Source organism: Micromonospora zhanjiangensis, from assembly GCF_042650605.1.
Classification (GTDB): Bacteria; Actinomycetota; Actinomycetes; order Mycobacteriales; family Micromonosporaceae; genus Micromonospora_J; species Micromonospora_J zhanjiangensis.
Window position 1 is genome coordinate 1 of the sequence record NZ_JBHSBN010000003.1, and the last position, 226,868, is coordinate 226,868.

At 72.2% G+C, this 226,868-nt stretch carries 216 protein-coding genes, 1 tRNA gene, 1 other RNA gene and 8 pseudogenes (1 of these 226 running past the window's edge); 103 read left to right on the plus strand and 123 right to left on the minus strand.

Going from position 1 to position 226,868, the window contains the following annotated elements:
• Positions 1–394: 394 nt before the first annotated feature.
• Positions 395–586 (minus strand): hypothetical protein, encoded by a 192-nt coding sequence (locus tag ACFOX0_RS05830; RefSeq protein ID WP_377542541.1) that lies wholly within the window; start codon positions 584–586, stop codon positions 395–397.
• Positions 587–684: 98 nt separating this feature from the next.
• Positions 685–1,329: a TetR/AcrR family transcriptional regulator gene (locus tag ACFOX0_RS05835; protein ID WP_377542542.1), complete on the minus strand. Its 645-nt coding sequence runs from the start codon at positions 1,327–1,329 to the stop codon at positions 685–687.
• A gap of 59 nt (positions 1,330–1,388) precedes the next feature.
• Here ACFOX0_RS05835 and ACFOX0_RS05840 point away from each other — a divergent pair, with 59 nt between their 5' ends.
• Entirely contained in the window at positions 1,389–2,216 is an 828-nt protein-coding gene (locus ACFOX0_RS05840; RefSeq protein WP_377542543.1) for a class I SAM-dependent methyltransferase, read from the plus strand.
• A 97-nt stretch (positions 2,217–2,313) separates the two neighbouring features.
• Here ACFOX0_RS05840 and ACFOX0_RS05845 read toward each other — a convergent pair whose 3' ends face one another.
• Positions 2,314–3,096 (minus strand): endonuclease/exonuclease/phosphatase family protein, encoded by a 783-nt coding sequence (locus tag ACFOX0_RS05845; RefSeq protein WP_377542544.1) that lies wholly within the window; start codon positions 3,094–3,096, stop codon positions 2,314–2,316.
• A 170-nt stretch (positions 3,097–3,266) separates the two neighbouring features.
• Here ACFOX0_RS05845 and ACFOX0_RS05850 point away from each other — a divergent pair, with 170 nt between their 5' ends.
• Positions 3,267–3,440, plus strand: coding sequence for a hypothetical protein (locus tag ACFOX0_RS05850; RefSeq protein WP_377542545.1), 174 nt, complete (start codon positions 3,267–3,269; stop codon positions 3,438–3,440).
• 3 nt (positions 3,441–3,443) lie between these two features.
• Here the strand turns inward: ACFOX0_RS05850 and ACFOX0_RS05855 are convergent, their stop codons facing one another.
• Positions 3,444–4,913 (minus strand): MFS transporter, encoded by a 1,470-nt coding sequence (locus ACFOX0_RS05855; RefSeq protein WP_377542546.1) that lies wholly within the window; start codon positions 4,911–4,913, stop codon positions 3,444–3,446.
• 89 nt (positions 4,914–5,002) lie between these two features.
• On the opposite strand from ACFOX0_RS05855, the gene ACFOX0_RS05860 reads away from it, so the two are divergent.
• Positions 5,003–5,881 (plus strand): helix-turn-helix transcriptional regulator, encoded by an 879-nt coding sequence (locus ACFOX0_RS05860; RefSeq protein ID WP_377542547.1) that lies wholly within the window; start codon positions 5,003–5,005, stop codon positions 5,879–5,881.
• Positions 5,882–5,958: 77 nt separating this feature from the next.
• Positions 5,959–6,318, plus strand: a complete 360-nt coding sequence (locus ACFOX0_RS05865) for a ribbon-helix-helix protein, CopG family (RefSeq protein WP_377542548.1) — start codon at positions 5,959–5,961, stop codon at positions 6,316–6,318.
• 229 nt (positions 6,319–6,547) lie between these two features.
• Here the strand turns inward: ACFOX0_RS05865 and proC are convergent, their stop codons facing one another.
• The 3 genes from proC to ACFOX0_RS05880 form a co-directional block, all read right to left on the minus strand.
• Positions 6,548–7,366 (minus strand): pyrroline-5-carboxylate reductase, encoded by an 819-nt coding sequence (gene proC / locus ACFOX0_RS05870; RefSeq protein ID WP_377542549.1) that lies wholly within the window; start codon positions 7,364–7,366, stop codon positions 6,548–6,550.
• 212 nt (positions 7,367–7,578) lie between these two features.
• On the minus strand, positions 7,579–8,607 hold the full coding sequence (locus tag ACFOX0_RS05875) for a 6-phosphofructokinase (protein ID WP_377542550.1): 1,029 nt from the start codon (positions 8,605–8,607) through the stop codon (positions 7,579–7,581).
• Between the two features lie 214 nt (positions 8,608–8,821).
• Positions 8,822–9,319: a polyadenylate-specific 3'-exoribonuclease AS gene (locus ACFOX0_RS05880; RefSeq protein WP_377543067.1), complete on the minus strand. Its 498-nt coding sequence runs from the start codon at positions 9,317–9,319 to the stop codon at positions 8,822–8,824.
• Between the two features lie 446 nt (positions 9,320–9,765).
• On the opposite strand from ACFOX0_RS05880, the gene ACFOX0_RS05885 reads away from it, so the two are divergent.
• Positions 9,766–10,458, plus strand: coding sequence for a Crp/Fnr family transcriptional regulator (locus ACFOX0_RS05885; RefSeq protein ID WP_377542551.1), 693 nt, complete (start codon positions 9,766–9,768; stop codon positions 10,456–10,458).
• Positions 10,459–10,628: 170 nt separating this feature from the next.
• Here the strand turns inward: ACFOX0_RS05885 and ACFOX0_RS05890 are convergent, their stop codons facing one another.
• Positions 10,629–10,820, minus strand: a complete 192-nt coding sequence (locus tag ACFOX0_RS05890; RefSeq protein ID WP_377542552.1) for a hypothetical protein — start codon at positions 10,818–10,820, stop codon at positions 10,629–10,631.
• 298 nt (positions 10,821–11,118) lie between these two features.
• Between ACFOX0_RS05890 and ACFOX0_RS05895 the strand changes: the two genes are divergently transcribed.
• The gene (locus tag ACFOX0_RS05895; protein ID WP_377543069.1) at positions 11,119–14,772 is read left to right on the plus strand and encodes an AAA family ATPase; all 3,654 of its coding nucleotides are present in this window, start codon (positions 11,119–11,121) and stop codon (positions 14,770–14,772) included.
• 64 nt (positions 14,773–14,836) lie between these two features.
• Here the strand turns inward: ACFOX0_RS05895 and ACFOX0_RS05900 are convergent, their stop codons facing one another.
• Positions 14,837–15,544 (minus strand): lysophospholipid acyltransferase family protein, encoded by a 708-nt coding sequence (locus ACFOX0_RS05900; protein ID WP_377543071.1) that lies wholly within the window; start codon positions 15,542–15,544, stop codon positions 14,837–14,839.
• Positions 15,545–15,756: 212 nt separating this feature from the next.
• Here ACFOX0_RS05900 and ACFOX0_RS05905 point away from each other — a divergent pair, with 212 nt between their 5' ends.
• Positions 15,757–16,641, plus strand: coding sequence for a DUF308 domain-containing protein (locus ACFOX0_RS05905; protein ID WP_377542553.1), 885 nt, complete (start codon positions 15,757–15,759; stop codon positions 16,639–16,641).
• Positions 16,642–16,914: 273 nt separating this feature from the next.
• A complete protein-coding gene (locus ACFOX0_RS05910) occupies positions 16,915–18,330 on the plus strand; it encodes an alpha,alpha-trehalose-phosphate synthase (UDP-forming) (RefSeq protein ID WP_377542554.1) in 1,416 nt (471 codons plus the stop codon).
• A 14-nt stretch (positions 18,331–18,344) separates the two neighbouring features.
• Here ACFOX0_RS05910 and ACFOX0_RS05915 read toward each other — a convergent pair whose 3' ends face one another.
• The 4 genes from ACFOX0_RS05915 to ACFOX0_RS05930 all read right to left on the minus strand — a co-directional run bounded on the left by ACFOX0_RS05915 (position 18,345) and on the right by ACFOX0_RS05930 (position 21,987).
• Positions 18,345–19,157 (minus strand): alpha/beta hydrolase, encoded by an 813-nt coding sequence (locus ACFOX0_RS05915; RefSeq protein WP_377542555.1) that lies wholly within the window; start codon positions 19,155–19,157, stop codon positions 18,345–18,347.
• Positions 19,158–19,203: 46 nt separating this feature from the next.
• Complete coding sequence (locus ACFOX0_RS05920; RefSeq protein ID WP_377542556.1) at positions 19,204–20,613, minus strand: flavin-containing monooxygenase; 1,410 nt, start codon at positions 20,611–20,613, stop codon at positions 19,204–19,206.
• 310 nt (positions 20,614–20,923) lie between these two features.
• Complete coding sequence (locus ACFOX0_RS05925) at positions 20,924–21,139, minus strand: DUF397 domain-containing protein (protein ID WP_377542557.1); 216 nt, start codon at positions 21,137–21,139, stop codon at positions 20,924–20,926.
• Positions 21,136–21,987, minus strand: coding sequence for a helix-turn-helix domain-containing protein (locus ACFOX0_RS05930; protein WP_377542558.1), 852 nt, complete (start codon positions 21,985–21,987; stop codon positions 21,136–21,138). The genes ACFOX0_RS05925 and ACFOX0_RS05930 overlap by 4 nt, the downstream gene beginning before the upstream one ends.
• Before the next feature lie 1,020 nt (positions 21,988–23,007).
• On the opposite strand from ACFOX0_RS05930, the gene ACFOX0_RS05935 reads away from it, so the two are divergent.
• Genes ACFOX0_RS05935 through ACFOX0_RS05960 form a run of 6 tightly spaced genes read left to right on the plus strand, consistent with a single transcriptional unit; the run spans position 23,008 to position 29,605 of the window.
• Positions 23,008–24,111 carry a DegT/DnrJ/EryC1/StrS family aminotransferase gene (locus ACFOX0_RS05935; RefSeq protein WP_377542559.1) on the plus strand — a complete coding sequence of 368 codons (1,104 nt, stop codon included), beginning with the start codon at positions 23,008–23,010 and terminating at the stop codon, positions 24,109–24,111.
• On the plus strand, positions 24,104–25,360 hold the full coding sequence (locus ACFOX0_RS05940) for a hypothetical protein (RefSeq protein WP_377542561.1): 1,257 nt from the start codon (positions 24,104–24,106) through the stop codon (positions 25,358–25,360). The genes ACFOX0_RS05935 and ACFOX0_RS05940 overlap by 8 nt, the downstream gene beginning before the upstream one ends.
• Positions 25,357–26,262: an NAD-dependent epimerase/dehydratase family protein gene (locus tag ACFOX0_RS05945; RefSeq protein WP_377542563.1), complete on the plus strand. Its 906-nt coding sequence runs from the start codon at positions 25,357–25,359 to the stop codon at positions 26,260–26,262. The genes ACFOX0_RS05940 and ACFOX0_RS05945 overlap by 4 nt, the downstream gene beginning before the upstream one ends.
• Positions 26,263–26,280: 18 nt before the next feature.
• Positions 26,281–27,894: a carbamoyltransferase family protein gene (locus tag ACFOX0_RS05950; RefSeq protein WP_377542565.1), complete on the plus strand. Its 1,614-nt coding sequence runs from the start codon at positions 26,281–26,283 to the stop codon at positions 27,892–27,894.
• Positions 27,891–29,066, plus strand: coding sequence for an NAD(P)/FAD-dependent oxidoreductase (locus ACFOX0_RS05955; protein WP_377542566.1), 1,176 nt, complete (start codon positions 27,891–27,893; stop codon positions 29,064–29,066). Before ACFOX0_RS05950 ends, ACFOX0_RS05955 begins: the two co-directional genes overlap by 4 nt.
• Positions 29,067–29,074: 8 nt before the next feature.
• The gene (locus ACFOX0_RS05960; RefSeq protein ID WP_377542568.1) at positions 29,075–29,605 is read left to right on the plus strand and encodes an NUDIX hydrolase; all 531 of its coding nucleotides are present in this window, start codon (positions 29,075–29,077) and stop codon (positions 29,603–29,605) included.
• A 15-nt stretch (positions 29,606–29,620) separates the two neighbouring features.
• Here the strand turns inward: ACFOX0_RS05960 and rfbB are convergent, their stop codons facing one another.
• The 5 genes from rfbB to ACFOX0_RS05985 all read right to left on the minus strand — a co-directional run bounded on the left by rfbB (position 29,621) and on the right by ACFOX0_RS05985 (position 33,882).
• Positions 29,621–30,610 (minus strand): dTDP-glucose 4,6-dehydratase, encoded by a 990-nt coding sequence (gene rfbB, locus ACFOX0_RS05965; RefSeq protein WP_377543073.1) that lies wholly within the window; start codon positions 30,608–30,610, stop codon positions 29,621–29,623.
• Positions 30,611–30,699: 89 nt separating this feature from the next.
• Positions 30,700–31,422: an endonuclease/exonuclease/phosphatase family protein gene (locus ACFOX0_RS05970; protein ID WP_377543075.1), complete on the minus strand. Its 723-nt coding sequence runs from the start codon at positions 31,420–31,422 to the stop codon at positions 30,700–30,702.
• A gap of 31 nt (positions 31,423–31,453) precedes the next feature.
• The gene (locus ACFOX0_RS05975; protein WP_377542570.1) at positions 31,454–32,401 is read right to left on the minus strand and encodes an ROK family glucokinase; all 948 of its coding nucleotides are present in this window, start codon (positions 32,399–32,401) and stop codon (positions 31,454–31,456) included.
• An 88-nt stretch (positions 32,402–32,489) separates the two neighbouring features.
• Positions 32,490–33,386 carry a hypothetical protein gene (locus ACFOX0_RS05980; RefSeq protein ID WP_377542572.1) on the minus strand — a complete coding sequence of 299 codons (897 nt, stop codon included), beginning with the start codon at positions 33,384–33,386 and terminating at the stop codon, positions 32,490–32,492.
• Between the two features lie 40 nt (positions 33,387–33,426).
• Positions 33,427–33,882, minus strand: coding sequence for an SRPBCC family protein (locus tag ACFOX0_RS05985; protein WP_377542574.1), 456 nt, complete (start codon positions 33,880–33,882; stop codon positions 33,427–33,429).
• Between the two features lie 117 nt (positions 33,883–33,999).
• Between ACFOX0_RS05985 and ACFOX0_RS05990 the strand changes: the two genes are divergently transcribed.
• From ACFOX0_RS05990 to ACFOX0_RS06010, 5 genes are all read left to right on the plus strand, one after another.
• The gene (locus ACFOX0_RS05990; protein ID WP_377542576.1) at positions 34,000–35,802 is read left to right on the plus strand and encodes an AMP-dependent synthetase/ligase; all 1,803 of its coding nucleotides are present in this window, start codon (positions 34,000–34,002) and stop codon (positions 35,800–35,802) included.
• Between the two features lie 14 nt (positions 35,803–35,816).
• Positions 35,817–37,499 carry a sensor histidine kinase gene (locus tag ACFOX0_RS05995; RefSeq protein ID WP_377542577.1) on the plus strand — a complete coding sequence of 561 codons (1,683 nt, stop codon included), beginning with the start codon at positions 35,817–35,819 and terminating at the stop codon, positions 37,497–37,499.
• A gap of 7 nt (positions 37,500–37,506) precedes the next feature.
• The gene (locus ACFOX0_RS06000) at positions 37,507–38,175 is read left to right on the plus strand and encodes a response regulator transcription factor (RefSeq protein WP_130460771.1); all 669 of its coding nucleotides are present in this window, start codon (positions 37,507–37,509) and stop codon (positions 38,173–38,175) included.
• Positions 38,176–38,458: 283 nt separating this feature from the next.
• On the plus strand, positions 38,459–39,265 hold the full coding sequence (locus ACFOX0_RS06005; RefSeq protein WP_377542579.1) for an SAM-dependent methyltransferase: 807 nt from the start codon (positions 38,459–38,461) through the stop codon (positions 39,263–39,265).
• Positions 39,266–39,357: 92 nt separating this feature from the next.
• The gene (locus tag ACFOX0_RS06010; protein WP_377543077.1) at positions 39,358–41,058 is read left to right on the plus strand and encodes a putative bifunctional diguanylate cyclase/phosphodiesterase; all 1,701 of its coding nucleotides are present in this window, start codon (positions 39,358–39,360) and stop codon (positions 41,056–41,058) included.
• Between the two features lie 136 nt (positions 41,059–41,194).
• Here ACFOX0_RS06010 and ACFOX0_RS06015 read toward each other — a convergent pair whose 3' ends face one another.
• On the minus strand, positions 41,195–42,319 hold the full coding sequence (locus ACFOX0_RS06015; RefSeq protein WP_377542581.1) for a glycosyltransferase family 4 protein: 1,125 nt from the start codon (positions 42,317–42,319) through the stop codon (positions 41,195–41,197).
• Between the two features lie 30 nt (positions 42,320–42,349).
• Positions 42,350–43,633 carry a M48 family metalloprotease gene (locus ACFOX0_RS06020; RefSeq protein WP_377542583.1) on the minus strand — a complete coding sequence of 428 codons (1,284 nt, stop codon included), beginning with the start codon at positions 43,631–43,633 and terminating at the stop codon, positions 42,350–42,352.
• 377 nt (positions 43,634–44,010) lie between these two features.
• On the opposite strand from ACFOX0_RS06020, the gene ACFOX0_RS06025 reads away from it, so the two are divergent.
• Positions 44,011–44,244 (plus strand): hypothetical protein, encoded by a 234-nt coding sequence (locus ACFOX0_RS06025; RefSeq protein WP_377542585.1) that lies wholly within the window; start codon positions 44,011–44,013, stop codon positions 44,242–44,244.
• Positions 44,245–44,282: 38 nt separating this feature from the next.
• Here the strand turns inward: ACFOX0_RS06025 and ACFOX0_RS06030 are convergent, their stop codons facing one another.
• Positions 44,283–45,638, minus strand: a complete 1,356-nt coding sequence (locus tag ACFOX0_RS06030) for an NYN domain-containing protein (protein WP_377543078.1) — start codon at positions 45,636–45,638, stop codon at positions 44,283–44,285.
• A 180-nt stretch (positions 45,639–45,818) separates the two neighbouring features.
• On the opposite strand from ACFOX0_RS06030, the gene ACFOX0_RS06035 reads away from it, so the two are divergent.
• From ACFOX0_RS06035 to ACFOX0_RS06055, 5 genes and pseudogenes are all read left to right on the plus strand, one after another.
• The gene (locus tag ACFOX0_RS06035) at positions 45,819–47,585 is read left to right on the plus strand and encodes a DEDD exonuclease domain-containing protein (RefSeq protein WP_377542587.1); all 1,767 of its coding nucleotides are present in this window, start codon (positions 45,819–45,821) and stop codon (positions 47,583–47,585) included.
• A 123-nt stretch (positions 47,586–47,708) separates the two neighbouring features.
• Positions 47,709–49,493 carry a RelA/SpoT family protein gene (locus ACFOX0_RS06040; protein ID WP_377543080.1) on the plus strand — a complete coding sequence of 595 codons (1,785 nt, stop codon included), beginning with the start codon at positions 47,709–47,711 and terminating at the stop codon, positions 49,491–49,493.
• A gap of 73 nt (positions 49,494–49,566) precedes the next feature.
• Positions 49,567–50,088, plus strand: a pseudogene (locus tag ACFOX0_RS06045) (NUDIX hydrolase); the annotation flags it as partial.
• Positions 50,089–50,273: 185 nt separating this feature from the next.
• Positions 50,274–51,179: a nucleotidyltransferase family protein gene (locus tag ACFOX0_RS06050; RefSeq protein WP_377543082.1), complete on the plus strand. Its 906-nt coding sequence runs from the start codon at positions 50,274–50,276 to the stop codon at positions 51,177–51,179.
• A gap of 88 nt (positions 51,180–51,267) precedes the next feature.
• Entirely contained in the window at positions 51,268–51,555 is a 288-nt protein-coding gene (locus tag ACFOX0_RS06055) for an Lrp/AsnC family transcriptional regulator (protein ID WP_377542589.1), read from the plus strand.
• Positions 51,556–51,635: 80 nt separating this feature from the next.
• Here ACFOX0_RS06055 and qcrB read toward each other — a convergent pair whose 3' ends face one another.
• The 4 genes from qcrB to ctaE all read right to left on the minus strand — a co-directional run bounded on the left by qcrB (position 51,636) and on the right by ctaE (position 55,855).
• Positions 51,636–53,255 (minus strand): cytochrome bc1 complex cytochrome b subunit, encoded by a 1,620-nt coding sequence (gene qcrB, locus ACFOX0_RS06060; protein WP_377542591.1) that lies wholly within the window; start codon positions 53,253–53,255, stop codon positions 51,636–51,638.
• A complete protein-coding gene (gene qcrA, locus ACFOX0_RS06065) occupies positions 53,252–54,337 on the minus strand; it encodes a cytochrome bc1 complex Rieske iron-sulfur subunit (RefSeq protein ID WP_377542592.1) in 1,086 nt (361 codons plus the stop codon). Before qcrA ends, qcrB begins: the two co-directional genes overlap by 4 nt.
• Entirely contained in the window at positions 54,334–55,179 is an 846-nt protein-coding gene (gene qcrC / locus ACFOX0_RS06070) for a cytochrome bc1 complex diheme cytochrome c subunit (RefSeq protein ID WP_377542593.1), read from the minus strand. The genes qcrA and qcrC overlap by 4 nt, the downstream gene beginning before the upstream one ends.
• 76 nt (positions 55,180–55,255) lie before the next feature.
• Complete coding sequence (gene ctaE, locus ACFOX0_RS06075; protein WP_377542595.1) at positions 55,256–55,855, minus strand: aa3-type cytochrome oxidase subunit III; 600 nt, start codon at positions 55,853–55,855, stop codon at positions 55,256–55,258.
• Positions 55,856–55,984: 129 nt separating this feature from the next.
• Between ctaE and ACFOX0_RS06080 the strand changes: the two genes are divergently transcribed.
• The 4 genes from ACFOX0_RS06080 to ACFOX0_RS06095 all read left to right on the plus strand — a co-directional run bounded on the left by ACFOX0_RS06080 (position 55,985) and on the right by ACFOX0_RS06095 (position 59,388).
• On the plus strand, positions 55,985–56,929 hold the full coding sequence (locus tag ACFOX0_RS06080) for a cytochrome c oxidase assembly protein (protein WP_377543084.1): 945 nt from the start codon (positions 55,985–55,987) through the stop codon (positions 56,927–56,929).
• Positions 56,930–57,035: 106 nt separating this feature from the next.
• Positions 57,036–57,446 carry a hypothetical protein gene (locus ACFOX0_RS06085; RefSeq protein WP_377542596.1) on the plus strand — a complete coding sequence of 137 codons (411 nt, stop codon included), beginning with the start codon at positions 57,036–57,038 and terminating at the stop codon, positions 57,444–57,446.
• A gap of 73 nt (positions 57,447–57,519) precedes the next feature.
• On the plus strand, positions 57,520–58,578 hold the full coding sequence (trpD, locus tag ACFOX0_RS06090; protein ID WP_377542598.1) for an anthranilate phosphoribosyltransferase: 1,059 nt from the start codon (positions 57,520–57,522) through the stop codon (positions 58,576–58,578).
• A gap of 135 nt (positions 58,579–58,713) precedes the next feature.
• Positions 58,714–59,388, plus strand: a complete 675-nt coding sequence (locus ACFOX0_RS06095; RefSeq protein ID WP_377542599.1) for a DUF4142 domain-containing protein — start codon at positions 58,714–58,716, stop codon at positions 59,386–59,388.
• A 108-nt stretch (positions 59,389–59,496) separates the two neighbouring features.
• On the opposite strand, the gene ACFOX0_RS06100 is transcribed toward ACFOX0_RS06095, so the two are convergent.
• The gene (locus tag ACFOX0_RS06100) at positions 59,497–59,922 is read right to left on the minus strand and encodes a cytochrome c oxidase subunit 4 (protein ID WP_377542601.1); all 426 of its coding nucleotides are present in this window, start codon (positions 59,920–59,922) and stop codon (positions 59,497–59,499) included.
• Between the two features lie 11 nt (positions 59,923–59,933).
• Complete coding sequence (gene ctaC, locus ACFOX0_RS06105; protein WP_377542603.1) at positions 59,934–60,872, minus strand: aa3-type cytochrome oxidase subunit II; 939 nt, start codon at positions 60,870–60,872, stop codon at positions 59,934–59,936.
• A gap of 178 nt (positions 60,873–61,050) precedes the next feature.
• Here ctaC and ACFOX0_RS06110 point away from each other — a divergent pair, with 178 nt between their 5' ends.
• Positions 61,051–62,247, plus strand: coding sequence for a cysteine desulfurase family protein (locus tag ACFOX0_RS06110; RefSeq protein WP_377543086.1), 1,197 nt, complete (start codon positions 61,051–61,053; stop codon positions 62,245–62,247).
• Positions 62,248–62,321: 74 nt separating this feature from the next.
• Positions 62,322–62,537: a sulfurtransferase TusA family protein gene (locus ACFOX0_RS06115; RefSeq protein WP_377543088.1), complete on the plus strand. Its 216-nt coding sequence runs from the start codon at positions 62,322–62,324 to the stop codon at positions 62,535–62,537.
• Between the two features lie 21 nt (positions 62,538–62,558).
• On the opposite strand, the gene ACFOX0_RS06120 is transcribed toward ACFOX0_RS06115, so the two are convergent.
• Together ACFOX0_RS06120 and ACFOX0_RS06125 are read right to left on the minus strand one after the other, a co-directional pair.
• Entirely contained in the window at positions 62,559–62,783 is a 225-nt protein-coding gene (locus tag ACFOX0_RS06120; RefSeq protein ID WP_377542606.1) for a type II toxin-antitoxin system HicA family toxin, read from the minus strand.
• Positions 62,780–62,992 (minus strand): type II toxin-antitoxin system HicB family antitoxin, encoded by a 213-nt coding sequence (locus ACFOX0_RS06125; RefSeq protein ID WP_377542608.1) that lies wholly within the window; start codon positions 62,990–62,992, stop codon positions 62,780–62,782. Before ACFOX0_RS06125 ends, ACFOX0_RS06120 begins: the two co-directional genes overlap by 4 nt.
• Before the next feature lie 108 nt (positions 62,993–63,100).
• Here ACFOX0_RS06125 and ACFOX0_RS06130 point away from each other — a divergent pair, with 108 nt between their 5' ends.
• The gene (locus ACFOX0_RS06130; RefSeq protein ID WP_377543090.1) at positions 63,101–63,253 is read left to right on the plus strand and encodes a Scr1 family TA system antitoxin-like transcriptional regulator; all 153 of its coding nucleotides are present in this window, start codon (positions 63,101–63,103) and stop codon (positions 63,251–63,253) included.
• A gap of 14 nt (positions 63,254–63,267) precedes the next feature.
• Positions 63,268–63,456, plus strand: a complete 189-nt coding sequence (locus ACFOX0_RS06135) for a DUF397 domain-containing protein (protein WP_377542610.1) — start codon at positions 63,268–63,270, stop codon at positions 63,454–63,456.
• Between the two features lie 119 nt (positions 63,457–63,575).
• On the opposite strand, the gene ACFOX0_RS06140 is transcribed toward ACFOX0_RS06135, so the two are convergent.
• From ACFOX0_RS06140 to ACFOX0_RS06160, 5 genes and pseudogenes are all read right to left on the minus strand, one after another.
• Positions 63,576–64,082, minus strand: coding sequence for an AAA family ATPase (locus ACFOX0_RS06140; protein WP_377542612.1), 507 nt, complete (start codon positions 64,080–64,082; stop codon positions 63,576–63,578).
• A complete protein-coding gene (locus ACFOX0_RS06145; RefSeq protein WP_377542614.1) occupies positions 64,079–65,056 on the minus strand; it encodes a carbohydrate kinase family protein in 978 nt (325 codons plus the stop codon). Before ACFOX0_RS06145 ends, ACFOX0_RS06140 begins: the two co-directional genes overlap by 4 nt.
• 235 nt (positions 65,057–65,291) lie before the next feature.
• Positions 65,292–65,660 (minus strand): iron-sulfur cluster insertion protein ErpA, encoded by a 369-nt coding sequence (erpA, locus tag ACFOX0_RS06150; RefSeq protein WP_377542615.1) that lies wholly within the window; start codon positions 65,658–65,660, stop codon positions 65,292–65,294.
• Positions 65,661–65,839: 179 nt separating this feature from the next.
• Positions 65,840–66,817 (minus strand): annotated as a pseudogene (locus tag ACFOX0_RS06155) (glycerate kinase family protein); the annotation flags it as partial.
• Between the two features lie 162 nt (positions 66,818–66,979).
• Positions 66,980–67,153, minus strand: a pseudogene (locus tag ACFOX0_RS06160) (glycerate kinase); the annotation flags it as partial.
• A gap of 67 nt (positions 67,154–67,220) precedes the next feature.
• On the opposite strand from ACFOX0_RS06160, the gene nadA reads away from it, so the two are divergent.
• From nadA to ACFOX0_RS06175, 3 genes are all read left to right on the plus strand, one after another.
• Positions 67,221–68,438: a quinolinate synthase NadA gene (gene nadA / locus ACFOX0_RS06165; protein ID WP_377542617.1), complete on the plus strand. Its 1,218-nt coding sequence runs from the start codon at positions 67,221–67,223 to the stop codon at positions 68,436–68,438.
• A gap of 134 nt (positions 68,439–68,572) precedes the next feature.
• Positions 68,573–69,997: a UDP-N-acetylglucosamine 1-carboxyvinyltransferase gene (gene murA / locus ACFOX0_RS06170; protein ID WP_377542619.1), complete on the plus strand. Its 1,425-nt coding sequence runs from the start codon at positions 68,573–68,575 to the stop codon at positions 69,995–69,997.
• Positions 69,998–70,065: 68 nt separating this feature from the next.
• Positions 70,066–70,665, plus strand: a complete 600-nt coding sequence (locus ACFOX0_RS06175; protein WP_377542622.1) for a DUF3043 domain-containing protein — start codon at positions 70,066–70,068, stop codon at positions 70,663–70,665.
• A 90-nt stretch (positions 70,666–70,755) separates the two neighbouring features.
• On the opposite strand, the gene ACFOX0_RS06180 is transcribed toward ACFOX0_RS06175, so the two are convergent.
• Complete coding sequence (locus tag ACFOX0_RS06180) at positions 70,756–71,064, minus strand: AzlD domain-containing protein (protein ID WP_377542624.1); 309 nt, start codon at positions 71,062–71,064, stop codon at positions 70,756–70,758.
• Positions 71,058–71,861 (minus strand): AzlC family ABC transporter permease, encoded by an 804-nt coding sequence (locus tag ACFOX0_RS06185; protein ID WP_377542627.1) that lies wholly within the window; start codon positions 71,859–71,861, stop codon positions 71,058–71,060. The genes ACFOX0_RS06180 and ACFOX0_RS06185 overlap by 7 nt, the downstream gene beginning before the upstream one ends.
• Positions 71,862–71,916: 55 nt before the next feature.
• Between ACFOX0_RS06185 and ACFOX0_RS06190 the strand changes: the two genes are divergently transcribed.
• Positions 71,917–72,519: a helix-turn-helix domain-containing protein gene (locus ACFOX0_RS06190; protein WP_377542629.1), complete on the plus strand. Its 603-nt coding sequence runs from the start codon at positions 71,917–71,919 to the stop codon at positions 72,517–72,519.
• A gap of 14 nt (positions 72,520–72,533) precedes the next feature.
• On the opposite strand, the gene ACFOX0_RS06195 is transcribed toward ACFOX0_RS06190, so the two are convergent.
• From ACFOX0_RS06195 to ACFOX0_RS06205, 3 genes are read right to left on the minus strand one after another with little or no spacing between them, the layout of a single operon-like run.
• Positions 72,534–73,508: an ABC transporter ATP-binding protein gene (locus tag ACFOX0_RS06195; protein WP_377542631.1), complete on the minus strand. Its 975-nt coding sequence runs from the start codon at positions 73,506–73,508 to the stop codon at positions 72,534–72,536.
• A gap of 5 nt (positions 73,509–73,513) precedes the next feature.
• Entirely contained in the window at positions 73,514–74,332 is an 819-nt protein-coding gene (locus ACFOX0_RS06200; RefSeq protein ID WP_377542633.1) for an ABC transporter permease, read from the minus strand.
• Positions 74,325–75,047, minus strand: coding sequence for an ABC transporter permease (locus tag ACFOX0_RS06205; RefSeq protein WP_377542635.1), 723 nt, complete (start codon positions 75,045–75,047; stop codon positions 74,325–74,327). The genes ACFOX0_RS06200 and ACFOX0_RS06205 overlap by 8 nt, the downstream gene beginning before the upstream one ends.
• A 2,810-nt stretch (positions 75,048–77,857) precedes the next feature.
• Here ACFOX0_RS06205 and ACFOX0_RS06210 point away from each other — a divergent pair.
• A complete protein-coding gene (locus tag ACFOX0_RS06210) occupies positions 77,858–80,056 on the plus strand; it encodes a WG repeat-containing protein (protein ID WP_377542637.1) in 2,199 nt (732 codons plus the stop codon).
• 98 nt (positions 80,057–80,154) lie between these two features.
• Positions 80,155–81,153 (plus strand): aldo/keto reductase family protein, encoded by a 999-nt coding sequence (locus ACFOX0_RS06215; protein WP_377542641.1) that lies wholly within the window; start codon positions 80,155–80,157, stop codon positions 81,151–81,153.
• 114 nt (positions 81,154–81,267) lie between these two features.
• Here ACFOX0_RS06215 and ACFOX0_RS06220 read toward each other — a convergent pair whose 3' ends face one another.
• Both ACFOX0_RS06220 and ACFOX0_RS06225 read right to left on the minus strand, forming a co-directional pair.
• Complete coding sequence (locus tag ACFOX0_RS06220) at positions 81,268–82,029, minus strand: site-2 protease family protein (RefSeq protein WP_377543091.1); 762 nt, start codon at positions 82,027–82,029, stop codon at positions 81,268–81,270.
• Positions 82,030–82,076: 47 nt separating this feature from the next.
• On the minus strand, positions 82,077–82,277 hold the full coding sequence (locus tag ACFOX0_RS06225; protein ID WP_377542643.1) for a hypothetical protein: 201 nt from the start codon (positions 82,275–82,277) through the stop codon (positions 82,077–82,079).
• A gap of 142 nt (positions 82,278–82,419) precedes the next feature.
• On the opposite strand from ACFOX0_RS06225, the gene ACFOX0_RS06230 reads away from it, so the two are divergent.
• The 4 genes from ACFOX0_RS06230 to ACFOX0_RS06245 all read left to right on the plus strand — a co-directional run bounded on the left by ACFOX0_RS06230 (position 82,420) and on the right by ACFOX0_RS06245 (position 87,711).
• Positions 82,420–84,471 (plus strand): bifunctional adenosylcobinamide kinase/adenosylcobinamide-phosphate guanylyltransferase, encoded by a 2,052-nt coding sequence (locus ACFOX0_RS06230; RefSeq protein ID WP_377542644.1) that lies wholly within the window; start codon positions 82,420–82,422, stop codon positions 84,469–84,471.
• A complete protein-coding gene (locus tag ACFOX0_RS06235; protein ID WP_377543092.1) occupies positions 84,464–85,237 on the plus strand; it encodes an adenosylcobinamide-GDP ribazoletransferase in 774 nt (257 codons plus the stop codon). The genes ACFOX0_RS06230 and ACFOX0_RS06235 overlap by 8 nt, the downstream gene beginning before the upstream one ends.
• Positions 85,238–85,309: 72 nt before the next feature.
• The gene (locus tag ACFOX0_RS06240) at positions 85,310–86,584 is read left to right on the plus strand and encodes a DUF2314 domain-containing protein (RefSeq protein WP_377542646.1); all 1,275 of its coding nucleotides are present in this window, start codon (positions 85,310–85,312) and stop codon (positions 86,582–86,584) included.
• Positions 86,585–86,682: 98 nt separating this feature from the next.
• Entirely contained in the window at positions 86,683–87,711 is a 1,029-nt protein-coding gene (locus ACFOX0_RS06245; RefSeq protein WP_377542647.1) for an aldo/keto reductase, read from the plus strand.
• Between the two features lie 26 nt (positions 87,712–87,737).
• On the opposite strand, the gene gcvT is transcribed toward ACFOX0_RS06245, so the two are convergent.
• Positions 87,738–88,886: a glycine cleavage system aminomethyltransferase GcvT gene (gene gcvT / locus ACFOX0_RS06250; protein WP_377542649.1), complete on the minus strand. Its 1,149-nt coding sequence runs from the start codon at positions 88,884–88,886 to the stop codon at positions 87,738–87,740.
• A 166-nt stretch (positions 88,887–89,052) separates the two neighbouring features.
• Between gcvT and ACFOX0_RS06255 the strand changes: the two genes are divergently transcribed.
• Positions 89,053–90,630 carry a leucyl aminopeptidase gene (locus ACFOX0_RS06255; protein ID WP_377542651.1) on the plus strand — a complete coding sequence of 526 codons (1,578 nt, stop codon included), beginning with the start codon at positions 89,053–89,055 and terminating at the stop codon, positions 90,628–90,630.
• Positions 90,631–90,674: 44 nt separating this feature from the next.
• Here the strand turns inward: ACFOX0_RS06255 and ACFOX0_RS06260 are convergent, their stop codons facing one another.
• The gene (locus tag ACFOX0_RS06260) at positions 90,675–91,010 is read right to left on the minus strand and encodes a hypothetical protein (protein ID WP_377542653.1); all 336 of its coding nucleotides are present in this window, start codon (positions 91,008–91,010) and stop codon (positions 90,675–90,677) included.
• Between the two features lie 180 nt (positions 91,011–91,190).
• On the opposite strand from ACFOX0_RS06260, the gene lpdA reads away from it, so the two are divergent.
• The 4 genes from lpdA (at position 91,191) to ACFOX0_RS06280 (ending at position 95,308) form a co-directional block, all read left to right on the plus strand.
• Entirely contained in the window at positions 91,191–92,585 is a 1,395-nt protein-coding gene (gene lpdA, locus ACFOX0_RS06265; protein WP_377542655.1) for a dihydrolipoyl dehydrogenase, read from the plus strand.
• Between the two features lie 69 nt (positions 92,586–92,654).
• Complete coding sequence (gene sucB / locus ACFOX0_RS06270) at positions 92,655–94,499, plus strand: 2-oxoglutarate dehydrogenase, E2 component, dihydrolipoamide succinyltransferase (RefSeq protein WP_377542658.1); 1,845 nt, start codon at positions 92,655–92,657, stop codon at positions 94,497–94,499.
• A 124-nt stretch (positions 94,500–94,623) separates the two neighbouring features.
• The gene (locus ACFOX0_RS06275; protein WP_377542659.1) at positions 94,624–94,893 is read left to right on the plus strand and encodes a type II toxin-antitoxin system Phd/YefM family antitoxin; all 270 of its coding nucleotides are present in this window, start codon (positions 94,624–94,626) and stop codon (positions 94,891–94,893) included.
• A complete protein-coding gene (locus ACFOX0_RS06280; protein WP_377542661.1) occupies positions 94,883–95,308 on the plus strand; it encodes a type II toxin-antitoxin system VapC family toxin in 426 nt (141 codons plus the stop codon). The genes ACFOX0_RS06275 and ACFOX0_RS06280 overlap by 11 nt, the downstream gene beginning before the upstream one ends.
• Positions 95,309–95,376: 68 nt before the next feature.
• Here ACFOX0_RS06280 and ACFOX0_RS06285 read toward each other — a convergent pair whose 3' ends face one another.
• Positions 95,377–95,859 (minus strand): hypothetical protein, encoded by a 483-nt coding sequence (locus tag ACFOX0_RS06285; RefSeq protein ID WP_377543121.1) that lies wholly within the window; start codon positions 95,857–95,859, stop codon positions 95,377–95,379.
• A gap of 258 nt (positions 95,860–96,117) precedes the next feature.
• Between ACFOX0_RS06285 and ACFOX0_RS06290 the strand changes: the two genes are divergently transcribed.
• From ACFOX0_RS06290 to ACFOX0_RS06310, 5 genes are all read left to right on the plus strand, one after another.
• Positions 96,118–97,041 carry a hypothetical protein gene (locus ACFOX0_RS06290; RefSeq protein WP_377542662.1) on the plus strand — a complete coding sequence of 308 codons (924 nt, stop codon included), beginning with the start codon at positions 96,118–96,120 and terminating at the stop codon, positions 97,039–97,041.
• A gap of 132 nt (positions 97,042–97,173) precedes the next feature.
• A complete protein-coding gene (locus tag ACFOX0_RS06295; RefSeq protein ID WP_377543094.1) occupies positions 97,174–98,316 on the plus strand; it encodes a sensor histidine kinase in 1,143 nt (380 codons plus the stop codon).
• Positions 98,313–98,939, plus strand: a complete 627-nt coding sequence (locus ACFOX0_RS06300) for a response regulator transcription factor (protein WP_377542664.1) — start codon at positions 98,313–98,315, stop codon at positions 98,937–98,939. Before ACFOX0_RS06295 ends, ACFOX0_RS06300 begins: the two co-directional genes overlap by 4 nt.
• Before the next feature lie 218 nt (positions 98,940–99,157).
• Positions 99,158–100,036, plus strand: coding sequence for a helix-turn-helix domain-containing protein (locus ACFOX0_RS06305; RefSeq protein ID WP_377542666.1), 879 nt, complete (start codon positions 99,158–99,160; stop codon positions 100,034–100,036).
• A complete protein-coding gene (locus tag ACFOX0_RS06310; RefSeq protein ID WP_377542667.1) occupies positions 100,029–100,244 on the plus strand; it encodes a DUF397 domain-containing protein in 216 nt (71 codons plus the stop codon). The genes ACFOX0_RS06305 and ACFOX0_RS06310 overlap by 8 nt, the downstream gene beginning before the upstream one ends.
• Here the strand turns inward: ACFOX0_RS06310 and ACFOX0_RS06315 are convergent.
• The 6 genes and pseudogenes from ACFOX0_RS06315 to ACFOX0_RS06340 form a co-directional block, all read right to left on the minus strand.
• On the minus strand, positions 100,214–100,321 hold the full coding sequence (locus ACFOX0_RS06315; RefSeq protein ID WP_377542669.1) for a hypothetical protein: 108 nt from the start codon (positions 100,319–100,321) through the stop codon (positions 100,214–100,216). The genes ACFOX0_RS06310 and ACFOX0_RS06315 overlap by 31 nt on opposite strands.
• 504 nt (positions 100,322–100,825) lie before the next feature.
• On the minus strand, positions 100,826–101,353 hold the full coding sequence (locus ACFOX0_RS06320) for a DUF6244 family protein (protein WP_377542670.1): 528 nt from the start codon (positions 101,351–101,353) through the stop codon (positions 100,826–100,828).
• A 59-nt stretch (positions 101,354–101,412) separates the two neighbouring features.
• Positions 101,413–101,913, minus strand: coding sequence for a hemerythrin domain-containing protein (locus ACFOX0_RS06325; protein ID WP_377542672.1), 501 nt, complete (start codon positions 101,911–101,913; stop codon positions 101,413–101,415).
• A gap of 93 nt (positions 101,914–102,006) precedes the next feature.
• Positions 102,007–102,234, minus strand: a pseudogene (locus tag ACFOX0_RS06330) (SitI3 family protein); the annotation flags it as partial.
• A gap of 15 nt (positions 102,235–102,249) precedes the next feature.
• The gene (locus ACFOX0_RS06335; protein ID WP_377542673.1) at positions 102,250–102,621 is read right to left on the minus strand and encodes a CdiA C-terminal domain-containing protein; all 372 of its coding nucleotides are present in this window, start codon (positions 102,619–102,621) and stop codon (positions 102,250–102,252) included.
• Between the two features lie 50 nt (positions 102,622–102,671).
• Positions 102,672–103,184 (minus strand): DUF6244 family protein, encoded by a 513-nt coding sequence (locus ACFOX0_RS06340; protein ID WP_377542675.1) that lies wholly within the window; start codon positions 103,182–103,184, stop codon positions 102,672–102,674.
• A 192-nt stretch (positions 103,185–103,376) separates the two neighbouring features.
• On the opposite strand from ACFOX0_RS06340, the gene ACFOX0_RS06345 reads away from it, so the two are divergent.
• Positions 103,377–104,291 carry a TIGR01777 family oxidoreductase gene (locus ACFOX0_RS06345; protein ID WP_377542677.1) on the plus strand — a complete coding sequence of 305 codons (915 nt, stop codon included), beginning with the start codon at positions 103,377–103,379 and terminating at the stop codon, positions 104,289–104,291.
• 126 nt (positions 104,292–104,417) lie between these two features.
• On the plus strand, positions 104,418–105,518 hold the full coding sequence (locus tag ACFOX0_RS06350) for a serine hydrolase domain-containing protein (RefSeq protein ID WP_377542679.1): 1,101 nt from the start codon (positions 104,418–104,420) through the stop codon (positions 105,516–105,518).
• A gap of 64 nt (positions 105,519–105,582) precedes the next feature.
• Here ACFOX0_RS06350 and ACFOX0_RS06355 read toward each other — a convergent pair whose 3' ends face one another.
• Positions 105,583–107,019 (minus strand): extracellular catalytic domain type 1 short-chain-length polyhydroxyalkanoate depolymerase, encoded by a 1,437-nt coding sequence (locus tag ACFOX0_RS06355; protein ID WP_377542681.1) that lies wholly within the window; start codon positions 107,017–107,019, stop codon positions 105,583–105,585.
• Positions 107,020–107,214: 195 nt separating this feature from the next.
• Here ACFOX0_RS06355 and ACFOX0_RS06360 point away from each other — a divergent pair, with 195 nt between their 5' ends.
• The gene (locus ACFOX0_RS06360; protein WP_377542683.1) at positions 107,215–109,134 is read left to right on the plus strand and encodes a DUF2079 domain-containing protein; all 1,920 of its coding nucleotides are present in this window, start codon (positions 107,215–107,217) and stop codon (positions 109,132–109,134) included.
• Between the two features lie 92 nt (positions 109,135–109,226).
• Here the strand turns inward: ACFOX0_RS06360 and ACFOX0_RS06365 are convergent, their stop codons facing one another.
• Positions 109,227–110,171 (minus strand): type IV toxin-antitoxin system AbiEi family antitoxin domain-containing protein, encoded by a 945-nt coding sequence (locus ACFOX0_RS06365; protein ID WP_377542685.1) that lies wholly within the window; start codon positions 110,169–110,171, stop codon positions 109,227–109,229.
• 205 nt (positions 110,172–110,376) lie between these two features.
• On the opposite strand from ACFOX0_RS06365, the gene lipB reads away from it, so the two are divergent.
• Genes lipB through nadE form a run of 3 tightly spaced genes read left to right on the plus strand, consistent with a single transcriptional unit; the run spans position 110,377 to position 112,353 of the window.
• On the plus strand, positions 110,377–111,039 hold the full coding sequence (gene lipB, locus ACFOX0_RS06370; RefSeq protein ID WP_377542688.1) for a lipoyl(octanoyl) transferase LipB: 663 nt from the start codon (positions 110,377–110,379) through the stop codon (positions 111,037–111,039).
• A 47-nt stretch (positions 111,040–111,086) separates the two neighbouring features.
• On the plus strand, positions 111,087–111,479 hold the full coding sequence (locus ACFOX0_RS06375; RefSeq protein ID WP_377542690.1) for a VOC family protein: 393 nt from the start codon (positions 111,087–111,089) through the stop codon (positions 111,477–111,479).
• A gap of 43 nt (positions 111,480–111,522) precedes the next feature.
• A complete protein-coding gene (gene nadE / locus ACFOX0_RS06380; RefSeq protein WP_377542692.1) occupies positions 111,523–112,353 on the plus strand; it encodes an ammonia-dependent NAD(+) synthetase in 831 nt (276 codons plus the stop codon).
• 23 nt (positions 112,354–112,376) lie between these two features.
• Here nadE and aspS read toward each other — a convergent pair whose 3' ends face one another.
• The gene (aspS, locus tag ACFOX0_RS06385) at positions 112,377–113,666 is read right to left on the minus strand and encodes an aspartate--tRNA(Asn) ligase (protein WP_377543095.1); all 1,290 of its coding nucleotides are present in this window, start codon (positions 113,664–113,666) and stop codon (positions 112,377–112,379) included.
• Positions 113,667–114,016: 350 nt separating this feature from the next.
• Between aspS and lipA the strand changes: the two genes are divergently transcribed.
• The gene (gene lipA, locus ACFOX0_RS06390; protein ID WP_377542694.1) at positions 114,017–115,117 is read left to right on the plus strand and encodes a lipoyl synthase; all 1,101 of its coding nucleotides are present in this window, start codon (positions 114,017–114,019) and stop codon (positions 115,115–115,117) included.
• Positions 115,118–115,171: 54 nt separating this feature from the next.
• On the opposite strand, the gene ACFOX0_RS06395 is transcribed toward lipA, so the two are convergent.
• Positions 115,172–118,435 carry a helix-turn-helix transcriptional regulator gene (locus ACFOX0_RS06395; RefSeq protein ID WP_377542695.1) on the minus strand — a complete coding sequence of 1,088 codons (3,264 nt, stop codon included), beginning with the start codon at positions 118,433–118,435 and terminating at the stop codon, positions 115,172–115,174.
• Positions 118,432–118,599 carry a hypothetical protein gene (locus tag ACFOX0_RS06400; RefSeq protein ID WP_377542697.1) on the minus strand — a complete coding sequence of 56 codons (168 nt, stop codon included), beginning with the start codon at positions 118,597–118,599 and terminating at the stop codon, positions 118,432–118,434. The genes ACFOX0_RS06395 and ACFOX0_RS06400 overlap by 4 nt, the downstream gene beginning before the upstream one ends.
• Before the next feature lie 308 nt (positions 118,600–118,907).
• Between ACFOX0_RS06400 and ACFOX0_RS06405 the strand changes: the two genes are divergently transcribed.
• The gene (locus ACFOX0_RS06405) at positions 118,908–119,597 is read left to right on the plus strand and encodes a DUF4191 domain-containing protein (RefSeq protein WP_377542698.1); all 690 of its coding nucleotides are present in this window, start codon (positions 118,908–118,910) and stop codon (positions 119,595–119,597) included.
• A 15-nt stretch (positions 119,598–119,612) separates the two neighbouring features.
• Here the strand turns inward: ACFOX0_RS06405 and ACFOX0_RS06410 are convergent, their stop codons facing one another.
• A complete protein-coding gene (locus tag ACFOX0_RS06410) occupies positions 119,613–119,993 on the minus strand; it encodes an RDD family protein (RefSeq protein WP_377543096.1) in 381 nt (126 codons plus the stop codon).
• Between the two features lie 387 nt (positions 119,994–120,380).
• Between ACFOX0_RS06410 and glnA (ACFOX0_RS06415) the strand changes: the two genes are divergently transcribed.
• Both glnA (ACFOX0_RS06415) and ACFOX0_RS06420 read left to right on the plus strand, forming a co-directional pair.
• A complete protein-coding gene (glnA, locus tag ACFOX0_RS06415) occupies positions 120,381–121,805 on the plus strand; it encodes a type I glutamate--ammonia ligase (protein WP_377542699.1) in 1,425 nt (474 codons plus the stop codon).
• A gap of 172 nt (positions 121,806–121,977) precedes the next feature.
• Complete coding sequence (locus ACFOX0_RS06420) at positions 121,978–122,835, plus strand: hypothetical protein (RefSeq protein ID WP_377542701.1); 858 nt, start codon at positions 121,978–121,980, stop codon at positions 122,833–122,835.
• A 64-nt stretch (positions 122,836–122,899) separates the two neighbouring features.
• On the opposite strand, the gene ACFOX0_RS06425 is transcribed toward ACFOX0_RS06420, so the two are convergent.
• On the minus strand, positions 122,900–123,142 hold the full coding sequence (locus ACFOX0_RS06425; RefSeq protein ID WP_377542703.1) for a hypothetical protein: 243 nt from the start codon (positions 123,140–123,142) through the stop codon (positions 122,900–122,902).
• Positions 123,143–123,617: 475 nt separating this feature from the next.
• Here ACFOX0_RS06425 and ACFOX0_RS06430 point away from each other — a divergent pair, with 475 nt between their 5' ends.
• The 3 genes from ACFOX0_RS06430 (at position 123,618) to ACFOX0_RS06440 (ending at position 125,640) form a co-directional block, all read left to right on the plus strand.
• Entirely contained in the window at positions 123,618–123,821 is a 204-nt protein-coding gene (locus ACFOX0_RS06430; RefSeq protein WP_377542705.1) for a helix-turn-helix transcriptional regulator, read from the plus strand.
• A 226-nt stretch (positions 123,822–124,047) separates the two neighbouring features.
• Positions 124,048–124,299, plus strand: a complete 252-nt coding sequence (locus ACFOX0_RS06435) for a hypothetical protein (RefSeq protein WP_377542707.1) — start codon at positions 124,048–124,050, stop codon at positions 124,297–124,299.
• Positions 124,300–124,410: 111 nt separating this feature from the next.
• Positions 124,411–125,640, plus strand: a complete 1,230-nt coding sequence (locus ACFOX0_RS06440) for a PucR family transcriptional regulator (RefSeq protein ID WP_377542709.1) — start codon at positions 124,411–124,413, stop codon at positions 125,638–125,640.
• A gap of 103 nt (positions 125,641–125,743) precedes the next feature.
• Here ACFOX0_RS06440 and ACFOX0_RS06445 read toward each other — a convergent pair whose 3' ends face one another.
• Positions 125,744–125,977: a potassium transporter TrkA gene (locus ACFOX0_RS06445; protein WP_377542710.1), complete on the minus strand. Its 234-nt coding sequence runs from the start codon at positions 125,975–125,977 to the stop codon at positions 125,744–125,746.
• Positions 125,978–126,029: 52 nt separating this feature from the next.
• Complete coding sequence (locus ACFOX0_RS06450) at positions 126,030–126,254, minus strand: hypothetical protein (RefSeq protein WP_377542712.1); 225 nt, start codon at positions 126,252–126,254, stop codon at positions 126,030–126,032.
• A 471-nt stretch (positions 126,255–126,725) separates the two neighbouring features.
• Between ACFOX0_RS06450 and ACFOX0_RS06455 the strand changes: the two genes are divergently transcribed.
• Positions 126,726–127,544 carry a cell shape-determining protein MreB gene (locus ACFOX0_RS06455; protein WP_377542713.1) on the plus strand — a complete coding sequence of 273 codons (819 nt, stop codon included), beginning with the start codon at positions 126,726–126,728 and terminating at the stop codon, positions 127,542–127,544.
• 31 nt (positions 127,545–127,575) lie between these two features.
• Positions 127,576–127,890 carry a TraR/DksA family transcriptional regulator gene (locus tag ACFOX0_RS06460; RefSeq protein WP_377542715.1) on the plus strand — a complete coding sequence of 105 codons (315 nt, stop codon included), beginning with the start codon at positions 127,576–127,578 and terminating at the stop codon, positions 127,888–127,890.
• A 2-nt stretch (positions 127,891–127,892) separates the two neighbouring features.
• Here ACFOX0_RS06460 and ACFOX0_RS06465 read toward each other — a convergent pair whose 3' ends face one another.
• Together ACFOX0_RS06465 and ACFOX0_RS06470 are read right to left on the minus strand one after the other, a co-directional pair.
• On the minus strand, positions 127,893–131,051 hold the full coding sequence (locus ACFOX0_RS06465; protein ID WP_377542717.1) for a bifunctional [glutamine synthetase] adenylyltransferase/[glutamine synthetase]-adenylyl-L-tyrosine phosphorylase: 3,159 nt from the start codon (positions 131,049–131,051) through the stop codon (positions 127,893–127,895).
• Positions 131,052–131,056: 5 nt separating this feature from the next.
• On the minus strand, positions 131,057–131,890 hold the full coding sequence (locus tag ACFOX0_RS06470; RefSeq protein ID WP_377542718.1) for a type 1 glutamine amidotransferase: 834 nt from the start codon (positions 131,888–131,890) through the stop codon (positions 131,057–131,059).
• 39 nt (positions 131,891–131,929) lie between these two features.
• Between ACFOX0_RS06470 and ACFOX0_RS06475 the strand changes: the two genes are divergently transcribed.
• On the plus strand, positions 131,930–132,805 hold the full coding sequence (locus ACFOX0_RS06475) for a S66 peptidase family protein (RefSeq protein WP_377543097.1): 876 nt from the start codon (positions 131,930–131,932) through the stop codon (positions 132,803–132,805).
• Positions 132,806–132,981: 176 nt separating this feature from the next.
• Positions 132,982–133,443: pseudogene (locus tag ACFOX0_RS06480) on the plus strand (hypothetical protein); the annotation flags it as partial.
• 696 nt (positions 133,444–134,139) lie between these two features.
• Here the strand turns inward: ACFOX0_RS06480 and ACFOX0_RS06485 are convergent.
• Positions 134,140–135,330: a GNAT family N-acetyltransferase gene (locus tag ACFOX0_RS06485; RefSeq protein WP_377543099.1), complete on the minus strand. Its 1,191-nt coding sequence runs from the start codon at positions 135,328–135,330 to the stop codon at positions 134,140–134,142.
• Between the two features lie 247 nt (positions 135,331–135,577).
• Here ACFOX0_RS06485 and ACFOX0_RS06490 point away from each other — a divergent pair, with 247 nt between their 5' ends.
• On the plus strand, positions 135,578–136,861 hold the full coding sequence (locus ACFOX0_RS06490; RefSeq protein WP_377542721.1) for a cellulose binding domain-containing protein: 1,284 nt from the start codon (positions 135,578–135,580) through the stop codon (positions 136,859–136,861).
• Positions 136,862–136,915: 54 nt separating this feature from the next.
• Here the strand turns inward: ACFOX0_RS06490 and ACFOX0_RS06495 are convergent, their stop codons facing one another.
• From ACFOX0_RS06495 to glnA (ACFOX0_RS06550), 12 genes are all read right to left on the minus strand, one after another.
• Positions 136,916–138,118 carry an alpha/beta hydrolase family protein gene (locus ACFOX0_RS06495; protein WP_377542723.1) on the minus strand — a complete coding sequence of 401 codons (1,203 nt, stop codon included), beginning with the start codon at positions 138,116–138,118 and terminating at the stop codon, positions 136,916–136,918.
• Between the two features lie 144 nt (positions 138,119–138,262).
• Positions 138,263–138,619, minus strand: a complete 357-nt coding sequence (locus ACFOX0_RS06500) for a winged helix-turn-helix domain-containing protein (protein ID WP_377542726.1) — start codon at positions 138,617–138,619, stop codon at positions 138,263–138,265.
• Entirely contained in the window at positions 138,616–139,326 is a 711-nt protein-coding gene (locus tag ACFOX0_RS06505; protein ID WP_377542728.1) for a hypothetical protein, read from the minus strand. The genes ACFOX0_RS06500 and ACFOX0_RS06505 overlap by 4 nt, the downstream gene beginning before the upstream one ends.
• 142 nt (positions 139,327–139,468) lie before the next feature.
• Positions 139,469–139,726, minus strand: coding sequence for a Txe/YoeB family addiction module toxin (locus ACFOX0_RS06510; RefSeq protein WP_377542729.1), 258 nt, complete (start codon positions 139,724–139,726; stop codon positions 139,469–139,471).
• Positions 139,723–139,998 (minus strand): type II toxin-antitoxin system Phd/YefM family antitoxin, encoded by a 276-nt coding sequence (locus ACFOX0_RS06515; RefSeq protein WP_377542731.1) that lies wholly within the window; start codon positions 139,996–139,998, stop codon positions 139,723–139,725. The genes ACFOX0_RS06510 and ACFOX0_RS06515 overlap by 4 nt, the downstream gene beginning before the upstream one ends.
• Before the next feature lie 90 nt (positions 139,999–140,088).
• Positions 140,089–140,688 carry a TIGR03086 family metal-binding protein gene (locus ACFOX0_RS06520; RefSeq protein ID WP_377542733.1) on the minus strand — a complete coding sequence of 200 codons (600 nt, stop codon included), beginning with the start codon at positions 140,686–140,688 and terminating at the stop codon, positions 140,089–140,091.
• A 54-nt stretch (positions 140,689–140,742) separates the two neighbouring features.
• Entirely contained in the window at positions 140,743–141,162 is a 420-nt protein-coding gene (locus ACFOX0_RS06525) for a hypothetical protein (RefSeq protein WP_377542735.1), read from the minus strand.
• A gap of 77 nt (positions 141,163–141,239) precedes the next feature.
• On the minus strand, positions 141,240–141,434 hold the full coding sequence (locus ACFOX0_RS06530; protein ID WP_377542738.1) for a DUF397 domain-containing protein: 195 nt from the start codon (positions 141,432–141,434) through the stop codon (positions 141,240–141,242).
• Positions 141,427–142,308 carry a helix-turn-helix domain-containing protein gene (locus ACFOX0_RS06535; protein WP_377543100.1) on the minus strand — a complete coding sequence of 294 codons (882 nt, stop codon included), beginning with the start codon at positions 142,306–142,308 and terminating at the stop codon, positions 141,427–141,429. Before ACFOX0_RS06535 ends, ACFOX0_RS06530 begins: the two co-directional genes overlap by 8 nt.
• A gap of 164 nt (positions 142,309–142,472) precedes the next feature.
• Complete coding sequence (locus ACFOX0_RS06540; RefSeq protein ID WP_377543102.1) at positions 142,473–142,934, minus strand: hypothetical protein; 462 nt, start codon at positions 142,932–142,934, stop codon at positions 142,473–142,475.
• A gap of 76 nt (positions 142,935–143,010) precedes the next feature.
• Complete coding sequence (locus ACFOX0_RS06545) at positions 143,011–146,382, minus strand: NACHT domain-containing protein (protein ID WP_377542740.1); 3,372 nt, start codon at positions 146,380–146,382, stop codon at positions 143,011–143,013.
• A gap of 222 nt (positions 146,383–146,604) precedes the next feature.
• Entirely contained in the window at positions 146,605–147,957 is a 1,353-nt protein-coding gene (gene glnA / locus ACFOX0_RS06550; protein WP_377542742.1) for a type I glutamate--ammonia ligase, read from the minus strand.
• A gap of 289 nt (positions 147,958–148,246) precedes the next feature.
• Here glnA (ACFOX0_RS06550) and ACFOX0_RS06555 point away from each other — a divergent pair, with 289 nt between their 5' ends.
• The gene (locus tag ACFOX0_RS06555; RefSeq protein WP_377542744.1) at positions 148,247–150,028 is read left to right on the plus strand and encodes an NAD+ synthase; all 1,782 of its coding nucleotides are present in this window, start codon (positions 148,247–148,249) and stop codon (positions 150,026–150,028) included.
• Positions 150,029–150,137: 109 nt separating this feature from the next.
• Positions 150,138–151,016, plus strand: a complete 879-nt coding sequence (panB, locus tag ACFOX0_RS06560; protein ID WP_377542745.1) for a 3-methyl-2-oxobutanoate hydroxymethyltransferase — start codon at positions 150,138–150,140, stop codon at positions 151,014–151,016.
• Positions 151,017–151,137: 121 nt separating this feature from the next.
• Here panB and ACFOX0_RS06565 read toward each other — a convergent pair whose 3' ends face one another.
• Positions 151,138–152,289 carry an epoxide hydrolase family protein gene (locus ACFOX0_RS06565; RefSeq protein ID WP_377542747.1) on the minus strand — a complete coding sequence of 384 codons (1,152 nt, stop codon included), beginning with the start codon at positions 152,287–152,289 and terminating at the stop codon, positions 151,138–151,140.
• A gap of 77 nt (positions 152,290–152,366) precedes the next feature.
• A complete protein-coding gene (locus ACFOX0_RS06570; protein WP_377542750.1) occupies positions 152,367–153,026 on the minus strand; it encodes an HAD family hydrolase in 660 nt (219 codons plus the stop codon).
• Positions 153,027–153,082: 56 nt separating this feature from the next.
• Between ACFOX0_RS06570 and ACFOX0_RS06575 the strand changes: the two genes are divergently transcribed.
• Positions 153,083–154,279: an ROK family protein gene (locus tag ACFOX0_RS06575; RefSeq protein ID WP_377542752.1), complete on the plus strand. Its 1,197-nt coding sequence runs from the start codon at positions 153,083–153,085 to the stop codon at positions 154,277–154,279.
• A gap of 161 nt (positions 154,280–154,440) precedes the next feature.
• Complete coding sequence (locus ACFOX0_RS06580; RefSeq protein ID WP_377542754.1) at positions 154,441–155,694, plus strand: HNH endonuclease signature motif containing protein; 1,254 nt, start codon at positions 154,441–154,443, stop codon at positions 155,692–155,694.
• A gap of 108 nt (positions 155,695–155,802) precedes the next feature.
• On the opposite strand, the gene ACFOX0_RS06585 is transcribed toward ACFOX0_RS06580, so the two are convergent.
• The 7 genes and pseudogenes from ACFOX0_RS06585 to ACFOX0_RS06615 all read right to left on the minus strand — a co-directional run bounded on the left by ACFOX0_RS06585 (position 155,803) and on the right by ACFOX0_RS06615 (position 161,000).
• Positions 155,803–156,066 carry a hypothetical protein gene (locus ACFOX0_RS06585; protein WP_377542756.1) on the minus strand — a complete coding sequence of 88 codons (264 nt, stop codon included), beginning with the start codon at positions 156,064–156,066 and terminating at the stop codon, positions 155,803–155,805.
• Positions 156,067–156,125: 59 nt separating this feature from the next.
• Positions 156,126–156,899, minus strand: a complete 774-nt coding sequence (locus ACFOX0_RS06590; RefSeq protein ID WP_377542758.1) for a helical backbone metal receptor — start codon at positions 156,897–156,899, stop codon at positions 156,126–156,128.
• Positions 156,900–156,909: 10 nt separating this feature from the next.
• Positions 156,910–157,608 carry an NADPH-dependent F420 reductase gene (npdG, locus tag ACFOX0_RS06595; RefSeq protein ID WP_377543103.1) on the minus strand — a complete coding sequence of 233 codons (699 nt, stop codon included), beginning with the start codon at positions 157,606–157,608 and terminating at the stop codon, positions 156,910–156,912.
• 108 nt (positions 157,609–157,716) lie between these two features.
• On the minus strand, positions 157,717–159,195 hold the full coding sequence (locus tag ACFOX0_RS06600; RefSeq protein WP_377542760.1) for an RNB domain-containing ribonuclease: 1,479 nt from the start codon (positions 159,193–159,195) through the stop codon (positions 157,717–157,719).
• 343 nt (positions 159,196–159,538) lie between these two features.
• Positions 159,539–159,913 (minus strand): annotated as a pseudogene (locus ACFOX0_RS34340) (hypothetical protein); the annotation flags it as partial.
• A gap of 222 nt (positions 159,914–160,135) precedes the next feature.
• Complete coding sequence (locus tag ACFOX0_RS06610; RefSeq protein WP_377542763.1) at positions 160,136–160,339, minus strand: hypothetical protein; 204 nt, start codon at positions 160,337–160,339, stop codon at positions 160,136–160,138.
• 256 nt (positions 160,340–160,595) lie between these two features.
• The gene (locus ACFOX0_RS06615; RefSeq protein ID WP_377542765.1) at positions 160,596–161,000 is read right to left on the minus strand and encodes a VOC family protein; all 405 of its coding nucleotides are present in this window, start codon (positions 160,998–161,000) and stop codon (positions 160,596–160,598) included.
• Positions 161,001–161,057: 57 nt separating this feature from the next.
• On the opposite strand from ACFOX0_RS06615, the gene ACFOX0_RS06620 reads away from it, so the two are divergent.
• Both ACFOX0_RS06620 and ACFOX0_RS06625 read left to right on the plus strand, forming a co-directional pair.
• On the plus strand, positions 161,058–161,519 hold the full coding sequence (locus tag ACFOX0_RS06620; RefSeq protein WP_377542768.1) for a MarR family winged helix-turn-helix transcriptional regulator: 462 nt from the start codon (positions 161,058–161,060) through the stop codon (positions 161,517–161,519).
• Positions 161,520–161,577: 58 nt separating this feature from the next.
• On the plus strand, positions 161,578–162,663 hold the full coding sequence (locus ACFOX0_RS06625) for a DNA glycosylase AlkZ-like family protein (protein WP_377542770.1): 1,086 nt from the start codon (positions 161,578–161,580) through the stop codon (positions 162,661–162,663).
• Positions 162,664–162,826: 163 nt separating this feature from the next.
• On the opposite strand, the gene ACFOX0_RS06630 is transcribed toward ACFOX0_RS06625, so the two are convergent.
• Genes ACFOX0_RS06630 through ACFOX0_RS06640 form a run of 3 tightly spaced genes read right to left on the minus strand, consistent with a single transcriptional unit; the run spans position 162,827 to position 164,330 of the window.
• Positions 162,827–163,372 carry a hypothetical protein gene (locus tag ACFOX0_RS06630; protein ID WP_377542772.1) on the minus strand — a complete coding sequence of 182 codons (546 nt, stop codon included), beginning with the start codon at positions 163,370–163,372 and terminating at the stop codon, positions 162,827–162,829.
• 10 nt (positions 163,373–163,382) lie between these two features.
• On the minus strand, positions 163,383–163,667 hold the full coding sequence (locus ACFOX0_RS06635) for a DUF6881 domain-containing protein (protein WP_377542773.1): 285 nt from the start codon (positions 163,665–163,667) through the stop codon (positions 163,383–163,385).
• Positions 163,668–164,330 (minus strand): HYD1 signature containing ADP-ribosyltransferase family protein, encoded by a 663-nt coding sequence (locus ACFOX0_RS06640; RefSeq protein WP_377542775.1) that lies wholly within the window; start codon positions 164,328–164,330, stop codon positions 163,668–163,670. It lies immediately after the preceding gene.
• A gap of 265 nt (positions 164,331–164,595) precedes the next feature.
• Here ACFOX0_RS06640 and ACFOX0_RS06645 point away from each other — a divergent pair, with 265 nt between their 5' ends.
• Entirely contained in the window at positions 164,596–165,276 is a 681-nt protein-coding gene (locus ACFOX0_RS06645) for a hypothetical protein (protein WP_377542777.1), read from the plus strand.
• Between the two features lie 74 nt (positions 165,277–165,350).
• On the opposite strand, the gene ACFOX0_RS06650 is transcribed toward ACFOX0_RS06645, so the two are convergent.
• The 4 genes and pseudogenes from ACFOX0_RS06650 to rnpB all read right to left on the minus strand — a co-directional run bounded on the left by ACFOX0_RS06650 (position 165,351) and on the right by rnpB (position 169,012).
• Positions 165,351–166,514 (minus strand): pentapeptide repeat-containing protein, encoded by a 1,164-nt coding sequence (locus ACFOX0_RS06650; protein WP_377542780.1) that lies wholly within the window; start codon positions 166,512–166,514, stop codon positions 165,351–165,353.
• A gap of 409 nt (positions 166,515–166,923) precedes the next feature.
• Positions 166,924–167,070: pseudogene (locus ACFOX0_RS34345) on the minus strand (site-specific integrase); the annotation flags it as partial.
• Positions 167,071–167,292: 222 nt separating this feature from the next.
• Positions 167,293–167,757, minus strand: coding sequence for a hypothetical protein (locus ACFOX0_RS06655; RefSeq protein ID WP_377542782.1), 465 nt, complete (start codon positions 167,755–167,757; stop codon positions 167,293–167,295).
• Positions 167,758–168,594: 837 nt separating this feature from the next.
• Positions 168,595–169,012: RNase P RNA component class A (rnpB, locus tag ACFOX0_RS06660), an RNA gene on the minus strand.
• 190 nt (positions 169,013–169,202) lie between these two features.
• Between rnpB and ACFOX0_RS06665 the strand changes: the two genes are divergently transcribed.
• On the plus strand, positions 169,203–170,171 hold the full coding sequence (locus ACFOX0_RS06665) for a zinc-binding dehydrogenase (RefSeq protein ID WP_377543105.1): 969 nt from the start codon (positions 169,203–169,205) through the stop codon (positions 170,169–170,171).
• Positions 170,172–170,283: 112 nt separating this feature from the next.
• Positions 170,284–171,054: a sulfite exporter TauE/SafE family protein gene (locus ACFOX0_RS06670; RefSeq protein ID WP_377542784.1), complete on the plus strand. Its 771-nt coding sequence runs from the start codon at positions 170,284–170,286 to the stop codon at positions 171,052–171,054.
• 4 nt (positions 171,055–171,058) lie between these two features.
• On the opposite strand, the gene ACFOX0_RS06675 is transcribed toward ACFOX0_RS06670, so the two are convergent.
• Together ACFOX0_RS06675 and ACFOX0_RS06680 are read right to left on the minus strand one after the other, a co-directional pair.
• Positions 171,059–171,343, minus strand: coding sequence for an NUDIX hydrolase (locus tag ACFOX0_RS06675; RefSeq protein WP_377542786.1), 285 nt, complete (start codon positions 171,341–171,343; stop codon positions 171,059–171,061).
• An 84-nt stretch (positions 171,344–171,427) separates the two neighbouring features.
• Positions 171,428–171,943, minus strand: a complete 516-nt coding sequence (locus tag ACFOX0_RS06680; RefSeq protein ID WP_377542787.1) for a MarR family winged helix-turn-helix transcriptional regulator — start codon at positions 171,941–171,943, stop codon at positions 171,428–171,430.
• A gap of 103 nt (positions 171,944–172,046) precedes the next feature.
• On the opposite strand from ACFOX0_RS06680, the gene ACFOX0_RS06685 reads away from it, so the two are divergent.
• Together ACFOX0_RS06685 and ACFOX0_RS06690 are read left to right on the plus strand one after the other, a co-directional pair.
• On the plus strand, positions 172,047–172,991 hold the full coding sequence (locus ACFOX0_RS06685; RefSeq protein ID WP_377542788.1) for an EamA family transporter: 945 nt from the start codon (positions 172,047–172,049) through the stop codon (positions 172,989–172,991).
• 2 nt (positions 172,992–172,993) lie between these two features.
• A complete protein-coding gene (locus ACFOX0_RS06690) occupies positions 172,994–173,878 on the plus strand; it encodes an SDR family oxidoreductase (protein ID WP_377542789.1) in 885 nt (294 codons plus the stop codon).
• Between the two features lie 882 nt (positions 173,879–174,760).
• Here the strand turns inward: ACFOX0_RS06690 and ACFOX0_RS06695 are convergent.
• The 4 genes from ACFOX0_RS06695 to ACFOX0_RS06710 form a co-directional block, all read right to left on the minus strand.
• Complete coding sequence (locus tag ACFOX0_RS06695; RefSeq protein WP_377542790.1) at positions 174,761–175,393, minus strand: GNAT family N-acetyltransferase; 633 nt, start codon at positions 175,391–175,393, stop codon at positions 174,761–174,763.
• Positions 175,394–175,518: 125 nt separating this feature from the next.
• Positions 175,519–175,902, minus strand: coding sequence for a transposase (locus ACFOX0_RS06700; RefSeq protein ID WP_377542791.1), 384 nt, complete (start codon positions 175,900–175,902; stop codon positions 175,519–175,521).
• Positions 175,903–176,042: 140 nt separating this feature from the next.
• Positions 176,043–176,933: a hypothetical protein gene (locus ACFOX0_RS06705; RefSeq protein WP_377542792.1), complete on the minus strand. Its 891-nt coding sequence runs from the start codon at positions 176,931–176,933 to the stop codon at positions 176,043–176,045.
• A gap of 79 nt (positions 176,934–177,012) precedes the next feature.
• Entirely contained in the window at positions 177,013–177,342 is a 330-nt protein-coding gene (locus ACFOX0_RS06710) for a PadR family transcriptional regulator (protein ID WP_377542793.1), read from the minus strand.
• A 259-nt stretch (positions 177,343–177,601) separates the two neighbouring features.
• Here ACFOX0_RS06710 and ACFOX0_RS06715 point away from each other — a divergent pair, with 259 nt between their 5' ends.
• Entirely contained in the window at positions 177,602–177,838 is a 237-nt protein-coding gene (locus tag ACFOX0_RS06715) for a hypothetical protein (RefSeq protein WP_377542794.1), read from the plus strand.
• Positions 177,839–178,001: 163 nt separating this feature from the next.
• Here the strand turns inward: ACFOX0_RS06715 and ACFOX0_RS06720 are convergent, their stop codons facing one another.
• A complete protein-coding gene (locus tag ACFOX0_RS06720) occupies positions 178,002–179,234 on the minus strand; it encodes an MFS transporter (protein ID WP_377542795.1) in 1,233 nt (410 codons plus the stop codon).
• Positions 179,235–179,292: 58 nt separating this feature from the next.
• Between ACFOX0_RS06720 and ACFOX0_RS06725 the strand changes: the two genes are divergently transcribed.
• A complete protein-coding gene (locus ACFOX0_RS06725; protein ID WP_377542796.1) occupies positions 179,293–179,784 on the plus strand; it encodes a MarR family winged helix-turn-helix transcriptional regulator in 492 nt (163 codons plus the stop codon).
• A gap of 400 nt (positions 179,785–180,184) precedes the next feature.
• On the opposite strand, the gene ACFOX0_RS06730 is transcribed toward ACFOX0_RS06725, so the two are convergent.
• Entirely contained in the window at positions 180,185–180,763 is a 579-nt protein-coding gene (locus tag ACFOX0_RS06730; RefSeq protein WP_377542797.1) for a TetR/AcrR family transcriptional regulator, read from the minus strand.
• 88 nt (positions 180,764–180,851) lie between these two features.
• Between ACFOX0_RS06730 and ACFOX0_RS06735 the strand changes: the two genes are divergently transcribed.
• Complete coding sequence (locus ACFOX0_RS06735; protein WP_377542799.1) at positions 180,852–181,301, plus strand: anthrone oxygenase family protein; 450 nt, start codon at positions 180,852–180,854, stop codon at positions 181,299–181,301.
• A 71-nt stretch (positions 181,302–181,372) separates the two neighbouring features.
• Here the strand turns inward: ACFOX0_RS06735 and ACFOX0_RS06740 are convergent, their stop codons facing one another.
• Positions 181,373–181,573, minus strand: a complete 201-nt coding sequence (locus ACFOX0_RS06740) for a DUF397 domain-containing protein (protein ID WP_377542800.1) — start codon at positions 181,571–181,573, stop codon at positions 181,373–181,375.
• Positions 181,564–182,328, minus strand: a complete 765-nt coding sequence (locus ACFOX0_RS06745) for a helix-turn-helix domain-containing protein (protein ID WP_377542801.1) — start codon at positions 182,326–182,328, stop codon at positions 181,564–181,566. Before ACFOX0_RS06745 ends, ACFOX0_RS06740 begins: the two co-directional genes overlap by 10 nt.
• Before the next feature lie 281 nt (positions 182,329–182,609).
• Between ACFOX0_RS06745 and ACFOX0_RS06750 the strand changes: the two genes are divergently transcribed.
• The gene (locus tag ACFOX0_RS06750) at positions 182,610–182,864 is read left to right on the plus strand and encodes a hypothetical protein (protein WP_377542802.1); all 255 of its coding nucleotides are present in this window, start codon (positions 182,610–182,612) and stop codon (positions 182,862–182,864) included.
• Between the two features lie 143 nt (positions 182,865–183,007).
• Here ACFOX0_RS06750 and ACFOX0_RS06755 read toward each other — a convergent pair whose 3' ends face one another.
• From ACFOX0_RS06755 to ACFOX0_RS06790, 8 genes are all read right to left on the minus strand, one after another.
• Positions 183,008–183,871, minus strand: coding sequence for a hypothetical protein (locus ACFOX0_RS06755; protein ID WP_377542804.1), 864 nt, complete (start codon positions 183,869–183,871; stop codon positions 183,008–183,010).
• A gap of 307 nt (positions 183,872–184,178) precedes the next feature.
• Positions 184,179–185,840: a monocarboxylate uptake permease MctP gene (gene mctP / locus ACFOX0_RS06760; RefSeq protein ID WP_377542806.1), complete on the minus strand. Its 1,662-nt coding sequence runs from the start codon at positions 185,838–185,840 to the stop codon at positions 184,179–184,181.
• A gap of 7 nt (positions 185,841–185,847) precedes the next feature.
• Positions 185,848–186,114, minus strand: coding sequence for a DUF3311 domain-containing protein (locus ACFOX0_RS06765; RefSeq protein WP_377542808.1), 267 nt, complete (start codon positions 186,112–186,114; stop codon positions 185,848–185,850).
• Positions 186,115–186,281: 167 nt separating this feature from the next.
• Positions 186,282–187,502 carry a bifunctional RNase H/acid phosphatase gene (locus ACFOX0_RS06770; protein ID WP_377543107.1) on the minus strand — a complete coding sequence of 407 codons (1,221 nt, stop codon included), beginning with the start codon at positions 187,500–187,502 and terminating at the stop codon, positions 186,282–186,284.
• A 2-nt stretch (positions 187,503–187,504) separates the two neighbouring features.
• Entirely contained in the window at positions 187,505–188,245 is a 741-nt protein-coding gene (locus ACFOX0_RS06775; protein WP_377542809.1) for a zinc ribbon domain-containing protein, read from the minus strand.
• On the minus strand, positions 188,242–189,114 hold the full coding sequence (locus tag ACFOX0_RS06780) for a Nif3-like dinuclear metal center hexameric protein (protein ID WP_377542811.1): 873 nt from the start codon (positions 189,112–189,114) through the stop codon (positions 188,242–188,244). Before ACFOX0_RS06780 ends, ACFOX0_RS06775 begins: the two co-directional genes overlap by 4 nt.
• A 64-nt stretch (positions 189,115–189,178) precedes the next feature.
• Positions 189,179–189,748: a flavoprotein gene (locus ACFOX0_RS06785; RefSeq protein WP_377542812.1), complete on the minus strand. Its 570-nt coding sequence runs from the start codon at positions 189,746–189,748 to the stop codon at positions 189,179–189,181.
• A gap of 13 nt (positions 189,749–189,761) precedes the next feature.
• Complete coding sequence (locus ACFOX0_RS06790; RefSeq protein WP_377542815.1) at positions 189,762–190,991, minus strand: helix-turn-helix domain-containing protein; 1,230 nt, start codon at positions 190,989–190,991, stop codon at positions 189,762–189,764.
• A gap of 351 nt (positions 190,992–191,342) precedes the next feature.
• Between ACFOX0_RS06790 and ACFOX0_RS06795 the strand changes: the two genes are divergently transcribed.
• Entirely contained in the window at positions 191,343–192,035 is a 693-nt protein-coding gene (locus ACFOX0_RS06795) for a bifunctional DNA primase/polymerase (RefSeq protein ID WP_377542818.1), read from the plus strand.
• A 146-nt stretch (positions 192,036–192,181) separates the two neighbouring features.
• On the opposite strand, the gene ACFOX0_RS06800 is transcribed toward ACFOX0_RS06795, so the two are convergent.
• Together ACFOX0_RS06800 and ACFOX0_RS06805 are read right to left on the minus strand one after the other, a co-directional pair.
• On the minus strand, positions 192,182–193,552 hold the full coding sequence (locus ACFOX0_RS06800) for a DUF1501 domain-containing protein (protein WP_377542821.1): 1,371 nt from the start codon (positions 193,550–193,552) through the stop codon (positions 192,182–192,184).
• 56 nt (positions 193,553–193,608) lie between these two features.
• On the minus strand, positions 193,609–195,630 hold the full coding sequence (locus ACFOX0_RS06805) for a DUF1800 domain-containing protein (RefSeq protein ID WP_377542824.1): 2,022 nt from the start codon (positions 195,628–195,630) through the stop codon (positions 193,609–193,611).
• 468 nt (positions 195,631–196,098) lie between these two features.
• Here ACFOX0_RS06805 and ACFOX0_RS06810 point away from each other — a divergent pair, with 468 nt between their 5' ends.
• Complete coding sequence (locus ACFOX0_RS06810) at positions 196,099–196,356, plus strand: DUF3040 domain-containing protein (protein ID WP_377542826.1); 258 nt, start codon at positions 196,099–196,101, stop codon at positions 196,354–196,356.
• 70 nt (positions 196,357–196,426) lie between these two features.
• Here the strand turns inward: ACFOX0_RS06810 and ACFOX0_RS06815 are convergent, their stop codons facing one another.
• Both ACFOX0_RS06815 and ACFOX0_RS06820 read right to left on the minus strand, forming a co-directional pair.
• A complete protein-coding gene (locus ACFOX0_RS06815) occupies positions 196,427–197,401 on the minus strand; it encodes an SWIM zinc finger family protein (RefSeq protein ID WP_377542828.1) in 975 nt (324 codons plus the stop codon).
• Complete coding sequence (locus ACFOX0_RS06820; RefSeq protein WP_377542830.1) at positions 197,398–200,616, minus strand: SNF2-related protein; 3,219 nt, start codon at positions 200,614–200,616, stop codon at positions 197,398–197,400. Before ACFOX0_RS06820 ends, ACFOX0_RS06815 begins: the two co-directional genes overlap by 4 nt.
• A gap of 339 nt (positions 200,617–200,955) precedes the next feature.
• Between ACFOX0_RS06820 and ACFOX0_RS06825 the strand changes: the two genes are divergently transcribed.
• From ACFOX0_RS06825 to ACFOX0_RS06845, 5 genes are all read left to right on the plus strand, one after another.
• Positions 200,956–201,417 (plus strand): XRE family transcriptional regulator, encoded by a 462-nt coding sequence (locus ACFOX0_RS06825; protein WP_377542833.1) that lies wholly within the window; start codon positions 200,956–200,958, stop codon positions 201,415–201,417.
• Between the two features lie 47 nt (positions 201,418–201,464).
• A complete protein-coding gene (locus ACFOX0_RS06830; RefSeq protein WP_377542835.1) occupies positions 201,465–202,007 on the plus strand; it encodes a hypothetical protein in 543 nt (180 codons plus the stop codon).
• Between the two features lie 18 nt (positions 202,008–202,025).
• Complete coding sequence (locus tag ACFOX0_RS06835; protein ID WP_377542837.1) at positions 202,026–203,282, plus strand: MAB_1171c family putative transporter; 1,257 nt, start codon at positions 202,026–202,028, stop codon at positions 203,280–203,282.
• Positions 203,283–203,366: 84 nt separating this feature from the next.
• Complete coding sequence (locus ACFOX0_RS06840) at positions 203,367–203,687, plus strand: PadR family transcriptional regulator (protein ID WP_377542839.1); 321 nt, start codon at positions 203,367–203,369, stop codon at positions 203,685–203,687.
• Positions 203,681–204,613 carry a hypothetical protein gene (locus ACFOX0_RS06845; protein WP_377542842.1) on the plus strand — a complete coding sequence of 311 codons (933 nt, stop codon included), beginning with the start codon at positions 203,681–203,683 and terminating at the stop codon, positions 204,611–204,613. The genes ACFOX0_RS06840 and ACFOX0_RS06845 overlap by 7 nt, the downstream gene beginning before the upstream one ends.
• Before the next feature lie 88 nt (positions 204,614–204,701).
• Here ACFOX0_RS06845 and ACFOX0_RS06850 read toward each other — a convergent pair whose 3' ends face one another.
• Positions 204,702–206,348 carry a right-handed parallel beta-helix repeat-containing protein gene (locus ACFOX0_RS06850; RefSeq protein WP_377542844.1) on the minus strand — a complete coding sequence of 549 codons (1,647 nt, stop codon included), beginning with the start codon at positions 206,346–206,348 and terminating at the stop codon, positions 204,702–204,704.
• 223 nt (positions 206,349–206,571) lie between these two features.
• Here ACFOX0_RS06850 and ACFOX0_RS06855 point away from each other — a divergent pair, with 223 nt between their 5' ends.
• A complete protein-coding gene (locus ACFOX0_RS06855; RefSeq protein ID WP_377542846.1) occupies positions 206,572–206,775 on the plus strand; it encodes a hypothetical protein in 204 nt (67 codons plus the stop codon).
• Between the two features lie 66 nt (positions 206,776–206,841).
• On the opposite strand, the gene ACFOX0_RS06860 is transcribed toward ACFOX0_RS06855, so the two are convergent.
• Positions 206,842–208,011, minus strand: a complete 1,170-nt coding sequence (locus ACFOX0_RS06860; protein ID WP_377542847.1) for a polysaccharide pyruvyl transferase family protein — start codon at positions 208,009–208,011, stop codon at positions 206,842–206,844.
• Between the two features lie 361 nt (positions 208,012–208,372).
• On the opposite strand from ACFOX0_RS06860, the gene ACFOX0_RS06865 reads away from it, so the two are divergent.
• Positions 208,373–209,872, plus strand: coding sequence for a DUF4246 domain-containing protein (locus tag ACFOX0_RS06865; protein ID WP_377542849.1), 1,500 nt, complete (start codon positions 208,373–208,375; stop codon positions 209,870–209,872).
• A gap of 84 nt (positions 209,873–209,956) precedes the next feature.
• Positions 209,957–210,931, plus strand: a complete 975-nt coding sequence (locus ACFOX0_RS06870) for a hypothetical protein (protein WP_377542850.1) — start codon at positions 209,957–209,959, stop codon at positions 210,929–210,931.
• A gap of 67 nt (positions 210,932–210,998) precedes the next feature.
• On the opposite strand, the gene ACFOX0_RS06875 is transcribed toward ACFOX0_RS06870, so the two are convergent.
• From ACFOX0_RS06875 to ACFOX0_RS06895, 5 genes are all read right to left on the minus strand, one after another.
• A tRNA-Val gene (locus tag ACFOX0_RS06875) sits at positions 210,999–211,073 on the minus strand.
• 139 nt (positions 211,074–211,212) lie between these two features.
• Entirely contained in the window at positions 211,213–211,677 is a 465-nt protein-coding gene (locus ACFOX0_RS06880) for a peroxiredoxin (protein ID WP_377542851.1), read from the minus strand.
• 92 nt (positions 211,678–211,769) lie between these two features.
• Positions 211,770–212,207 (minus strand): DUF3052 domain-containing protein, encoded by a 438-nt coding sequence (locus ACFOX0_RS06885; protein WP_377542852.1) that lies wholly within the window; start codon positions 212,205–212,207, stop codon positions 211,770–211,772.
• A gap of 111 nt (positions 212,208–212,318) precedes the next feature.
• A complete protein-coding gene (locus ACFOX0_RS06890) occupies positions 212,319–215,147 on the minus strand; it encodes a transketolase C-terminal domain-containing protein (protein ID WP_377542853.1) in 2,829 nt (942 codons plus the stop codon).
• Between the two features lie 26 nt (positions 215,148–215,173).
• Complete coding sequence (locus ACFOX0_RS06895; protein ID WP_377542854.1) at positions 215,174–215,698, minus strand: MarR family winged helix-turn-helix transcriptional regulator; 525 nt, start codon at positions 215,696–215,698, stop codon at positions 215,174–215,176.
• 98 nt (positions 215,699–215,796) lie between these two features.
• On the opposite strand from ACFOX0_RS06895, the gene ACFOX0_RS06900 reads away from it, so the two are divergent.
• From ACFOX0_RS06900 to ACFOX0_RS06915, 4 genes are all read left to right on the plus strand, one after another.
• Positions 215,797–215,931 carry a hypothetical protein gene (locus ACFOX0_RS06900; protein ID WP_377542856.1) on the plus strand — a complete coding sequence of 45 codons (135 nt, stop codon included), beginning with the start codon at positions 215,797–215,799 and terminating at the stop codon, positions 215,929–215,931.
• Between the two features lie 152 nt (positions 215,932–216,083).
• Positions 216,084–216,554 (plus strand): GbsR/MarR family transcriptional regulator, encoded by a 471-nt coding sequence (locus ACFOX0_RS06905; RefSeq protein WP_377543109.1) that lies wholly within the window; start codon positions 216,084–216,086, stop codon positions 216,552–216,554.
• The gene (locus ACFOX0_RS06910; RefSeq protein ID WP_377542857.1) at positions 216,547–217,461 is read left to right on the plus strand and encodes an ABC transporter ATP-binding protein; all 915 of its coding nucleotides are present in this window, start codon (positions 216,547–216,549) and stop codon (positions 217,459–217,461) included. Before ACFOX0_RS06905 ends, ACFOX0_RS06910 begins: the two co-directional genes overlap by 8 nt.
• Complete coding sequence (locus ACFOX0_RS06915; RefSeq protein WP_377542859.1) at positions 217,448–218,245, plus strand: ABC transporter permease subunit; 798 nt, start codon at positions 217,448–217,450, stop codon at positions 218,243–218,245. The genes ACFOX0_RS06910 and ACFOX0_RS06915 overlap by 14 nt, the downstream gene beginning before the upstream one ends.
• Positions 218,246–218,271: 26 nt before the next feature.
• Here the strand turns inward: ACFOX0_RS06915 and ACFOX0_RS06920 are convergent, their stop codons facing one another.
• Both ACFOX0_RS06920 and ACFOX0_RS06925 read right to left on the minus strand, forming a co-directional pair.
• Entirely contained in the window at positions 218,272–219,885 is a 1,614-nt protein-coding gene (locus tag ACFOX0_RS06920) for a DUF4139 domain-containing protein (RefSeq protein ID WP_377542861.1), read from the minus strand.
• A gap of 71 nt (positions 219,886–219,956) precedes the next feature.
• Positions 219,957–220,361, minus strand: a complete 405-nt coding sequence (locus ACFOX0_RS06925) for a YjbQ family protein (protein WP_377542862.1) — start codon at positions 220,359–220,361, stop codon at positions 219,957–219,959.
• Positions 220,362–220,545: 184 nt separating this feature from the next.
• Between ACFOX0_RS06925 and aceE the strand changes: the two genes are divergently transcribed.
• A complete protein-coding gene (aceE, locus tag ACFOX0_RS06930) occupies positions 220,546–223,293 on the plus strand; it encodes a pyruvate dehydrogenase (acetyl-transferring), homodimeric type (protein WP_377542864.1) in 2,748 nt (915 codons plus the stop codon).
• 182 nt (positions 223,294–223,475) lie between these two features.
• Here the strand turns inward: aceE and ACFOX0_RS06935 are convergent.
• Positions 223,476–223,916: pseudogene (locus ACFOX0_RS06935) on the minus strand (SRPBCC family protein); the annotation flags it as partial.
• A 133-nt stretch (positions 223,917–224,049) separates the two neighbouring features.
• Here ACFOX0_RS06935 and ACFOX0_RS06940 point away from each other — a divergent pair.
• On the plus strand, positions 224,050–225,411 hold the full coding sequence (locus tag ACFOX0_RS06940; protein ID WP_377542865.1) for a GH1 family beta-glucosidase: 1,362 nt from the start codon (positions 224,050–224,052) through the stop codon (positions 225,409–225,411).
• Complete coding sequence (locus ACFOX0_RS06945; RefSeq protein ID WP_377542867.1) at positions 225,408–226,685, plus strand: MFS transporter; 1,278 nt, start codon at positions 225,408–225,410, stop codon at positions 226,683–226,685. Before ACFOX0_RS06940 ends, ACFOX0_RS06945 begins: the two co-directional genes overlap by 4 nt.
• A 60-nt stretch (positions 226,686–226,745) precedes the next feature.
• On the opposite strand, the gene ACFOX0_RS06950 is transcribed toward ACFOX0_RS06945, so the two are convergent.
• Positions 226,746–226,868 carry the 3' end of an ArsB/NhaD family transporter gene (locus ACFOX0_RS06950; RefSeq protein WP_377542868.1) on the minus strand. 609 nt of this gene lie beyond the right edge of the window, so only the last 123 of its 732 coding nucleotides appear in the window; its start codon lies beyond the right edge, outside the window; it ends in the stop codon at positions 226,746–226,748.

A 226,868-nucleotide genomic window follows, 5' to 3' on the forward strand; every position in this document is an offset into this window, starting at 1 on the left:
CTACCTGGCGACGGCCGCCGCGTCCATTCACGACACCCGCGATCCCGGTCACACAACCCGACGATCACCCACGGTCACATCGACCGCCCTGGGATCAAACTATCAATGGAGTTTTGAAAACGCCTCCCGGAGTGCCACCAGGGTAAGGTCAGTATCTCCCGGCGAGGTTCACCATCCCTAATCGCGCCAGCGCATCTTTTCCACGAAACATTTGGAGGTTCTTTCGTTTCATATACACGCCAGAGCATGTCCAAGTCGGATTCAAAATCCATGGCAGCAGACTCACACCCCAAATCCTATTTTTAGTGCAGCCGCAGCGGCCGACTTCCTGGATCGATTTCACCGGACTTGATCCGGAAGACGCGCTCACTGTCCCGGTGCAACAGTCCGTCGGCTACCAACCTGCCGACCGTGCCCCGGAGGCGAAGTTCGGGTTGAGCGACAGATACGGCGCGGGCCACTGGTAACCGGACGCCGTCAACCGGTCGACGTGCGCCCCGATCCGCTCGTCACGGGGATGCACGAAGCTGGAGGTGAACTCGCGGTAGTCCTCGATGAGACGATCCCGTACATCGAAGACATCCACCAGCGATCCCCCAGCCGCGCCACAATGTTGCAGGTTGCCGATTCAACCATTCCGATCGCGGATCGCCATCCCCCGGTCGCGCCCTGTCGCCCATCCGACTATCCACTCGATCCCGGGTTCGCCAGCAGTTGGCCGCGCAGGAGGTGGCGTACCCATTCCTCCCACCGCTCGGCCGGCCAGCCCCGGTCGCGCACCAGGACCAGGTAAAGCTCGGGGCTGAGCAGGGCGAACAGTTCATCGGCGGCCCGCTCGGCGGACAGGCCCGGCCGGGCGTCCGGCTTGGTGACCAGTGCGTCCGCGGCGGTCGCGTAGACCGTGTGGCGCGGGTCGACGCCGTCCGGCTTCCACAGTTCGGAGATCTCCGGTTCGATCGTCGCGGCGGTCCGCATCACCTCGGCGAGCGGCGCGACACGTTCCAGCATTTCCCGCGCGCCGGCCACCAGGCGCCGGAGTGACTCGTCGGCCGAGTTCGCCTCGACGGCGGCGCGGAACCAGGCTCGCTGCACCGTCGGCACCTGCTCGTCGTCCCCGGCGAGCAGGCTGTCGCTCAACTCCTTCAGCACGGTCCGCTTGTTGCCGAAGACGAAGTAGACGGTCTGAACGGCGTACCCGGCCCGGTCCGCGATGTCCTGGAGCGTGGTCGCGCCGTATCCGCGCTCCACGAACAGGTCCCGCGCGGCGGCCAGGATCGTCCGCCGGGTCAGTCGGCTCTTCTCGGCTCGCTTGCCCTTGACCTGAGTCATCTCCGTAGCCTATATCTAGAGTTGAACACTAGAGTTCAACTCTAACAAAGGAGCGGAACATGCAGACGATCGCGAACGTCCGGCAGGCCGAGGCGTGGAACGGCCCGGAGGGCGTCCACTGGGCCGACAACGCCGACCGTTACGACGCGATGGCCCGGGGCATCAACGAACCGCTGCTCACCGCCGCCGGGATCGGCGAGCGGGACCGGGTGCTCGACGTCGGGTGCGGCAACGGTCACTTCACCCGGTTGGCCGCCCGGCGTACCGCCGGCCAGGTCCTGGGTGTCGACATCTCGGCGCCGATGATCGCCCGCGCGCGGACCACCGCCACCGGGGAAGGCATCACCAACGCGACCTTCGAGGAGGGCGACGCCCAGGTGTACGCGTTCCCGACCGCCGCCTTCGACGTCGCCGTCAGCCGGGGCGGGGTGATGTTCTTCGACGACCCGGTCGCCGCGTTCACGAACATCGGCCGGGCCCTGCGACCGGGCGGCCGGCTGGCCTTCGCCGGTCCCGGCGACGCCGCGCCGGAGCACGCCCGGGCGTTCGGGGCGCTCGCGCCGCTGATGCGTCGGCCTTCACCGGCGGCCCGCGGGATGGGCTCGCTCACCGATCCGGCCCGGATCGAGGCGGTTCTCACCGCCGCCGGCTTCGCCGACGTGTCGGTGGCCCGGGTCGAGGTGCCCTGCGTCTGGGGCCGGGACGCCGACGACGCCGTGTCGTTCTACTTCTCCCTCGGTCCGGTCACCGTCAACCTGGCCGGCGTGGACGAGGCGACCGTCACGAAGGTCCGCGACGAGGTGCGATCGGCCCTGCGGGAGTTCGAAGGGCCGACGGGGGTCTCGGTGCTGGGCACCATCTGGCTGGTCACCGCGGTCCACCCCTGACGGCGCCGGCCCAGACCGGCGGGCGGCCCGCGCCGCCGCCGGTCCGCGCCGGTGCCGGTCCGCGCCGGTGCCTGAGCCAGCTCGCCGCCGGTCCGCGTCACCCTCCGTCGAGGGTCAGTTCGGTTTCGATGCCGTAGTGGTCGGACAGGTACGCACGCCGACCGTCGGCCAGCGGCACCTCGTCCCGGAACACCAGCCGCGCCCGCGCCGTGATCTCCCGGTCCGGCGTCGACCGGACGTACACCTGGTCGAGCGCGGGCGGCGCGGGCCAGCGCGGCGTCGGCCGGTACGTCGGTTCGGCGTCGCCGGCCAGCACGTCGCGCAGCCCGGTCACGGCGGCGAAGTCCCGCAGCAGCGCCGAGGAGCGCGGCACGTTGAAGTCGCCGGTGACCACCACCGGCAGCGTGGGGTCGAGCGCGGCGACCGCGCCGGCCAGCCGGCTCAGTTCGACCCGGGCGATCCGGCTGTACGGGTTCTCCGGCGACCAGTCGTCGTCCCGGTTGGCCGACAGGTGGGTGTTCACCACGATCAGCCCGCCACCCGGTGTGTCGACGGTGGCGAGCTGGGCACCCTTGCGCATGAGCAGTTCCGGTCGGACCGGCCGCCACGGCGGGAACCGCAGCGACCGGCACCGCCGGACCGGCCACCGGGACAGCAGCACCAGGCCGCCGCGCGGCAGCACGGTCCCGGAGTACGCGTGGTGTGGGAACGCCCTGGCCAGCAGGCGGGCGTTGGGGCCGTAGACGACCTCCTGCAGGCACACGACGTCGTAGGCCGCCCGGTCCAGGATCGCCGCCAGCGCCCGTAGCCGGGGGCGGACGTCCCCCGTGAACAACGCGTTGAGGGTCAGCATCCGCAGCGCGGTCCGGCCGTCGGTCATCCGCCCATTGTGATCAGCTCTCGCGTCCGGCGCACCGGCGCCCGTCCCCGATCGGCGGCGCGGGACCGCACATCGCCAACACGTCACATCGAAAAGCGTGTGGTTACTACGTTTTCGATGTGAGCCGAAAGGCGGTACCGCCGCCGGACGGAGAGGGGGCAGGCTGAGCCATGGACGAGCAGCCAAATCGTGAGCAGTTCTCGGACGAGGAGTACGCGTTCCTCCGCCACGTACGGTTCGGTGAGCTGCCGGACCGGGTCCGGCCGGAGGACCGGGTCGAGTTGACGGAGACGGACCCGCCGGCCGACCAGCCGGAGCCGCAGGTCTGGCACCCGCAGGGCTGACGGTCACCGATCGGTCCGCCGGCCGGCGAGCCGGACCGCGAGCAGGCCGGTGAGCACGGCGAGCACGGCCTCACCGGCGAACACCGCCACGGTTGCCGCCCGCCAGCCGACACCGCCCGGCGTCGCGTCCGCGACCTGGAAGAACAGCGTGCCGAGCACGGCCACGCCGACCGCGACGGCCGCCTGCTGGGTGGTGGTGAGCACGCCGCTGGCGACCCCGGCCCGATCGGTGGGGATCTCGGCCAGCACCACGCCGAAGACCGGGATCATCACCAGCCCCTGTCCGACGCCGATCACCACGAACGCGGGCAGCAGGGTCCACCCGGTCAGTTCCCGGTAGTCCAGCCCGGCCTGCACCGCGACGGCGGCCAGGGCCGCGGCCAGGACGACGGCGCCGACCACGACCACCCGGCCCGCGTACCGGGCGACCAGCCGGGGCACGGCCAGCGACACGGCGAGGAAACCCACCGCGTACGGCGCGAGCGCCAGCCCGGCGCCCAACGGCGTCATGCCGAGCCCCTCCTGCAACGAGATCCCGGTGGTGAGCAGGAACCCGCCGACGCCGACGAAGAACGCGGCGACGACACCGAGTCCGCGCCGGAACGGCACCAGCCGGAACAGCGACGGCGGCAGCAGCGGCGCGCCGCCGGCCCGTTCCCGCCGGCGCTGGTCCCGGACGAAGACGTACGCCGCGACCGGCGCCCCGGCCAGGGCGACCAGGCTCCAGGCCGGCCAGCCGGCCGGCGCGCCGAGGCTCGGCGGCACCAGCAGCAGGCCGAGGCAGAGGGTGAGCAGCGCCGCCCCACGCAGGTCCAGCGGGACGGCCCGCCCCCGGGTCTCCGGCACGAACCGCACCGCGAGCGCGGCTATCAGCAGGCCGAGTGGGGCGACGGTGAGGAAGACGACCCGCCAACCGAGGTGGGCCAGGTCGACCGCGACGGCGACGCCGCCGTACAACTGGCCGGCCACGCAGGCCAGACCGAGCGCGGCGCCAAAGCCGGCGAGTGCCCGCTGCCGCGCGGCGCCGGCGTAGGTGGCCTGGATGGTGCTGAGCACCTGCGGGGCGAACAGACCGGCGGCGGCGCCCTGCACCAGTCGCCCGACGACCAGGGTCTCGGCGTTCGGGGCCAGGCCGCAGGCCACCGTCGTGACCGCGAAGGCCACCAGGCCGAGGATCATGACCCGGCGCCGGCCGTACCGGTCGCCGAGCCGGCCGCCGGCCACCAGGGCCGCGGCGTAGGACACCGAGTACGCCGCGACGACGAGTTGCAGCAGGGCCGCGTCGGCGCGCAGCGACCTGCCGATCACGGGCAGGGCGACGTTGACGACGAAGAAGTTGGCGGTGGCCAGGAAGGTCGCGAGCAGGATGACCGGCAGCGCCGCCCGACCGGCCCGGGGTGCGGGCCGAATTTCGCCGGGTGGTGTCGACGGTGGATCGGTACGGGCCACGGCGGCCCTGCTGGTGATGGTCACCCGGCCAGCATTCGCGGGCCCCGGGGGTGGTACCAGAGCGTGATTATCCTGGTATCAATGCCACCTGGTACCGGTTTACCACCGGAGGGATGCTGGTACCCGTGACGATCGTCGAACCACGACGCGCCGAACTCGCGGCGTTCCTGCGCTCCCGCCGGGCGCGGCTGCGCCCCGAGGATGTGGACCTGCCCACGGGTGGCCGGCGCCGGACGCCCGGGCTGCGTCGGGAGGAGGTCGCCCAGCTCGCCGGGGTCGGGGTGACCTGGTACACCTGGCTGGAGCAGGGTCGGCCGATCAACGCCTCGATCTCGGTGCTCGACGCCATCGCCCGCAGCCTGCGCCTGGCGCCCGACGAACGGCGACACCTCCTCGCGCTCACCGGGACCGCCGACGCGCCGACCGACGCGCCGGCCATCCAGGTCGATCCGGTGCGGCAACGCATCCTCGACGCGCTGGACCCCTATCCCGCGCAGATCGTCAGCCCGCGCTGCGACCTGCTCGCCGCGAACCGCAGCGCGCGGGCGCTGCTGGGTGACTGGCGCGAGCTGCCACCACACCGGCGGAACGTCCTCTGGCTGCTGTTCACCGAGCCGGCATGGCGCCGGACCCTGGTCGACTGGCGGTCGGAGGCCGCGCACTCCCTGGCCATGTTCCGCGCCGCCCGCGCCGAGCACGTCGGCGAACCGGCCTGGTCCGCACTGGTCCGGGAGCTGACCGACGTCTCCGCCGACTTCCGCCGGATGTGGAATGACCATGCCGTGGCCAGCCCGACCACCCGGCTGAAGCTGTTCACCCACCCGGGGGTGGGGCAGTTCCGGCTGGAAACGGCCAGCCTGTGGCTGCGCGACCTGCCCGGCGCCCGGATGACCGTCTACACGGCCGCCGACCCGGCCACCGAGGACGCGCTGCGCCGGATCCACGACCGGCCGCCCTTCACCGACTGGTCCCCCCTCACCCGCAAGCCCTGACAAGGACCGCTCAGTTCGTGTTACGTTGTAATACATGACGCCGGGGCCGAGCTTGACGAGTGGAGGAGGCGGGTTCAATGAGCACTCCCGACTTCGAGCAGATGACCAAGGACGAGATCATCGCGTGGTTCCGGACCACGGAAAACCTCTCGCCGGCGTTGGCCGGGATGGAACCAGCCGTCGAGCCAGCACCCCGCGCGACACCGGAAGCCCCGATGATGCTGGCCAGCATCCGACTCCCGGTCGCCCTGGTGGAGCAGCTCGACGAACTCGCCGAACGGCAGGGGACGCGCCGCTCCGACGTGGTCCGCGAGGCACTGCTCGGATACGTCGCCGCGCGGACCGGCCCGGTGGGGCAGGACGAGGCCGAGCACGCGCTCGACGTTCTGCGCCGCTTGGTGGCCGGCCGGACCGACGGCCACGCCGAGGCCGCCTGAGCGGGAGGGTTCCGCCGGGCGTACCTGTTGATCGCCGCCGGTGCCTGCCTGCTGGTGCTGACGGTCGCGGGCGCCGCCGTGGTGGTGGTCCGCCGCCGGGGACGTTTGGCCTGGTGACGGGGATGGGCATCGGCCGGCGACACCGGCCTCGGCGGCCGGCTGAAACCGCCTGATCTCCGGTACCCCCCGGCACAAACGGGCCGGCCGGGGGATACCGGGCCCCGCACGGTCAGGTGCTCTGCGCGGCGATCTCCCGGGCCCGGTCGCGGGCCGCCTCCAGCGCGGCCAGCAGGGCCGCCCGGACGCCGTGGTTCTCCAGCTCACGGATCGCCGAGATGGTGGTGCCGGCCGGCGAGGTGACCGCCTCGCGCAGCTTGACCGGGTGCTCGCCGGAGTCGCGGAGCATGATCGCCGAGCCGATCGCGGACTGCACGATCAGGTCGTGGGCCACCTGCCGCGGCAGGCCGAGCAGGATGCCCGCGTCGATCATCGCCTCGACCAGCAGGTAGAAGTAGGCCGGCCCGGAACCGGACAGCGCGGTGACCGCGTCCTGCTGGGACTCGGGTACCCGGATGGTGCGACCCAGCGGGGTGAACATCCCCTCGGCCAACGCCAGGTGCTCGCCGGTGGCGTGCGGGCCGGCGGAGATCGCTGTCATCGCCTCGTCGACCAGTGCCGGGGTGTTGGTCATCACCCGCACCACCGGCGTGCCGGCCGGCAGTCGACGACCGAAGAAGCTGGTCGGCAGGCCGGCGCAGAGCGAGATCACCAGCTTGTCGGCCGGCACCTTCGGGGCGATCTCGTCCAGCAGCACGCCGGCGTCCTGCGGCTTGACCGCCACGGCGAGGACGTCCGCCTCGGCCACCGCGGTCAGGTTGTCCACCACCCGTACGCCGTACCGGGCGGACAGCTCCTCGGCCCGCTCGGCCCGACGCGTGGTGACCAGCAGCCGGTCCGCCGACCAACCGGCCCGCAGCAACCCGGAGAGCACCAGCTCCCCGATCTTGCCCGCCCCGATCACCGCAACGGTGCGCATCCCCGCCGCCATCGCCACCCCTTCCACCCACCACGTCCCAGGATGACCCAACTGTCCAGAATCACCCCACAAGCCCCCGCAGGCCCTACCGTTCGTCGGACGACCCGCCGGCCACGGGCCGGGTGGCCCGACCGTGACCGAGGCGGACATCAAGCCTGACGGGCCGCCTCGGGCACGGTCGGGCCACCCCCCAACCCGCAGAGGATGAAACCAGAGACGAACGATCAGGAGCCGAAGAAGACTTCGGCCTCCGTGTACCGCTCCAGCGGCACCGTCTTCAGCTCGCGGGTCGCCTCGATCAGCGGCACCCGGACGATGCTGGTGCCCTGCATGGCGACCATCTTGCCCCAGTCGCCCTGGTGCACCGCGTCGATCGCGTGCAGGCCCAGCCGGGTGGCCAGCACCCGGTCGAACGCGGTGGGCGTGCCGCCGCGCTGGATGTGCCCGAGGACGACGGTGCGGGCCTCCTTGCCGGTCTTGGCCTCCAGCTGCTCGGCCAGCCACTGGCCGATGCCGCCCAGCCGGACGTGACCGAACGAGTCCAGCTCCTGGTTGTGCAGCACCATCTGCCCGTCGAGCGGCTGGGCGCCCTCGGCCACCACCACGATCGGGGCGTACTGGTGCTGGAAGCGCTTCTCGACGTAGCCGGCCACCTGGTCGACGTCGAACTGCCGCTCGGGCAGCAGGATGACGTTGGCGCCACCGGCCAGGCCGGCGTGCAGGGCGATCCAGCCGGCGTGCCGGCCCATCACCTCGACCACCAGCGTGCGGTGGTGGCTCTCGGCGGTGGTGTGCAGCCGGTCGATCGCCTCCATCGCGATGTTGACCGCGGTGTCGAAGCCGAACGTGTAGTCGGTGGCGTTCAGGTCGTTGTCGATCGTCTTCGGCACGCCGACCACCTGGACGCCCAGGTCGTGCAGCTTGGTCGCCACGCCGAGGGTGTCCTCGCCACCGATCGCGATCAGCGCGTCGACGCCCTGTTCGGCCAGGTTGTCCTTGATCCGCTCGACCCCGCCGTCGATCTTGAACGGGTTGGTCCGGGAGGAACCGAGGATGGTGCCGCCGCGCGGCAGAATGCCCCGCACTTCCGCGATGCCGAGCGGCCGGGACAGGCCCTCCAGCGGACCGCGCCAACCGTCCCGGAACCCGACGAACTCGTGGCCGTAGGTCGCGACGCCCTTACGGACCACCGACCGGATCACCGCGTTCAGACCCGGACAGTCACCGCCGCCGGTGAGCACGCCGATACGCATGAGCTGTTCATCCTCCTGGAGCTGTCGACCAGCCCAGTCAAGCCCCAGGGTCGAAGTCCGTTCAGACCGTCGGCGTCGTTGCCGGCCCGGGGCGGGCCGTCATTGCGCACTGTAGTCGGCCCCCGAGGGCCAGACCAGCGTGGCCCCCGCGACGCTCAGAAGATGACCTCGTGGTTCTTCCCCCAGGTCCGGCCGGTCACCGCTGCTCCCGGGGTCACCTCCCGGACATCGCCCGCCACCGGGCCAGGTTGTGCCGGGCGTCGACCAGCGCGTCGTGCCGGTCCGCCGCGGCGTCCGGCAGCGCCGGCCGGCCGCGGTCGTCCCACAGTTGGCGAAGATCCTTCGTGAACCGCGGGATCTCCCGGGGCAGCGCCGGCATGGCGCCCCACAGCTGGGCCAGCGCCACATGGTCGTAGGCCGCGTACCAGGCCCACAGCTCCAGCGTCTCGGCCGGCCGGTCGCGTACCGGCTCCATCAGGAAGTCGTAGAGTTCGTCCCGGATGCGGGCGCGGGAGCGCCAGGCCCGGTCGGCCGGCGACGGGAGCTTGTCCAGCACGTTGCGACGCACCCAGGGCACGGCCCGGGAGTCGTCGAACTCGGTGGACACCGCGTAGAACTCGCGGCCGTACTCGTCGACGACGCCGATCGACACCAGGTCGACCAGCCGGCCGTCCTCGATGAACTCGCAGTCGTAGAAATAGCGGTAGACCATCGCGGTCATCTTCGCCGACCCGCCCGACCGGCCGGCCACCGGGGCCGGCCACCGGGGCCGGTGGCCGGTGGTGGCCCGCCGTCGCCGACGGGCCACCACGACCTCCCCACGGTCACCTCGCGGGCCGCGCCGTCTCCCCCCGTACGGCGCCGCGGCCGGTCCGGACGGGTATCCCCCACCCGCCCGGACCGATCGCGGCATCCCGCGACCCGGCGATCCGCTCCGCCCCCGTACGGCCCCCACCCAGCAGCGGACCTGTACCTCAGCTTGCCGGCACGGAAGCGGCAGAACTGTCACAGAAGTGATTCGAGGGGTGTACAGCAAGCGACATGACAGTCATGATCTGATGTGTACCGCTACGCACTGGTGGCGGAATCGGTGCAGCTCGCGCCGGTGACCGAGGCCGTCGGGGCGGGTTGTGGTTCTTACCGGGGAGGGGTTGGGCGTTGGAGGTTCGCCTGCCGGAGCCGGGTGACGCGCTCACGGGCGTCGACATGTTCGCCGGCCTGGAGCCGGAGGTACGGCAACGGGTGATCGCCGCGGCGGTGCCCCGTACCTACCGCAAGGGTCAGCTGCTGTTCGTCGAGAACGACCCGGGCGAGTCCCTCATCGTGCTCCGCCGTGGCGCGGTGGCGGTGTTCCGCACCGCGCCGACCGGCGAGCGCGCCGTGCTCCACGTGATCCGCCCGCCGGACGTGCTCGGCGAGGTGTCGCTGTTGGACGCCTCGACCCGCTCGGCGTCGGCCGAGGCGATCGAGGACTGTGCCGCGCTGGCCCTGTCCCGGGGTGCCTTCATGGAGCTGGTGCACTCCAACCCGCGCATCCTCGACGCGGTGATGCGGTCGCTCGGCGGGCTGATCCGCCGGCTCACCGAACAGAACGCCGACCACGTCTTCCTCGACCTGCCCGGACGGGTGGCCAAGACCCTGGTCCGGCTGGCCGGCGAGAGCCACGCACCGATGATCACCATCGAGCTCAACCAGAGCCAGCTCGCGGAGATGGCCGGTGGCTCGCGGCAGAGCGTCAACCAGGCGATCGGGTCGTTCGCCAGCCGGGGTTGGTTGCGGACCGAGGGCCGCCGGATCGTGGTGACCGACGTGTCCGCGCTGCGTCGCCGGGCCGGCATGGCCGAACGCTGAGCACTGAACCTTTTTCAACCTCCCCTGGCGGATCGTCGTCGGGCGAGGTCGAAGGCGGTACTTGCGCGCCGCGCGGTTCAGGTTGAAATCGATTCAGTCGTACCCCGAGGGGGTGGCACCCGGCGCCGCGGCGCCCGCGGTGTCACCCCCCGGTCGGTTATCGCTCGGGCTCAGGGCTTGGTGCCGGTCGGGCCCAGCCACTCGGTGTGCGCGTCACCGCCCGAACCGCCACCGGACTCGCTGACGATACCCTCGGCCTGCAACCGCGCCACGGTGGCCGCGTCGACGTCGACCGTCTCGCCAGCCGCGTGGTTGACGCCCTGCCCGTCAGTCCAGTCCCCGTCCAGCCGGACCTGCACCATCGACGTTTCTCCCTACGTGTGATCCAGTGTTTCGACCGGATGGACTGTAGCCCGCAAGCCACCTGACGGAGTGTCTGCTAACCAACAGCCGGGTTCCCGACAGTGCGTTCGGCGGCGATACTCGGACGGGTGATGACCAGCGCCACGTCGGACGGCCCGGCTATCGGGACGACCGGCGCGACCGACCAGTAACAAGGCCGACAGGCACCGGAATGGACCGGTTGTAGGGTCACCCGGTATGGAAGCCGGCCGGTAACAGCGGGATCCACCATCCGCGCGATCCGTCGCAGGAGGACCAATCGCCGCCTCATGTGCACAGTGCGGCCGGACTGCCGCGGCCGACGACCGCTTCTGCGGCGGCTGCGGCAGTGAGCTGTCCACGCCCTGTACTCACTGTTCCCGACCGCTGCCGACGGACGCCGCCTTCTGCACGGCGTGCGGACGACCGCAGCAACGCACCCCCGGGCCGGTCCGTGCCGTGCACGAGGACCGTCGGCGGGTCAGCGTCCTGTTCGTCGACCTGATCGACTTCACGCCGTACGTCGAGCGGGCCGACCCGGAGTTGGTGCGCGGGATGCAGACCGGCTTCTTCGCCGCCGCCCGCCGGGTCGTCGCGCAGTACGGCGGGGTGGTGGAGAAGTACATCGGCGACGCGGTGATGGCGCTGTTCGGGGCGCCGGTGGCCACCGAGACGGACGCGCTGCGCTGCGTACGGGCCGGCCTGGAGCTGCAGCGGGTGCTCACCCGGTTCACCCCCGGCGGCGAGGACGGGCTGCGGTTCCGGGTGGGCGTGGCGACCGGTGAGGCGCTGGTGGACACCTCGGCCGCCCGGGACGGCGGCCAGGCGATCGTGGCCGGTGACGTGGTCAACACCGCCTCCCGGCTGCAGTCGGTGGCACCGCCCGGCGGGGTGCTGGTCTGCGGTCCCACCCACGCGTTGACCCGGGACGCCATCGACTACGCCGCCCGGCCGGCGGTGACCCTGCGCGGCCGGTCCACGCCGACCGAGGTCTGGTTGGCGCTGGCCCCGGCCAGCCGGCAGTTCGACAACCGCGGCCACGACGCCACGCCGTTGATCGACCGGGAACACGAACTCGGCCTACTGGTCAACGCCCTGGACCGGTCGTTCCGCCAGCAGATACCGCAGGTGGTGACCCTGCTCGGCGGCGCCGGCATCGGCAAGAGCCGGCTGGTGCGCGAACTGTACCGGCACACCACCGGCTCCGCCGACCGGGCGTTGACCTGGCACACCGGGCGCTGCCCGCCGTTCGGCGAGAACGTCACCTTCGCTGCGCTGGCCGACATCGTCAAGGCCGAGGCCGGCATCCTGGACACCGACCCGGCCGCCACCGCGACGGCCCGGCTCGGCGCCACCATCGCGGAGCTGGTCGCGCCGGCCGAGGTGGCCCGGATCACCGACGCGCTGCGCCCGGTGGTCGGCCTGCCCGGGCCGAAGCTGCCGGCCGAGGAGTGCGAGTCGGCCTGGCGTCGCTTCCTGGTCGCCATCGCCGCCCGCCGCCCGACGGTGCTGGTCTTCGAGGACCTGCACTGGGCCGACGAGGCGATGCTGCGCTTCATCGAGCTGCTCGGCTCGTACGCCCGGGACGTCCCGCTGCTGGTGCTCTGCACGGCCCGCCCGGAACTGATCAGCCGCAACCCGGGCTGGGCCGGCTCGCTGACCGGGTCGGTGACGGTCACGCTGCCACCGCTGCGCAACGCCGCCGTCGGCGCGCTCTACGCCCACCTGTTCGGCCAGACCGTGATCGACGCGGACGCGCTGACCCCGCTGATCGAGGTGGCCGGCGGCAACCCGCTCTACGCCCTGGAGTACGTCCGGATGCTGATCGACCAGGGCGCGCTGCGGCAGAACGGGCGGACCTGGTCGTTGCGCCCCCGCCGCGAACTGCCGATGCCGGACAGCGTGCACGCGGTCATCGCCAACCGGCTCGACCTGCTGGACAGCGCCGACCGTACGGTGCTGTTGGCCGCCTCGGTGGTCGGCGCGCAGTTCTGGCCGGGCGCGGTCGCCGCGGCCCTGGGACAGCCGGTCGAGGCCACCGAACGCGCGCTGCGCCGGCTCGAACAGCGCGAGTTCGTCCGGGAGCAGCCGACCTCGACGATGGCCGGCCAGCCGGAGATCCGGTTCCGGCACATCCTGGTCCGCGACGTCTGCTACCAGCGTCTGCCCCGCACCGAGCGGGTCGCCCACCACACCCGGACGGCGGACTGGCTGGACGCGCTGTCGCACAGTCGGGACACCGACCTGGCCGAGGTGCTCGCCCACCACCGGTGGGCCGCCCACGAGATCGCCCAGACGCTGGGCATGGACACCCACCGGTACGCGGTGCGGGCCCACGAGGCGCTGCACCGGGCCGCCCGCCGGGCGTACGCGCTGCACGCGCTGGACGTGGCCGCCGGGCACGCCGAGCGGGCGCTCGCGCTGGCCGGCGACGATCCGCTGGACCGGCTGCAGTTGGAACTGCTGAGCGCCGAGATCTCGTTCTTCCTGGACGGCGACGCCTTCCTGTCCGGCGGTGGCACCGGGCGGCTCGCCGACCTGGCCGGCAAGCTGCTGGCGGACGGCGACCGGGCCTGCGCGGCCCGGGCCTGGACCCTGCTGGGCCGGGCCGCCTGGCTGCGCGCCGACCGGGCCGGGGCGCTGTCCTGCCTGGGCCGGGCGGTGGAGCTGTTCGACCCGCTGCCGGACAGCGAACAGAAGGCCGACGCGCACGCCGAACTGGGCCGGTTGCACATGCTCAACTACGAACGGGACGCGGCGATCACCGCGGCGGCCACGGCGGCCGAGATCGCCGAACGGCTGGGGCTGGTCGAGACCCGGGCGGACGCCCGGATCACCGTGGCCACCGCGCGCTACCAGGCCGGCGACCGCACCGGCGTACGGGAGCTGCACGAGTTGGTGGACTACTGCCGCCAGGCCCAGTTGCTGGCCCTGCCCCGGGCGGTGCAGAACCTCGCCTGGGCGGTACGCGAGGAGGGCGACTGGCTCACCGCGGGTGAACTGGTCAAGTCGCTGGAGAACAGCGGCCCCTCGTTGACCACGGGCGGGTCGTTGGCGGCGATGCGGGCGTACTGCGAGGGGGAGTTCACGGCCCTGCTGGCGGCGGCGGACGCGTTCGTCGACACCCCGACGGGCCGCTGGGACATGCAGGTCCGCGGCATGCGTGCCTGCCTGCGGGTGCTGCGCGGTGAGCCGGTACCGGCCGGTCCGGCCGGCCGTGACGAGGCGGCGCAGGCGGGTTCCCCCGTCGCCCGGCCGGCACCGGAACCGGCCGGCGACGGCCGCCGCCGGGCGGGCGGCCGTGGTGAACCCGCCGCGGGCGACGAACCGGGCGGTCCCGACGAGCCGGACGACGTCAGCGACGCGTTGGACACCGCCCGGCGCAGCGGCTTCCACCGGCTGCACTGGACCATGCTCGGCAACGGCGCGCTGTGCCGCGCGTTGCAGGGACGCCCGCGCGAGGCCGCCGCGCTGCTCGACGAACTCGCCGGGTCATGGTCGCCGGTGCCGGCCCTGGCCAGCGGCGAATGGGTCGCCGCGGCCGCGTACGCCGCCGCGTTGACCAGCCGTACGGCGACGGCCCGGGTGCGCGCGATGCTGGATCGGGTCGGGCACCGGACGCCCTGGGCGGAGGCGGCCCTGCACACCGTCACCGCGGCGCTGGCCGGCTACGCCGGCGACCACGACCGGGCCGGCGAACTGCACCTGGCGGCGGCGGACGTCTACGCCCGGATTCCGGACACCACCGACCGGATGCTGGCGCTGGCGCTGGCGGTCGACGCGTTGCGCCGGTCGACCGGCGGTCGGCGACGGGCCGACGACCTGCTCGTCGACGTGGGCGAGTTCGCGCGGCGCAACCGCGCCACGGGCCTGCTGCGGATCGCCGAGGGCGCCCGGGTGAGCCGGGTCGAACCGTCGGTGCTGGCCTCCTGAGGCGGTCGGCGCCCCTGCTGAGGCGGTCGGCGCCGCGCGCAGCCCGGCCGGCGGGCGGCGGCGCTCAGGCGGCCACCGGGGCGGCCGGCTCGGCGGCGGGCTGCGCGTTCTTGAGCTTCTGGGCGTAGACGTCGACGTACTCGCGGCCGGACAGCTCCATCAGCTCGTACATGATCTCGTCGGTGATGGCCCGCTCGACGAACCGGTCGCCGGCCATCCCGGCGTACCGGGAGAAGTCCAGCGGCGCGCCGAACCTGATCCGCACCCGCTTGATCTTCGGGATCAGCGTGCCGGGGGGTTGGATCTCGTCCGCGTTCAACATCACCACCGGGACGACCGGGGCGCCGCTCTCCAGCGCCAGCCGGGCGACGCCGGTCTTGCCCCGGTACAGCCGGCCGTCCGGCGACCGGGTGCCCTCCGGATAGATGCCGGCGATGTTGCCCGAGCGCAGCACCGTCAACTGGGTGTCCAGGGCGGCCCGGGCGGCCTTTCCGCCGGACCGGTCCACCGGGATGGTGCCCGCACCGACGAAGAACATCTTGGTCAGCCAGCCCTTGAGGCCCTTACCGGTGAAGTATTCGGCTTTTGCGACGAAGGTCACTTTACGCTTGACCATCAATGGCATGAAGATCGAGTCGGCGAACGACAGGTGGTTGCTGGCCAGGATGGCCGGGCCGGTGCGCGGAACGTTCTCCCTTCCCTCGACCAACGGCCGGAAGATCAACCTCAGCCAGGGGCCGAGGATGACGTACTTCATCAGCGTGTAGAACACCAGCGCCCTTCCCCCACCGTTCCGCACCTTCACCGGGCACTCCGCCGGCGGCCGGATCGTCGGTCCCTGAGCCTACGAACGAGTACGCCGCGCCACAACGCACTCCCGCAACCAAGGTCCGCCGTGTCACGATTCAAGGCACGGCGCGCGGTGCCGGCGTCGGGGGTGGAACGGGACGGGCGCGTGGGCGCGCCGGTGAGGGGAGGTGGCCGGTGTCAGCGGGTGGTGCCCGCCGCGGGCGGCGGGACAACGGACTCGACGCGACGGACTACGCCGTCGCCGGCGACGTGGACCCCCGGGTCGGCGAGCACCTGCTGGACGTGCTGGCCGCCGGTGGCATCGCCGCGTACCTGCAACCCTCCGCCGACCTCAACCCGGTCACCCGCACCACCACCGTCCCGCCCCGCCCGGTCGACCGGCTGTACGTGGACCGGGCGCACCTGGAGACCGCCCGGGACTACCTGTCCCAGCTCGCCGACGAGGGCGGCCGGGACGAGTCGCGTACGCCGGGCGAACCGGCCGCCGACCCGGACGTCGACGCCGAATGGGCCAAGATCATCGCGGGGTACGACACCGACCTCGGTGCCGGGGCCCGCCCCTGGCCGGCCGCCGAGGACGTACCCCCGGACGACCCCGCCGGTCCGGCGGACCCGGCCGCCGGCGCCACGGGCGGCGCCACCGCCACCCGGACCGCCCCGGAGAGCGCCGGCCCGGCGCCCACCGAGGTACGCCGCCTCCCGTCGGCCACCGACTTCTCCGGCATCTCGGTCGGCAGCCGGCGCGACGACGGGCCGTCCCTGCTGGACGGGCTGGACACGTTCGGCGCCGACCTGCCGGACGACCCGGACGAGGAGGGCTACACCCCGCCGCCCCCACCGCCGCTGCCCCGGGTCTCGAAGTACGCGGTCCTCGGCGTGCTGGCCATCGTCGCCGGCTTCGTGCTGTTCCTCTTCCCGGACCTGCTGCCGATCGACCGCGGCATGTCCACCGTCATCGGCTTCGCCGGCATCCTCGGTGGGTTCGTCACGCTGGTCTGGCGGTTGCGCCCCGGCGACGAGGACGACGACTACGACCCGGACGACGGCGCGGTGGTCTGACCGCCGGCTCCACCCGACCGACGGCTCCACCCGACCGACGGCTCCGCCCGACCCCCGGCTCCGCCTGACCGACGGCTCCGTCCACCTCGGACGGTGACCGCGCGTCACCGGCGTGCCCGACGGGCGTTCCGGACGTCACTCCCGACGATGATCGGTGGGTAACACTCGTGTAACTTGGCGTCAGTAGGAATAGTGCGGTACGTCCATCCCTCGACCATCTGCGGCCTTTCCCCCGCGCGATGGCCCCACACACAACCGCATGAGGTGCCCGCGATGCGCCCGAGCTCCCTGGTAGTGGTTGCGAACCGCCTGCCCGTCGACGACAGCGTGGCGCCGGACGGCGCCTGCGAATGGCGCCGCAGCCCCGGCGGCCTGGTCAGCGCCCTGCACCCGCTGCTGCGGCACAAGCCCGCGGCCTGGGTGGGCTGGGCCGGCGGCATCGGTGACGCGCCCGCCCTCGCCGACATCGACGGCGTCCGGATGCGCGCGGTGGCCCTGTCCGCCGAGGACGTCCGGGACCACTACGAGGGTTTCGCCAACGCCACCCTGTGGCCGCTGTTCCACGACTCCGTCGAACAGCCCTCCTACCACCGGCGCTGGTGGGAGGGGTACCAGCGGGTCAACCGCCGGTTCGCCGAGGCGGCCGCGGAGGTCGCCGAACCCGGCGCGGTGGTCTGGGTGCAGGACTACCACCTGCAGCTCGTCCCGGGCATGCTCCGCGAGCTGCGGCCCGACGTCCGGATCGGCTTCTTCCTGCACGTACCGTTCCCGCCGCCCGAGCTGTTCATGCAGTTGCCGCGGCGGGCCGAGCTGCTCACCGGCATGCTCGGCGCCGACCTGATCGGCTTCCAGCGGGCCCAGGCCGCGCACAACTTCGCCCAGCTCGCCGCCAAGCTGCTCGACCTGCCCGCCACCGACCAGCGGATCGTCGTGGGTGACCGGGTGGTCCGGGTGGGCGCCTTCCCGGTCTCCATCGACATGGCCGAGATGGAGGCGCTGGCCCGCCGACCCGACGTCGTGGAGCGGGCCCGGCGGTGGCGCGGCGACCTCGGCGACCCGCAGCGGGTCATCCTCAGCGTCGACCGGATGGACTACACCAAGGGCATCGAGCAGCGCCTCAAGGCGTACAGCGAGCTGCTCGCCAGCGGCCAGGTCAAGGTGCGCGACACGGTGATGGTCCAGGTCGCGGTGCGCAGCCGGGAACGCGTCGGCCAGTACCAGATCCTCCGCGAACGGGTGGAGCGCGAGGTGGGCCGGATCAACGGCGAGTTCGGCCGGGTCGGCGAGCCCGCCATCCACTACCTCAACCACCCGTTCGACCGGGCCGAACTGGCCGCCCTCTACCGGGTCGCCGACATCATGGCCGTCACCCCGCTGCGGGACGGGATGAACCTGGTCGCCAAGGAGTACGTCGCGGCCCGGGTCGACGGCGACGGCGTGCTCGTGCTCAGCGAGTTCGCCGGCACCGCCGCCGAGTTCACCCGGGCTTTCCTGGTCAACCCGCACGACCTGGAGGGCCTCAAGCAGACCCTGACGCAGGCCCTACGGGCCACGCCGGCCGACGCGACCGACCGGATGCGCGCCATGCGCGACCACCTGCGCACCCACGACATCCGACACTGGGCACACCTGTACCTCACCGCGCTGGACGACACCGGTTCGCTGGCCGCCCGGCTCACCACCGGCTGACCGGCCGGCGCCGGTCAGCCGGGCTGTTCCTTGTCGAGCCAGTCGAGGAGGGCGTCCAGCGGTTCCTGCCAGCGGACGTCCAGCATCAGGTCGTGCCCCATCCCGGGGAACAGCAGCGGCGCCGCGCGGTAGCGCCCGGCCGCCCGGTTCAGCTGCGCGGGCGGGACCACCCGGTCGTCCGGGCTGCCGATCACCAGCACCGGCGGGGCGCCCACGGCCGGTTCCAGGCTGCGGTTGCGCAGCAACTGCCACTGCGCCCGCCGGCCGACCGGATCCAGCCGACCGAGATAGCCGCGGGCGACCGCGTCCGGCACCTGCGGGCTGAACAACTGCCGGCGGTTGAGCCCCAGCCGACCGCCGAACAGCGCCGGCACCGTACCGACGGGGTTGGTGCGCAGCGCCGTCAGCAGCGGGCCCCAGCCGCCGAACACCGGCGCCAGCAGCACCGCGGCCCGCGCCGGGTAGCGGGCCAGCGCCGCCGCCACCACCAGCCCGCCGGCGCCGTGCCCGACCAGCACCGCCTGCCGGGGCAGCTCGGCCGCCACCTGGACCACGTCGTGCACGTACGCCCGCAGCGTCGCCTCCGGCGCCGGCCCGCTCCGGCCGTGCCCACGCAGACTCACCGCGTACGCCGGAAAGCCCCGCGACGCGGCGTGTTCCAGCCAGTGTTCGGCGTACACCCAGGCGCCGTGCCGGTACCCGGGCACGAACAGCACCGGCGGCTTACCCTCGTCGAACTCCGGAGCCGCGGCGAGCACCTCCCGCCGCACCGGCCGGACCGGGTGCGCCCACTCCCGCCCCCGGACGATCACAGTCCGCTCGCTCATGCCGGCACTCCCGCCCTGAGCCCGATGATTCGCTCGCTCCGCTCGCTCATGCCGGCACTCCCGTCGGCTGCAGTTCGTCGAGCGCCCGTTGCAGCGCCCGCATGTAGTCGTAGTGGCCGACCTCGAACCAGTGCCGGGTGCTGTCCTTCACCTTCGCCTCGTGCCAGCGGCGGTCCGCCTCGGCCTCGATCCGGCGGCCGAAGGCCCGGGCCCGGTCCGGGGCAGTCTCCCGCAACCGCAGCCAGCGGGCCACCGCCACGCTCTGCCAGTGCGCCAACGGGAAGATGCCGGAGTCCGGCTGCACCAGCCCGATCACCGCCAACGTCGGGTGCCGGCGGGGGAACGCGTTCAGGTACAGCGTCGGCTTACCGGCGGCGTCCGCCCCGAGCACCCCCGGGTCCAGGAACTCGAACCGGGGCAGGTAGCCGGTGGCGAGCACGACCAGATCGGGCTCGATCACCTGACCGTCGGTCAGCCGGACACCGTGCGGGTCGAACCGGGCGACCTCCGGCACCGGCGTGATCCCGCCGTGACCGACGTGGTAGACGAGCTGGCTGTTGGCGATCGGGTGCGTCTCGTAGACCTTGTGGTCGGGCCGGGGCAGACCGAACCGGGTCACGTCACCGACGGTGAGCAGGAGGAGCCGGTGGAACAGCCACTGCCGCAGCCACAGCGGCAGCCGCCAGGCCAGCACCTGGTCGTTGACCTGGTCGGCCGGGCGGCCCAGGACGTACTTCGGGGCGTACCAGTAGCCCCGCCGGGTGGAGTGCCAGCAACGGGCGGCCTGCTGGGCGGCCTCCACGGCGATGTCGCAACCGGTGTTGCCGGCGCCGACCACCAGCACCCGCTTCCCGCGCAACTGGGCCGGATCCTTGTACGCCGAGGAGTGGATCACCTTTCCCCGGAAGTCGGCCAGCCCTTCGTAGTCGGGCATCTTGGGTGACCAGTTGTGTCCGTTGGCCACCACCACGGCGGCGTACCGGGAGGTGCGTTCACCGCCGTAGCCGCCGGTGCTGCGGGTGGTCACGTCCCACCGCTCGCCGTCGGCCGGCTCGACCCGGACCACCTCGGTGCCGAACCAGACGTGCGGCCGGAGGTCGAAGTGGTCGGCATACCGCTCGAAATAGGACAGCAGCTGGCTGTGGTGCGGATAGTCCGGCCACGAGTCGGGCATCGGGAAGTCGGGGAACTGGGTGAACGGCCGGGACGAGATCAGGTGGGTGCTGGCGTAGACCGGGCTCCGGTCGTGCCGCCAGTTCCACGCCCCGCCGATCCCGGTCTCCCGCTCGTAGCAGTCGACGCCGAAGCCGTGTTCCTTCAGATTCTTGACGGCGGTCAGGCCGCTGGCACCGGCGCCGATGACGCAGACCGTCTCTCCCCGGTCGTAGATCTGGCGGCCCGGCGCGGCGGACCCGCCGCCCGGGTCGTGGCTGTCGTGGTCGCTGGGAGTCGACAACGAAAAGTCTCCTTATTGTCCGGCACGCCGACCGGCGCGTCCGGCAGGAATGCCGAGTTGCCGCCGAATCCTCTCGACTCCGCACACCACTTGTCCAGTCGCCGCCGAGAAACCACGGCCCGACTACCAGCGATCCGATCGGTACAGGTGGCGACGGTCGGGCCTAGTTCGGTCCTTCTCGGTGCACGCAAGTGCAGGACAGCCTCGGAGACGAAGCGCCCTGAACTCTCGGTCCGTGGTCGCGCGCGTGCCGCCTGAGCCGGAACTTGGCAGACAGAAACGCCGTAGCAGCGCCGCCGCCGGGCCGCAGTCAGCTTGGCGGCCGGGTCAACCCTGTGAGCGTGCCTCTGACAGCGCCGTTCAGGAATGCCGCAAACCCGACCGGAGCGAAGATCAGGATGGGGCCGTCTGGGTCTTTGGAGTCTCGTACGCCGATCTTCCTGCCGCCGTGGGCGACTTCCACACACGCGCCGTTGTTCTGAGAACGCGTACTCCTCCGCCAGAGGGCGTCTACGAATTCGGTCATTTCAGCTCCCTTGCCGCCCTGCGGATCAACCCGATCGAGTCCTCGGGGCTGAGCGCCATCGCACGGAGGCGGTCAAAGGCAAGGATAGCGCCGGTGATGTCGTCCTGACGCTCGGGATAGAGGTCACCGGCCATCGTCTCGATGTAGACCACCGGCGGGTCCGCAGGTTCGGTGTAGCTGAGGACGATGAACGATCCAGGCGTTCCTGGATGCGCACCGACCGCGAACGGCAGGACTTGGATATCGATATGAGGCTGCGCCGCGATCTCGACGATCCGGTCGAGTTGATCTCGGAGGGTATCCGGTCCGCCGACCTGCCGGCGGATCACGGCTTCATCCATCACGATCCACAGGTTCGGGGCGTCTGCGCCGGCGAGAATGGCTTGGCGTTGTAGCCGTACCTCCACTCGGCGACTGATCTCCTGCTCAGGAAAGCGAGCCGCTCCGCCCTGAAACATGGCGCGGGCGTACGCCTCGGTCTGCAGGAGCCCCGGCATCGTACTGGCGTCGAAGCTCCAAACCTGGCTGGCCTCGGCCTCGAAGCCGATGTAGGTCGCGTACTGCTCGGGGATGGATCCGACGTACTGGTGCCACCAGCCGCGCTGGGAGGCTTCCCTGGCGACCGCGATGAGGTAGGTGACCGTCTCGGCGTCCGCGCCGTAGGTGCTGAGCAGCACCTTCACGACCGGGAGGCGAACGCCGACGTGGGCGCGTTCGACACGGGACAGGTGCGACATGGAGATGCCCGCCGAGTTGGCGGATTGTTCGATCGTCAGGCCGGCGGCTTCGCGCAGACGGATCAACTCGCGGGCCAGTCGGCGCCGCCGCAGGGTTGGACTCGTTGCCACGGGCACAGCATGACACAGCGCGACGACAAAAACTTCTAGACTTTCTTTCTCTAGACAACTTGTCTGGGATGAGATGCGGGAGTAAGACTGACGGTAAGCAAAACATCACCGTTAACCGACGACCGACAGGTCGGGCCTCGTGCGCGACGTATCGGTTGACTATCACCTCGGCCAAGAAACCCGGACATGGCGCCGGACCATCGGCCCGGGGAGCCGACGGGCCGGGGCGATCAATCTTGGCGGAGTGCCGCCCCGGCCCACCTCACCAGAGGGAAGGGCAGCTACATGAGCAGACCCCCCGATCCAGTTTCGTCTGTCTACCACGAACGCCCAGAAGCGGCCAACGGCGATCAACCGCCGCCGGGCCTCGCACGTCGGCTGTCGACTCGCGCCGTCTGCATAGCGGCGTACCTCGCTCACCGGGACAGCGCCTCCGGGATCTGTGTCTCGTGTGGAGAGCCGTCACCGTGTCGTACCCGCCGTCACGCAACGCGAGTGATCGAGGCACACGGAGACGACCCCGGCCAGTACGACGACGAAGCCCTCCACCAGCTGGCTGTACACAGCTCCCCGGCTTCACGTGACTGGGGCTCCGTGAAGGCCGGGTGACGGGCCGGGTGCACCGTGGCGCCGAACCGCTTCGGCAAAAGCATTGGGCGCCACGGTGCACCCTGCTCACCTTCACATGCTGGGAAATATGACGACGCATCACGGTGGCGACCGCCTTGATCGAGCGCAGACGAGCTGCAACAGCATGCGGTGTACAGCGCCGACGAGCTACACCTTCCTGCCGGGTGCTCGGCCGCCGTGCCGAAGGGATCGCCGCGATGAAGGCTTTCACCACCTCGATCCGGCCGCCCCGCTGGATCCCGAGCGTCACCCGCCCCGAGCTGATCAACACCGACAGGCGTTCGGCCCCGACCTCCTGGCGCGGACGAGTAACTGGCATATCTCTTTTCGTGGCAGGACCCTAGCGTTGAAGCGTCAAGTGTCAATGAATGAATCGGAAAGTGAGTGGACGTGAGCGATGAGATCGCACCGTTCAAGGTTGAGTTCACGACGAGCGAGATAGAGAGCTTCGTCGTTCGCGCCAGGGCAGTACTGGAAACAGGGTGGCTGGTGCCCGGCCCCAACAACGCGGAGTTCGAGCGGCGGTTCGCGAAGTTCCTCGGTGTCCCGCAGACGGTTGCAGTCGCGTCTGGGACGGCGGCGCTGGAGGTGGTGCTGCGGGCGCTGAAGGTGAGTGGCCGAACGGTCCTGGTGCCGGCGAACACGAACTACGCGACGGCTGAGGCGACGATACGGGCGGGCTGCCGCCCGGTCCTCTACGACTCGGGCCTGTATCCGGACCTGCGCGCTATCCAGAGGGTATGGACGCCTGACGTCACGGCCCTCATGGTGGTGCACGTCGGCGGCTACCTGTCGCCCGAGCTTCCCGAGTTGCGCCGCTGGTGCGACCAGCGAGACGTGGCGTTGATCGAGGACGCCTCACACGCACACGGCTCGCTTCTGAACGGCCAGGCTGCCGGCACCTTCGGCGCTGCCGCGGCGTTCTCCCTGTTCGCGACGAAGGTAGTGACCACTGCTGAGGGTGGTGTCATCGCCACGGCCGATCCGGCGGTGGCGACGGCCTGTCGCAGGTACCGGGACCAAGGCAAGGCGGACGACGGCCTGCACCACGTGGTGTTCGGCAGCGCGTGGCGCATGTCGGAGTTGCACGCCGCGTTGGGCGCGGTTCAGCTGGATGGTCTGGGTGCCGGTCTCACCCGAGTCGGTCAGCTCGTCGGTCGGTACGTGCGCGGCATCGACCATCCCCGGGTACGGGTGCCGAACGAAGTTGGTGTGAGTTACAGCGGTCATAAGTTCATCGTCATCACCGATGGCAGGAAGGCGCGGGAGTCACTGCGCGCGCATCTGCTCGCGGCGGGCATCCGCTCCGCGAAGGGTGTGTACGAGGTGCCGTTACACCGTCAGCCGGTGTTGGGCCTCGACGACGGGGATGGGTTCCCGCTGGCTGATGCCTTCGCCACGTCGCATCTCTGCCTGCCGATGTGGAAGGGACTGACGGCGGGCGACGCGGACCGGGTAATCGAGGCCGTCAACAGCTGGACCTACGGTGGGTGAGACGGCAGATATCGCCGACGCGATGCTGATCCCGATGTATCTATCCCAGATCGACTGGGCGCGCGTGTACGAGTTGGACACCCGGCGCTACGCGGCGGACTACCTGCCGATGGGGACTGCCGACCGGCTGTCGTGGGCGCAGTTCGCCGAATCTGTGCCAGCGATGTTTCGGGGGACCCTGCATGGCAGTGACTCGGACGTACTCGTGGTGGCAAAGTCGCTGACCTGGAGCGACCAGGACGTCAACGTCTACGTCGGCTCGGAAAATCGGCCGCAGGTGCGCTCGTTCCTCGATCTGACGGAGCCGGCGTTCGTCGCCGTGTTCGCCTGGCATATCGCTGTGGCGCGTGAGGTGTCCTCGGCGTTGGGCCACGAGGTTTATGTCACGCACGGGTTCAACCCTCAGGACTCTTCACCCGACGCGCATTCGGTGGCTGCGAAGTTCCATACCCACCTGCACATCCCCGACCTGGAGCGGCGGCGACCGGTCGTACCCGCGGGGCTGTCGCACTTCGACCGGCTCGCCGTGATCGAGCCGTACTCGGTGGTGCTGTGGGATGCGCTGAGACACTTTCTGACCGCACGAGGCTCCAGGTCTCGGTGGCGTACGGCGCCCGGATTCGGCTTCATCAGCATCGTCACGCCGTTGGACGACATGCTCGCCGATGACCTGCGCCTGCTGTTCGCACTGCTCGCCGACGTCCACAGCACCTACCTCGAACTGGTAGAGGTCTTCACCGCCGGGCGGGTCGAGCAGAGGACCGGGCATGAGCGGTACGTGCCGCTGCCACCCGGGGAGCGGGACCACCGGCTGTCGACCTTCACCGAATGCGCGGAATGGTTGTCTGCTGATTCCGCTGCCGTGCTGCGCTACCTGGCACGCAACCTTGCCCCGGCCGACGCCCGAGACAGTCCGGGGTCGCGTCGGATCTCCAGCGCGAGGCAGGCGTGGATAGCGAAAGGGCTCTCCGGGGCGGTCAACTTCGTCGTCTCGGCCGCTGATGCCTTCGTGCGGATCGACATCGCCCCACGCGTGATCAGTACCTCCGGTGCAACCAAGGTCATCTCCACCTCGCCCACGATCATCCGCAAGGACCGCGGCGTTGCCACGGCCGCCGATCAGCAACGGATGCGCGGCTTTCACCAAACCGTGCTGGCTGCTGTGACCCGCGTGCAGTCCGCGCCCCTCCAGCAAAGGAGCAAGCCATCAACATCGTCATCTCCGGTGCCGCCGGTTTCGTCGGCGTGAACCTGCTCGAACGCCTCGATCGGCATTCCCCCCTCCGCGATCAGTACGAGCGTGTGGTGCTGGTCGACCCGTTGCAGTACGGCATGCAGAAGATCCCGGCGTCGGTCCTGAGCAACCCCTGGTACCGCTTCGTCAACGGCTCCATCTACGACCCGGCCGTAGCCGAGGATGCGATCGGCGCCGGCGACCTGATCATCCACCTTGCCGCCGAGGTGAACAGCTTCACCGCCCCGCAGTCCTCCACGTCCGACGACCCGCCCGGCTACCTACGGCGGTTGACTGACAGTGGCATCGGCCGGCTGTTGTTCCTGTCCAGCGCCGACGTATACGGCGACAACGACTCGCCGGATCTCCTGGAGACCGATCCAATCCGGCCGCCCACCATATACGCGGCGGCGAAGGCCGCGTTCGAGGCATACCTGTCCGCTTTCCATGACCTACACGGGTTGCCGTTTGTTGCCTTCCGCCCGGTCACGATATTCGGGCCGAATCAGTATCCGGGCTGGCTCGTTCCACGGATCGTCACTCAGGCGATCAACCGAGAACAGATCACGATCACCGGCGACGGGTCGGTACGCCGCGACTGGATTTACGTAAGTGACATCTGCGACCTGTTGATCCAAGCGGCACTCTATGACGGCTCGGATGTGCATGGCGAGATCTTCAACGTGGGAACCGGCCATGAACTGGACGTGCTGTCGCTGACCCGGCATGTTCTCGGTGCCGTCGGACGCGACGAGTCACTGATCACATTCGTTCCCGACCGGCTCGGCGATATCCGTCGGCAGGTCACTCACGCGGCCAAGGCCCGCGCGACCTTCGGTTGGGAACCAGCCGTGCCGCTGCGAGACGGGCTGGCGCGCACCGTGGCGTGGTACCAGGACGCGCACCGATCCCGCTGAGCGAAAGGAAAAACGGCGATGTATGTGCTTGGCATGCATGGCAATCTCGGCAAGGCCGAACACGATCCGGCCGCGGTATTGCTGAGGGACGGACAGATCATCGCGGCGGCCGAGGAGGAACGCTTCGTACGGTACAAACACGCAGTCGGGTTGATGCCGGACGCCGCGATCCGGTTCTGCCTCGACCAGGCCGGTATCAGTATCCGAGACGTGGACCAGGTGGCGTTTCCCCGAAGCACATGGTCGGACTTTCCACCGCGCCTGGACGCCTACCTCTGGTACAACTTCGGCCACACCCCACCCGTCACCTTCGTGGACCATCATCTCGCCCACGCCGCCTCGGCTTACCTTGTGTCTGGTTTCGACAAGAGCCTGATCGTGACCGTCGACCAAGCCGGCGACGGCACATCATGCGCCGCGTTCCGCGCCGACGGCCTACGGCTGAAGCGACTGGAGGCAGTGCCGTTCCCGCACTCCCTCGGCCTGTTCGCCGCACTGGTGACGCAATATCTCGGCTTCCGTAGCAACCACGACGAGTACAAGGTTATGGGCCTCGCCCCGTACGGCTCGCCGACGATCGACGTCACGCATATCCTCGACCGCATAGCCGGATTACCCCAACTCGCCTCCGACGTCCTTCATCCCGAGGTGATGCGACGCCACCCGACGTTCCACACCGACCAGCTGCCGATGTTCAGGGCCGATCGGCTTCCCGGGCTGCCACCTCGGCGAATGCCGGGCGGCCCGCTCAGCGACGCACACCGTGACCTCGCCGCATCGGCACAGCACGCCATTACCTCGGCGCTGTTGGGGTTCATCGCCCGCCACCGCGACGAGGAAGACAGGCGACTGTGCCTTGCCGGTGGCGTCGCCGAGAACTCCGTCGCGGCTGGCGCGGTCGCCTCGGCGCGACTGTTCGACGATGTCTACGTTGCTCCGGCGTGCGGAGACGCCGGGACGGCCCTCGGCGCCGCGCTGGTTGTGGCGGCCGAACACGGGAATCGACCAGCCCGGCTCACCCACACCAAATTCGGGCCGGAGTTCGCAGACTCCCACGTGGCCGAGGCAGTACGGAACAGCGGGGTCCGGTTCACCGAGACCGACGACCCAGCGGCCGACGCCGCGACGCTCATCGCCGAACAACGGATCGTCGCCTGGTTCCAGGGCCGGATGGAGTTCGGTCCCCGCGCGTTGGGTGCCCGTTCACTGCTCGCCGACCCCTCCACCAAGGTCATGCGCGAACGGGTCAACCAGATCAAACGCCGCGAGCAGTTCCGGCCCTTCGGCCCTTCGGTGCTGGCAGAGCACATGCCGGCGCTGTTCACCGATCCGCCCGCCGCGCCGTTCATGTCGTTCACCCTGCCAACCAGGAATCACACCCCGATCGTGGCCGCGACGCATGTCGACGGCACCAGCCGACCACAGGCGGTCGCTCGGGACAACTCCGCGTACAGGCGCCTCATCGAGCATGTGCATGGCCACACAGGTACCCCGGCGGTGCTGAACACCAGTCTGAACTCGGGCTGGGAACCGATCGTCACGACGCCGGAGCAGGCCATCGCGTTCTTCTACGCGAGTTCGGCCGACGCGCTGGTCATCAACCGGTTCCTGCTCACCAAGGAGGCCCGGTGATCACCTATGACACCGTTGTGATCGGCGGAGGCATCGCCGGCCTGCTGACAGCCTTGCGTCTGGCTCGCAATGGACAGGCCGTCGCGGTGGTGGAGGCTGATCGGTTGGGCAGTGGCGCCACATGCGCCAATCACGGCATGCTGCACTCCGGGGCTCTGTACGTGCGCCAGCATGGCCACATCGTCCGTCACTGCCGGGAAGCCGCTCAAGCATTCTCCGTACTGCTTACCGACGCCGAGATCCCGACGGACGAGGCCGTCTACGTCCTGCCTGGCGCCGAAGTCGACAACTATGTCGCGCTCCTTGACCACCACGGCATCGCCTACCAGGCGACCGATTCTTACCATGTTGACGAGTTGAACCGCTCCGCGATCCACACGCACGCGCTACTGAGAATCCGGGAACGAGCGTTCTCTTCCCGGCGGATCGTCGCCACCCTCGCCGGGCAATGCCTCGCGGCCGGTGTCACCATCATCACCGGCGCCGCCGTTAACCAGATCGCGGTTACCTCCGGGAAGGTTACCGGCGTCCGGCTCGGCGCGACAGAACTGCTTCATGCCCGACAGGTCGTCAACGCCGCAGGCATCGGCACCGCTCGTCTGCTGGCCGACCTCGGTTCCCGGCAAGCTTCGCTGTTGAAGTCCCGCCTCGACATGATGATCCACTTTCCGTCAGCGCGGCTCACCCGTGGGTTCATCTTCGCCGAACTCCACCGGCCGGTGATCATGCCGGCGATCGGCGGCGGCGCGCTCTCCTCGTTCTTCGGCGGCGTCCAACCGCAGATCACGGGTCGCCGAACCTACCCGGTCGACCTTCACAGGGCAGCCGCGTTGCTACGCCAAACGATCGATGCACTCACGCCGGAAACCATTGAGCCCGATGCCGCAGTGGCGTACGTCGCGGGGAAAACGGACTACATCGGGTCCGTCCACAGCGAGAACGGTGTCGTCAACCCGGGATTTCATGTCATCGATCACGACACCGTGGATGGCCTGGCTGGCCTGCACACCGTCATCACCGGCAAGATGACGCTGGCATTCCATGCCAGCAAAGCCGTCGCAGACGCCATCCTCGGCGCAGACCTGCCGTTGGTCGTGCATCCGGAAAACGGACGAGAAACACCGCCCGCGCTGCTCGCGGTCGAGCCCTGGGCGTCGCCAGCGCGGCTATAGTCGGGCCTGTGCAAGATCGAGAATCCCCCATCGTTACCACCGAAGTGACCACGGCATACGCCAGCCCGTGGGTGCAAGTGGAGGAACACGCGGTCATCGACGTGGACGGTCGGCCCGGCATGTACAACGTGTTGCGCTACGGCGACGGGGTTTCCGTGCTCGCAGTGAGCGGCGACGACTTCTACCTGATCCGCGAATACAAGTACGCCATCGGCCGGCGCATCATGCAACTGCCCAGCGGAGGGGTCGACAAGGGCGAAGAACCACTCCACGCCGCAATGCGGGAGCTGCTGGAAGAGACTGGTCTCATCGCTGACGCGTGGACGCCACTCGGGCTCGTATACCCGTACCCGACCAACATCCCTTCTGCTGTGCACCTGTTCGTCGCGTTCGATGCCCGGCCCGTGCAACCGCCCGAGCCGGGCATCGAACTGCTCCGTACGCCGCGTTCAGCGGTACGGCGTCTTATCGCCGAGAATCAGGTAACTCACGCCGCGTCCCTGGTCTGCCTGCTCACTCATCTCTCCAGCGGCGGCTGACATGGCTGCGAGTCCTCACCGACCGAGCACCCGGTACTTGGCCTCGGTCGCCTCCTTCTGCGGCTTCCACCACCACTCGTTCTGCCGGTACCAGTCGATCGTTGCCGCCAGTCCCGCCCTGAAGTCGCCGTACTTCGGCTGCCACCCGAGTTCCGTGCGGATCTTCGTGGTGTCATTCGAGTAGCGCAGATCGTGCCCGGGACGATCCGCCACGTGATCATAGGAGTCCGGCGCCTGGCCCATCAACTCCAGGATCAACTCCAAGATCTCCTTGTTGCTGCGTTCGTCGCCGGAGCCGATCAGATACGTCTCACCAATCCTTCCTTTGGAGAGAATCAGGTGCACGGCAGCGTTGTGGTCGTCCACGTGCGTCCACTCCCGTACGTTCTCACCCGCGCCGTACAGCTTCGGCCGTTCGCCGACCAGCAGATTGGTGATCTGTCGAGGGATGAACTTCTCCACGTGCTGGTAGGAGCCGTAGTTGTTGGCGCAGTTCGACAAGGTCGCGGCCACCCCGAACGACCGGGCCCATGCCCGGACCAGCATGTCTGAACTGGCCTTGCTGGCCGAATACGGGCTCGACGGATCGTACGGGGTTCCCTCATCGAACTTGTCCGTCGCGTCCAACGGCAGATCGCCGAACACCTCGTCGGTCGAGATGTGATGAAATCGGCCGCTGTGTCGCCGTACCGCCTCTAGCAGGGTGTACGTGCCGATGATGTTGCTTCGGATGAACGGTTCAGGATCGTGTAGCGAGTTGTCCACGTGCGACTCGGCAGCGAAGTGCACAACCAGATCCGCTTCGGCGACAAGCTGATCGACCACGGAGGCATCGCAAATGTCCCCATGGACGAACTCGGTCCGATCGGCGACCGGCCTCAACGTGGTCTGATCTCCTGCGTAGGTCAACGCGTCGAGGACGCGGACCTCGTACTCGGGATGGTTTCTGATTGTGTAATGAACAAAGTTCGCACCGATGAAACCGGCCCCGCCGGTCACAAGCATCCGCGTCATATTCACGCATCCTACGGAAGTCCGCTCGCCCAGGAGCGAGCCTTGGTGATCGGTCCCCGGCGCGTTGGAACTGCGCCGGCTCAGCAGCCCGGCAGGGCGAGGTCGACCCGGATCGGGAAGTGGTCGCTGGCCCGCCTGGTCAGCTCGGTGTCCGGCACGTCGTAGTCGACCACCGCGATCCGACGGTCGACGAAGAGGCCGTCGATCCGGCGGGTGGCGCCGGCACACGGGAAGGTGCACCGGTCGGCGCGGTCGGTGGCCACCGCGCTGTCCGCCAGGTCGTCCGCGACGGTACGCCAGGCCGCGCTGCCGGCGGTGTCGTTCAGGTCGGCGCCGACGATCACCGGCAGGTCGATCCGGTCCAGTTCCGCCTTGAACGCGGCGGCCTGCCCGGGGCGCTCCGCCGGATCCGTGGACAGGTGCGAGCCGGCCACCACGAACCGGGGAGCGGGACCCGTGCCGGTCGCCGGCGGCACCGAGCACTCGGCGTACACCGCGCCGCGCAGGTGCCGGCCGGGGGTGAGCGGATAGCGCTGGCACCAGGTGCGGTGCACCCGTACCCGCAGGTTGGTCAGGAGCAGGTTGCCCAGCGCCGGCAGGCCGCCGGCGGCGACCAGCAGGCCGAAGTCCTCGGCCAGCGCGGCACACTTGTGCCGCCAGCGGAACCGGCGCGGCGCCTCCTGCACGATCACCACGTCCGGCCGGGCCTGCCGGACCACCGCGGCCAGCGCGGCCCGGTCGTCCCGCCGGCCGTGCACGTTGTACGACAGCACCCGCAAAGGCGTGCCGGCGGGCTGCTCCAGGGTCACGTGACTCCTCCGCTCGGTTTCCCGGTCAGCGCCGACGGGCCAGGTCGGCGGCGCCGACCACCCCCGCGGTGTTGCTCAGCTCGGCGGGCCTGATCGAGGCCACCGGCAGCCGACCGCGCTGAGCGAGCGCCTCGACGTAGGACCGGTTGGTGGGTCCCAGCAGCAGCTCGCCGGCGTCGATCACCCCGCCGCCGACGACCAGCACCTGCGGATCGAGGATCTGCGCCATGTCGGCCAGCGCCATGCCGAGCCACTTGCCGAGTTGGGCGAAGGCCTCGACCGAGACCTGGTCGCCGTCCTGGGCGGCGGCGGTGACCATCCGGCCGGTGACCGCGTCCGGGTCACCGTCGGCCAGTCCCAACAGCCGGACGGCGCGGTTCGGCTCCTGACGGGCGCCGGCCCGGGCGAACCGGACCAGGGCGCTGCCGCTGCCGTACTGCTCCAGGCAGCCCAACCGGCCGCAGCCGCACTGGTGGCCACCCGGCACGGCCAGCATGTGACCCAGTTCGGCGGCGATGCCGTGCGCGCCGCGCAGCAACTCTCCGCCGAGGACGATCCCACCGCCGACGCCGGTGCCGATGGTGAACATGACCATCGAGTCGTCCGCCGCCCGGGCGGCGCCGTACCGGAACTCCGCCCAGGCCGCCACGTTGGCGTCGTTCTCGACGATGACCGGCAGGTCCACGGCCGAGCTGACGTAGTCCCGCAGCGGCTCGTCCCGCCAGGCGATGTTGGGCGCGAAGAGCACGACCGCACGGCTCGCGTCGATCCACCCGGCCGCGCCGATGCCGACCGCCTCGATCCGCCGGTCGGCCGCCAGCTCGGTGACCACCTCGACGATGACGTCGCGGGTCTTACCGACGTCCTCGGCCGGCGTGTCCCGGCGGACCATCGCCAGCACCTCTCCGGCCTCGTCGACGACACCCCCGGCCACCTTCGTGCCACCGACGTCGACTCCGATGGTCAGCGTCACCGCTGCCGCTCCCCTCTGCCGTGCCGCACCGAAACCCACCCGGCCGTCCGTTCGACGGCCGGGCCGGTCGGTCCGGTCGATCCGGTGCTCAGTCCTCGTCCGCCGACGTACCGTCGGCGGTGGCCAACTGCTCACCAGGTGTCCGCGACGTCGGCACCGTTGCCCGTCCGCCGTCCTCCGGGGTGCGCGACCCGCCGTCCCCCGGTCCGGCCGGAGCCGGCCGGGAGGTCGTGGCGGGCCGGTCGGCCCGGTCCGCGGCGGTCGCGTCGTCCGTCCGGGTCGCTGCCGCCCAGACGTCCCGCTCCCCCGTCGGTGGAAGATCATGCCTGGTCCGGGTGGCGGTGCGCCATACCTCGTCGTCGCCGGATCCGGCCCGGCCTGCCGACCCGGCGTCGGCCGGCCCGGCGGGGGCCCGCGTACCGGCGCCGTCCGGACGGGCGTCCGGGCCGGTCCCGGGCGTTCCGGTGTCCTGCGGGCGGCCCGCGGCGGGGGCGCCGGAGCCGGCGGTGGACAGCGCCCGCAGCAGGCTCGCCACCCCCGCGGCGAGGTCACCGGCGCCGGTGGCCAGCCGCTCGGCGAACTCCGGACTCGGGTCGCGCAACGCGGACATCGTGCGGCAGAGCGGACAGACGCAGCATTCGGCGCTGCCGGTGGCGAAACCCCCGGCGGCGTGCGTCGGCCCGGCTCCGCCCGCCCCGGGGGCGCCCTCATCCGGAACGGCCGGATCCGCCGCCGCCGGGCCGGCGCCGGCGGCCGAGGCCGCACCGCCGGTGGTGCCGGTGCCGGCAGCGCCGGCAGCGGCGGTGGCGGCGCCGGTCCGACCGCCGTGGCCCAGGGCGCCGGAGATCAGGTCACCGACCGGGCCGAACGCGCCCCGCAGGCCGTCGGCGCCGCCGTCCGAACCGGCCAGCCGTACGGCGGCCAGGGCGGTGGCCACCAGTCGCTCCGCCTCCTCGCGGGCCGAGCCCGGATCGATCTCCCCCATGCTCGGCTCCCTCACCGTGACACCGTTACCGGCGAACCCGTCACTGAGCCGCACCGGAGCGTTCTACCCGCCCCTTGAGCTGCTTCAACGCCGTGTCCATGATCATTTTCTCGGCCTTGCGGCGGAACATCCCCAACATCCCGACCGACAACTCGACCTCCAGCGTGTAGGTCACCGTGCAGCTGCCGTCGCCGTTGTCGTCGAGGTCGTACGACCCGACCTGCCGCTTCTGCATCCGGGAGGGCGCCACGAGATGCCACTCGATCCGGGAGAGATCCTCGGCGTACCCGTAGGCCAGGGTGTACTCGTCGGCCATCACCCCGGCGTCCAGAACGAACCGGACCTGGCTGGCGTAGCCGTCCTCGTACTCCTCGACGACCTCGACGCTCTTGACCGCCTCGGTCCACTCCGGGTAGTGCCGAAAGTCACAGATCACCGCCGCCACCCGGTCCGGTGGTGCGGCGATGACGATCGACTGGGTGGAGGAGTCCGCCATGTGGGGCAGGCTACCCGTGCGGCGGACCTGCCGGTACGACCGGCCCGCCGGGGCGGGTAGGTTGCGAAAGAGCCAGCCGCCGGACCCGGCCGGCGAGTACGAGCCCGAGGAGTGCAGGTGCGCGAGTTCTCCGTCCCACCGGTCGTCAGCGTCGGCGACGCGGCGAACCTGACCGACCCGGTCTGGGACAACGCCGAGACAGCCCCCGACTTCGTCCAGTTCGTCCGGCCGGTGCCAGGTCGGACGGACGACTGGGAGGACGTCACCTGCCGGCAGTTCCGCGACGAGGTGATCGCCGTCGCCCGCGGGCTGGTCGCCGCCGGGATCGAGCCGGGTGCCCGGGTCGGGTTGATGAGCAAGACCCGGTACGAGTGGACCCTGGTCGACTACGCGATCTGGGCGGCCGGGGCGGTCACCGTACCGATCTACGAGACCTCCAGCGCGGACCAGGTGGCCTGGATCCTCGCCGACTCCGGCGCGACGGCCTGCGTCGTGGAGAGCAACAACAACGCGCTCTGCCTGACCGGCGTCCGCGACCGGCTGCCGGACCTGGAGCGGGTCTGGCAGATCGACGCGGGCGACCTGGACCGGTTGCGGTCCGACGGCGCCGCGGTCGACCCGGCCGACATCGACGCCCGGCGCGCTGGGGTCCGGGCCGACGACCTGGCCACCATCATCTACACCAGCGGCACCACCGGCCGGCCCAAGGGCTGCGAGCTGACCCACCGGAACATGTACTCGGACATCGCGAACGCCGTCCCGGTGCTGCCCAACCTGTTCCACGAGGGCGCGTCGACGCTGCTGTTCCTGCCGTTGGCGCACTCGTTCGCCCGGCTGATCCAGATCGGCGTGGTGGCCGCCCGGGCCACCATGGCGCACAGCTCGGACACCAAGAACCTGGTGCCGGAGCTGCAACGGTTCCGCCCCACCTTCGTCCTGTCGGTGCCCCGGGTGTTCGAGAAGGTCTACAACGGCGCGGCGCAGAAGGCGCAGGCCGAGGGCAAGGGCAAGATCTTCGCGGCGGCCGAGCAGACCGCCGTGGCCTGGAGCGAGGCGTTGGACTCCCCCTCCGGGCCGGGCCTGCGGCTGCGGCTGCGGCACCAGGTGTTCGACCGGCTGGTCTACCGGCGGCTGCGGGCCGCGCTGGGCGGCCGGTGCCGCGCCGCGATCAGCGGCGGCGCGCCGTTGGGTGCCCGGCTCGGGCACTTCTTCCGCGGGGTCGGGATCACCGTCCAGGAGGGCTACGGACTCACCGAGACCTCGCCCGCGGCCGCGGCCAACCTGCCCGACGCGACCCGGATCGGCACGGTCGGCCGGCCGCTGCCCGGGGTCACCATCCGGGTGGAGAACGACGGCGAGATCCTGATCAAGGGCGACCTGGTGTTCCGTGGCTACCGGAACAATCCCGAGGCCACCGCCGAGGCCCTGGACGACGGCTGGTTCCGCACCGGCGACCTGGGTCGGCTGGACTCCGACGGTTTTCTCACCATCACCGGCCGAAAGAAGGAGATCATCGTGACCGCGGGCGGCAAGAACGTCGCCCCGGCGGTGCTGGAGGACCCGATCCGGGCCCATCCCCTGGTCAGCCAGTGCATGGTGGTCGGCGACCGGCGGCCGTTCGTCGCCGCGCTGGTCACCATCGACGAGGAGGCCTGGCCGGGCTGGCTGGCCGGTCACGGGCTGGCCGAGTCGACCAGCGTGGCCGACATGCGCGACGACGAGGCGTTGCGGGCCGAGATCCAGCAGGTGATCGACGAGGCGAACCGGGCGGTGTCCCGGGCCGAGGCGATCAAGGCGTTCCGGATCCTGGACCGGGATTTCAGCGAGGCCACCGGCGAGCTGACCCCGTCTCTCAAGATCAAGCGGAATGTCGTGCAGGAGACGCACGCCGCCGAGATCGCCGACATCTACGAGCACTGACTACGATCCGTCAGGTGTCCGCTTCGACTGGCGCCCGCCCGCGCCCGCATCCGCTCGCGGCGACCGCGCGCGTGGTCATGCTCGCGCTGGTCGCGGTCCTGACCCTGATCACCACCCGGGATCCGCAGCAGCTCTGGTGGATCGGCCTGCTCGCGGTCGCCGGGATACCCGCCGTCGCGGCACGCGAGCACCGCGTCCTCGGCCCGCTCGGCCGGTACGCCGAGGTCGTGGTCATCGGGCTGGCCGCCAGCCAGGTCGCCGCCGCCGCGACCGTCGGCGGCGGCTGGGGCGCGTCGGCGATCCTGCCCTACCTGGCCGTACCGCTGACCGTGGCCGCCCTCGCCCACCGGTCGCAGGAGGGCGCCGGCTTGCTCGCGGTCGCCGCGGTCACCCTGCTGGGCAGCGCCGCGCTGACCGGCTCGGGACCCGACCGGCAACTGGTCCAACCGTGGTACCTCGCGGTCTGCGCGCAGTGGCTGGTGCTGGCCGCCCTGGGCCTGTACGCGGCCGGCACCCTGCAACGGGTGCTGCAGGCCCGCGGCGAGGGCCCGCCCCAGCCGTACGCCGAGGCGACCCGGCTGCTGACCCAGCTACGCAGCGTCGCCCGGCAGCTGCCCGGGGCCACCCTGGACCCGGGCGGCATCTCCGAGCACCTGGTGGAGGAGGTGCGGACGGTGGTCCGGGCCGACCGGGCGGCGGTGCTGTCGGCCAGCGGCGGCGGCCGGTTGGTGGTGCTCGCCCAGGCCGGCGTGGACCGGGTGGACTGGGAGACCACCCTGGACGCCGACTCGGCCATCGCCGACGCGTGGGCCACCCAGCAGCCGCAGACGGCCAACCGGTCGCAGGCCCGCTCGCACCCGGGTGGGGACGTGTCCGCGCTGGTCGTACCGTTGGTCGCCGGGGTCCGTACGGTGGGGTTGCTGGCCCTGGAGGCGGACGTGACCGGCGCCTACCCGGCGGCGGCGGTGGGCCGGGTGACCGGGGTGACCCGGCCGGCGGCGCTGCGGCTGGAGGCCGCCCTGCTCTTCGACGAGGTGCGCTCGCTGGCCACCAACGAGGAACGGCAACGACTGGCCCGGGAGATCCACGACGGGGTGGCCCAGGAACTGGTCATGGTCGGGTACGGCATCGACAACGCGCTGGCCACCGTGCACGACGACGCCAAGGAGACCGAGGAGTCGCTGCGTACCCTGCGCGCCGAGGTGACCCGGGTGATCACCGAGCTGCGGCTCAGCCTGTTCGAACTGCGCAGCGAGGTCGACCGGCACGGCGGGCTGGCCGCCGCGATCGCCGAGTACGCCCGCACCGTCGGCGCCTCGGCCGGACTGCGGGTGCACCTGTCCCTGGACGAGTCGACCGCCCGGCTGCCGGCGGCGACCGAGGCCGAGCTGCTGCGCATCGCCCAGGAGGCGGTCACCAACGCGCGCAAGCACGCCGGGGCGGCTAATCTATGGGTTACCTGTGAGGTGGATCCCCCGTACGCCCAAATTGAAGTGTCGGATGATGGTCAGGGCATCGCTGACCAGCGCCCGGACGGGCGGTACGGTCTTGCGATCATGGCCGAGAGGGCGGAACGTATCCGGGGCCGGCTGGAGATCAGTCCGCGACACCCCAGCGGCACGACGGTGGCGGTGGTACTCGGAACGTCGCCTCGGCGCGATAACGTGCGCGGTAGCACCGCAGGAGAAGGGGAGTAGCCCGAGCATGACGACCAGCCCCACGCCGACCACCCGCACCAAGGTCCTCCTCGTGGACGATCACGACCTGATCAGGAAGGGCCTGCGCCACGCGTTCGAGCGGGACCGGCAGTTCGAGGTCGTCGGCGAGGCGGCCACCGCCGCGGAGGGGGTCCGGCAAGCCGGTGCCCTGCAGCCCGACGTCGTGATCATGGACCTTCGATTGCCGGACGGCAGTGGTCTGGAGGCGACCCGAGCGCTACGCAAGTCCAGCGCGACGATGGGCATCGTGGTGCTGACCATGTACGCGGGCGACGACCAGTTGTTCGGTGCCCTGGAGGCCGGCGCCAGCGCGTTCGTGCCCAAGACCGCGCCCGCCGACGAGGTGGTCGCGGCCGCCCGGCACGCCGCCTCCTCCCCCAGCGCCTTCACGGCCGCCGACCTGGCCGAGGCGATGAAACGGCGGCTGGCCCCGTCCGGTCCGCAGTTGTCCCCCCGGGAGGGTCAGGTGCTCCGCCTGCTCGCCGACGGGATGAGCGTGGCCGGCATCGCCAAGCAGCTGTTCGTCAGCGAGTCGACCGCCAAGACGCACATCTCGAAGCTCTACGAGAAGCTGGGTGCGGCCAACCGCGCCCAGGCGCTGATGACCGCCCTGCGGTTGGGCCTGCTCGAAGCGCCTGACGCTCCCAAGTTCTGACCGACCGCCCCACCCCGGCTGGAACGCTCCACCGGACCGGTCCGCACGGCCCCCGGCTCCGCGCCCCGACGGCGCGGGTCGGGGGCCGTTTCCGTCGTCGGGACGGGCCCGCCGGAACAACGACTACCGAGCGTGGTCGTCCGGGCGGCGCGGGAGGATATCAACTCCGGTAACTACGCCATTGGCTCGGTGCTCTGGATTCCTCGATCCACGCCCGGGCAGAATAGCTGCGACCACCTGGCGGGGCAGAAAAACCGCGTCATTCGCTTAAGGGGCGTACGTTATGCAACGGCCGGATTGGGCGCCGGAGAGCATCGACATGGAGCGACCCAGCGTCGCCCGGATGTACGACTACTACCTGGGCGGGTCGCACAACTTCGCGGTCGACCGGACGGCGGCGCAGGCGATGGTGGCCGCCGTGCCGGACGCCCCACTGATGGCCCAGGCCAACCGGGCGTTCCTGCGCCGCGCCGTGCACTTCCTGATCGACCAGGGGGTCCGGCAGTTCCTCGACATCGGTTCCGGCATCCCCACCGTCGGCAACGTGCACGAGATCGCCCAGCGGGCCGCCCCCGAGTCCCGGGTGGTCTACGTGGACGTGGACCCGGTCGCCGTGGCACACAGCCGGCAGATGCTGGCCGGCAACCGCAACGCCGTCGTCGTCCAGGAGGACCTGCGGAACCCGGAACAGATCCTGGCGCATCCGGACCTGCACCGGCTGCTCGACTTCGACCGGCCGATCGCCGTCCTGGTCGTGGCGGTGCTGCACTTCGTCGCCCCGGCGGACGACCCCGCCGGCGTCCTGCGCCGGATCCGCAAGGCCCTGCCGTCCGGCAGCTACCTGGTGCTGTCCCAGGCCGGTGACGTCGGCGAGTTGCACGCCGAACGCGCACAGGCCGAACGGATCTACCGCCGCACCGACAACCCGCTGTGGATCCGTACCCGCGCCGAACTCACCGAACTCTTCGACGGCTTCGACCTGGTCGAGCCGGGGGTGGTCTGGGTGCCGCAGTGGCGCCCCGACACCCCGGACGTCGTCGAGGAGCCCGAGCGGGCGGGTTTCCTGGGCGGTGCGGGACGGCTGGCGTGACCGACGAGTCTGTCCTGGCCACGGCGCGACCGGGCCTCGCGGCCTTCGCCCGGGCCTGGGCCAAGGCGGTCGCCGGCACCAGCTACCTGCCGATGACCCACGCCCAACTGGAGGCACTGCTGCTACGCCTGACCGTACGGCTCGCGGCGGCGCTGGCGGCCGAGCCGTTCGACGTACGGCGCGGCCAGCAGGTCGGCGCCGATCTGGTCGCCGCGCACGTGACCTCCGCCGAAGGGCTGGGCCGCACCGTCGAGGTGCTGCACCTGCGGTTGCTGCGCGACCTGGGACTGTCCGGTGAGGACGTCCAGGACCGGATGGCCCGGCTGCTGGGGACGGTGACCACCGGTTACACCCGGGCGCTGCGCGACCGCACCCTCGACGAGCAGGAGTCCATCCGCCGGGCCGACATGGTCGCCCGGGAACAGGCCGAGCGGGCGCTGCGGGACAGCGAGGCCCGGTTCCGCCACCAGGCCACCCACGACCCGCTGACCGGCCTGGCCAACCGCACCGTCTTCACCGAGCGACTCACCGCCGCCATCGCCCGCGCCGAGGCGAACGGCGCCCGGATCGGGCTCTGCTTCGTGGACCTCGACCGGTTCAAGGAGGTCAACGACACCCTCGGGCACCCGATGGGCGACCTGCTGCTGATCGCGGTGGCCGACCGGTTGCGTCGCGGCGTGGGCGAACACCTGGTCGCCCGGCTGGGTGGCGACGAGTTCGTCATCCTGCTGGAGGAGACCACCTGCACCACCGACGCGCTCACGGTGGCGGACGCGGCGCTGGCGGCCATCGGCCGGCCGACGGTCCTCGGCGGCCGCGAGGTGACCGTGTCGGCCAGCATCGGGATCGTCGAACGCCCGGCCGCCGGCAGCAACCCGACCGACCTGATGCGGGCCGCGGACATCACCATGCGCTGGGCCAAGGCCGCCGGCAAGCACCGCTGGGAACTGTTCGACGAGGAACGCCACGAGCGGGAACTGCGCCGGTACGCGTTGTCCGCCGCCCTGCCGGCCGCCCTGGAACGGGGCGAGTTCTATCTCGACTACCAACCGCTCGCCTCGCTCGCCGACGGGAACGTACGCGGGGTCGAGGCGTTGGTCCGGTGGCGTCACCCGGAGCTGGGGGTGCTGCGGCCGGACCGGTTCATCGGGCTCGCCGAGGAAACCGGCATGATCGTGAAGCTGGGCGCCTGGGTGCTTGCCGAGGCGTGCCTGCAGGCCCGCGACTGGCTGCGGCTCAGCCCGGCCGCCCCGTTCGTCAGCGTCAACCTCGCCGTCCGTCAGGTGCACGCGGCCGGTCTGGTGGACGAGGTCCGCGAGTTGCTGGAACGGACCGGCCTGCCCCCGGACCGGCTCCAGTTGGAGATCACCGAGAGCGCGTTGATGAACGCCACCGGCGAGCCGGTGCGGGTCCTGCGGGTGCTCTCCGACCTCGGCGTACGGATCGCCATCGACGACTTCGGCACCGGCTACTCGAACCTGGCCTACCTGCGCAACCTGCCGGTGACCGAGCTGAAGGTCGCCGGTTCCTTCGTCGCCGGCCTGCGGGCGCCCCGGCACGATCCGGCGAGCCGCACCGACGAGCGCATCGTCGAGACCCTGGTCTCGCTGGCCCACGCCCTGGACCTGACGGTCACCGCCGAGGGGGTGGAGACCGCCGGTCAGGCCGAGCGGCTGCGGGCGATCGGCTGCGACGCCGCGCAGGGCTGGCACTTCGGCGTACCGGCACCGCCGGACCGGATCGCCGAGCGGCTGGCCGGCACCGCGCGACAGGTCGCCGGCCAGGCCGGCTGAGCGCCGCGTCGCGGCGGTCCCGCGGGCGGCGGGCCGCCGGGCCCGTGGCCGGATTAGGCGGACCCCCGGTGCGGCGGCGGTCCCGCGCGCGGCGGGCCGCCGGGGTCCGAGCCGGTCGTCCGCCGACCGGAGACGCTCAGCCGGCGAGCAGGTCGGTCAACCGGCGGGCCTGGGTCTCCCAGCGCCACTCCCGCTCGACCCAGGCCCGGCCGGCGGCGCCCAGCCGGGCGGCCAGGTCCCGGTCGGCGAGCAGGGTGGCCACCCGGTCGGCGAGCCGGTCGACCGCTCGGCCGTCGACCACGAAGCCGGTCTCCCCCTCGCGTACCGCGTCCGGCGCGCCGCCCGAGTCACCGGCCACCACCGGCAGCCCGGTGGCGGACGCCTCCAGGTAGACGATGCCCAGGCCCTCCACGTCCAGTCCCCGGTTGCGGGTCCGGCACGGCATCGCGTAGACGTCACCGGCCGCGTAGTGCATCGGCAGCTCCGCCGCCGGGACCGACCCGGTGAAGACCACGTCCCGGTCGACCCCGACCCGCCGGGCCAGCTTCTCCAGCGCCGGCCGGTAGGGTCCGCCGCCGACGATCAGCAGGGCCGCGTCCGGCACCCGGCGCCGGATCGCCGGCAGGGCCCTGATCAGCGCGTCCTGGCCCTTGCGCGGCACCAGCCGGGACACGCAGACCACCACCGGCCGGTCCGCGAGGCCGTGCCGGGCCCGCACCGGCGCACCGTCCACCCCCGGGTGGTACGCCTCGACGTCCACCCCCGGCGCGAGCCGGCGCAGGTCGGTGAGGCCGTCCACCGCCCGGGCCAGCCGGGTCCGGGTGTACTCGCCGAGGTAGGTGACCACGTCCGAGTCCCGGGCGATCCGGCGCAGCAGCGTCCGCGCCCCGGGCAGGGCCGCCCAGCCGACCTCGTGGCCGTGGGTGAGCGCCACCGCCCGGCCGATGCCGGCCCGCCGGCGCAGCCCCCGGGCGAGCAGCCCGAGCGGTGCCGCCGCGCCGAACCACACCGTGTCGCAGTCGTACGCCCGGGCCAGCTCGGCCGCCCGCCGGGCCACCCGGGGGGTGGGCAGCAGCACGGAGGTCGGTTCGCGGACCACCTCGAACGGTTGCCCGGCGTCGAACGTGTCGGATCCCCGCCAGGTGGAGGCGTAGACCACCACCGAGCCGGCCGGCTGGCCGACCGCGAGGTGGTGGACGAAGGACTGGATCCCGCCGTGCCGCGGCGGGAAGTCGTTGGTGACCAGCAGGGTCCGGGTCATCGCTCGGTTACCGGTTTCGTTTCGGTGGGATCACTTGCCGGAAATCCGGGCGTACGCCCGGGCGGCGGCGATCCGTTCCACGGTGGACGGGTGCGAGGCCGAGTAGAGGTACTCCCAGCGCGGCGGGTCCGGGTCGGCCAGGTTGACCGAGGACAGCCGGCGCTGCATCGCCTCGAAGGTGTCCGGGTCGCCGGTCAGCGCCAGCGCGTGCCCGTCGGCCCGCGCCTCGACCCGGCGGGACACCAGGGCCTGCACCGGCGCGGCGACCAGGGCGGCCACCGTGGCCAGGGCGAGCAGCAGCGGAAAGGCGCGCGGCTGGGCGATCGAGTCGACCCCGGCCGCGCGCAGCAGCCCGGTCCAGGAGCCGAGCAGGAACAGCGCCACCACCGCGGCCGCCGCGCCCAGCGCGCCGAGCAGCGTGCCGGTGAAGACGTCCCGGTCCTTGGCGTGGCCCAGCTCGTGCGCCACCACGCTGGTCACCTCGGCCGGCTCCGCCCGGCGCAGCAGGGTGTCGTAGACGACGATCCGCCGGGTCGGCCCGAGGCCGGAGACGTACGCGTTGACCGCGGTCGTCCGCCGGGACGCGTCGGCGACCAGGACGTCCCGGACCGGCACCCCGTCCCGGGCGGCCAGGTTCATCAGCTCGGTGCGCAGCGGCCCGGGCCCCATCGGGGTGAACCGGTTGAAGACCGGTTCCACCAGCACCGGCAGCACGAAGGACAGCAGCACCACCAGCGCGGCGGCACCCGCCGCACCGAAGGCCCACCACCAGCGCGGTGCCAGCCGGGTGACGGTGTAGAAACCGAGCAGCGCCACCGCGCCGATCACCGCGGTGACCGCGTACGACTTGACCAGGTCGACGGTCCAGCCACCCCAGCCCTGGGTGGTCAGCCCGTACCGGACCAGCACCGTGCGGCGCCAGGCGGCGAACGGGAGCGCCACCAGATCGGCCAGCAGCACCACGGCGATCCCGCCGAGCACCGCCTGGGCGATCCAGTGGTCGCCGAACGGGCGGGCCACGAGTCCGACCAGCCGACCGCCCAGCGGGGTGAGGCCGAGCAGCAGGGCGAGCAGCAGACCGATCAGCGTCGCGCCGTAGCCGCCGGGGCGCAGCGCGGCGTGGAAGGCCCGCCCCCGGGCCACCTCGGCCGCGGGCAGGTCGCGCAGGGCGGCGAGTTGGTCGGCGCGGGGCGCCGGTGGACGGCCCCACGGCACCAGCAGCACCGCCACGACGAGCAGCGCCAGGACGAGCACCCCGAGCGTCACGGCCGCCCAGGCCCGAGGGTCGGCAACTGATGGCTGCGAAGTAGGCAATGGCACGCTCCCCTTCCCGCCGCCGGCCACGTGCCGCCCCATCGTAGTGGTCACCCCCCGGCCGCCGGTCAGGCCACCGTCCGGCCGGGCCGGGCGTGACCAGGTCGGGCCCGCGTGACCAGGTCGGGCCCGCGTGACCACGTCGGGCCCCGCGTGACGCAGGTTGGCTCAAGAGCATCAGTTGGTTTCCGGTGCGACACACCGATCCGGTGACGGCTCCGCAACTGATGCTCTTGGCCTGATCGGAGAGATGCGGGGATCCGTACCGAGGTGATCTCCGGTGGGTGGTTTTGTCGTACCCGCGGGTTAGCGTCGATGTGACCGACGGTGGTCGGGTCGCGACGGGGCCCGGTGACCGCACGCTGAGGAGGGATCCGATGCTCATCGACTGCGACAGCTGCGCCGTGCGCGGCGCGGCCTGTTCGGGGTGCGTGGTGAGTGCCCTGTTCGACGCGCCGGAGCAGGTCGCCGCGCTCGGCCCGGCCGAGGACCGGGCAATCGAGGTGCTCACCCGGGCCGGTTTCGAGGTGGAGGTGCTCAGCCCCCCGGCCCCGTCCGTCCCCCACCCGCCGCTGCGGGTGCTGCCCAGGCGCCGCCGCCGGGTGGCCTGACCGGCCCGCTCCGACCCCGCCCGCTCCGGCGCGGCAGGTCAGGTACGGCCGAGGCGGCGCAGGAGGGAGTCGGCGCCGAGCGGGTAGGCGCCGTGTCGGCGTACGCCGTCGGCGACCTCGCGGTCGGAGGAGATCACCACGACGGGCCGACCGGGTGGCTCGGCCCGGACCAGCCGGCGGATCAGTTCGTCCGCGGTCTCCCCCTTGCGGGAGAACAACACCCGTACCCCGCGCGGGGCGGGCGGCAGGCCGTGGATCCGCTCGGCGCCGTCGAAGACGACCGTCACCTCGTCCCCGGTACGGGCGGCCAGCCCGCCCAACCCGCTGATCAGCCGCTTGCGCTGCTGCTCCAGCGACATCTCGCCGAAGCCGCGCTTGGTGACGTTGTAGCCGTCCACCACCAGGTGCGCCTTGGGCAGGGCGAGCAGCTCGTCGAGCCGGGCCGGGTCGTCGGTGTCGCGGGCCCGGGTCGGCGCCGCCGCGGCGGGCCGGTCGGCGAGCGTGTCGGCGATGAAGTCCGCCGGCATCCGGTCGGCCGGGTCGAGCGCCAACTCCCGGCGCAACCCGACGGCGGCCCGGCCGATGGTCTCCAGCAGCAGCCAGAGCCGCGCGTCGTCGACCGAGCGGGCCTCCTTGGCCGACTGCCGACTGGCCCCGGCGACCGCCTCCGCCTCGGCCAGCCGGGCCCGTACCCGGCGCAGCTCGGCCTCGTGATCGGCGGCGGCCCGGGCGGCTCGGCCCTTCTCGGTGGCCAGCAGCTCGGCGGCCTTGCGTTCCCTGGCCTGGGTCTCGCGCAGCGATTTGGCCTGCAGTCGGGCCTCCTCGCGCAGCTGACCCAGCTCCTCCCGGACCCGGGCCAACTCGTCGCGGAGCTTGTCCGCCTCGACCCGGGCGATCGCCCGGTCGTGCTCGGCCCGGGTGGCCCGGGACTCGGCGTCCCGGACCAGTTCGGCGACCACGGCGCTGTCCGCCTCGGCCCGTACCGTCGCGCCGGCCGCGTCGACCAGTTCCCGCCAGCCCCGCGGCCGGGCCAGGTAGGCGAGCGCGGCGACCTGGACCGGGTCGGCCGCGGCGGGACCGGTGCCGTCGACGACGGCGGCACCGAGTTCACCGGCGTCGGCCAGGGCCCGGGCGCCGATCCGCTGCCGGAACAACGGGTCCCCGGCGAGCTGGGTCGCGATGGCGGCACCGCCCAGCCGGGCCCGCCGGTTCGGGGCGAACTTGGCCACCCGGCGCAGCGGCGCCGGCAGTTCGTCGGCGGTCAGGCCGGGCAGCGCGGCGGCGGTCAGCGTGACGATGCGCTGCCGGACCGGCTCCGGCAGGACCGGCTCCGGTTCGGCGTCGGGCGACGCCGGCGAGCCGGGCGGCAGGGCCCCCTCCCCCACGCCGGGCACGGCGTCGGCCACCTCGTCGGGGTGTTCGTGGGCGAACGGATCGGGGAGGGGCACGGGGTAAGTCTCCCACCACGACCGGTCACCCCGCCCGACGACACAGATGATCTCGCTTGGTGCGTCGCGAGTCACCCTCGGTACCCGGCGCGCCGGATGTCGTACCGGGGACCTACCGTGCCGTACGTGGCGGAACGCGAATATGTGCAGGGCACCCTGGACGGCCTGCTCGTCGGCGCGGACGCCGAGACACCGCTCGACCTTTCCCTGCGCGACACCACCTTCGTGGTCGTCGACCTGGAGACCACCGGCGGTGCGCCGGACGGCGGCGGCATCACCGAGATCGGCGCGGTCAAGGTACGCGGCGGCGAGGAGCTGGGGGTGCTGGCCACCCTGGTCAACCCCGGTGAGCCGATCCCGCCGTTCATCACGGTGCTGACCGGCATCACCCAGGCGATGGTGCTGCCCGCCCCGCCGATCGAGGTGGTGCTGCCCAGTTTCCTGGAGTTCCTCCGGGACGCCGTGCTGGTCGCCCACAACGCCCCGTACGACGTGGGGTTCCTCAAGGCCGCCTGCGCCCGGCACGGCTACTCCTGGCCCGACCCACGGGTGCTCGACACCGCCGCGCTGGCCCGGCGGGTGCTGACCCGCGACGAGGTGCCCAACCGCAAGCTCGGCACCCTGGCCAGCTATTTCCGGGTCCGCCGCCAGCCGACCCACCGGGCCCTGGACGACGCCCAGGCCACCGTCGAGGTGCTGCACGCGTTGATCGGCCGGTTGGGCGGGCACCGGGTGACCACGCTGGGCGAGGCGATCGACTTCGCCCGGGCGGTGGCCCCCACCCAACGGCGCAAACGGCACCTGGCCGACGGGCTGCCCCGGGTGCCGGGGGTCTACATCTTCCGGGCCGCCGACGACCGGCCGCTCTACGTCGGCACCTCGGGGGACGTCGCGACCCGGGTGCGCAGCTACTTCACGGCCGGCGAGAAGCGGGCCCGGATCTCCGAGATGCTGGCCGCGGCCGAACGGGTCGAGGTGGTGGAGTGCGCCCACCCGCTCGAGGCCGAGGTACGCGAGCTGCGACTGATCGCCGCGCACGCGCCGCCGTACAACCGCCGGTCCAAGTACCCGGAGCGGGTGGTCTGGCTCAAGCTGACCACCGAGGCGTACCCACGGCTGTCCGTCGTCCGGTCGATCGGGCCGGAGGACGACGCCTACCTCGGGCCGTTCGCCTCCCGGCGGACGGCGGAGCTGGCGGCCGCCGGGGTGCACGACGCGATCCCGCTGCGCCAGTGCACCCACCGGCTGTCCACCCGCACCACGACGCCGGCCTGTGCGCTGGCCGAGCTGGGCCGGTGTGCCGCGCCGTGCGAGCACCGGATCTCGGTGGCCGAGTACGCGCACACCGCCACGGCCGCCTTCCGTACCGCCACCGCCGAGGACCCGCAGCGGCTGGTGGACGCGCTGCTGGCCCGGATCGACGCCCTGGCCGCCGAGCGGCGGTACGAGGACGCGGCGGTGGTGCGCGGCCGGCTGGCGGCGGTGCTGCGGGCCACCCTGCGGATGCAGCGGCTGTCCGGGCTCACCCGGATCGCCGAGTTGTCGGCCGCCCGGCGGCGGACCGACGGGGGCTGGGAGCTCGCCGTCGTACGGCACGGGCGGCTCGCCGCGGCGGCCACCGCGCCACCCGGGGTCCATCCTCGACCGGTCCTCGACCTGGCCCGGGCCACCGCCGAGACGGTGCTGCCCGGCCACGGGCCGGTGCCGAACGCCTCGGCCGAGGAGACCGAGCGGATCCTGTCCTGGTTGGAACGGCCGGAAACCCGGCTGGTGGAAATCTCGACCCCGTGGTCCTCCCCGGCCCGGGGGGCGGCGCGGTTCCGTGACCTGCTGGGAAAGGCCGAGGCGGCGTCCTCGGCCCAACTATCGACCGAACGCCTTAGGAGTAAGTAGCCGATCGGACCAGTCACCCTCACTTAGTCTGTTAGGGGAGTGCAGTCATGTCCGTTTCGTGGCCCGCTCCCGCGCCCCGGGCGTTTCGCGGGGTCGGAGCAGGTTGAGGAGGTGTTCTCCGCGTTGGAACTCGACGCCGGCCACGGCGCCGCCCTCGGAGGTGCTCTCCCCGCCGAACTGCCGTTGACCCGGCGGCTACGTTCCCTGCTGTCCTGGCCGCTCACCGACGACGATCCGGTGAGCCTGCTGGTCCGCACCCATCGCGCGATCCATCCGGGCACCGACCCGAATCTGCTGCGGCGGGCCTACACCATCGCGGACAACATGCACCGCGGGCAGTTCCGCAAGAGCGGTGACCCGTACATCACGCACCCGCTCGCGGTCGCGCAGATCTGCGCCGAGCTGGGCATGGACCACACCACCCTGGTCGCGGCGTTGCTGCACGACACCGTCGAGGACACCTGCTACACGTTGCAGGCCCTGGACGACGACTTCGGTCCCGAGGTGGCCCACCTGGTCGACGGGGTGACCAAGTTCGACAAGGCCTTCTACGGCAAGAGCGCGGAGGCCGAGACCATCCGCAAGATGATCGTCGCGGCCGGCAAGGACGTCCGGGTCCTGATCATCAAGCTGGCCGACCGGTTGCACAACATGCGCACCCTCGACGCCCGCTCGGCCTCCTCCCGGGCCCGGATCGCCAAGGCCACCCACGACGTGCTCGTCCCGCTCTGCGACCGGCTCGGCATCCAGGTGCTCAAGCGCGAACTGGACGACGTGGTGCTGATGCACCTGGAGCCGGAGGAACACGCCCGGATCGACCGGCACATCAGCCACGGCCGTCCACACTGGGCGCCCTACCTGGACCGGGTGGTGAACGAGGCCCGGGTCGCGTTGCGCCGGGACAAGGTGGACGCCAAGGTCGACCCGCGACCGCGGCACTACTACTCGATCTGGAAGGACACCATCGCCGGCGACCACGTCGTACCGTTCGACCTGCCCCGCATCGCGGTGGTCGTGGACGGTACGGACACCGACTGTTACGCCGCGCTCGGCTCGATCCACGGACTGTGGCGCCCGGTGCCCGGCCGGTTCAAGGACTTCATCGCCTCCCCCAAGAACAACCTCTACCGGTCCCTGCACACCACCGTCACCGGCCCGGAGGACCGCACCGTCGAGGTGCTGATCCGGACCCGCGGCATGCACCAGGTCGCCGAGTACGGCGTGGTGGCCGACTACCGCTTCCCCAAGGCGGCGGGCGCGACCGGCCCCAGCGGCGAACGGCTCGACTGGCTGCGCCGGGTGCTCGACTGGGAGCAGGAGACGTCCGACCCGGCCCAGTTCCTCGACTCGTTGCGGTGTGATCTGGCCGAGGCGCAGATCCAGGTGTTCACCGAGGGCCGGCAGGTCGTCCTGCCCGCCGGGTCGACACCGGTGGACCTCGCGTACGAGTTGGGCAACGCGCGCGGCGACCACTGCCTGGCCGCCAAGATCAATGGCCGGCTGGTGCCGCTGAGCTCGGCCCTCGAGGAGGGCGACGTCGTCGAGATCATCTCGGAGACCGAGTCGCACACCGACTACGACGCGAACGCCGCCCCGCCCGGGCCGCGCAAGGAGTGGCTGGGCTTCGTCAAGTCCCCGCACGCCCAGCTGCAGATCAACCGGTTCTTCGCCGATCACCAGGAGCCGGGCATCTCGATCGCGGACAAGGTCCGCCTCGGCCGGGCCGCGATCGGGCTGACCCTGCGCAAACACAACCGTGGCCTGGCCAGCGACCTGCCGCTGCGGCGACTGTCCGAGGAGCAGGGCTACCCCGATCTGGAGACGATGCTGGTCGCCGTCTTCGACCGGAAGGTCTCCCCGGACACCGTGGTCGAACAGCTCATCGCGATGGTCGACCATCCCCAGTGAGTCGCCGTACCCGGCGCCGTTGAGTCACCGTACCCGGATGCCGGACCGGCCCTCGGCCCTCTAGCCTGGGCGTGTGATCACCCGCCGCTCCCCCCTCCCCCGGGCCCTGCTGTACGGCGTCTTCTACCGGCTGCCGCACGTCCTGCGCCGCCGGCTGGTCCGGCTCGCGGTGCCCAAGTACATCGTCGGCGCGGTGACCCTCGTCTGGGACGCCGAGGCCACCGAGCCACGCCGGTTGCTCCTGCTGCGTCAGCCGCCCAACCGGGGTTGGACCCTGCCCGCCGGCCTGCTGCAGCGGGGTGAGGCGCCGGTGGTCGGTGCGGCCCGGGAACTCGCCGAGGAATCCGGCGTCCGGCTGCGGCCCGAGCAGCTCACCCCGGCCGTACCGAACGCCGTGGTGCACGCCAAGGGCTGGGTGGACTGCGTCTTCGAGGTCAGCGTCCCGGCCTCGACCACCGACCTGGTAGTCGACGGCGCCGAGGTGTACGAGGCCGCCTGGCACCCGCTCGACAACCTGCCCCGGCTGAGCACCTCCACCGGCCGGCTGCTCGGCCGGTACGGCATCGGGCCGCTCGCCGCCGACGCCGTACCCGCCACGGACGGCCGGGCGACCGGCGGCCCGGCCCCGACGGCCGGCACGAGCCCCACGGCCGGCCCGGAGCCCGGACCGAGCCGCACGGCCGGCACCGGATCCGGATCGGCCCCGACGGCCGGCCCGGAGTCCGGGCCGATGCCGACGGACGAGGACCCGGGGCCGGCTCACGGACCGGCACAGCGGTGATCGCCGGGCGGGCGACCGGCGACGGACCGGCGATCTGCGCCGTCGTGCTCGCCGCGGGCGAGGGCACCCGACTGCGCCCGCTGACCGCGCACCGGCCCAAGGCGCTCTGCCCGGTCGGCAACGTGCCGCTGGTGGAGCGGGTGCTGGCCCGGGTCGCCGGGCTCGGCCTGACCGGCCCCGACCGGGTCGCCGTCAACGCCTGCTACCTGGGTGACCAGGTGGCCACGCAGCTCGGTGACCGGGTCACCGTCTCGGTCGAGCCGGGTTCCCCGCTGGGCACCGCCGGCGGGGTGGCCAACCTCCGGCCCTGGATCGCCGGCCGGGGCGTCCTGGTGGGCAACTCGGACGGGTACCTGGCCGACCCGCGGACCGCACCGGGCCCGGACATCGCCGCGCTGCTGGCCGGTTGGGACGGGGAGACCGTACGCCTGCTCGGCCAGCCGGCCGAGCCCGGCGAACCGGGCACGTTCGACGGGCACCGGTTCGCGGGCTTCTCGCTGCTGCCCTGGCGGTACGTCCGGGACCTGCCGGTCCGGCATTCCGACCTGGTCCGGGCCGTGTGGCGGCCGGCCGAGGCGGCCGGCGAGCTGGAGGTGGTGCGGTATCCCGGCACGTACCTGGACACCGGGACGCCGGGCGACTACCTGACAGCGAACCTGCACGCCGCGGGCGACGGCAACCTGATCCATCCGGACGCCACGGTGACCGGCCGCTGCGAGCGGGCGGTGATCGGGCCGGGCGCGGTGGTGCGCGGCGCCGTCACCCGGGCCGTGGTGTGGCCGGGCGGTGTGGTCGACGAGGGCGAGCACCTCACCGACGCGGTCCGGTTCGACCGTGACCGGACGCTGCCGTGCCATGCCGTGCGGCCTCCGGCAGGAGAGCCGCCGACGCAGCCTCTAGCATGAACGGGCGGAGCCGACGGCTACGCATGACAGCGCCCTCGCCGGCGGCCCGACCGGCCCGGCCGGGCGACCACGGAGAGGAGTTCGTTCGGTGATCACCGCGATCGTCCTGATCGACTGCGCTACCGACTCGATCCCGGAGGTGGCCGAGGCTCTCGCCGCCCTGTCCGGGGTCAGCGAGGTCTACTCGGTCGCCGGCAACCGCGACCTGATCGCGGTGGTCCGGGTCCGCGAGTTCGAGCAGATCGCCGACGTCATCGCCGGGCGGATCTCCAGGGTGCCCGGCGTGGTGAACACCGAGTCGCACATCGCGTTCCGGGCCTACTCCCAGCACGACCTCGAAGAGGCGTTCGCCATCGGCCTCGCCGACGCCGACTGAGCGGCCGACCAGAAGGAGCGTGGCGCCCGCCGGGACCTCCCGGCGGGCGCCACGCCCTTCGTCGTACGGTCGCGGTGCGGCTAGTGGTCGCGCCGCTCGCCGCCGCCGATCTCGGCGTGATCCTCGCGCGGGGACACCGGCGGGTGCCCCGGCGAGACGGGCGCCTCGACCGGCTCCTCGATCGGCTTGAAGAAGCCCTTGATGGCCGGGCCGAGCGCGCCCAACCGGTTCATCTTCTTCGGGACCACCCAGCCGGCGTACTCCAGCTCGGCGTGGCCCTCGCCGGCCAGCGGCTGGTGCACCTCGACGAAGCGCCCGTCGGGCAGCCGGCGGATGATGCCGGTCTCCACGCCGTGCACCAGCACCTCCCGGTCGTGCTGCTGCAGACCGAGGCAGAGCCGGTAGGTGAAGTAGTACGCCAGCGGCGGGAGGATGATCAGCCCGATCCGGCCGGCCCAGGTCATCGCGTTCAGGCTGATGAAGAACTTGTCCGCGATCACGTCGTTGCCGCCGGACAGGGTCAGCACCAGGAAGAACGCCACCGCCATCGCGCCGAGCGCGGTCCGGGCCGGTACGTCCCGGGGCCGCTGGAGCAGGTTGTGGCTCTTCCGGTCCTTGTTCAGCCGTGCCTCGATGAACGGGTACGCCAGCGGCAGCATCGTCAGGAGGCCGGGCAGCACCACGGTCGGCCAGAAGATCGGTGGGATGACGTAGCCGTCACCGATCGGGATGTTGATCTCCCAGGCCGGCATGAGTCGGGTCGACCCGTCCAGCATCATCACGTACCAGTCGGGCTGGCTGGCCGCGGAGACCACCGCCGCCTCGTACGGGCCGAACAGCCAGATCGGGTTGATCTGGAACAACCCGCCGAGCAGGGCGATCACGCCGAACACCAGCATGAAGAAGCCGCCCTGCTTGAGCGCGTAGCGGGGGAACATCCGCTCGCCGACCACGTTCGAGTTGGTCCGGCCGGGGCCGGGCCACTGGGTGTGCTTCTGCTTGAAGACCAGGCCGAGGTGGACGCTGATCAGCGCCACCAGCAGGCCCGGGATCAGCAGCACGTGGGCGATGAAGAACCGGCTGATGATGATCGTGCCGGGGAACTCGCCGTTGAAGATCGCCGTGGTCACCCAGGTGCCGATCACCGGGATGGAGAGCATGATCGCCGAGGCGATCCGCAGGCCGGTGCCGGACAGGCCGTCGTCCGGCAGCGAGTAGCCGGTGAAGCCGGCCAGGAAGCCGATCCAGAACAGCAGGTAGCCGATGATCCAGTTCAGCTCACGCGGCTTGCGGAACGCGCCGGTGAGGAAGATCCGCATCATGTGCACCACGATGGACGCCATGAACAGCAGCGCGGCCCAGTGGTGCATCTGCCGCATGACCAGGCCACCGCGGACGTCGAACGTCAGGTTCAGGCTCGACTCGTACGCCGCGGACATGGTGGTGCCACGCAGCGGCGTGAAGCTGCCGTTGTAGACCACCTCCTTCATCGACGGCTCGAAGAAGAAGGTCAGGAAGACACCGGTCAGCAGCAGCACGATGAACGAGAACAGCGCGATCTCGCCGAGCAGGAACGACCAGTGGTCCGGGAAGACCTTGTTCAGCAGTCGGCGCAGCGGGGTGGCCACCTGGAGCCGGTCGTCCACCTCACCGGCGGCCTTGCCCGGCAGCGCTGCCGGATCGAACTTTCGGCGCTTCATGGCCGCTCCCAGAAGTCGGGCCCGACAGTCTCGGTGAAGTCCGACCGTGCCACGAAGAAGCCGCTCTCGTCCACCTCTAGCGGGAGCTGCGGCAGCCTGCGGCTGGCGGGGCCGAAAATCGGTTGGGCGTTGTCGATGATCGAGAACTGCGACTGGTGGCACGGGCAGAGCAACCGGTTGGTCTGCTGCTCGTACAGGCTGGCCGGGCAGCCGGCGTGGGTGCAGATCTTCGAGTACGCGATGAAGTTGCCGTACATGTAGTTGGCATTGCCGGCCCGCTCGTTGGCGGCCTTGGCCGCCAACGCGTCCGCCTCGCGCAGGTGGATCAGCAGCACCGGGGAGTCCGCGTGCTCGTTGCTGTGTCCGCCCGGGATGCCCGGGAAGACGGTCATCTGACCACCGACGCTCACGTCCGCCGGCCGGATCGGGGTGGCGTCCTCACGGGTGAGCTTGATCTTGCCCTTGTCGTTCGGCGCCCAGCCGGTGCGGAAGTACTGGTTGTCCTTGTGCGGCTGCTTGATCATCCCGCCGACCAGCGGCGCGGCGAGGACCAGGCCGATCGGCGCCAGGCCGGCGGCCGCGGCGAGGCCCAGCACCGGGCGCCGCTTGATGCCCATCTCGTCGGCCATGTACATCATGGTCTGGCCGGTGATCTTGCGGTCTTCGTCGGGCGACGCGCCCTCGTGCCGGTCCTGGATCGACACCTCCCGGGGCAGCAGCTTCTTGCCCCAGGCGAGGATGCCGAAGCCGATGCCGAGCAGCGCGATGCCCAGCGACACCCCGAGGATGGGCGTGTAGAAGCCGTAGCTGCCCTTGTCGTACTCCCAGGGCCACCAGATGTAGGCGACCAGGAAGACCAGCGAGGCCAGCCCGGCGATCAGGAAGAGGAGGGTAATCGCCCGGACGACCCGGCGCTCGGCCTTGGTGCCGGGGACCGGGAACGGCGGCTCGTAGTGGACGATCTCGATGTCGTCCCGGCGCGCGCCCTCGCGGACGATGTCGAACCGGGTCAGCCCCGGGTCGTCGAGGTCGACCGGCTTCTGCCCGGCGGCGGGCGCCTGGGTGTCGCCGTGAGTGCTCATGACTTACCCGCAATCCACAGGCTGGCGAAGACCAGCGCGACGATGCCGACCAGGAAGATCGCCACCCCCTCGGTGACCGGGCCGTACCGGCCGAGGTTGAAGCCGCCCGGGTCCTGGTCCTCCTTGAGCGTCTTCTGGATGTACGCGATCAGCGCGGCCTTCTCGTCCGGCCGCAGCTGGTTGTCGCCGAAGACCGGCATGTTCTGCGGTCCGGTGAGCATCGCGGCGTAGATCTGCCGGTCCGTCGCCGGACGCAGGTTGGGGGCGTACTTGCCCGAGGAGAGCGCCCCGCCGCCACCGCTGAAGGCGTGGCAGGACGAGCAGTTGATCCGGAACAACCGGCCGCCCTCGGCGACCGCGTCGGGGTTGGCCAGGGTGCCCTGCGGCACCTGCGGGCCGCCGCCGAGTTCCTGGATGTACTGGCCGAGCTGGCGGATCTGCTCGTCGGTGAAGACCGGGGGTTTCCGCTCGGCCTGCGCCTCCTGGCGGGCCATCGGCATCCGGCCGGTGCCGACCTGGAACTCCACGGCGGCCGAGCCCACGCCGACCAGGCTGGGACCGCGCCCCTCGACGCCCTGCGCGTTGCGGCCGTGGCAGGAAACGCAGCTCACGTCGAACAGCGCCTTGCCGTCGGCGGCGGCGCCGGTGATCGGTGCGGCCTCCTGCGCCTGGGCCTGCATCCCGGGCGCGAACACGGTGTAGGCACCGCCGGCCAGGGTCAGCGCGGCGAGCAGCCGGACCGTGGCGCCCAGCCGCCGGCGGCCCCTGCTGCGCGGCGCGGACCGCCCGCGGCGCAGCCGCGCCAGCAGGCCGCCCTTGCGGTCGGGGGTGTCAGATGTCATGGCCTTCAGTCCTTAACGGTTTTCTCGACCTTGTCTCAGGGACGGTGCGGCGGCGCGAAATGTGACGTCGCCAAGATCACTGGAGCCAGTAGATCATCCCGTACAGGGCGATCCACACCACGTCGACGAAGTGCCAGTAGTAGGACACGACGATCGCCGAGGTGGCCTGCGCCGGGGTGAACCGCCCCATGGTGGTGCGGATCATGAAGATGACGAAGGCGATCAGACCACCGGTCACGTGCAACCCGTGGAAGCCGGTGGTCAGGTAGAACGTCGAGCCGTACCCGTCGGCGTTGATCTTGACGCCCTCGTGCACCAGGGTCCTGTACTCGTTGAGCTGGCCGAGCACGAAGACCAGACCCATCACGAAGGTCACCGAGAACCAGAACCGGAGCTTGTGCACGTCTCCCCGCTCGGCCGCGAACACGCCGAGCTGGCAGGTCACCGAGGAGAGCACCAGGATCACCGTGAAGAACGTGGCGTACGGGATATTGAGGATCTCGGTGTGCTCCTGCCAGAGCTCCGGCGCCGCCGCCCGGATGGAGAAATACATCGCGAACAGCGCCGCGAAGAACATCAACTCACTGGAGAGCCACACGATCGTCCCGACGCTGACCATGTTGGGGCGCGTCAGGGAGTGGATCCGGCTCTTGTCAATCGCTGGGGCCGCAGTCACGCGGTCATTATTGCCCCCGATCAGCACGGGCGATCGTCGGGGTGGCCAACTTGGGCAACTATCGGGGATGCCGACCCGATCCGCCCGCGCCGGCATAGCCTGGATCCCGTGCTCTGCCTCGCCCCGGCCATCGCCGTCGCCCCGGGCCTGCCGGCCGCCGGGCCGGCCGGCGCGGAGCGCGCCCTGCCACCGTTCTCGGTGACCACCGCCGTGACCGAGAGTTCCCTGGACAACTGGCTGGCGGTCGGCCTGGTGCTGGCCGCCGGCTGCTACCTGTACGGGGTGCACCGGCTGCGGGCCCGCGGCCACCACTGGCCGGCGCTGCGGACGGTGTTCTTCCTCGGCCCCGGCCTCGGCGGGATCGGCCTGGTCACGCTCACCGGGATCGGCAGCTACGACACCACCCTGCTGTCGGTGCACATGGCGCAGCACATGGTGCTCTCGATGGTCGCGCCGATCTTCCTCGCGCTCGGCGCGCCGATCACGCTGGCCCTGCGGACACTCACCGGGGCGCCCCGGCGCCGGGTGCTGGCGATGGTGCACAGCCGAGTGGCCAAGATCATGTCTTTTCCGCTGGTGGCGTTCGCCATCTTCGTGGTCAACCCGTTCGTGCTCTACTTCACCGCCCTCTACCGGGTGACCCTGGAGCACGAGTGGGTGCACGAACTGCTGCACGCGCACTTCATCCTCACCGGCTGCCTGTTCTTCTGGCCGCTGGTCGGGCTCGACCCGCTGCCCGGCCGCTGGCCGTACCCGGGCCGGGCGCTGCTGATGCTGCTGTCGGTGCCGTTCCACACCGTACTCGGGCTGACCGTGATGCAGTCCACCCTGCTGTTCGCCGGCGACTGGTACCCGAACCTGCGGCTGGGCTGGGCCGACCCGTGGACCGACCAGAAGATCGCCGGCGGGATCCTCTGGGCCGGCGGCGAGTTCGTCAGCGTGGCGATGCTGGCCGTGCTGGTGGTGCAGTGGATGCGCCAGTCCGAGCGGGAGGCCCGCCGGGTCGACCGGGAACTCGACCGGCAGGAGGCCCGCGACCGGGCCGCCGGGGCCTCGTCCGCACCGGCACCCTGACCGGGCCGGACTCCCGCCGGACGGCCGCGGAGGCGGCCGGAACCGACCGGTCGCGGCCGGACCGGTACGATCACCGTGCAGCTACGACGTGGGAGCCTTGCGACCGATGAGCGATCGTCTTTACACCGTCCTGCTCTACAGCGACGACCCCGAGGTCCGTGACCGGATGCGGCTCGCCGTGGGCACCCGGCCCGCCAGCGACCTGCGGGTCGAGTTCGTCGAGGCCGCCGAGTACCAGGAATGCGTGCGGCTGGTGGACGACTACGAGATCGACCTGATGCTGCTCGACGGCGAGGCCAGCCCGGGCGGCGGGCTCGGCATCGCCCGGCAGATCAAGGACGATCGGGACGACGCCCCGCCCACCTGCGTGGTGATCGCCCGGGCCGCCGACCGATGGCTCGCCGCGTACGCCCGGGTGGACGCCACCCTGGTGCACCCGCTCGACCCGGTGACCACCGGCAAGACCGTGGCCGGCCTGCTGCGCCAGCGGGCCGACGGCGCGATCACCGCCGCCTGAGCCCGCCCGTACGGGCCGCTCCACCCGCTCCACCGCCCCCGCACCGACCCATCGCCCGCTCGGGAGGCCCGCCATGGGCGAACGGACCTGGCCGCACCTGCTGACGACGCTGTTGCGCGGTGCGGAACTGTCGACCGACGAGACGGCCTGGGCGATGGGTGAGATCTTCACCGGCTCGGCGACCCCGGCGCAGATCGCCGGCTTCGCCCTCGCGCTGCGCGCCAAGGGTGAGACCCCGGACGAGTTGGCCGGCCTGGTCGAGGGGATGTTGGCCGCGTCCACCCCGGTGGAACTGGCCGACGAGCTCCGGGCCGACGCCGTCGACGTGGTCGGCACCGGTGGGGACCGGGCGCACACCGTCAACATCTCCACCATGACCGCGATCGTGCTGGCCGGCACCGGCGTACGGGTGGTCAAGCACGGCGGTCGGGCCGCCTCTTCCAAGTGCGGCGCCGCCGACCTGCTGGAGTTCCTCGGCGTACCGATCGACCTCGGTCCGGCCGGGGTGGCCCGGTGCGTGCACGAGGCGGGCATCGGGTTCTGTTTCGCCGCCCGGTTCCACCCCGGCATGCGACACGCGGCCGCCACCCGGCGGGAACTCGGCGTGCCCACCTTCTTCAACTTCCTCGGTCCGCTCACCAACCCCGGCCGTCCCCGGGCCGGGGCGGTCGGTTGTTTCGATCCCCGGATGGCCGGGGTGATGGCCCGGGTGTTCGCCGCGCGCGGCGACTCGGTGCTGGTGATGCGGGGTGAGGACGGTCTCGACGAGTTCTCCACCGGCGCGCCGACCCGGGTCTGGATCGCCACCGGCGGCACCGTCCGGGAGACCGTGGCGGACGCCGCGGAGCTCGGCGTCCCGCGCTCCGAGCCGGGCGCGCTGCGGGGTGGGGACGCGGCCTTCAACGCCGACGTGGCACGCCGGCTGCTGGCCGGCGAGACCGGACCGGTACGGGACGCCGTCCTGGTGAACACCGCCGCGGCCCTGGCCGCCCGGGACGGGGTCACCGGCGACCTGCGGGACGCCATGCGGGCCGGCCTGGACCGGGCCGCCGCGTCGATCGACTCGGGTGCCGCCGGCCGGGCGTTGGACCGCTGGGTCGAGGTGGCCCGGGCCGCGAAGGCCGCCGAGTAGACCGGAGCTGATCCGGTTACCCGGTTGACGCCGGGTCACACGCCCGGCGACGCGGCAAACCCGAATGGGATCGATCCGCGTGTCCCGGCGCGAACCGGGTACCCCCGCAGTCCAACGACCAGAGGGGGGAACGAAATGTTGGGTGTCAAACGCCTAGCAGTGGTGGCTGGACTGGTGGTGCTGGGCCTGGCACCGGTCGCCGCCAGCGCTGCCACGCCATCGCCGTCGCCGGCCCAGCAGGACACGCAGTACCTGCAGACCCTTCACCAGGTCAATCTGGCCGAAATCGCCGGTGGCAACCTGGCCCAGCAGAAGGCGTCCAACCAGCAGGTCAAGGACCTGGCGACGCAGTTCGTCACGGACCACACCCAGCTGGACCAAGCGGTGCAGAACACCGCCAAGCAGGCGAACGTGACCCTGCCGAACGCGCCCACCAACGACCAGCAGGCGGTCCTGAACCAGCTGCAGGGTCAGACCGGTACCGCGTTCGACACGCAGTGGGTGACCGCCGAGCTGGTGGGCCACCAGAAGGCCATCCAGGCCACCCAGACCGAGATCAACGAGGGCACGGATCCGCCGGTGAAGCAGCTGGCGCAGCAGGCGCTGCCGGTCCTGCAGGCGCACCTGGAGGCGCTCCAGACGCTGGCCCAGAGCCTGGGCATCCCGGTTCCGAGCGGGTCGGCTCCGGCCCCGGGGGTCAGCTCCGGCTCGCCGAGCCCGAGCGGTACGCCGACCGAGTCGCCCGCTCCGGGCAGCACGGAGGAACCCGCTCCGGGTAGCACCGAGTCGCCGGCTCCGGTCACCACCTGAGCCCGGCGGGACACGCCACCGGGGCCCGTCCCCCGGCTCGATCGTTGATCGGCCGGCGGACGGGCCCCGGGGTGTATCGATGGTGCTCGGTGCCGGTGGTGCTCGGTGTCAGTGCTCCGCGGTGCGCCGGGTGCCGGAGTAGTACTCGAACAGCAGGCCGCACGCGCTGAAGATGACCGCGATCGCGCCGACGCCGATCAGCCAGGCCTGCCAGAACACCAGACCCAGGCCGGCGATGGTGGCCGCCAGGGCCAGCCCGAACGGCCAGTAGCTGCCCGGGCTGAAGAAGCCGACCTCGCCCGCGCCCTCGGAGATGTCCGCGTCCGGCCGGTCCTCCGGCCGCAGGTCGATCCGCCGGGAGACGAACCAGAAGAACCCGGCGAGCATCGAGCAGAGCAGGAAGGACAGCAGCAGCGCCACCGAACCGATCCACTCGAGGTGCCCGTTGAAGCCGTACGTCCAGCCCGCGTAGATGCCGGCGACCGCGAGCAGGAAGAACGCGACGATGCTGAAGACCCGCCACTCGGATTTCATGAGCCCCGCCCTCAGTTCCCGGCGCCCGCGGCGCTGGTCTTGTTGAAGTTACGGTCGTTCCGCTTGGTGTCGAAGGGGTGCGTCTTCGTGGCGAACGGGTCCTCGCCGATCGACTGGAGCGCCTCCTGGGTCGACTTGCCCGCCGTCTTGGCCGCCATGAACTGGTCGTACTTGTCCGGCGACACCACCCGCAGCTCGAAGTTCATCATCGAGTGGTAGGTGCCGCACAGCTCGGCGCACCGGCCGACGTACGCGCCCTCGGTCTCCAGCTGGGAGACCTCGAAGACGTTCCGGACGTTGCCCGGGAAGACGTCCCGCTTGAACAGCATCTCCGGCACCCAGAACGAGTGGATGACGTCCTTGCTGGTCTCCTCGAACCGGATCGGCCGGCCGGTGGGCAGCACCAGCACCGGGATGACGTCGCTGGTGCCCAGGGTCGAGGCGACGGTCTTCGCCTCCTTGCCCTTGCCGTCCCGGTAGTTGAACTGCCAGTTCCACTTGAACGCCACGACCTCGACGACGATCGGCTGCTCACCCGGCCGGTCGACCTTGTCGACGCCGGTCTGCACGATGGCCGTGTAGTAGAAGAGCACGGCGACGATGAGGATCGGCGCGATGGTGTAGAGGAACTCCATCGGCATGTTGAACCGGGTCTGCACCGGCAGCGCGTCGCCGCGCTTGCGGTAGCGGATCACACACCAGAAGATCAGGCCCCAGACGAAGACGCCGACCGCCAGGGCGGCGATCGTGGAGGCGATCCACAGGTCGTACATCCGGTGTGCCTCGGGCGTGATGCCGTTCTGCGGCCAGCCGAAGCCGTCGAACGTCTTGCCGACGTCACATCCGGTGAGCAGGGTCAGCAGGACCGCTGCACCGAGACTCACCCCGACGAGGCGCCCCGCACCACGCCGCTGGCTGCGCGGCCGTACCTCCGAACCCCTTGCGACCACCTGGTCCTGCCTCCCTAGCGCGCCGCCCGATGTCTGTTGGTGTTCCGCACCGGCGGCAAAGGCGTCACCGACGGTCGCAGATTACTCGACCTTCACAGGATGAACGGCCTGGGGGTGCCGTGTCCGGCCGTCGGGGATCTTGTCCGCCGGCTGGCCGGATACCGTTCCAGGGGTGAGCATGTCACCCGATTCACCGCCGCCGGGCGCCCCCGGCGCCGCCCCCGCGGGCGCCCCGGCCGCGTATTTCGACGCGGCCAGCGCCGCGCCGCCGCACCCGGTGGCGCGGCAGGCGCTGCTGGCCGCGCTCGACGACGGCTGGGCGGACCCCGCCCGGCTCTACGCGCGGGCCCGCCGGGCCCGCCAGCTGCTCGACGCGGCGCGGGCCGCCACCGCCGAGGTGCTCCGGGTACGCCCGGACGAGCTCTCCTTCACCGGCAGCGGCACCACGGCCGCGCACGCGGCGGTGCTGGGCGGGTTGGCCGGTCGCCGCCGGGCCGGGGCGACGCTGGTGCACTCGGCGATCGAGCACTCCGCGGTGCTGCACGCCGCGCGGCGGCACGTCGACGCCGGTGGCGCGGCCGTGCCGGTGCCGGTGGACCGGCTCGGCCGGCTGGACCTGGCCGCCTGGTCGGCGGCGGTGGCCGCGCCCGGGGTGGCGCTGGCCGCCCTGATCAGCGCCAGCCATGAGGTGGGCACCGTCCAGCCGGTCGAGCGGGCCGCCGCGGCCTGCGCCGCGCACGGCGTCCCGCTGTACGTGGACGCGGCCCAGTCGGTCGGCCGGGTGCCGCTGCCGGCGGGCTGGTCGGTGCTGTCGGCCAGCGCGCACAAGTGGGGCGGACCGCCCGGCGTCGGGGTGCTGGTGGTGCGCAAGGGCACCCGCTGGGAGTCGCCGTACCCGGCGGACGAGCGGGAGGCCGGTCGTACCCCCGGGGTGCCGGACCTGCCGGCGATCGTGGCGGCGGCGGCCGCGTTGCGGGCGGTCAGCGCCGAGGCGGCCGACCAGGCCGCCCGGCTCGCCGGCCTGGTGGAGCGGATCCGGCGGGTGGTGCCGGCCACCGTGCCGGACGTCGAGGTGGTCGGCGACCCGGACGACCGCCTCCCCCACCTGGTCACCTTCTCCTGCTTGTACGTGGACGGCGAGGCCCTGCTGCACGCGCTGGACCGGCGCGGCTTCGCGGTGTCCTCCGGCTCGTCCTGCACCTCCTCGACGCTGCGGCCGTCGCACGTGCTGGAGGCGATGGGGGTGCTCTCGCACGGCAACGTCCGGATCTCGCTGCACCCGGGCAGCACCGAGGCCGAGGTGGACCGCTTCCTGGCGGTGCTGCCGCGGGTGGTGGCCGATCTGCGCGCCGAGGCTGGGGTGACCGACCTGTGACCGAGCCACCCACCCCGCCGCAGGCCGAGCCGCCCACCCCGGCGCAGGCCGAGCCGCCGCCCACCCCGGCCGAGGTGATCGACTGCCTGGGGCAGCGCTGTCCGCTGCCGGTCATCGCGGTGGCCCGGCGGATCACCCAGGTGCCGGTCGGCGCGGTGGTCCGGGTGCTCGCCGACGACCCGGCCGCGGCCGTCGACCTGCCGGCCTGGTGCCGGCTGCGCGGCCACGAGTTCGTCGCGGCCACGACCGTGCACACCGCCCCCGCGTACGACGTCCGCCGCCGGCACTGACCGACGACGGCGCGCACGAGTTCATTTCAGTAGGTTCAGGAACTCGGCGCTGGTGAGCCCCGCCTGCCGCAGGATGGACGACAGAGTTCCCCGCTTCACCGTGCCGTGCTGCGGGACGACAACCACCTTGCCCGACGGGTTGCGGTAGACCACATGGCTTCCCTTGATTCTGGCCTGGACGAAGCCGGCCTTGAGAAGCGCCTGCTCGACCTTCCGGAACGGGAGATCGGCGAGGGCCGGACTCAAGCGGCCTTTCCCACCTGGAAGGACGTCACGAGTGGAGTGGCCTCGATAACCGGCTGGGTGACTTCCTCCAGGTAGACCTCGACCGCTTCCCGGAGATTGGCCAGAGCGGCCTCCACCGTCTCACCCTGGCTGGCGACCTCAAGCTCGAGACACCGGGCCACGAACCAGTCGTCCTCTTGATGAACCGCGGCCGTGAACGTGTGGATCAACGGGCACCTCCCAGGAGCGCTGTCGGAATGCTACGCATAGCCGTACGGATCGAGCCAGCTCATTCGCGTTGCTGACATCGGTGCACTGGATTTCTCCATGTCCGGTCCATCGCGTACACCGAGGTGATCGACGGCGCAATGTACGTGCAGGATCCCGACGCCGTACGCACCTATAGCATGGTGGCAGACAACCTGCGCCAGGTCGCCCTCTCGCCAGCCGAGTCGCTCGTGTTGATCAGGGAGCTTGCCGGCGCGACATAGCTTCGGAGGCCTCCGTGCACACCCCTGACCTGAGCACCGCGAAGTGGTTCAAGAGCAGCCGCAGCACCAACAACGGCGACTGTGTCGAGTGCGCGGTCCTGCCGGGCCACGTCGCCGTCCGGGACAGCAAGGATCCGTCCGGCCCCGCGCTCGTGTTCACCACCGCACAGTGGGCGACCTTCGTGGTGTCTCGCCGCCGGTAGGCCCGGGACGACTTCCCGCAGACGGACGCATTCTCCTTTTCGACCTACAACATCTTCGATGTACTTACCCGAAAGATGATGTGGGCCCGAAAATGGAACGGCTCCCGGCCGCGAAGGACTCAGCGCAGGTACGCCAGGACGCCGGGGAGCGGGTCGGCGTCGATGGAGGTGTCCACCACCAGGCGCGGGCCGATGTACGGCTCGTACTCGGCGCGGACCACCCTGGTCTGCTCCCAGGTCGCAACCTGTCCGGCGGGCGCCTCGGCGTGGCGCCGCTCGACCCGGCGCCGATGCTCGGCCTCGTCGGCGCAGCAGACCTCGATCACCCGCAGCGGAACGCCGGTCCGGTCGGCCAGGTCGTGCCAGAGCCCGCGGGTCGAGGCGACCGGGTTGACCGCGTCCACGATCACCGGCAACCCGAGCCCCAGCTGCACCTCGGCCAGCGCCGCGACGCTGCCGTACGAGATCAGGCCGGCCTGGTCACCGAAGACGCCGCGCTCGGCCAGCACCCGCTCGATCGGGTCGACCGGCAGGACCGGGGCGGCGAGTTCGGCGCCGAGCCGGGTCGCCAGGGTCGACTTGCCGACCCCGGGCAACCCGGCGAGGACGATCAACGGTCCGTTCACGGATGCAGGTGCGGCCGAACTGCCTCGGCCGCGGCGTCGCCGTACGACTCGGCCATCCGCTTGACGAAGACGTCGTTGCGGACTTCGTACTCCTGGCCGCCGAAGTTCTCCAGCACCAGGGTGGCCAGCAGGCAGCCGGTCTGCGCGGCCCGCTCCAGGTCGAGGCCCCAGGACAGGGCGGCGAAGAAGCCGGCCCGGAAGCCGTCGCCGACGCCGGTCGGGTCGGTCGCCTGGATCTCCCGGGCGATCGGCACCCGCAGGGTCTCGATGTCCCGGCCGGCGATCTCCACGCCGTCCTTGCCCAACGTGGTGACCCGGACCTTGACCCGCTCCAACAACTGCTCGTCGGTCAGCTCGGCCTTGCTCTGCAGCAGGGACTTCTCGTACTGGTTGGTCATCAGGTAGTCGGCGCCGTCGATCAGGGCGACGACGTCCGAGCCGGGCATCCGGGCGAGCTGCTGGGACGGGTCGGCCACGAAGGCGTACCCCCGGTCCCGACACTCGGCGGAGTGCCGCAGCATCGCGGCCGGGTCGTTGGAGCTGACCAGCACCAGGTCCAGGCCGCCGACCCGCTCGGCCACCGGGCGCAGCTCGATGTTGCGGGCCTCGCTCATCGCCCCGGCGTAGAACGAGGCGATCTGGCACATGTCCAGGTCGGTGGTGCAGACGAAGCGGGCCGTGTGGGCGACATCGCTGACGTGCACCGAGTCGCAGTCCACCCCGTGCCGTTCCAGCCAGGACCGGTAGTCGGCGAAGTCCGAGCCGACCGCGCCGAGCAGCACCGGGGAGAGGCCGAGCTGCGCCATCCCGAAGGCGATGTTGGCGGCGGTGCCGCCCCGGCGCAGAACCAGCTCGTCGACGAGGAACGACAGCGACACGTTGTGCAGCTGGTCGGCGAGGAGCTGCTCGGCGAACCGGCCGGGAAAGCTCATCAGGTGGTCGGTAGCGATCGAGCCGGTTACGGCGATCTTCATGTCGGCCCTCGGGGGTCGGGTACGGGAAGCGCCCTCAGGCGCCGGGTCAGCCTACCGGGTCGGTAATCGCCCGGCAGCCCTACGTACCAGACTCGCGAGGGGTCCGCAGACGCGAGACGGGGCGACCCGGACACGAGACGGGGCCACCCGCGCGGGCGGACGGCAGCCCGGTCAGCGGGCGGTCCGTCGGCGCGCGGGTGGCCCCGCCGGTCGAGTCAGATGAGTGCCGGTCGACTCAGTGGAACGAGTCGCCGCAGGCGCAGGAGTTCTGCGCGTTGGGGTTGTCGATGGTGAAGCCCTGGGCGTCGATCCGGTCCGCGAAGTCGATCGAGGCGCCGGCCAGGTAGGGGGCGCTCATCCGGTCGACGACCACCTCGACGCCGCCGAAGTCGCTGACGACGTCGCCGTCGAGCGAGCGCTCGTCGAAGAACAGCTGGTACCGCAGTCCGGAGCAGCCGCCGGGCTGCACCGCCACCCGGAGCCGCAGGTCGTCGCGGCCCTCCTGCTCGATCAGGGCCTTGACCTTCTCAGCGGCGACGTCGGTGAGGACGACGCCGGTCGGGGCCTTGGCCTCGGTCGACTCGGTCTGCGCTGGCGTGGTCACGTGGAACTCTCCCTGCGACGGTTTGTGATGTCCGTACTGGCCAACGCTATCCGTCTGGCCGTTGATTCCCAATCGGGTCCGGATTCATTGTAGGTCGGCGCGGCCCCGCCGGCCCGGGGACCGCCGCCCCCGGGTCCGGACGAGCGGGTCGGGACGGCGCCCGGTGGGACGAAAATCTCTCAGCGGCTCCACTGGCCGGCGAGCCGGGCGGCGACGGCGCGCAGGCCCTCGGCCGGGCGGGTCATCGCCCGCTCGACACCGCCGTTCTGCTCACCGCCGAAGTGCTCCACCAGGCTGACCGTCTCGGTCACCCCGGCCGCGGCAGCCTCCCGCCGGCCGGTGCTGACCCGGCCGGCCACCACCACGCAGGGCAGCCCACGGTCCCGGGCCGCGCCGGCCACCCCGGCGACCACCTTGCCGCGCAGGGACTGGTGGTCGAACGACCCCTCACCGGTGATCACCAGGTCCGCCCGGTCCACCGCCTCGGCCAGCCCGATCAACCGGGCGACCAGCCCGATACCGGACTCGCAGCGACCACCCAGGGCCAGGATCGCCGCGCCCAGGCCGCCGGCCGCACCGGCTCCGGGCAGCCCGGCGAGGCCGTCCGGGCAGCCCGGCAGGTCCCGCTCCAGCACCCCGGCGAGTCGTTCCAACGCGGCGTCGAGCAGCAGTACGTCCGCCCGGTCGGCGCCCTTCTGCGGGCCGTAGACGTTTGACGCGCCGTGCAGCCCGGTCAACGGGTTGTCCACGTCGGTGGCGGCCACCAGCTCGACCCCGCGCAGCCGGGGCGCGCCGACCAGGGCGTCGAGGGCGGTCAGCGCGGCCCCGCCGTACGGCAGGGCGGCGCCGGTCGGGTCCACCGGGGTGACGCCCAGCGCGGCGAGCAGGCCGGCACCGCCGTCGTTGACCGCCGAACCGCCGAGACCGATCACCAGCCGACGGGCACCGGTCTCCACCGCCGCGACCATCAACTGGCCCAACCCGTACGAGGTGGTGATCTTCGGATCGCGCTCGGCGGCGGACAGCAGGTGCAACCCGCACGCCTGGGCGCTCTCCAGGAAGGCGGTGAGCACGCCGTCGGCCGGGTCCGGCGCCACCAGGATCTCCCCGGTCACCGGCCGGCCCAGCGGATCGACGGTCGGCACCGGCACCCGCCGCCCGGCCCCGACCCCGGCCCCGGTCGCTGCCCCGGTCGCGGCCCGGCCGGCCGGCGCCGGACCGGCCGGCGCCGGACCGTCGGGGGCCGTCGCCGCCGGACCGTCGGGGGCCGTCGCCGCCGGACCGTCGGGGGCCGTCGCCGCCGGACGGTCGGGGGCCGTCGCCGGCAGGGCCTCGGCCAGGACGTCGACGAAGCCCGGGCCGCCGTCGGCCAGCGGTCGGCTCACGATCTCGTCCCCGGGGGCCCGCTCCCGCCAGCCCTCGGCCAGCGCCGCCGCCACCTCGGGGGCCGACAGCGTGCCGGCGAACTTGTCCGGACAGATCAGGATCCGCATGCCCGGCAGTGTGGCAGCCCACACCGGGACCGGTCGTGCGCGGCCCCGGCTGTGGGATCATGGGTGCGTGACTTCGACCTGGGTTGAGCCGTCCAACACGGCGACAGCGCTGCTCCTCCTCGGCCGTGGCGGCGACCCCGCCACCGAGCGCGGGGTGGAGTGTCCGGGTGACCTGCCGGCGCCGAGCGACCCCGACCTGGTGGCCCGCGCGGCCGCCGCCAAGGCCGCGCTGGGCGACTCGGTGTTCGTCCTCGGCCACCACTACCAGCGGGACGAGGTGATCCAGTTCGCCGACGTGACCGGCGACTCGTTCAAGCTGGCCCGCGAGGCGGCCGCCCGGCCGGAGGCGGAGTACATCGTCTTCTGCGGCGTGCACTTCATGGCCGAGAGCGCGGACATCCTGACCGGCGACTCGCAGCGGGTCATCCTGCCCGACCTGGCGGCCGGTTGCTCGATGGCCGACATGGCCGCGCTGACCCAGGTGGAGAAGGCCTGGGACGACCTGACCGACGCGGGTGTCGCCGGCTCGACCGTCCCGGTGACGTACATGAACTCGTCGGCCGACATCAAGGGCTTCGTCGGCCGCAACGGCGGGGTGGTGTGCACCTCGTCCAACGCGAAGCGGGCGCTGGACTGGGCGTTCGAGCGCGGCCAGCGGGTGCTGTTCCTGCCCGACCAGCATCTCGGCCGCAACACCGCCGTGCTGGAGATGGGGCTGGACCTCGACGACTGCGTGCTCTACGACCCGCACAAGCCGCACGGCGGGCTGACCGCCGCGCAGCTCCGCGAGGCCAAGATGGTCCTCTGGCGGGGGCACTGCTCGGTGCACGGCCGGTTCACCCTGGACAGCGTGAACGAGGTCCGGCAGCGGGTGCCCGGGGTCACCGTGCTGGTGCACCCGGAGTGCCGGCACGAGGTTGTCACCGCCGCCGACCTGGTCGGCTCCACCGAGTACATCATCAAGACCATCGAGGCGGCGCCGGCCGGCACGTCCTGGGCGATCGGCACCGAACTCAACCTGGTCCGCCGGTTGGCGCTGGCACACCCGGACAAGGAGATCATGTTCCTGGACCGGGCGGTCTGCTACTGCTCGACGATGAACCGGATCGACCTGCCGCACCTGGTCTGGGCGCTGGAGGAGCTGGTCGCCGGCCGGGTGGTGAACCAGATCACCGTGGACCCGGACACCGCGCACCACGCCCGGGTGGCCCTGGACCAGATGCTGGCCCTGCCCGGCGCGGACAAGCCGGTGGCCGCAACCACTCAGCGTAATGACTGGGTGTAATCGCGCTCCTACGGATACGCACCGATCCGGTCGATTCGTACCCGCCAATCCGGGTTGGCGGAGCCATTTCCGTGACCGAGGACTATGCTGCCGGAGCGACGACACCGCGCGAGCTGTTTGACGACACTCGCCCCATGGGTAGCGACGGACAATCGAGCGCCCGCCCGACTTTTACCGGCACCACCAACGCGCTGGAGGTTGCGTTGACCGACGACGTCCTGGTCGTACACGGAGGCACCCCGCTACAGGGAAAAATCCGGGTCCGCGGCGCCAAGAATCTCGTGTCCAAGGCGATGGTCGCCGCGCTACTGGGTGACGAACCGAGCCGGCTGTACGACGTACCGCGGATCCGCGACGTCGAGGTGGTCCGCGGCCTGCTCGGCCTGCACGGTGTGAACATCACCGACGGCGACGAGGACGGCGAACTGGTCTTCGACCCGGCGAACGTGGAGAGCGCGGACACCGACGAGATCAACGTGCACGCCGGATCCAGCCGGATCCCGATCCTGTTCTGTGGTCCGTTGCTGCACCGCCTCGGGCACGCGTTCATCCCCGACCTCGGCGGGTGCCACATCGGCCCGCGACCGATCGACTTCCACCTGGAGGCGCTGCGGCAGTTCGGCGCGGTCGTCGACAAGCGGCCGGAGGGCATCCACCTCACCGCGCCGACCGGCCTGCACGGCACCAAGTTCGTGCTGCCGTACCCCAGCGTCGGGGCCACCGAGCAGGTGCTGCTCACCGCCGTGATGGCCGAGGGCGTCACCGAGCTGCGCAACGCCGCGGTCGAACCGGAGATCATCGACCTGATCTGCATCCTGCAGAAGATGGGCGCGATCATCAAGGTGCACACCGACCGGGTGATCGAGATCCAGGGCGTACCGCGGCTGGGCGGCTACTCGCACCGGCCCATCCCGGACCGGATCGAGGCCGCCAGCTGGGCCGCCGCGGCCCTGGCCACCCGCGGCGACGTCGAGGTGCTGGGCGCCCAGCAGGCCGACATGATGACCTTCCTGAACATCTTCCGCTCGGTCGGCGGGTCGTACGAGGTGGTCGACGCCCGGCCGCCACGGGGCGGCTCGGCCGGCGTGGAGGGCAGCATCCGGTTCTGGCACCCGGGCACCGAGCTGCACGCCACGGCCCTGGAGACCGACGTACACCCGGGCTTCATGACCGACTGGCAGCAGCCCCTGGTCGTGGCGCTGACCCAGGCCCGCGGCCTGTCGATCGTCCACGAGACGGTCTACGAACAGCGGCTCGGCTACACCGAGGCGCTGAACAAGATGGGCGCCAACATCCAGGTCTACCGGGACTGCCTGGGCGGCACCCCATGCCGGTTCGGGCGCCGCAACTTCAAGCACTCCGCGGTGATAGCCGGGCCGAGCAAGCTGCACGCCGCCGAGCTGGTGATCCCCGACCTGCGGGCCGGGTTCAGCCACCTGATCGCCGCGCTGGCCGCCGAGGGCACCTCGCGGGTCTACGGCGTCGACCTGATCAACCGCGGCTACGAGGACTTCGAGGCCAAGCTGGCCGACCTCGGCGCCCACGTCGAGCGTCCGTAACGCCGTCCGGCCGGCGCCGTCCGTACCGTGTGTGCGGGTGGCGCCGGCCGCCAGCTACCCTTTCAGGCGTGCCCTCGCTGTTTCGTCGCAAGTCCAGCAACCTCGCCGAGGAGGCCGTCACCGAGGTGACGCCCGCCGAGGAGTCCGCCGCCACCCGTGCCCGCGGTTACACCCCCGCCAAGGGCAGGGAGACGCCGAAGCGTCCGAGCGTGGGGCGCCGGCCGGCCGGCGCGACCAAGCCGCTGACCAAGGAGGAGGCCCGGGCCCAGCGTCAGGCGGCCCGCCGGGAGGCGGCGGCCGAGTTCCGGCGCGAGGGCGGGCCGCGCGACCGAGGGCCGGAGCGGGCCCTGGCCCGGGACGTGGTCGACTCCCGGCGCACCATCGGCACCTGGTTCTTCGGCGGTGCGTTGATCGTGCTGCTCGGCTCGTCCCCGAGCATGCCGCCGCTGGTGCAGCTCGGCTCCAACCTGCTCTGGGCGCTGCTGGCGCTGGGCCTGGTGGTCGACTCGGTGCTGATCTCCCGCCGGATCGGCAAGCTGGTCCGGCAGCGGTTCCCCAAGACCGACCAGCGGATGGGCTCGCTCTACCTCTACGCGATCATGCGCTCGATCACCTTCCGCCGGATGCGCGCCCCGGCCCCCCGGGTCAAGGTCGGCGACAAGATCTGATTCCGGTTCGGCGCATTCCAGCCTGACGGGCGTCGTCGCACCCGGCCCGGCCGCCCCGCCGATCGCAGGCTGGGTGGTGCCGGGTCCGGCTCAGTGGACGCCGAGCAGGCGCAGCACCGCCGCCGTCCCGGCGGCGGCCACCACCACCAGTACGAACGGCGCGCGCCGCCAGGCCAGCACCGCGCCGACCAGCACGCCCGCCGGGCGGGCGACCCCGGCGAGGCGGCCCGCATCGGTCAGGGCGGCCGTCACCGCCAGCGCCGCCAGCAGGGTCGCCGCCGCGACCGGCAGCAGCCGCCCGAGCCAGTCCGGCAGGTCGTACCGGCGGGCCAGGACCACCCCGGCGAGCCGGAGCCCGTACGTCCCGGCCGCCAGCGCGACGATCGCGATGATCAGCATGTCCGCTCCTTTTCGACCCGCCCGATCACGCCGGTCCCGGCGCCGCGTCCACCGGCCGCCGACCGTTCGCCCTGGTCACCCGGTCGGGGATGGGTCACGTCCGACCCGGGGCGCTCGGCGCGCTCCGGTTGGCGGCGGGGCAGCGCCAGCACGGCGAGACCGGCGAGAGCGGACAGCACCGGCAGGCCGGCCGGCAGCACAGGGGTGGCCAGCAGGGCGATGACCGCGCCGACCAGCACCACCCGCCGAGTCTCCCGGTCCCGCAGGGTCGGCATCAGCAGGGCGAGCAGTCCGGCCGGAAACGCGGCGTCCAGCCCCAGCGCCGCCGGGTCCCCGGTCGCGCCGCCGAGCAGCACGCCCAACACCGTGCCGACGTTCCAGGTCACGAAGAACGTCGTCCCGGCCAGCCAGTAGGCCCGTCGCCGGCCGGCCCCGGTGGCCTGGGCCAGGGCGAACGCGGTCGCCTCGTCGGTCATCAGGTGGCTGCCGACCAGCCGGGCCGGCCACCGGGTGCCGACGGTGTCGCCGAGGGCCAGTCCGAACGGCAGGTGCCGGGCATTGAGCAGCAGCCCGGCCAGGATCGCGGCGAACGGACTGCCCGCGGCGATCAGCCCGACCGCCATGAACTGCGCCCCGCCGGCGAACAACAGGGTGGACATGGCGACGGCCGCCCAGCCGGGCAGGCCGGCGGCCACCGCGATCGCGCCGAACGAGGCACCGACCGCCACCATCGCGAGGCTGATGGCACCGACATCCCGGAGGAGCCGGCCACTGGTCGTTCGCTGCGCCGTACGCATAGTCCAGAATAATGAACAGCTAGCCGCCTGTTCGTCAAACTGAACGGATCGACCAATGCAGCGAACGGACCCCACCGCCGGCTGTACCCCCGACTCCGGCTCCCCTGACTCCGGCTCCCCCGTCTCGGTCCTCGCCGTCGCCCTGCGCCGGGAACGGGACCGGCTCGGGCTGTCCCTCACCGAACTGGCCCGCCGCGCCGGAATCGCCAAGTCGACCGTGTCCCAGTTGGAGGCGGGCACCGGCAACCCCAGCGTCGAGACGGTCTGGGCGCTCGGCGTGGCGCTCGGCGTACCGTTCAGCCGGCTGGTCGAGCAGCCCCGACCCGACGTACGGGTGATCCGGGCCGGCGACGGGCCCCGGCTGAGCTCCGACCAGGCCGACTTCACCGCCACCCTGCTCTCCGCCGGTCCCGGGCATGCCCGGCGGGACGTCTACCGGCTCGAGCTGGAACCCGGCACCGTGCGGGAGGCCCAGCCGCACAACCCCGGCACCGTCGAGCACCTGGTGGTCTCGACCGGCCGGCTGCGCGCCGGCCCCGCCTCGGACCTGGTGGAGCTCGGCCCGGGCGACTACGTGGCCTTCCCCGGCGACGTGCCGCACCGGTACGAGGCACTCGCGCCCGGCACCGCCGCCGTCCTCGTCATGGAGCACCGCTGACGGTCAACCGCGATCTACCGGGTCAGCTGGGTGGGCGTGCGGTAGAGGCGGGTCACCACGTCCTCGATGTCCGGTTCGACGATCGACAGGTCGCGCAGCGCGGTCAGCCCGGACAGCCGGGCCACCAGCTCGGCCGCGGTGGCCGTCTCCAGGGCGTACACCAGGCGCCGGCCGTCGGACTCCACCCGGTGCAGCGGCGCGCCGGGCACCACCGGCGGGTCGACCGACGGGGCGTCCAGGTCGACCACCACCAGCCGGCGGGACCCGTACCGGGCGTGCAGCGCCTCGATCGTCCCGTCGTGCACCACCCGACCGTGGTCGATCACCACCAGTCGCCGGCACAGCCGCTCGATGTCGGCCAGGTCGTGCGTGGTGAGCAGCAGGGTGGTGTCGCCGGCGCGACCCAGCTCGGCGAGGAACTCGCGGACCGCCTGCCGGCTCACCACGTCCAGCCCGATGGTGGGCTCGTCGAGGAAGAGCACCTCCGGACCGTGCAGCAGGGCGGCGGTCAGCTCGCCGCGCATCCGCTGGCCGAGCGAGAGCTGCCGGACCGGGACGTCCAGGAAGCCGTCCAGGTCCAGCAGCGACCGGCAGCGGCGCAGCCGGGCCGCGTGCCGCGCCGCCGGCACCCGGTAGATGTGCCGCAGCAGCTCGAACGAGTCGCGCAGCGGCAGGTCCCACCACAACTGGGAGCGCTGCCCGAAGACCACCCCGATCCGCATCGCCAGCCGGGTGCGCCGGGCCACCGGGTCCAGGCCGCAGACCCGTACCGTGCCGGACGTCGGGGTCAGCACGCCGGTGAGCATCTTCAGCGTGGTGGACTTGCCCGCGCCGTTCGGACCGATGTAACCGACCATCTCGCCGCGGGTCACGGTCAGGTCGATCCGGTCCACCGCGGGCACGGTCCGCCGCTGCCGGCGCAACCGGCCGACCCGGACCCGCACGTCGAACTCCTTGCGCAGGGCCGTCGCCTCGATCACGGTCGTCACGTTCCTCACCCCGCACTCTGGTAGTGCCGGACCGCCGTCCGCCAGAACGTGGCGGCCGCCACCGCCGCCAGCACCGCGACGCCCGGCGCGGCCCAACTCACCCAGCCCGGCAGGCCGAGCGGATCGGCCCGGCCCAGCAACGCCAGCGCCGGGTGGTAGGCCACGAAGGCGAACCCCATCCCGTACGCGAAGACCGCGCGGAACCACCCACCGTAGACCGTCACCGGGTACGCGGTGAAGTCCCGCCCGCCGTAGGTGAGCGCGTTGCCGAGCTCCCCCGAGTCGATCCACCAGAACGCCACGGTGGCCGAGGCGACGAAGATCGAGCCGAAGAAGACCACCCCGGCCAGCGGCGCCACCAGCACCAGCAGCACCCGGCCCGGCGTCCACTGCACCTGCGCCCGGACCAGCGCGACCACCAGCACGGCCAAGCCGAACAGCGAACGGGACACCTTGCGCAGCGGCAGGTCCATCAGCAGCAGCTGCGGCAGGACGCCGAGCGGCCGGACCAGCACCGCGTCCAGCAGGCCGGTGCGGACGTACTGGCGGATCCGTTCGATGTTGCCGACGGTCAGGTCGGCGGTGGCGAACGAGAAGGAGGACAGGCCGACCATCACCATCGCCTCGCGTACCCCGAACCCGCCGAGCGTCCGGGTGACCCGGAACAGCACCAGCACGCTGAGCACGTCGAACACCACCGCCGCGAGGCAGCCCACCAGGTCCACCGCGAACGAGATCCGGTAGCTGGCCTGCGCCCGGGCCTGGCCGCGCAGCAGCGCCAGGTAGGCCCGCCGGGCGCCGGCCGGTCGTACCCGGTCAGCCACCCTGCACCACCAGCCGCCGCTCGGCGCGGCGCTGCACCACGGCGCAGCCGGCCAGCACCAGGACGGCCCAGACCGCCTGACCGCCGACCATTCCCGCCTGGACCGGCCCGGGATCCCGCTCGACCAGTACGTCCAGCGGCGCCTGGAACAGGCTCGGGAGCGGGGTGAGCGTCCACAGTGCCAGGTACAGCCAGTCGGGCAGGAAACGCAACGGGAAGTAGAGGCCGGCCAGCACGCCGGAGCCCAGCGTCCAGAGCATCAGCGGGCCGCGGATGTCGTGCACCCAGTAGACGACGGCGTTGACCAGGTACCGGCAGCCGAAGCAGATCACCACGGCGAGCAGCACCGACAGCGGGAACAGGATCCCGGTCGACCACCGGGTGGGCAGGTAGACGTCGAAGAAGAGCGGCCCCACCAGGACCGGCGGCAGGAACCGGGTGAACACCGCGTACCCGGCCCGGCCCAGGTCGGTGGCCAGGTAGCCGACCACCGGGTGGATCGGACGCAGCAGGTCAACGGCCACGTCCCCGGTACGGATCCGGTCGGCCAGGTCGGTCCAGCCCCACAACAGCACCACCGCGAGCAGTCCCTGCCCGACCCAGACGAAGGTGGCCAGCCGGGGCCGGTCGTACCCGGCCGCCAGCCCGCCGCCGGCTCCGGTCGCCACCGCGAGCAGGACGTAGCACTTGATGAACCCGAAGACGGTGTTGGTCACCGCCCCGGCCACCGTGGCCTGCCGGTAGGTGGAGTAGCGACGAAACCCCGATCGGCTTATTGCCGCAAATGTACGGACGTGAGGGATAATGTTTCCTCTGTCGGCGGATCCCGTACTGGCGGTGAGCGAGCCCACGCCGTTACCCTCCTTCCGCGACACCAAGCCGGTCACCGTAGCCGGTGCGTCGTCGACTGCATAACGGGAAATCGATGAGGTGATACCGCCGTGAGCGAGCGACGTGCGCCGTTGACCCGGCCGCGCGGCGCGCCCCACGGGAGCGGGGCCACCACATGACGGGCCGGTACACCGGCCGTTGGGGGGAGCCCGCCGAACCGGAGTGGGTCTTCGCGCCCACCTCGGAGTGGACCGCCGCCTTTCCGGGCCAGCGCTATCCCGGTGACGTCGGCCCGCGGCGCCGGCCGCAACCCACGCCCCGGGTCGCCCGCGGCCGGGCCACGGTCGAACGCCCCGGTTCCGGTGCTGGTGCTGGTGCTGGTTCCGGTGCTGGTGCTGATTCCGGTGCCCGACCGGACGACGCCGCGTCCACCGGCCGGTACGGCGACCGACGCCCGGATCCGTCCGGTCACCCGCAGGGCACCGATCGCCGCACCCGGGGCGGAGCACCGCCGATCAGCTCACCGCCCGCGGATTCCCGCCCGATCGACGCCCGTTCCGTCGACGCCCGCCCGATCGACGGGGGGTCGGGCGATCGGCGTTCGGTCGACGGGCGGCCGGTTGACGGGCGTTCGGTCGACGGGCGGCCGGTCAGCCCGGCCGGGGGTGGCACCTACGGCGTCCGCCGGCCGGACCGGCGATCGGATGACGACGTCCACCGCTTCGACGACCACCGCCAGCCGGGTGGCCGGCCCGCGCCGGACCACGGCACGTACCGATCCGCCTCGGCTCGCGCCGACGCCCGGTCCACCGGGCCGAAGGTCGACCGGCAGTACCGATCCGAGACACCCCCGCCCGAGGACACCCGGCGACCGGCCGGGCCCGCGGACCGGCCCGCCGACCGGTGGAACCCGCCGACCGACGGACCGCCCCGCGGACCGGCCGCCGATGCCGGCCGTCGGTTCGCGGGTGCGCCGGACCAGCCCCGCCCACCCCGGGACACGCCGGACGGACGCCGGCTCGACCCGCCACCCGACGAGGCCCGACGCGGTGCGCCGCCGTACCCGTCCGGCCGCGACACGTCGTACCGTCCGACACCCCGGCAGCGACCGGACCGCGAACCCGCACCACCCGACCGGCCGGATCGTGAGCCGGCACCGTACGCCCGGCAGGACCGGAATCCGGCACCGCACGCCCGGCCGGACCGGGAGCCGCCAGCGCGCGACCGACACCCGAGCGGCGGCATGCCGTCCGAGGCCGACCGGTACGGCGCGCCCGATCCGCAGCAGCGTCGACCCGCCCCCACCGAACGGCTCCGTCCGGACGACCGGCGGCCCGCCCAGGACCACGGTCACGCCGCCGGTTTCGGCCGTCCGGAACCCGGTCCACGTCCCGACGACCGGCACCGACCGGCGGGCCCGTACCCGGATCCGGGCCTCCGCCCGACGGACCGGTACGCCCCGCAGCAGCGCCCGGACGATCGGGGGCGACCGGGTCCGCACCCGCCGGAAGCCGGACGGCCGCCGCACGCCGGTCCGGTTCCGGCCGGCCGGCAGCCGGACGTACGGCGCCCGGACGACCGGGCGCGGCCGGCCGACGGTGTCCGTCCGCCGCGTCCCGACGGCCCGGCACCGACCGGTCAGCGGGAGTCGATCCCGCGGCCCGACGGAATGCCGGCGCGGTCCGGTTGGCTCGCCCCCGGCCCGTCCCAGCCCGCCGACCGTCGCCTTACCGGCACGGGAAGCCCCACCGACACCGGAGTGCCCAGCGGCCCCGAGCGGCCCAGCGACGCCGAGCGGCCCAGCGACGCCGAGCGGCGCAATGAGCCCGGGCGACCCAACGACGCCGGGCGGCCCTCGGGCGGTGGCCCGAGACGACCGGTCGGCAGCGGACACCCGACGGGCCAGGATCCGCACCGGTCCCCGGTCCACGGCCCGCACCGACCCACGGACCACGACCGGCACCAGCCCACGGGCCAGGACCCGCGGCGGTTCGTTGACGCCGGGTCGGACCCTCGTACGGAGTCCGACCCCGAGGGGTCCACGAACCGGCCACGACCGCCCGTGGCCGGCCTGCGGTTGGAGTTCCGCCCAGCGCCGGCCCCGCTACCGGTGAGCGATGACGGCGTGCCGCCGGCGGACGAGGGTCCGGCCACGGCGGACGGCGGGAACGATCCGGGGTCCCCGGTCGCCGCTGGGCCCTCGACGGCCCCGGCTACCGCCGGATCCTGGTTCACGTCGTCCGACCGGCCGGCGGTTGCCGTGCCCGAATCCGCGGCGACGACCGGCTCCGCGCCGGCAACCGGCATCGCATTGGACACGACCGGCTCCACGCCGGCACCCCGCACCGAACCGGCACCACCGAACCCGACCGGCACCACACCGGCTCCCGGCACCACCCCGGCTCCCGAGCGGGACGCCGGCAGCACAACGGTGCGGGCGACGACCACGGCGCCACCGGGCCCCGCCGCCGGGCCGACTCCCAGAGCCGCCGCCCCCGTCGGACCGCCGGTCTGGAAGCCCCGGGCGCCCGCGCCGCCCGTCTGGACCGGGCCGACCGACAAACGGTCCGAAGCCACCCCGGCCGCCGCATCGAGCGGGCCGGGAATCCCCGGTGCGTCGTCGGTCCCGACCGCGCCGGCAACCGACGCGTCGTCGGCGCCGGCGAGCGCACCGCCCGAGCCACCCGCGGCTCCGGTGCCCGGCGACGCGCCCGGCGACGACCGGCCGTCCGTGGTCCCCGACTCGGACGCCGCCGTTCCGGTCACCGGGCCGGACCGAGCGACACCGACGGACCCGGACCCGGCGACAAGCCCGACGCCCAGCCTCGACCAGACGCTTCCGCCCACACCGGACCCCGAGCAGGCGACCCATCCCGACCAGACGCCCGAACCCGCACCGGACCCCGACCCGGCGACAAGCCCGACGTCCGGCCCCGACCAGGCGCTCGCGCCCGGACCGGAGGCCGACCCACCGCCGCCGGCCGACGCCGAACCCGACGCCGAAAGACCGCGGGACCAGGAACCGGCCGCGGACACCCACAGCTCCCCGGCGACGGCCGACGGCCTCGACGAGGTGGGCCAGGCCGACAACCCGGCCGCAGCCACTCCCGCCGAGGTCACGTCCGTCGGGCCGGCCGCCGAGCCGCCCGCACCTGCCCCGACCGGAACCCCACCGTCCGACGCGACCGCGTCCGAACCGACGCCCGCATCCCCTGACCTGCCGGGCGAGCCCACGACCCCCACGACCGTCGCGGATCCGACCCCCGCCAGCGCGGAGTCCGCCGCCGAGGAGACCGGCTATGACCCCTGGTTCACCCCGTTGACGAAGCCGACCCCGCCCACCGGTCCACCGGCCGACCCGCCGACGACGGACCCGACGACCGCGAACGGTCCCGCCACCGGGACCGGCCCGACCGCCGAGGCGAGCCCGGACACGGTGCTGCCCGCCCCGGACGGCCCGGCCGCCGGCGCGGCCACCGCGCTGCGCGCGCCGACCGTGCTCGCACCGGTCGTCCGTCCCGGTGCGAAACCCGACGGGCGACCGCCCGGCCCGACCACCCCGGCTGGTCCGGTGGACCAGCCGCCGACCGCCGACCCCGAGCAGGTGCTCTCGGCGTACCGGTGGCGGTTCCACCATGAGACGCTGCGCGAGTTGGTCGAGGACCCCGAGGAACTGCGGACCGTGCGGGACCGGTTGACCGACAAGCTGGACGGGTCGACCGACAACCGCACCCGGGCCCGACTGCTCAGCCTGCGCGCCGTGGTCTCCCGGATCCTCGGCGACCTGGGCAAGGCGTACGCCGACGGCCGGCTCGCCCTGTCGCACGCCGAGGCCACCGGCGAGTTGCGGCGGATCGCCATCGCCCAGGCCCGGCTGGCGCACGTGCTGCAGTGGCGGGGCGACTTCGCCGAGGCCGACCGGTTGTTCGAGGAGGCCAACTCGCCGGAGTTGCCGGACCGGCTGCGGGCCACCATGCACGAGCACGCCGGCCGGTCCTGCTACGACCAGGGCCGCTACATCGAGGCGTGCAACCACTTCGAGCGCGCCCTCGAACTGCGTCGGGTCGAGGACCCGGACCTGATCGCCCGGACCGAACTGGCGCTGGACGCGGTGTTCACCAAGGTCGCGGAGAACGGCTGGGGACCGTACCCGCGTACCCGGGACGAGGTCCTGCAGACCCACCGGCCACCGGTGCCGACGTTCAGCGAGCGGGTGCAGCGCTGGGGTTACGCCGAACCGGACGGCCAGTTGGCGATCGCGCCCAGCTATGCCGAGGTCCAGCCGTTCCGGGAGGGACTGGCCTGGGTACGCCGGCCCGAGGCCGACGCCTGGGAACTGATCGACGAGTCGGGCGACCTGGTGATCCGGGCGTCCGCCGGTTACCTGCACGTCGGCTCGTTCTCCGACGGGCTGGCCTGGGTGTCCCGCGCCGCGACCGGCGGCTGGATCGCCATCGACCGGACCGACCGGGTGGTCATCCCGGTCGGCTTCGACGACGTACGCCCGTTCCGGCGGGGCATCGCCGCGGTACGGCGGGGCCGCTGGGGTGCCGTGGACCGGACCGGACAGGTGGTGGTGCCGATGCGCTGGACCGGTTTCGCCACCGCCCTCACCGACGGCCGGTACGTCGACGGCTTCACCGACGAGGGCCTGGCCATCGTCGACGCCGACGGCCGCAAGGGCGTGGTCGACCGCACCGGTCGGGTGATCGTCCCGCCCACCCATCCCGGCCTGGTCATCCACCCGGTGGCGTTCCTGGTCAGCAGCGGGGTCGGGCACTGGGGTGCGCTGGATCGGCGGGGCGAGCCGCTGATCGACCCGGTGCACCCGAGCCGGGTCGGTGTGCTCGACGAGATCGACCGGTTGCTGGCCGACACCAAGCCGGTGCTCTGACCATCGGCCGGCCACCGGCCGGTCGCGCCCGCACCGCACGGCCGCGCGTCCCGGTCCGCGGTCGCTGTCGCGGGCCGGGCAGGCGTTAGGGTCGGGTCATGGAATTCCGACACCTTGGCCGCTCCGGCCTGCTGGTCAGTGAGATCTCCTACGGCAACTGGATCACCCACGGCTCGCAGGTCGAGGAGGAAGCCGCGCTGGCCTGCGTCCGGGCCGCGCGGGAGGCCGGCATCACCACGTTCGACACCGCCGACGTGTACGCGGGCACCCGCGCCGAGGCGGTCCTCGGCCGGGCGTTGCAGGGTGAGCGCCGGGAGGGCCTGGAGATCTTCACCAAGGTCTTCTGGCCGACCGGCCCCGGCCCGAACGACCGCGGCCTGTCCCGCAAGCACATCATGGAGTCGATCGACGGGTCGCTGCGCCGGTTGCAGACCGACTACGTCGACCTCTACCAGGCCCACCGGTACGACTTCTCCACCCCGCTGGAGGAGACGATGGAGGCGTTCGCCGATGTCGTCCGGTCCGGCAAGGCCCTCTACATCGGCGTCTCCGAGTGGACCGCCGAGCAGATCCGCGCCGGGTACGAGCTGGCCCGCGAGCTGAAGATCCACCTGGTCTCCAACCAGCCGCAGTACTCGATGCTGTGGCGGGTCATCGAGGCCGAGGTGGTGCCGGTCAGCGAGGAGCTGGGCATCGGGCAGATCGTCTGGTCGCCGATGGCCCAGGGCGTGCTGACCGGGAAGTACCTGCCGGGTCAGCCGCCGCCGGCCGGTTCCCGGGCCACCGACGAGAAGTCCGGCGCGAGCTTCATCTCCCGGCTGCTGACCGACGACGTGCTCGGCACGGTGCAGCGGCTGCGTCCGCTGGCCGAGCAGGCCGGCCTCAGCATGGCGCAGCTCGCCATCGCGTGGGTGCTGCAGAACCCCAACGTGTCGTCGGCGATCATCGGCGCGACCCGGCCGGAACAGGTGCACGACAACGTCAAGGCGGCCGGCGTACGGCTCGACGCCGACCTGATGAAGGCGATCGACGAGGTGATGGACCCGATCGCCGAGCGGGACCCGGCCCGGACCGTCAGCCCGTCCCAGCGTCCGTGACGGCGTGACCGACCGGTCCGCGGTCGCCCGGGGCGGCGACCGCGGACCGGCGGCGGGTGTCTGTCCGGCCGCGGCTCGACGGCCGGCCGGATCAGGCCGCGGCTCGGCGGCCGGTCACCAGCTCTGCCAGAACCGGATCAGGCTGAAGCCCTCGGCGTACAGCTGCGCCGGCAGGCCGAGGAAGTCGCCCACCGCGAAGACGCCGGAGAAGAACCAGCCGTTGATCCGCGGGTTCCACAGCAGGGCGAACAACAGCAGGAACCCGTACGGGGCCATCAGGTCGTAGCCGCGGCGCCACTGCGGCGACAGCCAGGGCTGAACGATGTTGCCGCCGTCCAGGCCGGGCACCGGCATCAGGTTGAGCACGCTGGCCGTGAGCTGCAGGAAGCCGAGCAGCGCCACCCCGGCCCAGAACTCCAGATGGGCCAGGCTCAGGCTGCTCGTGACGGCGAACGGCACCACCAGAATCAGCGCGAACAGCACGTTGGTCGCCGGTCCGGCCAGACTGACCAGGCTGTGCCGCAGCCGGCCGGGAATCGCGTGCCGGTCCACCCAGACCGCGCCGCCGGGCAGGCCGATCCCGCCGAGCAGCACGATGAACACCGGGAAGACGATGGACAGCAGCGGATGGCTGTACTTGAGCGGGTTCAGGGTCAGGTAGCCGCGGTGCGCGACGCTCCGGTCGCCGGCCCGGAACGCGACGACGGCGTGCGCGTACTCGTGCAGGCAGAGCGAGACCAGCCACCCGGTGACCACGAACAGGAAGACGTCGAACCGGACGTTGCCCACCCGGTTCCAGGCCAGCACCCCGCTGGTGACGAAGAGCGCCACCAGCCCCAGGAAGATCGGGCTCGGCCGGAACGCCGCCCGGGGCATCCCGAGGATGAGCCGGTCGGCGCCGGACCGGTCGGGGCCCGTCACGTTCACTCCGACGCCGGCGCCAGGCTCATCCGGTACTCGAACCGGTCGTCCTCCACCAGAGCCACCGAGACCACCCCGGACGAGGCGAGGTCGCGCCAGGTCTGGCCGATCCAGGACTCGGCGTCGGCCTGACTGCCGAACGTCTCGGCGGGCCCGTCCACCGGGTTGCCGTCCGTGTCCTCGTACCGCCAGCTCCACGGCATATCGCGTCTCCCTCTCAGCAGTACCCGCCCGACGAACCCTCGCCAGCCTAGTCCGGCACCGACGGTGGCCGGCCACCCCGGCCACCCGGCGGGCGCCCGGCCGGACGACACGGCCGCGGCCCGGGGCCTTTAAGGTACGGGCATGTCGGTTGACGGGTGGAACACGCTTCTCGTGCTCGGCGGGATCCGGTCGGGCAAGTCCGAGTTCGCCGAGTCGCTGGTCGGTGAGCACGGTCCGGTCCGGTACGTCGCGACCGCCCCGACGGTCTCCGGCGAGGACCCGGAGTGGACCACCCGGATCGACGACCATCGGCGGCGCCGGCCGGCGACCTGGACCACCGACGAGGCCGGCGCCGACCCGTCCCGGCTGGCGGAGATCATCAATGCCGCCCGGCCGGACGAGACGCTGCTCGTCGACGACCTGGGCGGCTGGGTCACCGTACTGCTGGACCCGGCCCACCAGCCGGCCGACGACGTCGCCACCATCGCCGAACTGGCCGCCGCGGTCCGCGACTGCGCGGCCCGGCTGGTGCTGGTCAGTCCCGAGGTGGGGTTGTCGCTGGTGCCGGTCACCCCGCTCGGCCGGGCCTTCGCGGACGCGCTCGGCTCGGCCAACCAGGCGGTGGCGCGGGCCTGCGACGCCGTGGTGCTGGTGGTGGCCGGGCAGCCGGCCTGGCTCAAACCGGACACCGGCCCGGCGACCGGCGGCACCGCCATCACCGGCCCGACGACCGGCGGCACCGCCATCACCGGCCCGACGACCGGCGGCGACGCGTTCGGCGATCCGGCGGTCGGCGGCGCGCCGGCCCCCGACCTGCCGGTCGGGACGGTGCCCACCCAGACCACGGCGGGGCCGGCCCCGGCCGGAGTCCCGGACGCCGACGTCGTCCCGGCGACCTCGCCCGAGGTGTTCACCCCGACCGTCCCGTCGGCGCCCCCGGCCCCGGCGGCCACCGGGGACAACTGGACCGCGCCGACGATGACGCTGCCGATGGTGGCCACCGGCCTGGTCATCCAGCCCGGCATGGAACTGCCGTTGCCGGACGACTTCGCCGGACCGCAGGCGCTGGAGCGGCTCGCCACCCTGGACATCCCCGGCGCCGGCCTGGGTGAGCTGGAACGGGTGGTCGGCTTCGCGGCCGCCACCCAGGCCACGGCCACCCCGCGACCGTGGCGGTCGGCCCGGGTGCTGCTGCTGCACGGCGACCATCCGGGTGGCGCCGCGGCCGGGGTGCCGGACGGCGACGCGGCCCGCCGGGTGGCCCAGGCCCGGTCCGGCGACGGGCCGCTGGCCCGGCTGGCCGCCGAGGCCGGCGCGCAGGTGCAGGTCGTCGAGGCGCCGGCCACCGGCCGGATCGAGCGGGAACCGGCGCTGTCCGAGTCGGCCGTGGAATCGGCGCTGCGCTACGGCTGGCGGCTGGCCGAGGAGGCGGCGGACGCGGGCGTACAGGTGCTCGTGCTGGCCGCCTGCGGCGCCGGCACGGACGCCGCCGCCGCGGCGGTGCTGGCGGCGACGGCCGGGGCCGAACCGGCCGCCGTCCTGGGCCGGGTGGTGACCACCGGCGGCCAGGTGGACGACGCCGCCTGGATGGCCCGCTGCACGGCGGTACGCGACGCGCTGCACCGGACCCGGCACTCCGACCGCAACCCTCGCAACGTGCTGGCCGACCTGGCCGGTGGGGACATCGCGATCGCCACCGGCGCCCTGCTCGGCGCCACCGCCCGGCGGCTGCCGGTGCTGCTGGACGGCCCGGTCGGGGTGGCCGCCGCGCTGGTCAGCCGGGACCTCGCCGGCCAGGCCCGGCACTGGTGCCTGCTGCCCGACCACGGCGGCCACCCGGCCGTCCGGCTGGCCGCCGACGTGCTCGGCCTGACCCCGCTGTTCAACCTGCGGGTCGACCTCGGCGAGGGAGCCACCGCGCTGGCCGCGCTGCCGATGCTCAACTCGGTGCTCACCCTGGCCGGCGCGCTGCCGGTGCACCCGACCCTGGCCACCGACCCGGCCGGCGGGGACGAGGAGTTCACCGAGCCGCCGACCGGCCCGGGGCCGGCGGCCCCGGACCGGCCGGACGAGACTCCCCCCGCCCACCGCACCGAACCGGACGCCCCGGGCGACGACCACGGTGCCGACGGGGCCGACGGCACCGACCCGGGCCGGCTCGCCGACGGGGCCGGCGCCCCGCGTGGTGCCTGACGACGGGCGGATACCGGCCGGCGTCCGGCTGGCCGTCACCACGTTCACCGTCCTGCCGGTACGGGCCGGTCGGGTGGACCGGTCGAGCGCGGCGGTTGCGATGGCCCTCGCCCCGGCCGTGGGCGCCGCCCTGGGGCTGCCGCTCGCCGGGCTCCTGCTCGGCGTCGGCGCGGTCGGACCGCCGCTGGTGGCCGCCGGCGTCACCGTCGCGGCGGGCGCCCTGCTGACCCGGGGACTGCATCTGGACGGCCTGGCCGACACGGTGGACGCGCTCGGGTCGTACCGGCGGGGGGCCGCCGCGCTGGAGATCATGAAGAAGCCGGACGTCGGGCCGTTCGGGGTGGTCGCGCTGGTCCTCGTACTGCTGGTGCAGGCCGCGGCGTTGGCGGCGCTGACCGCCCGGCCCTGGCCGGCGACGCTGGCCGCGCTGGTCACCGGCGCCGCCGCCGGCCGGCTCGGGGTGGCCTGGGCCTGCCGGCGCGGCGTCCCGGCGGCCCGGCCGACCGGTCTCGGCGCGCTGGTCGCCGGCACGGTCGGCCGGCCGGCCCTGGCGGTGGGCACGCTCGCCGTCTGCGCCGTCGCGGTGGCCGCCGTGCCGGGTCGACCGGCCCAGGGGCCGCTCGCCGTCGTCGCGGCGCTCGGCGTCACCCTGTTGGCGCTGCGGCACGCGGTACGCCGGTTCGGCGGCATCACCGGCGACGTGCTGGGCGCGGTCGTCGAGCTGGTCAGCACCCTGGTGTACGTGGGGCTGGCGCTGACCGGCTGAGGAACGTCGGCCGGCGGCGGTAGCGTCGCAGACGACGACACCAGCACCCTGACCGGCCACCGGGAGCATGAGATGACCATCACGGACGACTACCTGCCCGTACCGGTCCCCGAGTCGCTGACCGCCACCTACCTGGTCCCCACCTCCGGGGAACCGCCGCTGACCCCGGCCGAGGCGGTCGCGGCGCTGGGCGACCGGCTGGCCGCACCGGTCCGCGACCTGGCCACCCAGATGATCGACAGCCCGTTGCTGACCGTCGACACCCGCCCGGTGGTCGACTTCCCGCACCTGCCGCCGGACCTGCTCGCCGCGTTCGGCGCGACGGGGGAACAACTGGCCCGGCTCGCCGCGGCCAGTCACCTGGTCGTGGTCGACGCCAGTTACCGGCCCGGCTGGCCGCCGGCACACGAGTGGGCCGCCCGGGCGGTCGCGGCGGCGCTGGCCGAGTCGCTGGACGCCGACCTGATCGACGTCTTCGCCCTGCAGATCCTGTCACCGGCGGTGGCGCTGCGCTCGCTGCCCGACGCCGACGGCCGGGTACGCCTGGTCGACTGGCTGCTGGTCCCCTACTCCTCCGACGCGGACGGGCTGTGGTTCACCACCAAGGGGTTGCGCCGGTTCGGCCTGCTGGAGCTGCAGGCCGAGGGGGTGCCGCCGCACCTCACCCGGGCCTGGGGCGCGGTGATGACCGGGGTGGCCCGCCGGATCCTGCGCACCTGGACCGAGGAGCTGACCGCCACCGAGCCACCGGCGTTCGCGCAGTTGCCGATCCGGGCCACCGTCTCGGGGCACGACATCGCCGTGGCGTACGGAAACCCGGATCAGCACGACGGCGGCCGGCCGGCCACGCTGCGGCTGGAACTCGACCCGGCGCCCGATCCGGACGCCGACTCGTTCCTGAGCCTGCGCCCGCCGGCCGGGCACACCGGTCCCCCGGGCCGCTACTTCGCCGCGGTCTGCGCCACCCTGTTCGGGGCCACCGGCTCCGACGTGCGGTACACCCGACCCGCCGACGCGATGGCGACGGCCATCGCCACCGCCCGGGACCGGCTGCCCGACATCCGGGACCGGTTCCTGGCCGACGAGTTGCCCGCCGACGCCCAACTGGTGGTGAAGTACGCCCTGCCCTCGGACGACGGCCCGGAGTACGTCTGGGCCACCGTCACCTCGTGGCTGGACCCGGACCGGATCCTGGGCAGCGGCGCCAACGACGCCACCACCGACCCGGCCGTCCGGATGGGCTGCCCGGTGATGGTGAACACCGACGACGTTGTCGACTGGGCGGTGCTGGACGGCACCGGGGTGGTCGAGGGCGGCTGGACCCAGGCGGTGCTGGACGCGGGCTGACCCCGGCGGCGCCCGCCCGGCGGTGGAATCACGGTGGTCGCCCCGACCCGGTCGGTGGCAGGATTCGATCAACGAACCGCACCGATCATGGGAGACGCATGCGATACCGCACCCTGGGTGCCACCGGAACGGTGGTCTCTACCCAGTGCCTGGGCACCATGACGTTCGGCAACGAGACCGACGAGGAGGGCAGTTTCGCCCAGCTCGACCGGTTCGTCGAACGGGGCGGCACCTTCGTCGACACCGCCGACGTCTACTCCGCCGGGGTCTCCGAGGAGATCGTCGGCCGCTGGCTGCGGGCCCGGCCCGGGGCCCGGGACTCCTTGGTCATCGCCACCAAGGGCCGCTTCGCCATGGGCCCCGGCGGGAACGACGCCGGGCTGTCCCGGGTGCACCTGACCCGGGCCCTGGAGGCGAGCCTGCGCCGGCTCGGCGTGGAGGCCGTCGACCTCTACCAGGCGCACGCCTGGGACCCGCTGACCCCGCTGCCGGAGACCCTGCGCTTCTTCGACGACGCGGTCCGCGCCGGCAAGATCCGGTACGCCGGGGTCAGCAACTTCACCGGCTGGCAACTGCAGAAGGCGGCGCTGCTCACCGCGCACCTGGGGCTCACCCCGATCGTCACCCTCCAGCCGCAGTACAACCTGCTGGCCCGGGACATCGAGTTCGAGCTGACCGACGTGTGCCACAACGAGGGCATCGGCATCCTGCCCTGGTCGCCGCTCGGCGGCGGCTGGCTCACCGGCAAGTACCGGCGGGACACCCCGCCCACCGGGGCCACCCGGCTCGGCGAGAACCCGGAGCGCGGCGTCGAGGCGTACGCGGGACGCAACGCCGACGAACGGACCTGGCGGATCGTCGACGCGGTGGCCGAGGTGGCCGACAAGCGCGGCACGTCGATGGCGGCGGTCGCCCTGGCCTGGCTGGCCGACCGACCGGCGGTGACCTCGGTGATCCTCGGCGCCCGGACGGTGGAGCAGCTCGACGACAACCTGGCCGCGGCGGACCTGCGCCTGGACGCCGAGGAGACCCGGCTGCTGGACGAGGCCAGCGCGCCCCGGGTGGCCGACTACCCGTACGGCGCCGCGGGCGTCCAGCAGCGCGCCCGCGAGCTACCCGCGGGCTGACGCCCTACCTCACCGGACTGACGTCCCTACTTCACCGACGGCTGGACGAACGGCGGGCGGACCACCCGCATCGCCGAGCGGCGGCCGCGCACGTCGACCTCGACCGTCGAGCCCTCGGCGAGCCCGGCCGCCGTGTCCAGCAGCGCGAGCGCGATGCCGATCTTGCGGGTCGGCGAGAAGGTGCCGCTGGTCACGGTGCCCACCGTGGCGTCGCCCGCGTACACCGTCATGCCGGGCCGGGGGATGCCCCGGTCGACCGCCTCCAGCCCCCACAGCCGCCGGCGCGGGCCGGCCGTCTTCTCGGCCAGCAGGGCATCCCGGCCCCAGAAGGCCGGCTTTTCCCAGCCGACCGCCCAGCCGGACCGGGCCTGCACCGGGGTGATCTCCAGCGACAGGTCCTGCCCGTGCAGCGGGTAGCCCATCTCGGTGCGCAGGGTGTCCCGGGCGCCCAGCCCACAGGCCCGCAGCCCGTACGGCTCACCGGCGGCGAACAGCGCGTCCCACACCGCGCCGGCCCGCTCGGCCGGTACGACCAGCTCGTACCCGTGTTCGCCGGTGTAGCCGGTCCGGCAGACGGTCAGCGTGGCACCGCCCGTCCCGGTGCCGTCCGGTTCGGTCCCGTCCAACTTCGTCTCGGTGAAGCTCATGTAGCCGTGCTCCGTGGGCAGTCCCAGGGCGGCCAGCAGCTCGGCCGAGCGCGGCCCCTGCACGGCCAGCACCGCGTACGCCTCGTGCTCGTCGGTGACGGTGATCCCGGCGGGCGCGGCGGCCCGCAGCCGGCGCACCACCTCGGCGGTGTTCGCCGCGTTGGGGATGAGGAAGACGTGCTCCTCGTCGTGCAGGTAGGCGATGATGTCGTCGACCACCCCGCCGGTGGCCTCGTCGCAGCAGAGCGTGTACTGCGCCCGGCCCGGCCCGATCCGGCCCAGGTCGTTGCTGAGGCAGGAGTTGACGAACGCCGCCGCCCCGGGGCCGGTGACCCGGGCCTTGCCCAGGTGTGAGACGTCGAAGACGCCGACCGCCTCGCGGACCGCGGCGTGTTCCCGCAACACGCCCCCGCCGGCGTACTCCAGCGGCATCGACCAGCCGCCGAAGGCGGCGAACTTGGCACCGAGGGCGGCGTGCCGCTCGTGCAGGGGCGACTGGTGGAGCCGGTCGGCGGAGGCGTCGGTCATGGGTGGCAACTTACCGGGGGTCCGGCCCGTGGTTAGCATCGGCAGGTTCCCTCCGACCGGTGGTCGGGCGGGACAGTCGATCGTCCGGCGGGTAGGTTGCGCCGGAGAAGCTTCCATCGCCGGACGCCCACGAGGCGACCGGCCAGGCCACGTCCGGAGACGCCGAGTGACATCGCCCAGCACGACCCTGAGCCTGGTCGACACCGACCCCGCCGAGTTGTCCGTCGACGCGATCGTGATCGGCGTGCACTCGCAGACCGGCGGCGGGGACGGCGCCGGCCCGGCTCGGCTCGCCGACACCCTGCTCCTGGCGACCGGCGCCGAGGCCGTCGCGGTCGCCTTCGACGGTCGGCTGACCGAGACGCTGGCGCTGCTCGGCGCCACCGGCGCGCCGGGCGAGGTGACCAAGCTCGCCACCCTGGGCACGGTGACGGCGCCGCTGGTCGCTGCGGTGGGTCTCGGGCCCGAGCCGACCGGCGCGGCACCGGCGCCGGAGGCGCTGCGCCGGGCCGCCGGCGCCGCGGTCCGCGCGCTGGCCGGCGCCGAGCGGGTCGCGCTGACCCTGCCGGTCCCGGACGACGAGGACGCGCCGGCCGCGCTGCGGGCGCTGGCGGAGGGCGCGCTGCTCGGCGGGTACCGGTTCGCCGGCTACAAGACCAAGCCGCAGCCGACCCGCCGCGAGCCGGTCGGCTCGGTGGCGCTGTACGTCCCGGACGCCGCGGACCAGCGGGCCCGGGCCGAGATCGCCCGCGCCGAGGTGGTGGCCCGATCGGTACGCCTGACCCGCGACTGGGTGAACACCGCCCCCAACGAGCTGCGTCCCCCGTCGTTCGCCGACGCCGTGGCCGCGGCCGGCCGGGAGGCCGGGCTGACCGTCGAGGTGCTCGACGAGGCGGCCCTGGCCGACGGTGGCTACGGCGGGATCCTCGCCGTGGGGCAGGGTTCCGACGCGCCGCCCCGGCTGGTGAAGCTCTCCTACACCCCGGCTGGTGCCGACCCGGCCAAGCGGGTCGCGCTGGTCGGCAAGGGCATCACCTTCGACTCCGGCGGCCTGTCGATCAAGCCCGCCCAGGGCATGTGGGAGATGAAGTCGGACATGGCCGGCGCGGCGGCCGTGGGCGCCACCATGCTGGCCGTCGCCGCGCTCAAGCCGGGCGTGGCGGTCGACGGCTACCTGGCGATGGCGGAGAACATGCCGTCCGGCAGCGCCTACCGGCCCGGCGACGTGATCACGATGTTCAACGGCAAGCGGGTCGAGGTGCTCAACACCGACGCCGAGGGCCGGATGGTGCTGGCCGACGCGATGGCCCGGGCCTGCGCCGACGGCTGCGACTACCTGCTGGAGACCTCCACCCTCACCGGCGGTCAGGTGATCGCCCTCGGCAAGCGGGTGGCCGGCGTGATGGGCACCCCGGAGCTGTGCGACCGGGTCCGGGACGCCGGCGACGCGGTCGGCGAGCCGGCCTGGCCGATGCCGCTGCCGGAGGACGTCCGCAAGGGCATGGACTCCGACGTCGCGGACATCTCCCAGGTCAACGCCGGGATGGACCGGGCCGGGCACATGCTGCAGGGCGGCGTGTTCCTGCGCGAGTTCGTCGCCGAGGACGTGCCCTGGGCGCACATCGACATCGCCGGGCCGAGCTACCACACCGGCGAGGCGACCGGTTACTGGACCAAGGGCGGCACCGGGGTCCCGGTCCGTACCCTGCTGGAGCTGATCGACGACATCGCCGCCAACGACTGAGTCGCGGCGGCCGGCCGACCCGAGCGCGGGTCGGCCGGGCCGGCTCAGCCGGTGGGGCGGCGCTTGCGGCGTTCGTTGTAGTCGCGCATCCGCTGCGGATAACCGACCAGCCGTACGTCGTACACGGGGATGGCCAGCCGGTGGGCGAACCGCCGGGCGCCCTCCGGGCCCTGGACCCGGCGGCGGGTCCACTCGCCGTCGGCGGCGATCAGGATCACCGTCGTCTGGGTGACGGTGGTCCGGGGCTCGATGAACGCCTCCACCCCGCGCCGGGACCGGACGAACTGCTCAAGATGGTCGAGATCGGCCTGGTCGGCCGGCCGTTCCCCGGTGGAACCGGTGGAACTTGCCTTCCGTCCGCGCCGCCGGAACCAGGCCACCCGTCGATCTCCTCCCCCGAGAACCCGCCTCCGGCGGGGCGATTGCGTGCAAGCGTACGTGTCGCGAACGTGTCCTTGGGCACCTCGGTAAGCGACCTGTGCGGTGAAGTGACAAGATGACCGAGGCGAGTGTGCCCACATACCTGGCACGACCCTCGTAGCAATGACGCGACCTGGGAGATGACTGTGACCGAGCCGAACGACGCGACCTTCGACGTAGTGATCCTCGGAGGTGGCAGCGGCGGCTACGCGGCGACGCTGCGCGCCGCCCAACTGGGCCTGTCGGTGGCGCTGATCGAGAAGGCCGAACTGGGCGGCACCTGCCTGCACCGCGGCTGCATCCCGACCAAGGCGCTGCTGCACGCGGCCGAGATCGCCGACCAGACCCGCGAGTCGGAGCAGTTCGGCGTCAAGGCCGAGCTGATGGGCGTCGACATGGCCGGGGTCAACTCGTACAAGGACGGCGTGGTCTCCCGCCTCTACAAGGGCCTGCAGGGCCTGGTCAAGAGCTCCAAGGCCAGCTACGTGGCGGGCGCCGGCAAGCTGGTCGGCAAGGACACCGTCGAGGTGGACGGCAAGCGCTACACTGGCCGCAACGTCATCCTGGCCACCGGCTCGTACTCGCGGACCCTGCCCGGCCTGGAGGTCGACGGCCAGCGCGTGATCACCAGCGAGCACGCGCTGAAGCTGGACCGGGTGCCCGGCTCGGTGATCGTGCTGGGCGGCGGCGTCATCGGCGTCGAGTTCGCCAGCGTCTGGCGGTCGTTCGGCGCCGACGTGACCATCGTCGAGGCGCTGCCCCGGCTGGTGGCCGCCGAGGACGAGGAGTCGTCGAAGGCGCTGGAGCGGGCCTTCCGCAAGCGTGGCATCGCCTTCAAGACCGGCAAGAAGTTCGAGAAGGTCGAGCACACCGAGAACGGTGTCAAGGTCACCATCGCCGGCGGCGAGACCGTCGAGGCCGAGCTGCTGCTGGTCGCCGTCGGCCGCGGCCCGACCACCGCCGACCTCGGCTACGAGGAGCAGGGCGTCAAGATGGACCGTGGCTTCGTCCTCACCGACGAGCGGCTGCGCACCAGCGTCCCGAACGTGTACGCCGTCGGCGACATCGTGCCCGGCCTTCAGCTCGCGCACCGCGGCTTCCAACAGGGCATCTTCGTGGCCGAGGAGATCGCCGGCAAGAACCCCGCCGTGATCGACGAGAACGGCATCCCGCGGGTCACCTACTCCGACCCGGAACTGGCGTCCGTCGGCCTGACCGAGGCCAAGGCCAAGGAGCAGTACGGCGCGGACAAGGTCAAGACCTACAACTACAACCTCGGTGGCAACGGCAAGAGCCAGATCCTCCGGACGGCCGGCTTCGTGAAGCTGGTCCGGGTCGAGGACGGTCCGGTGGTCGGCGTGCACATGGTCGGCGCCCGGGTCGGCGAGCTGATCGGCGAGGCGCAGCTGATCTTCAACTGGGAGGCCTACCCGGTCGAGGTGGCGCAACTCGTGCACGCCCACCCCACCCAGGGCGAGGCGCTCGGCGAGGCTCACCTCGCGCTGGCCGGCAAGCCCCTGCACGCGCACGCCTGACCACCGTTTTTCCGTGCGCCCGGTCGTGACCGGGCATGATCGCACCAGGCCACGAAGGAGTCATGAGAGATGCCGGTATCGGTCACCATGCCGCGGCTCGGCGAGAGCGTCACCGAGGGCACCGTCACGCGCTGGCTGAAGCAGGAGGGCGACCGGGTCGAGGTCGACGAGCCGCTGCTCGAGGTCTCGACGGACAAGGTCGACACGGAGATCCCCTCCCCGGCGGCCGGCGTGCTGAGCCGGATCGTGGTGAGCGAGGACGAGACGGCGGAGGTCGGCAGCGAGCTCGCCGTCATCTCGGGCGAGGGTGAGGGCGACGGCGGCGGTGCCGCCGAGCCGTCCGAGGAGCGGGCCGCCGAGCCGGAGGCGCGGCCCGAGCCGGCCACCCCGCCGGCGCAGCCCGCGGCCGAGCAGCAGGAGAAGCCGCAGGAGACCACCCCGGCGCAGGCCGCGCCGGCCGGTGGCGAGGGCACCGTCGTCAAGATGCCGGCCCTGGGCGAGAGCGTCACCGAGGGTACGGTCACCCGCTGGCTCAAGGAGGTCGGCGACACCGTCGAGGCCGACGAGCCGCTGCTGGAGGTCTCCACCGACAAGGTGGACACCGAGATCCCGTCGCCGGCCGCCGGCACGCTGACCGAGATCAAGGTCGGCCAGGACGAGACCGCCGCGGTGGGTGCCGAGCTGGCCGTGATCGGTGCGGCCGGCAACGCCGAGGCCGCGGTCCCGTCGACCGAGCAGCCGACCCCGGAGCAGGGCGAGACCCAGGAGCAGCCCGAGTCGAAGCCGGCCGAGCCGAAGCCGGAGCGGGTCGAGGAGCCGACGCCGGGGATGTCGTACTCCGAGCCGGCTCCGGAGACCGAGGTGTCCGCGCAGCCGGCCCGTACCGAGCGGGCCGCGCAGCCGGCGGCGCCGGCGGCCAAGGCCCCGGCCGCCGGGACCCAGCAGGCCAACGGCGAGGCCGCCGGGTACGTGACCCCGCTGGTCCGCAAGCTGGCCGGCGAGCACGGCGTGGACCTGTCCTCGATCACCGGCAGCGGTGTCGGCGGGCGGATCCGCAAGCAGGACGTGCTCGAGGCGGCCGAGAAGGCCAAGGCGGCGAAGGCCGCCCCGGCTCCGGCCGCCGCCGCTCCGGCCGGCCAGGCCCCGGCGGCGAAGGCGGCACCCGCCGCCAAGGCGACGCCGAGCCCGAAGCGGGGCAGCACCGAGAAGATGCCCCGGATCCGTTCGGTCATCGCCCGGCGGATGCAGGAGTCGCTGCACGAGACGGCGCAGCTGACCACCGTGGTCGAGGTGGACGTCACCCGGGTGGCCAAGCTGCGGGCCCAGGCCAAGGACGCGTTCCTGCAGCGGCACGGCGTGAAGCTGTCGTTCATGCCGTTCTTCGCCCAGGCCGCCGTCGAGGCGCTGCAGATCTACCCGGTGGTCAACGCCCGGATGGACCTGGAGGCCGGCACGATCACGTACCCGGAGGCCGAGCACCTCGGCATCGCGGTGGACACCGAGCGGGGCCTGATGACCCCGGTCATCCACAACGCGGGCGACCTGAACCTGGGTGGCCTGGCCCGGCGGATCGCCGATCTGGCCGAGCGGACCCGGACCAACAAGATCAGCCCGGACGAGATCGCCGGTGCCACCTTCACCCTGACCAACACCGGTAGCCGGGGCGCGCTGTTCGACACCCCGATCGTGCCGTCGCCGCAGTCGGCGATGCTCGGCACCGGTGCCGTGGTGAAGCGCCCGGCCGTGATCAACGACCCGGAGCTGGGCGAGGTGGTCGCGGTGCGCTCGATGGTCTACCTGGCCATGTCGTACGACCACCGGCTGATCGACGGTGCGGACGCGGCCCGGTTCCTGACGGCGGTCAAGGAGCGCCTGGAGGGCGGCAACTTCGAGGCGGAACTGGGCCTGGCCTGATCCACCCCGTACGCCTGACGTGAGGCGCCCCGGTCCGAGTTCGGACCGGGGCGCCTCGCGCTTCTCCGGAATCCATCACGGCAGCTTGTAGCACCTTGTAGCACATTTCATCTACGCTGAGGGCATGGCCGAGCATGCTCCTCGGGAGATCACCCAGCGCGAGCTACGCAACGAGTCCGGCGAGATAATGCGTAGTGTCGAACGGGGCGAATCGTTCACCATTACCCGCAACGGCACCCCGATTGGCCGGCTCATTCCTCTCCGGCGGCGGACGTTCGTACCGCGGGCAGAGGCGATGGCCGCGTTCGCCACCGCTCCCGTTCTCGATCCGGACAAGCTCCGCAGCGACCTCGACACCGCGATCGACCAGGACCCCTTCGGCCGTGACTGGTGACGCCCCAGCGCTACGAGGTCTGATCGACACGAACATCGTCATCCATCTCGCCGCACTCGACCCGGTGGAGTTGCCCGACGAACTCGTCATCAGCGCGGTGACCCTGGCGGAGCTGTCCGCCGGGCCTCATCACGCGGACGACCCGGGTGAACGCGCCCGTCGGATGAGCGTGTTGCAGCACGCCGAGGCGACCTTCGACCCGCTGCCGTTCGACGCCGAGGCGGCCCGGGCCTTCGGCATGGTCTCCGCCGCCGTACTGGCTGCCGGCCGAACGACCCGCCGTCGGCTCGCGGATTTGATGATCGCGTCCATCGCACACGCGAACGGCCTGCCTCTCTACACCACGAATCCAGCCGACTTCGTCGGCCTGGAACGACTCGTGACGGTGCATCCGGTGACCCGCCCGCGGGCCTGATCCATCCGCACCACCGCACGAACCCTTCGAGCTGGACCCACGCTCGGCGTTGAGGTTGGGCCCCGGCGTCACCGCAACCGGGTGACGGTGATTCCGGCGGTGGCGAGGTCGGTCTCGACGTCGGCCAGGGCGATCAGCTCGTGCGCGGCCCACACCCGCGGGGCCGCCGCCAGCACCGGTCCGATCGCCAGCGCGTGGCGACTGCCGGCCGCCCTCGTCGAATGGGTCTCGGCACTGCCAATCCCTGCCGGATCGCCCGCACCCAAACCGAATGCGCCTCTCAGCGGTGTCGACTCCACGAACACCGTCGTTTGTGCGCATCGAGTGTCGTTCCAACAGCACTGGATGCGCACGAACTCAACCCGCTGCTCGCCGAGCCGCTCGAGCAGGGTCGGCAGCATCGTGTCCTGGACCAGATCGAGGTAGCGCAGGGTGTGGGTCAGCGCCTCACAGCCCGAGACGCGGCAGACCGGGCACCGGCCCGAACCGTCCGGCCAGCGGCCGAACACGATCCGCCGGGCCGACAGCACCAGCCGGTTGCGGATCTGCACGGCGGAGAGGTCAGCGCTTGGAGGGCGGCAACTTCGAGGCGGACCTGGGCCTGGCCTGACCCACCCCGTACGCCTGACCTGACGGCGCCGCGGTCCGACCCGGACCGGGGCGCTTCCCGCTTCCTCGGGAATCGCAGCACCGATCGCGCCGAGGGCTCCGCCTCCTACCCAGGGAGGAGATCGTGCTCGGACCGTCGGCCGCAGCCGGGGCTCACGGTCGGACGCATCCGGCCGGCACCGCCGCGAGCATCTACAGACATGACTACCGTTTCGCATCGGGCGGCGCACTGGCACCGCCCACTGATGGTTCTCGTGTTCGCGATGGCGATCCTCGCCGTCGTCGCCGCGGTCGGCATCGTCGTCGACCCTCGCGTCCTCATCGGGGCGCCGATCTGGCTCAAGCCGTTCAAGTTCGCGGTGTCCTTCGTGCTGTACGGCGCCACCCTCGCGTGGCTGCTCACGCTGCTGCCGGGTCGGAGCCGGCTCGCGACGAGGATGGCCACGCTCATCGTCGCGGTCGCGGTGCTCGAGAACGCGTGGATCGTCGGGCAGGTCGTACGCGGGCAGCCCAGCCACTTCAATGCCAGCACGCCCCTGAACACCGTCCTCGTCGCGACGATGGGCGTACTGATCACGGTTTTGTTCTTCGCACACCTCGTCATCGGGATCGTGGTGCTGATCCGACGGATCTCCGACCGGGTCGCCCGGACCGCGGTGGGCTGGGGGCTCGGCCTGTCGCTGCTGGGAATGTCGGCGGCGGTGCCGATGGTGCTGCCGATGCAGGACCCGGGGATCGAGGGGATCGGCGGCGCGCACAGCGTGGGCGTGCCCGACGGCGGGGCGGGCCTGCCACTGGTCGGATGGAGCACCACGGGTGGGGACCTGCGGATCGGGCACTTCGTGGGGCTGCACGCCCTGCAGGCCCTGCCGCTCCTGGCGATCCTGCTGAACCGGCTCCGTGCGCGGCTGGACGAGTACACCCGGGCCCGGCTCGTGGTCGTGGCGGGCGCGGCGTACGGCGTACTCACGGTGTTGTTGACCTGGCAGGCCCTGCGCGGGCAACCGTTGCTGCGGCCGGACACCGGCACCCTGGCTGCCGTCGCGGCGCTGGTCGTCGCGACCGGGACCGTCGGTGGCCTGGTGCTGGCTCGCCGCCGCCCGGAACTGGCGCTGGCCGCATGACCGCGACCGGGACCACCGGGCCCGGGGCCCGGACCAGACGACAGTATGCTCGTGCCCCCGAGCCGCAGCGCCTAGGCTGAGCCCGTGTGGCGGGCGGCACGACTGTGGGACACGCGCGACGCGCTCGTGCGGATGGTGCTGATCGTCCTGAGTGGGGTGGGCTATCTGGTCTTCCTCACCCAGGGCGGACGCACGCCGACGACCGCACAGTGGATCCTCGCGGTGGCGGCGTTCGCCGGGGGGCTGACGTTGCATCGTCTCCCGGTGGCCAACCTGGTGGTCCAGGCCGCGCTGCTGGCGACGGCGATCGCCCTGGTCGACGACATCGTGATCAACCAGGTGGGTGCGAGCTGGTCGTTGCTGGAGTTCACCATGCGGACGCGTCGCGCCCGAACCATCGGATCGGCGGCGGGGCTGCTGGCGGTGGTCGAACTGACCGACTCGATCGGTGGCCCGGGCAACCGGTTCCCAGCTGACCGGTTCACGGCCGGCGTCGTCGGGCTGGCCCTGGAGGTCGGCATGCCGTTGCTGCTCGGCCTGGTCATTCGGGCCAACTGGGAACTGGCCCGACAGGCTCAGGAGCAGGCGGCGGCCGAACAGCGACAGCACGAGTCGGAGAGCCGCGCGGCGCGCGCCGACGAACGCGGCGCCATCGCCCGCGAACTGCACGACGTCGTGGCGCATCACGTGGCGTCGATGGTGCTGCGGGTGGGCGTGGCTCGGCACGTGCTCACCGACCTGGACTCCCGGGTGGGCGAGGTGTTCGACGACGTGCACGGCACCGGCACGGCGGCCCTCGCGGAACTGCGCCGGCTGGTGGCGGTGCTCCGCAACCCAGACGGGGTACGCGGTGACGCGGCACTGACCGCGATCGAGCCCTCGGCGCTGCCGGCGGCGCTCGGCGCGGCGGTCGACCGGGCCCGTCAGGCCGGTGTCACCGTCGAGGCCGACCTCGATCCGGCGATCGATTCACTCGACGCGGTACGCGGCATGGCGGTGTTGCGACTGACCCAGGAGGCACTGACCAACGTGGCCAAGCACGCCGGGGCGTCCGCGCTCGCGCGGCTGGTGGTCGCCGTCCGCGACGGCGCGGTGTACTGGGAGGTCACGGACAACGGGCGCGGCGGGGTGCCGACCGCCGGTGGTCACGGCATCATCGGCATGCGCGAGCGCGTCGAGGTCCTCGGCGGCCAGCTGGAGGCGGGCCCGACGGGCACCGGGTGGCGGGCACGTACCGTCCTCCCGGCCGTGGCTGTCGCACCGGAGCCGGTGTGATCCGGGTCCTGCTGGTCGACGACCAGCACCTCATCCGAGCGGGGCTGCGGATGCTCTGCGAGGCGCAACCCGACATCGAGGTCGTCGGGGAGGCCGGCAGTGGCCGGGAGGCGATTCCGCTCGCCGCCCGGCTCCGTCCCGACGTCGTCGTCATGGACCTGCGCATGCCCTCCGTCGACGGGATCACCGCGACCAGCCGGATCCTCGCCGACCGCCCCACCACCCGCATCCTGGTGCTGACCACGTTCGGCGACGACGACCACCTCTATCCCGCCCTGACCGCCGGTGCCTGTGGGTTCCTGCTCAAGGACGCACCCCCGGCCGAGCTGCTGGACGGCATCCGTCGGGCCGCCGTCGGCGACAGCCCGTTCAGCCCGGAGGTGCTGCGCCGTCTGGTCCAACGGGCGGTGCGCGCCCACGCCGGGGGACCACGGCCGGTGTCGGGCCTCACCGCCCGCGAACGGGACGTGCTGACCCTCGTCGCGGAGGGCCTGTCCAACACCGAGATCGCCGATCGACTCCACATCGGTGTCACCACGGTCAAGACCCACATCACCAGCCTGATGACCAAGACGGACAGCCCCAACCGGGTACGCCTGGCCCTGTTCGGCCGCGCCGCCTGAAGCCCGCGCCCCAGCACGTCGAGACTGACGCCCGGCTCCCGGCGCCCGGCCGGAGAACCCGCCCACCAGCCGCGCCACCAGCAATATGGACCACCGCAACCAAGATCTGAGATGTCTCACTTCGAAATTGACGAAGAAAGATTGACGCTGCATCATTGAGGCCGACAGACTGTTCCATCTGAGACGCCGCCACTCGCCAACTGAGACTGGGAGATCACGTGTCCGAAGTGGGTTCCTCGGTACCGAGGCGCCAACTCGGCCGACTGCTGCGGCAGGCGCGCCAGGAGGCGGGCATCAATCTGCAAGCCGCCGCCGAGGCGCTGGAGTGGTCGAGGGCGAAGATGTACCGCCTCGAAAGCGGCCAGACCTCACTGCGCACCCATGACGTCGTGCTGATATGCCAGCTCTACGGGACACCCAAAGAACTGACCGACGTGCTGGTGAGCCTGGCGCTCGAGAGCAAGGCGAAGGCCTGGTGGCACGCCTACGACGGCGTGATCCCTTCCTGGTTCGAGCTGTACGTGGGCCTGGAAGCCGCCGCCGCACACATCCGGAACTACGAACCCGCCCTCATCCCCGGGTTGCTGCAGACCCCCGAGTACGCCACCGTCATCTTCCAGGCCAAGCCAGGACGAAGCCCCGAGGAGATGGCACGGAAGGTCGCGTTGCGAATGGAACGACAGCGGCTGCTGGCTCGCCAACGCCCGGCCGCTCCCAGGTTCGAGGCAATCATCGACGAGGCGGTGCTACGTCGACCGATCGCGGACACAGAGGCGTGGCGTCGACAACTCGCCCACCTGGTCAACGGGACCCAACCGGCCAACACGAGCCTGCGGGTGCTGCCCTCGTCGGTCGGCCCGCACGGCGCCTCCGTCGCAGGCGCATTCGTCATCATGGACTATCCGGCGATAGGCACGCGACCGGCGGATCCATCCACGGTGTACTGCGAGTCTCTGACCGGGGCGCTGTACCTCGACAAGTCAACGGAGCTGGAAACCTACACCGACGCTTGGTGCATGCTGGAAAACCTTGCCTTGGACCGGCGTGCATCGGAAGATCTGATAGCAACCGTGATCAAGGAGACCTTCGATGACTGACCTGACTGGCGCCAACTGGCGCAAGAGCAGCCGGAGCGCGGAGGGCAACTGTGTCGAGGTGGCCGACAACCTGCTCGGTCTGGTCGCCGTACGCGACAGCAAGGACCCCGACGGCCCGGCGCTGACCTTCGTCCCCGCCCGATGGACGGACTTCGTCCACGCGGTCAGGTCCGGCGGTCACTCGAACGTGGCGTCCGCCAGACCGTAGTTCTCCCACCAGCTCAGGTTGTGCTTGCTCACCACGCCGTTGACGCGTGTCAACAATAGATGGTTGCCGTTCAGCACCAGCGCGGCGTCCTCGGTTCGGAAAAAACTTCTGCATTCCAAAGTTCACATCAACATAGTCGCCCGGCTCCCACTCCCACTGCGAGCCATCCCCGCCGTCGGCGTCGTAGTAACCGTTTTCTCCCCCATATATGTCGACGTAGCTTCCTTCAGCGCCCTCAATCAAATAATCCGGATCCTTTTCCGGGTTTCCCGCGTCGCCCGTCCTCTGCCGCGCATCGACGACCTCTGGCTTGCTGGGGTTCTGGTGAACGCGGTAGCCCCTGGTGGCGAGCATTTCGGCGCATGCGTTCTCCAGTTCCAACGCGCGTCGCGTCGGATCGTCGTTCTGTGGCCGAATTCTCGTCGGATGGCCGGTCGGCGTTCCGCCGGGCACGCCGGTGGGTTGCCTCGTCCACGGGACGCCCCGGTCGGCGGCGTCGGAGCCGGTCGACGCAGGGTCCGCGGCCGACGACGAGGCGTCGGGGGCGGGGCTGGTCGGCGGAGTATCGCGACCAGCCCTGGTCAGTTTCCCGCCGAGCCCAACTGCCGCGCCTCGGCGACCGCCGCGTCGGCGTGCTGTCGGGCGGTAACGGCTCGCTGCACCAACTGGGCCATGATCTGCTTGATGTTGTCCAGTGCCGACAGCATCGGCCCGGGTTGCCCGCCCTGCAGGACGACCGTGACGAGTTGCTGCGCCTGGCCGACCTCCGCGCCGATCCCGGCGGCGGCGTCCCGGGCCTCGTCGACGGCGCTGCGCACCGGCGTCAGCCCGTCGATGGTGTCCTGCGGGGAGCCGCCCTGCGGCACCGCCGCCGTGGCCCGGGCCGCCTCGCCGACCGTGTTGCCGAGCGCGCCGAGCCGGCCCTGAATCTGCTGTACCGCGTCGCGTACCCGGGTCATGCCGGCCGCCACGGCGGCGAAGCCGGCACCGGCGGCGCGCAGGGCGATCTCCTGGGCCTGCTTGTCGACGGCGGCGGCCTGGCCCCGGGCGCGTTCCACGCCGGCCGTCAGTGCCGCCAGCTCGCCGCTGATCTGGTCGATGTGTGACACCCGTCGGACACCTCTCGTCACGGATTGATGCGAGAAGCGCTCAACTTACCCCGTGGGTGTTACGCGGTGACGGCGTCGACGGCCTTCTTCAGCGCCTTCGGGTCACTCGGCTTGCGCGGGGCGGTCTTACGCAGCTCGATCATCCGCTCGCCGATCTCCTGGAGCTTCTTGCGCCCCAGGCCCTCGCGGACCTTGGGGAACCACTCCTCTTCCTCTTCCTCGATGTGGTGGGTCACGTTCTCGATCAGCACCGTCGTCTTGGCGTCGAACCGCTCGTCGTCCGGGTCCATCGCGGCGAGTTCGGCGCAGAGTACGTCGGCGACGTGGTGTTCCTCGTACGACTCCAGCACGTCGTCCTCGATGTCCGGCAGGAGCTTGCGGGTCTCCGGGTACATGCACTCGTTCTCGATGTACGTGTGCACGGTCAGGGCTTCGAGGATCCGGCCGACGATGTCGCCCTTGCGCTTCGTGGCGTCCTCCCCGGCGTCCTGGAACTCCTTGAACAGCTTCTTGATCTCCTTGTGGTCCTGCTTGAGCAACACGATGGCATCGGTGGACATGTCGGCCTCCTCGAACGGTCGCCAGCCCTGCTACCCGGCCACCGGCCGGCGAAAACGCCGGGCCCCGGGGGGTGTCAGCCGAACGCGACGTCCGTCGGGTTCCCACTCCCATTCGGACCCGTCGTCGTCCGTGCCGCCGTAGTAGCCGTTCCGGCCCGCCCTGATGGTCACGTAGTAGCCACGCTCCTCCTTCAGGTTGGCACCGAACAGCCGTGGATAGCCGGGCAGCGCGGGCTCTTCGGTTGCCTCCGGCGCGGCGAGGTGCGCGATCTCCTCCAACGGCAGGTCGCCCGCCAACGTCAACCGGTACTGGATAGCCATGGACGCCGCCTCTCCTCAGTGCCGCGGGACGATCTGCACGAGCGAACCGTTTCTCGTCAGTGCCACGGCTTCCTTCAGGCCGGGCATCGGCCAGTCGTCGAACTGTGTCCGCATCGCTGAAAGATCACCTCGCCAGTCCTGGAGGTTCAGCACCACCCGCTGAGTCTGATCATCAGCAACCTTTTTGGAGACCTCGGTCCATACGTTGCGCACCTTCGTGTCGGGTTTGGGCGAGTAGCAGTCGAATACATGCCCTTCGATCAGGTAGTCGGGGTTCTGCATCTCCAACGAGCGCCGGGTCGTCCCGTTGTCCCGGGGGCTGATCCCGGCCGGGCGACCGGTCGGCGACCCGCCGGGCGGGCCGCTCGGGCGCCGCTTCCAGGGCACCGGTGGGTCTGCCGGAGGGCTGGTCGGCGGTGGCGCGCCGCCAGCCCCGGTCAGTTTCCCACCGCCCCCAACTGCCGGGCCTCGGCCACCGCCGCGTCGACGTGCCGCCGGGCGGCGCCGACCCGCTGCACGAGCTGGACCAGGATCTGCCTGATGCCCTCCAGCGCCGACAGCATCGACCCGGGTTGCCCGCCCTGCAGGCTCACGATGACCAGGCGCTGCGCCTGGTCGACCTCGGCGCCGAGCCCGGCGGCGACCTCGCCGGCCTGGTCGATCGCGATCCGTACCGGCTTCAGCCCGGTGATCGTGTCGTCCGGCGACGTCCCCTGCGGCACAGCCGCGGTGGCTCGGGCCGCCTCACCGACCGAGCTGGCGAGCACACCGAGACGGCCCTGGATCTGCTGCACCGCGTGACGTACCCGGGCCATGCCGGCCGCGACGGCGGTGAAGCCGGCCTCGGCGGCGCGGGCGGCGGTCTCCTCCGCCTGGCGGGCGACGGCGGCCGCCTCCGCACCGGACGACAGCGCGGACAATTCACCGCTGATCCTTTCGATGTGCGACATCGACTCAAGGTCCTCTCGCCACAACTCGTTGCGGACCAATCAAAGTATCGAACAGTCGCAATTTCGAGAAACTTTCGGAAATCGCTGGAAATTCCACGGTCTTTGATCACCATCAATGATCATTTGACGGGGTGCGCCACCGAACCGGCCCGCCGGCATGCGGATACGGCCCGATCGGCGAAGATGGGAACCATGCAGATCCTGATGGCCGGCGCGTCCGGTTTCCTCGGCACCCGGCTGGTCGACCGGCTCAGCGCCGCCGGGCACGAGGTGACCCGACTGGTCCGGCGCCCGCCGGGCGCGACCGACGAGCAACGGTGGAGCCCGTCGTCCGGTCACCTCGACCCGGGTACGGTCGCCGCGGCCGACGTCGTGGTCAACCTGGCCGGCGCCGGGGTGGGCGACAAACGCTGGACCGAGGACTACAAGCGCCTGCTGCGCACCAGCCGGCTGGACACCACCGGCCTGCTGGCCACCACCATCGCCGGGCTGCCCGCCGCCGACCGGCCGCGGGCGCTGCTCAACGCCTCGGCCATCGGCTGGTACGGCGACACCGGCGACCGGGAGGTCACCGAGGACGCGCCGGCCGGCGACGACTTCCTGGCCGACCTGTGCCGGGTCTGGGAGGCCGCCACCCGCCCCGCCGAGGACGCCGGCGTACGGGTGCTGCGGCTGCGCAGCGGCTACCCGCTGCACCGCGACGGCGGTTTCCTCAAGCCGCAGCTGCTGCCGTTCAAGCTGGGCGTCGGCGGCCGGCTGGGCAGCGGCCGGCAGTGGGTGCCGTGGATATCGCTGGCCGACTGGCTGGACGCGGTGGTCTTCCTGCTCGACCGGGACGACCTCGCCGGACCGGTCAACCTGGTCGGGCCGGCCCCGGTCACCAACGCCGAGTTCACCCGGGAGCTGGCCGCCGCGCTGCACCGGCCGGCGCCGTTCGTGGTGCCCGGGGTGGCCCTGAAGGTCGCCTTCGGCGGGTTGGCGCAGGAGATGTTGAACAGCGCCCGGGTGCTGCCCGGCGTGCTGCGCCGGGCCGACTTCGACTACCGCCACGAGACCCTGCCCCAAGCCCTGCGCGCCGCCCTCGACCCGGACCGGCTCGCCGCGTAGCCGGCGGTCGGGCCGGGTTGGGTGCACCTGTTGTCGTCACCGCGGCAACAGATGTACCCAACCCGGCCACCCGGCACGGCAAATTCGGTGTCGGGGCGGGCGAGTGCTGTGGCAGGGTGACGCGACGTGGCACACGACTGGACAACGTTGCAGGACCGGGTCCGCGAGCGGGTCGAGGAGCTGGTGGTCTCGGGCCGTGAGCTCGGCGTCCAGGTCGCGGCCTACCTGCACGGCGAGAAGATCGTCGACGTCTGCGCCGGGGTCGCCGATCCCGCGACCGGGCGGCCGGTCACCCCGGACACCCCGTTCTTCAGCTACTCGACCGGCAAGGGACTGACCGGCACGGTCGTGCACGTGCTGGCCGAGCGCGGCGAACTCGACTACGACCTGCGGATCGCCGACGTGTGGCCGGAGTTCGCCGCGCACGGCAAGGGTGGGATCACGCTGCGGCACGCGCTCACCCACACCGCGGGCGTCCCGGCCCTGCCGGCCGACATCACGCCGGCGGACCTCGCCGACTGGGACCGGATGTGCGCGGTCGTCGCCGCCGCCGAACCGCTGTGGGAGCCCGGCGCCCGGCAGGGCTACCACGCCTGGACGTACGGGTGGCTGGTCGGCGAGACGGTGCGCCGGGCCACCGGCCGGACCGTGTCGCGGGTACTGGCCGACGACGTCGCCGCCCCGCTCGGCGTGGCCGGCGAGCTGTACTTCGGCGTACCCAACGACCGGCTCGACCGGGTCGCGCCGCTTGTCGACGACGGCTACGCGGCGGCCATGGCGGGGTTCGCCGCGCAGGTCGAGAACCTGGGGCGGGTGCTGCCACCCGGCGCCCTCACCACCGCCGAACTGGCCAACCGCCGGGAGATCCTGCGCGCCGACCTGCCGGCCACCGGCACGCTCACCGCCCGCGCCGCCGCGAAGATGTACGCCGCCCTGCTCGGCGAGGTGGACGGGGTACGCCTCATCTCCCCCGCCCGCCTCGCCGAGGTGTCGGCGGTGGCGGTCACCGGCCCGGACTGGGTGTTCGGCATGGAAACCTCCCGCACCCTGGGGTACGCCGTCGAGGCCGGCGGGTTCGGCTGCAGCGGCAGCGGCGGCAGCCTGGCCGGCGCGTTCCCCGACCGGGGCCTGACCGTCGCCGCCACCAAGAACCTCCTGCGCGTCGGCGGCGACGGCGACGACCCGATGGAGGACCTGCGCGCCCTCATCCGCGACGCCGTCGCCTGACCCACCCGCGGGGCTCGGCTCCCGGCCGTCGCGGCCGGAGTGCCACGACGACCGGGCCGGCGGGTCAGCAGCCGATCACCCAGTAGTTCGGGCCGGTCTGCTTGAGGGTGCTCGTGTTGAAGGTGTTGTACAGGCCCATCCGTTGGTTGGAGCCGTTCGCGTAGGCGTACCCGAGGGACTGGTAGGCGCGGCCGGCGGCGACGTGCGCGTAGTTGCTGGCCGTGACGCAGACCGGCGCGGCGCCGCCGGTGCTGGCCGACACCGTCGCCGAGGTCGGGCCCTCGCCGGTCGCGTTCACCGCGCTCACCGCGTAGCTGTAGCCGGTCGCGGGGCTGAGCCCGGAATCGGTGTACGCCGTGCCGGTCACCGGGGACGTGGTCACCTTCGTGCCGTTGCGGTGGACGTGGTAGCCGGTGGCGCCGCTCACCGCGGACCAGCTCAGCGAGACCGAACTGTCGGTCGTACCGGTGACGGTCAGGCCGGTCGGCGCGGCCGGCGCCCCCGGACCGCCCGGATCGCCGCCGCCCGGGGTGTTCAACCCGAAGAACAGCGCGTCCCGGTAGGCCGAGCAGATGGTGTCCAGGAAGTACGCCCCGGCGGTGCCGCACTGGTCGGCGGCCGAGCCCGGGTCCACCGGCGTGCCGTGGCCCATCCCGGACACCCGGTAGACCCGCACCGCGTCGTTGCCGTAGACCTCCAGGCTGGTCCCGGCGGGCAGCGACGAGGTGCTGGTCGGGGTCTGCGACACGCCGAGCACGTTGGTCCACTGGTCGCGGGACTCGGTGGCGTTCGCCGGTACGACGGTGCTGTCCGAGGTGCCGTGCCAGACCGACACCCGCGGCCGGGGACCGGAGTAACCGGGATACGCCGCCCGCACCAGGTCGCCCCACCTCGCCGGGGTCTGGTCGACGCCGCTGTACTGGCAGGTGCTGGTGGACGCCGGTGGCGAGCACCGGTACGGGATGCCGGCCACCACCGAACCGGCGGCGAAGACGTCCGGGTAGGTGGCCAGCATCACCGAGGTCATCGCCCCGCCGGCGGACAGCCCGCTGACGTAGACCCGGCCGGCCGAGGTGCCGTAGTTGCTCTTCGCGTAGTCGACCATCTGCTTGATCGACAGCGCCTCGCCCTGACCCCGGGTGATGTCCCCCTCGGTGAACCAGTTGAAGCAGGACAGCGCCTGGTTGGCGCTCTTCTGTTCGGCCACGATCAGGGCGAACTTCCACTGGTCGGCGAACTTCTGCCAGCCGGAGTTGGTGAGGTAGGTGCTGGCGTTCTGGGTGCAACCGTGTAGCAGTACCACGGCCGGGGCGCCGCCGGGCAGGCCGTCCGGCCGGTAGGCGTACATGTTGAGGTTGCCCGGGTTGGAGCCGAAGCTGGCCACCTGGGTCAGCGCGGCGGCCTGCGCCGGCGCGGCGGCGGCGAGCACCACGCCTGCGACCAGGACGGGCACGGCGAGCGCCCGGGCCAGCCGGACGAGGACGGATCTGTGGCGACGCACGAGCGGCCTCCCGAGTTGTGAGCCGAGTCACCCCCGAATTGCCGGAACATTACGACGGTTTTACCGGCGCGTGACATGGGCGGCCGGCACATATCCATCAATGCCGCTGTGTGTCGATGGCGCCCGACCACATTTCCGCCGCACTCCCGCCGGGTTGACCGGGCAATTCAGCGAACCTTGGTAGCCTTGCCGCCCGTGCCGCTCTCCCCCGCCCTGACCACCGACCCGTCGCCGGAACCGTCCCGCCCGGCGGCGACCGATCCGGACCGACGCGCCGGACGTCGGGTCGATCTGGTCGTCGTCCTGCTCGCCGTGACGCTCGCCGGCTGGGTCACCAGCGGCCTGTGGGCCGACCCGAACCAGCGGGCCGTCGCGGTCAACTCCAGCGACCAGTCGCTGTTCGAGTGGCTGCTGGCCTTCGGCGCGCACGCCCTCACGCACGGCGAGAACCCGCTGTTCACGTACCTGATCAACGTGCCGGACGGGGTCAACCTCGCGGTCAACACCTCGATCACCGTGTACGCGGCGGTGTTCGCCCCGCTGACCTACCTCATCGGCCCGCCGGCGACCTTCCTGGTCATCCTCACCCTCAACCTCGTCGCCACCGCCGGCGCCTGGTACTGGTTCCTCTCCCGCCACCTGCTCGCCCCCCGCACCGGCGCCGCGGGCCCGGGCCGCGACGCTGCCGGCGCCGCCGGGGGGCGGCTCACTCCCCTGGTACGCCGCCGGATCGCCGCCGGGGTCGGCGCGCTGTTCATCGGGTTCGCGCCGGGGATGGTCACGCACGCCAACGCGCACCTCAACTGGACCGCCGGCTGGCTGGTCCCGCTCCTGCTCCACTGGGTCTTCCGGCTGGCCCGCCCGCGACACCGGATCCGCGCCGGGATCGTGCTCGGCGTCCTGGTCGCGGTCACCTTCTCCATCGCCGCCGAGGCGCTCTTCTTCACCGCCCTCGCCTGCGCCGTCTTCCTGGGCGCCCGCGCGTGGCACCCGGCCCGCCGCGCCGAGACCCGGGAGTTGCTGCCCGGCTTCGCCCGCGGCTTGGCGGTCGCCGGCGCGGTGTCGCTGGTCCTGCTGGCCTACCCGCTGTGGCTGCACTTCCTCGGTCCGCAACGGTTCCACGGCACCGGGTTCAGCCCCACCATCCACGCCGAGGACGTCGCCGCGTACGGGGCGTACCCCCGGCGGTCGGTGGCCGGGGCGGCCGGGCTGGGCACCCGGCTCGCGGCCAACCCGACCGAGGAGAACTCGTTCTTCGGGCTGCCGCTGCTGATCCTGGCGGTGGCCTGCTTCGTCCTGCTGTGGCGGCGCGCCGACCCGGCCCGGCGGGCCACCCTGCGCGCGCTCGCCGTCACCGCCGGGGTCTTCACCGTGCTGTCCTGGGGACCCCGGGTGAAGTTCCTCGGCATGTTCCCCGGCATCCCGCTGCCGTACGCCCTGGTCGGGCACCTGCCGGTGTTCAACGCCGCGCTGCCGTCCCGGCTGGCCCTGGTGGTCGGGCCGGTGCTCGGCCTGCTGCTGGCGTACGCGGTGGACACCCTGCTCGCCGACCCGCCCGCCCCCCGCCGGGTACGCCTCGGCTGGGCGGTCGGTTTCGCGCTGGCGCTGCTGCCCCTGCTGCCGACCAGCCTGCTCACCGTGCGGCGGGAACCCGTGCCGACGTTCATCACCTCCGGCGCCTGGCGGGACTACGTCAGCCCGGGCGGGGTGCTGGCACCGCTGCCGTTCACCCTGGACGTGACCCCGGACGGGCAGCGCTGGCAGGCGTACGCGCTGGCGCACCGGCAGGGCGAGTTCGCCATCCCGTCCGGCTTCTTCCTCGGCCCGGGCGGCCCGGACGACCGCGGCCGGATCGGCCCGGTGCCCCGGGCCACCGACGCGCTCCTGGCCGAGGTGGGCCGGACCGGCGAGGTGCCGTCGATCGGTCCCGCCGAACGGGCCGCGGCGGCCGACGACCTGCGCCACTGGCGGGTCCAGGCGGTGGTGCTGGCCGACCGGATCCACGGCGCGAAGTACCCGGTCCACCACGACGCCCTGCTGCGCGCCGGCACCGACCTGCTCGGTCCCCCGCACCGCGTCGACGACGTCTGGCTCTGGCGCGTCCCATCCGCCTAGTTGCATGATCCGGAAGAGTTCTGCTCGTTCAGGCAAGCAAAACTCTTCCGGATCACGTGATGTGCGCCGGGCGGTGGTCGAACGGGTCGGGGTCAGCGGGTCTGTGTTGGGGCTGGGCAATCCGTTCGGCAGGGACGCGGGCGACCGACCCAGCCGTTACGGCGCAGCACGGTTGCCACCTCGGCGGCGGTGTCACAGGCGCCGGTGGTCGCGTCGGACCAGCCGTACCGCAGCGTCGTCTCGCCGTTGACGGCGGCCGCGTTGTCCCGCCGGGCGTCCCGCCGCCGCCGGTCAACCGGGTGCGCGGCCCGACCGTCCAGTTCGACCCGCGTGCCGTACCGGCGGTAACGCACGTCGTCGTACCACCGACCGCCGCGTCTGGACCGAGCGGCCTGCCGCTCACCGGTCGGTAGGCCGTGTGCCCGTTCGACGCCCCGCAGGTAACGCAGTTCGAGCAGCGAGTGGCAGCCGTCCGCGACGTCGCCGAGCGCCGCCGTGAGTTCGGCCCGCCACCGCACCCTGGCCCTGACCGCCATGGCTCGGAGCAGCCGACTCGCCGTGGTGAGCCGACCGCCGCACGCCCTGGACAGCCAGCCGACCGCTTCGTCCAGGGTGCGTGCCCGCTGGGCCAGGTCGAGCGCCGTCTCCTCGATCCGGGTCTGCGGCGGCAGCCGGGTCGGGTGCCGAGCCCGGTCGATGGCGGCCGCGTGATGCACGACGACGCCGGACATCGGCTCCACCCGACGACCTGCGGGGACGGTCACGTGGACCAGCGGAGCCGGCCGGTCCGTCAGGCCCTGTAGCTCGGCGGCGGTCTCGTGGCTCAGCGTGGCACCCCGCCCGGCCCGGAGCACCACCGCCCAGAGCACCGCCCGGCGCGGCGGGACGCCGGAGAAGGTGGCGTAGGTCCACCCGATCATCCGCTGCCAGCGCCCGGACCGCAGCCGTGCCTCGATCTGTGCCCTGGTCAGCCCCGCCGCGTACGCCTGCTGCCGGGTCACCACCCCGTGCTGCCGGGCCACGAGTTCGTCGAACATGTGGCACAGGCTGGCCTTCCGGCACCGACTCCCGCCACCCCGTGGTCACCCCCTGTGGAAAACCGCGACCGCCCCTTACCGGAACCCCCTCCATGATCCGGAAGAGTTCTGCTTGCCTGGACCAGCAAAAGTCTTCCGGATCATCAGGTGTGGGTGAGCCGGCTCACCGGGTCCGGGGCGGGGTGCGGGGACTACGCTGGGCGGTGTGACGACGACGATTCCGGGGCTGGTGGCGGTGCGGGCCGGCCTGGTCGACTACGAGGCCGCCTGGGACGAGCAGCGGCGGGTGCACGCCGCAGTGGTCGCCGGTGAGCGACCGGACACGGTGCTGCTGCTGGAGCACCCGAGCGTCTACACCGCCGGCAAGCGGACCGAGCCGTGGGACCGGCCCACCGACGGCACCCCCGTGGTCGACGTCGACCGGGGCGGCAAGATCACTTGGCACGGTCCCGGGCAACTGGTCGGCTATCCGATCATCACGCTGCCCGGCGCCGAGAGCGGCCAGCCGGTCGACGTGGTGGCCTACGTCCGGCGTACCGAGCAGTTGCTGATCGACGTCTGCGCCGAGTTCGGCCTGACCACCACCCGGATCGAGGGGCGCAGCGGGGTCTGGGTGCCGCAGGACGAGCGCGGTCCGGCCCGCAAGGTCGCCGCGATCGGCATCCGGGTGGCCCGTGGGGTGACCCAGCACGGCTTTTCGATCAACTGCGACTGCGACCTGGGCTGGTACGACCGGATCGTGCCGTGCGGCATCCGGGACGCCGGTGTCACCTCGCTGACCGCCGAGCTGGGCCGCCCGGTCACCGTGGCCGACGTGCTCCCGGTCGTCGAGCGCCACCTGCCCACCCTGGTCACCGTCCAGGACTGAACCCCCGCCGCGCTGAGCCACGGCGGTGGTCGTGGCAGGCTGGGCCGGTGCATCTCGATCTCGTCACCCTGGTCGTGCCCGACTACGACCCGGCGATCGCCTTCTTCACCGGCGTACTCGGCTTCGAGCTGGTCGAGGACTCCCCCTCGCTGACCACCGACGGCCGGCCGAAGCGGTGGGTGGTGGTCCGTCCGCCGGGTGGCGGGACCGGGCTGTTGCTGGCCCGCGCCGACGGCGAACGGCAGGAGGCGGCGGTCGGCGCGCAGACCGGCGGCCGGGTCGGCTTCTTCCTGCGGGTCGACGACTTCGACGCCACCCACCGCCGGATGCTCGACGCCGGCGTCGAGTTCGTCCGCCCACCGCGCTCCGAGCCGTACGGGAAGGTCGCCGTCTTCCGCGACCTGGCCGGCAACTCCTGGGACCTGCTCGGCCCGGCCTGATCCGCCCGACCCCGCCCGACCCCGTCCGACCGGAAGGAATCCGATGACCGACATCGCGTCCACCACCCAGCGGCGGCTCATCGCCGAGCAGTTGCGGGTGCCGTCGACCTTCGACGCCGCCACGGAGATCGAGCGACGGGTCGTCTTCCTCGCCGACCGTCTGGTCGACGCCGGGCTGTCCACGCTGGTGCTGGGCATCAGCGGCGGGGTGGACTCCACCACCGCGGGCCGGCTGTGCCAGCTCGCGGTCGAGCGGGCCCGGCAGGCCGGCCACCCGGCGACCTTCGTGGCGATGCGGCTGCCCTACGGGGTGCAGGCCGACGAGCACCACGCGCAGGCGGCACTGGCGTTCATCCGGCCGGACCGGGTGCTCACGGTCGACGTCAAGCCGGCCAGCGACGCCGCCCTGGCGGCGCTGCTGGCCGGCGGGCTGACCTTCGCCGACGCCGCCGCGCAGGACTTCGTGCTCGGCAACGTCAAGGCCCGACAGCGGATGATCGCCCAGTACGCGGTGGCCGGGGCGACGGCGGGGCTGGTCGTCGGCACCGACCACGCGGCCGAGGCGGCCACCGGGTTCTTCACCAAGTACGGCGACGGCGCGGCGGACGTCGTACCGCTCACCGGGCTGACCAAGCGGCGGGTCCGGGCGCTCGCCGAGACGCTCGGCGCCCCAGCCGACCTGGTCGGCAAGCCACCCACGGCCGACCTGGAGAGCCTGGCACCCGGCAGGCTCGATGAGGACGCGCTGGGCCTGACGTACGAGCAGATCGACGACTACCTGGAGGGCCGGCCGGTCCCGGCCGAGGTGGCGGAGCGGCTGGAGGCCCGCTATCGGGCCACCGACCACAAGCGGCAACCGCCGATCGCCCCGTAACGCCCGGGTCGCCCGTCGCCGCCTCAGGGGGTGAGGCGGTGCAGGTCGCGGGGGAACGCGGTCACCTCCCGGACGTTGGCCGCCCCGGTCAGCCGGGCGACGAAGCGTTCCAGGCCGATGGCGAAACCGCCGTGCGGCGGCATGCCGTGCGCGAACGCGTCCAGGTAACCGGCGTACGGCCCGGTCGGCTCGCCCCGGGCGGCCAGCGCCGCCAGGTAGTCGGCGTGCCGGTGCAGCCGCTGCCCGCCGGTGACCAGTTCGACGCCCCGGAACAGCAGGTCGAACCCGTTTGAGTAGCCCGGCCGGGCCGGGTCCGGATGGGTGTAGAACGGCCGCTTCGCCATCGGGTAGCCGGTGACGAAGAGGAAGCCCGACCCGTGCTCGCGGCGGGCCCATTCGCCCAGCGCCCGCTCGTGCGCCGGGGCCAGGTCGGGCTCGTCCGGCGGCGCGCCCGCGATCCGCAGCGCCTCGGTGAAGTGCACCGCCGGGATCTGCGCCGGCACCTCGGGCAGCGCCACCGGCCCGAGCGTGTCGAGGGCCGCGCCGGCTCGGTCGGCGACCGCGCCGAGCATCCCGGCCAGGGCCTCCCGCAGTACCGCCATCACGTCCCGGTGGTCGGCGACGAACGCCAACTCCGCGTCGAGCGAGGTGTACTGGGCCAGGTGCCGCACCGTGTCGTGCGGTTCGGCGCGGAACACCGGTCCGACCTCGTAGACCCGCTCGAACACCCCGACCATCAGCTGCTTGTAGAACTGCGGCGACTGGGCCAGGTAGGCGGGCCGGCCGAAGTAGTCGAGGGCGAAGACGTTCGCGCCGGACTCGGTGGCCGACGCGACGATCCGCGGGGTGTGTGTCTCGACGAAGCCGAGCCGGTCCAGGGCGGACCGGAAGCCGCCGGCCGCGGCGGCCGAGATCCGCAGCGCCGCCGACCGGCGCGGGTGGCGCAGGGCCAGCGGCGCGTGGTCGAGCTGCGTGGGCAGGGTCGCCGTCAGGGTCGGCCGGTACAGGTCGAACGGCGGCGGTACGGCCGGCGAGCCCAGCACCCGTACCACGGGTTCGTGCAGCTCGACGCCGGTCGGTGCGGTGTCGTTCGCGACCGCCGTACCGACGATCTCGACCACGGTCTCCTCGGTGAGCGCCGCCAGCCGGTCGCGTGCCTCGGGTTCGGTGACCACGATCTGGGCCAGGCCGCCGGCGTCCCGCAGGATCAGGAAGGCCACCGCCTTGAGCAGCCGCCGTCGGTGCACCCAACCGGCCACGGTGACCCGTTCGCCGACGTACGCGGGCAGTTCGTTGGACAGGATGCGTTGCATGTGGACGACCTCCTCGATGTGCGCAACGCGACCCCGGGAGGCGTGGGCGAGCGGGAACTCGCGGTGCCACCACACCTTCACCACCGACACCGCGGCCGGTGGCCTTGTTGGTCGCCCGTGACGGGGGCCAGCCGGCGGGCTCTACTGGGCGCCGGGCGGCGCCGTTCCTCCCGCAGCTCGGGAGGGTCTTCGCACCCCGGCCGGAGTACCGCCCTCGCAGCTACCGGCGGCTCTCTCCGACTCCGGTGGTCGAGGCGCTACTCGGCTCCGTCGTCGCTGTTGGCGCCGACGGTAGTGGGTCCGGTCACGCCTGTAACACCGAATTTCGAGCGCCTGGTGAGGGGTGTCACATGATCAAAGAAGGTGAGCCCGGTCGCCAACGGTTCATCGACCAGCTACCCGGGCGTACGCTCGCAGTTGTGACCATCGAGCGTTCCGAGCAGCCCACCGCGACCGGCAGCGGACGCGGCGGAACCCTGACCACCGAGGCCCCCCGGCCGAGCGGGCACGCCGCTCCCGAGGGCCGGCGCCTGCTGCGCATCGAGGCGCGCAACGCCGAGACGCCGATCGAGCGGAAGCCGCCGTGGATCAAGGTCAAGGCGAAGATGGGACCGGAATACACCCATCTGCGCGGTCTGGTGGCCAAGGAGGGCCTGCACACCGTCTGCCAGGAAGCCGGCTGCCCCAACATCTACGAGTGTTGGGAGGACCGGGAGGCGACCTTCCTCATCGGCGGTGACCAGTGCACCCGGCGCTGCGACTTCTGTCAGATCGACACCGGCAAACCGGCCGAGTTCGACGCCGACGAGCCGCGCCGGGTCGCCGAGTCGGTCGCCACCATGGGTCTGCGTTACGCCACGGTCACCGGCGTCGCCCGGGACGACCTGCCCGACGGCGGGGCCTGGCTGTACGCCGAGACGGTCCGGCAGATCCACGCCCTGCAGGCCGGCTGCGGCGTCGAACTGCTGATTCCCGACTTCAACGCGGTGCCGGAGCAACTCGCCGAGGTGTTCGGCTCCCGGCCCGAGGTTCTCGCGCACAACGTCGAGACGGTGCCGCGGATCTTCAAGCGGATCCGGCCGGCGTTCCGCTACGAGCGGTCGCTGGACGTCATCCGGCAGGCCCGGGCGGCCGGGCTGGTCACCAAGTCCAACCTGATCCTGGGCATGGGCGAGGAGCGGGCCGAGGTGTCGCAGGCCCTGCGGGACCTGCACGACGCCGGCTGCGAGCTGATCACCATCACCCAGTACCTGCGCCCCACCCCGCGGCACCACCCGGTGCTGCGCTGGGTGAAGCCGGAGGAGTTCGTCGAGCTGAAGACCGAGGCCGAGGAGATCGGCTTCGCCGGGGTGATGAGCGGACCGCTGGTGCGCTCGTCGTACCGGGCCGGCCGGCTCTACCGGCAGGCCCTCGACGCGCGCGACGCGACGGTCCCGGCCGACGCCCGCTGACCCGACCCGCGCCGTCGTCCGGCTACCTGACCACACCTGCGTGCGCCTCCGTCGTCAGCCGGCGGGGGCGGGGTCCAGCAGGCCGAGGCGGTGGGCGACGGCCGCCGCCTCGACCCGGTTGCTGACCTCCAGCTTGGCGATGATCCGGGAGACGTGCACGCTCGCCGTCTTGGGTGAGATGTAGAGCTGTTCGGCGATCCGGCTGTTGCTCTTCCCCTCGGCGACCAGCCGGAGCACCTCCCGTTCCCGGACGGTGAGCAGGTCGGCTGCCGGTCCCGGTCGGCCCGCGTCACGCAGCCCGACCCGGCGGGCCAGCACCGCCGCCTGTTCCCGCAGCGGCCGCAGGCCGAGCCGGTCGGCGATGTCACCGGCCTCCTCGATCGCCGCCGCGGCGGCCGACCGGTCCCCCGCACCGGCGGCCGCCTCGGCCAGCGCGAGCAACGCCCGCGCCAACCGGTAGGGCTGCCCGTCGGCGCGCCAGGCGGCCACCGCGGCCCGCCAGCGGGGCAACGCCTCGGCGGTTTCCGCGGTCGACGCGGCGACCTGCGCCGCACAGGCGAGTTCGGCCGGGTACCGGGCCACGAGCACCCGGGGCCGCCCCGCCGGCCCGACGGACCGGTCACCGGCCGCGGCTGTGCTCTGCGCGTGGGCGTCGTCGCCGGACAGGCCGGCCCGTTCCCGCACCCGCGCCCGCAACGACTCGTCCCCGGCGTACCGCGCGACCTCGGCGACGGCGGCCAGCAGTGGCCAGCCGTAGCGGGGCTGCTGGTCGAGCGCCTCGTCGGCCAGCCCCTCCCAGGCGGCGGCCACCGCCTCCGGCGCCGCGCCGACCGCCAGCGCACCGCAGATGCGCAGCTCGCGCAGCGGCAGCCGCTGCTGGGCGTCCAGGAAGGGTCGGCCGAGGAAGCCGACCGCGCGGGCGAACAGTTCCTCGGCCCGCGCGTCGCCCCGAGCCAGCCACAGTCGGGCCCGCAGTTCCAACCAGTGCAGGCCGAGGGTGGCGATCGGGTCCAGCCGGGCCGCCTCGCCGCAGATCTCGTCGGCCTCGTCCCACCGGCCCAGGGCCAGCAGCGCCTCGGCCCGGTTGGACAGCAGAAAGGCGCCGGTGGAGCGGCTGATGCCGTACCGCCGGGCCTCGGTCATGCCGTCCGCCGCCGCCCGCGCCGACTCCTCGTACCGGCCCGCCCTGCAGAGCAGGTCGGAGATGTCGACCAGGGTCTTCACCACCGCGGACGGGTCCTGCGCCGTCCGCGCGAGTTGCTCCGCCCGACGCAGGTCGGCCAGGGCCGACTCGGCGGCGGTGCCGGGGCCGCGGTTCTTGGCCACGGCGAGGGTGGCGGCGACCAGCGCGGAGGGGTCACCGGACCGGACGGCCACCGCCATCGACTCGGCCGCGATCCGGGCACCCTCGGCCCGGTCGGCCCGGCTGAACTGGCCGGCCAGGTCGGCCAGCAACCGCGCCCGTTCCGGATCGGCGACCGCGCCGTGCGCCGGGCCACCGTCCGGGTCACCGTCGCCGGGACCGCCGGGTCCGCCCGGTCCCGCCAGAAGCTGGTACGCCTCGCGGGACTGCTCCAGGCCGTCGGCCTTGCCGAGCACCCGCAGCAGGCGACCGCGCCGGGTCAGCAGGCGGGCCGCGCGCAGCGGCTCGACGGCCCGGTCCACCTCGGCCAGGGCGGCCCGGTCGAGCTTCAGCGCCCGGGTGTAGTCGCCGGCGCTGGAGGTCGCGACCAGCGTCTCCTCCAGCAGCGCCAGGTGGTCCATTTCGAGCCGCTCGGCGGCGTCCGGGACCTGCTCCCACAGTTCGAGCACGCGTTCCAACAGCCGGCTCTGCTCGGCGTACGCGTAGCGGGTGCGCGCGGCCCGGGCGGCCGCCAGGGCGGCCACCAGGGCCCGGGGACGGTCGTGCGCGGCGTACCAGTGGTGTGCGACCTCGGCGGGTGCCCGCCCGGCGGCGACCAGGTCCGGGCGGGCCTCGATCGCCGCAGCGTACCGCGCGTGCAGCCGGGCGTGCTCGCCCGGCAGCAGGTCGTCGTGCACCGCCTCGCGTACCAGCGCGTGCCGGAACTCGTAGCCGCCGTCCGGATCCGCGACCACCAGCTGGGCCGCCACGGCGGCGCGCAACGCCTCCTCCAGCTCGGTGTCCGGCAGACCGGCCACCTCGGCGAGCAGGCCGTGCGCGATCCGGGTGCCGCCCGCCGCGGCGATCCGCAGCACCCGCTGCGCCGGCTCGGGCAGCTTGTCCACCCGGGCCAGCAGCAGGTCGCGCAGGGTGCCGGGCAGGTCGACACAGCCGGCCGGGTCGCCGGCGGCCGCGAGTTCCTCGATGAAGAACGGGTTGCCCTGGGTGCGGTCGTGGATGCTGTCGACGGCCCGGGGCGGCGGTTCGGTGCCGAGCAGGCCGGTGAGGATCTCCGCCGTGCCGTCCCGGTCCAACCGGTCGAGTTCCCACCGCTCGACGCCCCGGGCCCGGTCGAGTTCGGCCAGGAACGGACGGAGCGGGTGGCCCCGGTGCAGTTCGTCGGTGCGGTACGTGCAGACCAGCATCACCCGGGCCGGCCGGGCCGCGCGCACCAGGAACGAGATCAGGTCCCGGGTCGACCGGTCCGCCCAGTGCAGGTCCTCGATCAGCAGCACCAGCGGGGCTCGCGTCGCCAGTCGGGAGAACAACCCGGCAACCAGGTCGAACAGGTAGCCGCGGTGGGCGTACGGCGGATCCACCCGGTACGACTCGACGTCGCCGGCGTCCGTCGGTCGTCGCCCGCCCGGCGGGCGGTCGAATTCGTCGAGGTCCGGCCCGGCCCCGGGGACGGCGGCCGGCACCCGGGCGAGTTCCGGCAGCAGGCGGGCCAGTTCCCGTTCCCGCCCGGCGAACACCGCCGGGCCGGCCCGGCGCAGCACGTCCCGCAGCGCCGCCGCGAACGGCGCGAACGGCAGCCCTTCCTCACCGAGCTCCAGGCAGTGCCCCACCAGCAGTTGCCCGCCGCCGGCCACGGCCCGCCGGCCGAACTCCTCGACGAGTCGGGTCTTGCCCACCCCCGCCTCGCCGCCGACCAGCACCACGGCGGGGTCGCCGTCCCGGGTACGCCCGGCCGCGTCGAGCAGCGTGGCCAGTTCGGCCCGCCGCCCGACCAGCACCTTGCCGCTGTCTCGGATGGTCACGGGATCGAGGATGCCATGCCCCTCGGACAGAGCCACCGGTCCGGCGCCGGACGCCGGGCCGGCGCCGGACGCCCGGCGGGCGTGGTCGGTGACCTCGCCGCCGGGCGTCGTCGGACCCGGGCGGGACAGCGCCGGCGCGGTGGCCGGCCCGGTCACGACAGGTCCGGGGTACGCGAGCCGCCGACGTGCCAGCGGCTGCGCCAGGTCCGGCCGGGCCCGTGCCGGGGTACCGCGCGCGCCAACCGGTCGGCGGCCGCCTCGGCACGCAGTTCGCTGGACCGCTCGCGGTGGATGTCGAGCATCAGGTGGACGTCGTTCATGCCGTGCATGGTGTGCTCCCTGCGGGTGGTTGGTCGGTCTTCCCTCTGCCGACACCTACTTTTCGCCCGCAGCACCCCCGCCCACATCGGTACCCAGCCGCATTCCCGACCCGCCTGCCCTCCTTACCCCGGCCCGCCCGGCGGGTGGGAGGCCGTAAGGTACTTACCCGCTCCCACCCCGGTGTCCGGTGGCGGGACGGCGTGGCCCGACAGGGTGGCCGCGTGGCCCGACAGGGTGGCCCCACGGCGTGGCCCGACGGGGTGGCCGCGGGTCAACGCGGGCGGGGCGGCCCACTAGACTTCGGGTCATGGCAAAGCCCCAGGAGAAGGTCTCGTTCGGCCAGCGGCTGAAGCAGATCGGGATGGTGTTCTCGTTCACCGCCAAACGCGACAAGTGGTTCCTGCCACTCGCCGCCGGCGCGGTGCTGATCCCGCTCGCGCTCGCCGCGGTCGCCGTGATGGCCTGGGGTTGGCTCTGGCTGCCGATCGGCGTCCTGCTGGCGTTGCTCGGCCTGCTGATCGTGCTGAACCTGCGGTCCAACACCGCCATGATGAGCGCCGCCGAGGGGCAGCCCGGCGCGGCCGCGCAGATCATGGAGAACATGCGCGGCGACTGGCGGGTCACCCCGGTGGTCAGCTCCACCACCCAGATGGACATGGTGCACCTGGTGATCGGCAAGCCCGGCGTGATCCTGCTCGCCGAGGGCAACCCGCAGCGGGTGCGCAGCCTGCTCGGCCAGGAGAAGCGCCGGCTGGCCAAGGTCATCGGCAACGCGCCGCTGCACGACTACGTGATCGGCCAGGGCGACAGCGAGCTGCCCATCCGTAAGCTCCGGACCACCCTGATGCGGCTGCCGCCGCACCTCAAGGGCAAGGACATCAACGCGCTCGACAAGCGGCTGAAGGCGCTGTCGGCCCGGCCGCAGATGCCCAAGGGCGCGATCCCCAAGAACATGTGCCCGCCGAAGGGCGCGTTCCGTCAGATGCGCGGTCGCTGACCCGTCCGGCGACCCTCAGCGTTCCGCCGGGTCCCGCGGCACCGGTACGACGATCGAGCCGACCGCGCGGTCGTGCAGTCCCCGGCGTTGCTCGTCCATGATCAGGGGCGGCACCGCCAGGCAGAGCAGTACGCCGCGGAGCAGTCCCCGGAACACCCCGATCCGACCGCCGTCGGCGTACGCCACGCAGCGGATCTTCATCAGGTACATGCCCGGGGTCTGTGCGAACAGGCCGACGAAGAAGCCGTACACGGCGATCAGGATCAGCACCGGTCCGGACGGGGCCACCCGCGGGTCGGTGATCAGGCCCGAGGCGAGCAGGCAGAGGATCCAGTCGATCCCCAGCGCGCCGAACCGGCGGCCCAGGTCGACGGGTGCGCCCGCCCGCCAGGCCAGCGGCGTCGGCCCGCCCGGGGCGGCCTCCCGGCCGCCGGTGGGCTCGGTCGAGCCGTCGAACGAGGTCGCGCTGCTGTCGTCGTTCCCTGTCGCCACGGTGGTCGAGGGTAGTCGCGCCGGGCGGACGGCTCGCGGGCCGGGGAGCACCGACGGATCGCCGGCCGCGGCCAGGGCCGCGATCGAGCACTGATAAACGGACGAAAGGTGAAAGTTCCCCGAACTACCCTGTTCGGCTATTGTCGGGCGATAACCGTACGATCGGGCACCGCACCGGCCGTCCGGGGGCGACGTAACACGGCAGAAACACAGGAGACATGCCCGGGCAACCGCGCAGCCATACCGTCGCCAGCGAGCCCAGCCACCACGTGGACGTGCCAGGAGGAACGTGTGTTCGCCAATCCCGAGGAACTGCTGCGATACCTCAAGAACGAGGACGTCAAGTTCGTCGACGTACGGTTCTGCGATCTGCCCGGGGTGATGCAACACTTCAACCTCCCGGTCGAGTCGTTCGACGACAGCGTCATCACCGACGGTCTGGCCTTCGACGGATCGTCGATCCGCGGTTTCCAGGCGATTCACGAGTCGGACATGCTGCTGCTGCCGGACGTCGCCACCGCCTTCGTCGACCCGTTCCGGGTGCAGAAGACCGTCGCGCTCAACTTCTTCATCCACGACCCGTTCACCCGTGAGGCGTACTCCCGGGACCCGCGGAACGTGGCCAAGAAGGCCGAGGCGTACCTCGCCGCCAGCGGCATCGCCGACACCGCCTACTTCGGACCGGAGGCGGAGTTCTACATCTTCGACTCCATCCGGCACGAGACCTCGGCCCACCAGGCGTTCTACTACATCGACTCGATCGAGGGCGCCTGGAACACCGGCCGCGAGGAAGAGGGCGGCAACCGCGGCTACAAGACGGCGTACAAGGGGGGTTACTTCCCGGTGCCGCCGGTGGACCACTACGCCGACCTGCGGGACCAGATCGTCCGCCGGCTGGTCGACACCGGGTTCACCGTGGAACGGTCGCACCACGAGGTGGGCACCGCCGGCCAGGCCGAGATCAACTACAAGTTCTCCACCCTGCTGCACGCCGGTGACCAGCTCCAGCTCTTCAAGTACATCGTCAAGAACGAGGCCTGGGCGGCCGGCAAGACGGCGACCTTCATGCCGAAGCCGCTGTTCGGCGACAACGGCTCGGGCATGCACACCCACCAGAGCCTGTGGCTGAACGGCGAGCCGCTGTTCTACGACGAGACCGGCTACGCCGGCCTGTCCGACATGGCCCGCTGGTACATCGGTGGCCTGCTGCACCACGCGCCGTCGCTGCTGGCCTTCACCAACCCGACGGTCAACTCCTACCGGCGTCTGGTGCCGGGCTTCGAGGCGCCGGTCAACCTGGTCTACTCCCAGCGCAACCGGTCGGCCTGCACCCGCATCCCGGTCACCGGCAGCAACGCCAAGGCCAAGCGGGTCGAGTTCCGGGTGCCCGACCCGTCGGCCAACGTCTACCTGGCCTTCTCGGCCATGCTGATGGCCGGCCTGGACGGCATCAAGAGCAAGATCGAGCCGCCGGAGCCGATCGACAAGGACCTCTACGACCTGCCGCCGGAGGAGTGGGGCTCGGTCAAGCAGGTCCCCGGCTCGCTGCCCGAGGTGCTCGACGCGCTGGAGGCCGACAACGAGTACCTGCTCGACGGCGGCGTCTTCACCCCGGACCTGATCTCCACCTGGGTGGACTGGAAGCGGGCCAACGAGGTCGACCCGGTCCGGCTGCGCCCGACCCCGCACGAGTTCGCCATGTACTTCGACTGCTGACGAGAGCCAGCGGCGGCGACACCGCATCGGAAACCCCCGGGTACCGCCCCGGGGTTTTCCGTGTCCGCCCACACCTACGGCAGCCGGCCGTCGACTTCTCCGCGGACCCGATGACCCAAAGTGTCCGGCGTGTCGACCGAGAGTTGTTCACACTGGTCACTAGCATCACCCGGTGCCCTCACAACAACACGAAGCGTTGATAGAGCTGTTCCGGCATCGACCGGCCCTCGCCGCCGAACTGCTCGCCGGCCCGCTCGGAATCACCGTCCCGGCCTACCAGAACGTCCGCCTCGACTCCGGCGACCTGCCGGACCTCATTCCCACCGAATACCGCGCCGACAGTGTCATCACCCTCACCCGCGGCGACACGTCCGTGCTGTCCGTGGTGATCGAGATCCAACTCCGCCCCGATCAGCGCAAACGACGTAGTTGGCCGGTCTACCTCAGCACCCTGCACGCCCGCTCCCACTGCCCGGCCATGCTGCTGGTGGTCTGCCCGGACGAACGCACCGCCGGCTGGTGCGCCACCCCCATCGACGTCGGCCACCCCGGCTGGACCCTGGTCCCGCTCGTGATCGGCCCGCAGCGGATCCCCACCGTCACCGATCCCGCCGAGGCCGCCGACAGCCCCGAACTGGCCGTGCTCTCGGCCCTGGCCCACGGCACCCATCCAGACCGCGACAAGATCTTCCAAGCCCTGCTCAACGGCCTCGGAACGATGGATCAACACCAGGCCAACCTGTACACTGACGCCGTGCTCGCCGCCCTCCCACAGGCGGCCCGGCACCACCTGGAGGCCCTGATGACCAGTGCGACCTACGAATACCAGAGCGACTTCGCCCGCCGCTACTTCTACGAGGGCAAGGCCGAGGGCGAGGCCCGGGCGCTGCTCACGGTGCTCGCGGCACGGGGCATCACGGTGTCCGACGCGGACCGGCAAAGGATCACCGAATGCACCGACGCCGACCAGCTGGAAACCTGGGTCCGGCGTGCCGTCACCGCCGGCTCGGTCGACGACATCTTCGCCTGACAGCCTGCTCGACGGCGACATCTCATCGGAAGGCCCCCGGGTGCCACCCGGGGGCCTTCCGCGTTCAATTCTCTCTGATGATGGTTTCTGCTATTCGGATGATTTCCTGCGGCAGTACGGGAATGAAGATGTCGTCCATCTCGTACAGGAAACGCAGAGAGTTGACGGCAGGGGTACAGGAGACCACTCCACAGAGTCGGCACGTTGCCGACCCTACGGGAAGATGATTGGCCAGGATCAGCCTTGCCTTCAGAATGAGACCTACGTCTTCTTCCTCGTACATCTCTTCGTTGTCGTCAGGAATCATTGCTTCCCTCCCGAGCCTGAAGGTCTATCATCCTTTGCGTTGCCCATTGGAGTTGTTCGCAGCCTTCAGGCTGGCAAGACAGGCACGTTTTTCCCTCGTCGTGTAGACGGATTGTCAGAGTGGCGGCTATCGCCTGAGCCTGCCTCGACGTGTCCTCATGGCTACCCGACACCTAGAACTTCCCTCCGTTGGGTCGCTCTGGCTCCCGCGGCGCGCCCCGCGTCATCCTGGCGCCGTTCCTCGGTGGCGTCGGTGGCTTCTGGTTGTCGCCGGCTACCGGAGCTTCCTCCCTCCGCTCAACTTGATCAACGGTGCCGTCGCCACGTAGGAACCACTTTCCTCTTAAGCCCATGCCTGCGTCTCCCGTCCCGTAGGTACTAGGCGTGTGTTAAGAGTGTACGCCTAGCAGGCGTGCGTACACTAGGCGTCTATCATCTTGATACACGCTTCCTGACGCCTGCCTAGCCTCCTGGTCATGGGCAAGCGCTACCGCCTGATGGGCTCACAGGAGATCAGGGACCGCTTGGGCGGCATCTCGCGTCAGCGCGTTTACCAGATCACAAACCACCGCTCATTCCCCGAACCTGTTGCAGAGCTGGCAATGGGCAAGGTCTGGGATGCGGATGACGTAGAAGCTTGGATTGCAAAGCATCGGCCAGACACGGATGAAGAGATCTAGATTTCGGCTCTAAGTACGTCTGATGGTCCACTCCCGTTAGATCACCGCATCGGCAACCCCGGGACACTTTTCGGGGGTTGCCCTTGTCCGGAGCTTCGCCGGCGGACAAGCAAAGGTAGTCGGCGTGTCGACGGTGAGTCGCGCGCACCGATTACTAACATCACCCGACACTGACGTCGTGCTCGCCGCCTCCCACAGGCGGCACGGCACCACCTGGAGGGCCCCGATGAAAATCGCGAACTACAAATACCAGAGCGACTTCGCCCGCCGTTACTTCCAGCAGGGCTTCACCGAAGGCAAAGCCGAGGGAGAGGCCAAGGGCCAGGCCATGGCGCTGCTGACGGTGCTCGCGGCACGTGACCGCACGGTGTCCGACGCGGCACGCCAGCGAATCACCGAATGCACCGACCCCGACCAGTTCGAAACGTGGATCCGGCGCGCCGCCACCGCCATCTCGGTCGCCGAGATCCTCGCCTGACGGCCCGGCACCACGTCCCGGGCGCCTGACCGGCGTCCAGGTGCCAACCGATCGCCATAAGCTGGACGGATTGGTCGGCATCCGTGCCGACCTCGTGCGGGGAGAGGTGCGATGACGAAGAGTGCCCGCCGGGCGGACCCGGCCGGGGCGCGCCCGGAGGACGCCTGGCTGGTCGAGGTCGCCCGCACCGCCGGCGTCGACGCCGGTGGCGTGCCGGTGGAGCTGCTCGGCGACTATCTGCGGCTGCTGACGGACGCCGCGGTGACCGGCCGCCGGCCGCGTCGCGGTGAACTCGACGCGGTGGGGGCCCTCGGCCGGCACGCCGCCGAGCAGGGCGTGTCGGCGGGGCGGGTCGTCCGCCTCTACCTGTCCGCTGCGCGGCGGTTCTGGCGGGAGTTGCCGCACCTGGACCGGTCCACCGACAGCGAGACGGTACGGGCGGCGGCGGACGCCGTACTCCACGTCGTCGACACCGCCGTGGCCACGCTGGCCGAGGGGTACGTGGTGGCCCGTCGCGAGCTGGTCCGCCGGGAGGAGACGTTACGCCGGGAACTCGTCGACGACCTGCTGCGCGGTGACTCGGACCTCGGTGGCCTGGTGGAACGGGCCGAGCCGTTCGGGCTGGATCTCGCCCGGGTGCATCAGGTGGCGTTGGCCGCACCGAGCCGGCGGCTCCCGGACACCGACGCGGCGATCAGTGCCCTGGAACGGGTCATCTTCGACCGGCTGGGTGACCGGGACGTCCTGGTGGCCACGAAGGAGGGGCTGCTCGTCGTGATCGCGCCGGCGGACGCGCTGCCGGTCGACCGGAGCACCGGTGACGGCGGATCGGTACGAAACCTGGGCCGGATGATGCACGCCGAGTTGGACCGGCTGGCGCGGGGTCGCCCGTGGCAGGTGGCGGTGGGCCGCCCGCACCCGGGCCTGTACGGCATCGCCCGCTCGTACGAGGAGGCCCGCGAGGCCCTGGCCACGGCCCGGCGGCTGCACACGGACAGCCCGGTCATCGACACCCACGACCTGCTCATCTACCGCGTCCTGCTGCGGGACCAGCCGGCCATGGTCGACCTCGTCCGGGCGGTGCTGACACCACTGAGCCGGGCCCGGGGTGGCGCCGGGCCGCTGCTGGGCACCCTGAGCGAGTATTTCGCCAGCGGCGAGGTCGCCACCGAGGCGGCCCGCCGCCTGCACGTGTCGGTCCGCACCGTCACCTATCGGCTGGACCGGATCCGGACGCTGAGCGGCTACGACCCCACCGATCCACGGGACCGGTTCACCCTGCACGCCGCCGTGCTCGGTGCCCGGGCCCTGGACTGGCCGCGCCAGCCGCTGCCGACGTAGCGGATCAGGACGCCGCGCGTCGCCGGTCGGGCTGCCGCGTCGCGGGTCAGGACGCCACGCCGCGTCGCGTCACGGGTCAGGACGCGCCGCGTCGCGTCACGGGTCAGGACGGCGCGTCGCGGGTCAGTTCGGGGAAGCCGAGCAGCGTGGCCAACGCGGTCCTCTCGGCCCGGGTGAGCGCGAGGGTCACCATGAGGTCGGGGTCGTCCGGGTCGTCGTAGACCACGTCCCGACGGTCGCCGACGTCGTATTCGACGATGCCGATCCGGCGGCGCTGTGCGGTGGTGAAGGTGTACCGCGCTCCGATGCCGGGCAATGCCGTGCGTTCGATCTCCATGGGGTACTCCTGCGGGGCCGGCTGCCGGCAGCCGGCCCGGAGCGGGTCGGCGTCAGAGCAGAGCGGTGGACGGTCGGGCGGATGACGGAACGCCCGGCGGAGCCCGGTCGGCCGACCAGGCGGGAACACAGCTCGCGACAGCGCGGTTCAGCCGGAACACGATGCACATGCCCGAGGGGCGGCCGGCCCGGACCGCCGCGACGACGACCGTCAGCACGGCCAGCATGGGCAGCGCGAACGACCGTTCGATGCCGAGGAGGGATGGTCGACCGCGCATGCGGCCAACCATAGCCGCCCGCGGAACGCCACCCGCCGCCGGCGACGCGAGGGGTTTCGGGAGCCGCCGATCCCCTGATCCGGATCGCTACCGTCGGTGCCGGCGGCCCGACGACGGGCGGTCGTGTTCTCCGGCGGTCGGCAACCGGGCGGCCCGTTGTTGGCCGGTGCCGTGCAATGTCACCTCCGCGTTTCCGGCCGACGCTGGAGGTCCGACCCGGAACCCGAGGAGCGAGGAGGCGGTGATGACGACCCCGCTGCCGGTGGCGCTGCCGCCCCCCTGTCCGTCGGTCGTCCGCCGCCACCGCTGCCGCCGGCAGGTGCCGGCGCGCCTGCGTCCGGTCACACCGCCGGGCGCCGCGATCTGAGGGCGCTCCCGCCCCGGTCCCCTACCCGCGCCGCTCCCCTTCCCGCACGCGCCGTCCCGCCGACGGCCGCGAAGTCGTAGCCCACCCCCGGAAAGGAGGTTGGTATGCCCGGCGACGTCACCTCCCGCCAAGCCTCCACGCGTATCACGGAGCTGGTGGTCGGTCATTCGCACACCACCCGCCCGCCGGTGGCCGTCCGCCCGGAGCCGATGGCCGTGGACCTCGGCAGCGCGCGACTGCGGATCTGGTTGGGGCCCGGTGGGGTCCTGAACGTTCCGGTCGGTCAGGGCCTGCGACGGCCGGTCGTGCAACGTGGCCGGATCGTCGACGGGGCGGCCTGCGTCAGCGAACTGCGGCGGTTGGTGCGGGAGCATCACAGCCCGGTGTCCGTGGGGGCGCTCGTCGTGGCCTGCCGGCCGGTGCTCGCCACGCCGGCCGAGCTGGACACCACCCGCCGCGTGCTCAGCGCCGTGCTCGCACCGTCCCGACTGATCTTCGTGGACACGGTCCGCGCGGGCGCCGTCGGCGCCGGTGCCGTCGCCGGGACGTTGCTGCTCGCCGACGTGGGTGCCCAACTCACCGAGGTGGCCGTCCTGCGGGACGGTCGGGTGGTCGCCGCCCGGCGCGCCGAGGTGGGCACCCGCGACCTGAACCACGCGGTGACCGAGGACATGCTCGCGGAGACCGCCATCCGGCTGATCCGCGAGCTGCGCCAGGAACCGGCGGCACGGCCGCTGGTCGGCGCGGCCCTGACCCGTGGCGTGCTCGTCGTCGGCGACGGCGCCACTCGACCCGACCTGATCGCCCGGCTGGTCGCCGTCCTGGGCGTGCCGGTCCATCGCGCCGCCCTGCCGCGTACCGCGGCGCTGACCGGTGCCGGAATGGCCGCCGTGGCGGCGGTCCGACACCCGGCCGGCACCTGAAGTCCGATCTCGTCCGTAAGGAGTCCCGACCATGACGCACACCGTGAACGACCGCACCGCAACCCTCCGCGAGCTGCTGGAACGTCAGCTCAGCGAGCACACCGAGCAGCTCACCGAACTGACCGGTTACACCCGGCAGCCCGGCCACGGCGGCCACGACCCGGACACCCTGCGCCGGCTGGTCGCCGCCGCCCGGCAGGGCATCTCCGACACCAGCCAGGCGCTGGAGCGGATGGCCGAGGGCGGCTACGGCGTCTGCGCGGCCTGTGGTCGCGACATTCCGACGGCCCGCCTGGAGGTCCTGCCGTCCGCCCGTTACTGCGTACCGTGCCAGCAGCGTCGCTGACGTCAGGCGCCGAAGACACGTTCCATGGCCGCCCGGGAGCGGCGGGCGGTGCGCAGGTAGTGGTCCAGGAACTCACCCGGGTCGTCGGCGCCGAGCAGCCGGACCACGCCGGCCAGCTCGACGCCGTGCCGGGGCAACTGGTCGCCGCCGCGCCCGCGGACCAGCATCAGCGCGTCCCGTACCCGGGCGGCCAGGGTCCACCCGGCGGCCATCGCCGCCGCGTCGGCCGGGTCGACCAGCTCGGCCGCCCGGGCCGCGGCCAGCGCGTCCAGGGTACGGGTGCCGCGCAGCGCCGGCACCGCACCGGCGTGCCGCAACTGGAGCAGTTGCACCGCCCACTCCACGTCGGCCAGCCCGCCCCGGCCCAGCTTGGTGTCGGTGTTCGGGTCGGCACCCCGGGGCAGCCGCTCGGTCTCCACCCGGGCCTTGATCCGCCGGATCTCGGTCACCTGTGCCCGGCTCAGCCCACCGGCCGGGTAGCGCACCGGATCGGCGACGGTGACGAACTCGGCGGCCAGGTCGGCGTCCCCGCAGACGTACCGGGCGCGCAGCAGCGCCTGCGCCTCCCACACCTTGGCCCACCGGCTGTAGTACGACTGGTACGCGGCGAGGCTGCGGACCAGGGGACCCTGCCGGCCCTCGGGGCGCAGGTCCGCGTCGACGGCCAGCGGCGGGTCGGGCGCCGGCACGGCGAGCAGGCGGCGCATCTCCTCGGCGACGGCCCGGGCCGCGGCGCTGGCCGCGTCGTCGGCCACCCCGGGCGGCGGGTCGTAGACGAACAGCACGTCCGCGTCGGAGAGATAGTTCAGCTCGCACCCGCCGAGCCGGCCCATGCCGATCACGGCGAACCGCAGGCCGGGCATCGCGGGCCCGGCCGCCCGGGCCACCTTCAGCGCGGCGGACAGCGTCGCGTCGGCGACGTCGGTGAGGGCCCGACCGACGGTGTCGAGGTCCAGCGGGCGGTCCGGCGCCAGCGAGCCGCCCCGGGACAGCACGTCCGCGCAGGCCAGCCGGAGCAGTTCCCGGCGGCGCAGCGCCCGGACCGCGCGGATCGCCTCGACCGGGTCGGGTGACTCGGCCTCGCCGCCGGCCAGGTGCCGGGCGGCCGCGGCGGCGAACCCGTCGCAGAGCACCTCCCGGCCACGCGGGACCAGTTCGCCGTCCTCGGCCAGCAGCCGCAACGCCTCCGGTTCCCGACCGAGCAGGTCGGCGGCGTACCGGGACAGGGCCAGCGTGCGGGCCAACCGGCGGGCCACCGGCCCGGAGTCGCGCAGCACCCGCAGGTACCACGGCGTGCTACCCAGCTTGTCGGAGACCGAACGGTAGTTGAGCAGCCCGCGGTCGGGTTCCGGCGCGTCGGCGAACTCCTGCAGCAGCACCGGCAGCAGGGTGCGCTGGATCGCCGCGGTCCGGGTCACCCCGCCGGTGAGCGCCTGGATGTGCCGCAGCGCCCCGGTCGGGTCGGCGAAGCCGAGGATCTCCAGCCGTCGGCCGGCCGCCTCCGGGGTGAGCCGCAGTCCTTCGGCGGGCACCCGGGCCACCGCCTCCAGCAGCGGGCGGTAGAGCAGCTTGGCGTGCAGCCGGCGTACCTCGGTGGCGTGGCTGACCCAGTCGGCGCGGAACGCCTCGACCGCGTCCCGGCCCGGCAGCGCGGTGTAGCCGAGCGCGTGGGCCAGCCAGCGCAGCGCCGGCCGCTCGGCCGGCACGGTGTGGGTCCGCCGCAACCCCTGCAACTGCAGCCGGTGCTCGACCGCGCGCAGGAACCGGTAGCCGCGCAGCAGCGCCTCCCCGTCGGCGCGGCCCACGTACCCCCCGCCGACCAGGGCCCGCAGCGCCGGGATGGTCCCCGGTACGCGCAGCGACTCGTCGCCGCGACCGTGCACGAGTTGCAGCAGTTGCACGGCGAACTCGATGTCCCGCAGCCCGCCGGGCCCCCGCTTGATCTCGCGTTCCAGTTCCCGGGGCGGGATGTTGTCGATGATCCGGCGGCGCATCGCCCGGACGTCCTCGACCGCCTCGGGCCGTTCGGCCGCGTGCCAGACCAGCGGCGAGAGCTGGTCGATCCACTCGGCGGCCAGGTCCAGGTCTCCGGCCGCCGGGCGGGCCTTGAGCAACGCCTGGAACTCCCAGGTACGGGCCCAGCGCCGGTAGTAGGCGAGATGGCTGGCCAGGGTCCGCACCAGCGGCCCCCGGCTGCCCTCGGGCCGCAGCGCGGCGTCCACCGGCCAGGCCACCAGCCCGCAGACGTGGATCAGCCGGGTGGCCACGGTGGTGGCCGCGGTCAGGTCCTCGTCGGTGTCGGCGACGAAGATGACATCCACGTCGGAGACGTAGTTGAGTTCGCCGCCACCGCACTTGCCCATCGCCACCACGGCCAGCCGGGGCGGCGACGTACCGGCCGGCAGTTCCGCCACGGCCAGGTCGTACGCGGCGGCCAGGGTCGCGTCGGCCAGCCGGGACAGCGCCGCCATCGTCTGTTCCAGCGTGCTCGCGCCGGTCAGGTCGGCCGCCGCGACGCGCAACAACGCCAGCCGGTACGCCCGGCGCAGCGCGGGGATCGGCGCGTTCCCGCCCGTCCCGGTGCCGGTCCGCCCGTCCGTCTCCGGGTCGAGGTCGCCGTCCGCCCGGGGTGCGCCGCCGCCGGGAACGGTGGACAGCGCCCGCCACTGGTCCGGATTGGCCACCAGATGGTCGCCCAGCGCCGACGACGCCCCGAGGACGGCGATCAGCCGGCGCCGCAGCCCCGGATCGGCGTGCAGCGCGGCGATCAACGCCGACCCGGCGCCGGCCGTGGCCGGCTCTTCGGCGGCCGTCGTCGGCGTCGCACCGGCACCCGTGGTCGCCGGCTGCCCGCCCGTGCCGGCCGACGCCGCCGGGTTCCGGCCGTTGTCCACGCCGGCCAGACGGCGTTCGGCCTCGACGATGCGGTGCAGTTGGCGCAGGGCCAGGTCCGGGTCGGCGGCCCGGGACAGCGCGGTCAGCAGATCGGCGGCCGGCTCGTCGACCGGTTCCTGGGTCTGCAGCCGCCACAGTCCGAGCCCGTCCGGGCCGAGCAGGTCGGCGGCACCGGCCGAGCCGTCGGGACGGCCGGTGCGCTCGCCGTCGGAGAGGCCGAACCCGTACCGGGCGAGTCGGGCCTGGGCGCTGGTCGGTCTGCTCATCGTCGCTACTGGCCGAGCAGCGGCAGGGTCCGCCGCGGGTCACCGGCGTCGAGTTCGCCGCGGGCCAGGGCGGCGAACCGGGCGGCGAACGGCTGCCACGCCTCCTCCACGTCGGCCAGCACCCGGGCGCACGCCGCGACCACCAACTCCGGGTCGTAGTCCAGCTCGGCCAGGGTGGCCGAGTCGGTCGACCAGCCGGCGACCATCTCGGCGTCGCACTCGATGTGGAACTGCAGCCCCCAGGCCCGGTCGCCCAACCGGAACGCCTGGTTCGGGTAGCGGGTGCCGGCGGCCAGCAGCACGGCGCCGTGCGGCAGGTCGGTGATCTCGTCGGAGTGCCAGTGCAGCACGTCCGGGATCAGCGGCACGTAACGGAACAGCGGATCCTGTTCGGCGGCGTCCCGCCGGCCGACGACCCCGGGTCCGACCTCCGGGCCGGCCGCGCCGCGGACCACCGTGCCGCCGTGCGCGTGGGCCAGCAACTGTGCGCCGAGGCAGACCGCCAGGGTGGGCACCCGGTGCCGGACCGCCTTGCGCAGCAACCCCTCCAGGCCGGCGAACCAGGGCGCGCCGGGTTCGCCGTCGGGCCGCGGATACACCGTCTGGGCGCCACCGAGCACCACCAGCGCGTCGTACCCGGCGAGGTCGTCGGGCAGGGCGTCGCCCGCGTACGGCCGGAGCACCCGCAGGTCGAGGCCGGCCTCGGTCAGCCACTCCCCCAACCGGCGCGGGTCGTTCGTCGGATCGTTCTCGATCACCAGTGCGGTCGCCACGGTGTCGAGGCTATCCGGTCGGCGTTCCGGCCCCCGATAGGCTCGGGCGCTGTGACCGACGATCATGCCGTACGACCGGCCGCGTTGCGCCCCGGCGACGCGGTGATGCTGGTGTCGCCGTCCGGGCCGATCGGGCCCGAGCGGGTGGCCCGCGGCATCGAGCTGCTCACCGAGTGGGGCCTACGTCCCGTGCCCGCACCCAACGCGTACGCCCGGCGGGGTTACCTGGCCGGCGACGACGCGCTGCGGGTGGCCGACTTCGACGCGGCGTTCGCCGATCCGGAGATCCGCGGGATCCTCTGCACCCGGGGCGGCTACGGCGCCCAACGGATGGTCGACGCGATCGACATGGCCGCGGTACGCCGGGACCCGAAGGTGGTGGCCGGCTTCTCCGACATCACCGCGCTGCAGTTCGCCCTCTGGCGGGGCGCCCGGCTGGCCACCGTGCACGGCCCGGGCGCGGCCTGGCTGGACGAGCGCACCCCGGCGGCGTCCGCCGAGTCGCTGCGGGCGGCGCTGATGAGTCCGGAACCGGTGACGGTGCACCGGGTACCCACCGAGGACACCGCGTCGGTGGTGCTGCCCGGGGTGGCCGAGGGGCCGCTGCTGGGCGGGAACCTGTGCCTGGTCACCGCGTCGATCGGCACCCCGGACATGCCGGACCTGACCGGGGCGATCCTGTTGCTGGAGGAGGTCGCGGAGCCGCCGTACAAGGTCGACCGCATGATCATGCAACTGCGTCGGGCGGGTCTGTTGGACCGGATCGCGGGTGTGGCGCTGGGCCAGTTCACCCGGTGCGCGGACGGCTGGCCGGTGACCGTGGTGGACGTGCTGTCCGAGCTGCTCGGCGGGCTGGGCGTACCGGTGCTGGGCGGGCTGCCGATCGGGCACGGGGTGGGCCAGCTCACCGTCCCGGTGGGCGTACCGGCCCGGCTCGACGCGAACGCCGGCACGCTGACCGTCCAGCCGGCGGTCCGCTGAGGCTGGCGTGAGCCACATCACCGCAAAGCACTCAAAAGCCGCATTACCGGCCGAGAGGCGGACGAAATCGCTGCCATTCTCAGGCAGGTGACAGGTTCCGCACGGCCGTTTTCCAGCCTGGTCGTGCAGGTTTCCCCCGGTCACGGACAGCAGGACCGACAACCCCAGGAGGATCGATGGTCAGGCCGATCAACCGCAAGACCATGCTCGCCGGGCTCGCAGCGGCCGGCGTCCTGAGCGCCGGCATCGCCGCACCGACCCTGGCGTTCGGCGCCGACGCGACACCCGCCCCGTCGACGTCACCGTCCGGCTCGGCATCGGCGTCCGGCTCGGCGGCGACCGCCGGTGACCAGCGGGAGACCGCCTTCGCGGCGGCGCTGGCCAAGGAGCTGGGCGTGCCGCAGGAGAAGGTCACCGCCGCCCTGCGGAAGCTGCGCGAGCAGCGCCAGGCGGACCACAAGGCACAGCAGGACAAGACCGCGGCCGACCGGGAGGCCGCGCTCAAGCAGCGGCTGGACCGGGCCGTCAAGGACGGCAAGCTCACCCAGCAGCAGGCGGACGCGATCACCAAGGCGGTCAAGGCCGGCGTCCTGCCGGGCGCAGGGTGGTTGGGCCGCGGCCCGGCCGGCGGCCCCGGCTGGGCCGGCAAGCCCGGCGGCCCCGGCCAGGGCAGCGGTCCCGGCACGGCCGGCGGCTGGCACGGTCACCGCGCCGGAGGCGGGACGGACCAGCACCGCGCCGGAGGCGGGACGGACCAGCACCGCGCCGGAGGCGGGACGGACCAGGACCGGGACGGCACGGGCCGGGCCGACAAGGACAAGGCCGGCGGGCACCGGCAGGACGGGTTCGCTGCGGCACTGGCCAAGGAACTGGGCGTGCCGACCGAGAAGGTCACCACCGCCCTGCACAAGGTGCGCGCCGAGCACAAGAAGGCCGGGCACGAGAAGGACGGCAAGGACGCCGGTAAGCCCAAGCCGGCCGACCGGGCCGACCGCCAGGCGCAGCTCAAGCAGCGGCTGGACCAGGCCGTCAAGGACGGCAAGCTCACCCAGGCCGACGAGGACGCCATCCTGAAGGCGTTCGCCGACCACGCCCTCGGCGGCCCCGGCAAGCCGGGTCGCTGACCCGGACCGGGCACCGGCGGTGACGGCCCGCAGCCTGCCGCCGGTGCCCGCAACCCCCCACCGACCCTCGCCACCCAACGCCCTCCACCCCATCCCGACCCGACAATGTCGGGGACTTTGCTGCATCCCGCCGCGTCGTTACAGCAATGTCGGGGAAACTGCTGCTTCCTCCCGGCAGGGCGGCGCGGGGCACGGGCAGCGCGGGGTCGGTCAGAAGTAGTCGAGGAGTTCGGCGCGGGGGCCGGCGGCGAGCAGGTCCAGCGCGGTCGGGTCGGCGCCGGCACCGGCCTCGGCCAGACCGGCCGCGAGCACCGCGGCGGCATCGGCCGCCCCGGTGTAAAGCAGGGCGAATCCGCGTACGGACAGCCGCAGCGGTACCTCGTCCGGCAACCGGCGCAGGGTCGCCGCCCCGTCGGCGAGGGTCAACCGCCAGGAGCCGCTGTTCCACGGTGCGATCGGGTCGTCCAGCCCGAAGTCGAGGCTTCCCGAGGCGTACCGTGGCCAGCCGCGACCCTCGACGGCCCGGACCACGTCGACGGGCCGGTGCATCCAGGTCTGTTGCCGGTGTTCGCGGGTGGCCTCGACCGGTAGCTGCGCGACGACCGCGTCGAAGGCCGGCGGGCGCAGTCGCAGGGTGGGCGCGACGCTGCGCCAGCTGGCCAGCACGCCGATCAGTTCCCGCGCCGCGCCGGCGTCGGCGGCCTGGATGTCGTCGACGGTGAGCACCGCCCGGTGGTCGTAGCCCTCGCCACGTTCCCAGAGCGTGTAGCCGACCAGCCGGCCGTCCCGCTCGACCACGGTCAGCCCGTCGATGCCCTCCGGCAGGCCGTTGTCGGCGAGCCGGTCGAACCGGCCGCCGACCCGGGTGAGCAGCCCGCACCGGTGCCGCGCCAGTTCCGCGTACAGGTCGCGCACCGCCGGCAGGTCGGCCTTGTCGCCGGGCCGCACCCGGTAGCCCTCCGCCGGCCGGTGCCGGGCCAGCGCCGCGGTGGGCAGGTCGACGGTACGCAGCGAGCCGCCCACTTCCCACCCGCAGGACCGGTACGGCGCCGCCACGGTCGGGAACAGCGCGCTGACCGCGGCACCCCGTTCGCGGGCGCCGGCCAGCAGCGCGGTGAGCAGGGCCCGGGCCACGCCCCGACCGCGCGCCTCGGGCAGCACGGCCACGCCGCCGACGTCGGCCGCCACCAGCCGGCGGCCCGCCCACCACTGCTCGTCGTGCACGTCGATCGCCCGGCCGAGCAGTCGCCCGTCGGCGTCGAAGGCCCCGTACCGGGTGATCACGCCCGGATGCGGGACGAGTGCGTCCTCGGGCGCGCTGGTCGCGGCCGAGCCGAAGGCCAGCCGGCCCAGGTCCCACGCCGCCGGTAGGTCGTCGACGGTCAGTTCCCGCACCTGGATCCCGGTGTCGCCCATCGGGCGACCCTAGGGCGCGCACCGGCCGACGGTCGAGTGGATTTCGCCGGCGGCCACCTGGCCCGGCGCGACTTCCGGAAAAACCTCTGCTTGGCGAACGGGATGTTCTTCTGACAACCTGTACATCGATGGTCATAAAAGTTCATACGTATGACCGAGTTGTCACCACCCCGAGGCAGGGTGCTCACCAGAAGGAGCCAAGCAGGTGAAACATAGGTACCTCCTATCGTCCATGGCGGCGGCGGTGGTTCTCCTCGTGGCCGTCGCCGGCACCGCGCTGAGCGGCGGCGCACCCGGGGCGGAGTTGGCCGCGGCGAACGGCACCCTCGCGGCGACCGCCGGTTGCGGCAAGGCCCCCACGCTCTCCAACGGCACGCGCACGATCTCCAGCGGCGGACAGAACCGCAGCTACATCCTGCGCATCCCGGACGGGTACGACCGGAACCACCCGTACCGGTTGGTCGTCGCCTTCCACTGGTTGAACGGCTCGGCCAACAACGTCGCCTCGGCCGGCTACTACGGACTCCAGCCGCTGTCGAACAACAGCACGATCTTCGTCGCGCCCCAGGGCATCGACGCCGGTTGGGCCAACACCAACAATCGGGACCTGACCCTCTTCGACGACATCCTCCGGCAGGTGGAGAACGACCTCTGCGTCGAGACGACCCAGCGGTTCGCGCTGGGCTGGAGCTACGGCGGCGCCATGAGCTACGCGGTGGCCTGCGCCCGGCCCACCATCGTGCGCGCGGTCACCGTCCTGTCCGGCGCGAACCTCAGCGGATGCAACCCCGGCACCCAACCGGTCGCCTACTTCGGGATCCACGGCACCCACGACAGCGTGCTGAACATCTCCAACGGCCGGTCGCTGCGCGACACCTTCGTCCGGAACAACGGCTGCACGGCGCAGAGCCCGCGCGAGCCGGGCCAGAACAGCCTCACCCACATCACCACCGCCTACTCCGGCTGCCGGGCCGGTTACCCCGTGCAGTGGGCGGCGTTCGACGGCGACCACACCCCCAGCCCGGTGGACGGTTCCGGCAGCCCGAACGACTCCCGGACCTGGACGTCGGGTGAGATCTGGCGGTTCTTCTCGCAGTTCGACTCGACCACTCCGCCGACCACCGCACCGCCGACCACCACGCCGCCCACGACGGCGCCGCCGACCACCGCACCGCCCACGACGGCACCACCGACCACTCCGCCGCCCGGGCCGGGTGGCTGCGCCGCCACCTACCGCGCCGTCAACAGCTGGCCCGGTGGCTTCCAGGCCGAGGTCACCGTGACCAACACGTCCACCGGCACGATCAACGGCTGGACGGTACGGATGACCCTGGGCAACGGTCAGGCCATCAGCAGCGTCTGGAACGGGACCAACACCGGCACCACCGGCACCGTCAGCGTGAAGAACGCCGCCTACAACGGCACGCTGGCCGCCAACGGCACGACCACCTTCGGGTTCACCGCCACCGGTGACGGCTCCACCCCGCCGAGCAACGTCACCTGCACCAGCCCCTGAGTCCGATGAGGACGGGCCCCGGGACCAGCCACCTGGTCCCGGGGCCCCGCCGCCTCACGGAACGAACGTCACCTCCGGGAAGGCCCGGCTCGGACCGTCCAGCAGGTGCCCGCCCCGGTGCCGCAGGTGCAGATCGAAGAAGGCCAACGGGTACGCCTGCCCGATGCGTACCGCCCGGGCGGGGTCGAGGATGCCGATCCAGCCGCGCAACTCCTCGTCGCTCATCCCGATGACCCGGGCCAGTTGCGGCACCAGCCACTGGTTGTCCCCGTACGACGAGTGGACCGCGCCGGCGGCCTGGATGGTGCGCCGCCAGCCGCGCAGGTGCGACCAGAACTCGGCGACGGGCTCCGCATCCCGGGTGAACTCCGCGGTCATCAGCATGAACGGCCGGTCCAGGTCGGTGTCGGGCCGCGGCCCGGACTCCATCGGACCGTCGATGCTCAGCCCGGCCCGGATCCGCCGGTCGGTGCCCATGGTCAGGGCGGTCGCGGTGCCGCCCTTGGACCAGCCGAACATGCCGATCCGTTCCAGGTCCAGGGCGGCGCCCAGCCCGGCCGGCAACGGCCGGTGGTCGACGTCGGGATTGCGCCCGGCGGCGAGATCGGTGACCCGGTCGAGGACGAACCGGACGTCCCGGCTGTAGGTCCACGGGGTGGACCCGTAGTCGAACTCCCGGACGGTGACCCGCCCGTCGGGAAACTCGCCGTACCCGTCGTACGTGTGGTCCACCGTGACCACCACGTACCCGTGGCTGGCGAGTTCCTGCACCACGATGGTGGTGTCCGAACGGTGACTCCCCGCGCCGTGCGAGTACACCACCACCGGCAACCGCCGGCCGGTACGGCGTACCGGAGCGCCCTCGTGCCCGGCCGTCAGCGGCGCCGTCACGGCATCCGGGTCGAACCCGGCGGAGTCCAGCAGGGCGCGCATCGACGCGCCGGTCATCCACGGGGCGAGCGGGTAGCGCCGGACGTCCCGGGCGGGATACCAGACGCTGACCATCAGCTCGCGGTAGCGTCCCGGTCCGGCCAGCGGGTCCGGCTGGGACCGGTCGACCAGGTGCAGCGGCACCGTGCCCACCGGATACGGCCCGGTCGGCGCGGGCAGGCTGAGCCGGACCGGCCCCGCCTCGGCCGGTGCCGCCGACGCCCGGCCGGCAACCCCGAGCGGTACGCCGACCCCCACCGCCAGGGCCGCTCCGACCAGGCCCCGGCGGGTCATTCCTCGCCCGCCGACAGGTATCGCGGTCGTCATGGGTCCTCCCCCTTGTTCACCTGACACCGGGACCGGACGGGCCCGGACATTGACGTGTCAGAGTACTCTCTCAGTATATACACTGAGCGCATATCGGCAACGAGGTTCGACCGGCCCGGCACACCGGGCGGGTGCGGGTGTCGCCTACCGCCCGCTCGTCGTCTCGACGCGGGCGATGAGCCGCTTCAGTCGGGCTATCTCCTCGGCGAGCGCGGCACGCCCGGCCTCGGTCAGCACGATCCAGGTACGACCGCGCCGGCCGGCGTACCCCTTCTCCATCTCGATCAGACCCGCCTTCTCCAGGACGGCCAGGTGCTGGGAGAGATTGCCGGCGGTGAGTTCCAACTGGTCGCGCAGGAAGCCGAACTCAACCCGACGCGCCTCGTGGGCGATGGTGAGGACGCCGAGACGGACCCGCTGGTGCACCACGTCGTCGAGCCCGTTGACCGGGTGCGGGGATTCGGTCCGATCCGCCGCCGGCGGGTCGACGGGACCGGTCACCGGGGTCGTCGCAGCCGCTGCGCCAGCCCGAAGCCCGCACTACCCGCCAGCAGCACGCCGCCCGCGATGGCCAGCATCGGCACGAACTGCGACTCGCCGCCCCAGTGATCTCCCCAGCCGAAGTTGATCGGCACCAGCACCACCGCCAGGTATCCGAGGGTGAACAGCAGCAGCGCGACGTGCCGTTCCAGCCAGGCCAGCACGAGCAGGGCCACGCCGAACCCGCCGGCCGGATCGAGCAACCGGAACAGGACCAGGGCGGCGGCCGACGGATGGATCGTCTCCTGCGGGTCGGGGAGGATCCAGGCTCCGGCGCCGGCGTCGAGGACGACGAACAATCCGACCGACACCATGAGCCCGGTGACCACGTACGGCAGGACCCGGGCGTCCACTCCCCGGGCCCGGGCGACCCGCAGGTACCCACGGGCGATCAGGACGTATCCAAGGATCACCGCCACCAGCCAGTAGATCTTCGCGGCCACGAAGGACACCTCGCACAGCTGACCGCCGTCGGCCATCGGGTGACAGTTGCTGACGACCGGGTCGCCGAACAGGTACACCGGGATCGCCCCGACCGTCACCACGGCCAGCACCAGCAACGGCAACCAGGTCACCCGCTGGGCGAGACGCACCCGCTGCGCCAACTCGCGCACATCGGCCAGCAACCGGCGTGGGTCAGCGCCGGCGGGAACAGCACCTGAAGTCATGCCAATAGGTTTCCATTACAAACTGATTGCCGCAAGGGCCTGCCCAAGATCAGTCAGCGAGCCGCCACGTACGCCCCGACCGCGATCGGCGTCCGGCAGAGCCGGGTGATCGCGAGCGATGTCTGGCGCCGGACCAGGGGCGTTACCGGTCGCCGTAGTGGTACCGACAGGCGACGATCTCGACGTCATCCTTGCTGATCCGATACACCAGCCGGTGTTCGCGATCGATCCGGCGGGACCAGAAGCCGGACAACTCTCCCCGGAGCGGCTCCGGCTTGCCGATACCCTCGTACCCGTTGCGCATCACGTCCGCGATGAGGTCGTTGATGCGCTTGACCAACTTCCGGTCCGTGTGGCTGAGGTACTGGCTCCCCGCCGTCGCGGTGAAGACCAGCCTCACGCGACGTCCCGCACGGCCGCCGGGTCGATCAGATCCCGCTCGGTCGCGTCGCCCTGCTCCAGCTCCGCGATCGATCGACGAAGAGCCGCGGCGTTGCTCGGGCTGCGCAGGAGGTACCCGGTCTCCTTCATCGACTCGTACTCGGCGAGCGGCAAGATCACCACTGGCTCGTGACCCGACCGGGTCACCACCACTTCCTCCGCGTCGTTGACGACACTGTCGAGTTCGGCGGCCAGGTTCTGCCGTAGTTGGGTGAAGTTCACGGTTCGCACAGCGCCACCTCCAAAGCAAGTCCAGAAAGTTGTACCTCAATACTGCCGTTGGGCATGGGCAGGCGGATCGAACCGGCGACACCCGTCCCGTCAGTCGGGCCAGGCGGGTGACCGGCCGAGCAGCGCGAGGATCTGGTCCAGCACCGGCGCGTCGGGCGACACCGGCAAGCCGGGCGCGAACGACGCGCCGGGCCTGAGCCGCCGCTCGCCGTCGGGCACCTGGCGGGCGACGGCCAGCGCCGCCGGGGCCAGTTCCGGGTCGAGTTCGTACGGCCGGCCCAGGGCCCGGGCCAGGTCCCACCCGTGCACGACGTAGTCGATGAAGTGGAAGCCGATCGCCTGCGCGGCCGGGAAGGTGAGCCGGTCGCTGATCTCGGGCAGCACGAGGGTCCGCTCGGGCACCGCCGGATCGGCGAACGCCGTCACCACCCGGTCGGCCGCCGCCACGTACGCCCCGACCGGGTCGGCGCCCGGCGGGGCCGGCCGCCACACCGCCGGGTCGGCGCCGTTGCCCTCGGCCGCGGCGGCGAACCCGTGATGCTGGACGGTCATGTGTGCCAGCAGCTCACCGAGGTTCCACCCGGCGCACGGCGTCGGTCGGGTGAGGTCGAGGCCGGCCGCGCCGGTCAGCACGTCGACGCTGGCCCGTACCGCCCGCCGGTCGAGGTCCCGCAGATCATCGATCGCCATCCGGCCAGCCTGGCACGACCGACCCGCACTGTCATGAGGTTTGCGCCGGACACGTCACGGGATCTGCACCGGGTACGGGCCCGGGGCGTACGGCATGGTGCTGGACTGCGGCGGCGGGAAGTCCCGGCGCTCGGTCTGGGCGAACCCGCTGGTCCGCAACGGCTCCTGCGGCCAACCGCCCGCCTCGTGAAACAGCCGCAGCGCGGTGGCGGCGACCGTCTCCAACGACTCGTGCGCCTCCAACTCGACCGAGACGCCGGGCGTGTCGATCCGTACCTTGGTCGGATGGGCCGGCGGGTTGACGGTGACCAACGGCTGCCCGTCGCCGGCAGTGCTTTCCACGACCGTGGGCTTCTCGGCGTCGGCGGGCTTGGCCGCGCCGGTGGGCTTGGCCGCGCCGGTGGTTCGCGCGGCGCTGGCGGTGGTCTCGGCGGTCGAGGGCTTGTCGACGCTGGTGGGGGTGTCGGCGCTCACCCGGCCATTGTCCGACAGCCGGGCAACCCGGTGGCGGTCCACTGCGGGCTGTGCCACTTCCACCGCCGCCGAGCCGCCTATTCCCGCCGGGTGACGCCGCCGACGAACCGGGACCACGCGGTCGGCGCGAAGGCCAGCACCGGCCCGTCCGGGTCCTTGCTGTCCCGTACGCCGACCACGCCACCGAGGTTGTCGGCCACCTCCACGCACTCCCCGCCATTGCCGCCACTGCGGGTGCTCTTGCGCCACCGCGCCCGGGTCAGGTCAGCCATGATGCACCTCCATGATGATCTTGCCGATCAGCCGCCTTGATTGTTCCTCGTCCAGCGCCAGGCTTTCCAGGCTCGCCCAGGACTTCTCATAGGCCGCCAATTCGCCCGGCTGGTCGAGATAGAGCGCACCCGTCCAGGACTCGCAGTAGACAACCGACGGTTCCGGCGTGATCCGCTTCCCGGGCGGGAAGTCGAGCACGATGAAGGAACCACCGACGGCTCCCTGATGCAGCCCGGCCGCCAGCGGGACCACCCGGATCGTGACGTTGGGCAGATGACTGACCCGCAGCAGGTGGCGCAACTGGGTGACCATCACGGCCGGATCGTGGACGACGCGGAGCAGCACCGCCTCGGACAGCACCACGTCGAGGTTCGGCGCCACCGGCAGCCGACGCGTCAGCAATCCTTGCCGCACAATTCGCGCCTCAACGGCCGGCAGGTGTTCCTCTGGTGCCAGTTCCGGCCGGTCCTGTCGGAAAACGCTCAACGCGTAGTCGCGACTCTGGAGGATGCCGGGGATCAGGTTGTCCTTGTAGAACCGGAGTCGGGAGGCCGCCGCCTCCAGACCGACGTACAGCTCGAACCACTCGGGGATGACCTCTCCGTACGCGTGCCACCAGCCCTTGGCCCTGGTCTGGCTGGCCAGCGCCATCAGCGCGGCGGTCAGCTCGGCCGTCGCGCCGTACAGTTCGCACATCGCGCGGACCTCGACGCTGCGCACCGCGCTCAGGCCGTACTCGATCCGCCAGATTTTCTGCCGGCTGCACTCCAGCGCCTCGGCCGCGCCGTCCAGCGTCACCTGCGCCTCGTTTCGCAACTGTCGCAGCGCCCTGCCGAGTTGCCGCCGGGGCACCGTCGAGCCCATGTCTGCCATCCGACCACCCTTTCGCCGTTCCATTTTGCAACATCCGACCGTGTCGAAATGCAACACGGAAACGTTGCCGTACACATATCCATTGGGTCGGCAACGATTCAGCGCACCGTCATTCGCACCACAATGGAAGGTACTCAGGAAAGCGAGAGCAGGCAATTACCGCGTCAATTTCTGCCGGTCACATTCTGCCGCTCGGCGTCGAGCGATTCGGCGAGTCGGGCGATGCCGGAGCGGATCATCTCGCCGTACCCGTCGTCGCCCAATACCGGGGCGGCGGCCTCGGCCAGCGCGAGGTGTTCGCGGGCCCGTCCGAGGTCGCCGAGCTTGCGGTAGTCCTCACCGAGGTTGAGGTGCAGCGACGGGCGGAAGCCGGCCACCGACAGGCCGCTGTCGTGCCGCTGGGCGCGTTCGTCGGTGAGCGAGTCGGCGGCGGCCAACGCCCGCAGGTCCCAGGTCAACTCGTCGGCCGGGTCGTCCTGCAGGTCGGCCAGGTAGTGGGCCAGCACGCAGCGGTGGAACGGGTCGCCGTCCGCGCCGATCGTCGCCCAAATCTCCGTCAGCCGCCGCCGGGCGGTCTCCCGGTCGCCGGCCTGTCCCTGTGCCACCGCCTCGGTGATGGCGGTCATGATCTCGTCCACCGGTCTGTCCCCTCGTCGCGCGTCCGGGTCGGCGCCCATGCTGGAGCCTCGACCAGGCCGAGGGTCAACCCGGGTCGTCGGTAGGAAACGGTTCTTCCTGCGGGATCGGGGTGCCGTCCGGGAACGCGCCGTCCTGCTGGCCGGTACGCAGCGGGGTCAGCCGGGTGATGAGGTCGGGTCGGCTCTCGCCGTACCGGCGGACCAGAAGATCGAAGTACGAGTCGGAGATCGGCATGGACTGCACGCCGAGTTCGTGCAGTCGGGCCATGGCCGCCAGGGCGATGTCGGCACTCCAGATGGTCGAATCGTCGCCGTCGCTGCGCAGCACGGTCGTGGTGATCAGGCCGGCGAGCTGCCGGTCGTGTGTCCGGTCCCGGCCAAGGAACGTGAGACAGCAGCGCAGCGCGGGTCCGGCAAACCACTCCGGAATCCGTTCGCCGCCGACAAGGGTGCCCAGCACGTCCACCGCGACGTCCACCGGCAGGTCCGGGTCGGTGGCGAGCCGGTCCAGCAGCAGTCGGGTCATCCGCCGCCGGTTGGGCGACGTCAGATCCCCGAACCGGACCGTGAGCGCCGCGCACCGCCGGTACAGCGCGGGCCGCGGAGACGCGAACGGGTCGGCGACCGGGGCCAGCCAACCGGCCAGCAGCAGGTGCGCCGCCGAGGCCATCCGGCTTCCGTCGGCGACGGAGAGGGTGTTCACCGTCTCCGGTAGGGCGACGGCGAGCGGCTCCAGGACGTGCTGCACGAGGTCGGTGTTGGCGCCGCACTCGAAGTGCGCCTTGCGGCGCAGCACCTCGGGGTGCTGGTTGGGCATCCGCCACCCCGCGTTCTGCGCCCGGTCGGAGAGATGGTCGAACGACCAGGACAGCTCCACCCGCCCGTCGTCCGGGGGCCACCAGTGGTCGTCCCAGGTCAGCACGATCTCCCGGGCACCGTCCACGCGGGTGCGCCGCAACTCCAGCGCGTTGGTCAGGCTGTCCCACTCCGGCGCGGCCAGCTGCGAACGCCAGAGCAGCGCGTCGGCGTGCCACTGCGGCACCACCTCGCCGTCGTCCGGGTAGAGCTGCCGGCCGTACACCGTCCCGCCCGCGCAGACCGCCAGCAGCAGCAGGTTCGCGCTGTACGCGGCGTGCCGGGCCGGCACCGGCAACCGGCGCGGCCGGTAGTCGTCGAACCGCCGCCCGCCGGTGGCGTACCGGGCGGCCCGGAACAGCCGTACCAACAGCGCGGCCCAGTCCGTGCGGGCCGGCTCGTCCAGGGTGGACATCCACTCGCGCAGGAAGCCCGCCACCGGCGCCCGGCCGGTCAGCACCGCGTACGACAGCAGGGCGTGCAGCAGGTCGTCGTCCGGTACCCCGCCACCGAGGGCCATGTCGTCGGCCGACGCGCGGCCCACCAGGTTCGACACCGCCTGCCAGGTCAGCCGGGCCACCAGGTACTCGCCGAAGGTGGCGTGCAGGAACTCGTACGCCTTGGGCCGGTCGGCGTCCCGGGACGCCTGCGAGCGGTGGATGAAGAAGAACCGGCCCAGGACGATCTCGGCCGACCGCAGCGGCGTACGCAGGTCGTCGCGGGCGGCGGCGGTCGGTGCGGTGCCGAACGGCAGCGCCGCCAGGTCGGCCTCCAGTTCGGCCTCGGTGACCCACTGGGCCCGCCGGTTGAACATGGCGAACGCCACCACGGCGAGCCGGCGCAACTCGTCCTCGACCGCCCGGTCCAAAGCCTGCGGCGACAGGTCGGGCCGGTGCTTGACCACCTCGCGCCGGGCGAAGCTGCGCAGCAGCCGTTCGTAGAGTTCGCCCCGGCGCAGGTCGCCGGCCGAGCGCAGGTCGTTGCCGTCGGCGTCGTAGAGGGCGAGCATCAGCAGCAGCAACGGCTGCTCGGCCAACTCTCGGTGAGCCAGCACGGTCGCCGCGTCCAGCGGGTCCACGCCGGACGGGAAACGCCCGGCGTTCGCCGCGTTCCAGGTGTCCACCCAGCGGCTCACCCGGGGCTCGTCGAACGGTTCCAGCCGCAGCGCGACCGTGCCGGCCGGCGGCTGGGCCCGGTCGGCGACGCTGGTCCTGCTGGTCACCAGCACCACCACCGGCCGGCCCTGGACGGCCTCCCGGCGTTGGAACTCGGCCACCTTGAGCAGGTAGCTGGTCTGGTTCACCCCGGTCGCCTGGAGCAGTTCGTCGAACCCGTCGAGCAGCACCACCGGCAGCGCGTCGCCCGCGGACCGGGCCAACGCGGGCCAGTCGAGCCGTTCCCCGGTGTCGGCCCGGACCGCCTGCTCGATCTGGTCCTGCAGGTCGGCGGCGGCCGGCACGTCCCGCAGCGCCACCCGGACCACGAGGAAGTCGGCGGCCGGCAGCCGGGCCGCGAGGATCCGGGTCAGCACCGACTTGCCGGAGCCGGGCTGGCCGAGCACCAGCAGCGGGGCGCGGGTCGCGCCCGGCGCGGTGAGCTGACCGGTCAGCAGGTCCGCCAGGTCGTCGCGCACCGGCTGCCCGGCCCACCAGGACTCGTCCGCGGGACGCGCGTGGCCGTCGAGCGCGGCCACCCGGCACGACGGTGGCACGTACCCGGCGCCGAGGCTGGGCACCCGCAGCCCGGCCGGCACGTCGCCGGACTGGGCGATCGGCCGGTCCAGCTCGGCCGCGTAGGCCCGGGCCAGGGCCTCCCGCCGGGCGTCCGGCGCCGCGCCGGTGGAGATCCGATCGAGGGTACGACGCAGCTCGGTCAACCCGACCGCCAGTCCCCGCACCTCCTCCCGGGTGGCCTCGTGCTCGTGCATGCCCAACCAGAAGTCCACCTCGGGAAAGTCGACGGCCAGCCGGGTCAGCAGTTCCCGGTGCCGCCGCACGGCCAGCTCCGCCGCCCGGTCGTCCATGAACGCGTGGAACGCCATCCGGGCGGTCTCGTCGACCCGGTCCCAGCCGGCCAGCCCGACGGTGAAATGCAGCAACTGCGCGGCCAGCAGGCTGTAGAAGCGGCGCAGTTCCGCCCGCAGCGCCGGATAGGGCAGGTGCGGTCCGGGCACCGGCGCGACGGTGCCGAAGAACGCCTCGATGGTCTGACTGTTCGGTCGGGCGCCGGCCAGCGCCAACTGCTCGGCCTTGGTGATCTCCAGGTCGGCCAGGTCGAGCGGCAGGTCCGCCTCGTCGACCGCCTCGAAGAACGCGGTGACCGCGAGCACCGCATGCGCGGCCTCCAACCGCCGGGTCCGGTCGTAGCGGGACAGCCCGGACCGCCGCTCGGACAACCCGGTGACCAGTTCGTGGCCGAGCCGGATCAACTCACCCTTGGCGTCGAACCAGCCCAGCACGTCCGGCACCGGCGACGCGGCCAGCATCCCCCAGCCGACGAGCCGATCCAGCACGGTGACGATCCGGCTTTTCTCCCCGCCGAGCAGGCGTACGGCGTCGGCGTAGCTGAGCGTCTCGGCCACCGGTCCGCCTCAGGCGATGCAGGCGCAGACGATGAGGGCGGCGCCGACGACCCCGTACACAATGCTCTGCCACGCCCCGGTGACCAGATCTGCCAGCACCGCCGCCTCCTGACGTATCGCGCCCACCGCGCGACGGGCACGGCCGGCCGGCCGCGGGGGGTGCGGCGCAACGAGACGATAGCGTGATCACGCCGGCCCGGCAGTCCGCCGGCCAGGCGGGGATCAGAGGGCGCCGAGGTAGCGCTTGCGCTCGTACGGGGTGACCTCGCGCCGGTACTCCTCCCACTCGGCGCGCTTGTTGCGCAGGAAGAAGTCGAACACGTGCTCGCCGAGCACCTCGGCGACCAGTTCGGAGCCGGCCATCACGTCGATCGCCTCGGCCAGGTTCTCCGGCAACGCCTCGTAGCCCATCGCCTTGCGTTCGGCGTTGGACAGCGACCACACGTCGTCCTCGGCGCCCGGCGGCAGCTCGTAGCCCTCCTCGATGCCCTTGAGTCCGGCCCCGAGCAGCACCGCGTACGCCAGGTAGGGGTTGGCGGCCGAGTCGAGCGAGCGCACCTCCACCCGGGCCGAGTTCGGCTTCCCGTACGCCGGCACGCGGACCAGGGCGGACCGGTTGAGGTGCCCCCAGCACACGTACGCCGGGGACTCGGTGATCCGGTCCGGCAGGGTCAGCGGGAACAGCCGCTTGTACGAGTTGACCCACTGGCTGGTGATGGCCGTGTACTCCCGGGCGTGCTTGAGCAGGCCGGCGATGAAGGCCCGGGCGACCTTGGACAGCTTCATCGGGTCGCTCGCGTCGTGGAACGCGTTGCGCTCCCCCTCGAACAGCGACAGGTGGGTGTGCATGCCGCTGCCGGGCTGGTCGGTGAACGGCTTGGGCATGAAGGTGGCCAGCACCCCGGAGGAGAGCGCCACCTCCTTGATCACGTGCCGGAAGGTCATGATGTTGTCGGCGGTGGTCAGCGCGTCGGCATAGCGCAGGTCGATCTCCTGCTGGCCGGGCGCCACCTCGTGGTGGCTGAACTCGACCGAGATGCCGATCCGTTCCAGCGCCAGCACTGCCTGCCGGCGGAAGTCGCGGGCGGTCGAGTGGGTGGTGTGCTCGAAGTAGCCGCCGGAGTCGACCGGCACCGGCACCGACCCGTCCGACGGGCCGTCCTGCACGAGAAAGAACTCGATCTCCGGGTGGGTGTAGAAGGTGAAGCCCTTCTCCGCCGCCTTGGACAGCGACCGGCGCAGCACGTGCCGCGGGTCGGCCCAGGAGGGTGAGCCGTCGGGCAGCAGGATGTCGCAGAACATCCGGGCGCTCTCCCCGCTGACCCCGCCCTCGAACGGGAAGACCTGGAAGGTCGTCGGGTCGGGCATGGCCACCATGTCGGACTCGAAGACCCGGGCGAAGCCCTCGATGGCCGAGCCGTCGAAGCCGATCCCCTCGTCGAAGGCGGCCTCCAGCTCGGCGGGCGCGACCGAGACGCTCTTCAGCGTGCCGAGGACGTCGGTGAACCACAACCGGACGAACCGGATGTCGCGCTCTTCCAGTGTCCGGAGCACGAACTCCTGCTGACGGTCCACTACCCAACCCCTCGTGACCCGGCTGTCCCGGTCCGGCCACGGTGCTGACCGGCCCCGGCGGACAGCGCCGCCTGACGGCCAGTCTCCACCGGCCTCGTTTCCCAGACGTTACGCGGTCCACGCCCGGCGCCGGGCCATGGCCCATGATCCGGTCCTGCGTCGTGGACCCGACCTGCCAGGACGCCGCCCACCCGCCACCGGGCGACGGTCCCGCCGGCCGGCCGGACCCGGCCCCGCCGTGGCCCACATCGTGGTTCGGCCGCGGCGCGGCTGCGGCAAGATGATGGCCATGCCGACTCTGCGCATCGCCTTGGCCCAGGTCAACCCGACCGTCGGTGACATCGACGGCAACGCCGCGATCGTCCGGCGGCACACGCGGGCCGCCGCCGACGCGGGCGCGCACCTCGTCGCGTTCCCGGAGATGATGCTGACCGGCTACCCGGTCGAGGACCTGGTCTTCCGGGACTCGTTCGTGGCCGCGTCCCGGGCCGGGCTGCGGCAGCTCGCCGCCGACCTGGCCGCCGACGGGCTCGGCGGGCTGCCGGCGCTGGTGGGCTACCTGGACGCCGACGGTCCGGCCACGCTGAGCGCGGCGGCCAGCCCCGACCACGGCCCGCGCAACGCCCTCGCGGTGCTGTACGAGGGCCGGGTGGTCGGCCACTACTACAAGCACCACCTGCCCAACTACGGGGTGTTCGACGAGGACCGCTACTTCGTGGCCGGTGACACGCTCACCGTGGCGCGGATCGCCGGGGTCGACGTGGCGTTGACCATCTGCGAGGACCTGTGGCAGACCGGGGGTCCGTTCGCGGTCGCCCGCCAGACGGGCGTCGGCCTGGTCGTCAGCGTCAACGGCTCGCCGTACGAGTTGAACAAGGACGACGTACGGCTACCGCTGGTGCGCCGCCGGGCCGCCGAGGCGGGCGCCGCCGTCGCGTACGTGAACATGGTCGGCGGGCAGGACGAGCTGGTCTTCGACGGCGACTCGATGATCGTGGCCGCGGACGGCACGCTGCTCGCCCGCGCCCCGCAGTTCGTCGACCAGCTGCTCGTACACGATGTGGAGCTGCCGGCGGCGGACCCGGCGCGGCCGGTGGCCGACGGGCCCGCGGCGTCCGACGGGGCCCGGGTCGACGATCTGCGGGTGGTCCGGCTGCAGGTCAGCGACGAGCGGCCGGCACCGGCCGGGCCGCCCGCCGCCGGCGGGGTGGTCGAGCCGGTCACCGACGAGGCGGAGGTGTGGCACGCGCTGGTGCTGGGCCTGCGCGACTACGTCGACAAGAACCGGTTCCCGTCGGTGGTGCTCGGCCTGTCCGGCGGGATCGACTCGGCGGTGGTGGCCACCATCGCGGTGGACGCGCTCGGGCCGGAGCGGGTGGTCGGCGTCTCGCTGCCCAGCCAGCACTCCTCGGAGCACTCCCGGGAGGACGCGGCCGAGTTGGCCAAGCGCACCGGGCTGGACTTCCGGATCGAGCCGATCCAGCCGATGGTGGACGGTTTCCTGGCCAACCTGTCGCTGTCCGGGGTGACGGTGGAGAACCTCCAGGCCCGGGTCCGCGGGGTGATCCTGATGGCGCTGTCGAACCAGGAGGGCCACCTGGTCCTCACCACCGGCAACAAGAGTGAGCTGGCGGTCGGCTACTCGACCCTGTACGGCGACTCGGTCGGCGGGTTCAACCCGCTCAAGGACGTCTGGAAGTCGTTGGTGTGGAAGCTGGCCCGGTGGCGGGTGGCCGACGCCGAGCGGCGCGGCCAGACCCCGCCGATCCCGGAGAACTCGATCACCAAGCCGCCCAGCGCCGAGCTGAGCCCCGGCCAGCTGGACAGCGACACCCTGCCGGACTACACCGTGCTGGACCCGATCCTGACCGGCTACGTCGACGGCGACCTGAGCCGGGCCGGGCTGATCGAGGCGGGGCACGACGAGGCGGTGGTGGACCGGGTGCTGCGGATGGTCGACACGGCCGAGTACAAGCGCCGCCAGTCGGCGCCCGGGCCGAAGATCTCCATCAAGGCGTTCGGCCGGGACCGCCGGCTGCCGATCACGAATCGCTGGCGCGAACACGGGTAACCGGTGTGAAAACCTCCACTCGCGTCTCCCGGTGACCGGTCGTCCGGTGCGACGATCGGCCCACGACCCGGGGACCGCGGACGCGGCCTCGAGGTGAAAGGAGACGACCATGTCCGAAGCCGGCAGCGTGCCCGCGACCGACCCGGCCTCCGCCGGGCCCGACGAGGTCACCGCCCTGTACGGCGGCCCCGCCACCCGCCGGATCCGCACCCGTGACCTGCTCGCCGCCAAGGAGCGCGGCGAGCGGTGGGCGATGCTCACCGCGTACGACCAGTACACCGCCGCGATCTTCGACCGGTCCGGCATCCCGGTGCTGCTGGTCGGCGACTCGGCGGCGAACAACGTGTTCGGCTACGAGACCACCGTGCCGGTCACCGTCGACGAGTTGCTGCCGCTGGTCCGGGCTGTGGTCCGGGCGACCCGGCACACCCTGGTCGTCGGCGACCTGCCGTTCGGCTCGTACGAGGAGGGGCCGACCCAGGCGCTGCGTACCGCCGTCCGGTTCATGAAGGAGGGTGGCTGCCACGCGGTGAAGCTGGAGGGCGGCCGCAACCGGGCCGCGCAGATCGCCGCCATCACCGACGCCGGCATCCCGGTGCTGGCGCACATCGGCTTCACCCCGCAGCGCGAGCACACCATCGGCGGCTACCGGGTCCAGGGCCGCGGCGACGCCGCCGAGGAGGTGCTCGCCGACGCGCGGGCGGTGGCCGAGGCGGGCGCCTTCGCCGTGGTGCTGGAGATGGTGCCCGGCGTGGTCGCCAAGCGGGTCACCAACGAGTTGCCGGTGCCGACCATCGGCATCGGTGCCGGCCCGGAGACCGACGCGCAGGTGCTGGTCTGGCAGGACATGGCCGGCCTGCGGACCGGAAAGGCGCCGCGCTTCGTCAAGCGCTACGCCGACCTGGCCGCCGTCCTCACCGACGCCACCCGCCGATTCGCGGCCGAGGTCCGCGACGGCGAGTTCCCCGCCGCCGAACACACCTTCTGACCGGGCTGGAGCCGAACCGGACGCTGGCACTTTTTCGGCTCCCCCACCGGCGAGTCGTACCGAAAAAGTGCCAGCGTCCCGGTGCGGACCACGGCGTGCGGCGCGGCGTCGGACGGGTGGCTCAGCGCAGTGGCCGGAAGAAGGCGCGCAGGTCCGCCACCAGCAGCTCCGGCACCTCCAGGGCCGGGAAGTGACCGCCCCGCCCGTGTTCCGCCCAGTAGCGGATGTCCGGGTAACGGCGGGCCGCCCAGCGCCGGGACGGTCGCGGCACCTCGGCCGCGAAGATCGACGCGCCGACCGGCACCCGGACCGGTTCGGTGTCCGTACCGTTGATCCAGCCGGCGACCCGGTCGATGCTCTCGGCGTACAGCCGGGCCGCGGACGCCGCGGTCCCGGTCAGCCAGTACAGCGTGACCTGGTCCAGGATCTGGTCCCGGGTCAGCCCGCCGAGGGCGGGGTCGCTCCAGGCGAGCAGCTTCTCGCCCAGCCAGGCGCACAGGCCGGCCGGCGAGTCCAGCAGCGCGTAACCCAGGGTCTGCGGCGCGGTGCGGTGCACCTCGGAGTACGCCGACGAGGTCCGCCCGCGTTCGCGCAGCTGCTCCAGCGCCCGGCGTTCGGCGTCGGTGAGCTCGTCGGGCGCGGCCGGGTCCGGACCGGCCAGCGGCGGTACGAGGTGGATGCCGGCCATGTGTCCGGGGTCCAGCGCGCCCAGCGCGCTGGAGACGCTGGTGCCCCAGTCGCTGCCGGCCGCGCCGTAGCGGGTGTGGCCCAGCGCCGCCATCAACCGCGCCCACGCGGCGGCGATCCGCTCGACCCCCCAGCCGGGCGCGGTCGGCTTGGCACTGAAGCCGTACCCGGGCAGCGACGGGATCACCACGTCGAAGGCGTCCTCGGCGGCGCCGCCGTGGCTGGTCGGATCGGTCAGCGGGCCGACCAGGTCGACCAGTTCGAGCACCGAGCCGGGCCAGCCGTGGGTGAGCACCAGCGGCAGCGCCCCGGCGTGCGGGGACCGGGCGTGCAGCACGTGCAGCGTCAGCCCGTCCACGTCGACCAGGAACTGCGGTACGGCGTTCAGCCGCGCCTCGGCCGCCCGCCACCGGTACCCGTCGGCCCAGTAGCGGCACAGGTCCCGCATGGCCTCCAGCGGCACCCCCTGCGTCCCGCCGGGCCCGGGTTCCGCCTCCGGCCAGCGGGTACCGGCGAGCCGGGTGCGCAGGTCGGCCAGGTCGGACTCTGGCACGCGTACCCGGAAGGGTTGGATCTCGACGGACATGGCACCCTCCGTTGGCTGGTCGGCCGGCGGCGCGGCCCGCCGGCCCCACTCCGTCGCGGCGGCAGCGCGCCCGGGGTTCAGCAGGTCCGTTCGACCGCCGGTCTCACTCCGTCGCGGCGTCGGCGGGCCCCGGGGGCCAGCAGGTCCGCGAGCTGGGCCAGGTCGCGCAGTCGCAGGTCGGCCGCCAGGCCGCGCAGGCCGGCGGTCCGCATGCCGGCCGCGCGGCCGGCCGCCAGCCCGGTGGTGCTGTCCTCCACGACCAGGCACCGGGCCGCGGGGACACCGAGCCGCCGCGCCGCGGTCAGATACCCCTCCGGGTACGGCTTGCCGCGTGCGACGTCGGTCTCCGTCACCAGCACCGGGGCGACGATGCCCGCGGCGCCCAGCCGCGCCGCGGCCAACCGCGCGTCGGCACTGGTGACCACGGCCCACGGCAGACCCCGCCGATCCAGTACGCCGATCAGGTCGCGCGCGCCGGTCGTGGCGGTCAGGTCCGCGAGGTCGTCGTACTGCAACGCCAACTGCCGGACGGCGGACGCGGTCACCGCCGCCTCGTCGAGATCGGGCAACAGGCGGCGCACGGTGTCCCGCGCCGGCGCCCCGTGAGCCACCGCCAGGACGGCGGCCGGCTCGACGCCGTGCTCGCCGGCCCAGGTCGTCCAGGCCCGTTCGACGGCGGCGTCGGAATCGACAAGCGTGCCGTCCATGTCGAACAGCACCGCCGCGACGTCGTCCACGGTCGCGCCTCCTCCGCTATTATCCTCGCGCTACGAGAATAATCGGGAAGGACGTCATGTCAACCGCGATGCGGAGCGGCGGCTCCCGGGCGGCTCGTTGGCGGGTCGCCGCCGAGGTGCTCGCCTACCTGCGCGACCGGCCGCACCCCACCCGCGCCGACCTCACTCGTGACCTGGGCCTCTCCAGTGGCTCGGCCACCGAGATCACGGCCCGGCTGCGGCACTGCCGGCTGCTCGGCGAGGAGCCGGCGCCGGTCGTCGGACGCGGCCGGCCCACCACGGTGCTGCGGCCGCATCCCGACGGTCCACTCGTACTGGCCATGGAACTCCGTCAGGAGGAATCGCGCTGGGCCGTGGCCACTCTCGACGGGCGCCTGCACGAGACGGGCGCCCAACGGCACGGACCGGGCGACGTCCGGCGCGTCCTCGCCGCCCTCGCCGGAGCGGTGCGACAGGTCCACCACCGCCACGGCGGGCGCCTGCGTACGGTGTCGGTGGCCGCCGCCGCGACCGTCCGGCACGGTCGGGTGGTCCAGTCCGCCGCGCTCGGCTGGGGTCCGGTGGACCTGTCCGTACTCGTCGCCGACGCCGGCCTGCCGCTGCTGGTCGGCAACGACGCCACGCTGGCCGGCGTCGCCGAGGCCCGCACGGGTGCCACCGCCGGCGCGCGTACGGCCCTGCACCTGCTCGTCGACGTCGGCATCGGCGGCAGCCTCGTCGTGAACGGCCGCCCGGTGACCGGCGCGACGGGCGCCGGTGGTGAGGTCGGCCACCTGCCGTTCGGGGATCCCGCGCTGTCGTGCCCCTGCGGCGCGCGCGGCTGCTGGGACCTGGAGGTCGACGGACGCGCCCTGGCCCGCCATCTCGGTCAGGACGCTCCCACCGACGCGTACGGCTACGCCCTGCGGGTCCTCGACCGGGCCACAGCCGACGACCGGCCCGCCACGGCAGCCGTACGCGGGGTCGTCACCGCCCTGGCCCGCGGCGCCGCCGGCCTGGTCAACGCCCACGACCCGGACGCCGTGAGCCTCGGCGGCCTCGCCGCCGCCCTCCGCGCCGCCGCGCCGGACGACTTCGCGGCCGCCTACGCCGGCGGTCTGATGGCCTTTCACCGCGAACGGCCGCCACCGGTGCTCGACGCCGCGCACGGCGACCTCGGCGCCCTGCACGGTGCCGCCGCCGTCGGCCTGGACCACATCACCACCGAGGCCGCCATTGCCGACTGGTACGAGACCCGCGTCCGGCAACGGTGACGCCACGCCTGCGGTCGACGCGGACGAGGCGGGCCCGGACCTGAGACGCCGGGGTAGGGGGACGCGGATCTCGACGGACGGTCGGGGTGTCGAATAAAAATTTTGGTGCGCGATGAATCGGAAGCACCGAAACTGTCGTACGCCTGTTCTAATCTACCGATGTGATTGCGGAGTTGGATCGAGTCGGCGCCGAGATACGGTGCTGCCTGGACCGACCCGCCTGGGCGTTGTCCGACAACGAATTGGTCGACGCGGTCGACGCCGTGCACGCCCTGCAGCAGCGACTGGCCGCCCTGCACCTTCGTCTCGTGCGGGAGGTCGGCGGCCGGGCGGTGGCCCGCACCCACGGCGCGACGTCCACCACCGTGTGGCTCCGTAACCGGCACCGGCTGTCCACCCCCGCCGCCCGCCGCCTGGTCACTCTCGCCACCACCCTCGACACCGCCCCACCGGCCGTCGCCGACGCCCTCGCCCGGGGCCTGCTCACCACCGACCAGGCCCGCACCATCCTCGACGTCCTCACCGCCCTACCCAACCATCTCGGCGCCGAAGCGATCGACAAAGCCGTCCAGCTGCTCATCGACTGGGCCGCACAATTCGAACCCGCCATCCTGCGCACCCTCGGCAACCGCATCCTCGACCACGTCGCCCCCGACCTGGCCGACGAAGCCGACCGCGCCGCCCTGCACACGGCCGAAACCCGCGCCCACGACCGGCGGCACCTGACCCTGTCCACCCAGCCCACCGGCCAGGTCACACTCACCGGCCTGCTCGACGCCGAAACCGCCGCCGTGCTGCACGCCGCCCTCGACCCCCTCACCACACCCACCGGACCCGGCGACAGCCGCTCACCCGGCCAACGCCGCGCCGACGCATTGGGCGACATCTGCCGCCTCGCCCTACATACCGGCACCCTGCCCGACAACGGCGGCGACCGACCCCAAGTCGTGGTCACCACCAGCTTCGACACCCTCGCCGGTCAACTGGGCACCGGCACCCTGGACACGGGACTACGCCTCACCCCCGAGGCCGTCCGCCGGCTGGCTTGCGACGCGACGATCCTGCCCGCCGTCCTCGGCGGCACCAGCCAGGTCCTCGACGTCGGCCGACAACGTCGACTGTTCACCGGCCCCCTGCGCCGCGCCCTCGTCCTCCGCGACGGCGGTTGCGCGTTCCCCGGCTGCGACCGGCCACCCCGCTGGTGCGACGGTCACCACATCCGGCACTGGGCAGACGGTGGCACCACCGACCTCGCCAACGCCGTCCTGCTCTGCGACCACCACCACCGACTCATCCACCACGACAGCGACTGGACCGTCCACCTCGGACCCGACGGCCACCCCGAGTTCACCCCACCGGCCTGGCTCGACCCCACCCGCCTCCCCCGCCGCAACCACTACCACCACCGCGCATAAACCAACCCACAACGCCGACCGTCACCACCGCTCTTGCGCAGAACAGGGCCGGGGCTCTGCCCACGCCCTCCAAGCACGACGCGGGCACCACATTTCCCCGGCTCACCATCAGGCCGGCTCACCCGCTGTGGCACGGCCATGGGCGCCCACCCACATCCGCCGCCCCGACACGGTCCCGACGCCAGATGCCCTCCTGAAACGCAGGGTCGCGGTCGCCCGGTCGGTGAAGGCGCGGTCACCGAGGTCGTACTCGGCGACGGCCACCGGTGGCGCGTCGGTGGATGCGGCGGCCGACGCGTTCACGACCAGCGGACCGGCCACGGCGGCGGCGAACAGCAGTACGGCGGCGGCAAGACGGGATCGTCGAATCATCGGGCCGACGCTAGAGCCCACTTGTCAGATTCCTGTTCGGTCCTGGAACCCGTCGGTCGTCAGGCGCCGGAGCGCCCGTCCGCCGCGGCGAGTTGGCCGGCCAGCAGGTCGCGGGCCTCGGCCAGCGACGGGCCGTACCAGGTCAGGTGCCGGCCGGAGACCAGCGCGCAGGGCAGTCCCGGGAACGCCTCCGGGCCGTCGGTCGCGCTGAACGGGTACGGCTCGTCGGGCAGCACCACCAGCTCCGGCCGCCGGGCCAGCATCTCGGCCAACTCCGGACGCGGATACCGGTCAACGTCGGCGTCGTACAGGTTGTCGATGCCGAGGCGGTGCAGGAGGTCGCCGGCGAACGTACCCGGGCCGAGGACCACCCACGGACGGCGCCAGACCGGCACCACCGCACGGCGGCGCGGACCGGCCGGTGGCGGCGCGGCCCAGGCGGCGCGGGCGGCGGCCAGCCACGGCGGCTCGGCCAGGCCGAGCCGGGCCAGCATCCGGGCCAGCGACACCAGCGCCGCGTCCAGCGTGCGCGGATAGGTCACCCACACCGGTACGCCCGCGGCCCGCAGCGCCTCGACGTCCGCGCGCCGGTTCTCCTCCGCGTTGGCCAGCACCAGATCCGGTACGGCGGCCAGGACCCGGTCCACCGACGGGTACTTGCTGCCGCCGACCCGGACGACGTCCAGACCGGCCGGATGGGTGCAGTAGTCGGTGGCGCCGACCAGCAGAACCGGTGCGGTGACGGCGACCGCCTCGGTCAGCGACGGCACCAACGACACCACTCGCCGCGGTGGCGCGGCGAGCAGCACCTCGACGCCCAGGTCGTCGATCACGGATGGCCGTTCAGACGTCGGTCACCCGGATGCCGGCGTGCGCCTTGTAGCGCTTGTTGATGGCGATCAGGTTGGCGGTGAACGCCTCGATCTGGTGGGCGTTGCGCAGCCGGCCGGCGTAGATGCCGCGCATGCCGGGGATCCGGGCCGCCAGCGCGGCCACGATGCCGACCAGGTCCCGGTCCTCGGTGCAGATCAGCACGTCCAGGTCGATCCGGTCGATCTGCGGGTCGGCCAGCAGCGGGGCGCTGACGTGGTTGAACGCGGCACACACCCGGGACTCCGGCAGCAGCGCGGCGGCCTGCTGCACCGCGCTGCCCTCGGGCACCGGCAGGGCGTACGGGCCCTGCTTGTCGAAGCCGAGCGGGTTGACGCAGTCGACGACGACCTTGCCGGCCAGCGGCTCCCGCAACTCGGCGACGATCGAGGCGTGCCCGTCCCACGGCACGGCGACGACGACGACGTCACTGCGGCGGGCCACGTCGGCGTTGTCGCCGCCGGAGACGCCCGGGTCGGCCGGTACGCCGGGCATGTCGGCGACCTCCCGCGCGGCGGCGGCGGCCCGCTCCGCCGAGCGTGACCCGATGACGACCCGCTGGCCGCCCCGGGCCAGCCGGTAGGCCAGTCCCCGGCCCTGGTCGCCGGTGCCGCCGATGATGCCGACGGTGAGTCCGGACACGTCGGGCAGGGCGCTCGCGTCGTATGCCATGGTCGTCATCTTCGCAAACCACACCGCCCCGCGATCCGCGTGGGTGCGGCATCCCGACCGGGGTGGTGGGGTTCCGGTCCGGTGGGGGCCGACCGTGGCTCGGCCCGGTCAGGCCCGCTCGAACAGCACCGTGCGCCGGTCCGGGTCGGCCTCGACGAGGCGTACCCGGATCCGCTCGCCCAGCGGGAGTTGCCCCTCGCAGCGGGCCCGGACCGGCGGGTCGTCCAGCGCCACGCTGCCACCCGGCCGCCGGCCCGGCTTACCCACCTTGCCGGTCGCCGGCCGGTCCGTGCCGTTGCCGGCCGGCGCGCGCTGGGGTGGGACGTTGTCGACGTCGACCACGGCCGCGTCGAACGTCTCGCCCACCCGGTCGCGCAGCAGCACCGCCTCGGCGAGGTCGATCGCGGCGCGGCCGGCCGTGCCGGCGACCCGGTCGGTGGCGGCCATCACCTCGGGCAGCCGGGGCAGCGCGTCGCGGGCCCACGACGGCACCTCGGCGCCCGCGTGCAGGGCCAGGCAGACCTCGGTGGCGTACCGGTCGGCCAGCCGGCGCAGCGGGGCCGTGACGTGCGCGTACGGCGCGGCGACCCCGCCGTGTCCGGGGAAGGACGGCGGGCGGCCGTCGAAGGCGGTGTACGCGGCGCCGCGCATCAGTTCGGCGGCCTGGTCGAGGAATGCCGCGGCCCGCGGTTGGGCCGGGTCGACGGTGGTGAGCAGCCGGCCGACCCGCATCCCCTCCGGCCAGTCGATGCCCAGGCCGGCGGCGGCCAGTCGCAGCTTCTGTACGGCCTCCGGCTTCGGGGCCGGCATCGTACGCAGCAGCCCGACCCGGTGTTCCAGCATGATCTCGGCGGCGGCCATCCCGGTCAGCAGGGAGATCTGCGCGTTGTAGTCCTCGACCGGCAGCGGCGCGCGCAGCACCAGGCGCCAGCCGTCGCCGTCCGGTTCGACGTCCTGCTCCGGCAGCGGCAGATTGATCGCGCCGCGGTCGAGGCCGCGTTCCACCAGCAGCGCGCCGAGTTCGGGCAGCAGGGCGACCGGTTCGGGCAGCCGGCCCGCGTCCGCGTCGGCCTGCACGCCCGGGTAGTCGAGCTTGGCGCGGCTGCGGACCAGGGCGCGTTCCAGGTCGACGGCGACGATGGCGCCGTCGGCGTCCAGGTCGATGGTCCAGACCACGGCGGCGCGGTCGACGTCGGGCAGCAGGCTGGCCGCGTCCTCGCTGAGGTTCTCCGGGTGCAGCGGCACCTTGCCGTCGGGAAGGTAGACGGTCTGCCCGCGCCGCCAGGTCTCCGCCTCCAGGTCGCCGCCGGGGCGCACGTAGGAGGCGACGTCGGCGATGGCGTACCGGACCCGGTAGCCGCCGCCGGACCGGCGGGACAGGCACATGGCCTGGTCCAGGTCGCGGGAGGCGGCCGGGTCGATCGTGACGAACGGGACGTCGGTGTGGTCGGCGGGCGGTCTCGGCGGTCGGGCCGCCGCCTCGTCGGCCTCGCGCTGCGCCGCGGGCGGGAACCGCGTGGGCAGTTCCAGCTCGCGGCGCAGCGCGCTGAAGTCGATGCGGGGCGCCAGTACCCGTCGGATCACCACGGGGTCATTCCTACCAGCGCCTCCGCCGCTTCGCTCCCCCGGCGGGCGGGCCGGGGAGCCGGTGCCGGCGCGGTGGCCGCACCGGCGTACCGGATCACCGCATCTTCGACGCCATCGCGCCGGCGGTCCGGCTGGCGGCGGGCCGACCCGCCGGCATCCGACGGGCGGCCGCCTTGCGGGTGGCCGAACCCTGGCTGGTGGCCGTCCGGGTGCCCACCCGCTTGACCGCCGACCCGGTGGTGGCCTTGCGGGCCGCCGCGGACTTCGCCGCGGTCGCCTTCTTGGCGGGTGCCTTCTTCACCGCCGTCACCCGCCGCATGCTCGGCCGGGTGGAGGTGCCCGTGCGGGCCGTCGAGGTCTTCTTGGCGGCCTTCTTCGCCCCGGTGGCCGTCTTCTTCGCCACGGTCGTCGTCTTGCGCGCCGCCGTGCTCTTCCTGGCCCCGGTCGCCTTCGCGCCGGTGGTCTTGCGGGCCGCCGTCGTCTTCTTGGCCGCCGCCGAGCGGGTGGTGGCCTTCTTGGCCGGCGCCCGCTTGGCGGCCGTCTTCTTCGCCGGCGCCCGCGTGGCGGCGGTCTTCTTCGCCGGCGTGGTCTTCCGCGCCGCGGTGGTCTTCTTGGCCGGCGTGGTCTTCCGCGCGGCCGTGGTCTTCTTGGCGGCCGTGGTCTTCTTGGCGGCCGTCGTCTTCTTGGCCCCGGTGGTCTTCTTCGCCGCCGTGGTCCGCTTCGCGGTGGTCTTCTTCGCCGGGGCCTTCTTGGCGGACGCCTTGCCCGCGCCGGTGGTGCTGGCGGCCGCCGTCTTCCGGGCGGTGGTGCGTTTAGCGGCCGGCCGAGTGGTGGCCTTTCGTGCTTCGGCCATCTCTGGTTCCTCCTTGCGGAACATGCTCTCGGATGTCTCCTCGCGGAAACCACGGAGTTCTGCGACGCGGGCTGTCGCCGCGCCGGTTCACTTGCTCTCCCCGGCCCAGCGGGCGTCCTCGGCGTCCCACGCCTCGTTGCGCTGACGCACCTGCGTGAGCGCGTTCTCGGCGGCGGCGACGGAGGGATACGGGCCCATGGTGTACCTGGCGGCGCACACGTCGGCCTCGGTCTCGACCCGGTTGTGCCGCGTGCACCAGAAGTACTGCCCGTTACGTCCGCTGTCGTTCATGGCATAACTGTGCACCGCGCAACGGGCGGAACGCTACCGTTTCGCCCAAAAAGCCAGGAGGTTCTCCACAATAGACCCGGTCAATGGCGGCCGGTGGGCATTTGGACAACTGCGCCCGGCAACGGAAATCCCTTATCGGGTAACCGATCCGCGCCGGACGATGGCGTTCGCGCGGGGCGGGGGGAGCCGTTCGGTGGCCGGAAAAAAAATCCGCCCCGGTGACGTCTCCCGGGACGGATTCGCCACCTGCTTCCGGTCAGTAGGACTGCAGCTCGACCAGGTTGCCGGCCGGGTCGCGCAGGTGGGCGGCGCGCGTCGTCGGACCCCAGTCCGGCAGGTCGCGGGCCGGGGCGACCAGGTCGGCCCCGTGCCGTACGCAGAGGTCGACCGCGGCGTCCACGTCGCGTACCCGGAAGACCAGGACGGCCGCGTCGGGCCGCGCGGTCGGCGCGGCGCCGGCCCCGGGCCCGGCGGGCCCGTCCATGCCGATCCGGGCGAGCAGCGCGAGCCGGGTCTCGTCCCCGACGTCCCAACTGGCGTACGGCCCGGAACCGTCGCCGCGGGCCCGGATCGCCCCGGCCAACTCCGGCAGTACGGCGTCGTAGAAGTCGAAGCTCGCGGCGAAGTCGTCGACCAGCAACCGCGGGTACGGGGCGTCCATCGGCTCTCCAGAATTAGTTGGTGCACACCCACGATGGGTGGGACCTACTATAGGGCGATGGGCCGTGAACCGCCGTCCCCGGCTGCCGACCTCGACCTACCCCCGCGACTGCTCGGGATCACCACCTTCCTGCTGTCGACGGTGGGCCGGCGGGCCCGGCGCCGACTCGGCGAGCGGCTGACCGGCCACGGCATCCGGCTGTGGCACGTCGCCGTGCTCAGCGCGCTCGCCGACTTCGGCCCGGCCAACCAACGCGACCTCGGCCGGCGGCTCGGCATCGACCCGAGCGACCTGGTCGGCGTCCTGGACGACCTGGAGTCCGCCGGGCGGCTGTCCCGCCGCCGCGACCCGGCCGACCGGCGCCGGTACGTGGTGTCGGTGACCCCGGTCGGACGGGCGGCCCTGGACGCGGCCACCCGCGAGGCGGACGCGGTGCACGACGAGGTGCTGGCCCCACTCACCCCCGCCGAACGCCGCCAACTGCACGCCCTGCTGCTGCGGGTGCTGACCCGGGGCTGATCGGGCGCGACCCGCTCGGCCGGCGGTGGTGTCCGACGGTGGCGCTATGGTCGGCCGCATGCCCGCTCACCGCCTGTCCCGGGACGAGGCCCGCCGGATCGCGGTCCAGGCGCAGTTGCTCGCCGCGCCGCGACCGACCGACCTGGTCGCCGTCGTCGAGCGGCTGACCCACCTGCAGATCGACCCGACGGCGGCGGTCGCGCCCAGCGCCGACCTGGTGCTGTGGAGCCGGCTCGGTCCGGCGTACGACCCGGCGGCGCTGACCCGGGCCGTCGAGACGGACCGCACCCTGGTCGAGACGGTCGCCTACATCCGGCATCCGCGCGACCTGGCCGCCGTGCTCGCCGAGGTCCGCGAGGCCCCGGCCCACCCGTCGGTCCAGCAGTGGCTGGACCGCAACGAGCCGTTCCGTCGGGACATCCTGACGCTGCTGGCGGCGAAGGGCCCGCTGCTGTCCCGGGACATCCCCGACACCAGCGTGGTGCCCTGGCCGTCGACCGGCTGGACCAACAACCGCAACGTCACCAAGATGCTGGAGGCGATGGCGCTGCGCGGGCAGGTGGCGATCTCCGGCCGCAAGGGTCGCCAGCGCTACTGGGACGTGCCGCACCGGGTGCACCCGGCCGACCTGCCGCTGCTCGACCTGGACACGGCGGTCCGGCTGCGCGACGAGCGCCGGCTCGCCGCGCTCGGCATCGCCCGGTCCGCCGGCACCCAACTGCCCGGCGAGTCACCGTTCGTCGGCGACGCCGGCGAGGAGGCCGTAGTCGAGGGCACGCCGGGCACCTGGCGGGTCGACCCGGCGTATTTGGGCCTGCCGTTCGAGGGCCGCACCGCGCTGCTGTCACCGTTCGACCGGCTGATCCACGACCGGGTCCGCGCCGAGCAGCTCTTCGACTTCGAGTACGTCCTGGAGATGTACAAGCCGAAGGCCAAGCGCCGGTGGGGCTACTACGCGCTGCCGGTCCTGCACGGCGACCGGCTCGTCGGCAAACTCGACGCGGCGGCCGACCGGAAAGCGGGGAAGCTGGTCGTCACGGCGATCCACTGGGACGTACCGGTTGACGGTGACGTGGTGGACGCGGTGCGCGCGGAGATCGACGACCTGGCGGCGTGGCTCGGCCTGGAGGTCGTCGAGGTCTGACGGTCGGCAGGGCCTGACAGGCCGGCACGGGCCTTCCGTCGCACGGGCCTCGGTCACGGCGCGTGACGCGGCTGGTGGCGGACCCGATTTCGGCCCTACATCAAAGACGTTGTAGCTACTACGAATCTGATGTAGCACCGAAATCGACATCGACCTTCTTACCTCACGGCGTGCGGGACCGGCCGCATGAGCAGCGGATGTGCTCGTCCAGTTCGGCGGCGAAGCGGTGGCGCAGGTCGTGGCCCAGCGCGTAGCCCATGGCTTGGAGGCTTCGTGCAGCCGGCGGCCGGGCAGCGAATGCGGCCAACGGCTCACCGTATCGTCCGAGCGCACGCGCGACAGTAGCGAACTCCTGGTCCGGACTGAGCTGCAGCAGTTCGGCACTGCGCCACAGCAGCGCGAGGACGATTACGACATCGCGGGGATCGTCCTGGGTGGCCATCAGCGCCGCCGCGCGGAGCCCTGCCCTCAGGTAGCGCGGCGTACCCTGGCTCACGGCGAGTCCGGCCGCTCGTTGCACATACGGACCCAGTACCGTCTCTCCCACGGCTGTCAACGAGCGAGTAGCCGCCTCGACCGCCGCCCCGTCACTCAGTGCCTCGACAAGAGCAGTGATCCGCTCATCCCGATCTGAAGGCATCGGCCTCCGCAGGTACTCCTCACGCGGCCGGAAGCGCACCACTTCGCCGATATCAGCGGATTTCGTCATCGCGGCACCTTTAAGCCGAAAGAGCTCGCACCCTCCTCCAAGCCTGTTCGAATTCTACCGACGATATCTCCTCAACCTTGAATTCCGAGTGGGCGGCAATCTCTTCAGCAGTCGGGAACGGAACGTCGGATAGCCCAATAGTTTCAGTTTCCCGAGTCTCATCGGCCCAATCGGCGGCGCCATCGCGAAAGAACTCCACCTTCCGCGCCTCGTAGCCACCATCGTCCAGCTCACTCAAGTAAAGCACTGGCTCATTGTCAAAGTCGTGCTGCCAGGAAACCTTGACGTACCTCACCTAAATCCTTCCCGACCTAACAATGCGTCCAGTAACATCAAGCGGCCCGTCGTTCAGAATGTAGAATACCCCTGACCTACCTTTCCGCACGTCAAGGCCCGTAACGTCGATCTCAACGTAATGCGTTAACCGCCCCTTGGCCAATGGGTTACGCATCAAGAGCCTGGCAAGCCTTGCTGAAATGTTTTTTACCGGTTGCACGTCGGTGAAGTATTGTCCGTCCCCATACCGAGCATCACGCGGGTTATTAGCCTTTAGCGACGGCCACAACTCCTGAGATTCGAGGATTCCATCGTGTCCCTTGAGGTCAGTGTAGTGGTAGAGCGTCCGGCAGTTATGTACGAGGACCGGCTCGTCGCCGGCGAGCACATGGTACGTGTGGAGGTTGGCGATGGTGAGGTTGTAGACGGTGGCGTGTTGGGGGTGGGCGTGGACGCCGGCGACCTTGACCAGGCGGCCGTCGGAGGTCTTCAGCCACTGGCCCTGCCGTAGCTCGACCGCGTCGATCCACCGGCCGCCCGGCGTCGCGGCCTGGCCGTCGTCGTCGACCCAGAACGGGTGCCCGTCGGTGGCCGTGACTCGCTCACCGTCCGCGGTGTCGATCTCAGGTACGGGTACGTGAGCACCGCGGTGAAAACGACCGCCACGACGAGCAGCAGCCACGCCTTCCGTCTCCGCACGATCCGGTCCTCCCCCGTTTGTCAAGCGCCACGGTTTCGTGCGCGCTGCCTCAGGATCGCGGGGTGGGGGCGCGCGGTCGTCCGTCCGGGAGCAGCCTTGGCGGTACGCAATTCGGCGTACCCGCAGGTGTTATCGGTCGGGCAGCCCCATGCCCGGCCGAAGTTTCGACGCGGTGCGCAGAACTATCGACCAACATCGAAGTAATGGCTACCCTCTGACCAGATGACTCTCGATGTGAGGAGACGTCTTGTCACGTCGAACCGGCCGGCCCTCATACCTGGTTCCTCCGCCCACGCCCCGTCCCCGGCAACGCCGGATCGCCCTGGCCGGCGGGGTCGTGGCACTGATGCTCGTCGCCGGCCTGGTGGGCGGGTGGATCGGTCACGCGGTCTCCCAGCCGAGTCAGTTCGACCAGCGCGTCGCGGAGATACGGCAGGCCGACGCCAGACGTGACGTCCAGCAGATCATCGAGCTGACCGAGGTGGCCCGCAAGACACGGGAGCAGCTGCTCCCGATCCTGCGCGGCATCGAGAGCGACGCGGCAGCCGGGCGGGCGCCGGACGGCACCCGCGCCCGGCAGTGGCAGCAGACCATGCGCCAGCTCACCGAGCAGTTCGCCCATCCGCCGTCGGGTTCCACCGCCACCAACGTCGCCCGTGGCGGCCTCAAGAGCGCCGTCGAACAGGCTGCCGTGGCGGTGGACGCCGCCGCACTGGCGGCCGGAAGTCCCGCGGCCGCGCGTACGGACCTGATGGCGCTGGTCCGGCGACAGGCGTCCCTTGCCGCCACCACGTGGTCGGTGGCGGCGGCCCAGCTCGATCAGATCAATGTCGATGCCGGGCAGGGACACCAGCACGTGTACCTGGAGACGGACCAGGCGGAAGGGGCCCTCGCACCGGACGGCGCACCGGAGGGCTCCGGCCGCTGAGCCGCAGCCGTGACCGAGGCTACGGCCCGGTGGGCGACGGACGAGTCGCCCCGTACGCCGGCTCCGGCTGTCGACTATTCAGACCGGAAGAAGGCAAACCCGGCCTTTGCGGCTTCGTCGCCCGCCCGGCCGACCTTCGACCGGTCGACCGGACGCGGGTATCCGGGAATGGAGCGCGGATCACTACGGGTATGCGCGATCTGCTCCTCGGTCAGGTTGTCGATGGCTAGGGCGCCTTCGTCGAGGACGGCGGTTCCCGCCACGTTCGCCTCGCTGAGGTTCGCCCCCAGGAGGTCTGCCCGATGAAGCTCCGCCGATGCCAGGTTGGAGGCCGTGAAATTGGCATGCCACAAACGCGCATGCCTCAGGTCGGCTCGCACCAGACTGGCGCCCTCGAAATCGACAGCCGTGAGATGCGCGGAGCGAAGCCTCGCTCCGACGAGCCGGGCGCCCTGCAGTTGGGCTTGCCGCGCATCGACCTGCTGCAGGTTGGCCCAGGCGAGATCCGCCCTCCGCAGTTCGGCCATCCGAAGGTCAGCGAATCGCAGGTCCGCCTGATAAAGCTCCGCCTCGTCCAGCAGGGTTTTCCGCAGGTCCGCCGACGACAGGTCCGACTCGGCAAGGTTCGCCGACCGCAGGTCGGAGCCGCTCAGGTTGGCCCTGGCCAGTCGCGCCTTGGACAGGCTCGCTCCCCGCAGGCAAATTCCCGCCAAGTTGATAGAGACACCCTCTTTTCGCGTCGGCCTGCGCCCGATCGCGGCAAGCGCGGCAGCCACGTCACTCTCCGGCTTCCCGACCGCCGCCCCCGGGGCGCCCCGCCCGGCTTCCGCCTGCGGAGACCTTTCCCGAACGAAGGCCGCAAGGAGTTCCACGATGGCTTCATGGTCCTTGGACGACTCGCGCATCAGGTGCTCCAGCGCGTAAATTCCCCCCAGCCGCTCCGTGATCTGATTCGAAGCGAGCTGACCCGTCGCCTTGGTAAACCTGTCCGTCAGCTGTCCCCGCCGGCTGAGAAAGAAGGTCTGGCCGGTAAAACCGAGACCGACCACGGCAAAGATTCCGGCGAGCGTCGCCAACAGGATCTGCCGGCTCGCGTTGATGGATGCCGCCCGCGCCGCATCCGCGGGTGTTGCCCAGGATGCGACGGGTCCGAGCAAGAAAATCAGCAGGCCGATCACAGAAAATGCGACCAAAAGTGCGGCCGCCACCGACCAGAACCTCTTCTTTTCCAGATTCACGGATCCCCTCTCGCCCGCTGACAGCCGGTCGGCTCGACTTGTCAAGAGAGCATCCTCTCAGGCCCGGGTACGTGCGCACCGCGGTGAGAGAGCCCCCGTCGCGGACGCCCGGGTCAGCGCTCCGACGCGGACGCCCACTCGGCCAGCAGCGGACGGCGCCACGGTCACGGCGCCGAAGACCAACGACTGCCCGGCCGTCAGGCGGTCCAGGGCACGGCGGACGAGCGGTCCGGCGAACGCGGCGTCCAACGATTCGGCCAGCGTGGGGAACCGGGGCAGCTCGTCGCCGATCCGCCGGGACAGCGTACGTACGAGACCGCCGACCGGGGCGGCGGGATCGTACGCATTCTTTGAAGGGGGGGCGGGACGGCTCGCGGGCCGGATGCGGGCGACAGGCCCGCGGAAGGGGGTCATCGATCGCACGTCGGGTGCGTTCTTCACTGGCCGGCATCAGGTGGGTGTAGACGCGGAGGGTAAAGCCGGGGTCGGCGTGGCCGAGGTAGGAGGCGAGGGCACTGATGCTCTCCCCCGCGTCGAGCAACGCCGCGGCGTAGAAGCCGATCGCCGGACCCCCTATCTGCGCGACCTCTAAGCTAAGGGTGGCGCCGCAGGTGCGCTGGTTCAGCTGGCGTCCGGCGCAATCACCTGTCGCTACCCCAAGCGGGGGGCGAATGGCCTGTAGCTGTCGACGCATTCGCATCGTGCCAACCCCGGATGGTGATCGGGAAGAGCGTCCCGACAGCCGTCGAAACGGCCACCGGGACGCCCTGATGACGGTTCAGTTATTGGAGAACGACCACAGAAACTCGTAGTACATTGAAATGTGGTCGTATTTGACACCGCCAAAAACAGATTTTTTACCCGACTCGGACCAGTCGAAGTTACACCTGGCCCAGGTGCCATTGCCATGAGGGTTTCGACAGTATCGACGCCCGATGCCTTTTTCAGAGTCGATTATCCCCATCGCCGCGTTCCCGTCGGCTTTGCCGTCCAGGACGTAGACGTAGTCACCGTCGTACTTGACGCAGACTCGTGTGGATGCTGGGCCCGTCATGCACACGCCCTCCGCCGCTCCGACTTCGACGCCGGTCTGGCAGGGGTAGACCCCACACAGGTAGTACCAATCCTCAGCGGCGCTGGCCGGCGTCGGCGCGGCAAACACCACGACCACCGTGGTCACGAAAGCGAGGACGCCGCCAACCGCCCGCCGAAATCGCGCGAGTCCCTCCAGAACTGTCGGCATGTACCTCAAAACCTCCATACTCTCTGAATCTGGGTCGGAAGTGTGATGATCATCTCATCAGTCGGACGTTGCCGTCAACCTTGGACAGTGGACTTGGGCTCATGCGTCTCGATGCATGGTTTCCGACGGATCACGAGGCGCCGGACCGGGTGGCGGTGGGATCTGGTCGATGCCGCTTAACCTCCCGGATCGACAGCAGACGGAATGCCCACCGATCGCCACCTCTGTGGCCCCTCCGGCATGACGGGCACCGAGAGCGTCTACCGGCGCCAACGGCGGCCGGTGCTCCTGAGCGCGCTACGTCGGGACGCCGGATTTGAACCGATGACCCTCTGATCACCACAGTCCAGGGCTTGTGCTCCCGCTCTCTGTCAATCTTGACGAGCCCGACCAAGCCCAACTCCCCCAGACGCGCCAGCAGCTCCGGCACCCGCTCGTCCCACCCCACCCAGGGATTGGATCACAGAGGCCGTTACGGAAGCCGTCGCCCCGGTGTGCGTAGTGGTCGGGGCTTCCGGCTGCCGCGCCAGTCCAACCCCGGGACTGGCTTACCACCGTGTCACCGGCTCGCGGCATTAGCTCCACCGCCAGGACGTGCCCGACCCACTCCCCCACGATCACCCCCGTCGGCGAGGACCAAGCCGCCACCGAGCCCACCAAAGCATCGTCGTAGGCGAGATCAGCTGATCGGGTAGTCGGGGTTCCCGGGCCGTCTCTGGGCCGTCTGGGCCGTCGGTGGGCCGTCAAACGCCGCCCAATGTTGACCAAGAACGACCATCGACGCCCGAACATAGAACCAGCTCAGAGCCTTGATTACGGCTCTGAGCTGGTGGGCGACGGACGAGTCGACCTGTACGCCGGATTTTGTGCGCGGCGCGCACCGTTGCCGGTGCGGGCCGGCGGCGGCCATCCATCTCGGCCTGCCGTTGCCGACAGGCTCCAGCGGCCTACCCGCAGACATCGGGCGGGCAGCCCTCAAGCGTCTGCGCGAGCCGGCAACTGTGCGGTGCCGACTCTTTCTTGGCCTTGCTCCGGGTGGGGTTTACCGAGCCACCCCGGTCACCCGGGGTGCTGGTGGGCTCTTACCCCACCGTTTCACCCTTACCGGACCACATGGGCCCGGCGGTTTGTTTTCTGTGGCACTGTCCCGCGGGTCGCCCCGGGTTGCCGTTAGCAACCACCCTGCCCTGTGGAGTCCGGACGTTCCTCGGCGGCGGGCCCGAGGGCCCACCGACGCGACCGCCCGGTCGACTCGTCCGTCGCGCCACCAAGTCTACGTGCTGCCCCGCACCGACGATCCCACGCCCCGACGCACGGCACCACGCTAAGGAATACGTCTGGCGTCTGCCGAGACGGCGGCCACACGGGGGTTGATCTCAAGCTGGCTTCAGGTTCGATGCTCGGTTTCAGCGACACGGGAGCAGGACCTGAAGGGCGTGGTGAGGATGCGGGTGATCGAGGTGGCGAGGTTCGGTGGGCCGGAGGTGCTGGTGCCGGTGGAGGTGCCCGATCCGCGGCCGGGTCCGGGTGAGGTGGTGATCGACGTGGCGGTCGCGGACACGCTCTGGGTGGAGACGATGATCCGCCAGGGGCGGGGCGCGCCGTACTTTCCGGTCCGGCCGCCGTACCGGCCGGGGGTGGGGGTGGCGGGCACGGTGGCGGTGGTGGGGGCGGGGGTCGACGCGGGGCTGGTGGGGCGGCTGGTGGTCAGTCGGACCGGCGAGCACGGCGGGTACGTCGAGCGGGCGTTGGTGCCGGCAGGCGGGCTGATCGACGTACCGGATGGGGTGTCGGCGCGGAACGCGGCGGCGCTGTTGCATGACGGGACGACCGGCGCGGGCCTGGTCGACCTGGTGGGGGTGGTGGCCGGGGAGCGGGTGCTGGTGACGGCGGCGGGCGGTGGGCTGGGTGCGGTGCTGGTGCAGCTCGCGGCCGCGGCCGGCGGGCGGGTGGTCGCGGCGGCGCGCGGCGCGGGCAAGCTGGCGCGGCTGCGCGAGCTGGGCGCGGAGGTCACGGTGGACTACGCGGATCCGGACTGGGCCCGGCGGGTACGCGACGCGGTCGGCGGGGTGGAGGTGGTGTTCGACGGCGCGGGCGGCGACTACGGGCGGGCAGCCTACGGGCTGGTGATCGACGGGGGGCGGTTCTCGGCACACGGTACGCCCGGCGGCTCGTTCGCCGTGCCGGACGCGGCCGACGCGGACCGGCGCGGCATCACCGTGGTCGGGATCGGGGACGTGCGGTTCCCTCCGGAGCGGGCCCGGCGGTACGCGGAGCGGGCGCTGGCCGAGGCGGCGGCGGGTCGGGTCCGGCCGCTGGTGGGGCAGACGTTCCCGCTGGAGCGGGTGGCCGAGGCGCACGCGGCCATCGAGGGCCGCGCGGTAATCGGCAAGACCCTGCTGACGGTCGGCTGAACCAGCCTCGGGTCGCGACGCGGACCGGGACACCGCGACCGACGGCAGGCCGGCGAGCCCCGGGAGGTCCGTCCGGCGGGGCGGTCCGGGAGGGACTAACCTCGGCGGGATCATGGAGTTGAGTCAGGGGTTGTTGCTGGTCGCCGCCGGACTGGCCGCGGGCACGGTGAACGCGGTGGCCGGCGGGGGTTCGCTGATCTCGTTCCCGGCGTTGATCGCGATCGGGTTACCGCCGGTGCCGGCGAACGTGAGCAACTCCGTCGCGGTGTTTCCCGGGTACGCGTCCAGCGTGTTGGGCAGCCGGGCGGACCTGCCGCCGTGGGGGCGGTTGTGGCCGCTGCTGCCGACGACGGTGCTGGGCACGGCGGCCGGGTGCGCGCTGCTGCTGCTCACCCCGGCCCGGGCGTTCGAGTTGGTGGTGCCGTTCCTGGTGCTCGGGGCGACGGCGGTGCTGGCGTTCCAGAACCAGCTCCGCCGGCTGGTGGGCCACCCCCGGGACCTGAGCCCGCGCCGCCGGACGGTCTATCTGCAGACGATGGTCGGGGTCGGCACGGTGTACGGCGGGTACTTCGGTGCCGCGCTCGGGGTGATGCTGGTGGCCGGGCTGGCGCTGGTGCTGGACGAGACGCTGGCCCGGGTGAGCGCGGTGAAGAACCTGATCTCGGCGGTGCTGGGGTTGACCACGCTGGTCGGGTTCGCGCTGTTCGGGCCGCTGGACTGGGCGGCCGTGCTGGTGCTCGCCCCGGCCACCATTGTCGGCGGGTACGGCGGCGCGCTGCTGGTCCGCCGGTTGCCGCCGGCCGTGCTGAAGGTGGTGATCGTCGTCTTCGGCACGACGATCGGCCTGTTCCTGCTCTACCGCGCCTACCGCTACAGATCTTGAATGGTCAGGTTGTGTCGAGTTCGAGGGTCATTCCGGTGTGGGTGAGTAACCCGTCGAGCAGGTCGTTGCGGTGCTGGATGCTCTTGAGGCGGTTTTTGATGATCGCGAGGAGCTGATCGACGCCGGTCACGGCGAGGTTGCCGGCATCGATCCCGAGTTCTCCCCGTGCCTCCCGGCGGGCGGCCTGCACGGGGTGCTCGTCCGGCTCGACGTGGCCACTTCCCGTCCTGACCACCGCAGCATGGCGAGCCGCGACATGAGCTGCCATACCAACGGTGGTGCGAAGCACGAGTCGGTGGCTACTCCGGCGGCTGTTCAGCGAGGAGGCGCGGCGCTCAGACCCGAAGGACACAAGATCCCTACAAGTCAGTCTCTAGGGATTCAGGGGATTGCCGGGCGAGTGGTCGCCGAGGCTGGTGAGCAGTTTGCGCAGTAGTCCGGCGAGTTGTTCCTGGTCACCGCCGCTCAGTTCTTTGAGCAACTGCGCCTCCAGGTCGACATGGGCGACGACGACTTCGTCGATCAGGTCCCGGCCGCGCTCGGTCAGAGTGATCAGCACGCTGCGCCGGTTGGCGGGATCGACCTCGCGGGTCACCAGGCCTCTGGCAACGAGGCGGTCGATCCGATTGGTGATCGCTCCGGAGGTGACCATCGCCGACTCGACCAACTGCCCCGCAGTGAGCTGATACGGAGGCCCGGACCGGCGCAGCGTGCCCAGTACGTCGAATTCCCATAGCTGCAGGTCATGCGCGGCGAAGTTGGCGCGAAGCTCACGCTCGAGTAGCCGGCAGGCGCGCTGGATCCGGGCCACCACGCCCATCGGCGTGGGGTCGATGTCGGGCCGCTCGATCCGCCACTGATTCAGCCGCCAGTCGACGTTGTCCTCCACCAGCCTGCCACCTCCAGAATCTCTCAACGTGAAACTGTTTGACGCCAGCGTAACAGATGGCTACCCTCGCCAACGTTGAACATTTCAACGTTAAGGAGTTTCCATGACGCAGGCCCCGAGCCGGCCGGACGCGGGCACCGCGTCCGTGCCCGGCAGCACCCTGGGACTGACCGCGCTGACCGCGACCGCGCCGATCAGCTGGGGCACCACGTATCTGGTCACCACCGAGTTCCTCCCACCCGGTCACCCGTTGGTGTCCACTGTGATCCGCGCGCTGCCGGCGGGGCTGATCCTGCTCGCCGTCACGCGCAACCTGCCGCGCGGTCAGTGGCTGTGGCGCTCGCTGCTGCTCGGCACCCTCAACATCGGCGCGTTCAACGCGCTACTGTTCGTCGCCGCCTATCGATTGCCGGGCGGCGTCGCGGCGACCCTCGTCGCCGTCCAGCCGTTGTTCGTCGCCGGCCTGGCGTACCTGCTGCTCGGTGAGGAGCCCACGCGCTGGCGGGTCGGCTGGGGCCTGGTCGGCGTCATGGGCGTCGGCTTGATCGTCCTGCGCGGCCAGATCTCCTTCGACCTGATCGGCGTCCTGGCCGGCATTGTGGCTGCCGGCGTGATGGCCGGCGGGGTCGTCCTGACCAAACGTTGGGGACGTCCGGCGGGCGCTGGCGCAGCGACCATCGCCGGCTGGCAGCTCACCCTCGGCGGTCTCGTGCTCGTCCCGCTCGCGCTCGGGTTCGAGGGACTTCCGTCCGCACTGGATCACCGTGCGATCGGCGGCTACGCGTGGCTGTCGGTTGTGGGTGCCCTGCTTTCGTACGTGGCCTGGTTCCACGGCATCGGCAAGCTGCCCGTGGTCGCCATGTCGTTCCTCGCCCTGCTCTCACCCGTGGTCGCCACGATCCTGGGCTGGCTGTTCCTCAATGAGTCGCTGACGCCCTGGCAGGGCCTCGGGTTCGCCCTCGCGCTGACCACCATCGCCGCCGCGCAATTCACCCCGGACGCCGTCCGCAACCTGGCCCGCATCCCCGCTACCACCAAAGGAGCATGAACGTGTCGCGCACCGTGCTGATCACCGGAGCCACCGGAACCGTGTCCACCGCACTGCTGAAGGCGCTGAAGGGCGCCGACGTGAACCTTCGCGCTCTCGTCCGCGACGAGCCCAAAGCCGACGGCCTACGCCAGCAGGGCGTCGAGGTCGTCATCGGTGACCTCGATGACGCTCGGTCACTGCCTCCCGCCTTCAAGGGCGTGCAGGACACCTGGCTGCTCACCCCGAACGGCCCGCGCGCCCCAGAGCACAACATGAACGCCGTGTGGGCCGCACGCCAGGCCGGTGTGGAACGCATCGTTCGCTTGTCCGTCGTCGGCGCGGCACACGACGCGCCGAACCGCAGCGGCAGGCTGCACGCGCTGTCCGACCGGGAGACCGAACGGTGCGGCATGCGCTGGACGGTCCTGCGCCCGCACTGGTTCATGCAGAACCTGCTGAACGAGGCGGGCGACATCGCCGCCACCAGCACGTTCATGCTGAACATGGCCTCGGCACGGATCGGCATGATCGACGTACGCGACATCGCCGAGTGCGCTGCCCGCGTGCTCCTCGACGACCCGGATCGCCACCACGGACAGACGTACACCCTCACCGGCCCGCGCTCGCTGACCTTTGACGAGGTCGCCGACCAATTGAAACTCGCTCTCGACCAGCCCGTCACATACCTGCCGGTCAGCGACGACACCAAGCGCAAGACACTGCTCGGCTACGGCGTCCCGACATGGATCGTCGACATGCTCGAGGAGTACGCGCAGGCGTATGCCTCCGGCTGGGGAGACCTCACCACCGATACGGTCGCCGACCTTCTCGGCCGCCCCCCGCGCGACATCGTCGACTTCGTCCGCGACCACGCCGCAGCGTTCACCTCGGCCGACGACAGCTGAAACCGATCGAGCCCCCACAGCCGATTCCAGCGCGGCCCCGCCACCGTCCCCACAGGTTGCGGGGCCGCATTCGGTGAACGTCCGCTTCTGCCGCCGTCCGGGCGCCTCGGCCCTTGGGAGTGAGATCTCCTGGTGGCGCTGCCTGCTGGCTTTTCCGCCACTCGACACCTCAGTACGTATGCCGCCGCTCGTTGCGCTGGTCTTGCTGGCCTCCGGCGGGGGCGATCAGCGAACGGAGACCAAGATCGGGTCGCCCGCGACAGACCTACACCGGCTACGCCGAGCGGGACTACGTCCCCGCCGACCAGCGCTGACCCCGGTCCGAGGACGAAGGCCGCCGACCCCGCGAGGGGTCGGCGGCCTTTTCGCGTAACGGCGCGAGGCCGCACCGGGCGACATTGACGTCGCCCGCACCGGTGGCGAGGATGGGCGGCAGGGGGCCGCTATGGCGAACATCGACGTGGACCAGCTCAAGAGGGTGCTGTCGGTGGAGAAGACCCGGGCCGCCGCCGACGCCGGCCGGCTGCGGTCCGTGAACCGGGCGCTGCGGCGGGTGCGGCCGGGACCGGACTTTCGAGGCGCGCCACCGGCGGGCGCTGGAGCGGGCGTTCCGCACCGAGATGCCGGACGCGGCCCGGTATCTCGTTGAGGCCGAGGAGACCTTAATCCAACTGCGTTGTATTCGCGTTCATGGCTCGTCCGCAATCACGGTGAGTCACACGGAGCATGGCGCTGGCGGCGAGATCGGCATCCACGATCATCGTCTGATGACGCGACGGGCGATCTGGATGCCGTACTGACCGTGAGGGGCGTCCGGACGACTGGCGTGCCATGTCAGCGGCAGATCCGGACGCACAGCTGGCGACGTCAAAGACGCTCCCGTCAGACGGCTCCGGGTGATCGGTCGGCGGTGGGCTGCGACGTGGAGCCCTGCACGAGCTTCATCGACACGAGTTCGGTAAATCCGGCGCGTCGCGCGAAGCGCACTTTCCGACGCTTGTACACCGTGAAGCCGAGCTTGGCGTAGAGGCCGAGGGCGGGTGCGTTGGTGTCCTTGATGTCCTCGAGCACGTACTCGCTATATCCGGGCAACGCCAGCAGGTGACGCAGCAACGTGGTCGCGACGCCGCGACCCTGATAAGCCGGCTCGGTGGCGACGAACCCGATCTCGGCGAGCCCGGGCCGGGCGCCGTCGAAGGGACGCATGAACCATCTCCGGATCACCACGTAGCCGAGCAGCCCGTGCGCCAGCCCGAGATGACGCCGGATCTCCCGCCAGCGCGGCGCGAACAGCGTCTGGTCGCCCTCGGTGAGCGAGGCGAGGCCGGCGGGCTCCCCGTCCACGAGCGCGATGTAGAACCGTTCGAGCAGCAGCATGTGCTCGAACGCGTCGGCCAACTTGCCGGTGTCGCGCGAGAACGCGACGAAGTCCGCTGCGAAGCTGCGCACGTAGACCTCGGTGATGCGGCGCCGGTATCCCTCGCCGAGTTCGTCTCCCCGCTCGACCACGACCATCGTCCCGACCATCCCCGTCCACTCCACGCGTCACGCACCCGTGCGGGTTCAACCATATCCACCGGCACGCACGCTGAAGCGCCCGAGGTTTGATATCGCGACCCCGCATCTGGCTTCCCTCTGTGTCAAGGCATCGCCGGGATCGGGGTTCTAAGCTGGGTGGCGGCGGGTCCGGGAAGTGACTTCTCCGAAGAGCCGGCTTGGGGACGCGAGCTGGTCACGCTGGAGTCAGTGGCGTCGATGGGTGCGGTGCCGTTCCAGGAGGCGAAGTGGGCCCGGTTGGGGAAGCGGGTGATGCCGCCGACCTCGACCAGCAGCCGGGCAGCGCCGGAGGGTCCGATGCCGTGCAGGTCCATCAGCGTGGTGCCGGTGGAAGCGACCAGGTCCTTCAGTTCCTTGTCGGCTTCCTTGGAGTGTCGGTAGACCCGTTCGAGGTCGCTGATCAGCTCCGCGGCGACCCGGCGTCGGGCCTTACCGACCGCGTCCCGAGGCCGGACCGTGGCCAGCAAGGCCTTGGCCTGGGCGGCGGACAGGCTCTTCTTCGCTCCACCTGGGATGAGCTCGAGTAGCAGTTGGTGCAGCTGAGAGACCAGCCGGCGAGGTCGTTGAGTGCGCGAACGACCGATGCCGCTGCGGCACCTTCACCCGGTCAGTGGCGGCGAGCCCTCCGGAACCCGTCCGCGGCGGACCATCCCGCGAGCGCGATCGTGCCGGCCACCAGACACGCCGCGATCACCCGCTGCGCGTCGAGATCGATGTCGATGAACTCAACGAACGAGGGGTCGAAGAGCCGTCCGGTCACCGTCAGGCCGATGATCGCCCCCGCCCACACGGTCGTGATCACGGCGTTCAGGATGGCGGCACCGATCGTCCACCGCCCGAGCGTCCGAGCCCGCGCCGTCACAAGTGCTCCTGCGACGATCAGCACAATGCCGAGGATCAGGCTCCACGGCCACAGCACCGAGTCGAGCACCGACATCTGCCCGACACCCCGGACATCCCACGGGACGCTGATAAAGACGAGCCCGACCACCGCCAGAACCACCGCGACGATCCCCGCCACTCGCTCGGAGCGGCCGGACGGCTTCCCCTCGTTCGGATCACGGACCGGGAGAGAGTCGACCGTCCACGGTCCCTTCGGCGCATCGGCTCGGTCCAGCTTGATGTAGGTAAGCGTGGTGATGGTGAAGATCCAAGCTCCCACGGTGAGCGTGGTGCCGACCACCGGCCCGACGATGCCCCAGAAGGGTCTGCCCTCGACGGCGAGGCCGATCGCTACCCCGAGCGCCACGGGCGGCAGTGCGCTCCAGAGGATGATCTGCAGGATCCGCCGCCACGTGGGGTACCACCGAGGGCCGAGGAGGTGAAGGGGTCGGGCGGCGTAGCCGGCGGCGAGGACGTCGGGGTCGCCGTGCCCGTTCAGCACCGCCTTCTCGGCGGCGGCCGGCTCCTCGCCCCGTTCGATGCGATCGTCGATCTGGTCGCGGATCGACGATCGCAACTCGTCGGCGTAGTCCTCGCGCTGGTCGATCGGCAGCATTCTCGTCGCCGCCTCGACGTAACGGTCGGTGTAGTCGTCGTTGGTGATCGGTTCGGAGGTCATCTCGGTTCTCTCTCGGTCAGGCAGCTAGCGCGTCGATGGCTTGAGTCAGTGCGCGCCAGTCGGAGGTCAGAGTGTCGGCGAGGCGATCCCCGGCCTTGGAGGTGCGGTAGAACTTGCGGGGCCGGGCCTCGTCGGTGTCCCACTCGCTGGTCAGGTAGCCCTGCTTCTCAAGCCGGCGCAGGAGGGGGTACAGCGTGCTCGCGTCGGTCTCGAAACCGCGCGCGGCTAGGTCCTCGAGCAGCCCGTAGCCGTATCCGGGCGTTCGCAGGATCCGCAGACACGCGAGCACCACGGTGCCGCGCCGCAGCTCCTGCCGGTGCGTCTCGAATCCCTCCGTGTCGCTCATGTCGATCACAATAGTGTGAGTCACACACTATTGCAACCGGCGCCAATAATGCGGAGGGTAAGTCGGCAGTACGGACGCCGGGACCGATCGCCCAACTCGCCCACCGACAGCCTGCCTCCTACGTCGCCTTCGACGTCCTGACCACCGCCGGCCAAGACGTCCGGCCGCGCCCGTTCACCGAGCGGCGAAAACTCCTCGAGCAGCTCGCCACCGAGTGGGTCCCGCCGCTCAACCTCTTCCCACCACCACCGACCTCGACGTGGCCCGCCAATGGTTCGACGACATGGCCGTCGCCGGCAAAGAGGGCCCCGTCATCAAAGACGCCGCGCAGCCCTACCGCGGCGGCCGCCGGGACTGGATCAAGGTCAAACGCCGCGACACCCTCGACGTCATCTGCGCGGCCGGCATCGGCCCCCTCGAGCAACCCCGCGCGGACACGACTTCGAAAGGCGCCGAACACCGCCACCGCGTCCTGGGCGATCGTGGCCAGCGTTAACCGGTCAGCGGATGCCGCGGGCAATCCGCCTCGCTTCTGCAGTTTTTCGCGGCGTGTCGCTCGTCGCCTCCGTCGACTGGCCACGCGAGGCCGGCAGCGTTGCCGGCCGGCCTCACGGCCCGCCGCCCCCGGTGCGAGTCGGGGGTGGCGGGCCGCCGCGGCCTCAGACGACCTCGCCGATCGGCTCCTCCGGGGCGCCCTCGGCGGCGCGGGCCGCGCGGTTCCAGCGTGCCCAGAGGACGCGCTCGCCGTAGCCGGCGGCCATCACGTGCGCGGACGCGAGGTAGACCAGCACGCCGACGGCGAGCACCGCGAAGCCGACCCAGAACGGCAGCGTCAGGGACGTCTCGGCGAGCTTGCCGGCGATGATCGGTGCCGGCGCGGCGGCGCCCCAACGGACCAGGTTGAACGCGCCGGTGGCCACCCGCCGGTCGGCCGAGCCGAGGCCCAGCGCGAGGTCGGTGAGGTTGGCGTTGGCCAGGCCCATGCACAGGCCGGCGAGCACCAGCACGACCAGCGACTCGGCGGTGCCGGTCGAGGTGGCGAAGAGCACCATGCAGACCAGCAGGCCGGCGATCGCGATGCCGACGGTCTGCACCGCGCCGATCCGGTGGGCCAGCCGGTGGCCGATCAGCAGGATGCCGGCGGCCAGGCCGAGGCCCCACCCGGTGAAGGCCAACCCCAGCGGTACGACGTCCAGCTTGAGGAAGAGCGGCGTGTAGCCGAGCACCACGAAGAAGACGAAGTTGTACGCGGCGGTGACCACGCACAACGCGATGAAGGCCGGCCGGCGGTAGGTGGCGAAGATCTGGCCTACCCGGACCGGTGGCTGCTTGCTGGCCGGCTCGCGCAGCTTGCGGGCGGCCACGCCGAGGGCGAGCACCATGAACACGCCGCAGACGAAGAACGGCAGCCGCCAGCTCACCTCGCCGAGCAGGCCGCCGATCAGCGGGCCGACCGCGAAGCCCAGGCCCAGCGCGGTCTCGAACAGGCCGACCACCCACTCGCGGTCGTTGGCCAGGTTGACCAGCACCACCATGGCGGTGGCGAAGAACATCGCGTTGCCCAGCCCCCAGACGCCACGCAGCACCGACAGTTGGACGATGTCGCCGCTGAACGAGGCCAGGATGGCCGCCGCGCCGACCACCGAGACCCCGGTGATCAGGACCGGCTTGAAGCCGAATTTCCCGCTGGCCAGGGTGGCCGGGATCATGCCGACGGCCATCACCGCGATGTACGCGGTGAACAGCAGCTCGACCTGCCAGGCGGTGACCCCGATGGCGGCGCCGATGGCCGGCAGGATCGGGTCGACCACGGCGATGCCGGCGATCGCGAGGAAGGCCACCAGGGTGGTGGCGTAGATGGCACTGCGGTTGGGTTCGGTGGACCGATCCACGTCCGCGCCTCCAGAATTTAGCTGTATGATACAGGTAATTTTCCTGTATCATACAGCTATGTCTGCCGACGACGAAACGATCCTGGGTGTGATCGAGACCGAAGTGGCCCTTCTCATGCGGTTGGGCGAGGCCACCCGCCGCGGCACGCCGGGCATCGCCAGCACCGGCCGCCCCGCTCGGGCGGCCGAGCACCGGGCGCTGGACCGCGCGGCGTACGTGATCCTGCGGCACCTGGACCGGGTCGGGCCGCAGAACGTCTCCGCCCTGGCGGCCCGGCTCAACCTGGACGGCTCGACGGTGACCCGGCAGGTCACCGCCATGCAGCGGGACGGCCTGATCACCCGCGAGCCGGACCCGCGCGACGGGCGCGGCACGATGGTCTCCCCCACCGCCGCCGGCCTGTCCCGGATGACCGCCGTCCGGGCCGCCCGCACCCGCCTCTACGCCGACATCCTGGCCGACTGGCCCGCCCCCGACCGCACCCACCTAGCCGCCCTCCTGACCCGCCTGAACAACTCCCTAAACACCCACGTCCAACGCCCCCGCTGACCGGAAGCCGGCGCGATCATGGCGCGAACGTGCCCTCGGAAGGGCCAGCTCACGCCAAGATCCCCTCGGTGCCGCGTGGCGTCGTGCGTCTCGTCGGTGGCGGGGTGGGGTGGCCGGTGGGTTCGGCGGACACGGCCTGCGGTCCGGGCCGCGCGGCCCTCCCGCCAGGTCATGATCAAAAAGTCTTGGACAAGTAGCGTTCGGTGCGAACAGAAAGTGTCCAAGATAGACAGTGGACGGCGTCGAACGGTGCTTCCGGCGGGCGTACAGAAAGATTCACCGGCCGAGGGAGGCGGATTCACGGAAGAACGCGAGCAGGGCGACTGCGGTAAGGAGGCGGCCGGGTCGGTGGTGTCGGCCGGGTCGGGGCTGCGGTGCGGGGCGCGGCAGGGCGGGCTGTTCAGTGGGCCGGGAGGCGGTCCACCAGGAGGCGGGTTCTGCGTTCGATGTGCTCCGGGGGGAGGCGGCCGGCGCGGGTCAGGGTGGCCAGGCCGTGCAGGGCGGCCCAGAAGGTTTCGGTGAACAGGCCCGGGTCGACGCCGTCGCCGGCCACCCCTTCGAGGGTTTCCAGCAGGGCGGCGAAGGCGTCCTTGAGAGGGGCCGGGGTGTCCTCCCGGGCGTAGGGGAGGCCGCCGTCGAGCTGGAAGATGGCGTCGTAGACGGCCGGGTTGCGGTCGGCGAAGTCGAGGTAGGCGCGGGCGAGGGCGTACACCTTGGCGCGGGGGCCGTCGGCGGCGGCGGTCGCGGCCCGGGTCGCGGCGGCCAGTTCGGTGGCGCCCTGGAGGGCGACGGCGCCGATGATCTCGCGTTTGCCGCGGAAGTGGCTGTAGAGGACGGGCTGGCTGTACTCGATCCGCTCGGCGAGCCGGCGGGTGGTGACCGCGTCCCAGCCGTCCTTCTCGGCGAGTTCGCGGGCCGTCGCCACGATGAGGCGTTCGCGGTCCGCCCGTTCGCGCTCCTTGCGTTGCTGTACCGACATGAGGTGATCCTAGCACTGCTAGACATTCGAGCGGCAGTAGTGCTAGCTTCGCTTCGTCAGCTAGCAGCGCTAGATTTCAGGAGGGGTCATGTTCAACGCACTCCAGGTCCTCACCGTCGTGGTCGTCGGCGTGATGGTGGGGGTGGAGTTCTCCGTCGCCTTCGTCATGAACCGGATCCTCGACGCGCTCCCCGAGGACAGCAGCCAACTCGCCCACGCCCACGGCGGCCGGATGCTCGGCACCCTGATGCCGTACTGGTACATCGGCTCGCTCGTCCTGGTCGCGGCCTGGGCCGCCGCCGGCTGGCACCGGCCCGGCAACGGCCTCGTCGTCACCGCCGGCGTGCTGCTGATCGTCAGCGTGGTCATGTCGATCCTGCTGCTCGTCCCGATCAACAACCGGAACCGGACGTGGACCCCGGAGAACCGGCCCGCCGACTGGAAGCAGCAGCTGGACCGCTGGGGCCGCCTGCACTACGTCCGCGTCGCGGTCATCGTCGCCGCCTTCGCCCTGCTGCCCGCCGCCCTTGTTGCCTGACCGGTCCGCACGACGAAGCCCCCGCATCACCCGGAACGGGTGGGCGAGGGCTCGTCGTCGTTGCGAGGTGGTCAGCGGGTCAGGCGGCCCGATCGGGCGGCGGCGGTGAAGGCGGCCCAGGCGGCCGGCGGGAAGAGCAGGGTGCCACCGGTCCGGTCCTTGGTGTCCCGGACGGCGACCACGCCGGGGAGGTTGTCACCGACCTCCACGCACTCGCCGCCCTGGGTGTTGCTCCGGGTGCTGGTGTGCCACCGGATGCCGGTCAGGTCCATTGCTCCGCCACATCCCCTATGAGTTGTCTCGACTGTCCGATCGGGAGGGCCTGCCCCCGGACGGCTTCCCAGCGACGCAGGACGGCGCCCACGTCGGTGGGACTCTCGACCAGTGTGCCCGCCAACTGACCATCCAGATAGCAGGTTACTTCGCCCTGCGGGGAGGTCGCCACGGCCAGCGGCCCGTCCATCCCGACGTAGGCGCCGGCGGACAGCGGGACGACGTGGATGTGGATGTGCGGGTAGCCGTCGGAGAGCCGCGCCAGGTGCAGCAACTGCTCCCGCATCACCTCGGGCCCGCCCACCGGGCGGCGCAACACCTGCTCGTCGATCACGAACACGGCCTGCGGGGGCTCGTCCCGGAAGAGCACGGCCTGTCGCTCGATCCGCAGGGTGGCCTGCTCCTCCACCTGGGCCGGCGGGAGCACTCCCCCAGCGGTCAGCGCGACCCGGGCGTACGCCTCGGTCTGCAGCAGGCCGGGGATCACGGACAGTTGGAAGCTCCGGATGGCGGTGGCCTCCGCCTCGATGATCAGCCAGGGCCGCAGCTCCGGTCGCGCGCCCTCGTGGCGGATGGCGCCCAACAACCGGGACATCCGGCCGTCCAGGCCGAGCACGGTGTCCACCCGGTCGGCCAGGTCGCCGGAGGGCCGGCGGGCGGCCCGCTCCACGGCGGACACCTGAGCGGCGGAATAGGAGATCTTCGCCGCCAGATCCTCTTGGGACAGTCCGGCCGCCTGCCGGGCCCGTCGCATTTCTTCTCCGAACAGTTCTAGAAAGACACTCACGTTCTCCCGCTCTCTACAGCTCTCGTCCGGGTGATTGACATCGATGGTGCCGATGGATTGATGCTTCCACGGGCGGAGCGGACGGGCCAGTGTGGAATTAAGCGGTTGTGCCGACGAGATAGGGCTGAGGGGCCTGACCCACGAGGGGTCCGGTGGCACGACCAGCGACGGGGGACCCCGGGCGGCGACCGCGCCGCACAGCGGACCGGGGTCCCTCTCCCCTTTCTCGACGGGATTGGAGTAGCGGCATGCCGGAACTCGTACGGGTCGGGGATCTCCTCACCATTCCCGCCGGGAAATGGAAGATCCCCCGGAGGTTCGACCCGCCCGTCATGACGATTCGGGTCAGTCACGTGACGCAGCCGGGCGACGGTTCCCGTTGGGTGTCCCTGGTCGGTGTCACCATTACCGATCAATTGGCCGTGGACGGCGTGACGCGCAATCTGTTGGTCGATGTGCAATGGCTGCGCGCCAATCCGCCCCTGCGACCCGACTGCCGCTGACGCGGCCCGGGTCCGATCGGACTCCGCGAGCGACCAAGAGGCCCGGTGACCCCGCAAGGCCGGGGTACGCGACCGGGCGCAGGCCGTCCGGTACGCCTACCGGCACCGCCTGACCGACTGAGCCCGGTCGCGGCGCTCCGGGTTCAGCGACGACCGCCCTGCGGGGACCGACGGTGCCCGTGCCCGTGTCCGTGCTGCGGCGACCCGGACCCGTGCCCCTGCCCGGAGCCGGACCCCTGGCTCTGCCTGGAGGAGGAGGAGCTGCTGCTGCCCGCCCGCGAATGGGCGGCGGACACCCGCGCGGAATTGGTCGGTGAGTTCCGCCTGCTGACGGTCCCGGAGCCGAGCGCGTCGGACCCGACGGACGCGGCGGTGGTGGCGTCGGCGCCCTGTTGCACGGCGTTCCAGTACGCGTCGTACTGGTTGCCGTACACCCGGGGGTAGTCGATCGGGGACCACCCGCTGGCGAGGCGCTGCTGGACGTGCCGATGGGCCTGGGCCAGGAAGTCCGCGGTGGTGATCGGCCCCTGCCGGAGCGTAGCCCGGAAATCGCTGAGGCCCAACGGCTCCATGACGTCCCGGCTGTTGCCGAAGTGCGAGGTGTTGTGGATGAGGTACGACTCGGCGATCACCTCCACCTCCTCTCGGACCATGTTGTCGACGAACACGTCCCGGTCCTCGAGGTAGTCCCGGGCGTGGGTGCCGTTCGCCCAGCGCGCGACGTGCCCGATCTCGTGCGCAACGTTTCCGTACGCGTGGCTCTCCGGGTCGGTGCGCGGCAGCCTGATCACCCCCGACTCGTCCATGTGCGGTCCCCGGTCCGTGTGGGCGAAGTACACGCCGTGGTTCGCCTCCATGGTCCGCGCGACCAGTTCCGCGCCGGTCGGGGAACTGAGGAGATAGCGCATCAGTCGCACGTGGACGTCGTACGGGACAAGGTCCGTATTCGACTCCTGGTGTTGGACGTACGTCTCCTCGTCGAGGATGTACATGTCGGTCGTGTCCATGGGTGACGTCACCTGGCCCCCTAGCTGATCGTCGGCGGAAACCGGCGCCACGACCGTCGCCTCCGGGGGTGCCGGAAGCCGGCCGACGCGCGGGCGCCCCTAGGACGGGACAGCGACCCGTCCGGTTCACCGATCCCGGAGATTCCGAACCACTCGTACCAGCCGAACCACCCGAACCACCCGGGCCGGCCGGGCCGGTCGGGCCGGCACGCCGGCCGAGCCAGGAGGACGGCGGCCGGCCCCCGGCGCGCGGAAGGGCCCGGCGTCCGCGCGGTCTTGCGCTGGACGGCGGGCCCTTCCGGGTGGTTCAGGCGACCGGTTCGGGGGCGGCCGCCGCCGGGGTGTCCCGGTGGGTGTCGCGGGCGACGCGGGGGTCGTTCTCGTCGGCGAAGTAGTCGTCGGCGGTGGTGCCGTCCGGGCCGTCGGGCACCTTGCCGGCCCGCAGGGCCAGCGTCACCAGCGCGGCGACCGCCAGATTGACCAGGACGGCGACCACGCCCACGTAGATCGTCTTCTGGGTGTCGAAGCCGAACTCGGAGAGCTTGAACGCCGAGCCGCCGAAGTGCAGCCGCTTCGTCGCCGGGTTGGGGATCTGATAGAGCATCCACATGCCCAGCCCCATGCCGGCCGCCCAGCCGGCGATCAGCGCGCCCCGGTGGAACCAGCGGGTGTAGAGGCCCAGCGCCACCGCCGGCAGGGTCTGCAGGATGATCACGCCACCGATCAGTTGCAGGTCGATGGAGAACTGCGGGTCGAGGAAGACGATGCAGGCGACCGCGCCGATCTTCACCACCAGCGAGGTGACCTTCGAGACGGTGGCCTCCTGCGCCGGGCTGGCGTCCCGCTTCAGGTATTCCTTGTAGATGTTGCGGGTGAACAGGTTGGCCGCCGCGATCGACATGATCGCCGCGGGGACCAGGGCGCCGATGCCGACCGCCGCGTACGCGACCCCGGCGAACCAGTCCGGGAACATCTGGTCGAACAGTCGCGGCACGATGGTGTTGTTGTCCGGCACGCCCGCCGTCGAGCCGGGCAGCGGCTTGACGTTGGCGGCGATGGCCATGTAGCCGAGCAGCGCGATCAGGCCGAGCAGCACGCTGTACGCCGGCAACGCGGACATGTTCCGCTTGATCACGTCCCGGTTCTTGCTGGCCAGCACGCCGGTGAGGCTGTGCGGGTAGAGGAACAGCGCCAGCGCCGAACCGAACGCCAGGGTGAGGTACTGCAACTGGTTGTTGGCGTTCAGCAGCAGCCCGTCGCCGGGCGCCGGACTGGCCTTGAACTTGGCGTCCGCCGCGTCGAAGATCGCTCCCCAGCCGCCCAGCTTGTACGGCAGGTAGAACACCGCCACCAGGATCACGATGTAGATCAGCGAGTCCTTGACGAAGGCGATCAGCGCGGGCGCGCGCAACCCCGACTGGTACGTGTAGGCGGCCAGGATGGCGAACGCGATGATGATCGGCAGGTGCCGGGCGACCGAGCTCTCCCCGGTCACGCCCATCGTCTTGAGCACCGACTCGATGCCGACCAGTTGCAGCGCGATGTACGGCATGGTGGCCGCGATGCCGGTGATCGCGATGATCAGCGCCAGCGTCGGCGAGCCGAACCGGGTCCGGACGAAGTCGGCCGGGGTGACGAAGCCGTGCCGGTGCGACACCGACCAGAGCCGGACCAGCACCAGGAACACCATCGGGTACATGATGATCGTGTACGGCACGGCGAAGAACCCGGCCGCCCCCGCCCCGAACACCAGCGCCGGTACGGCCACGAAGGTGTACGCGGTGTAGAGGTCACCGCCGACCAGGAACCAGGTGATCCAGCCGCCGAAGCTGCGCCCGCCCAGGCCCCACTCGTCCAGGTGGGCCATGTCGTTCGGCGCGCGCCACCGGGCCGCCACGAAGCCGATCGCGCTGACCAGCAGGAACAGGACCGAGAAGACGATGATCTCGGTGAGGTGGTCCTTCCACATCAGCGCCTCACCCCTTCTTCTTCGTCATCCGGTAGACCACCGCCGTGGTGGTCACGCCGATCACGACGAAGGCGAGTTGCAGCCAGTAGAACCGCGGGAAGCCGAACAGCCGCGGCGAGTCGGAGTTGTACAGCGCCGGGATCAGCGGCACGACGATCGGTACGAAGAGCAGCCAGTTCCAGGGACTGTGGTCCTTGGCCCGTACGCGCCTGGTTTCCACGGGGGCGCCGGGCTCGGCCTCGGGTGGGGTACCCCCAGCCTCGGATTCACTCATCGCCACACCTCCCGGTTCGATCTCGTTCATCGGATGGGTCGGCACGGAGGGTACCGACGGCGTGACGCTGGTCACGTCGTCGACTCGCGTGTCGTGCGCCGAACGGTGAACACGATGCGCCGAACGGGAGAAAAGGGTCTCGATCGGCCCGGGGCGGAGCCGGGTGCTCAGGCGTCGAGGCCGGCCAGGTGGGCGGTGTCGTTGACCGTGCGGACCGCGATGCCGCCGTCCGACCAGGCGTCCAGCACCGAGATGCCGGTCGGGTCGAGGAAGAGCCGGTGCAGGAACGCGTCGCCCGCCGCGAGCGCGTCGCGCAACAACAGCTTGATCGGCGAGACGTGCGAGACCACCACCACGGTCTCCCCCGGGTACGCCCCGAGCAGTCCCGCCATCGCCCGGCGGACCCGCCCGCCCACCTCGACGAACGACTCCCCGTCCGGCGGCGCCACGGTCGGCGAGCCGAGCCAGGCGGTCATCTCGCCCGGCCAGCCCGACCGGACCTCGGCGAAGGTACGCCCCTCCCAGGCGCCGAAGTCGCACTCGATCAGGTTCGGGTCGGTGCGTACCGGCACGTCACCGACCGCCGCGGCGACCAGCTCGGCGGTGGCCGTACACCGGGACAGCGGGGAGCTGACCACGGCCGCGACCGACGGGGCCAGCGCGGCCACCCGGCGGGCGGTGGCCCGGGCCTGGGCGACGCCGACGTCGGACAGCGGCACGTCGCCGCGGCCGGAGTAGCGGCCCTGGTTGGTGTACGCGGTCTCGCCGTGCCGGATCAGCACCAGGCGGGTGGCGTCGGTGGTCTCCCGCGGTTCCCAGGATGCGGGCGCGGTGGTCGGCGCGTCGGCCGGCCCGGTCGCGCCGGGCCCGGCCCGGCCGGCTTCTCGGGCGGCCGGGTCCGGGGCGGCCACCGTGCGGGGCGGCTCGACGAGCCGGGGCGGCCGCACCGCCGGTGCCGCCGCCGGGGCGGTCTCGGCGGCGCGGTCCATCGCGGCGTTGGCCAGCGCGTCGGCGTGCCGGTTGCGTTCGCGCGGGATCCAGGTGAAGGTCACCGACTCGAACCGGCGGACCAGGGTCGCCGCCCGAGCGGCCAGGGGGCGCAGACCGGCGTTCTTGATCTGCCACCGGCCGCACATCTGCTCGACGACGAGCTTGGAGTCCATCCGGGCGTCCACCGACCGGGCGCCGATCTCGGCGGCGGCCTCCAGGCCCGCGATCAGGCCCAGATACTCGGCGACGTTGTTGGTGGCCACGCCGATCGAGTCGGACCGCTCGGCGAGCACCTCGCCGGTGTCGGCGTCGCGCAGCACCGCGCCGTAGCCGGCCGGGCCGGGGTTGCCCCGCGCCCCGCCGTCGGCCTCCAGCAGCACCGCCCGGCCAGCGGCCACGCTCACAGGCCGGACTCGGCGGTACGGACCATGATCCGGCGGCAGTCCTCGCAGCGCAGCACCTCGTCCGGGTCCGCCGCCCGGATCCGGGCCCGGTCCGCGCCGGAGAACTCGATCCGGCAGCCGCCGCAGCGGCCGGCGGTGAGCAGCGCCGCGCCGAGCCCGCCGGACGTCTCGCGGATCTTGTCGTAGAGGGCCACCAGGTCGGCCGGGAGGTCGTCGGCGAGCGGCTGCCGGGCGCCCCGCTTGAACTCCTCCTCCTTGCCGATCTCGGCCAGCGTGCTGTCCCGCCGGGTCTCCACGTCGGCACGCTTCTCCCGGGCCGTGGTGAGCCGCTGCTCGACCCCGTCCAGGACGCCCTGGGCGGTCTCCCGCTGCTCCATCAGCTCCAGCTCGGCGTCCTCCAGCTCGCTCTGCCGCCGATTGAGGGTGGCCAGCTCGTGTTGCAGCGCCTCCAGCTCCCGGGCCGGTCCGGAACCGGCGGTCAGCCGCGCCTGGTCCTTGTCCTTGCGGACCCGGACCTGGTCGACGTCCCTCTCCAGCCGGGCGATGTCCCGGTCCAGGTCGTCGACCGCCACCTGGGCCCGGACCCGCTCGTCCTCCAGCGCGGACAGCTCACGGGCCAACTGCTCCAGCTCGGCGTACTCGGGCAGACGGCGACGCCGGTGGGCGAGCTGCGCGAGCGAGGTGTCGACCGCCTGCAGGTCGAGCAGTCGGCGCTGGTCTTTCGGGTCGGCCTTCACGGGCGGGGCTCCTTGTCGACGGGTGATGCGGGAGAGCTGACGTGCACCGTCCACGGATCGGTGTCCAGGTCGGACACCATCGCCGGCACGCCCAGGCGATCCCGGACGAAGGTGGCGAGGTCGTCCAGCCAGGGCCGTTCGGTGGCCCAGTGCGCGGCGTCCAGCAGTGCCGGACCGCCGCCCGCGAGGTGCTCACTGGCGGGGTGGTGGCGCAGGTCCGCGGTGAGGAAGGCGTCCACGCCGGCCGCGACGGCGGCGGCGAGGAAGGAGTCACCGGCGCCGCCGCTGACCGCCACCGTTTCGATCAGCCGGTCGGGCGGTCCGGCGGCCCGGACCCCCCACGCGGTGGGCGGCAGCACGGCGGCGGTGTGCGCGACCAGCTCGGCCAGCGCCACCGGGGCCGGCAGCTTGCCGACCCGGCCGAAGCCCCGACCGCCACCGGCCGCCGCGCCACCGGCCGGTGCCGGCACCAGCGGCCGCAGGTCGGTCAGCCCGAGCCGGGCGGCGAGCGCGTCGGAGACTCCCGGGTTGGCGACGTCGGCGTTGGTGTGCGCCACGTAGAGCGCCACGTCCGCGCGGATCAGGCGGTGCACGATCCGCCCCTTGAACGTGGTGGCGGCCACCGACGACACGCCGCGCAGCAGCAGCGGATGGTGGGCCACGATGAGATCGGCGCCGTCGGCGAGCGCCTCGGCGACGGTCTCCGGGACGCAGTCGACCACGCAGGCGACCCGGCGGACCAGGGCCGTCGGGTCGCCGACCACCAGGCCGACCCGGTCCCAGTCCTCGGCCCAGGCGGGCGGGTAGCGCTCGTCCAGCGCGGCCACCACCTCGGCCAGGCGCGGGCTCGCGGACTCGGTTGTGCTCACGACGGCCCAGCTTACCGGCGAACCGCGACCGACCCGGTACGCCCGGCCCGTCGGAGCCCCGCGGTCAGCCGGGGCCGGCGGTCGCGCCGACCCGGGTCCGCATGGCGTCCAGCCCGAGCTGCCACGGGAACCGGTCCAGCAGCCGACCACCCTCGCCGGGCGGGTGCGGCGGGGAGACGTCGTCACCGAACAGCACCGTCACCCCCCAGTCGCGCAGCCGGGCCAGGCCCTCCCGAAACGCCGGGTGGACGGCCATGGCGGCGTTGGTGAACGGCATGGCGACGATGGGTACGCCCCTGCCCTGCGCCTCCACCAGCAGGCCGAGCGCCAGCGTGTCGGTGATGCCGGCCGCCCACTTGTTGATCGTGTTGACGGTGGCCGGGCCGACGATGATGGCGTCCGCGGGTGGCAGCACGTCCGGGTCGTCGGGTTGTTTGTAGCCGGTCCGGACCGGATGCCCGGTCTGCCGGACCAGCGCCGGCTCGTCGAGGAACTTGCGTCCGTCCGGCGTCGCGATCACGCACACGTCCCAGCCGTCGCGCTGCCCGAGGTCGACCAGTCGGCCGACCCGGCCGGCCAGCGGCGAGCCGCAGGCGATCACGTACAGGACGCCACGGTGCGCGGGCCCGGTCATCCGGGCCGGCCGCTCATATTCCCACTCCCATGTGCTCAGCTAACTCCGCAATCTGGCCGGGCGGCGCACCACGAGTGCGACGTAACACGTCCGACATCACCTCGTGGGCGATCGGCCGGCAGCGGATCTCGGACGGGGCGAGCCGGTCCCCCTCGACCAGGAACTCGCCGGCCCGGGCCACGTCGCCGATCTGGGCGCAGCCGCGGGCCACGTCGAGCAGGTGGTGGGCCCGGCGTTCGGGCAGCAGCGCGTTGAACTCGGTCGGGCCGATCCCCTCGTGGGTGTCCACCGCCTGCCGACCCTCGCCCAGCTCCACCGCCGCGGCGGCGCGGTGCAGCTCCAGGTTGGTCGGGCCGAACGAGGTCCAGTAGTGGTTCTGGTCGTCGCCGACCTGCCGGGCCGCCTCCTCGGCGCCGTTGAACAGATCCCGTACGGTGGCGCTGTCGCCGAGCCGGGCCGCGGCCATCGCGCCCTGCAGCAGCAGCATGCCGTAGACCGACCACCGTTGCGGCGACGCCTCGACGCCGGGCGCCGGAGCGAGCCGGTTGGCGATGTTGACGTTCACCTCCAGGGCCGGCCGGGCCCGCCCCAGGGCGACCAGCGCGTTGCCGACCCGGAGGGTGGCCACGCCGGCCAGCAGCGGGTCGTCGGCCCGCTGGGAGACCGCCATCGACCGGTCCGCGGCCAGCCAGGCCAGCTCGTGCTCGCCCAGCTTGCGCAGCGTCGAGGAGGCGATCTGGTAGACCTGCCCGAGCAGGTGGGCCGCGGTCCGGGACTCGTCGCCGCCGAGGTACGCCGCGTCGGCGGCCTGCGCGTCGCGCAACAGCTTCGGCAGCGCCCGGGTCAGCACGCCGTAGCGGGCGTACTGGTAGGTCAGCCAGGCGTGGCTGACGGACTTGCGCATCTCGTCCAGCCGGCGCGGTTCGGGCCGGGCGTCGAAGTAGGCGCTCATCGAGTCGTACCGCTCCAGGGCCGCGCGGATCTCCTCCACCTCGACCTGGTCGATGCAGTTGAGCGTGTCGGTACGCCGCTCCGGGTCCTTGCCGAGCAGTAGCTGGACGTCCAGTTGGAGGACGTCGGCGATCTCGTGCAGGACGGAGAACTTGTCGAGCCGACGCACCCCCCGTTCGACCTTGTCGACCCAGCTCTTGGACTTGCCCAACCGGTCGGCGAAGACCTGTTGGGACAGTCTGCGGCGGCCACGCCAGTACGCGACGCGACGTCCGATCGGCAGTTCGTCCACGTCCCGCCCTCCCCCCTGCTCGCCGGCGATCCGGGCCGGGAGACCTGTCTGGGTTGACTGAAGCTCTTCATTTAGGTGCGGATCGCACTAGCTCTTATTTGGTGCAGATCGCACTTTTTGTACGTTGCCCGGCCGGGCCTGCCTCATAGCTTCTGATGCAAGTTGCAACCGGCGGGTCTGCCAGGAAAACGACCGCCGCGGGCAGTGGTGACGGCCAATCACCCCTGCTCGGCGGCCGTCGCACCGTTCGGCCCCCGCGTGGTCCGCCGTCCGGGCGGGCCGGAAGGAAAACCGGGGGACGCACGGTCCGCATCGGCACGTTCCATGACTCACGTAGAGGGTGTGCACACTATGAGGGGCACTTTCCGACCGACGTTCATCGAGTTGACATCGCTCGATCGAGTGCGGTTGCGCAGGGTCGCCATGCGCTACGCCGGGCACGGCTGGGACGTCACCCCGGGGGCGTGCCTGGCCCGGCACCGCTTCGTCTGCGGCCGGCCCGGCTGCCCGACCACCGGCTGCCATCCCGCGCTGACCGACTGGGAACGCTCGGCCACCGCCGACCCGGCCCGGATCGCCGCCTGGTGGCGGTCCCGACCGCACGGGGTGCTGCTCGCCACCGGCCGGGCGTTCGACGCCATCGAGGTGCCGGCGCACCTGGGACAGCGGGTCGTCGACGTGACCCGGTGGGCGACCGCGCTGGTCGGGCCCGGCGGGTGCCCCGGACGCGGCCCGGTCGCGGTGACCCCGACCGGACGCTGGATCTTCCTGGTCCGCCCGGGCGACCCGCTGCGGCCGGAACTGGACCGGTGCCTGTTCATCGTCCGGCACGGCCTCGGGTCGTGGATCCCCGCCCCGCCGACCCGGCTGCCCGAGGGGCCGGTCCGCTGGGCGACCGCCCCGGAGGAGACCCGCTGGCGGCTGCCCGACCCGTACGCGGTGCAGGAACTGCTGGTGGACGCCCTGCACGCGACGAACCCGGCGGTGCCGGTGCCGGTCGGGCCGGCCGCCGGGCACCTGCCGGCCCCCCGCACCGGCGACTGACCCGCCCCGGGCCGGCGCGCACCGACCGGCACAGGTCCGGGCCGGCGCGGGTCGGGCCGGGCAGGTCCGGGCCGGACGCCGGTCCGGGGCGGGGACGCGGTGGCCGGTCCGGGCAACAGGGCTCGGACCGGCCACCGCGATCACCGTCAGCCGTAGATCTTGACCGGCGTGTACTTCTGCCGGGGGAAGACCTTGTCCACCTGCGCGTTGGTCAGGCCGAACCGGCCCTGGGCGATCGCCCCGTAGACGTTGAACATGTTGTTGTATTCCGGCACGTCCCCGCTGTCCAGCTTGGCCAGTCCGGTCCAGGTGCCCAGCAGCGAACCGGCCAGCCGCTTGCCGGACAGCACGGTCACCACGCCGCCGTGGCCGTGGTCGGTGCCGCCGCCGTTGGAGGCGACCCGCCGGCCGAACTCGCTGGACACCATGATCGTGACGTCGGCCGCCCGCTCGCCCAGGTCGTCGAAGAACGCGGCCATCGCGCCGGCCAGTTGGCCGAGCTGCCGGTGCAGGTAGCCGCCCGGCCGGGTGCCCTGGTTCTCGTGGGTGTCGTAGCCGCCCATGCTCACCGTGGCCACCCGGACGTTCGCGCCACCCTTGATCAGGTGCGCGAGCTGCCGGAACGAGTCACCCACCCCGCCGGAGTACTTCACCCCGGCGGCCGGTTGGTAGCCGTCGGCGGCCAGCTTCTGCGCCGTGCCGAGCGCCTTGAGGCCGGACTGCACCGAGTCCTCGACCGGGTGGTTGATGTCGGTGAACAGGCCCTTGATGGCCTTCTCGGTGGCCGCCCGGAACTTCCCGTCCCCGTTGAGGCGCAGCGACTCGACGCTGCTGAGCGACAGCGCGCCGTTGGTGCCGACCAGCGACCGCGGCAGCGTGCTGCCGACCCCGACGCTGCGGAACGCGGTGCCCGGGCCGAGCGCGTCGACCAGGCTGTCCAGCCAGCCCCGGCCGCCCGTCTCGCCGGGCAGGCCACCCAGGTTGCAGGCGTCCGCGGCCTGGAAGTGGCTGCGCGACAGCCGGGGGTCGGACACCGCCGGGACGAATCCCAACCGACCGGCCTTCAGGTGCTTCTCCAGCGGCGCGAAGGCGCTGGTCAGCTTGAAGCCCCGGTCCAGGGCCAGCGAGTCGTCGGCCAGCAGCAGGTCCGGCCGGGCCTTGGCCAGCACCGGATCGCCGGCCGGCGCGACCAGGCTCAAACCGTCCAGCCCGCCGTACAGGAAGACGTGGATCAACGTCCCGGTCTTCGTCGCGGCGAACGACGCCTGCGTCGAGACGAACTGGGTGGTGGCCAGGGCGGTCGCCGTCGCGGCGGCGCCCGCCACGAAGGTACGGCGGGTGACCCCGCGGCCGTCCTGCTGCGCCTCCTCCACCTCGCTCAGGTGCAGGAACCGGTCCCGTTCGGCGGCGCTCTCCGCCGCCACCGCGGCGGCCTCGGCGCGCAGCACGGCCTCGGTCCGATTGGGCGCCAGGCGCCGCAGGTCGGGGCAGTCGGGGTGCAGGGGGTACGAGTGCACGGAAGTCTCCATCTCTGTCCGGCCTGTGCGATCCGGCCGGGGAACCTCGGTCGTCGTCACCGGAGGTGGTGCTGGGGGGAGGCGAGCAGCGCCCGCGCGATGGCCGTGACGGCACCGTTGAACGTGGCGTCGACCGTCGCGCCGGCCGGGACGCCGGCGATGCCCAGGATCAGCGCCTTCTCCTTGGCGGTCAGCTTCTGGTGCACCAGCCGCACCGCGAGCGCGTCCACGTACGCCCCGGCGGTGGCCGGCGGCTTGCTCACCAGCCGCTCCGGCTTGGCGTACGAGAACTGTCTGCGGCTGCCGGCGACCAGGGCGCCCGCCTCGTTCCAGCCGTTGATCATGGTGCCGGCCGAGGTCCAGGCGACGAAGACGTCCGGGTAGCCGTTCGGGGTGGGCATCCCGGTCGGGAACTGACCCAGTTCCTCCATCTTGTTGCGAATCTGGTCCAGCCCCTCGGCGAACGGGGTCCGGCCCGAGCCGCTCCGGTAGCCCGGCGACGGCTCCGGCGACACGCCCAGCACCCGGTACGTGGCCACCAGGTACTCCATCGGGCGGCGCACCTTCTGCCCCACCGACGCCCAGAACTCGGACGAGCGCAGCAGCGTCACCAGCACCGGCTTGATCTGGCCCTTGCTGGTCGTGTAGGACTTGGCCAGCCGCTCAACGAGCGCCTTCGGCGGGGTGTCCGACACGAACCGGGTGGCCAGGTTCGTCGCCACGTACCGGGCGGTGGACGGGTGCAGGGCCAGGTAGCGGAAGTACGCGTCGGCCGCCGCCTCGCCGCCCGCCGCGCTGGCGTTGGCGTGCGTGAAGCCGAGGATCTTCACCGGGCCCACGTGGTGCCGCTCGGGCCGGTAGACGTACTCGTCGTTGGCCACCCCACGGCCGGTCTGCAACAGCGCCGCCTGCCGGACGTCCTTCTCGGTGTAGCCGCCGTCCACGCCGACCGAGTACAGCTCCAGGTTCTCCCGGGCCAGGTTCTCGTTCACCTCGTCCTTGCTGGACTGGTTCTGGTTCAAGTACGTCAACAGCGCCGGGTGCCGGTTCGCGGCCACGAACATGTCGACGTAGCTGCCCAGGGCGTGCTTGCGGATCACGTCCCGGTCGAACGACGCCCGCTGCACCTGCGACCGGTCGAAGAACGGCCCGACGTGCAGGAAGTCGTTCCAGAAGTCGACCATCACCTCGAACAGCTGCCGCTCCGACCAGATCTGCCGGGCGATCGTCGCGTTGATGGTCTCCCGGTCGGCCGCGATCCCCTTGTCCTGCAAGGTCTTCTGCGCCTCGCGTAACTGCGGGATGCTCATCTTCAGAGTGGTCAGCTCGGCCAGCTTCAGCTCGGCCCGGGTCGGCGCGATCTTCTCCGGTTCGAGCTGCGACCGGATCCACGCGTCGATGCCCACCTGACGGATCTGGGCGAGCAGCGTCGGGGTGGCCCCGAAGGTCAGCCGGGACGCCAGGTGCCGTACCGGATCGTGGGCCAGCACCGTCCGCGCCGACGGCTTGGTCGCCGCGGCCGCCGCGGCCGGCCCGTCGTAGAGCCGCCCGCCGGCCGGCGCGTTCCTCTTCAATGCCTCACCGGCCCGGGAGCCCATGTAGCTCTCGTTCTGCTCGGTGTAGGTCCGCACGCTGGCCGGCTGCACACCGCTGGGCCGGGCCGCGGTGCCGTCGGTGACCGCGGCGGCCGCCTCGTCGGCGCCGGTGCCGAAGATCCGGTCGATCAGGTTCTGCCCGGCCGGGCTCATCGCCAACGCGGCGCCGCCGGCCACCACCGCGGCCGTCCCGCCGATCGCCGTCAGCGCGCGCCGCCGACCGAGCCGACGGTCGTCCTCGTCGTCGTCGAGATCGGGCAACCCGACCGCCGCGCGCCGGGCGGCCACCTGCGGGATCGGGTCGGCCGGGCCGATCCACCGCGGACCGTCGGTGGCGGGGCGGGCGTACGACTGCGGCTCGCCGTACGGGTCCGGGCGGTGCTGGTGGACCGGATCGCGGCGGCCGGTCCGGGCTGTGGGATAGCGACCGTCCCATCGGTCGTCGCCAGTCGGCCGGCGGGGTGGCACGTCGTGGTCAGCCATGTACCGATCCCATTTTCTGCTGTCGCGCCGCTGCCATCGCACGAAGAAGGAGCGGGGGCGGTGGTGCGGCGACTGATGCCTGCGGGGGTTGACACGGGAAGGTAGCCAAGCCGTTCGGGCGGTTCAACCGGGCCGACGGCGGGCCCGAACGGCCACTTAAGCCGGCCCTCAGGAGCGCCGACCGGGGCACCCGGACCGGACTGTCAAGATCAGAGTTCGCCAGCAGGCAAAACGTGAAACCGGTTGCCCGCCGGATGGGCGGTTCGGCCCCGTCGAGGGCACCCTGCGGCGTTCAACGCCACAGGCAAAGTTAAGGGCCCGCTAAGCGAAATCTGAGGTTCCGCGGCCGCCCCCAGCGCCGGCCGCGTCGGGCCGCCACAAGAAGCATCGGTGGCGAAGCGTGAGTCGTAACAGGAGGGGTAACCGCCGGACCGGAACGGGTTGACGTGTGGGGAGGAGACCTGCGCCATGCTCAGCAAAGAGGATCAGCGCCGGTTCGACGAGATCACCCGGGAACTGCGGGCCGCCGACCCGAAGTTCTTCGCCCGGCTCGACGAGCGCAACCGGATCCGGCGCAAACGGATCCTGCTCGCCCTGACCATCGCGCTGTGGGCGGTCGTACCGGCGCTCGCGGTGCTCGGCGGCGGCGTCGTCGGCGCGATCTACGCGATGGTGGTGCTCGGCAACGGCATGATGGTCTGGCAACTGCGCCGCCGCCGCGCGTAGCCCGACGCCGGCCGCGGCCGGCGGGTCGCCCGGCGGGCGGCCTCAGTCGGCGGGTCGCCCGGCGGCGGCCTCAGTCGGCGGCGAACCGCTGGTAGGCGCGGCGCAGCCGCTCGGCCAGGCCCGGGCCGCCGACGGCGGCGCCCGGCGCGCCGAGCTGGCGCAGCACGAGGTCCGGCTCGGTCGCCAGCACCGGCGGTCGGGGCGGCACCGGCACCGGCGGCAACCAGTACCGGTCCACCGCGTCGGCCAACGGCAGATCCGGCAGGTCGGCCAGCACCTGCCCGGCACTGCCCGCCGGTGGCCCGTCGCACTCGACCTCCGCCGCCGCCGGGGCGGCACCGGCGGTGTCCGCGGTCGAACCGGCGCCGACCGGACCGTCGCCGGCCGCGAGCGCCGCACCGGCACCGGCGGCGACCGGACCGACGGCGCCGTCGGGGGCGGGCTCCGACGCACCGGTACGCAGCCGGCGCAGCCGGGACAGCAGGACCGCGCGGTCCCGGCCCCGCCAGTGCAGCAACTGGAACGGGTCGGCGTCGAACGCCTCGGCCAGCAGGTAGAACGTCGCGGCCAGATGCTTGCACGGCACGGCGAAGTCGGGACAGTCGCAGGACAGGTCCAGCTCGCCCACCGACGCCGGGAACAGCGGCGCGCCCGCGGCGGCGAACACCTCCTCCAACTCCGGCGGCAGGTCACCGGCGAGCAGCCGGGCGCTGAACAACGCCTGCCCGGCCAGCGACTCCTCGATCCGCGCCCAGACCGGCTCGGCGAACACGGCCAGACCGATCCGGACCGCGTACGGCCGGGACCGGGAACCCTGCACCGAGGCGGTCACCGCGCCCGGCGCCACGTCCAGGTCGAGCACCTGACCCGACCGCGCGTACGACCGGCCCCGGGTGAGCCGGGTGCCCAGCGCGAACGACTCCAGCACGTCCAAGAACCGGCGCGACCACCAGGACGTGCCGATCGCACCGCGGGCGGTCGCGGCCCGCAACCCGCCCTCGACCCGGCGCGGCCGGCCGAACTCGCGGAAATCCGGCCGGCTCACTCCACCACCGCCCCGGCCTCCAGGGCGAACAACTGCCGCAACTGGCCGGTGGACAACTCGGTCAGCCACTGCTCGCCGGTGCCGACGATCCGCTCGGCCAGCGTCCGCTTCTCGGCGATCAGCGCGGCGACCTTCTCCTCCACCGTGCCGGCGCAGACGAACTTGCGCACCTGCACCGCCCGGCGCTGACCGATCCGGTACGCCCGGTCGGTGGCCTGGTCCTCGACCGCCGGATTCCACCACCGGTCCACGTGCACCACGTGGTTGGCGGCGGTCAGCGTCAACCCCGTACCGCCGGCCTTCAGGGACAGCACGAACAGCGCCGGACCGCCGGGCGACTGGAACCGGGCCACCAGGTCGTCCCGCCCGGCCTTGCCGACCCCGCCGTGCAGGAACAACACCTCCCGACCGGTACGCGCCGACAGGTGCGCCCGCAACATCCCGCCGAACTCGGCGTACTGGGTGAACAGCAGGGCCTTCTCCCCCGCGGCCAGCACCTCGTCCAGGATCTCCTCCAGCCGGGCCAGCTTCCCCGACCGGCCGGGCAGCGCGGACGCGTCCCGCAACAACTGGGCCGGGTGGTTGCAGACCTGCTTGAGCTTGGTCATCGTGGCCAGCACCAGCCCGCGCCGCTCGATCCCGTCGCTGGACTCGATCCGGGTCATCATGTCGTCGACCACGGCCCGGTACAGGGACGCCTGCTCGGCGGTCAGGTTGCAGAGCACCTCCATCTCCAACTTCTCCGGCAGGTCGGAGATGATCGAGGAGTCGGTCTTCAACCGGCGCAGCACGAACGGGCCGGTGATCCGGCGCAACCGGGCCGCCGCGTCCGCGTCGCCGTGCCGCTCGATCGGCTCGGCGTACCGCTTCTTGAAGGCCGACGCGGCACCCAGCAGGCCCGGATTCGCGAACTCCATGATGGACCAGAGGTCGGCCAGCCGGTTCTCCACCGGCGTACCGGTGATGGCGATCCGGTGCCGGGCCGGCAGCGACCGGACCGCCTCGGCCTGCCGGGTGGCCGCGTTCTTGATCGCCTGCGCCTCGTCCACCACGATCCGGTGCCAGCCGATGCCGGCGAGCGCCGCGGCGTCCCGGGCCGCGACCGAGTAGGTGGTGACGACCAGGTCCGCCTCCCGGACCGCCGCCTCGAACGCGGCGCCCCGGGCCCGCTCGGCCCCGTGGTGTACGTGCACCCGCAGCCCGGGGGCGAACTTCGCCGCCTCCCGCTCCCAGTTGCCCACCAACGACATCGGACAGACCAACAGGGTGGGCGCGCCCTCCGACTCGTCTCCGACAAACAGGGAAAGTACGGTTATGGTCTTGCCAAGTCCCATATCATCCGCTAGAATGCCGCCCAGCCCAAGCGACTGGAGGAAGGTCAGCCAGGCGAGGCCGCGCTTCTGGTACGGGCGCAGGGTGCCCCGGAAGCCGGCCGGTTCGTCGATCGGGGCCAGGTGCTGTTCGGCCCGGCCGGCCAGCAGGTCGCCGAGCGCGCCCTCGGCGGTGACCGCCAGCACCGGCAGGGTCTCCGAATCGTCCTCGGTGGTCAGCCCGAGCCGGAGCAGGTCGCCGACCGTCATCTCGCCGCCGGTACGCAGCAGCTTCAGCCCGGCGGCCAGCCGCTTCGGGTCCAGCTCGACCCACTGACCGCGCAGCCGGACCAGCGGCGACTTCAGCCGGGCCAGCTCGGTCAGCTCGTCCTCGGTCAACGGCTGGTCGCCCAGCGCCAACTCCCAGCGGTAGTCGACGAGCGAGTCCAGCCCCAGCGAACTGGCGGTGGCGACGGTGCCGGGCGCGGTGCGGGTGCCCCGGGCCTGCAACCGCGCGCCGAGCCGGGCGCCGGGTCGCCGCCACCAGCCGGGCAGCAGCACGCCGAAACCGGCGGCGTGCAGCATCGGCGCGCCGTCGCGCAGGAACCGGTGCGCGCCCTCGGTGTCCAGGTCCAGCCCGGTCGGGGTGGCGGTGCGCAGGGCGGTCTCCAACTCGGGCCAGAGCCGGCTGGCCCGGCCCAGCTCGGCCAGCAGCGTCTCCTGCGGGTGCGCCAACCGGCCGATCGGGGTGCCGCGACGCGGCCCGTCGCCGGCCCAGATCCGCTCGGCCTCGACAACCATGCTGGGCTCGTCGGCGGCCTGCAGCGCCAACTCGACCCGCCACCGCGGCTCGTCGTCGAGTCCGCCGGGCCGGTCGCCGGAGCCGGCCTCGCCGGTGTCGTCGCCGGAGCCGGCCTCGCCGGTGTCGTCGCCGGAGCCGGCCTCGCCGGACCGGGTTGGCCGCGCGGCCCGATCCGAAGACATGCCGAAGGCGAGTTGGTCCGGTTGGGGTGGCTCGATCAGGCGGAAGCAGGCGCGGACGGCGCTGCCGGCGGCGTCCCGCTGCCAGGTGCGCAGTTCCCGGGCCAGGACGGCGACGCCGGCCGGGTCGGCGGTGAACTCGCGCTGCCGGCCGGTGAGCGCCCGCAGCCAGGCCCGGACCGCCGCGTCGGTGCCGGTGGCACGGCGGGCGTCGATGAGGCGTACGCCGTCCAGGGCGTGCCGGGCGGTGGCGTCGGTGAGGGTGTCCAGGGCGTCGGCGACCAGCCGGGCCGCCGGGGTGGCCCCGGCGGCGGGCGCGCCGGCCGGTACGGCGGCGCGGAGCGCGGGCGGGACGGCCTGGGTCAGGGCGCGCGCCCAGGCGGCGTCGGCGCCGGTGAGCAGGGGTCGCCAGAGCGCCCGGCCGGGTCTGCCGGGGTGTTCGGCGAGGGTGGGCAGCAGGCGGCCCCGGTGGACCAGGTCGGTGGCGAAGGCGGCGAGTTCGACGAGGTGGCGCAGTCCGGCGCCGTGGACCGGGGCGTCCGGCCGGGCCGGGGTGTCGTCGTTCCGGGCCAGGTCGGCCAGGACGGCGGTGGCCTCGTCGGCGTCGTACTCCAGGGTGGGCACCCGCCAGCGGGCCAGGGTGACGGTGCCGCGGCGCTCCTCGGCGGGGTCGGCGCGGACCAGTTCCGGGGAGTCCAGCGGCCGGCCGGCCCGGGTGGGCAGGGCGAGCGGGACGCTGCCGGTGGCGGCCTTGGCGGCGAGGTCGCCGAGCGCGTCGGCGAGTTCCGGGTGCCCGGCCGCGTACGGGTGGGTGCGTTCGCGGGCGGCGCGGCCGGGTCGGCCCGGCGGGACGGGGAGGGCGGAGTCCTCGGCCCAGAGGGCGAGTCGACCGCCGATCAGCCACACCGCGTGGACGACCAGCACGAGTTCTTCGCTTTCTCGACGGCGGCGGGACCGTCCCAGCCTAGGGCCCGGGTCGGACAACGCCGCGCCGACCTGCCGTGCTCGACCGCGTGACGCGGTCCGCCGGATCGCGCAGCGGTGAGGAGCGCCCCGCCCGCCCCTCACCGCCCGAGTGTGCCTCCTCGGCACGGACGCGACAGGCCCGTACCGCCCCCTCTTGTCGACCCTGACCCGGCTTCTACCGGTTGATCGACCGCACGACGTGATCCTAGACTGACGATGCGTACTGACGTCAACCAGCGTTAACCGACTTCGCGACAACAGCTAAATCCAGCAGTGAGGCGTCCCACGGGGGTGACCATGACGGGTTCCGACTCCGGCGGCTTCACGCTGGCCGACAAGCTCAACCTGCTCTTCCGGACCGTTCACCCGGCCGATCGTGACCCGTACAGCGCCCGGGAGGTCGCCGACGCGATCCGGGCCCGCGGTGGCGCGATCTCCGACGTCTACATCTGGCAGTTGCGCACCGGCCGGCGGACCAATCCCACCAAGGAGCATCTGCAGTCGCTCGCCGACTTCTTCGACGTCGACCCGGCGTACTTCTTCGACCGGCGGCGGGCCGAGGAGATCCAACGCGACCTGCTGGCCCTGCAGGCCATGCGGAACCTGAAGGTACGCGCGGTCGCGGCGCGGCTGAGCGCCCTGCCGGAGGACCAACTCGACGCCGTGGGTGAGATCCTGGACCGGGTGGTGCAGGCCCTGCAACTGCCGAAGGGTGGCGTCGACGAACCGACCGCCGACGGTCCCGCCCCCACACCATGATCGTCGCGGAGTGGCGGCGGGCCGGACCAGCCCAGGAGAGCGATGAGATGAAACCCTCCACGCTACGGCGGGCGTGTCTCCACCGGCTCGAGGAGCTGCGCGCCCAGGGACTCGACCTGCCCCGCCCGTTCGACGCGCGGGAACTCTGCCGGCGGGTCGGCGCGGCGGTGGGCCAGCCGATCAGCCTGGTCGCGGTGCCGATGCCCAGCGGCGCGCCGTACGGGCTGACGTTCTTCACCGACGCGGGCCACATCGTCGCGTACGAGCGGCGCACCAGCCGGGTGCACCAGGACCACATCGTGGCGCACGAGCTGGGGCACGTGCTGCTCGGGCACCGGTCGTTCGCGCTGGACGACGAGGCCGCGACCCGGCTGCTGTTCCCGGGCCTGCGCCCGACGATGGTGCACCGGGTGCTGAACCGGGACGGCGCCTACACCCGCGCCGAGGAACAGGAGGCCGAGATGATGGCCACGGTGCTGCTGGAGGAGAGCGGCCGTCATCCGGGCCCGTCGGCCGACCGCGACCTGTCCCCCGGCGACGCGGCGCTGCAGGCCCGGCTGCGGCACGGCCTGGAACACCCCACCGGCTGACGGGGACGGGAGGTGCGGATGGAGACCGCGCTGTACGCGATCTGCGCCGCGGCCGGTTGGCTCGCCTTCGGCTACAAGCTGCGCGACCTGCGGTCCGACCGGGACAACCGGGTGCTGCGGGCGATGGTGTACGCCTTCGGGTCGTTCGCCGCCGGGGTGACGCTGGCGATCCCGCCGCTGGCCGCCGCCGTGGACACCTCGACCGGGCTGCCGAACCTGGCCAAGGTGCTCGCCCACGCCGGGGTGATGTCGGTCGCGGCGCAGGCCGAGGTGCTGCTGCTGTTCCTCGCCCTGCCCGGCGAGCGGGCCGCGCCGAGGGCCCGTCTGCGGTTGCTGATGTCGGCCGGCGCGTACGCGGCGTTGGTCGGGTTGTGGCTGGTCACCCTGGCGGCCGGGGCGCCGGTGGCGCTCACCGTGGAGTACGCCCGGGTGCCGGCCGTGCTCGCGTACCTGGTCGTCTACCTGTGCGTGTTCGTGGCGTACTCGGCCGACATCGCCCGGCTGTGCTGGCGGTTCGCCCGGGTGGCCGCCCGGCCGTGGCTGCGGCGCGGCCTGCGGGTGACCGCCATGGGCGCGGTGTTCGGGTTGGCCTACTGCGCCAGCAAGGCCGGCTACCTGGTCGGCTACCGGCTCGGCGCGCACCCGGCCGGCGAGCAGCGGGTGGCGGCGGTGCTGGTCACGATCAGCGCGCTGCTGATGATCGTGGGGCTGACCCTGCCGGCCTGGGGACCGGCGGTCGACCTGGCGCTGACCTGGTCCCGCCGGCAGGTGGCCTGGCGGCGGTTGGGGCCGTTGTGGACGGCGGTCACCGCGGCGCAGCCGCAGCTGGTGCTCGACGACGGGGTACGCCGGACCGGGGTGGCGTTCCGGGACATCGACTACGCGCTGCACCGGCGGATCACCGAGATCCGGGACGGTCGGTTGGCGCTGCGGCCGTACATCGACGAGCGGGTGACCGAGGCGGCGGCCGAACTGCTGGCCGGGTCGGGACTGCCGGCGGCGGAGCGGGCCGCGGTGCTGGAGGCGACGATGATCGCCGCCGGGGTGCGCGGGCTGCGGACCGGCACGGTGGCCGAACGGCCGGACCGGTCCGACCCGTACGACCCGACCGGCGGGTACACCGGGGAGATCGCCTGGTTGACCCGGGTGGCCCGGGCGTACGCGGGCTCCCCGGTGGTGGTCCGCGCACTGGCGGCGACCGCCGGGCCGGGGTGGGGGTCCGATCCGGCCACCCCGCCGCCCGGCGGACCGGCCGTGCCGACGGGCGGAGGGTGAGGTCCGGCGGACAACGACGGCGGCCCGGTGGCGGGGTGACCGCCCGACCGTTGGACCTATGTAGATTTCCGATATAGTTGCCCGGTGAGAATCACCGTCCCCACCGCACGCGTTCTCGCCGCGTTGCTCACCGATCCCGACGCCGATCGGTACGGCCTCGACCTGATGCAGGACACCGGCCTGGCCAGCGGCACCCTCTACCCGATCCTGCACCGGCTGGTGACGGCCGGCTGGCTCGCCACCCGGTGGGAGGAGATCGACCCGGTGGCGCAGGGTCGACCGGCCCGCCGCTACTACCGGCTGACCCCGGAGGGCGTGACGCGGGCCGGGCAGGCCCTGGCCGAGCTGCGGGCGTCGACCGCCGTGGCACCGGAGCCGAGGCGCACCGCGCGGCCGGCATGGTGAGCCGGCGGATCGCGCGGGCGCTGTTGGACGTCGCCGCCCGGCGCTGGCCTGCCGACCTGCGCGCGGAGCTGCACCAGGAGTGGTCCGCCGAGCTGCACGTGCTGGCCGCGGAACGGCGGCACGCTCGGATGCTGCGCTACGCCGCGAGCCTCGCGGTCGCCCGGCCGGCGCCCCGGCGGTCGGTCCCGATCGGCACGGTGCTCGCCGGTGCCTGGCGGGTGGCCCGGCTGGTGCTGGTGGCGCCGCTGCTCTGTGTGGCGCTGCTCGCCGCGAGCCTGCTGGCGATGAACGTGGCCGTGAACCTGGTGAAGACGGTCACCGGCACGATGGAGCTGCCGCTGGCGACGCTGTTCGTGCTGGCCGCCGCGGTGATGATGGCCCGGATCGGGCGCCGGTGGACCCTCGACGGCGCGCCGCCGGGGCTGTTGCTGCTCGCGGTGACCGCCCCGGGTTTCGCCTTCGCACTGCTGATGAACTCCGTCCTGGGCGGCGTCTACAAGCTCGCGGTGCACGCTCCGGCGTACGCGGTGTTCTTCCTCGGGCTGGGCGCGGTGCTGGCGGCGGTGGGGCGGCTCGCGCGGGCCGGCCGCCGCGGCGCCGCCTGGGCGACCGGCGCCCTCGGCGCGGTCCTCGCCGCCGACCTCGCCGTCGTGCTGACGGTGCTGAACGGCCACGCTTCGACGGAGGAGCTGCCGCCGGCGGCGTCGGCCCCGGTCTGGCTGTTCACCGCGGTCACCGACAGCGGCTTCGGGGTGCCGGGTCTGGGCGGCACGGAGATCTTCCTCGTCGGCGACGTGGTCGAGCTGGACCCGTGGCTGTACCTGATCTTCACGGCGCTGGCCCTGGGCGCGGTCATCGGTCGCGCCGGCCGGGCCGTCGGGGCCGCTCCCACCGCCGGACCCGTGGCCGGCCGGTCGGCGGCGTGAGCCGGCCGCACCGCGGACCCGGCAGGCCGCGGGGTGAACCGGCCGCACCGCGGGCCCGGCAGGCCGGCGGGGTGCGCCGCCACACCGTTCAGCCCGTCGGCGGCGGCTCGGCCGCCAGGCCGCGGTTGCGGTCCCAGCGACCGTCGCCCGGACCGCAGTCGAACCGGGTCGCGGCCACCGCGTTGCCGGCCAGGTCGTTGTCCAGCACCGCGGCCGGGCCCCGACCGGCCGCGGTCAGCCACAGCGCGTACGACTGGGTGGGCGACCGCTGGCCGTCCCAGATCCGGTTGCCGCGGATCTGCAGCCCCCGGGTGGGCGCCGCCACGGTGATGCCGGCCCGGTGCGCGGGCGCGTCCGGCAGCTCGTAGCCGGCGCCGGACTCCGGCGGCTCGCCGTGCCAGGCGGTGGTGACCCCGGGGCGGACCGGGGTGAGCCGCAACTCGGTCGCGGTGTTCGAGGCGACGGTGGCGGTCCGGCTGCCGACCGTCACGGTCTTGCCGAGGTGCCCGTCCGGACGCCAGTCGGCCGCCGTGTCGGTCAGCGAGAGCCGGCCGTAGCCGACCGTCGGGCCGCCGCCCGAGGTGGCCGGCTCGCACCGGCGGCCGTTGTCCCGGATCCGGTTGTCCAGCACGGTCGCGTCGCTCAGCCCGGCGTCGATGTGTACGCCGTCCAGCCCGTTGCCCCAGATGTCGTTGCCGTCCACCACGATCCCGCCGGACTCGTTCTCGTCGCCCCGGTGGATGTTGTGCTGGCGGAAGCCGTACCGGCCGTTGCGGCTGATCCGGTTGCCGGCGACCGTGTACGGGCCGGTGCTGTTGCCGATGCTCACCCCGTCGGCGAAGTTGCCGTCGACCAGGCACCCGGTCACGATGCCGCCCCGCCCGGCGACCCCGGCGGTGCCGTGCGCCGACACGTCGTAGCCGGCCTCGTGGTTGCCGACCATCACGCAGCCGGAGACGATGATCCCGTCGGCGCCCCAGTCGGAGATACCGAACCGGTTGTCCTCGGTGTGGCAGGCGGTGATCCGGATCCCCCGGGGCGGCGGCCAGTAGTCCTTCTGCAGCTCGACGAAGATGCCGTTCGTACCGTTGCCGCGCGCCACGCAGCCGGTCACCGAGAACCGCTCGTCGGGACCCCACCCGCCGATGCCGACGCCGATCCCGGCACCGCCCATCTGCTGCCCGTTGTCCAGCCGGCCGCAGCCCACCACGACCAGCCCCTCCACCACGGTGTCCTGCAGGAAGTCGCAGCCGAAGCCGGTCGCCGCCGTGTGGTGGATGTACAGGTCGCGGAACCGGCCGCGCAGCACGTACTGCAGGCCGAGTCCCTTGGCCAGGACGTCGTATTCGGTCATCTCCACGCCGGTGCCGTCGATCTCGAACCCGGCGAAGGTGCAGTCGGCGGTGTGGTTGTCCGGCCCGGCGCCGTGCTGCTGGGTGGTGTGGAAGGCCAACGGCACCGACGCACCGGGATTGCCGGGGTTGCCGAGCAGGAACCGGGTCACCCCGGGACCGGCGCCGATCAAAGACACCCGGCTGCGCCAGACCGTGCCGACGTCGTGGATGGCGTAGTTGCCCGGCGGGCAGTAGATCACCCGGCCCAGCCCGTCCCGGACGGCCGCGTCGCCGAGCCGGTCGACCAGCGCGGCCAGCGCCGGCTGGTCGTTGGTGACCCCGTCACCCACCAGGCCGTGCTCCCGGGCGTCGTACACCGAGCCGCCGGGTGGGGCCGTCACCAGCACCTCCTTCGGGTACGCGCCGCCGCTCCCGCGCCGCCGCCCCGATCCACTCTCCCCCGCCGACACGCATCCTTTCCCCCGATCCGCCCCGAGAAACGACGCAAATCCCCTCCCCCTTCCCCGCTGCCACCGCGTCCCCCGCCCCCGCCGCCGCCGCGCGGTGGTCAGGTTGGTGGGTGAATGGCTGCGTGCGGGCGGGGGTGGAGGGCAGGATGGGGGGATGGGATCCTCGGCGCAGGTTCCGCTGGTCGACGGCCCGGCCGACGGGCAGACGATCACGGTCGAGCTGGACGTCACCGGCCGTCCTGCACTCACGTACCACCATCTCGACGGCGGCGGCCTGGCCGACGCCCAGATCTACGAGCTGGAAACGGTCTCCGACGACGGCCCATGGCTCTACCGTTGGCGCGGTCCCGCCGCCTGACGGGATGCTCTCCGGCGAATCTTGGCGCGAATCGGCCCCGGAGGGGCCACCGCGCGCCAACGTCCATCACGGCAGTCGGGCGGGGTCAGTCTCGTGGCGTTCAAGACCCTCCAGCAGGGGGGCGAGGAGTTCGCCGCTGGCCTTTGCGCGGGCGCACATGCCCTCCACCCGCAGGGCGGTGCCCGCGGCCCGGCTGGCCCGTTCGTCCCAGAGCCGGTCCACCTCGGCCAGCAGCGGGCCCTCCACCTCGCGTTCGACGCCGCGCAGCGCCGGCACCCCAGCCCGCTGGGCGAAGTCGAACACCTTCCCCGCGTACGGCAGCGGCAGGAACGGCGTCCCGGCCATCGCCGCGAAGATCAGGAAGTGCAGTCGCATGCCGACGGCCAGGTCGAAGTGCCGCATCAGGCCGAGAATCTGACGCGGCCGGTAGTCGCCGTGCAGGATCCGGCCGTGGACGGCGGCGGTCATCTGGGACAGCACCCCGTGCGCGTGCCGGATGTCGTCCCGCTCCATCGGCACGAACAGCACGCTGGCGTCCAGCCGGTGGACCAGGAAGTCGCCGACCTGGGCGAGCAGCCGGTGGTAGCCGGCCTCGTCGAGCCGCGCCGCGGCCCGACCCGGTTCCCGCACGCTCATCCCGACCAGCCGGCGGGAACGCGGAATCCCCTCCTCGCGGAGCAGGTCGTCGCCGAATTCCTCCGGTTCGAGCATCATGGCCGGGTCGCCGGTGACGGTGATCAACCGGGTGACGCCGGACTCCTCCAGCAGCAGCCGGGACTCCTCGTCCCGGACGGTGACCTCGACCGCCGCGCCCAACGCCTCGCGGACCATCCCGCAGTCCACCGGCTCGGTCAGCGGACCGGCGCCCACCGCGTACGTGCAGACCGGCAGGCCGCGCTCCTGGGCCGCCACGACGAGCCGCAGATAACGGCGGGCCTCGGTGTCGTACAGGATCCCGCCGCCGCCGAGGACGAGCAGGTCCAACCGGGCCAGCGTCTGGGCCGAGTCGGCGCGGCTGATCCCCTCCCACGGCTCGGCGAGCACGTTCGGGTGCGAGCGCAACGTGTGCCCCGGGTCCCGGGAGAAGACCAGCAGTTGGGCATCCGGCCGGCGGGCACGCAGGTCGGCCAGCAGCCCGGTGAGAATCGCCTCGTCGCCGAGGTTGCGTCCCCCGTACGACCCGAGGATCCCGATCACCGGCCCGCCGTCACCCGACGCGCCACCGTTCGGAGCCACCCGGCCGACTACCCGCTTCCGCACACCCCATGCCCGATCAGCGGCGTCGCGCTGGCCGCGACGGCCACCACGATGCGTGCACGCCAGCCGGCCCGACGCCACTCCCGCTGTCCCGACTCGTCGGCGCCTGGAGGGCCGACGGTGCGAGGCCCGGACTGTCAGATCCGAGCGGTACGTTCCCTACCCTGACTACCGACTCAGCCCACCCGACCCCGTCGGGCACAGCGTCGGACCACGTTGTCGAGCACCTTCCGGGAGATCCGAGAGAATGAACCTTTTTCAACCTGAACCGCGCGGTGCGCAAGCCGCGTCTTCGACCTCGGCCAACGCCGGAGCGCAAGGGGAGGTTGAAAAAGGTTCAATGACTGACCTGTCTGGCTTCCCCCTGCCCTTCGTGGAATCCCACAAGATGCCGGTCGCGGCGCCCCGGACGCTGCGGGAACTCGAGATGATGCGGCTGAGCGCCGAGATCCGGGCGAAGCCGCAGTGGTTCGTCAAGATGAACGACGCCGACATCGTCGCCAGGTGGACCCGGGAAGCCGCCGCCCAGGGCCTGACCGAGGCGCAGATCCGCTACGTGCTCGCGGAACTGTCCTACTACGCGCGGCTGCGGGACGAGCGGACCGGGATCGAGGTGTCCGCCGTCGACGGGGTGTGGCAGTCGGACACGTTGATCGACAGCGAGCTGCGGTCCCGCCTGCGCGAGGCGGTCCGGGTGTTGGAAGAGGTCCCCGAGGCGGAGCGGGACTGGCATCCGGGATCGGACGAGCAGGTACTGGACCTGGTCCACCCCTCACTGTTCTGCCTCGTGCGTCAGGTGAGCCGCACGGACGACTCGGCATGGCCGACCCCGAGGGCCGGTGGCGCGCGGTACGCGTACTCGGAGAAGTTCCAGTGGCTGCCCACCGATGTCGAGGTCGACGACGACGGGACCGCCGTCTTCGCCTCGTACGTCAACAACGTCCACCCCGTGACCCACCGCGAACTCGCGGACGTCCTGCCGATCCTCTTCGCGCGCCTGCGCCCGCTCTTCGAACGGGTGCTCACGGATCTGCGCCATCCGCGGCCCCTGCGGATCGAGGCCGACCCCTACGGGTGGTACGACGACGACCCGGGCAGGCCGACCGGCCCGGCCGACGGCGACGACAAGGAGGCCCAGGATGCGTGGGACGAGGCCATGGACGAATGGTGGGACAACCGCCGCCCGGTGATCCCGGACGCCCCCGTCTTCAGCCCGCCCGCACCCCCGGACGACTCCGCCCGGGTCGACCTACGCGGTCGCCGACTGCAGGTCATCGTCAAGCTCGCCAACATCCACCTCACCCCGGACAAGCCCGAGTACCCCGGCGGTAGCTGGCACGTCGAGGGGATGATGAACGAGCGCATCGTCTCGACCGGTATCTACTACTGGGACAGCGAGAACATCACCGACAGCCGGCTGGGATTCCGGGCGGCGGTCGACGACCCGGACTACGAGCAGAACGACGAGATCGGTCTGCGCGACGTCTACGGCCTGGATGACGAGGACCCGTTGAACCAGGTGCTCGGGTCGGTGCCGACCGGCGCGGGCCGCTGCCTGGCGTTCCCGAACATCCTCCAGCATCGCGTCAGCCCGTTCCGCCTCGCCGACCCCACCCGGCCGGGGCATCGCAAGATCCTGGCCTTCTTCCTGGTCGACCCCTCGGTGACGATCGTCTCGACCGCCGACGTGCCACCGCAGCAGCCCTGGTCGCCGACCTCGACCATGACGCTGGACCAGGCCAAGGAGTACCGCGAGCAACTGATGCGGGAACGGAAGTTCTTCGTCGACGAACACAACGAGGAGTTGTACGAGCGGGAGTTCTCCCTCTGCGAGCACTAGGCGCTGATTCGGCCCATGTGTCCACCACTGTTCGTCGATGCAGGAGGCGGCAGTCCAGCCACGATGACCGGGTATGGTGACTCGATGTCTGAGCGGCTTCGCGATACCTGGGGACTCGCGGTCGCGTGCGCGTCGGCGACGATGTGGACGATGGGCCTCACTATCTTCCAACCGCTGACCGAACCGGCCAAGCCGTGGCAAGACGTAGTGGCCTCCAACAACACCTACTGGGCTCGGGACCTACGCGTCATGGCCATCGTGGCGGCGCTCGGGGGGATAATGCTGGTGCTGGGCAGCGACCGGCTCCGGGCTATTCTGGCCACCTCGGGCGCGCTTGTGTGGCTCGCTGTTGACGTGTGGCTTGACCGCGTCGACGTGGCGGGGCGTACCGCCACCGTCGTGGTCGCGGTGATTGCGTGCCTTGTGATCGTTGCCGGCACTCTCCTAGGCCGGGTCGATGGTCGGACCCGTCGTGGGCCTCTCTTGCTCATGGCCTGTGTCGGCGCGGCGCTCGCTCCGTTGGCTGCGGCGCTTGAGTCGCCGACGGATACCGAGGCAGGGCTAACTCCAGCGGCGGCGGCCACTGCCGGGCTGCTGATCTTGGCAGCGCTGGGTTGTGCGCTCCGAGCCGGGCCGGCTGTATCGCGACGGCGTGCGTTGGCGGCCGGGGTGGTCGTCGTGGCGTCGGGCGCGGTGGTGGCGTTCATGCGTATGCTGCAGCCCGGCGGTAGGTTCGGCGTTGTGGTCCTGTTCGGCGCGACGCTCTTGACCGCCGTGGTCGTACTGAGCCGCCCCTGGCCGGCCAGGTCGGGCGTGTCCAGCTACGCTGGGTTGGCGGGACTCACGCTGCTCGCCTATCCATTGCTGATGCTCGTCACGTTATTTGTGACGGTGTCTTGGCTGCCGATCGCCAAGGTCATCACTGGCCTAGCAGGAAACCCGCCGGTCAATGCTGCCGACTGGGATGCGGTTCTCGCGATCCTGGGCATCGCTGCGGGCCTCGCCTTCGGCCTTCCAATAAGCTGGATCACCCGTAACCGTCTGCTGACCGAGCCATAAGTGCCATACCGTGCCTGTCAGTGCGGCCGAAACGGATCTTCAAGATAGCGTTTCCGCTGGTGGTACGTGGTGGGCGCGGCAGGTTTCGAACCTGCGACCCCTCGCTTGTAAGGCGAGTGCTCTCCCGCTGAGCTACGCGCCCGGTACGCCCCTCGGGGCGGTTCCGGCGGCGGCCAGCTTACCTTGCCACCCGTGGTTCTCCGAAACTCACCGTGATCGCGAAGAGTTCGGCCGGCCGGAGCGGGCCGAACTCTTCGCGATCATGAGAAGGGAGCGCCGGTTCAGGCCGTGGCCTCGGCCAGGGCCTTGCGCCAGGCCTGCTGGTCGCGGGGCTCGCCGGGCATGTTCATCTCGGCGAAGCGGACCACGCCGGTCTTGTCGATGACGAAGGTGCCCCGGTTGGCGATGCCGGCGACGTCGTTGAAGACGCCGTACGCCTGGGCCACCGCGCCGTGCGGCCAGAAGTCGGCCAGCAGCGGGAACTGGTAGCCCTCCTTGTCGGCCCAGATCTTGTGGGCGTAGACCGAGTCGACGCTGACCGTCAGCACCTGGACGTCGTCGTTGACGTACTCGTTCAGGTTGTCCCGTACCTCGCACAGTTCGCCCTGGCAGACCCCGGTGAACGCCAGCGGGTAGAACACCAGCAGCACGGTGCGCGTGCCCCGGAAGTCCGAGAGCCGGACCTCCTGGTTGTTCTGGTCCTTGAGTACGAAGTCCGGTGCCTCGGCACCAACCTCGATCGGCATGCTAACTCCTCGGTAGTCGCTTCGATGGCGGGGACACCGCCACCGAAGCCAGCGTGCCACGGACGCCGGTCGGGCCGACCGGCGCCGTCCCCCTATTTCTTGCCGCGGGCGCCGCGGCGCAACACCAGGCGCGCGCCGCTCCAGTCCTTGCCGGCGTTGACGGTCGACGTCTGCTGCAGGCCGGCGGTGGGCGCCGACTCGCTGATCTCGCTCGGTTCGACGTGCCCGTCCCGACCCGCCTTCGGGGTCAGCAGCCACACCACGCCGTTGTCGGCCAGCGGGCCGAGGGCGTCCACGAGAAGCTCGAAGAGGTCACCGTCGCCGTCCCGGTACCAGACCAGCACCGCGTCGACCACCTCGTCGGTGTCCTCGTCGACCAGTTCCCCGCAGCGGTCGGTCAGGCCGTCGCGGAGATCCTGGTCGACGTCGTCGTCGTACCCCATCTCCATGACGACCATCCCCGGCTCGATGCCGAACCGGTCCGCCAGGCTCCGTACGCCGTCGGCGGCCTGACCAGCGGTCGCGCTCACTGTCGCATGCCTCCTCAATTCAACTGCCTCCGATGTCGGGCCGACACCGTACAGGCAGAGTCCACACAGTTGTGCCGGCCTGCGCAAGTGGCACACCGGGTGGAAGGCAATTTACCGTGCCAGCAGCGTTTGAGCACCCTGGGTAATGGCCTCTTCGGAGACGAGTACCTGCCGGGCGGCCGGACCAAGAGGAACGAATGTGTCTATAGAAGCAACTCTGCGGGCAACTCCGACATAGCCGGCGTCGACCAGTGCGGCCAGCACACCCTCGCCCACCCCGCCGGACCGCCTCGTCTCGTCCACGACCAGCACCCGACCGGTGGCCGAGGCCTCCCGGACGAGATCCGCCAGGGGCAGCGGCGCGAGCCAACGCAGGTCCACCACCCGGCTGCCGATGCCCTCCTCGGCCAGCCGGGCCGCCGCCCGCAGCGACATGCGAACACCGTTACCGAAAGTGATTATTGTGATGTCCTCGGCGGAGCCGACCGGGTAGGTCCGGGCCCGGCCGATCGGCACGTGGACGTCGCCCCAGCCCGCCGGTTCGACGTACCGGGCCAGCCAGCCGTCGTCGCCGTCGGCGTACAGGTCGTGCGTGTGGTAGAGCGCGATCGGTTCGACGACGACGCAGACCGAGCCGTCCACCGCCGCGCTGGCCAGGCAGGTCCGCAACATCGGCGCCGCGTCGTCGGCCCGGGCCGGCACCGCGAGCACCAACCCGGGTACGTCCCGCAGCACGGCCAGCGAGTTGTCGTTGTGGAAGTGCCCGCCGAAGCCCTCCTGGTAGGCCAGGCCGGGCACCCGCAGCACCATCGGGTTGCGATAGGCGCCCCGGGAGAAGTACCGCATCGTCGCGGCCTCCCCGCGCAGTTGGTCCTCGGCGTTGTGCAGGTAGGCCAGGTACTGGATCTCCGGCACCGGGAGCATCCCGGTCAGGCCGGCGCCGAGGCCGAGGCCGAGGATTGACGTCTCGTCGAGCAGGGTGTCGAAGACCCGGGACGGTCCGAACTTCTCCCGCAGCCCCTTGGTCACCCCGTACACCCCGCCCTTGGCCGCGACGTCCTCACCGAAGACGGCCATGGTCGGGTGTTCCAGCAGCCCGTCGGCCAGCGCCGCGTTGACCGTCTGGGCCAGGGTGAGCGGGCCGGCGTGCTCGGGCAGCCGGTCGCCGAACGCCGCCGCCCGCGCCGCGGCACCCGCGCCCACCGCGCGCTCCCCGGCCGCCGCGACGGCCCGGGACACCCGGACCGGCCGGCGCGGTGCGAGCGGCCCGACGATCTCCGCCGCCGACTCCAGCTTGGCCTCGCCGAGCACCTCCTCGGCGACCTTGCGGACCTGCCAGCCGATCTCGTCGTACCGGGCGAGCAACTCCTCGGCGGTGGCCAGCCCGGCCTCGACCAGCAGCCGGGCGGTCGCCAGCACCGGGTCACGGGCCAGATCGCGGGCGATGTCGGCGGCCGGCCGGTAGGCCTGCTCGGCGTCCGCACCGGCATGACCCATCAGCCGTACGGTCGTCAGGTGCAGCACCGCGGGACGGCGGTGCCGGCGTACCCAGGCGGCCGCCTCGGTGGCCACGTCGTACGTCTCGGCGAGGTCGCACCCGTCGGCGGCGAAGTAGCGCAGTCCGGGCCTGGCCCGCAGCGCCGCCGCCACCCAGCCGGCCGGCGACCGGACGCTGATGCCCAGGCCGTTGTCCTCGCAGACGAACAGCACCGGGACGCGCAGCCCGGTGTGGTCGCACCAGCCGGCGGTGTTCAGCGCGGCGGTGGCGCTGGCGTGGTTGACCGAGGCGTCGCCGAAGGAGCAGACCACGATGGCATCGGCCGGCCAGGGCGACGGCCCGGTGGCCGGCGGCGCGGACCCGCCGCCGGCGGTCGGTGCCGGCGCGCCGGTCAGCCGGCGCTGCCGTTCGATGGCGAAGCCGATGCCGACCGCCCGGGGCAGGTGCGAGGCGACCGTGGAGGTGGTCGGGATCACCGCCAGGTCCGCGTTGCCGAAGACCTTGTGCCGGCCGCCGGCGATGGGTTCCTCGGCCGAGGCGACGATCCCGCGCAGCACGTCCCGGGCCGCCGCGCCGAGCGCGGCCAGCCCGGCCCGCTCGGGGGCCGGATCGACCTCCGCCGGCTCCGCCGCCACCCCCGCGCCGTCGAGGTCCGGCCCTTCCCCTGGTACGTCCGGCGCACCGGCCCGCCCACCGGGATCATCCGTCGGGACACCGACTCCGGCCGACTCGGACGAGTTCGCGGGTGGCCCCGCCCCGGCAGCGCCCGGTTCCCCCGGCCCGTCGATCCTCTCCGGCACCCCGGCCGACCCACCGGGTGCGCCCGGCACCGCCGGCTCGGACGAGCCGGCCTGGTCGGCAGGCCTGTCCGGGTCGGCGGTGCCGCCCGGAACGGCGGGTCGGTTCGGGACCGCGTGCCCGGCCGGGTCGTCGAGGTGAGTGGGATCCCCATGTCCGACCGGACCGCCGGGTCCAGTCGGGGAGATGGGTTCGGCTGCCCCGGAGCCGGCCCTGATTTCCGAATCGACCGACAACCCGGAGCCGGCCGACGACCCCGAGCCGGCCGCCGGGTCGGAGTCGGGGCCGGGTGGCGGCTGGGCGGCCTGGGCGGCGCGGGCGCAGTAGAAGCCGCCGGAACGGTAGTGCAGCAGGGCCGGGTCGGTGGCGGCCAGTGCGGCGGCGACGGCCGCGTTGCCCTCGTGCCCGGACGAGCCGATCGTGTAGTACCCCTCACCGAAGCTGCGCAGCCAGCGGGCGGCCAGGTCCAGGTGCCGGCTGGTCAGTTGGGCGTCGAACAGCGCCCGGGCGCGCGCCCCGGTGAGCGTTGTGCCGTCCCGGACCGGGCCGTCGGCCGGGCGACGGGTGGTCGACGCGACCAGGCCGGCGACCGCCTCCCGGAACCGCTCGTCGAGATCTTGAGGGGTCGTCACGTCGGACAGCATTACCGATTCGTGCCCGCGGCGACCACTCAGAGCGGTTTCGCCACGCCCGGTGTGTCGCGGTCGGCGGTCCGTTCGGTGCCGCACTCCTCGGGGCAGCCGCCGTCGGAGACCTGCCAGATCAGGGTGTGCAGGGCGGCCAGCTGGTCATCGGTGAGGCCGGCGAGCAGTCGGGAATCGGACCGGATCCGGCGCACCTGCGCGCGGATCCGCCGGCCCACGTCGGTGACCACCAGGGCCTTGAGCCGGCGGTCGGTCGGGTCGGGCCGGCGCTCGACCAGGCCGGCATCCTCCAGCTTGTCCACCAGCGCGGTGATGTTGGACCGGTCGCAGTTGAGCCGCGCGGCCAGTGACCGGGCGGGCAGCGGCTGATCGGGGTCCAGCTCGTCCAGCGCCCGGGCCACGGCCGGGGTGAGACCGAGTTCGGCCAGTTCGAGGTCCATGTGGTGCCGGATCGCTGCCGCGAGGTGCAGGAGTCGACGCACCACGCCACCGGCGAGAACCGTGCGATCCGGTCCGGGCGGTCCGCCCGGGATGGGAGTGGGTTGCGTCACGTACTCCATGATACGCACCGCAGATTGTTTATCTGCTCTACTATCGAGCTCGTCATTGATGGAGCAGGTTCGCGGAATGAGCGAAGCCCGAGGTGATCGTGACCAACGCGCACGAGAAGCTCGACATCGACGGCACGCTGCGCGACGGGACGACCGAGGAGCTGCTGCGCGGCCTGCTCGACGCGCTCGCCGACAAGATCCGGCACACCGCGCTCAGCACCGCGACCGCCTGACCCGAACCCGCACCACGGAAGCCCCCGGCCTCGCCGGGGGCTTCCGTGCGTCCGGCGCGACATCCGGCCTTCCCCTCGGCGGGGGCGCGGTGTACCTTAGGGTTCAGAACTTACTGAACGTTTCGATCTGAGGAGAACAGTCGTTGGACGAGCTGTCACCCGAGCGCCGGTACGCCGAGGAGGCCGGTGTGCTGATGGCCGGTCTCGGCCTGCCACCGGCCGCCGGAAAGCTGTTCGGCTGGTTGATGATCTGCGAACCGGCGGCGCAGACCAGCGGGCAGCTCGTCGAGCAGCTCGGCCTCTCCAAGGGGTCGGTGAGCACCAACATGCGGCTGCTGGAAAACGTCGGGATGGTCCGGCGGGTGCCGGCTCCCGGCCGGCGTGGCCACGCGTACCAGGTGGCGCCGGACACCATGATGCGGGTGGCGGCCGATCCGACCCAGTTCCGGCGGTTCCGCGAGCTGATGGACCGCGGCGTGACGCTGGCCGGCGGCGAGGACGCCTCGCGGGCCGATCGGCTGCGGGTCACCCGGGACTTCTACGCCTTCCTCGAGCGCGAGCTGCCGAAGCTCGTCGCCCGGTTCCGATCCGAGTACCCGTCGAAGGGAGAGAACGATGACTGAACCGGCCATCAGCACCGAGGCCCTGGTCAAGACGTACGGGCGCAACCGCGGCCTGGCCGGCCTGGACCTGCGGGTCGACACCGGCGAGGTGTACGGCTTCCTCGGCCCGAACGGCGCCGGCAAGTCCACCACCATCCGGATCCTGCTGGACCTGATCCGACCGACCGGTGGCCGGGTGACCGTGCTCGGCGTCGAGCCACGAGCCGGCGGGGTGGCACTGCGCCGCCGGATCGGCTACCTGGCCGGGGACTTCGTGGTCGACGGTCGGCAGACCGCCCGCGAGTTGCTCGGCTACCTGGCGAACCTGCGCGGCGGAGTGCCCCGCCGGCGGATCGAGGAGCTGGCCGACCGGCTCGGCCTGGACCTGGGCCGGCGGATCAAGGGCCTGTCCAAGGGCAACCGGCAGAAGGTGGGCGTGGTGCAGGCCTTCATGCACGAACCGGAGCTGCTCGTCCTCGACGAACCGACCAGCGGGCTGGATCCGTTCCTGCAACAGGAGTTCGTCGCCCTGGTCCGCGAGGCCCGCGCCGCCGGGCAGACCGTCTTCATGTCGTCGCACGTGATGGGCGAGGTGCAGCAGACCGCCGACCGGGTCGGCATCGTCCGCGAGGGCCGGTTAATCGCGGTGGAGCGGGTCGAGCAGTTGCGCGAACGCGCGGTACGGCAGGTGGAGATCCACTTCGAGGACCCGGTCGACCCGGGCACGTTCGCGGCGCTGCCCGGCGTCGACGAGGTCACCGTGGACGCCGGTCGTACGCTGCGGTGCCGGTTGGCCGGCCGGGCCGACGCCCTGGTCAAGGCGGCGGCCGGGCACACCGTGGTCAGTCTGCTGGCCGAGGAACCCGACCTGGAGGAACTCTTCTTCACCTACTATGCCGGGCGGGAGGCCGACCGTGTCGCCGCGTGACCCGTTCGGCAAGGCCCTGTTCGACGCGCGCCGGTCGCTGCTCGGCTGGACCGTCGCCGTGCTGGCGGTCGGCGCCATGTACGCCTCGTTCTGGCCCACCATCCAGACCCCGGAGATGACCCGGGCGCTGGCCGCGTACCCGAAGGGGGTCATGGAGGCGTTCAACTACACCGACCTGACCAGCGCGGCCGGTTATCTCGGCAGCGCCGTGTACGGCCTGCTGGTGCCGCTGCTGCTGGTGGTGTTCGCGGTCTCCGCCGGCACCCGGGCGGTGGCCGGCGACGAGGAGGCCGGCACGCTGGACCTGACGCTGGCGCACCCGGTCGGGCGGGCCCGGCTCGCGCTGCACCGGTTCGCCGCGCTGGCGGTGGCCATCGTGGTGATCACCGCGCTGCTGGGACTGGTCATGGTCGGGTTGAGCGGCCCGGTGGACTTCGCCGGGGTCTCCCCCGCCGAGTTCGCCGCGGTGAGCCTGCACCTGGCCCTGTTCGGGACGACCTTCGCCGCGCTGGCCTTCGCGCTGGGCGCGGCCACCGGCCGCCGGGCGTTCACCCTGGCGGTCAGCGCCGGCGTGGCCGTGCTGGCCTACCTGGCCAACTCGGTGCTGCCCCAGGTCGAGGCGCTGGCCTGGACCCGCCGGCTCTCCCCGTTCCACTGGTACCTGGGCGGCGACCCGCTCGCGCACGGCCCACAGCCCACCGGCCTCCTGCTCCTGCTGGCCACCACCGCCGTCCTGGTCGCCGCCGGCACCTGGACCTTCACCCGCCGCGACCTCACCTCCTAGCCCCCGCCCCCACCCCGGGGGGTGGGTTATTCGCGCCAGCCGGTGAGGGGGGTGTTTTTGGGGAGATCCACCCGGAAGGCGAGGGTGATCTCGGCGGTGGCGGCGGGTGGCAGGGGCAGGCGCCAGGTGAGTTCGCCGAGGTCGGTGCGTTCGGTGGGGGGCGGCTCCAGGCGGGTCTCCCGGACGGTGATGCTCTCGTCGCGGGAGACCGGCAACTGGTCGAGCACGGTGACCGTGGCCGGGCGCGGGGTGTGGTTGGCCACCGTGGTCCGGTACTCGACCTCCCGGCGCCGGGTGGATCCCAGCGCCGCCCGGGTGTCGCCGCGGCGGACGAGTTCGCGCTCCACCCGTACCCGGTCGTCCAGGCCGAGGGCGAGCTCGGTCTCCTCGCCCGGCGCCCACGACGTGAGCCGGGTGTTGGCGACGAAGTCGCCGCCGTGGAAGACCGCCGCCGGGCCGGGCAGCAGGCTGTGCGTCGAGGTGTTCCGGACGGTGGCCCGCAGGTGGACCTCGGGCGACCGGACCGGGACCGTGACGTGGTCCAGCGCGGCGGGCAGGTCGAGCACCGCGACGGTGGTCCGGTGCGCGGTGCCGTCCGCCGGCACCGCGACCGCCCGGGCCGGCCGGTAGGTGGCCGCGGCGACGCCCTGCTCGACGGCCGCGACGCCCTGCTTCATCGCCGGCGCGGCCGGGCGGGCGGCCCGGCCCAGGGTGCCCCGCGTCGCACCGGGCGGCGGGGGCCCACCGGGTTCGTCGACGGGTCCGCCGCCGAAGGCCGCCATCGCGGGCGCCGCCGCCGGCACCGGCGGCGGCCGCTCCCGGTCCAGGTACCAGGGGGACAGCTCGGGCACCTGCGCGGCCACCGCCGGACGGGCGGTGGAGAGCTGGAGATCGCATTCCGGCCAGTCCTCGCCGGTCCGCTGGCTGACCATCCCGAACCAGGTCAGGGTGAGCGTCTCGTCGACCAGGCGCAGGTCGTACGAGGGTTGCCAGCTCGCCCCGGTGACCAGGTAGGTGAGTTCCAGCTCGACCTCGGCGGCGGCGTCCGGCGCGGCCTCGACGGCCACCGTGACCTCGGCGGTGAGCTGGTCCGGGTTGCGCCGGCCGGCCGCCGCCTGGATCTCCCGGTCCAGGGCGGCCAGTTCCTGAGTCGCCTCGGTCCGGCGCCGGGCCAGCTCGCGCTGCCGGGCCCGACCGTCGGTCAGTTGCCCCGCCACCGCGTCGGCGAACGCGGCCACGTCGGCCGGTGCCGCCTCCCCGGCGGCCAGCGCGCGGGCGTACGTGCCGCCGGCCCGCTCGGCCAGCCGGGCCAGGAACTCGCCGCGCTGCCGCTCGACCGCGTCCGCGTCGTCCAGCCCGGCCACCTCCTCGGCGACGGCCCGCCGGCGACGCTCCAGGTCCGCGACCCGCTCCCCGGTGGTACGCGGCTGGTGCCGGGTCGACACGTCGACGCCGAGCACGGTGGCCGGCCCGCTGCCGCCGACCCGCAGCGAGTCCCGGTCCAGGCTCAGCGGGAGCGGCCCGATGCCCACCCGGTGCTGGCCCGCCGGCAGGGTGACGGTGCCCCGACGGGTGACCCGGGCCCGATCGACATAGACGGTCACCGCGACGACGGGTGCCTCGATCTGCACTGTGTCCACGGCGGCGAGGCTAACCACCCGGCGCGACCCGCGGGTACCGGCCTGGTCGGTCGGCCCGGGCGGCGGGTCGGTCAGCCCGGGAGGAAGGAGAAGCGGACCTGGCGGGTCGGGTTGTCGCCGTTCGGGTCGACCAGGCAGATCGACTGCCAGGTGCCCAGGGCCAGCCGGCCACCGAGCACCGGCAGGGTGGCGTACGGGGCGACGAAGGCCGGCATGACGTGGTCCCGGCCGTGCCCCGGCGAGCCGTGCCGGTGCCGCCACCGCTCGTCGGTGGGCAACAGGTCGTCCAGCGCCGTCACCAGGTCGTCGTCCGAGCCGGAACCGGTCTCGATGATCGCCAGGCCGGCCGTGGCGTGCGGGACGAAGACGTGCAGCAGGCCGTCGCCCTGACCGTCGACGAAGCCCTGGGCCTCGGCGGTGATGTCCCGGACGGTCGGCCGAGACCCGGTCCGGACGGTGATCACTTCACTGCGCATAAGTCCCAGTCTGCCCCAACCGGCTCAACACCGTGATCAGCAGAGCGCGCCGGGAGGCAGGTTGTTACCGGCTGGTATCTGTGTCGCGCGTCGCGTCAAGGGCGACAGAGATGACGCGGAGCGACCGGAGAGGGCAGTATTGCGGGCAGAGACCTATCCCACACGAAGAACCGAGGGAACGCCTGTGGCAACGGAGCGCAAGCGCCCGGTGATCAGCGATGGCCTGCCGAGCCAGCTTCCGGACATCGACCCCGACGAGACCGCCGAATGGGTCGAGTCGCTGGACGGCGTCATCGACGAGCGCGGTGCCAAACGCGCCCGCTACGTCATGCTGCGCCTGCTGGAACGGGCTCGGGAGCGTCAGGTCGGGGTGCCGCCGCTGACGACCACCGACTACATCAACACCATCCCCCCGGAGCGGGAACCCTGGTTCCCGGGTGACGAGCACGTCGAGCGGCGGATCCGGGCCTACATCCGGTGGAATGCCGCCATGCTGGTGCACCGGGCGCAGCGGCCGGAGATCGGCGTCGGCGGGCACATCTCCACCTACGCCAGCTCGGCGTCGCTCTACGAGGTGGGCTTCAACCACTTCTTCCGGGGCAAGAACCACCCCGGCGGCGGCGACCAGATCTTCTACCAGGGTCACGCGTCGCCGGGCATGTACGCCCGCGCCTACCTGGAGGGGCGGCTGAGCGAGCACCAGCTCGACGGGTTCCGGCAGGAACTGTCGCACCCGGGCGGCGCGCTTCCGTCGTACCCGCACCCGCGGCTGATGCCGGACTTCTGGGAGTTCCCCACCGTCTCGATGGGACTCGGCGGGATCAACGCGATCTACCAGGCCCGGTTCAACCGGTACCTGCAGCACCGGGGCATCAAGGACACCTCCGACCAGCACGTCTGGGCCTTCCTGGGCGACGGCGAGATGGACGAGCCGGAGACCCTGGGCGCGATCGGCGCGGCGGCCCGCGAGGAGCTGGACAACCTCACCTTCGTGGTGAACTGCAACCTGCAGCGGCTGGACGGCCCGGTCCGGGGCAACGGCAAGGTGATCCAGGAGCTGGAGGCGTTCTTCCGGGGCGCCGGCTGGAACGTGATCAAGGTGGTCTGGGGCCGGGAGTGGGACCCGCTGCTCGCGGCCGACACCGACGGCGCGCTGGTCAACCTGATGAACGTCACGCCGGACGGTGACTACCAGACCTACAAGGCGGAGTCCGGCGCGTACGTCCGGGAGCACTTCTTCGGGCGCGACCAGCGCACCCGCAAGATGGTCGAGCACCTGAACGACGACGAGATCTGGAACCTCAAGCGGGGCGGTCACGACTACCGGAAGCTCTACGCGGCCTACAAGGCGGCGACCGAGCACACCGGGCAGCCGACCGTCATCCTGGCCAAGACGATCAAGGGCTGGACCCTCGGCTCGCACTTCGAGGGCCGCAACGCCACCCACCAGATGAAGAAGCTGACGCTGGAGGACCTCAAGACCTTCCGCGACCGGCTCTTCCTGGACATCCCGGACGAGGCGCTGGAGAGCAACCCCTACCTGCCGCCGTACTACCACCCGGGCGAGAACTCGGACGAGATGGCCTACCTGAAGGAGCGGCGCACCGCGCTGGGCGGCTACCTGCCGACCCGGCAGGCGAAGACGATCCCGCTGGCCATCCCGGACAGCGAGCGCTTCGGCGACGTCAAGAAGGGTTCCGGCAAGCAGAAGGTGGCCACCACGATGGCCTTCGTCCGGCTGCTCAAGGACCTGATGAAGGACAAGGAGTTCGGCAAGCGCTGGGTGCCGATCATCCCGGACGAGGCGCGCACCTTCGGGATGGACTCGCTCTTCCCGACCAAGAAGATCTACTCGCCGCACGGCCAGAACTACACCGCGGTCGACCGGGATCTCTTCCTGTCGTACAAGGAGGACACCAGCGGGCAGATCCTGCACGAGGGGATCAACGAGGTCGGCTCGGTGGCCTCGTTCACCGCGGCCGGCTCGGCGTACGCCACGCACGGCGAGCCGATGATCCCGGTCTACATCTTCTACTCGATGTTCGGGTTCCAGCGCACCGGCGACGGGCTGTGGGCCGCGGCCGACCAGATGGCCCGGGGCTTCCTGCTCGGCGCCACGGCCGGCCGGACCACGCTCAACGGCGAGGGCCTGCAGCACGAGGACGGCCACTCGCACCTGATCGCGGCCACCAACCCGGCGGTGGTGGCGTACGACCCGGCGTTCGGGTTCGAGATCGCGCACATCGTGGAGAACGGCCTGCACCGGATGTACGGCGAGGCGCAGGAGAACGTCTTCTACTACCTCACCGTCTACAACGAGCCGATCCAGCAGCCGGCCGAGCCGGCCGACCTGGACGTGGACGGCCTGCTCAAGGGCATCTACCGGTACTCCCCGGCGCCGTCGGTGGACCGGTCGGACGCGCCGAAGGCCAACATCCTGGCCTCCGGCACCGGGGTGCAGTGGGCGCTCAAGGCGCAGCAGTTGCTGGCCCAGGACTGGGGGGTGGCCGCCGACGTGTGGTCGGTGACCTCCTGGACCGAGCTGCGGCGGGACGCGGTCGAGGCCGAGGAGCACAACCTGCTCAACCCGGGCAGCGAGCCGCGGGTGCCGTACGTACGGAGCAAGCTGGCCGACGCGGACGGACCGTTCGTGGCGGTCAGCGACTGGATGCGGGCGGTGCCGGACCTGATCTCCCGGTGGATCCCGGGTGACTACACGTCGCTCGGCACCGACGGGTTCGGCCTGTCGGACACCCGGCACGCGCTGCGCCGGCACTTCCACGTCGACGCCGAGTCGATCGCGGTGGCCACCCTGCGCCAGTTGGCGCTGCGCGGCGAGGTGCCGGCCACGGTGCCCGCCGAGGCGGCCGAGAAGTACGCGATCCACGACGTCACCGCCGCGCCGGTCGGCGAGACGGGTGGCGACAGCTAGGCGGCGGGTTCGCAACGGCAGCGCCCGACGGGCGGGTCGCCGTGGTCCACTCCGGACCACGTGCGGCCCGCCCGTCAGCGCGTGGTCAGCAGGCTGAGTCCGTCGTCGGCGTCGGCCGTCGGTCGGTCGGACTCCGCCGGGCCGGCGCCGACCGTCGCGAGGTCGGGCTCCGCCGCGTCGGCGTCGACCGCCGCCAGGTCGGTGAGCCGGGACAGCGAGGTCTCCAGATCCGCGCCGACCTTCCGCATGCCGAGCCGCAGCAGCGCGCCGCTGACCCGGCCGGCCGGCCACCGGACCACGATCAACCGGGCGGAGGTGCCGTCCGGCTCCTCGCTCAGCTGCACGTACACCTCGGTCCGCGCCTCGGCGCGGGCGCCGGCGCCCTTGGCCCGTTCCCGCCAGCCGATCAGCGTCGGCGGCTGGAAGACGATCACCTCCGCCTCGTGGGCCGCACCGCGCCGGGCCGCGAGCACCCGCTGCCGTCGGCCGTAGCCATCGCCGGACAGCACCTCGGCCTGCCGGACCCCGGCCAGCCAGGCGGGCAGCTGCTCGGCCCGCTGCACCACCTCCCACACCGTCTCGATCGGCGCCCGGACGTACGCGCTCCGTTCAACGAGGATCATCACTCCCCCTCCACTCAGGACATCAACTGACTTAGGGGATCTTATGTGCATTTAATGGACATAGCGGCCGGCCTTCCCCGCGACACGCCGCGCGGACTACAGTCCGAGCACCCTTCACGTGTGAGGAGCGCCGATGAGCCCCGGTACGCCGCTGCCCGCCTTCCCGCCCGGCTTCACCTGGGGGGTCGCCACGTCCTCGTACCAGATCGAGGGTGGCGTCGACGCCGACGGGCGCGGCCGGTCGATCTGGGACACCTTCGCCCACCAGCCCGGCCGGATCATCGACGGCACGACCGGCGACGTCGCCTGCGACCACTACCACCGGTACGCCGAGGACGTCGCGCTGATGGCCGGGCTGGGCATCGGCGCGTACCGGTTCTCGATCGCCTGGCCGCGGATCCAGCCGGCCGGCACCGGACCGGCCGAGCCGGCCGGCCTGGACTTCTACGACCGGCTGGTGGACGCGCTGCTGGAACGCGACGTCGACCCGGTGGCCACGCTGTTCCACTGGGACCTGCCGCAGGCGCTGGAGGACGTCGGCGGCTGGCTGAACCGGGACACCGCGCACCGGTTCGCCGACTACGCCGAGCTGGCCGCCGGCCGACTCGGCGACCGGGTCAAGCTGTGGCTCACCCTCAACGAGCCGTTCATCCACATGACCCTGGGCTACGGCACGGGCGAACACGCGCCGGGCCGGACGCTGCTGTTCGGCGCGGTGCCAGCGGCACACCACCAACTGCTCGGCCACGGGCTGGCGGTGGCGGCGCTGCGCGCCCGTACCGGCAGCCCGGTCGGGATCGCCAACAACTACTCACCGGTCCGGCCGCAGGGCACCGGCGAGGCCGACCTGGCCGCCGCGGCGGCGTACGACGCGCTGCACAACCGGCTGTTCACCGACCCGCTGCTGGGCCGGGGCTACCCCGTCGGGCTGGGCCTGGACCCCGCCGAGGCCGGTGCCGGGGCGGCGGACCTGGTCCGGGACGGTGACCTGGCGGTGATCGCCGCCCCGATCGACGTGCTCGGGGTGAACTACTACAACCCGACCGGCATCGCCGCGCCCGCCGAACCGGACGGGCCGCTGCCGTTCGAGATGGTGCCGCTGACCGGCTACCCGCGCACCGCGTTCGACTGGCCGGTCGTACCGGAGGGGTTGCACGAGCTGCTCACCACGCTGCGCGACCGGTACGGCGCCGACCTGCCACCGATCCAGATCACCGAGAACGGCTGCGCGTACGACGACACGGTCGCGGCCGACGACGGCTGCGCCGACCCGGAGCGGATCGCCTACCTGGACGGCCACCTGCGGGCCGTGCACCGGGCCGTCGCCGACGGGGTCGACGTGCGCGGCTACTTCGTCTGGTCGCTGCTGGACAACTTCGAGTGGGCCGAGGGCCAGACCAAACGGTTCGGCCTGGTGCACGTGGACTTCGACAGCCAGGTCCGCACCCCCAAGTCGTCGTACGCCTGGTACCGCGACCTGATCAGCCGTCGATGACGACGTTCGACCCGACGCCGGCCTCGCTGCCGGCCGCGCTGGCCGAGCCCACCGTCAAGGTACGACCGGCCTGGATCGCGCTGATCTTCAGCGCCAACCTCGGCGTCTGGATGGCGTTCTTCACCCCCATCCAGATCCTGCTGCCGCAGCAGATCGAGCGGATCCAGCCGACCGGCAAGGAGGCGATGCTGGCCGTCGTCACCGGGCTCGGCGCGCTCGCCGCGGTGGTGGTGAACCCGCTGGCCGGCGCGTTGTCGGACCGGACCACCCCGCGGCTGTTCGGCCGGGACCTGGGCCGGCGGCACATCTGGACGTGCTGCGGCGCGCTGCTCGGCGCCGTCGCCCTGGTGCTGCTGGCCCGGCAGGACACCATCCTCGGCGTCGCGCTCGGCTGGGTCGCCGCCCAGACCTGCTTCAACGCCATGCTGGCCACGCTCAGCTCGGCGATCCCGGACCGGGTCCCGGTGACCCAGCGCGGCGGGGTGTCCGGTTGGGTGGGCATCCCGCAGGCGCTCGGGCTGGTGCTGGGCGCCGTCCTGGTCACCGCCGTGATCAGCGGCAACGCCGCCGGTTACCTGGCCGTCGCGGTGGCGGTGCTGGCGCTGGCCCTGCCGTTCGCGCTGTTCACCGCCGACGATCCACTGCCGCGTACGCACCGGCCGGCGCTGCGGGCCCGGGGGCTGATCACCGGGATGTGGATCAGCCCGCGGGCGCACCCGGACTTCGCCTGGGCCTGGCTGACCCGCTTCCTGGTTCAGATCGGCAACGCCCTGGGCACCCTCTACCTGCTCTACTTCCTGCAGGACAAGGTCCGGTACCCGGACCCGGAGGGCGGGCTGCTGGTGATGATCCTACTCTACACGGTCGGGATGATGACCACCGCCGTGGTCGCCGGTCGGCTGTCGGACCGGTCCGGCCGGCGCCGGGTCTTCGTCATCTGGTCCGGGGTGATCATGGCGGTGGCGGCCCTCCTGCTGGCGGTGTGGCCGATCTGGTCCGCCGCCCTGGTCGCCGCGCTGCTGCTGGGCGCCGGGTACGGCGTCTACCTCGCCGTCGACGCCGCGTTGATCACCCAGGTGCTGCCGCAGGCCACCGACCGGGGCAAGGACCTCGGCGTGATCAACATCGCGAACTCCGCCCCGCAGGTCCTCGGCCCCGCCCTGAGCGCACCCATCGTCGTCCACCTGGGCGGCTACCCCACCCTCTACGCGGTCACGGCCGCCGTCACCGTCCTCGGCAGCGTCCTGGTCCTGAAGATCCGCACCGTCCCCTGACCGCGGCGGACCGTCCCCTGACCAGGGCGGTCGCCGGTCAGCCGAGCAGGGTGAGGGCTGCTACCGCGGCGGTGAGGGTGACGGCGGCGGTGAGGGCGCCGGTCCAGAGGAACCGGGGCCAGCGGACGGGGACGTCGGCCGCGCGGCAGCGTTCCAGCCAGAGCAGGGTGGCCAACGAGCCCC

Excerpts from the sequence above, each read along its gene's own strand:
- ACFOX0_RS06610 (WP_377542763.1), bottom strand. The coding sequence starts at position 160,339 with ATGAACGACAGCGGACGTAACGGGCAGTACTTCTGGTGCACGCGGCAC.
- ACFOX0_RS05950 (WP_377542565.1), top strand. The coding sequence starts at position 26,281 with ATGTATGTGCTTGGCATGCATGGCAATCTCGGCAAGGCCGAACACGAT.
- panB (WP_377542745.1), top strand. The coding sequence starts at position 150,138 with ATGTCCGAAGCCGGCAGCGTGCCCGCGACCGACCCGGCCTCCGCCGGG.
- qcrB (WP_377542591.1), bottom strand. The coding sequence starts at position 53,255 with ATGAAGCGCCGAAAGTTCGATCCGGCAGCGCTGCCGGGCAAGGCCGCC.
- ACFOX0_RS06180 (WP_377542624.1), bottom strand. The coding sequence starts at position 71,064 with ATGCTGATCATCGCGATCGTCGCGCTGGCGGCCGGGACGTACGGGCTC.
- ACFOX0_RS06740 (WP_377542800.1), bottom strand. The coding sequence starts at position 181,573 with ATGGACCTGACCGGCATCCGGTGGCACACCAGCACCCGGAGCAACACC.
- ACFOX0_RS06670 (WP_377542784.1), top strand. The coding sequence starts at position 170,284 with ATGGAGTTGAGTCAGGGGTTGTTGCTGGTCGCCGCCGGACTGGCCGCG.
- ACFOX0_RS06765 (WP_377542808.1), bottom strand. The coding sequence starts at position 186,114 with ATGAGTGAATCCGAGGCTGGGGGTACCCCACCCGAGGCCGAGCCCGGC.
- qcrA (WP_377542592.1), bottom strand. The coding sequence starts at position 54,337 with ATGAGCACTCACGGCGACACCCAGGCGCCCGCCGCCGGGCAGAAGCCG.
- ACFOX0_RS06145 (WP_377542614.1), bottom strand. The coding sequence starts at position 65,056 with ATGAAGATCGCCGTAACCGGCTCGATCGCTACCGACCACCTGATGAGC.
- ACFOX0_RS06575 (WP_377542752.1), top strand. The coding sequence starts at position 153,083 with ATGTCAACCGCGATGCGGAGCGGCGGCTCCCGGGCGGCTCGTTGGCGG.
- ACFOX0_RS06450 (WP_377542712.1), bottom strand. The coding sequence starts at position 126,254 with ATGCGCGGTCGACCATCCCTCCTCGGCATCGAACGGTCGTTCGCGCTG.
- lpdA (WP_377542655.1), top strand. The coding sequence starts at position 91,191 with ATGACTGTGACCGAGCCGAACGACGCGACCTTCGACGTAGTGATCCTC.
- ACFOX0_RS06870 (WP_377542850.1), top strand. The coding sequence starts at position 209,957 with ATGTCTGAGCGGCTTCGCGATACCTGGGGACTCGCGGTCGCGTGCGCG.
- ACFOX0_RS06620 (WP_377542768.1), top strand. The coding sequence starts at position 161,058 with ATGGGCCGTGAACCGCCGTCCCCGGCTGCCGACCTCGACCTACCCCCG.
- ACFOX0_RS06940 (WP_377542865.1), top strand. The coding sequence starts at position 224,050 with ATGAGCCCCGGTACGCCGCTGCCCGCCTTCCCGCCCGGCTTCACCTGG.
- ACFOX0_RS06495 (WP_377542723.1), bottom strand. The coding sequence starts at position 138,118 with ATGACGACCGCGATACCTGTCGGCGGGCGAGGAATGACCCGCCGGGGC.
- ACFOX0_RS06365 (WP_377542685.1), bottom strand. The coding sequence starts at position 110,171 with ATGTTCGACGAACTCGTGGCCCGGCAGCACGGGGTGGTGACCCGGCAG.
- ACFOX0_RS06025 (WP_377542585.1), top strand. The coding sequence starts at position 44,011 with ATGCTCATCGACTGCGACAGCTGCGCCGTGCGCGGCGCGGCCTGTTCG.
- ACFOX0_RS06795 (WP_377542818.1), top strand. The coding sequence starts at position 191,343 with ATGAGGGGCACTTTCCGACCGACGTTCATCGAGTTGACATCGCTCGAT.
- ACFOX0_RS06730 (WP_377542797.1), bottom strand. The coding sequence starts at position 180,763 with ATGTCGGTACAGCAACGCAAGGAGCGCGAACGGGCGGACCGCGAACGC.
- ACFOX0_RS06240 (WP_377542646.1), top strand. The coding sequence starts at position 85,310 with ATGACCATCACGGACGACTACCTGCCCGTACCGGTCCCCGAGTCGCTG.
- ACFOX0_RS06425 (WP_377542703.1), bottom strand. The coding sequence starts at position 123,142 with ATGATTCCTGACGACAACGAAGAGATGTACGAGGAAGAAGACGTAGGT.
- lipA (WP_377542694.1), top strand. The coding sequence starts at position 114,017 with ATGATCAAAGAAGGTGAGCCCGGTCGCCAACGGTTCATCGACCAGCTA.
- sucB (WP_377542658.1), top strand. The coding sequence starts at position 92,655 with ATGCCGGTATCGGTCACCATGCCGCGGCTCGGCGAGAGCGTCACCGAG.
- ACFOX0_RS06735 (WP_377542799.1), top strand. The coding sequence starts at position 180,852 with ATGTTCAACGCACTCCAGGTCCTCACCGTCGTGGTCGTCGGCGTGATG.
- ACFOX0_RS06245 (WP_377542647.1), top strand. The coding sequence starts at position 86,683 with ATGCGATACCGCACCCTGGGTGCCACCGGAACGGTGGTCTCTACCCAG.
- ACFOX0_RS06685 (WP_377542788.1), top strand. The coding sequence starts at position 172,047 with ATGACGCAGGCCCCGAGCCGGCCGGACGCGGGCACCGCGTCCGTGCCC.
- ACFOX0_RS06230 (WP_377542644.1), top strand. The coding sequence starts at position 82,420 with ATGTCGGTTGACGGGTGGAACACGCTTCTCGTGCTCGGCGGGATCCGG.
- ACFOX0_RS06625 (WP_377542770.1), top strand. The coding sequence starts at position 161,578 with ATGCCCGCTCACCGCCTGTCCCGGGACGAGGCCCGCCGGATCGCGGTC.
- ACFOX0_RS06000 (WP_130460771.1), top strand. The coding sequence starts at position 37,507 with ATGACGACCAGCCCCACGCCGACCACCCGCACCAAGGTCCTCCTCGTG.
- ACFOX0_RS06745 (WP_377542801.1), bottom strand. The coding sequence starts at position 182,328 with ATGCGACGGGCCCGGCAGGCGGCCGGACTGTCCCAAGAGGATCTGGCG.
- aspS (WP_377543095.1), bottom strand. The coding sequence starts at position 113,666 with ATGCAACGCATCCTGTCCAACGAACTGCCCGCGTACGTCGGCGAACGG.
- ACFOX0_RS06085 (WP_377542596.1), top strand. The coding sequence starts at position 57,036 with ATGAGCGATCGTCTTTACACCGTCCTGCTCTACAGCGACGACCCCGAG.
- ACFOX0_RS06190 (WP_377542629.1), top strand. The coding sequence starts at position 71,917 with ATGCAGCGAACGGACCCCACCGCCGGCTGTACCCCCGACTCCGGCTCC.
- ACFOX0_RS06430 (WP_377542705.1), top strand. The coding sequence starts at position 123,618 with ATGGGCAAGCGCTACCGCCTGATGGGCTCACAGGAGATCAGGGACCGC.
- ACFOX0_RS06725 (WP_377542796.1), top strand. The coding sequence starts at position 179,293 with ATGTCTGCCGACGACGAAACGATCCTGGGTGTGATCGAGACCGAAGTG.
- ACFOX0_RS05875 (WP_377542550.1), bottom strand. The coding sequence starts at position 8,607 with ATGCGTATCGGCGTGCTCACCGGCGGCGGTGACTGTCCGGGTCTGAAC.
- ACFOX0_RS05865 (WP_377542548.1), top strand. The coding sequence starts at position 5,959 with ATGAGCACTCCCGACTTCGAGCAGATGACCAAGGACGAGATCATCGCG.
- ACFOX0_RS06880 (WP_377542851.1), bottom strand. The coding sequence starts at position 211,677 with ATGCCGATCGAGGTTGGTGCCGAGGCACCGGACTTCGTACTCAAGGAC.
- ACFOX0_RS06225 (WP_377542643.1), bottom strand. The coding sequence starts at position 82,277 with ATGCCGTGGAGCTGGCGGTACGAGGACACGGACGGCAACCCGGTGGAC.
- rfbB (WP_377543073.1), bottom strand. The coding sequence starts at position 30,610 with ATGCTTGTGACCGGCGGGGCCGGTTTCATCGGTGCGAACTTTGTTCAT.
- ACFOX0_RS06215 (WP_377542641.1), top strand. The coding sequence starts at position 80,155 with ATGGAATTCCGACACCTTGGCCGCTCCGGCCTGCTGGTCAGTGAGATC.
- ACFOX0_RS06220 (WP_377543091.1), bottom strand. The coding sequence starts at position 82,029 with ATGCCCCGGGCGGCGTTCCGGCCGAGCCCGATCTTCCTGGGGCTGGTG.
- ACFOX0_RS06010 (WP_377543077.1), top strand. The coding sequence starts at position 39,358 with ATGACCCACGCCCAACTGGAGGCACTGCTGCTACGCCTGACCGTACGG.
- ACFOX0_RS05860 (WP_377542547.1), top strand. The coding sequence starts at position 5,003 with ATGCTGGTACCCGTGACGATCGTCGAACCACGACGCGCCGAACTCGCG.
- ACFOX0_RS06275 (WP_377542659.1), top strand. The coding sequence starts at position 94,624 with ATGGCCGAGCATGCTCCTCGGGAGATCACCCAGCGCGAGCTACGCAAC.
- ACFOX0_RS06005 (WP_377542579.1), top strand. The coding sequence starts at position 38,459 with ATGCAACGGCCGGATTGGGCGCCGGAGAGCATCGACATGGAGCGACCC.
- gcvT (WP_377542649.1), bottom strand. The coding sequence starts at position 88,886 with ATGACCGACGCCTCCGCCGACCGGCTCCACCAGTCGCCCCTGCACGAG.
- ACFOX0_RS06555 (WP_377542744.1), top strand. The coding sequence starts at position 148,247 with ATGCCGACTCTGCGCATCGCCTTGGCCCAGGTCAACCCGACCGTCGGT.
- ACFOX0_RS06465 (WP_377542717.1), bottom strand. The coding sequence starts at position 131,051 with ATGAGCAGACCGACCAGCGCCCAGGCCCGACTCGCCCGGTACGGGTTC.
- ACFOX0_RS06890 (WP_377542853.1), bottom strand. The coding sequence starts at position 215,147 with ATGCTGTCCGACGTGACGACCCCTCAAGATCTCGACGAGCGGTTCCGG.
- ACFOX0_RS06655 (WP_377542782.1), bottom strand. The coding sequence starts at position 167,757 with ATGCCGACAGTTCTGGAGGGACTCGCGCGATTTCGGCGGGCGGTTGGC.
- ACFOX0_RS05835 (WP_377542542.1), bottom strand. The coding sequence starts at position 1,329 with ATGACTCAGGTCAAGGGCAAGCGAGCCGAGAAGAGCCGACTGACCCGG.
- nadE (WP_377542692.1), top strand. The coding sequence starts at position 111,523 with ATGACCGACATCGCGTCCACCACCCAGCGGCGGCTCATCGCCGAGCAG.
- ACFOX0_RS06665 (WP_377543105.1), top strand. The coding sequence starts at position 169,203 with ATGCGGGTGATCGAGGTGGCGAGGTTCGGTGGGCCGGAGGTGCTGGTG.
- ACFOX0_RS06630 (WP_377542772.1), bottom strand. The coding sequence starts at position 163,372 with ATGACGAAATCCGCTGATATCGGCGAAGTGGTGCGCTTCCGGCCGCGT.
- proC (WP_377542549.1), bottom strand. The coding sequence starts at position 7,366 with ATGGCGGCGGGGATGCGCACCGTTGCGGTGATCGGGGCGGGCAAGATC.
- ACFOX0_RS06095 (WP_377542599.1), top strand. The coding sequence starts at position 58,714 with ATGTTGGGTGTCAAACGCCTAGCAGTGGTGGCTGGACTGGTGGTGCTG.
- trpD (WP_377542598.1), top strand. The coding sequence starts at position 57,520 with ATGGGCGAACGGACCTGGCCGCACCTGCTGACGACGCTGTTGCGCGGT.
- ACFOX0_RS06855 (WP_377542846.1), top strand. The coding sequence starts at position 206,572 with ATGGGATCCTCGGCGCAGGTTCCGCTGGTCGACGGCCCGGCCGACGGG.
- ACFOX0_RS06825 (WP_377542833.1), top strand. The coding sequence starts at position 200,956 with ATGACGGGTTCCGACTCCGGCGGCTTCACGCTGGCCGACAAGCTCAAC.
- ACFOX0_RS05910 (WP_377542554.1), top strand. The coding sequence starts at position 16,915 with ATGCGCCCGAGCTCCCTGGTAGTGGTTGCGAACCGCCTGCCCGTCGAC.
- ACFOX0_RS06830 (WP_377542835.1), top strand. The coding sequence starts at position 201,465 with ATGAAACCCTCCACGCTACGGCGGGCGTGTCTCCACCGGCTCGAGGAG.
- ACFOX0_RS06785 (WP_377542812.1), bottom strand. The coding sequence starts at position 189,748 with ATGACCGGGCCCGCGCACCGTGGCGTCCTGTACGTGATCGCCTGCGGC.
- ACFOX0_RS05840 (WP_377542543.1), top strand. The coding sequence starts at position 1,389 with ATGCAGACGATCGCGAACGTCCGGCAGGCCGAGGCGTGGAACGGCCCG.
- ACFOX0_RS06845 (WP_377542842.1), top strand. The coding sequence starts at position 203,681 with ATGGTGAGCCGGCGGATCGCGCGGGCGCTGTTGGACGTCGCCGCCCGG.
- ACFOX0_RS06015 (WP_377542581.1), bottom strand. The coding sequence starts at position 42,319 with ATGACCCGGACCCTGCTGGTCACCAACGACTTCCCGCCGCGGCACGGC.
- ACFOX0_RS06835 (WP_377542837.1), top strand. The coding sequence starts at position 202,026 with ATGGAGACCGCGCTGTACGCGATCTGCGCCGCGGCCGGTTGGCTCGCC.
- ACFOX0_RS06540 (WP_377543102.1), bottom strand. The coding sequence starts at position 142,934 with ATGACCGCCATCACCGAGGCGGTGGCACAGGGACAGGCCGGCGACCGG.
- mctP (WP_377542806.1), bottom strand. The coding sequence starts at position 185,840 with ATGTGGAAGGACCACCTCACCGAGATCATCGTCTTCTCGGTCCTGTTC.
- ACFOX0_RS06440 (WP_377542709.1), top strand. The coding sequence starts at position 124,411 with ATGACGAAGAGTGCCCGCCGGGCGGACCCGGCCGGGGCGCGCCCGGAG.
- ACFOX0_RS06110 (WP_377543086.1), top strand. The coding sequence starts at position 61,051 with ATGTCACCCGATTCACCGCCGCCGGGCGCCCCCGGCGCCGCCCCCGCG.
- ACFOX0_RS06100 (WP_377542601.1), bottom strand. The coding sequence starts at position 59,922 with ATGAAATCCGAGTGGCGGGTCTTCAGCATCGTCGCGTTCTTCCTGCTC.
- ACFOX0_RS06185 (WP_377542627.1), bottom strand. The coding sequence starts at position 71,861 with ATGCGTACGGCGCAGCGAACGACCAGTGGCCGGCTCCTCCGGGATGTC.
- ACFOX0_RS06695 (WP_377542790.1), bottom strand. The coding sequence starts at position 175,393 with ATGGTCGTGGTCGAGCGGGGAGACGAACTCGGCGAGGGATACCGGCGC.
- ACFOX0_RS06810 (WP_377542826.1), top strand. The coding sequence starts at position 196,099 with ATGCTCAGCAAAGAGGATCAGCGCCGGTTCGACGAGATCACCCGGGAA.
- ACFOX0_RS05985 (WP_377542574.1), bottom strand. The coding sequence starts at position 33,882 with ATGGCGGACTCCTCCACCCAGTCGATCGTCATCGCCGCACCACCGGAC.
- ACFOX0_RS05925 (WP_377542557.1), bottom strand. The coding sequence starts at position 21,139 with ATGACCGAATTCGTAGACGCCCTCTGGCGGAGGAGTACGCGTTCTCAG.
- ACFOX0_RS06705 (WP_377542792.1), bottom strand. The coding sequence starts at position 176,933 with ATGCTGCCGATCGACCAGCGCGAGGACTACGCCGACGAGTTGCGATCG.
- ACFOX0_RS06340 (WP_377542675.1), bottom strand. The coding sequence starts at position 103,184 with ATGTCGCACATCGAAAGGATCAGCGGTGAATTGTCCGCGCTGTCGTCC.
- ACFOX0_RS05890 (WP_377542552.1), bottom strand. The coding sequence starts at position 10,820 with ATGGTGCAGGTCCGGCTGGACGGGGACTGGACTGACGGGCAGGGCGTC.
- murA (WP_377542619.1), top strand. The coding sequence starts at position 68,573 with ATGGGTAGCGACGGACAATCGAGCGCCCGCCCGACTTTTACCGGCACC.
- qcrC (WP_377542593.1), bottom strand. The coding sequence starts at position 55,179 with ATGACATCTGACACCCCCGACCGCAAGGGCGGCCTGCTGGCGCGGCTG.
- ACFOX0_RS06865 (WP_377542849.1), top strand. The coding sequence starts at position 208,373 with ATGACTGACCTGTCTGGCTTCCCCCTGCCCTTCGTGGAATCCCACAAG.
- ACFOX0_RS06925 (WP_377542862.1), bottom strand. The coding sequence starts at position 220,361 with ATGCGCAGTGAAGTGATCACCGTCCGGACCGGGTCTCGGCCGACCGTC.
- ACFOX0_RS05850 (WP_377542545.1), top strand. The coding sequence starts at position 3,267 with ATGGACGAGCAGCCAAATCGTGAGCAGTTCTCGGACGAGGAGTACGCG.
- ACFOX0_RS06585 (WP_377542756.1), bottom strand. The coding sequence starts at position 156,066 with ATGATTCGACGATCCCGTCTTGCCGCCGCCGTACTGCTGTTCGCCGCC.
- ACFOX0_RS06325 (WP_377542672.1), bottom strand. The coding sequence starts at position 101,913 with ATGTCCACCGATGCCATCGTGTTGCTCAAGCAGGACCACAAGGAGATC.
- ACFOX0_RS06460 (WP_377542715.1), top strand. The coding sequence starts at position 127,576 with ATGACGCACACCGTGAACGACCGCACCGCAACCCTCCGCGAGCTGCTG.
- ACFOX0_RS06490 (WP_377542721.1), top strand. The coding sequence starts at position 135,578 with ATGGCGGCGGCGGTGGTTCTCCTCGTGGCCGTCGCCGGCACCGCGCTG.
- ACFOX0_RS06535 (WP_377543100.1), bottom strand. The coding sequence starts at position 142,308 with ATGGCAGACATGGGCTCGACGGTGCCCCGGCGGCAACTCGGCAGGGCG.
- ACFOX0_RS06295 (WP_377543094.1), top strand. The coding sequence starts at position 97,174 with ATGGTGCTGATCGTCCTGAGTGGGGTGGGCTATCTGGTCTTCCTCACC.
- ACFOX0_RS06945 (WP_377542867.1), top strand. The coding sequence starts at position 225,408 with ATGACGACGTTCGACCCGACGCCGGCCTCGCTGCCGGCCGCGCTGGCC.
- ACFOX0_RS05980 (WP_377542572.1), bottom strand. The coding sequence starts at position 33,386 with ATGGGGGAGATCGATCCGGGCTCGGCCCGCGAGGAGGCGGAGCGACTG.
- ACFOX0_RS06470 (WP_377542718.1), bottom strand. The coding sequence starts at position 131,890 with ATGATCGTCGGTCACAGCGCCCGAGCCTATCGGGGGCCGGAACGCCGA.
- ACFOX0_RS06755 (WP_377542804.1), bottom strand. The coding sequence starts at position 183,871 with ATGGACACGACCGACATGTACATCCTCGACGAGGAGACGTACGTCCAA.
- ACFOX0_RS06435 (WP_377542707.1), top strand. The coding sequence starts at position 124,048 with ATGAAAATCGCGAACTACAAATACCAGAGCGACTTCGCCCGCCGTTAC.
- ACFOX0_RS05845 (WP_377542544.1), bottom strand. The coding sequence starts at position 3,096 with ATGACCGACGGCCGGACCGCGCTGCGGATGCTGACCCTCAACGCGTTG.
- ACFOX0_RS06615 (WP_377542765.1), bottom strand. The coding sequence starts at position 161,000 with ATGGACGCCCCGTACCCGCGGTTGCTGGTCGACGACTTCGCCGCGAGC.
- ACFOX0_RS06475 (WP_377543097.1), top strand. The coding sequence starts at position 131,930 with ATGCTGGTGTCGCCGTCCGGGCCGATCGGGCCCGAGCGGGTGGCCCGC.
- ACFOX0_RS06345 (WP_377542677.1), top strand. The coding sequence starts at position 103,377 with ATGCAGATCCTGATGGCCGGCGCGTCCGGTTTCCTCGGCACCCGGCTG.
- ACFOX0_RS06405 (WP_377542698.1), top strand. The coding sequence starts at position 118,908 with ATGGCAAAGCCCCAGGAGAAGGTCTCGTTCGGCCAGCGGCTGAAGCAG.
- ACFOX0_RS06710 (WP_377542793.1), bottom strand. The coding sequence starts at position 177,342 with ATGAGCGACACGGAGGGATTCGAGACGCACCGGCAGGAGCTGCGGCGC.
- ACFOX0_RS06750 (WP_377542802.1), top strand. The coding sequence starts at position 182,610 with ATGCCGGAACTCGTACGGGTCGGGGATCTCCTCACCATTCCCGCCGGG.
- ACFOX0_RS05880 (WP_377543067.1), bottom strand. The coding sequence starts at position 9,319 with ATGGTCTACCGCTATTTCTACGACTGCGAGTTCATCGAGGACGGCCGG.
- ACFOX0_RS06520 (WP_377542733.1), bottom strand. The coding sequence starts at position 140,688 with ATGGCGATCGATGATCTGCGGGACCTCGACCGGCGGGCGGTACGGGCC.
- ACFOX0_RS06445 (WP_377542710.1), bottom strand. The coding sequence starts at position 125,977 with ATGGAGATCGAACGCACGGCATTGCCCGGCATCGGAGCGCGGTACACC.
- ACFOX0_RS06400 (WP_377542697.1), bottom strand. The coding sequence starts at position 118,599 with ATGAACGACGTCCACCTGATGCTCGACATCCACCGCGAGCGGTCCAGC.
- ACFOX0_RS06290 (WP_377542662.1), top strand. The coding sequence starts at position 96,118 with ATGACTACCGTTTCGCATCGGGCGGCGCACTGGCACCGCCCACTGATG.
- ACFOX0_RS05915 (WP_377542555.1), bottom strand. The coding sequence starts at position 19,157 with ATGAGCGAGCGGACTGTGATCGTCCGGGGGCGGGAGTGGGCGCACCCG.
- ACFOX0_RS06910 (WP_377542857.1), top strand. The coding sequence starts at position 216,547 with ATGACTGAACCGGCCATCAGCACCGAGGCCCTGGTCAAGACGTACGGG.
- ACFOX0_RS06805 (WP_377542824.1), bottom strand. The coding sequence starts at position 195,630 with ATGGCTGACCACGACGTGCCACCCCGCCGGCCGACTGGCGACGACCGA.
- ACFOX0_RS06455 (WP_377542713.1), top strand. The coding sequence starts at position 126,726 with ATGCCCGGCGACGTCACCTCCCGCCAAGCCTCCACGCGTATCACGGAG.
- ACFOX0_RS06505 (WP_377542728.1), bottom strand. The coding sequence starts at position 139,326 with ATGACTTCAGGTGCTGTTCCCGCCGGCGCTGACCCACGCCGGTTGCTG.
- npdG (WP_377543103.1), bottom strand. The coding sequence starts at position 157,608 with ATGGCATACGACGCGAGCGCCCTGCCCGACGTGTCCGGACTCACCGTC.
- ACFOX0_RS06310 (WP_377542667.1), top strand. The coding sequence starts at position 100,029 with ATGACTGACCTGACTGGCGCCAACTGGCGCAAGAGCAGCCGGAGCGCG.
- ACFOX0_RS06565 (WP_377542747.1), bottom strand. The coding sequence starts at position 152,289 with ATGTCCGTCGAGATCCAACCCTTCCGGGTACGCGTGCCAGAGTCCGAC.
- ACFOX0_RS06530 (WP_377542738.1), bottom strand. The coding sequence starts at position 141,434 with ATGGCTGACCTGACCCGGGCGCGGTGGCGCAAGAGCACCCGCAGTGGC.